Source organism: Rhodococcus sp. MH15 (assembly GCF_019266045.1).
GTDB lineage: Bacteria > Actinomycetota > Actinomycetes > Mycobacteriales > Mycobacteriaceae > Rhodococcus_F > Rhodococcus_F qingshengii.
On sequence record NZ_LPNP01000071.1, the window covers coordinates 115,343 to 346,028 of the forward strand.

A 230,686-nucleotide genomic window follows, 5' to 3' on the forward strand; every position below is an offset into this window, starting at 1 on the left:
AACCTATCGCCCCGGAAACCGGAACCAACAGATGCGCGAGTTCGCCGGCTGTTCCGTGGGCACCGTGGTACAGCTGACCGCCCACGGTCAACGCGCCACCGATTCCGGTACCGATCGAGACGAACAGTGCAGAGGTTCGACCGCGTCCGGCGCCGATCATGTTCTCGCCGTGGGCCATCGCGCGCACGTCGTTGTCCACCGTCACCGGTAGGCCTGAGTGTGCCTCGAGTTCTCCGCGAACCTCGGCGCCACTCCATCCGGACAGAATGTCGGAGGCGAAGACGACGCGGCCACGCACCCGATCGATGATTCCCGGTGCACCGACTCCGATTCCGGCTACCGTGTGATTCGCCCTCAGACGGTCGATCAACGCGGTAGCGGTCCCGAGAACGGCTTCCCTACCCGCCGTCGGTGTTGCCGCACGAACGGTGTCGATCACGTCTCCGTCGGACGTCACCACCGCGGCAGCCACTTTGGTGCCGCCGATGTCGATACCGATCCATCGCTTCTGCCCAGATGTCATGTCAGAGGAGCCCGGCCTGTTCCAGAACGACCTTGATCGTTGCGGTCTCGGACTCGTCGAGCGAGAGCATCGGCGCGCACATCGTGTTGCCGGTGATGACGCCGCGCAGGGCCAGAGCCGTCTTGAACGCGCCCAGACCCGCGGCACCGGCACTGACGCGACCCGGTGTCGGCGCCTCGACGATGGAGAACAGATCGGTGAGTCGATCCTGCTCGGCCTTCGCTGCGGCCCAGTCTCCTGCCTGCGCAGCGCGCCACAGTCGTACGTAGCCGTGCGGGTCCACGTTGGCCAGGCCGGGCACTGCGCCCGAAGCACCCATCAGCAGGCATCCGTCGACGACTACCTCGTGCCCGGTGAAGACGGCGAAGTTTTCGAGCCCGGCCGACTGACGGAGCAACATACGGAAACTGACGTCGTCGCCGCTCGAATCCTTCACACCGGCGAGGACTCCCTCGCGACCGAGCTCGACCAGCATTGCCGGGCTGAGCTTGCTGTGGACACGAACCGGGACGTCGTAGGCGAACAACGGAAGATCCACTGCGGCGTGGATGGAGCGGAAATGCGTTGCCGTCTCGGCTGCATCGGTGATCGCGTAGAACGGCGCCGTCGCGACGATGGCATCCGCACCAGCCTCGCGCGCCTGCTCGGCGACGGCGATGACCCGGTTGGTGGTCATGTCGTTCACTCCGACGAGGACCGGTACCTGGCCGCCGACGTGACCGATGGCCGTCTGCACCACCTGGGCGCGCTGAGCGTCGGTGAGGTAACCGACCTCACCCGAGGAACCGAGGACGAACAAGCCGTCGACTCCGGCTTCGATCTGCAGTGAGAGCAGGCGTTCGAGCGACGTGGTGTCGACCTCGCCCTCGAGCGTCAGTGGTGTGACGATCGGCGGGACGATTCCGCTGAAGGTGGTGGTTTCCGTGCTCATGGGGTCTCCATATGTTGGTTGTCGGATTGAGTTGTGGGTGCGGCTGTCAGGGAGAAACGGAGACCGGCTGACCGCTCGAGGCGGACAGATAGGCAGCATCGATCACGCGCATCGACGCGCGGGCGTCTGCCACGGTGTAGTCGGGTTCGGTCCGTGTGGGAAGTCGATCGAGCACGTGAGAGAGAAAGCTCGACACCGCGTTGTCCGAACCGAAGCCGCCGATGGGTAGTGCGGTCACGTCTCCCGAGGCCGCGAAGTGGGTCACCGCGGGTTTGTCGTCGTCGGAACTCGCGTATCCGTGGGATCCGAGGACGCGAACCGTCGCGGTATTCGCGCCGAAACCCGGTGCTGCGGGGATTCTTCCGACGGTCACCGTCGCGGTGACGCCGTTTTCCAGGGCGAGCGAGATCAACGCCGTGTCTTCGACTCCGAACTGCTGGTGGGCCCCGCCGTAGAGTGTGCTCGTCTCGGCGTACACCTCGGTGACGTCCAGGCCGGTGAGGTATCGGAGGTAGTCGGCGGCGTAACCGGCGAAGTTCACTACTTCTCCCCCGCCGGAAAGCGCGGGATCCACCACCAGTTCGGGACGCTCGACAGACGTCGCGAAATGTGTTCCGCTTGCGAGGAACTCGATGTCGACGTGGCGCGGCAGTCCGAGATTTCCGGCGTCGATCCATCGGCGCAGTCGCCGGAGCGCAGGTGAATGAGTGCGGTTCACCACCGTGCAGATTCGCCCGTTCGACCGTGCGGCTTGCTGAACCGCCGCGGCCTCCGCCTCGTCGACGCCCACCGGCTTGTCCACCAGGACGTCGAGTCCGGCGTTCAATGCGGCAATCGCAAGCCGCGCATGCCTGGTCGGCTCACTGCAGATGATCGCCAGGTCAATCCGTTCGGGGTCGAGCAACTCGCCGAGTTCGTCGATCCACTCGATGTCTGCGGCCTTTGCCATCGCGATCCCGTCCTCACGAATCCAATCGGGGACCGAGGATTCGTCGGAGGCCCCGACCAGGCTCACTCGAGGATCGGATCGCAACAGGTCCGCATAGGAGCCGGCATGCCTGACGCCGCTGACAAATCCGACGCGGATCGAACCGGTGCCGGTCATTGGTTTTCTCCGATCGAGACAGCGCGGCCGGTGTCGAGCGATTGCTGGGCAGCGATGGCAGTCGCGAGAGCTGCACGCACCTGCCAGTTCTCGACTATCGGGCTCGCGGAACCGTCGAGAGTGGCGATCCAGTGACGCATCTGATGCGACATCGCGTCCTCGATCGACGACGGCGGCGCGTTGGTCGTGTCCGTCATCAGTCCCGGGTCGTCGCCGGTGTCGTGCGCGAGCGTGCCGGAAGTCCCCGACACCACGATCCGACGCACCATCTTTCCCGATTGTGTTAGCGCGTAGGCCAATTCGATCAGAGCCAGCGATCCGTCCTCGAAGCGAACGGTCAGATGGAAGCTGTCGTGCACGGGCATCCCCGCCGCGAAGGTGGGGAAACTACGAGCGAACACACGGGTCGGACGACGACCGATCAGCCACGTCACCAGATCGAGTGCGTGGGTTCCGTTGTGAACGGGGTGACCACCCGAACGTTCCTTGTCGTGTTGCCAGCCTCGCCAGCCCCCTGGCCAGACATGGCCGGTGTACCAACTGAGATGGATCAACCGGGGGTCGCCGATGACACCTTGTGCAACCGAGTTTCCGATCGAGGTGATCGACGGCTGGAATCGTACGGTCTGTCCGACCATCAGTGAGGTGCCGCCACCTTCGGTGGCCTCGACCATGGCGTCGAAGTCCGCGACTGTCAGCGCGGCCGGCTTCTCCACGTGCACATGCTTTCCCGCGCGGCCCGCGGCTATCGTCACGGGTGCGTGGTCGGGAGTGGCCCCGACGACGTTGACCGCCTGCACGCTCGGGTCGGCGAGAATCTTCGCCAGATCGGTACTGGCCTTCGCGCCCGGCGCCAACGCCGCAACCGATGCGGCCCGGTCCAAGTCACTGCCGAATACGTAGGCGACTTCGACCGACGGGATGCGCGCCAAGGCGCTGACGTGGTCCCGCGCGATTCCGCCGCTACCGATGACGGCTACACGCACCGTCACTTGGCACTTCCCGAGAGCACTGCCGGTTCGCCGCCACCGAGTCGCACCTGTTCGGCGACGACGAGTGCGCGTTCACGTGCGTACGTCAACGGCGAGTCGGGATCAGCCTTGCCGTCGAGAACTGCTGCCATCTCGTCGATTTCGTGACGAATCGCAGCCTGCATCCACAGCGAGGATCCTCCGTTGCCCGAGTTGTACTTCTGCGTCCTGCTCGCAGCGTCGATCAACGATTGGTTCTCGGCGTCGACGTCGAAGATCGGCCACGACTCTACGACCTGTCCCCCGCGCACTCGGCTGACCCGGCCGGTGTGGAAGTCCGCGTGGACCGAACCTTCGGTGGCATCGACGGTCAGCTGCCACGACGAAGTGTGTGAACGCGTCGAGATGGTGTGTCTGCCGATCGCGCCGCCGGCGAACGACACCACTGTGTTGCGGAAGCCGTCGTCCGCGGTGGCGATGCTCGACACGGCAGTCACCTCGCCGCCGAGCCAGCACATCAGGTCCAGTTCGTGAATCTCGTGAGTCAGTTCTCCACCCGTTCGGCTCTTGTCGAGCTTCCACCACTGTGGATCTGCGCCGTCGGTGTCGATCCAGCGTGAGCGAGACGTTTCGATCGCAGCGACCTCGCCGAGCTCCCCCGACGCCAGCAGGTCCGCCAGACGTCGTACACCCGGCATCATCCGCATGATGTGCCCGACCATCAACGGCGAACCGCTCGCGTCAGCGCTCGCGATCATGTTCTGCGCATCGACCAGTTCGACGGCGAGTGGCTTCTCGACAAAAACTGCCTTGCCGTGTTCGAGCGCCGCGATGGCAGGTTCGGCGTGCGCGTGATTGGGCGTCGCGACGACAACGAGGGCCAACTCCGGGTGAGCGGCCACCGCGTCGTGATCGTCTGTCGGGGTCGCCGAGAACTCTGCGGCGACGTCCTTGGCCCGCTCGAAGTCACGGTCGCACAGCATCGTCAGTTCGAAACGTGGATGGGCAGCCAGCTCGCGAGCGAGGGAACTACCGAAGAATCCGCAACCGACCACACCGACTTTGTATCGGGTCATGAAGTCTCCAAAGATTGGATGAGGGATGTCCTATGTTATACGGCCAGCGTCATCGCTCGTCAATTCGACGCCGGTAACACAGTCTTCATCTATGCAGGTGAGCGCACTATTTTTGGCTCGAAACCGGCGAAACGTCGAAGTTCGGCGCCGCCAGTTCCGAAGATTCTCTAGACGCTTTCTGATCCACAATGTAAGTTACGCAACATCGGACGTCGAACATAGGACATCCCCTATCCACTCCCTTGATGTCCCGCTCCCCGCCTTGGAGGCCGCCTTGAAGAACGAACGACCGCTGAGCTCCGCGTTCACCCGCCGAGACCTGTTCCGGTACACCGGGCTACTGGGAGCTGCAGCAGGTATCACCGCGACTCTCGCGGCCTGTGGCGGCGGGCCGTCGTCGACCTCGGTTGTCGGCGGTTCTGCGAGCACCGGCGATCTGACCACCGCCATCGGATACGGCAACGACCAGAGCTTCGACCCGATGCAGACTGCATCCGGTTTCCTCATGGCAGCGGTCAACCACGTCTACGAGGGACTGCTCGAAAACGATCCAGGCACCGGTGAGACGTATGCGGCGCTCGCACAGGCCGTCCCGACCGACGCCACTGCCTCGAACTGGACCATGAAAATCCGCGAGGGAGCAACCTGGCACGACGGCACTCCGGTCACCTCGGACGACGTCGTCTTCACCTTCGATCGCATCCTCGATCCACAGCAGAACGTACTGATCCGCTCCTTCTTCTCCTCCTGGCTGCAGTCCGTCACCAAGGTCGACGACCAAACGGTGACCCTGAACTTCAACTACCCGTTCAGCGCTGCCGCACAGCGTCTCTCGATCGCCAAGATCATGCCCAAGCACGTCTTCGACGGCCACTGGGACGAGGCCAAGTCCGGAGCGCTGGTCGTCGGTTCCGGTCCGTACAAGCTCAAGAGCCACACCCCCAAGAGCAACACAGCTTTCGAGGCCTTCGAGGCGTACAACGGGCCGCGTCCGGCCAACTTCGCGACCATGAACTGGCTCTCCATCGTCGACACCTCCTCACGCATCGCGCGCGTCTCGGGCAACAATGCCGGTGCACAACTCGCCGACAACATCCCCGTCGCCAACGTCCCCACTCTGACCTCCGGTGGGCGCACCGTCGAGGGCAACCCGGGCATGAACCTCATGTACCTGCTCTTCGACACCACTCAGGCACCGTTCGACGACGTTCGTGTTCGCCAGGCGATGTTCTACGCGATCAACACCCCGAAGATGATCGAGATCGCCCTCGGCGGCAAGGCAGCACCGGCCACGAGCTACCTGTACGAGCGCAACCCCGACTACGCGCGAGCGTCCACCGTCTACTCGTACGATCCGGACAAGGCCCGCTCACTCCTCGCTGCCGCCGGCGTCAGTGGCCTCGACCTGACACTGCTCTCCACCAACGTCAGCTGGCTGGCCGACTGCTTGCCGACCATCAAAGAGTCTTGGGACGCAGTCGGATTCAACACGACGCTCGAACCGCAGGACACCAGCGCCATGGTGAGCAAGCTCAACAGCGGCCAGAAGTTCCAGATCGCCGCCGGTACGTCCAACCCGCAGGCATTCGGCAGCGACGTCGACCTTCTCGTCCGCTACACGTACAGCAAGGGCGGCTTGTGGACGAAGACCTACGCCAAGTGGGACGACACCCCCGAAGCGCAGAAGATCTACGCCACCATGGACGAAGCCACCCGCGAGACCGACCCGGCAAAGCGCAGCACCCTCGTGCAGTCGTACCTGAACCAGATCGCCGAAAATGCTGTCTACTACCCGGTTCTCCATCAGGAACTCCTGACTGCGTGGGATCCGAAGAAGATCGCCGACGTCACTCCGCTGCCGTACCCCGGCGTCAACCTGCTTCAGGCGAAGCCGGCCTGATACCCGCCCGCTCGGCCGTTTCCCACAACTGAGAGATCCCCCGATGGCAAGAGTCCTCCCCATGCTGATCAGGCGATTACTGATACTGATCCCCCTGATCCTCGGCATCATCGCGTTCGTCTTCATCGTGATGCAGTTCGCGCCCACCGATCCCGCAACCGCGGCGTTCAACGGTGGCAACCCGACTGCGGAACAGTTGCAGCAGTTCAAGGAAGAGAACGGACTGCTCGATCCGCTTCCGCTGCAATACGTTCACTTCGTGACCGATCTGGTCAGCGGCAACATGGGTGACAGTCTGATTTCCGGTACCCCGGTGTTGGATTCGATCTCCACCGCTCTGCCACTGACCATTCAGCTCACGGTTCTCGGTCTGGTGATCGCCATCGTGCTCTCGCTGATCTTCGGCGTCACCAGCGCACTGTTCCGCGATCGTTGGCCGGATCAGGTCATCCGAGTGATCTCCCTCGGTGGTGTGGCGGCACCGTCATTCTGGTTGGCACTGCTGATGATTCAGTATCTGGCTGTTCAACTCGGATGGTTCCCCACCGGTGGCTACGTCAATCCGAGCGACTCCGTCAGCGACTGGCTCTGGTACATGGCGCTCCCGGCACTGTCCCTGTCACTGCCCGTCGCAGCACAACTCACGCGCATCATCCGCACGTCGATGGTCGAGGAGTTGGACAAAGACTACGTCCGGACCGCGATCGGCAGCGGCCTGCCCTATCACGTGGTGATCGGACGGAATGTGTTGCGTAACGCACTGATCAACCCGCTCACCGTCCTGGGTCTACGAGTCGGTTATCTCCTCGGTGGCGCTGTGGTCATCGAGCAGATCTTCGGCCTGCCCGGCATGGGTCAGCTCATGATCAACGGCGTCACCAACGGTGACCCCGCAGTCGTTCAGGGTGTTGTCATCGTCATCGCGGTCGGCTTCGTCGTCGTCAACCTCGCCGTCGACATCCTCTACCTGCTCGTCAATCCACGACTTCGGAGCGCAGCATGATGAGAAGAAAACTCACCGAGAAGCTTTCGCGACCCGGCATCACCTTTTCTCGCTTCCCCCTCTCGGCCTGGCTGTCGATGGCGGTTCTCGCGATCATCGTGCTCGCCTGCCTCTTCGCGCCGCTGATCACGCAGTACACCCCGCTCGAACAGGCGGTGGGTACCGCGGGCCCCAGCGCCGAGCACTGGTTCGGTCAGGACAGTCTCGGTCGAGATCTGTTCAGCCGCTTGCTCTACGGCGGACGCTGGTCGCTGACCATCGGTCTCGGTTCCACCTTCCTCGCACTGTGCGCCGGCGCTCTCATCGGATCGGTGGCCGCAACGAGCCGAAAAGGCGTCGACGAGACCATCATGCGTGTGCTCGACGTGGTCATGGCGTTCCCGGGCATTGCGCTCGCTGCCGTACTCGTCGCGGCCTTCGGTGGTTCGATCCCGGTTCTGATCGTCACTATCGCGTTCCTCTACACACCGATGGTGGCTCGCGTCGTTCGCGCAAACGTTCTCGCTCAGTACGGCGAGGACTACGTCGCGGCCGAAAAGGTCATCGGCGCAAGAACTTCACACATCGTCGTCAAGCACGTCGTAGCCAACTGTGCTGCGCCCGTTCTCGTCTTCTGCACTGTCATGGTCGCCGACGCCATCGTGCTGGAAGCCAGCCTGTCGTTCATCGGCGCCGGTGTGCGTCCCCCGGACCCGTCGTGGGGATCGGTGATCGCGGACGGCAAGAACATGGTCCTCCTCGGTGGTTGGTGGGCAACGGTGTTCCCCGGCCTGCTCATTCTGCTGACGGTGCTCTCCCTCAACGTGCTCGCCGAGGGCCTGACGGACGCGATGGCCGATCCGAGTCTGAAGAAGACCAAGAAGACGCCCTCCGCGCTCCAAGCAGCGCAGACCGCTGCAGCGGAGGAGACCTCCAACGAGCTCATTCTGGAGGACGAAGCCGCATCGGTCACCGACACTCCGGAGTTGATAGACGACTTCGCCGATCCGAGCGTCGTGAAAGATGTTCTCGAGCCGGCCGCCGAGCCGACTCCTCTCGAAACGCACCTGAAGATCCTGGCGGAAACCGAGCGGTCCCGCTCCGATCGTCTTGTGTACGAGGGCGATGCCGCGCCACTCCTCGAGGTCCGCAATCTCACGATCCGGTTCCCGGAACGCTACGGAGACACGGCGATTGTCGACAACGTGAGCTTCACCGTCCGCCCGAACGAGACGATGGCACTCGTCGGCGAGTCCGGTTGCGGAAAGTCGCTCACCTCGCTGGCGATCATGGGTCTGCTACCCAAGACGGCAGTGGTGACCGGCGAGATCCTGTTCGACGGAGTCAACGTCCTCGAGCTGAACAACCGGGAGCGAAACAAGCTGCGCGGGCACGACATGGCCATGATCTACCAGGATGCGCTGAGTTCACTGAATCCGGCGATGCTGATCCGCGCGCAGTTCAAGCAGCTAACGAAGCGCGGCGGTACCCGCACAGCCGAGGAACTGCTCGAACTCGTCGGACTCGATCCGGTGCGCACTCTCTCCAGCTACCCACACGAGCTTTCCGGTGGTCAGCGTCAGCGCGTTCTGATCGCCATGTCGCTCACCCGCAGTCCGCGGTTGATCGTCGCGGACGAGCCCACCACCGCTCTCGACGTCACCGTCCAGGCCCAGGTCGTGGACTTGCTCAACGATCTTCGGGAAAAGCTGGGGTTTGCCATGGTTTTCGTGAGCCACGATCTTGCACTCGTTGCTTCACTCGCTCACAAGATCACGGTGATGTACGCCGGTCAGGTCGTCGAGTCGGCGCCCACGAGTGATCTGCTCGTCGATCCCCGCCACGAATACACCCAGGGCCTTCTCGGGGCCGTTCTCTCGATCGAGGACGAAGCGCCGCGGCTGCATCAGATTCAGGGAACTGTTCCCTCGCCCGGAAACTTCGCGCCGGGTGACCGTTTCGCCGAGCGTTCCACTCGCCCGGACTCCGACCCCCTCCGAAAGCCGGAGATGGTCCGGGTCGACGGGACCGAGCATTGGTTCGCCAACCAGTCCGCGACTCCCGTACGTACAGAATCGGAATTGGAGAGCGTGCGATGACTACAGCTGAAGCACCCATCCTGGAACTGAAGAACATTCACGTCGTCCACAAGACCCGTTCGGGATCACTGTTCAAACCGGGCACGGTTCACGCGGTCAACGATGTCAGTATCGACGTACGACGAGGGACGACGATCGGCATCGTGGGCGAGTCGGGTTGTGGCAAGTCCACTCTGGCCAAAGTCATGGTCGGACTGCAGAAGCCGACGTCGGGCGACGTGGTCTTTCGCGGCCGAAGCGCTCTGACCCGGTCGGCCGGCGTGCGCAAGGAGTTCGGCCGAGCGATCTCGATCGTCTTCCAGGATCCGGCTACCGCGCTCAATCCCCGAATGACGGTGGCCGACATCCTCACCGATCCACTCGACGTCCACGGCATCGGCAACCGCGCGAGCCGAACCGCCCGAGTTCGCGAGCTGGTCGGTTTGGTCGGGCTCCCCCAATCTGCACTCGAAGTCATCCCGAGCCAGATCTCCGGCGGTCAGCGGCAACGTGTCGCGATCGCGCGTGCACTCGCGCTCGAACCTGACGTCATCGTGGCCGACGAGCCGACGTCGGCGCTCGACGTCTCGGTGCGAGCGCAGATCCTGAATCTGCTCAGCGACATCAAGGCTCGGTTGGGGCTCGGCATGGTGTTCATCTCGCACGACATACAGACGGTGCGGTACGTCTCCGACACCATCGTCGTCATGAACGCCGGACGGATCGTCGAGCAGGGAACGGCCGAGGAAGTATTCGACAGCCCGTCCGATGCGTACACGGCCAAACTGATGGGTGCGGCGCCCAGCCTCCTGCAACGCACCGTTGACGTGGGTTGACCAATGGAGCGGATGACCGGACATAGGATGAAGGACGTTCGTATCAGAAAAGGGGAATCGATGTCTGTCCGGAGTGGCACACAGGGCGCTCGTTTCAGCGCGCAAAACCGCATGCGCGCACTTCAGACGGACATCATGAACTTGATCCTCGAACGCAGGCTCTCCCCCGGCGACCCGATGCCCACCGAGGCCGAACTGTCCGAGGAATTGGGTATCGGCCGAAACACGCTCCGGGAGGCGCTCAAGGTTCTGCAGGCCTTGGGTGTCGTCGAGATCCGTCACGGCTTCGGAATGTTCGTCGCCCCTAGCAACTTCGACGCTCTCGCCGACGGCCTGACCTTCCGTGGCCGGTTGTCCTTGCAGGGCACCGGGCACGAGGCGATGGAACTGGTCGACATTCGTCAGGCACTCGAGACCGGACTGATCGGTGCGGCGATGGCCGAGATGACGTCGGCCGACCACGCCGACCTCGACGAACTCGTCACCGGCATGGAGGTCCGTGCCGCAGCCGGGAAGAACTTCTCCGACATCGACGCGACCTTCCACTCCCGCCTGTACTCCCCGCTGGACAACCAGGTCCTCGGTCAGTTGATGGACGTCTTCTGGCAGGTGTACAGCGAGATACAGCAGGCCATCGGGCATTCGGATACGCCACTGATCGACATCGCGTCGAAGCACCGTGCGATTCTCGACGCGATCCGTACGGGTGATGCAGTCGAGGCGGCGCACACTCTCGATGTGCACTTCGGTGGCCTGCGCGAGCGGATCGCCAGTCTCCATGCGTCCGAAGCGCAGTAATTTCGAAACACGTGATTTTGCTCCGCTGGCTCACCATCGCGCCCGTTCTTCCGGCAAAATTACAGGTATGAAGAACCCGAACCTGACGCCTTCGCGCGTTCTCGCAGTTGTCCTCGCTGCCGCCCTGGTCATTTTCGTGATCGCACGCCGCCGCGACGACGGCGCCCTCAGCCGCGGAGAATGGTTGTCGGACACCGTCGGACCGGACGACCTCGCCGGCTGAACGACGTGTGCCCTCGGCCGAAACTCGGCCGAGGCCACACGCACGTGTCATCTACTACTTCATCGAATCCAGTCGGGTTCGCGCGTCCTCGAACCCGGACACCAGCTCTGCCATGACCTCGGCGACCGGGCGGATCTCGTTCATCCGTCCCACGATCTGACCGACGGGCATTGCCACAACTTCCGGGTTCTCCGATGCAGCGATTCTCTGATGAGCGTCGCTGACCAGAAGGTTCTGCAGCGGCATCGGCAAGGGCGCCGGTGCTCCCGGGTTCGACCAGGCTTCCGTCCACTTGGTCTTGAGCAACCGAGCGGGCTTACCCGAGTAGATGCGCGAACGAACGGTGTCGGCCGACGTCGCGCCCAACAGTGCACGCTGAATAGCGGACGGGCCCTCGCCCGATGCACTGCCGAGTTTGTATTCGGACGTGGTGAGCCAGTACGAGCCCATCCACACTCCGGACGCACCGAGTGCAAGTGCGGCAGCCACCTGACGGCCGCTGCCGATACCCCCGGCAGCCAGCACAGCAGCTGAATCACCTAGTGCATCAACGATTTCCGGAACGAGAACCATCGACGCAATTTCGCCGGTGTGACCGCCTGCCTCGTAGCCCTGCGCGATCACGATGTCGACACCGTTCTCGACGTGACGACGCGCATGCTCGACGGCGCCGGCCAGCGCTGCTACCGGTACGCCCTTCTCGTGCGCCTGATCGATGACGTCCTTCGGCGGTGATCCCAGCGCATTCGCAATCAACGCAATCCGGTGTCCCAGAGCAACATCGACGTGTGACCGCGCCACCGAGTGAAGCCATCCCAGTACGCCGGTCGCATGCTCGACGTCGTCGGAAAGCGGCGGCACACCGAGCTCGTCGAGCGTGCGGTTGACGAAGGCGCGGTGCTCCTCCGGAATCAGCTTGTCGAGATCGACGGCGCCGCCCTCGGTCGGCACCTTGGCCGGCATGACGATGTCGACGCCGTACGGCTTACCGTCGGTGTTCTCGTCCATCCACGTCAGTGCGGCTTCGAGCTCTTCCGGGTCGTTGAACCGGACGCAACCGAGCACGCCCAGACCTCCCGCGCGGCTGATCGCGGCCGCGACGTGCTCGGAAGGAGTGAATCCGAAAATCGGGTATTCGATGCCGAACTTGTCGGCGAGATCCGAACGCATCAGGCTTCCACGCTTTCGTTTGCGGACGCCACAGGAGCGCCGTTTCCGTTGTGATCATCGGCCTCGCGCGATTCCGTTTCGGCCTTCGCCCAGCGGTAGTCGGGCTTGCCTGCCGGGTTGCGCTTGATCTGGTCCACGAACCACACGCTGCGCGGAACCTTGTATCCGGCAATCTCTTTGCGTGCTGCGGTGGCGATGTCGTGCAGCGTCGGCGACGTGCCTTCGCGTACCTGGACCACTGCGGCAACGCGCTGACCGAAGCGCTCGTCGGGGATACCGACCACCAGGACGTCGAAGATGTCCGGGTGCGCCTTCAAAGCGCCCTCGACCTCTTCCGGGTACACCTTCTCGCCGCCGCTGTTGATCGACACCGAACCGCGGCCGAGCATCGTGACCGTGCCGTCGGCTTCGACCTGCGCATAGTCGCCGGGGATCGAGTAGCGAACGCCGTTGATGGTGCGGAAGGTTTCGGCCGTCTTGACCTCGTCCTTGTAGTAGCCGAGCGGGATGTTGCCCTTGCGAGCGAGCATGCCGCGCTTGCCCGATCCGGGTTCGACCTCGTTGCCGTCGTCGTCGAGAACCGTTGTGGAGGCGTCGATCTTGACCGTCGGACCGCCAGTGTGCTTCTGGCCCTTGCTCAGCACGGCGAGTCCACCGAAGCCGGTCTCGGATGCTCCGATGGAGTCCGTCAGCAGGCGGTTGGGCAACAGTTCGAGGAACTGCTCCTGGATACTCGGCGAGAAGAGTGCAGCACTGCTGGCCATCACGTAGAGCGTCGAAAGATCGTACGGCTCACCGGTCTCCGGGTTTCCGGCGATGAGTGCGTCGAGCATCGGACGGCCCATCGCGTCACCCGTGATGAAGATCAGGTTGACCTTGTGCTTGTCGATGTTCTGCCACACCTCGTGGGCGTCGAATTCCGGGTGCATCAAACAGGTTCCGCCGCCGAAGAGGCTGTGGAATACCGCCGACTGCGAACCGCCGTGAATCATCGGGGGGATCGGGTAGCGGATCATGCTCGGGTTGGCGGCGCCGACCTTCGCCATCTCGTACTCGTCCTCGACCGGAACTCCGGTGACGAAGTTGATGCCTCCGCCGAGAACACGCCACCAGTCCTCGTGACGCCACATGACGCCCTTGGGACTTCCGGTGGTGCCGCCGGTGTAGAGCATGAAGATGTCGTCGTTGCTGCGCTCTTCGAAATCACGCTCACCCGAACTCTGCGCGAGTGCGTCCTCGTAGCCGATGCCGAAAGCACTGAAGTCCAGATCGGTGCCGTCCTCGACCACGATGACGGACTTGACCTTGGGAGTGTTCGGCAGGACGTTCGCGACCTTGTCCGAGTAGCGGCGCTCGTGAATGAGCGCAACCATGTCGGAGTTGTCGAAGATGTACTGCAACTCGTTCTCGACGTACCGGTAGTTGATGTTGACCATCACGGCCCGGATCTTGAAAACCGCGACCATGGCCTCGATCGCCTCGATGACGTTCCGGCAGTAGATGCCGACCTTGTCACCCGGCTGAACGCCATGTTCACGCAGGTAGTGACCGAGGCGGTTTGCTCGGTCCTCCAACTGTGCATAAGTCATCTCGCGGTTGTCCGAGACCAGCGCAACGCGGTCCGGAACGAGGTCGATTGCGTGCTCTACGAAGTCTGCGATGTTAAGGGCCACGAGTTCAAAGTAGAACGTGTTACCGTTTCTGGCAAGACCTAATTTGAGAGCCAGCTCACAGACCCGCCAGGAGCCATCAGTGTCCACTTCGACGACCGAAAAATCAGACATTTCGGAAACCGCGCCGCATTGCCTCGTGGAGAAGCGTGGCCACGTTCTCATCGTGACCATGAATCGCCCCGAGCGTAAGAACGCCATCACCGGCGAGATGATGGCGATCATGGTCGACGCCTGGGATCAGGTCGACAACGACCCCGAAATTCGTGTCGCCATCCTCACCGGTGCGGGCGGCGACTTCTGCGCCGGCGCCGACCTCAAGAACATGTCCGCCAAGCCGCCGGGAGATTCCTTCGCGGGCGGTGGCGTCGACATGTCCAAGATCGAAGGCCTCCTCAAGGGCCGTCGGTTGACCAAGCCACTGATCGCCGCCGTCGAGGGTGCAGCTATCGCCGGCGGAACCGAAATCCTGCAGGGCACCGACATCCGCGTCGCGGGTGAGAGCGCCAAGTTCGGCGTCTCCGAAGCCAAGTGGGGGCTCTTCCCGCTCGGCGGTTCCGCAGTGCGTCTGGTGCGACAGATTCCGTACACGATCGCGGCGGACATCCTGCTCACAGGTCGTCACATCAAGGCTCCCGAGGCCAAGGAGATCGGGCTCATCGGCCACGTGGTCCCGGACGGCCAAGCCCTCGACAAGGCGCTGGAGCTCGCGGACCTGATCAGTGCAAACGGCCCTCTCGCCGTGCAGGCGATTCTCAAGACCATCCGCGACACCGAGGGCATGCATGAGGAAGAGGCCTTCCAGATCGACGCACAGCTGGGTATGAAGGTGTTCATGAGCGCCGACGCCAAGGAGGGCCCGCGGGCTTTCGGTGAGAAGCGGGCGCCCCAGTTCAAGGGTGTCTGACCCACCCCTGTCTGAGCCACCCCCGTCTGACCGACCCCGCCTGAGCCCCCTTTCCCGTCCGCTCTCGGTCCCACCCACCCCCTTTTCGAGCGAACGTACCTTTCGGCGCCTTCAGTGCGCCGAAAGGCACTTTCGCTCAGCCGGTTTCGTCCAATTTCACCCATCTCGACCTCGCGAACACCTGCGGCCGGGGACGTGACTGCGCCAATCTGTAGTGCGCACGCAGGTCCTCGATCACGCGATCAGGGTCCGTTCGCAGTGCACTGGGCACCGTCGGCAACACGATGATTCCCGCATTCTGCATACGCGTCCGACGCTCCACCGTGCGCTTGTAGTCCGTCGGCGCGGCATGCCATTCCAAGGAGTCGATGTCCCACGCGAAGGCAACCGAATCGATCCATCCGTCCGGAACTGCGATGAAGTCCCCGTTGGCATCCCGGATCTCATGGTTGAACAACATTTCCGGCAGCCCGCTCCGCTGCCACAATTTTCGCGCGTGAACCTCCGGAACCGAGTGGACGTTCGCGTTCACTTCGCGCAACACGACCCGAGGTAGCGCGGAACCCCGACTGCTACCCGCTTCGAGTTCCTTCGCAAGTTCGCGCACCGAGACATCGCCGCGCTGAACAGCCTCAGCGATGAGTGCCCGTGTGGGATCGAGCGCCTTGTACCGCCTCGCAGCGTCGAGTAACGCTCGCGGCAGCGGAGCACAGCGCAGACCGTTCCGAATCTCCGGCTCGGGCAGTCGAACAGTGCGCTCCACCGTGACGAACCCAACCGATTGAACTCGACGGTCGATGGGGATGAGCACCTGCACATCCCCCGAGTGCGTTCGATATCCGTACTCCGACATGGCTGATCGCCCGGTCAGCAGGGAATCGTCACCGCTCAACATGAGCGCAGCGATCGAGCGTTGACGTGGCGTCGGTTGACCGTTTCTGAGCAGAACGACCCCCGGCAATATGCGCTGCCACGGTCCACCTACCCGACACCGGGTGTGCACTGCGGAGTTGGACACGCCCAATCGCGCCAACTCCGCCGTTCGGATCACTCCGCTTCGACTGACGCGGTAAATCGCGTCCAGATCATCGCCCCACGTTCCTCGCCGCATGGTTGCAGCATGACTCGAGCATCAGCGCGGGCCCCGGCGGCGAACTGGGGTTTCGGTGCGCCTGTGGATAACTTTGGGCGAGCGAAAGGTACGTTCAGCGCCTCAGATGCGCTGAACGTACCTTTCGCTCGAAAAAGGGGGGGTACCGCTCGAAAATGGGGGGTGCCCCGCTCAACCACTCACCGCGGCCGCGAGCTCTCGCACATGGTCGGCGTCGCGGCAGGTCACCAGCAGCATCGTGACTCCGGCTTCCTCCCAACGCTTCACGTCCGCGCGCACCTCGTCGACGTTGCCGATGATCATGGTCTCGGTGACCATCTCGTCGGGGACGACGGCAGCAGCTTCGTCCTTGCGGCCCGACATGAAGAGGCGACCGATCTCGTCGACCTCCTTCTCGTAGCCCATCCGCTTGTAGACCTGCGCGTGAAAGTTCAACTCCGGGGCGCCCATTCCCCCCACGTAGAGGGCGGTCATCGGCTTGAGAGCAGCGATGGCAGCGGCGCGATCGTCGGTCACGATGACCTGGCACGTGGCGGCCACCTCGAAGTCTTCGCGACTGCGACGGGCCCCGGCGCGCGCGAACCCTTCGTCGAGCCACTTGTTGTACATCGGGGCCAGGCGCGGGGTGTAGTAGATCGCCAGCCAGCCGTCGGCGATTTCACCGGCGAGCGCGACGTTCTTCGGCCCTTCGGCGCCGAGCCAGATCGGGATGTCCGCACGCAGCGGGTGCGTAATGGGCTTGAGCGGCTTGCCAAGTCCCGAACTACCCGGTCCCGCATACGGCAGAGGGTAGTGTGGACCGGGACTGGTGACGGGCGCTTCACGGGCGAGGACCTGGCGCACGATCGAGACGTATTCGCGGGTGCGCGCGAGCGGCTTCTCGAACGGCTGGCCGTACCAACCTTCGACGACCTGCGGTCCGGATACGCCGAGCCCGAGGATCGTTCGCCCACCGTTGAGGTGATCGAGAGTGAGCGCGTGCATGGCACAGCTGGTCGGTGTTCGCGCCGAAATCTGTACGACGGAAGTACCGAGCCGAACCGTCTCGGTGCGCGATCCCCACCAGGCGAGCGGGGTGAAAGCGTCCGAGCCCCACGACTCCGCCGCGAAGACCGCGTCGAATCCCGCGCCTTCCGCGGCCTCGATCAGTTCCGGGGCGTTTGCCGGCGGCTGTGCGCCCCAGTATCCGAGTTGCAACCCAAGCTTCATCGCAGGCCTCCACATTGCCGGTGATCAGAAGTGACTCTTGCCACAATCTCTAGAACCTGTTCTACTCGATCTTGTGACCATCGGAAAGAGCGGGGTGGCCGACAAGCCCCTGAGCGCACCATTGAATCTCCATTTCGACTACACCAGATCGACGGGACCGACCATCGGCGCGTTCGTGACTGCCCTGCGTGATCGCAAGGTGATCGGCGCACGCGGGTCGAACGGTCGTGTCTTCGTGCCGCCACCGGAATTCGATCCGGACACGGCCGAACCACTGACCGACTTCGTCGGAGTCTCCGACGGCGGAACGGTCGTGAGTTGGACGTGGATGCCCGAACCCATCGAGGGTCAACCCCTGACGAAGCCTTTCGCGTGGGCCCTGATCAAGCTCGACGGCGCGGACACGTCCATGCTCCACGCAGTCGACGTCGACTCCCCCGACGACATCAGCACCGGCCTGCGGGTCCGTGCTCGCTGGGCGTCGGAGCGGATCGGGCAGATCAAGGACATCGAGTGCTTCGAACCAGGTGAGAGCGAAAATGGAATCGCGACAGTCGATTCCAGCGCCGATCCTGTCACCATGATCACGACGCCTGTCGACCTGCACTTCATGCATTCCGCTTCGGCCGAGGAGAGTTTCTACCTCCGCGGTCTCGCAGAAGGCAAGCTCATCGGTGGTCGCAGCGGACCCGAAGACAAGATCTACATCCCACCGCGCGGCGCGAATCCCACCAACGGGAAGCCGACGAGCGAGCAGATCGAACTGCCGGACAAGGGAATTGTCACCACCTTCTGCATCGTCAACGTCCCGTTCCTCGGGCAGCGAATCAAACCGCCCTACGTGGCCGCCTACGTGCTTCTCGACGGGGCCGACATTCCGTTCCTGCACTTGATTCTCGAATGTGATGCCGCGGACGTACGCATGGGCATGCGCGTCGAAGCCAAGTGGAAGCCTCGCGAAGAGTGGGGTTACACCCTCGAGAACATCGAATACTTCCGGCCGACAGGTGAACCCGACGCCGAGTACTCCACCTTCCAACACCACCTGTGAGGCTCCTGAAATGACTTCTGCAGACATCGCAGTCGTGGGCTTTGCTCAGGCACCCCACGTCCGCGAAACCAACGGCACCACCAACGGCGTCGAGATGCTCGTCCCGTGCTTCCAGCAGCTCTACAGCGATCTGGGAATCACCAAGTCAGACATCGGCTTCTGGTGCTCCGGATCTTCCGACTACCTGGCCGGACGAGCGTTCTCCTTCATCTCGGCCATCGACTCCATCGGAGCGGTCCCGCCGATCAACGAATCTCACGTCGAGATGGACGCCGCGTGGGCCTTCTACGAAGCGTGGATCAAGATCTTGACCGGTGAGGTCGAGACCGCGCTGGTGTACGGATTCGGCAAGTCCTCCGCCGGGCACCTGCGCAAGATCCTGTCCATGCAGCTCGATCCGTACCTCGTCACTCCGCTGTGGCCGGACTCCGTCTCGATCGCCGGACTTCAAGCCCGACTCGGACTCGACGCGGGTAAGTGGACACAAGAGGACATGGCGGAGGTTGCCGCTCGTAGCCGTCGTCACGCGCTGAGCAATCCGAAGGCTCAGCTCGCAGGTGAGGTCGACATCGAGGCCCTTCTCGCCAGCCCGTTCCTCGCGGATCCGTTGCGCGCACACGATTGTGCGCCCATCACCGACGGCGCGGCAGCAATCGTCCTGGCCTCGGGTAACCGCGCCCGCGATCTCTGCGAGCGGCCGGCGTGGATCACCGGACTCGAGCATCGCATCGACTCCCCCAACCTGGGTGCACGTGACCTGACCACCTCACCGTCTACTACGTCGGCAGCCAAGGCGGCAACGGGCGGCGAGGTCGGCAACATCGACGTCGCCGAACTGCACGCACCGTTCACTCACCAGGAATTGATCTTGAAGGAAGCGATCGGCCTGACCGACGCCACCACGATCAACCCGTCCGGCGGTCCGCTCAGCGGCAACCCACTGTTCGCCGGTGGTCTGGAACGAATCGGCCACGCCGCCAAGGCAATCTTTGACGGCCAGGCGAATCGCGCTCTGGCCCATGCAACAAGCGGCCCTGTGCTGCAGCAGAACCTGGTAGCAGTCTTGGAGGGACGGAACTGATGGCCGGAACGCCTCAACTCGCGGCCGTGCTCGGCACCGGCCAAACTCACTACGTCGCAAAGCGTCACGATGTCTCGATGGCGGGCTTGGTCCGTGAAGCCATCGACGCCGCGATGCTCGACGCCAACGTCGGCTGGGACGACATCGACGCCGTCGTCATCGGAAAGGCCCCCGATTTGTTCGAGGGTTCGATGATGCCCGAACTCGCCATGTCGGATGCTCTGGGCGCAAACGGAAAGCCGTTGCTGCGTGTTCACACTGCCGGATCGGTGGGCGGTTCGACGGCTATCGTCGCCTCCAGCCTGGTCAAATCCGGTGTCCACAAGCGGGTTCTGACGGTTTCCTGGGAGAAGCAGTCCGAGTCGAACGCCATGTGGGCGCTGTCCGTACCGGTTCCGTTCAACATGCCGGTCGGCGCCGGTGCCGGTGGATACTTCGCCCCGCACGTCCGTTCGTACATTCGTCGATCGGGCGCACCGGAGCACATCGGCTACCTCGTCGCGGTGAAGGATCGGCTCAACGGCAGCCTCAATCCGTATGCGCACTTGCGGCAGCCGGACATCACTCTCGAATCGGTACAGGCATCTCAGATGCTCTGGGATCCGATCCGATACGACGAGACCTGCCCGTCCTCGGACGGCGCGTGCGCTCTGGTGATCGGCAACGAGGAAGCGGCCGCACAGGTCGAGGCCGAGGGTCGTTCGGTCGCGTGGATCCACGCGACGGCCATGCGCACCGAGCCGACCTTCTATGCCGGACGCGATCAGGTCAATCCGCAGGCCGGCCGTGACGCTGCAGCAGCACTGTGGAAGTCAGCGGGAATCACCGATCCGCTGAACGAGATCGACTGCGCCGAAATCTATGTCCCGTTCTCGTGGTTCGAGCCGATGTGGCTCGAGAACCTCGGCTTCGCGGAGGAAGGCCAGGGCTGGAAGCTGACCGAGGCAGGTGAAACCGCGATCGGCGGCAAGCTCCCGGTCAATGCCTCGGGCGGTGTTCTCTCCTCCAACCCGATCGGCGCCTCGGGCATGATCCGATTTGCCGAGTCGGCGATGCAGGTCATGCACCGCGCCGGCGATCACCAGGTAGCCGATGCTCGCAAGGCGCTCGGCCATGCCTACGGCGGTGGCTCGCAGTACTTCTCGATGTGGGTCGTCGGCTCCGAACGTCCCACCACGTAAGCAGCAGCACACACGCCGATCAGGAAGAGGCCGAAGATGAAGTACACCGTCGGGGTTGCCATGAACCCCTTGGACCAGTTAGCCGGTATCGCCAAAACTGCCGAGGAATGCGGCTTTTCGTCGATCGCTCTCCCCGATTCACTGTTCTTCATGGAAACACAGGCGGCGGATTACCCGTACACCCCGGACGGGTCTCGGATGTGGAATGCCGAGACCCCTTGGGTCGATCCGCTCATCGCCGCGGCTGCAATGGGCGCGGTGACCGAGAAGATCGAGTTCTACACCCAGGTGCTCAAGCTGGGTAGCCGCAATCCCGTCCTGCTCGCGCGGCAGGTCGGTTCGGTGGCGGCATTGACGAACAACCGTTTCGGCTTCGGCGTCGGAATCGGTTGGGCTCCGGAAGAGTTCGAGTGGTGCGGCGCTCCGTACAAGCGTCGGGGCGCACGTGTGGACGAGATGATCGACGTCCTCAAACTGATCCTCGGCGGCGGCATGGTCGAGTATCACGGTGAGTTCTTCGATTTCGATCGCCTGCAGATGAGCCCGGCCCCCACCAAGCCGGTTCCGTTCTACGTCGGCGGCCACACCGAGGTCGCACTCAAGCGTGCTGCGCGAGTCGGCGACGGTTGGACCTCGGCGATGATCAAGTTCGACGACCTGGTGGGTGTGATCGCACGACTACGCGAACTGCGCGCCGAGTACGGCCGCGAGAACGAGCCGTTCGAAATCCAGACGGTGTGCATCGACCGTTTCGGCAAGGACGGTTACGCAGAGCTCGAAGATGCCGGCGTCACGGACATCATTACCGTGCCTTGGGTTTTCGACGGAATCGGATTCGATGCCCCACTGGAGGCAAAGCAGGATTCGATGCGCAAATTCGCCGAGCAGTACATCAACTGAGGAGCCGCGATGACCGACGAACACCCCGCCCGCGTCGCGGGTAACGCTTCGCGCGCCGCAGCGAGTGGCAAGAACAAGGAAGCCTGGCTGGACCTCTTCGCCGAGGACGGTTGGGTGGAAGATCCGGTCGGGCCTTCGGGCTTCGATCCCGAAGGCAAAGGCCATCACGGGCGCGAAGCGATCTCCAAGTTCTACGACATGACGATCGCGAACGCGGACAAGCTCGAATTTCTGATCGACGATTCCCTGGTGTGCGGCAACGAGAACGTCAACATCGGCAAGATCCGAACCACCATCGGCGGCTCGATCATCGACGCCGAGGGCGTGTTCGTCTACCGGGTGAACGACGACGGCAAGATCGCGTCGCTTCGAGCATTCTGGGAAGTGGACCGTGCAATGAAGACGGCACGCAAAGCCTGAGAACCCACAGTACGAGCGCGGCCCCGGTCATCGACCGGGGCCGCGCTCGTCGTATTCGAATCAGCCTGTCGTACTTGCACCGAGAAGCTCGAAATGGTTTCCTGGTTCCCAACGTCGCGTGTCGATGACGGACTGCGTCAGGCATGGAGGCGTCGTACCGCAAGGGGTCACTCATGACCATTTCGTTCAATCACACCATCATCGCCGCAAAAGACCGACAAGAGTCTGCGTGGTTCTTCACTCACATGTTCGGCCTTCCAGGCCCGGTCGAAGCCGGCTACTTTCTCGGCGTTGAACTCGAGCACGGCGTGACGTTGGACTTCGCACAGGTGGAAGAAGGCGCCGAGGTTGCGTCTCAGCACTATGCTTTCCTCGTCTCCGAGGATGACTTCGACGGCATCTACCAGCGGATACAGGCGCTGAAACTGGATCACTGGGCCGATCCGCGCCAGTCGAGTACCGGCTTCAACACCAACGACGGTGGGCGTGGGGTCTACTTCCTCGACCCGTCGGGACATTTCCTGGAAGCCATCACCAAACCGTACGGCGGCTGAATTGGAGATTGAACTACAAACGGCGGCGCCTACGGGAGATGAGGGATCCCGCAGACGCCGCCGCAGTTCCAGGTTGCCAACAAGTGGCTCCCCGGAACGTCTACTGTAGTTCTGCGTGTTCGAGAGTGCAGAGGCAACTCCCGAAAACTTACACAGAACCTACTCGCCGGTTACCAGGTCAGTATATGTCCGGATCAGTGTTTGACCGGGCAGCCCGATGTCTTGTAATCAACCTGAAACTCTTTGATGCCGTTGAGCCAGCCCGAGCGAAGGCGTCGGGGATCCCCGAGCCTGGTGATGTCGGGTAGGTGATCGGCGATCGCATTGAAGATCAGATCGATTTCCAGACGGGCCAAGTTGGCGCCGATGCAGTAGTGCGCACCGGTGCCGCCGAATCCGAGGTGCGGATTGGGGTCACGCATGATGTCGAACTTCGTCGGGTTCTCGAAGACGTCCTCGTCGAAGTTGGCCGACGCGTACATCATCACGACGCGATCGCCCTTCTTGATCTTCTGTCCGCCGAGTTCGGTGTCTTCGAGCGCGGTGCGCTGGAAGGAAGTCACCGGGGTCGCCCAACGAACGATCTCGTCGGCCGCCGTCTTGGGGCGTTCCTTCTTGTACAGCTCCCACTGGTCGGGATTGTCGAGGAAGGCAACCATGCCGTGTGTGATGGCATTGCGAGTGGTCTCGTTACCCGCGACCGCAAGCAGGATCACGAAGAAGCCGAATTCCTCTGGGGAGAGCTCATTTCCGTCGATGTCAGCTTCGATGAGCTTGGTGACGATGTCATCGGCGGGACACTTCTTGCGCTGATCCGCCATCTGGTACGCGTATCCCAGAATCTCCATCGAGGCTGCCTGCGGGTCGATGTCGAACTCGGGATCGTCGTACGACGTCATCTGGTTGGACCAGTCGAAGAGCTTCATTCGATCTTCCTGCGGCACACCGAGAAGCTCGGCGATTGCCTGCAGCGGAAGTTCGGACGCGACCTGAACCACGAAGTCACCGGCACCGCCGGCAGCCGCGGTCGTGACGATCTTTTCGGCACGCTCGGTCAGTTCCTCGCGCAGGCTGTTGATGGCGCGCGGGGTGAATCCACGAGATACCAGCTTGCGCAGCTTGGTGTGCTCCGGAGCGTCCTTGTTGATGAGAATGAATCGCTGCATCTCGACGTTCTCACGCGGGATGTCGTCGGCGAAGCGAGGAATCGCAGTGTTCTCGTGGGTCGAGAAGATGTCGCTTCGCTGCGAAACTTCCTTGACCTCTTCATGACGGGTGACCACCCAGAAGCCCTCGTCCTGGAATCCACCGATTTCCGGGGGCTGCGGATTCCACCACACGGGGGCCGTCTTCCGGAGTTCGGCGAACTCCTCGAACGGCATGCGTTCCGCGTAGATGTCGGGGTCCGTGAAGTCGATTCCCTCGGGGAATGCGGGCTGTGCCACTGATGTCTCCTGCCCTAAGCCTTTTCATCACAGGGGTGATGGGGATCCGTGATGTGTAACACGTTCTACTCTCATTGAAACACAAGCCTGCTTACTAGGAAAGGAAACGTCGGCAGGTCTTGCTTCCCGCAGAGAACCTGTTCTACTTTTTCATTACAAGGAAAGGAGCCCGCTGTGGGCACACCAGTAATCGTCGAGGCTGTCCGTACACCGATCGGCAAGCGCGGAGGTTGGCTCGCCGGTCTGCACGCCGCCGAGATCCTCGGAGCTGCACAAAAGGGAGTTCTCGACCGGTCGGGAATCGACCCGTTGCTGATCGAGCAGGTGATCGGCGGCTGCGTCACCCAGGCCGGCGCTCAGTCCAACAACATCACGCGCACGGCCTGGCTGCACGCCGGACTTCCGTGGCAGACCGGCGCAACCACCGTGGACTGCCAGTGCGGTTCGGCCCAGCAGGCGAACCATCTGATCGCCGGTCTGATCGCCACCGGCGCCATCGACGCCGGTATCGCCTGCGGCATCGAAGCCATGAGCCAGGTTCCCCTCGGCGCCAACGTCGGCGATCAGGCCGGACCGCGCCGACCCGCGACGTGGGACATCGACATGCCCAACCAATTCGAAGCTGCAGAACGCATCGCGCGTCGACGCGGACTGACCCGCGACGACGTCGAAGCCCTCGGCGTCCGCTCGCAGGCGCTGGCCAAGCAGGCTTGGGAGGAAGGACGTTTCGACCGCGAGGTTCTCGAACTCTCGGCACCCCAGGTCGACAAGGAAGGAAACCTCACGGGCGAGACCAAGGTCGTCAATCGCGATCAGGGCCTGCGCGATACGACGGCGGAGTCCCTTGCCCGACTGAAGCCCGTCCTCGAAGGCGGGATTCACACGGCCGGAACGTCTTCCCAGATCTCCGACGGCGCGGCCGCAGTCCTGCTCATGGACGAGGACAAGGCTCGCGCGCTCGGATTGAAGCCGCGAGCCCGCATCATCGCCCAGGCGCTGGTCGGCTCGGAACCGGAATTCCACCTCGACGGACCGGTGCAGGCAACCAGCCGTGTCCTGGAGAAGAGCGGAATGAAGATCGGCGATCTCGATCTGTTCGAGATCAACGAAGCATTCGCATCCGTCGCACTGTCCTGGGCTCAGGTTCACGAACCTGACTTCGACAACGTCAATGTCAACGGCGGCGCGCTCGCTCTCGGCCATCCGGTCGGCAGCACGGGATCTCGCCTGATCACCACCGCACTGCACGAACTCGAGCGTCGCAACGGCTCGACGGCTCTGATCACGATGTGCGCCGGCGGCGCACTGGCCACCGGAACCATCATCGAGCGTATCTGAGATGACTACTCCCCCAGCCAAACCCAAGGGACTCGACGCTCCGGCGACGGTCAAGATCATCAAGTGGATGTCGAAGGCGAACGTCGCGATGTATCGCGCCACCGACGGGCGGCTGGGTAGCAAGTGGCGGGTCGGCAGCGCGTTCCCTCGCGGGCTGCCGATCTGCCTGCTGACCACCACCGGTCGCAAATCCGGCGAGGAGCGGATCAGCCCGCTGCTGTTCCTCGAGGACGGCGAGAACGTGATTCTGGTGGCGTCGCAAGGCGGTCTTCCGAAGAACCCGATGTGGTACCTCAACATCAAGGCAGACCCGGTGGTGACGGTGCAGATCAAGTCTCGGATCCGCTCGATGAAAGCCCGCGTCGCGGCCGAGGACGAGCGCGCTCGGCTGTAGCCGATGTTGAGGGCGATGTATCCGGATTTCGACAACTATCAGGCCTGGACCGACCGGGTCATTCCCGTCATCGTGTGCGAGCCACTGAAGAGTTAAACGAACTGTTTACAACAAAACGTTTACATTGACCCGGGTTCGTGCCACCCTGGGTTCATGACCGATGACCAGTTCAGACCGATCGATTCCGGCCGCGAACGCGCACATCGCGAGTACGCCGGACTCTTTCGAATCAGCGAGCGCCACGGCGCGACCCCAAGCCAGCGCGCGCGGCAATCTCATCCGGAGATGCTCGAGCCCTACGGCGCGGTGCGCGTCGTGGCTCGTCTTGCGGGTGGCACCGACACACCGCAGCCGAACGAACCCGAGGTCGACGATGCCGACGTCATGGCCGCGTTGACTCTGATCCCCAAGGCCCGAGCCGAAATGGAACAGCTGGAAGCACTGTTCCTCGGGATTGCCCGCGAACGGGGCATGACCTGGCAGGACATCGCTTTCGGACTGGGACTCGGAAGCACTCAAGCCGCCCGCCAGCGCTACGAACGGCTCGTTCGCCGCACCGGAGGCTGAACGCGTGCCATAACCGGCGAGTTGGAGCACTATTGACTCGTACGGTCCGCACGGCGTTTCGACAGAGCCTCGAACACAGCAAGGAGTCGCATATATGACGACGCATATTCAAGATCAAATCCTGGACCGACGCGAGATCACCTCAGCCCTCGTGCGTGCGCTGGAGCGTCGCCACGAGGTGCTGGACGCAGTGGTCGACAGCAAGGACCACCAGGAGGCACTGACCACCGTCGCGGAACTCCTCGGCACGTCGGAAGCAAATGCCGAAGCAGTTCTGAGCCTCAAGTTCAGCGCACTGACCAAGGCAGCGCGCGATCGCATCCAGGGCGAGCTGGAGAATCTCGACGCCACTCTCGAATGGACGACGCTCGATCGTCCCGCGAGCAGCGGGCAGAACTTCACCCTGCGTCCGTTCAGCGACAGCGCAGAAGACAAGGCACTGTTCACGATTCGCTCGGCCGAGCAGCTCGGCGAAGACGGCAAGCCGTGGAGCGAGGATCGGATCGAAGCCGAGCGCGTCGGCGGTCTCGGTCGGATCGACGACGAGAGCGCTGCCTGGTTCGTCGCCGAGGACGTCTCCGGTGACGGCCCGAAGAGCGTCGGCCTGGTATTCGGCGAACTCGACGGCCAAGAGGTGAACGTGGCGATCTGGATCGCGCCGGAATCTCGCAAGAAGGGCTACGGCACCGCCTGCGTGAAGCATTCGCGGCGCGAACTCGCAGCTGAGTTCCCCGGCACCGTGTTGGTGGTTCGGGCGCCCGCGTAGGCGGCACGCCGCCTGTGAGTGGTTGAGGAGTTCCTGCACTCCTTAACCACTCACGGGGCCGGAGGCCCTACGCCCCGTACACCGGCGTCGGAATCTCCGCCTTCTCCAGCAGCGTTGCCACGACGGGCCCGATCTCCTTCGGGTCCCAGCGATCTCCCTTGTCCTCGCTCGGGCCGTGACGCCAGCCCTCCGCGACGGTGATCTTTCCGCCCTCTACCTCGAACACCCGGCCCGTGACGTCCTTGGACTCGGCGCTACCGAGCCAGACGACCAGCGGCGAGATGTTCTCGGGAGCCATGGCGTCGAAGCCCTCTTCCGGAGCTGCCATCGCTTCTGCCATCGCCCCGCCCGCGCCGACAGTCATGCGTGTGCGCGCAGCAGGCGCGATCGCGTTGACACTGACTCCGTAATTCTTGAGCTCGGCGGCGGCCTGGATGGTCATCTCGGCGATGCCGGCCTTGGCCGCGGCGTAGTTGCCCTGGCCGATCGAACCTTGCAGTCCTGCACCCGAACTGGTGTTGATGATGCGTGCGTCGACGGTCTTGCCTGCCTTGGCCTCGGCGCGCCAGTAGGCAGCTGCGTGACGGAGCGGCGCGAAGTGCCCCTTGAGGTGCACGCGAATCACCGCGTCCCACTCGCCTTCGCTCATGCCGACCAGCATGCGGTCCCGCAGGAAGCCTGCGTTGTTCACGAGTACGTCCAGGCCACCGAAGGTGTCGATCGCGGTCTTGATCAGATTCTCGGCGCCCGCCCAGTCGGCGACGTCGTCTCCGTTGACCACTGCTTGGCCACCGGCGGCGATGATCTCCGCGACAACCTGCTCGGCCGGACTCTCACCGGTCGCGGAACCGTCGGCACCCGCACCGATGTCGTTGACGACGACCTTGGCGCCCTCGGCAGCAAATGCCAATGCATGCGCACGTCCGATACCGCGGCCAGCCCCGGTGATGATGACTACGCGTCCGTCGACCAATCCACTCATATTTGTCTCCTAATGCACTCTGCTCGGGCTTGTCGGCTCCGCTTGTGTGCTAACTTACCAAGCAATCGCTTGGTTTGGTACACAGACGTAAGGAATCCCGATATGGGCATCAGCACCTCCTCCGACGGAACCGGCATCACCACGGTCACCATCGACTACGCGCCGGTCAATGCAATCCCGTCCAAGGGATGGTTCGAGCTTGCCGACGCCATCCTCGACGCGGGCAAGGATCTCAACACTCACGTGGTGATCCTGCGAGCCGAGGGACGCGGATTCAACGCCGGCGTCGACATCAAGGAGATGCAGGCCACCGAGGGATTCGACGCGCTGGTCGCCGCCAACCGCGGTTGCGCCGCGGCCTTCGCTGCCGTCTACGACTGTGCTGTACCCGTCGTCGTGGCCGTCAACGGATTCTGTGTCGGCGGCGGCATCGGACTCGTCGGCAACGCGGACGTGATCGTCGCTTCCGACGACGCGATCTTCTCCCTCCCCGAGGTCGACCGCGGCGCACTCGGCGCTGCCACACACCTCTCGAGGCTGGTGCCACAGCACATGATGCGCACGCTCTACTACACCGCACAGAGCGTCGACGCACACACACTCAAGCAGTTCGGCAGCGTCTACGACGTGGTCCCGCGCGAGAAGCTCGACGAGTGCGCTCGCGAGATCGCCGCGAAGATCGCTGCCAAGGACACCCGCATCATCCGGTGCGCCAAGGAAGCCATCAACGGCATCGACCCGGTGGACGTCAAGGGCAGCTACCGCCTCGAGCAGGGCTACACCTTCGAACTCAACCTCCTCGGCGTGTCCGACGAACACCGCGACGAGTTCGTCGCCACCGGCAAGCCGCGCGAGAACGCAACCCAGAAGGAAGGCTGAGACAAACATGGCTAGCAAGCGTGACAAGACGAAGTCGCTCGACGAGGTAGTCGGCGAACTCCGCAGCGGAATGACGATCGGCTTGGGCGGCTGGGGATCTCGCCGCAAGCCGATGGCCTTCGTGCGTGCGATTCTGCGTTCGGACATCAAGGACCTGACCGTGGTCACCTACGGCGGACCGGATCTCGGACTGCTGTGCTCGGCCGGCAAGGTCAAGAAGGCGTACTACGGTTTCGTGTCCCTCGACTCCGCGCCGTTCTACGACCCGTGGTTTGCCAAGGCACGCACCGCCGGTGAGATCGAAGTCCGCGAGATGGACGAGGGCATGGTCAAGTGCGGCCTCGAAGCAGCTGCCGCTCGCCTTCCCTTCCTCCCGATCCGCGCCGGCTTGGGTTCGGACGTCCGCAACTTCTGGGGCGACGAACTCAAGACCGTCACCTCCCCGTACCCCGAGGCCGACGGCCGCTCCGAGACCTTGATCGCGATGCCTGCGCTCAACCTCGATGCGTCGTTCGTTCACCTCAATCTCGGTGACAAGCACGGCAATGCCGCGTACAACGGCGTCGACCCGTACTTCGACGACCTGTACTGCATGGCGGCCGAAAAGCGTTACGCCTCCGTCGAACGCATCGTCGAGACCGAGGAACTGGTCAAATCCGTTCCACTGCAGAACCTTCTGCTCAACCGCATGATGGTCGACGCCGTCGTCGAGGCACCCAATGGTGCGCACTTCACGTTGGCCGGCGAAAGCTACGGCCGCGACGAGAAGTTCCAGCGTCACTACGCCGAGTCCGCCAAGACCCCCGAGTCGTGGCAGGCGTTCGTCGACACCTTCCTCTCCGGCAGCGAAGAGGACTACCAAGCCGCAGTAAAGAAGTTTGCCGATTCATCAAAGGCAGGGGAGCAGGCAAAATGAGCGAATCCACCGTCACCCGCGCAGAGTACGTTGTTCTCGCTTGCGCTGAAATCTTCTCCGGTGCAGGCGAAATCATGGCCAGCCCGATGTCGACGTCGTCCACCATCGGCGCTCGCCTGGCTCGACTCACCACCGAACCCGACCTGCTGATTACCGATGGTGAAGCCCTCATTCTCGAGGACACTCCGGCCGTCGGAACAAAGGGCCCCGTCGAAGGATGGATGCCTTTCCGCAAGGTGTTCGACGTCGTCGCTTCCGGCCGCCGTCACGTAGTCATGGGCGCCAATCAGCTCGATCGCCACGGCAACCAGAACCTCTCCGCCTTCGGCCCGCTTCAGCAGCCGACGCGTCAGATGTTCGGTGTGCGCGGCGCCCCGGGTAACACCATCAACCACGCGACGAGCTACTTCGTCCCCAAGCACTCCAAGCGAGTGTTCGTCGACAAGGTCGACGTGGTGTGCGGTGTCGGCTACGACCAGATCGATCCCGAGAATCCGGCTTACAAGTACCTGAACATCCCCCGCGTCGTCACCAACCTCGGTGTCTTCGACTTCGGCGGACCAGGAAACACCTTCCGCGCGTTGAGCCTTCACCCCGGCGTCACCGCCGAAGAGGTAGCCGAGAACACCTCGTTCGAGGTTGCCGGACTCGCCGAGGCCGGTATCACCCGTGACCCCACCGTCGAAGAACTTCACCTCATCCGCGAAACCCTCGATCCGCGCAAGCTCCGGGACCGTGAGGTCTCGGCATGACCCCCACCCTGAAGACCGCGCTGACCGAACTGGTCGGTGTCGAGTACCCGATCGTGCAGACGGGTATGGGCTGGGTTTCCGGTCCCGCTCTCACGTCGGCAACGGCTAACGCCGGTGGTCTCGGCATCCTGGCTTCGGCCACGATGACGTACGACGAGCTCGAGCACGCGATCAAGAAGACGAAGCAGCTCACGGACAAGCCGTTCGGCGTCAACATGCGTGCCGACGCCACTGACGCCCCGCAACGCGCGGATCTGCTGATCCGTGAAGGCGTCAAGGTCGCGTCGTTTGCGTTGGCTCCCAAGAAGGAACTGATCGCCAAGCTCAAGGACCACGGCATCGTCGTCGTGCCCTCGATCGGTGCCGCGAAGCACGCGGTCAAGGTTGCATCCTGGGGCGCGGACGCCGTCATCGTCCAGGGCGGCGAAGGTGGTGGCCATACCGGCGGTGTGGCCACGACATTGCTTCTCCCCTCGGTTCTCGACGCGGTCGATATTCCGGTCATCGCCGGTGGCGGATTCTTCGACGGCCGCGGGCTGGCTGCCGCACTGGCGTACGGCGCTGCCGGTGTCGCGATGGGAACGCGATTCCTTCTCACCAGCGACTCTTCGGTGCCCGATTCCGTCAAACAGGAGTATCTCAAGCGCGGACTGACGGATACGACTGTCTCCCGCAAGGTCGACGGCATGCCTCATCGTGTGCTCAACACCGACCTGGTCAACAGCCTCGAAGGTTCCAGCTATGCAACCGGTTTGATCGCCGCGGCCAAGAATGCCACGAAGTTCAAGGCCATGACGGGCATGAAGTGGTCGACCCTCGCCAAGGACGGTCTCGCAATGAAGCGGTCGGGTGACCGCACGCTGATGCAGATCATCATGGCAGCCAACACACCGATGTTGCTCAAGGCCGGACTGGTCGAGGGCAACACGGAAGCCGGTGTTCTTGCTTCGGGTCAGGTTGTCGGCATGATCAACGATCTGCCCAGCTGCAAGGAACTGATCGAAAGCATCATGGAAGGTGCCGCGGGGCGTATCGACGCGCTTGCGGCTCTTCGCTGACGCAGATTCATCCGAGTGCGTCTCCCCCACTGCGCTTTACGCGGAGTCGGAGGAGGCGCACTCTGCGCATTGCCGAGCTAACCGGTCTGCTGGTGACGACCACCCGGCACCTCGAAATACTGGGAGATTGCCACCGCGGCCATCTGTACCGGTGCAACGTGTCGATCGTCGATCTTGCCTCGAACGAGTGGGCCGCTGATCGACAGACCGACTTCCGCTTCACCCAGCGCACCCACCCGCACACCGATGCAGCCGAGACCCGAAGTACACGTACCGAATACGACGCCGTACCGATGGTTGGCTATTGCGGAATGTTGCGCGACCGTCGAACGGCGGCCCGCTGCCAAGAGTGCCTTGCCGATTGCCGAGGATCGCGCCGGGATGCGAGAGCCGACGCCTGTCTGGAGGTCAGGTATCGCCTGGCTGCCGATCTTCTGAAGGTATCGCACGTTGCTTCCCTCGAGGACCCCGAGATGTACGGCCTGATTGGTGACGAGGTGCAGGTTGTACAACAACGGCACCACCACCCTCTCGAACTTGTTTCGATACAACGAGATTGCCCCAAGATCGCCGAGTTTGTCGCCGATTTCGTACTCGAGGCCTTCTCTGCGAAGCCAATCCATCCTCACTAGCTTCAGAAGCATCCTGTGCACGGACGATCGCGGAATCCCGGTTCGACGGGCCACCTCGCCCAGCGTCAACCGCGGCGTGTCACGAAAGCAATCCACCACCATCGCCAACCTGTCGAGGGTTGACATAGGGATGGGCTCTTCTGTGATCGGTCCGACCGACATGGCGTCTCCGTTTCGGTGATCCGCCCGTCGAGAGGACAGCGCTGGGCGTGCTCTGCTGACTGCAAATCTGGGCCTTCACCGGACGAACCGCCAGGGTGTTTCCCACCGTGCGGGAGACAAACCTGCCTGGCCACTCCACCTGCAGCTATACCGATCACCGGTTACCCCCGTTGAACCTGGACCAACTCCTCACCACAGTGGCCAACACAGATCACTGAACAAAGGACGACGTTTTGACCACAGACGTGACGACCACAATGGACCTCGGCGAAGTCGACGAGATCCGCATGATCGACGAGGGCGCTGCGCCCGAACGTTTTGCCCGCGGATGGCACTGCCTCGGACTTGCAACGGATTTCCACGACGGGAACCCACATCCGATCGAGGCCTTCGGCACCAAGCTTGTCGTATTTGCCGACAGCCAGGGCGAATTGAAGGTCCTCGATGCCTACTGCCGTCACATGGGCGGCGACCTCAGTCAGGGCACGGTCAAGGGCGATTCAGTCGCCTGCCCCTTCCACGACTGGCGTTGGGGCGGCAACGGCAAATGCACCGCGATCCCCTATGCACGCCGCGTTCCACCGCTTGCCAAAACTCGCGCCTGGACCACCCTCGAACAAGACGGACTGCTCTTCGTCTGGCATGACCCCGAAGGCAATCCGCCTCCGACCGAAGTCGCCATACCGACAATCAAAACTCCGGACCACGAATGGACCGATTGGGTATGGAAGTCAATCGTCATCGACACCAACTGTCGAGAAATCGTCGACAACGTCGTGGACATGGCGCACTTCTTCTACGTGCACTTCTCGTTCCCCACCTATTTCAAGAACGTCTTCGAAGGACACGTCGCCATCCAGGAGCAGAGCGGTATCAACCGCGACGACATCGTGACCTGGACGGATCCCGACGTGCCGAAGCTGGTCTCGAACTTCTCGGTGGCCGCCTATCACGGACCGTCGTTCATGATCGATGATCTGGTGTACCAGTACGAAACATTCAAGGTGGATTCGGTTTTGATCAACTGCCACTATCCGGTCAGCCCGAACAAGTTTGTCCTGATGTACGGCATCACCGTCAAGAAGACCGACGACCTTCCCGCCGGGATCGCGGACCAAACCGTCGACGCGATGATCGGATACATCGGTGTCGGGTTCGAGCAGGACATCGAGATCTGGAAGAACAAGACCCGCATCGACAATCCGCTGCTCTGCACCGAGGACGGTCCGGTATACCAACTGAGGCGGTGGTATGAACAGTTCTACGTGGACGTCGCCGACGTCACGCCCGAGATGGTCGACCGTTTCGAATTCGAGATGGACACAAGCAAACCCATCGAAGTGTGGAAGCAGGAAGTCGCGGACAACCTTGCACGCAAGGCCGCTGCCGGAGCGCCGCAATGACCATGGAACCGCTGGACTGCGAGCGGTGTGGAACGTACGTCCTCGTGGAGAAGAACAGCTGGCATCACACGTCGACCCAGTGGCGATCAGATTCGCGCACCGCATGTTTGGAGTACCGTGACGACGCTGCATCGCCGAGAATTCGATCCGGAAGTTGTTCCGCATTGAGAAATTCCATCAATCAGGCAGCGACCGACGGACGCATAACCGTTCCCGAATGACAATCTCCCTCGCGGCCTTGAAGGCTCACCTCATGGCGGCGGCCAACTGCTGAGACAACGTGCCTTTGTTCTCCACCTCGATGGTGTCGCAGCCCTGCCAATGCGCAGTTCTCCGAAGGAGTTCCGCCAACCGCGGCGCAGTGTCGGCGTCCGCGGTGGGTTCGGCCCACGCCGCGCGGACAAGCAGTCGACGGTTCTGACGGTCGTTCTTCAGATCGACTCGGGCACAGATCTTGTCGTCGATCAAGACCGGAAGCACGTAGTATCCGTGAACTCGCTTGTGCGCCGGAGTGTAGATCTCGATCCGGTAGTGAAAGTCGAAGAGCCGCAACGCTCGATCGCGTGCCCACACTACCGGGTCGAAGGGTGACAACAACGCTTCCGCACGGATGGACCTGGGACGCTTCGCTCGCGGATCGATCCACACCTCCCTTGCCTTGCCTCGACGCTCCCAGCCGTCGACGGACACCCGGCGCACACTGCCGGCATCTTCGAGTTCCTGCAATGCCGTTCGTGCTTCTGCGCTGGGCAGACGAAAGTAGTCGGCGATGTCGTCGAGGGTGCCGAGACCGTGTGCCGTCACACCCCGCAGCACCAGTTCGCGTATCGCCTCCGACCGCTCGACGTGTGCGTCGAGTATCTCGGGTGCAAGCATCTGCTCGGCCAGGCCGTAACGACGCTCGAAACCGGCGCGCCCCGCCGAGACCACCTCGCCCCAACGGAACAGCGTCTCCAGCCCGACCTTCACGTCGGACCACCCCCACCACGGACCGCGCCGTGTGTTCGCCTCGTGTTCGATCTCGCTCGCCGCCATCGGACCGTTGTCGCGCAACTCCTGCCGCAACCAATCGAGGAAGACACTCCGATCGGAAGCCCACCCGTCCTTGTCACTCAACGCTTTGGCGCGAAACTGGTCCATCCGCCAACGGAACAACGGCCACATGTCCACCGGCAAGAACGTTGCTTCGTGGCCCCAGTATTCGAGGTATCCCGAACCGGGGGCGAAGGCAAGCTGATCGAGTCTGGATTTGTCGTATGCGCCCAATCGCGCATAAACGGGTAGGTAGTGACTGCGTTCGAAGACATTGACCGAGTCGATCTGCAGCACCTGCAGCCGGTCCATCACGCCGACCAGATTGCGACGCGTCACCGTCGTGGGATGCGATTTGCCGAATCCCTGAGCGGCAAGCGCTATGCGACGGGCAGCTGCCAGTGACACGACTTCGCTCATAGTGGGCCAGACTACGCACACTCACCGACACGCTTCAGGCGGCCGAAGCCCGACGGCCGAACAGTACTGCCGACATGAACACCTGCAACATGGCCGCGTTCTCTGCGGCAGCGTCGAACTTCATCATGCGGCCGACATCCGGGACCAGGTTGAGCGCAGCGTGAACTACGAACTTCGCCTCTACTGCCGACAGCTCAGGACGAATCTCTCCGAGCACTCGCGCCCATTCGACCACGTAAAGCTTCTGGCGATTCTTCAGATCGCTTCGATGACTCGGCAGAAGGTTGTTCATCTCGGAGAAGTAGACCGACATCAATTCGTGCTGTGCAAACGACAACTCCACGTACATCGCCGACAGTGACCGGAGCACTTGTTCGTGCGAAGTCGCGGAGTCGAAGACCGCTGCCGTCGCCAAGTCCAAGCGATCTGCAGCTCGATAGAACACGGCGCCGAGAAGCTCTGCCTTGCTGGGAAAGTAGCGGTACATACCGGACGCGTTCAAGCCGGCGGCCGCGGCGATCTCTTCGATGCTGACGTCGTGATACCCGCGAGAGTCGAAGAGGCGCACGGCTTCCTGCAAGAGACGTTCACGTTTGTTCGTGGTCACGGTTCGAGGTAACGAGGACTGCTCCAAGCGGCTAGCGGTGATTGCACCCTCACCTTGATCTATCGCCAGACACGCGTCGAGCAGAACCTTCTCCATCGCTCGCTGGGGCAGCAACAGGTTATGGACGGTGATACTGCCGATGACGCTGAACATCGCTGCCACGACAAGGGTCTCGTCCCTCGCCGCCATCGCGGGTTCGGAGCGCGAAAGATACCGGGCTACTCGGCGATTGACCGTACTGGCTTGCGCTCGAACGGATTTCCGATCATCGGTGTCGAGAAACCGGCTCTCCCAACGATAGATTCCGGCCGTACGCCGATTGCGGATCGTCGTTCGTATCACTGCAATCAGATCTTCGCGCAACCGCTGCGCATCGGTTGCCGCAGGCGCAACCGAAACGGCATCGAGGGCACTGGCGAGCGCTCCGGTCAACTCCAGTGCCGCGTGGCGGAACATCGCGTACTTGTTCGGAAAGTGCCGATAGAGCGCCGAACCCGAAATACCGACCGCCGACGCGATGTCGTCGACACTGACAGCAGGATATCCGCGCTCACTGAACGCGATTGCCGCTGCTGCCGCAATCTGCGCCTTGCGGTCCTTCGGTCGCCTCTTGACGGAGTCGGACCTCGGCTGCCGAACAATCCCATTCGACGTCTGCGCGTCGACGAACTGATCGTTCAGGCTCACCGTGTACCCCACTCTCCAGCCCTCACGCACGAAGCACTTCGATCCGCCTGCTCATCAGACGAGAATCAGCATAAGCATGATTCTGAAAACTCGTACACCGATTTCAGCACATCGCGCGTCTAGAGTTTCATACATGCAGGTAACACTGCCTTTGATCAGAACACACCACTCGCCATTCGCCACCTCCCCCGTTGCTTCCACCGAGAATCTTCGTTAACAAAACGTTGCCTGTGGCCACCAGCAGTGGGTAGGGTCACCGCTCGAAGCATCCAGCCCGCATCCACGAAGCAATCCGACTGACAGATTCGGAATATTCGTAAACATACACAGGATGTCGATATGAACAGTTCCGATATCTCCACGTCAATGAAGGAAACTCGGTCAACAGGGCTGACAGTTCGACGAGAATTTCGGTTCACATAATGCTTGCTTGGACACATATATGTGTGAGATGCTTCACAGGCAGTTCGCTCGACCGCCAGCGCTCGAACAGTTCGAACTCCGTGCCGAACACTGTTGATCTGCAAAGGAATTCAATTAGATGACGTACGAGCTGCCAGCCGCGAAGGGCCCGGTGCGAGACGTAGCGTTACAGGGGGGCTATCTGATCGGATTCTCGGTTCAGGCACTCTTCGGCCTGTTCACGGCAATCCTGCGCAGACGACTCTCATTGCACGAGACGGTTACTCAGACCCTGTTCATCGGTCGCGTCAGCACCGGCCCGTCGCTGCTTCTCATGATTCCGATCGGTGTATTCATCGCCGTCTCGGTCGGTGAACTGGCCGGCCGGATCGGAGCCGGTGGATATTCCGGAGCTGTCGTAGCTTTCATCATCGTCGGTCAGGCCGCGGCGCTGGTGTGCGCGTTGATGATGGCCGGTGTCGCAGGATCGGCGATCTGCACGGATTTGGGTTCACGAAAGATCCGGGAAGAGATCGACGCGATGGAAGTGATGGGCATCGACGTGATCGAGCGCCTCGTCGCACCGAGATTGGTTGCGGCAGTGATCGTCTCCCTTGCATTGTGTTCGATGGTCACCTTCGGCGGTGTGATCGCGTGCTACCTGTACCACATCTACGTCCAGCATCTTCCGGCCGGAACATTCATGGCAACGTTCAGTCAGTACGGGCGATCTTCCGACTTCGTCATGGCTTTGGTAAAGGCTGCGGTCTTCGGCATCGCTTCGACTTTGGTCGCCACCTTCAAAGGTCTACATGCAAAAGGTGGCCCACGCGGCGTTGCCGACGCAGTCAACGAAGCCGTGGTCATCGCGTTCGCGCTCGTCTTCATCGTGAACACAGTGTTGTCCGCGCTCTACACCGTAATCGTCCCGGCAGTCGGTGAATTCTGATGTCGCTCGTCGATCTCCGTGTTCGAGCACGTCAAGCGAGCAGACCCCTGCGAACCGCGGGCGACGGCCTCGTCTCCCTCGGTCAGCACGTCACTTTCTACGTCCGCACTATCGCATCGATCCCCTTTGCGCTCACCAAGTACCGCAAGCATGTACTCGGTCAGATCAGCGAGGTCAGCTTCGGCACGAACTCCTTGTTGTCCGGCGGCGGCACCATCGGGATCGTCTTCGCGATGTCGCTGGCCGCGGCGATGATGTTGGGCGTCGAGACCCACCGGGGCCTCGAGCTTGTCGGGATGACCTCGCTCTCCGGCATGCTGTCTGCGGTTGCCAACACCCGTGAACTGGCCCCTGTTGTCGTCGCGATCGCGTTGGCCGCCAAGGTCGGAACGGGTTTCACCGCCCAGATCGGGGCCATGCGTATCTCCGACGAAATCGACGCGCTGGACTCGATGGCGATCCGATCGATCCCCTTCCTCGCGGGTACCCGGGTGATCGCTGCCATGATCTGTGTCATCCCGATCTACATGATCGGACTCCTGGCCAGTTACCTCTCGACCCGACTGGTCGTCGTGTTCTTCAACGGCGCATCGGCAGGTACTTACGACTACTTCTTCCATCTGGCGATCTCTCCGCAGGATCTCCTGTACTCGGGTCTCAAGGCCGTGGTGTTCGCCGCTGTTGTCGCGCTGGTTCACTGCGCGTACGGCTACTACGCATCGGGCGGTCCGGCCGGCGTCGGGCAAGCGGCCGGGCGCGCGCTCCGGACTGCGATCCTCGCGATCGGAATCCTCGACGTACTGATGACTTTCGCGCTGTGGGGCCTCGTGCCCCAGATCCCGGGAATGGGGGTCTGAGCCGTGGACAGACTCACTACACGCACGAAGATCGTGTACGCCCTTCGCGGCGCGATCGCCATAGTCGTAGCCGTCGCCGCCGCCGTGACAATGGTTCTACGCGGTTCGGGAAATCTCGAGCAGAGCACCGACATCTTCGTCGCTGTTCCAGCCACAGCCGGTCTCATCAGCGGTGAAGCTCCGGTTCGGTACCACGGCGTCAACGTCGGCCGAATCGGCGAAATCGAATCAGGAACCGCCGAATCCGTTGTGCAGTTGCAGATTCAGACCGATGACGCGTCGAAGATTCCCGCTGACGTGGTGGCTCGCGTTGTTCCACGCACCTTCTTCGGCGACATCTACATGCAGCTCGTGGACAGTCCGAATGAGCAGGGCCAGACGACTCTGGCGGACGGAGACGAGATCCACATGGACGACGGTCCCGAAGCCGTTGCGCTCTACGACGTGTACACCAAGTTGGTGGGCGTCCTCACTGCGATGCAGCCCGAGAAGTTGCAGACAGCCCTGACTGCGCTGGGCCAGGCGCTCGACGGAAACGGAGCCGAGATCGGTACCACGATAGACAATCTCAGTGCCGCGTCCGGCGTACTGACACCCGCCGCACACCAATTCCTCGAATCGACACCCGAATTCAAGTCGGTCGTCGACGCGTTGGACCGTGCGACCCCCGACATTCTCGATACCTTGGCAGCCGCCACAACCGTCTCGAACGACATGGTCGCCAACAGAGCGAATCTCGAGTCCTCGATCGGCGCGGCCGCAGTCTTCGCCGCTACCGTCGACGATTTTGTCGGGGCGAACAACCGAAACATCATCACTGTGATCGATTCCGCCGGAAAGATACTCGCAACCACCGCGGCCAATCCCGGAGGACTGCGTTCCACCCTCGCCAATGCCAGTACGTTCGGCGCCGCGGGCGCTCGAGTCTTCGCCACCGGAAAGTTCGACATCACAGCAGTTGCCACGTTCGCCGAACCGCTCCCATACACGGGTGATGATTGCCCGCAGTACGGTGACTCGCGCGGAGCACAGTGTTCGGGCTCCAACCTGACGCCTGAACAACCCGTCAGTGCCCCGGTCGTGGGCGGCGTAGCCGAAGCGGCCCCCCTGCGGTACCTCGAAGATCAACTACTGGGCGGATCGCCGGAACCCTCGGATACCCCCAACCCGGCAACAACACTGATGTTGGGGCCGATGGTCAGAGGTAACGAGGTGACCGTCCCGTGAAGGTCCGTCCTGGCCAGGTAATTCGGTTGTCACTCTTCTGTCTCACCGGCGTCGCCTGCGCGTCGTTCGTGGCGAACACGTTGTCGGTCCCGGTTCGCGGAAGCACCGATTCGTACTCGTTCGAGTTCACCGACGTCGAAGGACTCAACCCGGGCAACCCGGTCACCATGTCGGGTGTGCGTATCGGCCGCGTGGACTCGGTTGCGTTCGCCGACAACGGAGGCGGGACGAGCAAGGCGATCGTCGACGTCGAAATCGAGTCGCGATATTCCCTCGAGTCGGATGTCCGTGCCGCCGTGCGCTACGGCGACATGCTCGGTGCTCGATATCTGGCACTGACGCAGGACGACAGCGCAACAACGGTATCCGCACGACAGCTCGAACCAGGTGACACGATACCGCTGGCGCAGACAACACCGCCGATCAACTTGACGGCCCTGATGAACGGGTTCAAACCGTTGTTCGCCGCGCTGCAGCCCGAGCAGGTCAACACGCTCACGCGAAGTTTTGTCGAAACCTTCAACGGCCAGGGCCAGGCAATGACCACCCTGCTCGACCAGATCGCGACCATGAGTTCCGGCCTGGTCGACCGTCAGGACGTCTTCGCGCAACTACTCACGAACATGAACACTCTTCTCACCTCCGTCGACGAGCGTCAACCCGAATTGGTCGGTCTGTTGGACGGTTTGAACGATCTGAGTATTTCCGTCGTCGGGCAGAACGATCAACTGGTCTCGCTCTTGGATCAGGGAAACCGCACTGTCTCGTCCTTGGCTCAGATCATGGCCGGGTCGAACGGTGCATTCGGTCAGACCGTGCAACAACTCGAAAGTGTCACCGGGAGTTGGATTGCGAGCACCGACGAGTTCAACAGACTTCTCGTCAACCTTCCCCAGTTCGCCGACGCCGCCAACCGGATTGGAAGTTACGGAAGTTTCATCAGCCTGTATCTGTGCAATTTCACTCTGAAGGCAGGCGACATGGAAGCCAACATCTTCGGTCCGACACACTCGCCGGTGTGCTCATGATGTTCCTGGTCAAGCTGATCGACGTGTTCGTCGGCATCATGCTCTTCCTGTTCAAAGGGGATCGCCGTCGCAGCGGTAGCGGCACCGCTCTCGCCCTGGGCAGTCTCGGAATCTTCGTTCTGGTGGTGGGACTCGGCGCCGCCTTGGGCATTCCGAAGCTCTGGTACAACGTACGCACGTCGGCATACACAGCCGAGTTAGCCAATGCCAGCGGGCTTTCCGACACCGATCCGGTTTACGTGGCCGGGGTTCCCGCGGGCCGAGTGGATTCGATCGACCTTGCCGGCGACCACGTCGTCGTCAACTTCCGCTTGGACAAGGACCAGCCTTTGGGAAACCAGAGCACGGCGACGGTCAGGCTCAAGACGGTCCTCGGCAAGCGCTACCTGGAGATCGTGCCGGCCGGAGTGGTCGACGACTCCGAGGCGCGGGTCATCCCGCTCTCCCGCACAACCGTGCCGTACAGCCTCGACGACGTCAGCAGTGATGCCACCACTGCGGCAACAGGCGTCGACCTACAGGCGATGGAGTCCATGATGAACACCCTTTCGCAGGTGATTCCCACTGATTCCGATCAGGTGGGCCGGGCTCTGGCCGGAATCAGCGGCGCCTCGGCGGCTTTCGCGCAGAACAGTGAACAGATCGACCAGATTCTCATCATGTCTCGTGAGCTGTCGGACATGGCTGCGGCACAAACCGATTCGATCGTCGGTACTGCGGCCAATGCTCAGACGATCGTTCGAACTCTTGCGATGCGCAAGGACGCACTGACTCAGCTGGTCGACAACCTGACAATCATCATCTCGAAGCTCTCCACCACTTTCGTCGATCGTCAGGACGAGTTCGGAGCCATGACCGACAACCTCGTCGCGGTCACCACCACGCTGAAGAACAACGCAGATCAGATCGACCTGCTGTTGACTCGTCTTCCTTCCGCGCTGCGTTCGGTCACCGATTCAACCGGCACCGGCAATTGGACCGACGTCAACGCGCCGGCGGCCGTGATCCCGGACAATCTGCTCTGCGCGCTCGGCATCATGGAGGGCTGCAAGTGAATACACGAAAAGCCGTCACGGCCATGCTGGTAGTGACCTTGGCGATCGCCCTGCCCGGTTGGTACATATTCGGACGAACAGATCAGTCCAAGACCGTCTACGCCGATTTCAGCTACGTCGGCGGAATCTACGAGGGAAGCAAGGTCACCGTCCTCGGAGTCGGCGTCGGGACGGTCACGTCGGTGGAACCTCGCGGAACTTCTGTTCGAGTAGCGATGTCGATGCCCGACTCCGTGGACCTGCCCGCCGACGCCTCGGCCTATGTCCTCAATCCATCGGTGATCAGCGATCGACACATCGAACTCGGCCCGGCGTACACCGGCGGAGAGACACTGAAAGACGGCGACCAGATTCCGATCGAACGTGCCCACTCCCCCATAGATTTCGACGGCTTGATGGGAAGCGTCAGCACTTTGGCCGACGCATTTGCCGGGGATGGGGGCAATCTCGGCGATCTCGTGAGCCGCGGCGCCGCCGGGTGGCAGGGCCAGGGCGATCAATTCAACACCGCAATTCGCAACCTCAGCACGGCAACCGGAGTTGTCGGCGCTCGGTCGGAAGACATCGGTGCCCTTGTCGACAATCTCAACACTTTGATGAATGCTCTGGACGCACGGCAGGTCAGCCTCGACGAACTTGTCGGCGACCTCGGCGTCCTGGGTGATCAATGGGCGAGCCAGAACATGGACATCTCACAGCCTCTGCAGGATCTGCAGGTGGTCTTCGACCAGTTGAACAGTTTCATGACAACTCACGGCGATGATGTCGGTGCCATAGCCGACAACGTGCGAGTTCTCGGTGACACTCTGGCTGCCAAAGAACCCGGCCTCGCCGAGTTCATGGACCTGGTGCCGTTGATGATGCAGAACCTCTCCCAGACAATCGGTCCTGATCAGCGCGGGCGCATTCGGCTCAACGTCTCGACTGCATTGACTCAGTTCGCGGTGGCGAAACCGCTGTGCGACACCTACAAGTTGCCGATCTGCACCGGAGCCGGGTTCACGAATCCGATTTCCTTCCCCCTCAGCACTTCTGATCCGCTCGGCATCGCCTCCGCGATTTCCGGCGGAGCCGTCCCCGGAGGTGGCAATTGACGCGGCAATCAGTTCGAATAATCGCCGGTATCGCGATCATCGGTGTGGGTTCCGCGGCCGTGTTCGCCTTCGGCGGCTGTAGCGCAGGCATTCAAGACCTACCCCTCGGTCGTTCGGCCGACGGTGACGCGTACAACGTGGCGCTGCAGCTGGCCGGCGCCGACGGCCTGGTGTTGGGAGCAGACGTCCGCAGCGGCCAGAAAGTCATCGGTCGAGTATCCGCGCTGTCAGCCGATGTCGTCGGAGCCGATGTGACTCTGAGTCTGGACGCCGCGACGCCATTGCCCGACAACGTCGAAGCTTCCGTCGAACTCCCGTCCGCACTTGGCAATCCGTTCATCAGACTCTTGGTGCCGGAAGTTCCGTCCGGCTCCACGCTCAGCGACGGAGACACAATTCCGGAGTCTCGCACCGAGATCGGTCCGCAGGTCGAAAGTGCGCTTGCCACCCTCGGCACGGTTCTGACCGGAAGCGGCATCGACCAACTCGATACCGTGGTGCGCGAGCTGAACACCGCGTTTTCCGGGCGCTCCGGTGAAGTTCGTTCTCTGACCGAGACCCTCACCTCGCTCATGGCAGAGGCAAGCAGTCACCGCAGCGAGTTCGACGAGGCCGTCGACCTCGCTGCCCGGGTCTCCTCCCAACTGGCCGGCCAACGCGTAGTTGTCGACAACTACCTCGATTCCGTTCCACAGGTGGTGTCGATTCTCGTGGGACAGAAGGATCAGATTGCGAGCCTGTTGAACTCGACCGTTCAGCTCGCCACCAACGCAAACACCATTCTCGACTCGTCTCCCAACGGCCTCGACGCGATGCTGCACGATGCGTCGACCGTTGTCGGGACTCTGGATTCGTTCAACTCGGAGATCGGCCAGACGCTGACGAACATGAACGGGTTGCTCGAAAACTTCACCGGTGCAGTGCAGGGCGACTACCTCGTTTTCGACGGCGCCCTGGATATTCCGGGAACGATCGACAAGCTCTGGAGCGGCGGTATGGCCGGTCAATCGATCGCACCAGCGGGAACTCTCACCGATCTACTTCAGGGAGGTCTGCGTTGAGTCGCCTTGCGCTTGTTCAACTTGTCCTGTTCGCTCTGATCGCTGCTGTGGTCATCCCTTTCGGGATCGTCTACGTGGTCGGCCCTCAGGGTTTCGGGGGTCAAATCCTGCTGCACGCCAACATGTCCGACGCCTTCGGACTGACCAAGGGCACGGTCGTCACGTATCGCGGCGTACAGGTGGGGAAAGTGAGTGAAGTCGAACTCGACGCAGGCACCCGCACGGCTCGGGTGGAACTCTCACTCAACGACAACACCGAGATACCTACCGACAGCGTCGCCAAGGTGACGATGGGGACCGCAGCCGGAATTCAGAATGTCGACATCTACCCCAACACAGACCACGGCCCGTATCTTAGGGACGGCGACGAGATCGCCATGCCCGCGGATCAGCAACCGGTCCAGATGAGCCAGTTGATGCTTCAGGCGTCCGGTGTCTTGGAAGGGATTGATCCACAAGCGATCAGCGACATCGGGACCGAGCTGGGGAATTCGTTCAACGGGCTCGGCCCGAGCTTGGCGACGATGATCGACAACGGTGGGACCATGTCGGCGCAGTTGAACGACCAGTCGGCCGAACTCGCTGCGCTGCTGTCGCGAACCTCCACGTTGGTGGACTCCATGGCGACACAATCGGATTCGTTCGTCCGGGGAATGGCAGCTGCCAAGAACTTCACCGAACAACTCGAATCCAATGCGCCGGTGCTGATCTACCTCACCGATCATTCGCCCGCCGCCCTGAACAGCGCTCAACAGTTGTTCGACAAGTACCACAACACTTTCGGAGCGGTCCTGGCCAATCTCGTCACTGTCGCACCGATCATCTCCGACCGCACAGAGGCCCTGGAAACCGGACTTGTCACGATTCCTGAAGGTCTCGCCAAACTGGCATCCATCGTCAAAGGCGATCGCGCCGACTTTGCCTTGGTTGCGACCCAGGGGCCGGTCTGCAACTACGACACCCCTCGGCGTGAGGTCGGCGATCTGTCTCCCACCAGTCCGAGTCTGGCGATGTACTGTCCCCCCGCCGACGACCTCGTCCAACGCGGAGCACAGAATGCTCCGCGTCCGAACGACCTCGGTTTGCAGAACTCGACCGTCCCGGGCACTCCGATCGGACCGCCCGTCGTCGCAGATCCGATTCTCGTCCCGACCGGAGTCGACGCCCTGAACTACTGGAGATTGATGTTGGAAGGACTGGGAAATGGCACACGGTGACAACGCACTACTCGACGAGACAGAAGCCGAGGTGGCCGAACATCCGACTTCTCCGTCGCTACTTCACCGCCTGAAGGAGCCACGCAACGCACTGATCTCACTAATGGCGGTAGCGCTGGTCGCAGCATTGGCGGTGCTCGGATTCCAGATGTACTCGGCGAATCAGGAAGACACGCTGCGGCAGGAGGCTTTGGACACCGCACGGGATTACTCAACCATCATGTCCTCCTTCGATTATCAGAACCTCGATGTCAACAAGGACACTATCGCCTCGATGTCGACCGACGAGTTTGCCGGCACCTACCGAACGATGGTGGATTCCCTGAGGGAAGTCGTTGCCGGGGGCCAAGGTCAGGCGAGCGCGACGGCGACAGACGTCGGCATCGGATCACTGGACGATTCGTCGGCCAAGGTGCTCGTGTTCGTCGACCAACAAGCCAAGAATGTCGCAGCGCCAGAGGGAAACACACAGAAGTACCGCATGGTCGTGTCCCTGGTCCGCTCGGGCGACCGGTGGCTCGTGAGCAACGTCGAGACCAAGTAACTCACCACACGCGGAGGAAGATCCATGCCCACTCACTACCTGGATTCGGAAAAGTCCGAGTCGTCGCTTCGCACCGATCAGACACGCATCACCATCACGGCCGAGCGTAGACGGTGGGCACGTAAGCCCGCACACATCACCGACGCACTCGATTTCTGGTCGTTCGCCGGAGCCGCTGCCAACGTCATCCTGCAACTCGGTTGGCCCGAGGTGGCGTACGGCGTCATGGAGAGCAAGGTCGAATCGGGTGCTCTGACAGCGCATCCGTGGAAGCGTGCACGAACCACGACGCAGTACCTGACGGTCGCGATCCTGGGTGACGAGGAAGAGCGAAAGGCTTACCGCGAGGCCGTGAACTCGGTGCACCGACATGTGAAGTCGGATTCAAACAGCCCGGTCAAGTACAACGCCTTCAATCGCGAACTCCAATTATGGGTTGCTGCATGCCTGTTCATCGGTTTCGAAGACAGTCATCAGTTGCTGCACGGCAAGATGTCCGAAGAACAGGCGGAGTCGTTCTACAAGTCCGCGTCAACTTTGGGAACGACGCTGCAGGTCACCGAAGAGATGTGGCCGGCCACACGTGCCGACTTCGAGCGCTACTGGAACCTCGGTTGCGAACGCGTCGTCATCGACGAACGCACCAAGCAGTACCTGATCGACTTGGTCAACCTACAGATGATCGCGTGGCCGATACGCCTGGTGTTCCGAAACTTGTTGCGGTTCCTGACGGTCGGATTCCTTCCACCGATCTACCGCGACCAACTCGATCTCGAGTGGACCGAAGACGACCGCCGCCGGTTCGAACACCTCTTCATTTTCGTGTCGTTCGTCAACAGGTTCATCCCACGCTCCGTTCGTCAGGCCGGCAACACCATTCAGATGCGCGACATTCGCCGCCGGATCAAGGCGAGCAAGAATCTCGTCTGAGCCAGCGGCGCGTTATTCGTTGTCAATTCTGCTGCCCTACAGGTAAATCGGGCCGGTCGGTCGACAACAGATCACGGCTGGACATGGGTTCCAGCACGACTGGAAACCGGGTCGAAAAGCCGACAAACCGGGCTGATTGAGTGTCACATTCGCCGCATATCGACGCCGTCGAGGCACGTTTAAGGTGACTTACATCACATTTTATCTCGTTTATGTAACGCCGGGAGAGGTGGCATATCGCCATGCGACCTGGGAAAACACTCTTTGATGCATTTCTGTTGCACAAACATGTGTCGACACGCCGACCCGTGACCAATCCGTAATCATCTCTTATGGTTGGTGACAGCCCGATCAACCGGGCATTACCGAATCGCCACCGCCCGTCCCACCCCGCGGTTCGGACTCGACAACATTCCTAGTGGTGGGAGCGGAGCTGAGACGGTCACCGTCCTCCGTCGGCGGGACTCGAGAGGATTTACCGAAAATGACCAAGACCACCGTTACCCGTGCACTTGCCTCTGTCGCCGCAGCCGGAGCCCTCGCGGCCGGAGCCCTCGGACTGAGCGCAGGCACCGCATCCGCAGCCACCCACGACTGGTCGGGTGTCGCAGAATGCGAATCTTCGGGCAACTGGGCCGCGAACACCGGAAACGGCTACTACGGCGGACTCCAGTTCAGCCAGAGCACGTGGGAGGCCTACGGCGGAGCGGGCAGCGCCGCCAACGCCAGCCAGGCAGAACAGGTCCGCGTTGCTGAAAACGTCCTTGCCGGTCAGGGCGCCGGCGCGTGGCCGGTGTGCGGACAGTACCTCCGCTGACCCCAGTTCGAGTAGTGCGTCACTGCCCGGTGTTCGTCGAGAATTCGACGGGCCCCGGGCAGCGTCGCACTAGCGACCTTCATGCCCCGCCTGATCCGGCCCCTCCGCCGCTGCTGTTGAAAGACATTACGGCGGTACGTGATCCGTCGGGATGACGCGGAGCGAGCGAGGTGTACCGACTCGCCTTCCGATCACGCATCAGCCCTCGGAGAGCCATCCACAATTTTTGGGCCGCCCTCGCCAACCGGTTGTGAGAACTGACCAGCGCAGCCGTAGAAGCGTACGGGATGGGGTCCTTACGCACGTAGTGCTCCATAACCCCAGCGTAGCCGTGTTTCGATGCCGAAATGTTCGTTTTCAATCGCTACCTCGCATCCCTCACGGCGACCGAACAAATCGATCCGGCGCACTCGATGGCCCATCCTTGACCAGGCGTGCAAACCGGTCGGGTAAATCGCGTGGCCCGAACACTTCTCGACCACTGTGTGACAAGAGACGGTCAACGCTCCACCACTCGAAGTGCTCGACCAGCTCGGCGGCCAGCGCTTCGCGCCCCAACGACCCACAGGGCTCGAATGCGGTCGCCACCGGCACGAGGAAGTAGTCGTTGATCGCACCACCCCAACCCGGCAATATCGCCGGGTCACGGATCTCCTCATGCCACACATGGGTGGCTGCGCCGTAGTCGCGCAAGCCGATCTCCTCGTCCAATTCGCGCGCGAGCGCCTCGGACGGGGTTTCGTCTCCTTCCAAGCCTCCGCCCGGAGGACACCAGACCGTCAGCCCTCCCCCGGGCGCGATGAATCGGTAAAGCAGAAGACGGGACTGGTCGTCAACGACCAACCCCCTGGCCGAATGCCTCAGACGCATGAGTGCCACTGTAAGCCAGCAGGTCAGGCCATAACGGCCAACTCCGGCAGTCCGGCAACCACAACCGCGAGGTTGTATCCCGACATCCGCAGTTCTCCGTTGTCTCCGGTCCTCGCGTACTCCGCATGCCCGAACGCCCGCTCGTGTTTCACTCCATCCGGGGTGATCCCCTCGGCCGTGGACAACCGATGGAACTCGGTGCGCGTCGGATCGCCACCGAAACGGCCGAACCCCGCGATACTGTCGCCTTCCGCTTTCATGACGTAGACGTGCCGGTCGGCGATACCGAGGTCCGACTCCACCTTGGCTCGCACCCCGGGTGAACCGTAGAACACCACGTCGTCGACCGCTGCGCTTGCCCCGCGTTGCAGCGCAAGAGAAGTCGCGAGGGATCCGTAGGAGTGGCCCAACGCGGTGATATGGACTCCGTCGTTGACCGACGCGGCACGAAGACCGTGAAAGAAGCTACCCAATGCGTCGGCGGCTATGCCTGCTTTGGACGATCGACTGACGTCGAAGCTGGCCCGACCGATGTCGAACTTTCCCGGCCCGATCACCTGTGGCGCGTCATATCCGATCCAGGCGATGGTGGCCACGCTTTCCTTTCGGCCGGCCAGTTCGAGCTGCTGCATCGCCTCGGCTCGTAATCGCGTTGCCTCTCCGACCATTCCGCGCATCGAGTCCTTGACGTTGGTGTTCAGTCCGGGAATCGTCACGGAGATGTGATCCGCTGTGTCCGGATCACCGATCGCAATTGCAGCGAAGCCGCGTTCGCCCGAGCGCATGTCCATGAGCAGTAACCGTCGATCAGGTTCGGCGCGAAACAACTCGTCGAGCGCGTCCAGATCCTCGAGTTTGCGTTCGGCGTACCACTGGCCCGCCCCGGTGTTACTCAGTCTGCCGCCGAAGAACTCGCGGTGAAGTTCTTGCGAGATTCGGACTGAATCATCTTGCAGCCGTGCTCGTTCCGATTGAATTCGATCGAGATTGGCCGGGCTGCGAATCACAGCAGGAATGCCGTCGAGGTTGGCGATCAGGCCTGGTGCATGACGCAACATCTGACGCTGCCGATCAGGGCTGAACGCTCGCCACTCCTCCCCCACACGCACAGCTTTGTCACGGAGGTCGGTGCCGACCTGAGACCGCAGAGACAACGCATGATGAAGATCCGCGCTGACCAGCAGTGCCTCACCGATCAGTTCTCGAACTGCGACCTCGAGCAACTGGGCGTGCACGTGGAGCGGGTGACCGTCGGCGATGGGCGCAATGGCAAAGACGGTTCCATCCTGACGAATATGCAAGTCGTCGGCGACGGCCTCTTTGCGCAGCGTATCCAGCCGTCGACGGATGTCGCGAACGCGGTGAGCGACCAGAACGCCTTCCAACCCAGCAGACAGTTGATCCAAGGCTTCGACGTCCCATACGTCGATATCTGTGAGATCCACTCGGGTCAGGACGAACGAGCAGCGATCCGAGCCTGTACTTCCGGGCGACGCAACGGAGGGACGGTCTGAGGTGGCTGTCTGCGAGGCGGCAACGCACTGAGCAGGCGCGTCGTCGTTTCGGTCACCTCACGCACCGCCTGTTCGAAGGCGTCTCGGTTCGCGTCGGACACCTTGGCTATTCCGCTCACCTTACGTACGTATTGGCGAGAGGCCGCTTCGATCTCCTCCGGCGTAGCAGCGGGCTCGAGTCCACGAAGTTCAGTGATGTTTCGGCACATAATTCGACGATAACCCTGCTCACCGACGCCGTCACGGTTCGATACATCAATGTATCCAAACTGCCACGCAGATCCGGGCATCACGGTAGTTTCAGTGAAATTCCCCCAGTGACTGGAAGTAGCCACTAACTCATGGACTCTGCACTCACCTCCGTCGGCCTACCCGCCGCACTCGCCATCATCATGTTCGGCCTCGGGCTTTCCTTGACGGTCGGAGATTTTGCCCGCGTGGCAAAAGCGCCGAAAGCCGTCTCGATTGCCCTGATCTGTCAGTTGTTGTTGCTCCCGGCCGCGGCCTTCGGTCTGGTCACGTTGTTCGACCTCGACCCACTGCTCGCTGTCGGCATGATGCTCCTCGCCGCATCACCGGGCGGCACCACGGCAAACCTGTTCAGCCATCTGTTCCGCGGCGATGTCGCTCTCAATGTGACACTCACTGCGGTCAATTCGGTGATAGCGGTGGTCACCCTTCCGCTCATCACCAACTTCGCGTTGGGCTACTTCGAACCCGAGGACGCGGACGGCACCCTCGGACTGCAGTTCACGAAGGTACTTCAGGTCTTTGCCGTCGTACTGATTCCTGTCGCCCTCGGAATGTGGGTTCGATTGCGCTCGAGCGCCTTTGCCGAGCGCATGGACAAGCCCGTCCGCATCGGATCCGCGGTGGTTCTGGCACTGGTGATCGTCGGAACGGTTGTTTCCGAGCGCGAGAACATCGCGGACTATCTCGTCGACATCGGCGTCGTCGCTGCCTTGTTCTGCCTACTGAGCCTCTCGATCGGTTACGTCGTTCCCCGGATATTCGGCATCGAGGATCGTCAGGCCATCGCCAGTTCCATGGAAATCGGCATCCACAACAGCACGTTGGCGATCACCATCGCCGTCAGTCTCCTCGACAACGTGCAATTGGCAGTGCCGGCCGCGGTGTACGGCGTTCTGATGTTCCCGCTCGCTGCAGCCTTCGGCGCCGCCATCACCCGAAAGTCACGGACCATGGCCGAAATCGACTAATATCAGGCGGTTTTCGATATAGGTGATCTGGTATCGCCAACCCTACGATCGATACGGACTCAGACCGAAGGGTATCGAAAAAATGCTGACCAACACACCTACCGTGCCGGACGAACGCGTCTGGCAAGAGCTAGTCGACGCACTTACCCGTCGCCAATTCGGCATCGGAGCCGGGATGGCAGCAGTCGCAACTATTCTGTCGTCCTGCAGTTCCAGCGACGGTTCAGGGGCCGATGATGACGCTCAAATGCGCACCGTCACCACGCCGTTGGGGACCTACGACATACCTACCAACCCCAAGCGGGTCTTGGCCGTCGACGCCCGAACCGACCTCGAGCTCGCCATTGCCCTGGAACTACCGGTGTTCGGATACAACATCTCGCCCGTCACCAAGTGGGTTCCCGCCGACGGCTCGGCCGAATACCTCAGCGACAAGCCCAATCTGGAGCAGATCCTCGGACTCGCACCCGATCTCATCATCTGCGTCAACGCCGACAACGAGTACTGGCCCGCTGCAAAGCTCCAAGCCATCGCTCCTGTCCTGACGACCGAATCGAAGCAGACGTGGCGGGAGAACCTGACCCAGCTCTCCGATTGGCTGGGCCGAACACCCACCATGGATCGCCTGATCACCGACTATGACGCTCTGATCACCGACATTCGCACTCGACACGCTTCCGCGATCGCGGGCAAAACCGTCGCAAGCTTGTCCTACAGTCCGGACAAGGCCACGATCTACATCGACAGCCTGCCCGTGTCGGAGGAAACGGGAAAGAAGAATCGTCAACCCACCGACATGACGCTCGCCGATATCGGCGGAAGAACATTGAACACAACCGGTTTCGACAATCAGGGACGACTGAGCATCGAAGAGATGGATCGTCTGCAAGGCTGCGACGCGTTCATGGTTTCTGTCACAGACAGCAATGACACCACCTTCGAACAACTCTCGGACACCAAGTTGTGGCAAAGACTTCCGGCTGTGCAGGCCGGGAACGTCACCGTTCTGCAAGGAAGTACGTACTACGGGTCCATCTACACCAACATGTACGTCGCCAAGGGCTGGGACGATCTCTATTCGACGCTCGACTGATCAGACTTGTCCGTGGAAATGCCGGCCGCTCCCGCGCGGTCGGCATTTCACGTTTCGAGGTCGATGCCCAACGCTCCGGAGAGGGTCCGCAGACAGATCACTCTCAACTCTTCCTGCGGTATGGAAGGTTGATCGAGCCAGTCGAGGCAGACAGCTCGGACGAACGCGATCCATCCCCGAACTGCAACGGCAGCGAGCTGTCTTCTTTCGCCCTCGAATCCCAGTGCATCGAGGATTCGAATCTGCTGCTGTTCGAGTTCGCGCTCGACAATCGCCCGGATACCGGCCTCGGCCGAGAGCGTCCCGACGTTGATGGCGCGCACTCCCCTGCTGTGCGACTTCACGTACGCGAAGTAGGCGTCCAACCCGGCTGCCACCTGTTCGCGCACCGGTAGCGTCGCATCGGGTGCGGTCACCTCGAGCAGGTGCTGCGATTCGCGCTCGACGATTGCGGCGAAGAAGTCTCGCTTGGTCGGAAAATAGTGGTACATCAACCCGCGCGAGACGCCCGCAATCTCGGCGACCTCTTCGATCCACACATCCTCGTACGAGCGATCGGCAAAAAGTTGCGCGCCGATGTCGAGCAACTGCGTGCGCCGCTGCTCTCGGTCCAGGCGTTTTCGTGGTGCGACCATAGGCAAGTCAGATTACTACTTGACACCGATTCAGTAAGGCGTACTTTGCGTACTAGACATCAATTCAGTAAGCGATCTCACCCCGGGGGACACACAATGAGCGTCGACACCACTCCAGAGGCGACGACCGATGCTCGGATCCCGCATCCGGCGTGGCGCCTGCCGGTCCTCGGGGACGTTCTCGGGATCAATATCCGGACACCGCTGCAGAACTCCGTGAGCATCGGCCGCGAACTCGGCCCGATCTTCGAGAGAAATGTCCTGGGAAATCGCTTCGTCTTCGCCTCGGGCGCGGACATGGTGGCAGAACTGTCCGACGAGTCCCGGTTCGCGAAGCACCTTGCACCTGGAGTCAAAGCACTCCGCGGAATCGGCGGCGACGGCCTGTTCACGGCGTACAACCACGAACCCAACTGGGGCAAGGCGCACAATCTCCTGGCACCGGCGTTCAGCCAGACTGCGATGCGCTCGTACCACCGCACCATGCTCGACGTGGCCGGCGAGTTGGTCGACCATTGGGACAGTCGTGAAAGTGACTCCCCCATCGACGTCTCCGCAGACATGACCAAGCTGACGCTGGAGACCATCGGACGCACTGGATTCAGCTACTCGTTCGACTCCTTCGAACGTGAAGAACAGCATCCGTTCGTCAAGGCAATGGTCGGCGCACTCTCCCATTCGCAGCGCACGACGTTCCTGAAGTCGACCGCCCTCGGGCGAGTGCTCGCACGTCGCGCCGATCAACGTGACGAGGTCCGCAAGGCGTACATGGCCGAGGTTGTGGACGAAGTGATCCGTGCCCGGCGGACAAGTACCGAACCGGGGCCCGAAGATCTTCTCGAACTGATGCTGCGGGCGGCACGCGAGAACGATCCCAACCGTATCGACGAACTGAACATCCGCCATCAGGTCGTGACCTTCCTCGTCGCCGGACACGAAACGACCTCCGGCGCATTGTCGTTCGCGCTGTACTACCTGTCACGAAACCCTGACGTGCTGGCCAAGGCGCAAGCCGAGGTCGACAAGGTATGGGAGGGCGAGGAGCCCGCCTTCGAGAAGATCGCGAAACTTCGATACGTACGACGCGTCCTCGACGAATCATTGCGTCTGTGGCCGACCGCTCCCGCCTACGGGCGCGCGGCGCTCGAAGACACGACGCTCGTCGGCAAGTATCCGATGAAGAAGGGCGATTGGATGCTCGTGCTCATCCCCTCACTTCATCGTGATCCGGTGTGGGGCAACGATCCCGAGGCGTTCGATCCGGATCGCTTCCTGCCCGCCAACATCAAAGCCAGGCCGGCGCACGTGTACAAGCCGTTCGGAACAGGTGAACGCGCCTGCATCGGAAGACAATTCGCTATTCACGAAGCGGTCCTCGTGTTGGGCACCATCTTGCAGAAATACACGATCGAGGCCGATCCGGACTACGAGTTGAAGGTAGCCGAACGGCTCACCCTGATGCCCGAAGGCTTCAACTTGACGGTCCGCCGACGCTGACCTCGCAAAACTGCGTCGCGCAACTCGGTTGAACAGTCCCGAATGCGGTAATCCCTGAGGTGGCAGCAGCGAGCACCGGCGCACCCTGGGAGTTCACATGACAAAGAGGCCTGCAGTGGGAATCGTCTTACTCTCGGCGGCATTGGCCACGGGAGCTTGCTCGGCAAGCGTCGGGACGCCGCAAGTGGACAAGTCCGAAGTCGCAAGTCAGATCTCCACTCAACTCGCCGAGAAGATCGGCGAGCCACCCGACGACGTGACGTGTCCGGAGAACCTCGACGCCGAAGTCGGCGCATCGATCACGTGCGTCCTGACCGAGCAGGGCACCGAATACGACGTCACAGCTACCGTGACCAGCGTTGACGGTGAAAGTGCGAACTTCGACATCAAGGTCGCGGATGCGCCGAACAACTAACTGCTGTGCGCCTTTATTAACCGCCGGCGGTTAATAAAGGCGCACAGCAAGGCGTCAGAGACGCTCGATAATCGTCGCGTTCGCGGTGCCGCCACCTTCACAGATGGTCAGCAGGCCGTAACGACCGCCGGTGCGCTCGAGTTCGTTGAGCAGGGTTGCCATCAGCTTGGTGCCGGTCGCGCCGAGCGGGTGACCGAGTGCGATCGCGCCGCCGTTGACGTTGACCTTGGCCGGATCTGCGCCGATTTCCTTGATCCAGGCCAGGACGACCGGGGCAAAAGCTTCGTTGATCTCGACGATGTCGATGTCGTCGATGCTCAGGCCGGCCTTCGCGAGAGCATGCTTCGTGGCCGGGATCGGCGCACTGAGCATGAAGATCGGGTCGTCGCCGCGTGCGCTGAGGTGATGAATCCGGGCGCGGGGCTTGAGGTTGTACTTCTCCACCGCTTCCGCCGACGCCAGCAGCAGCGCACTCGCACCGTCGGAGATCTGGCTGGCCACTGCTGCGGTCATGCGTCCGTCTTCGACGAGAACCTTGAGCGTCGCCATCTTCTCGAGGCTGGTCTCGCGGGGTCCTTCGTCGACGGTCGCGTCGCCCATGGCGACGATCTCGTTGTCGAAACGACCCGCGGCGATTGCAGCCTTGGCGCGCTCATGGCTCTGCAGGGCCCACTTCTCGAGCTCTTCGCGGCTGATGTCCCACTTCTCGGCGATCATTTCGGCGCCCTTGAACTGCGAGACCTCTTGGTCACCGTAGCGCTCGGTCCAACCGACCGAACCCGAAGTCGGCGTGTCGAATCCGTACTGCTGACCGACGATCATCGCTGCCGAGATCGGAATCTGGCTCATGTTCTGAACGCCGCCGGCAACGATCAGATCCGCGGTGCCCGACAGGATGGCCTGAGCGCCGAAGTGCACTGCCTGCTGGCTCGAACCACACTGACGGTCGACGGTCACCCCGGGAACGTGCTCCGGGAATCCCGCTGCGAGCCAGGACATACGGGCGATGTTGCCGGCCTGGCCGCCGATGGCGTCGACGCAACCGAAGATCACGTCGTCGACGTCACTGGGGTCGATACCGGTGCGCTCGACCAGTGCCTTGACGACGTGCGCACCGAGATCGATGGGGTGCACGCCGGACAGCGCGCCGCCCCTCTTGCCGATCGGTGTGCGAATGGCGTCGACGATGTAAACCTCGGACATAGCGTTAGCTCCTAGTTTCGTTGTGCAGCAATAGTTCTTGAAGTTGATTCAGCAATAGCGTCTGAAGTTGTGGCCGGATCGGAGAGCCCGTCGAGCACGATCGCGAGATATTGAGCCGCGACGGCGTGCGCCGAGAGGGATCCACCCGGGCGGTACCAGCGAACCGCGACCCACACGGTGTCGCGCATGAAGCGGAAGACCAATTCGACGTCGATGTCGGAGCGGAAGGTCCCGTCCGCGACGCCGGCTTCGAGGACGCCGACCCACAGGTCCCGGAATTCGGTGTTGCGCTCGGCCAGGTAAGCGAAGCGCTCGTTCCCGACGAGGTGCTTGACCTCGTCCTGGTAGATCGCCACAGCCGAATGTGAGGCGTCGATGGCCTCGTACGACGTCACGACCAGTGCTTCGAGCGTCGCGCGACTGTCCAACCCCGCCGCGACGATCTCGCGGTATTTTCCGAAGAGTTCGTCGAGGAATTGGTGCAGGATCTCGTCGACCATCGACTCCTTGGAATCGAAATGGTGATACAGGCTGCCGGACAGGATCCCGGCGGCGTCGGCGATGTCGCGGACGGTCGTCGCGCGCACTCCGCGATCGGCGAAGAGCCCCGCCGCGATCTCGAGCAGCTCGTCGCGGCGCCCGGACTTGCCGTTTGATTCGTCGGAATTTCGAGGTGGCGTCATGTATTCAATCCTATCCAGGGCCTTCCCCTGTGCGCGGTCAGCGAGTCCAGGGGCTCCTTAACCGCGCACGGGGACGCTAGGCCCTCTGCGAAGAAACGGAGACGATCTCGCCGGTCATGTAAGTGGAGTAATCGCTGGCGAGCATCGCGATGACCGTTGCGATCTCCCAGACCTCCGCGGCGCGGCCGTAGGCCTCACCGGAAGCCAACTGGTCGAGCAGTTCCTCACTGGTGACCTTCGCCAGGAACGCGTGACGCGCAATGGAAGGCGAGACCGCGTTGATACGGACTCCGTACTCCGCTGCTTCGATGGCGCTGCACCGAGTCAGCGCCATGACGCCGGCCTTGGCTGCGGCGTAGTGCGCCTGGGAATGCTGCGCGCGCCAACCGAGAACGGACGCGTTGTTCACCAGAACACCGCCGTGGGGAACGCTCTTGAAGTACCGCAGGGCGGCGCGCGTCGAACGGAAGGTGCTGTTGAGTGTGATGTCGAGAACGCGATCCCACTGATCGTCCGTCATGTCGACGACGGGAGTTTCGCCGCCAAGGCCCGCGTTGTTGACGACGATGTCGATACGTCCCAACTTCTCGGCGGCGCCGACGAACAACGCGTCGACCTGCTCGGTGCTCGATACATCGCAGATGATCGATTCGACCTGCTGACCGGGGAATTCGGCCTTCAGCTTCTCCACCGTCTCGCCGAGTCGACGCTCGTGGAAGTCGGAGACGAGAACGTCGCCGCCCTCGAGAAGCACCCTGCGCGCAGTGGAGAAACCGATGCCGGTTCCGGCTGCGGCGGTGATGATCGCCTTCTTGCCCGCGAGCAGTCCGTGGCCCGGGGTTTCCTCCGGCGCAACGGAAAGCGGGGACGCGGCTTTGGTGTCAGACATTAACGGGCCTCTCGGGGAAGACCGAGCACGCGCTCGGAAATGATGTTGCGCTGAATTTCGTTGGAGCCGCCGTAAATCGTGTCGGCGCGGGTGAAGAGGAAGAGTCGTTGCCATTCGTCGAGCTCGAGGTGCTCGGGATCGGTGATGTCCGAGGCATTGCCTTCGGAATCCGCCCACGGTGCAACCAACGACGACGCACCCTGCACGTCCATCGCCAGCTGTCCCAGATCACGATGCCAGTTGGCCCACAACAGTTTTGCGACGGACGCTTCTCCGCCACCGGTTCCGGCGTCGACCGCGTCGAGAGTACGCATCGCGTGGGCGCGCATCACGCGCAGTCCGACCCACGCGCGGGCGATCTTTTCACGAATGTGCGGATCCTGGTCACTGCCATTGGCTTTCGCCAGGTCGACGACGTCTTGGAGCTCGCGGGCAAATCCGATCTGCTGTCCGAGCGTGGATACACCGCGCTCGAAGGTGAGCAGCCCCATCGCGATCTTCCAGCCCTCGCCGGGTTCCCCGACCACCAGATCGGCATCGGTAACGGCGTCGTCGAAGAAGACCTCGTTGAACTCCGATGTGCCGGTGAGCTGCTGAATGGGCCGAACTGTCACACCGGGCTGATCCAACGGGACAAGCAGGAAGCTCAACCCCTGGTGACGCTTGGAGCCCACCTCGGTGCGGCAGACCACGAAGCACCACTGCGCGACGTGAGCCAGTGAGGTCCACACCTTCTGGCCGTTGATGATCCACTTGCCGTCTTCGAGGCGTGCGGTCGTGGAGACGTTCGCGAGGTCGGAACCGGCGCCGGGCTCGGAGTAGCCCTGCGACCACAGTTCACTGACCGTGTTGATGCCAGGAAGGAATCGGCGCTTCTGCTCGTCGGTGCCGTACGCGATCAGCGTCGGGCCGAGCAGCTCTTCACCGATGTGGCTGACGCGAGCGGGCGCACCGGCCTTCGCGTACTCCTGATGGAAGATGACCTGCTGGGAGATGCTTGCTCCCCGCCCGCCGAACTCCTTCGGCCACCCGAGGCACGTCCACCCCGACGCTGCGAGGTGCTTGTCCCACTCGAGTCGTTGCTCGAAGAACTCGTGCTCACTGCCGGGGCCGCCCTTACCCTTGAGCTGGGCGAATTTGCCCGTCAAGTTCTCGGCCAACCACTGCGCGACCGTGGCCGCAAACTCGTCGTCCGTCATCTGCCCGTCCGGGCTCTCGCTCTGGTCCACATATGTAAGATAACCTACCAAGCACTTGCTAGGTAGCGTGTCAGGTAGGAGTCCAGTGACCGAACAACCGAGAACCATCCCATCAGCCCTCATCCGGGCCGCCGAGGAGTTCGGTGAGCGCGCGGCTATCGCCGATGGCGACACCCGACTGACCTTCGCACAGCTACATCAGCGCGTCCGCGATTTCGCCGGCGCACTGATCAACCGTGGGGTGAAGGCAGGCGACCGCGTCGTCATCTGGGCGCCCAACACGTACCACTGGGTGATCGCCCTGCTCGGCGCTCAGTACGCCGGCGCAGCCATCATCCCGATCAACACGCGCTACACCGGCACCGAAGCACTCGACATCATCGAGCGCGTCGACGCAGCTGCCCTGGTGGTCGTCGGCACGTTCCTCAAGGCCGACCGGTACCAGCAGTTGCTCGACGCCAATCCGGACCTGAGGATCCCCACCGTCATCCAGGTACCGATCGACGGGGACGACGACCGTGACGGCGTCATCGAGTTCGAGGACTTCCTCGCGCTCGCCACCGACGCCGCCCGCACCGAAGCCGACGCGCGTGCTGCGAAGGTGCAGCCAGACGACGTCAGCGACATCCTCTTCACCTCCGGCACCACGGGGCGCAGCAAGGGTGCGATCACCGCGCATCGTCAGTCCATCGCTGTCGCCAAGTCGTGGGGTGAATGCGCCGAGGTCACCGCCGACGACAACTTCCTCATCATCAGCCCGTTCTTCCACACCTTCGGGTACAAGGCCGGAATCCTGGTCTGCCTGTTGAACGGTGCGACGATCGTGCCGGTGTCCGTCTTCAACATCGACGACACCCTCGCATTGGTCAGCAGCGAGAAGATCAGCATCCTGCCTGGCGCCCCGACGATCTACCAGACCATCCTCGATCATCCCCGCCGCAGCGAATACGACCTGTCCTCGCTCCGCATCGCGATCACGGGCGCAGCACCCGTGCCGGTTGCTCTCGTCGAGCGCATGCAAGCAGAGCTTTTCGACGCCGTCCTCACGGCATACGGTTTGACCGAGGCAGTGGTTGCGACCATGTGCCGCACCGACGACGACCCGGTCACCGTCTCCACCAGTTCCGGCCGCGCGACAGCCGATTTCGAGGTCAAGATCGGCGACCAAGGCGAGATCCTGCTTCGCGGACCGAACGTCATGCTCGGGTACCTCGACGACCCGGAATCCACCGCCAAGGCAATCGACGTCGACGGCTGGCTGCACACCGGAGACGTCGGAACCCTCGACGAGCGCGGATATCTCGACATCACCGACCGTCTGAAAGACATGTACGTCAGCGGCGGATTCAACGTCTACCCCGCCGAGATCGAGGGCATGTTGGCTCGCCTGCCCGGCGTCCACGAGTCTGCTGCCATCGGCATCCCCGATCACCGGATGGGAGAGGTGGGCCGCGTCTACATCGCCCAACTCGACGGTGCCGGCCTCACCGAAGAGTCGGTAATCGCCTTCCTCAAGGAGAAGATCGCAGGCTTCAAGGTGCCCCGCGAGGTGCGCTTCGTAGATCACCTGCCCCGTAACCCTTCGGGCAAGGTCCTCAAAACGGTTCTGCGCGAGGAACAATCATGACCGTTCCCTTCGAAGCCGACGTCGTGACCTACGAGGTTCGTGACTCGGTCGCCGTCGTGACCTTGAATCGACCCGACTACCGCAACGCCCAGAACTCGGTGGTCACGTACGCCCTCGACGCGGCATTCCAGCGCGCCGTCGAAGACGACGAGGTGAAGGTGATCGTCCTGGCAGGCAACGGACCTCACTTCAGTGCCGGTCACGACCTGGGAACTCCGGGACGCGACCATCACGTCGAGTACGAGAACAAGGCCACCATGTGGTGGGATCACGTCGACAAGCCAGGCGGTGACCAGCGTTTCGCCCGCGAGATGGAGGTCTACCTGGGCATGTGCCGCCGTTGGCGGGAGATCCCCAAGCCCACCATCGCGATGGTGCAAGGCGCCTGCATTGCCGGCGGGCTCATGCTCGCCTGGGTCTGCGACATGATCGTCGCGGCCGACGACGCCTTCTTCTCCGATCCCGTTGTCCGCATGGGCATCCCCGGCGTCGAATACTTCGCGCACCCGTGGATGGTCGGTTCACGATTCGCCAAGGAAATGCTCTTCACCGGCGATCGGTTCACCGCGCAACGTGCATACGAAATCGGCATGGTGAACCGCGTCGTCGCCCGCAAGCATCTCGAGAAGGAGACGTTCGAGCTCGCCGGACGTATCGCCGAGATGCCGCGCTTCGGACTGGCTTTGACCAAGAAGGCCGTCAATCAGTGCGAGGATCAGATGGGGATGCGCAACGGCATCGACTCCGTCTTCGGTCTGCATCACTTCGCTCACGCTCACAACGCCGAAGTCGGCAAAGACTCGCTTGGTGGTCTCGACGCCAAAGCTATGGCTGCCAGTGCTCGCGCACCGCAGGAAGGAACAAACTAGTGGATCTCGTATTCGACGACGCCACAACCGCATTCCGTGACGAGGTTCGCTCGTTCCTGGAAGCGAATGTGCCCGCGACTCCCCTGAAGTCGATGGATACCGCCGAAGGCTTCGAAGAGCACCGTCAGTGGGAGCACACACTCGCCGATGCCGGCTACGCCGTCGTCTCCTGGCCCAAGGAACTCGGCGGACGCGATGCGTCCCTGCTCGAATGGGTCATCTTCGAGGAGGAGTACTACCGCTCGGGCGCGCCCGGCCGCGTAAGCCAGAACGGCATCTTCTTGTTGGCTCCCACACTGTTCGAGCATGCAAATGCCGAGCAGTTGGCTCGCATCATGCCGCGCATGGCTCGTGCCGACGACATCTGGGCCCAGGCCTGGTCCGAGCCCGAGTCCGGTTCCGACCTCGCAAGCCTGCGTTCGAGCGCCAAGAAGGTCGACGGCGGCTGGCTGCTCAACGGTCAGAAGACGTGGAGCTCACGCGCGAGCTACGCCGACTGGGGCTTCGGCTTGTTCCGCTCCGATCCGGATGCGCAGCGCCACAAGGGCATCACGTATTTCATGTTCGACCTCCGGTCGAAGGGTGTCACCGTTCGCCCGATCGATCAGCTCGACGGTGAGCCCGGCTTCGCCGAGATCTTCCTCGAAGACGTCTTCGTTCCGGACGACCCGGCCAACCCAGGTGAGTCGGGTGTGATCGGAAACGTCAACGAAGGTTGGCGGGTCGCGATGAGCACCGCGAGCAACGAGCGTGGTCTCTCGCTGCGCAGCCCCGGCCGCTTTCTCGCCACCGTCGACCGCCTGCTCGAGCTGTACAAGTCCAGCGGACGCACCGACGACAGCGCTCTGCGCAACCAGGTCGCCGACGCCTGGATCGGCGCTCGCGCTTACCAACTCAACACATTCGGCACCGTCACCCGTCTGGCCGACGGTGGACAGCTCGGCGCCGAGTCCTCGATCAACAAGGTCTTCTGGTCCGAGTGGGATATCGCCACCCACGAGACTGCTCTCGAACTTCAGGGCCCTGAAGCCGAGTTGGCCGACAACTGGATGGACGGATACCTGTTCTCCCTGTCCGGCCCGATCTACGCAGGCACCAACGAGATTCAGAAAAACGTCATCGCTGAGCGTCTGCTCGGCCTACCGAAGGCGGACCGATGAGATTCGCGCTCGACTCCTCCCACCAGGACTTCGCTGCAAGCATCGATGCACTGCTGACCAAGTCCGACATGCCCGCCGTCATCCGTTCGTGGAACGACGGTGACACCGAGCCGGGCAAGAAGCTCTGGCAGCGCCTCGCCGAGACCGGCGTCAACGGTCTCGTCATCTCCGAAGAGCACGACGGACTCGGCGCCGACGCCGTCGACCTGGTCGTTGCGCTCGAACAGCTCGGTCGGCACGCAGTACCCGGACCGGTCGTCGAGACCATCGCCGTGGCGCCGACGCTCCTGGCCTCCGTTGCACCGGAACGTCTCTCTGCTCTCGCCGAGGGTTCGCTGGCAACCGTCGCAGCTCCCCCGCGCACACCGTTCGCGCTCGACGCCGATGCTGTGGATCTGGTTCTGCTCGCGCAGGACGGTGCCGTATCACTCGGCGTCCCTGGCGAAGCCAAGGCATCGGTGGATCTCTCCCGCAAGCTCTACGAGGTTTCCGCCGGCGAATCACTGGGCTCCGCCGACTTCTCGGCCGCCTTCGACATGGGCGCTCTTGCCACTGCCGCGCAGTTGCAGGGCCTGGGACAGACACTGCTCGAGGTCACCACCGAATACGCGAAGCAGCGCAAGCAGTTCGGCAAGGTCATCGGACAGTTCCAGGCCATGAAGCACCACCTGGCCGAGGTTGCCGTCTCCCTCGAGATGGCTAGCCCCCTGCTGCACGGCGCCGCCCTGTCGGTTCGCGATCAGTCGGCCGACGCCTCGCGTGACATCTCTGCGGCCAAGGTCGCGTGCGGGGATGCTGCGTACAAGGCCGCTCGCGTCGGACTCCAGGTTCACGGCGCCATCGGCTACACGATGGAACACGATCTCTCCTTGTGGCTCACCAAGGTACGGGCGCTGCTCACCGCGTGGGGCACACCGTCCGAGCATCGCGCACGCGTCGTCGAAGCGCTGGTTGCATCATGAGCATCGACACCGAAGACCAGGCAGCATTGCGCGCATCGGTACGCGATCTCCTGAGCAAGCATTCCGACTCCGCTGCCGTCCGCGCCGCCATCACCACAGAGATCGGCTACGACGCCGCTTTGTGGAGCAAGCTGTGCGAGCAGATCGGCGTCGCCGCGCTGGCGATTCCGGAGGAGTTCGACGGCGTCGGAGCAGGTTTGGGCGAAGTACACGTGGTCCAGGAGGAATTGGGCCGCACGCTGACCCCGTCACCGATGCTGGGTTCGGCGATTCTTGCCGCACAGGCACTGCTGCTTTCCGGTGACAACGACGCATGCTCGCGACTGCTGCCCGGTGTCGCGTCCGGCGAGAGCACGCTCGCTCTGTGCTGGGCAGGTGCCGCGGGTTGGAGCACCTTCGGCGTCGAGGCAACCGAAGACGCGTTGACCGGCACGGCGTCGTACGTCCTCGACGGACACGTCGCAGACACCCTGCTCGTTCTGACGGCTGACGGGTTCTACGAAGTGGATCCAGCGGCCGAAGGCGTCTCCCGCCGACGCGTCCCCACCATGGATCCGACGCGAACGCTGGCGGAGGTCACGTTCTCCGGTGTTCGTGGTCGGCCACTGGAGTGGTCCGAAGATCTGGTCGATCGGATCCGAACCGTCGTTCTGATCGCGTTGTCTGCTGAACAGGTGGGAGCGGCCACAGCGATCGTCGAACAGACCGTGGAATACACCAAGTCGCGCAAGCAGTTCGGTCGCGCGATCGGTTCTTTCCAGGCCCTCAAGCATCGGATGGCCGACATGTACACGTTGGTCGAGACGGCGCGGTCGATGACGTACGCCGCCGTGGCGACGCAGTCGGCGGACGACGCGGCAGTGGCGAAGGTCTACTGCTCGGAAGCCTTGCAGCAGATCACCTCCGAAGCGGTTCAGTTGCACGGCGGAATCGCGATCACCTGGGAGCACGACGCTCAGCTGTACTTCAAGCGTGCACACGGCAGCGCTCAGCTCTTCGGTCAGCCGAGCACCTACCTGCCGAGCCTCGCGCAGGCAGCGGGCCTCTAGGAGACGTCGGTGCTTGTTCGCTCGGGATTGCGAGCGAACAAGCACCACTGGTGCCCAGTCAGTGGAATGCCCAGCAGATTAATAGCTCTGGATCGCGCAGAATCGGTCACCAGACAGCTGTCCATCCCACAGACCGGAGTTTTCTCGTGAATCGATTCGACGACAAGCGCGTCCTCATCAGCGGCGCAGGATCCGGAATCGGCCAGGCCACCGTTGCCCGCATCCTGGCAGAAGGTGGCACCGTCGTCGCCGCCGACATTTCCGAGACCGGCCTCGAACAGACGCTGAACGCAGCGAAGGACGCAGGCCATTCCGATCGCCTGACCACGGTGAAGGTCGACATCTCCAGCGAAGAGTCTGTTCGCGAACAGGTCGGCGCTGCGATCAAGGCTCTGGGCGGGCTCGACGTGCTGGTCAATGCGGCGGGCATTCTGCGCTCCGCGCACACCCACGAGATGACACTCGATTTCTGGAACACCGTCATCGGGGTCAACCTCACCGGAACTTTCCTCATGACGAGGGAGTCCCTGCCGGCACTGCTCGAAAGCGGAGCAGGCGTCGTGGTCAACTTCAGTTCCACATCGGCGACCTTCGCCCACCCGTACATGACGGCATATGCGGCGTCGAAGGGTGGAATCCAATCCTTCACGCACGCACTTGCACTCGAGTACAGCAAGCAGGGCCTTCGCGCCGTGGCCGTCGCACCCGGCAGCATCGCTTCGGGCATGACCTCCGATCCCGGCTTCCCGGCCGACATCGACTTCACGCTGCTCGGCAAGCTGGCCCCGGCAATCGGTGAGGGTTTCGCTCCCCCGTCCGCGGTCGCCGGCGTGATCGCGATGCTCGCTTCCGAGGACGGCTCGTTTGTCACCGGAACGGAAATCCGCATCGACGGCGGCACGCATATGTGACCACTTGCTGTGCGCCTTTATTAACCCCCGGCGGTTAATAAAGGCGCACAGCAGCGAGGCGGCATACTTATCTCGTCGCCCGGAACCGGTCCGGCGGTACGACGTGCGGTGGGGAGCCAGCGGTGAGCGAGTCAACAGGCACTACGAACCTCGAGCCCGTGCTGATCAGTCCCGTCGTCGGCGGAAAGATCCGCACCTGGTCCGAGGACGAGACCCGCTTGTGGAGCGTCGACGATCCCGCGGCGCTCGGCGCACTGTTGGGACGCGGTCTCGTAGCCCGTACGACCCTGCCGGACAACAAGTTCCGAGAGGTTGCGTTTCTGGATACCCAGACCCAGGCCCTCACTGTGCAGCCGCGCTTCGCTTCCCCTGACAGCACTGCACTTGCCGCACCGTTCAAGCTCACCGAGGCGTCGGCCCCGACGTCCGACGCTTGGGAAGATCTCGAATCGGTACTCGCGTCGGTCGCGATCTCCGCTGCTGGACGTGGCGAATTCTGGCTCGCGGAACTCGGCGGGTGGGATGCTCCGCACGAGCCGAACTGCCTCTTCACGACCGTCGACGAATCGGGACTGGCCAACGCGGTCATGGAGGCCACCCCCGCGCCCGCCGGAACCGGCGTCTGGCCGGAGGTTCCGAGCGGACAAACCGGCGTTTCCGTTTCGGCACCAGCCTCACAGGACACCATCGAGGCTGCCGGAATCTTCGCGGTATCAGCGATCGAGACGTGGGGCGTCACACCGTGGGACATCAACCTCACTTTCGGCAAACTGGTCGATTTCGCCTGATCAGCGGCGCCGACACGCGGCGGTGAGTTGTACGTCTCCCCTCAGCCGACGGCTCACGGTTCGTCACAACACGCCCGATGGCGACGACATCGGGCCCCTCGGTGGGCATACTGAGGGAACTGGGGTTACTCCCGGTCACAAATACCCGTGGATCCGCGTCGGGGCGGGTGCGGTCCGACAACACGCGAGCAGCCACAGACACTGGCGGCTCCGAAAGGTTCAATCATGGCAACCGACCAACTACAGACGGTTGTATTGCACGGCGACCAGCTCAAGTACGTCGACCAAGGCAGTGGCCCCGTTGTGGTGCTCATTCACGGCCTACTGGGCGCGCACTCCAATTGGGAGCCGCAGATCGAGACGCTCTCGCGTCATTACCGCGTGATCGCCCCTGATCTCTTCGGACATGGTGCGTCGGACAAGCCTGCCGGCGACTATTCACTCAGTGCTCACGCCGCCACCGTTCGCGACCTCCTCGAAGCCCTCGATATTCCGTCGGCCACCCTCGTCGGTCACTCCCTCGGTGGTGGGATCGCGATGCAGACGCTGTACCTGTTCCCCGACCGGGTGGAGCGGCTGTGCCTGGTGGCCAGCGGCGGACTCGGCCCCGAGGTGAGCCCACTCCTGCGCGCGGCGACTCTGCCCGGCAGCGAACTGGTACTTCCCGTCCTCGCGTCGAGGACGCTGACCGACGTGACCGACAAAGCGCTCGGACTTTTCAACAAGATCGGCCTGTTCAAGCTCGGTGCCAGCGCGAGCGAGGCCCGTAAGAGCTTTGCTTCGGTGTCGGACGCGTCGACGCGTCAGGCATTTCTGGCGACCGCGCGATCGGTCATCAACTACAACGGCCAAACCGTCAATGCCACTCCGCATTTCGCCAACTTCAAGAATCTGCAGGCACTACTGGTGTGGGGTGAGGAAGACACCATCATCCCCAACGCCCACACCGAGAACGCTCGCGCCGAACTACCGCTGGGGCGGGTGGAGATCTTCAAGCGCGCCGGACATTTCCCGCACCTTGACTACCCGGATCGCTTCGACCGCGTCTTCTCCGAATTCATGACGGACTGCGGAGTCGGTATCGGCACCGGACCCAAGGCCGTCAGCAGCTGAACTAGCTCCCCGCAACCAGCTCTTCGAGGTAGCTCGCCACCCCGTCCTCGTCGTTCGTGGGCAAAATTCGGTCGGCGAGCTCGATGACCTCGGCTCTGGCGTTGGCGGGCGCCAGAGCCGTTCCGGCCCAGGTCAGCATGGCAACGTCGTTGAAGGCGTCACCGGCTGCGGCCACTTCCGACGCGTCGATGCCGTCGATCGCGCACAACTGCGCGAGAGCGCTGGCCTTCGAGACGCCCGCTGCAGCCATTTCCATGTACGGAGCCCCGGAGTGGGTCAACTCCACACCCTCGATGCCCGCAGCGACCGCAGTTCGGTACAGGTCGGCGCTGGGAACCTCGGCATGCCGGGCCACGATCTTGACCATCGGCTCCACGTCCAGCGGCAGCGTATCGGCGAGCACCATCTCGTGCAGGTGCCGGTGATGGTCCGCGAACTCGCACAGAGCGGCATACTCCGGCTCGGCAAAGAACTGCGTGGGTCCGACGTTCGCGAACACGACGCCAGGAATCAGAGCACGAACCTGCTCCATAGCTGTTGCAGCCAAAGATGTTTCGATCGAAACGGTGTCGACGATCTCCGGAGTCCCGTCCGCCAGGTCGAGAATGACAGCTCCGTTGGCACACACAGCTTTACCGCGAAATCCGCACGAGCTCGCCAACGTGTGTACCGAATGCCTGGCCCGGGCCGTCGCCCACACAACTTCGATCCCCGCGAGCCGCGCGTTCTCCATGGCCTGCGCGGTGCGCGCCGAAATCGTTCGGTCGGAGCGCAGCAGGGTGCCGTCGAGGTCGGTTGCGAACATACGAATACGGGTCACCAGACCATGATGGCAGTCCGTTCTCAGCCCTCACCAACTACGTGACATGGGCCGTTGCTCTGTCAATTACTTGCTTGGGCCTCGAGAAGGTGCCGACGCATCTCACCGAAGACCACACCCAGCCGCTCGACATCTCGCGGGCTCAGCAGGTCGAACATGCTCTCCCGTACAGCGGCCACGTGCGCCGGGCTTGCCGACGCCAATTTCTCGGCACCCTGGTCGGTCAGCTCCGCATTAGCGCCCCTCTTGTCGTCGACACACTCGACCCGGCGCACCCAACCGCCACCGACCAGCCGATTGACGGCCCTGGTCACACCACTTCGGGTCGCCATCACAGCATCGGCGAGCTCACTCATGCGCAGTTGCCGGCCGGGCGCTTCGGATAGAGCAACCAACAGTTCGAAGTCCGTGAACGAAATGTCGGAGTCTCGCATCAATTGTTGGTCGAGCACACGCTGCAGCAGTCGCGTCGAGTCCAGATACGCCCGCCAGGCCGATTGCTCCGAGTCGGTCAACCACCGCACTGATTCCATAACGCCAGCATATCCGAAGTAGTTGACAACGAAATCAAATGAGCTATTCTCAATGTAGTTGATTAGTCAACTACTTGTTCGAAGTGAAGATTCAACCGGGAGGCGGGCGCCATGAGCGACGACAACGCAGTGCAGGTCGACAACGCAGTGCGGTTCGAGGAACGCCGCGCCGAGATCAGGGATCGACATCTGATCCCCGCCGACAAACGACCCACATCGACCGCACGGGGCTTGCACCATACGGCCCTGATCAGCAGTGACGTCGAACGAACCGTCAAGTTCTATCAATATCTCCTCGGCTTCCCTCTCACCGAGCTGATCGAGAACCGTGACTATCCCGGGTCTTCGCACTTCTTCTTCGACATCGGCAACGGGAACCTCCTGGCCTTCTTCGATTTCCCGGGACTCGACGTGGGCCCGTACCAAGAAGTACTCGGCGGCCTCCACCACATCGCGATCAGCGTCGAACCTGCCAAGTGGGCGAAGCTACGTACCAGACTGACCGAGGCCGGCGTCGAACTGATCGAGCACAGTGAGGTTTCGCTGTACTTCCGCGATCCCGACGGCGCTCGACTCGAACTGATCGCAGACCCACTCGGTGAGATGTACGGCAATCACGTCCTCTGAAAACTTGCTCTCCCCCATACCATTCGGAAGGCACACCATGACCTCCACTCTGTCTCAGCCGAACCTCGATATCCGTCGATCCGGGGATCGTTTCAAGTCCAATGCCGGCTGGCTGGACTCGAAGCACTCGTTCTCGTTCAGCAATCACTACGACCCGAAGAACACTCACCACGGCCTTCTTCTGGTGAACAACGACGACATCGTCACGCCGGGAATGGGATTCGACACCCATCCCCACCAGGACATGGAGATCGTCACCTGGGTACTGAGAGGTTCTCTCGTACATCAGGATTCGATGGGGCATTCGGGCGTCATCTACCCCGGTCTTGCCCAGCGGATGAGCGCTGGAACGGGAATCCTGCATTCGGAGAAGAACGATTCGTGGCGACTCGGTGACGTGGCCGGCAGCCATTCCGACAAGCACAGCGACCCGGTTCACTTCATCCAGATGTGGGTCGTCCCCGACGAAGCCGGAATCACTCCCGGCTACGAGCAGTTGGAGATCGACGCCGAATTGCTTGCCGGTGGTCTGGTTCCCGTCGCCTCCGGCATGGACGCGTACGCCGATCACTCGGCAATCCGGATCAAGAACAAGTACGCCGCGATGCACGTCGCGCGTCTGCAACCCGGACAGCCCGTGACCCTGCCCGACGCACCGTTCCTGCACGTTTTTGTCGCCGACGGTCAGGCGGCCATGGAAGGCGTCGGCGTGCTCGAACAAGGTGACGCGGTACGCGTGTCCGGCGGCGGAGGTCAGCAGCTCAGCTCCGATACCGGGGCAGAGGTCATCGTCTGGGAAATGCACGCCACCGTTTCGCAGGGATGACATGAAGCCCTTCTCGTACGACGCTTCACCGGCTCGAATTGTCTTCGGCCAAGGGATGATCGATACGATCGCCGAAGAAGTGCGGCGGCTCGGCCGTAGCCGAGTGATGGTGCTGGCAAGTCGTCGACTGGACGCGCTTGCCGCCGACGTCACCGAATCTCTCGGCGACATGGCCGTCGTCCGCTTCGACGGCGCTGTGATGCATACTCCGACCGAAGTCACGACAGCCGCGCTGAAGCTTGCCGAGACCCATCACGTGGACATCGTCGTCGCGATCGGCGGCGGTTCGGCAACCGGGTTGTCCAAGGCATTGGCACTACGAGCGGGGTTCGATCAGATCGTCGTTCCGACAACGTACGCGGGATCAGAAGTCACTCCGGTGTTGGGTGAAACAGAGGACGGACGCAAGACAACTCGCTCCTCTCCCCACATCAGACCGGAAACCGTCATCTACGACGTCGACCTCACTCTCAATCTGCCGCTGGATACCACCGTCACCAGCGCCGTCAACGCGATGGCGCATGCGATTGAAGCGTTGTACTCCACCGAGTCCAACCCGATCACGGACTTGATGGCGATCGAGGCGATCTCCGGGATCGCCCGTGCGCTGCCGAGCATTGTCGATGATACGAAAAATCTGGAAGGTAGGGCCGAACTACTGCAAGCAGCCTGGTTGGCCGGAACCTGCTTGGGCACGGTCGGTATGGGGCTTCATCACAAGTTGTGCCACACCCTCGGTGGCAGCTTCGGTTTGCCGCACGCTCCCACCCACGCCGTTGTCCTTCCCCAGGCAATGGCGTTCAACGCGCCTGGCGTCCCGGAAGTCATGTCTCGAATAGCGACTGCCTTGGGTGTATCCGACGCCGCCACCGGCGTTTTCGACCTCGTCACCTCGTGCGGCGGACCGACCTCTCTGCGAGAGGTGGGAATGAGTCACGATCAGATCAGCCGTGCAGTGGAACTCGCGACCTCCGCCGCTTATCCGAACCCGCGTGAGATCACCGCGCCGGGCTTGAGCGAACTCCTCGAGAACGCCTGGTCCGGGCGTCGCCCCGCCATCTTGTGAGAACGAATCAGGCCGTACCGCCTCTAGGCCTGACATGTTCGAAGATCAGAATCGTCTCGGTCGCAGCAACCGCCGGATGTGCCGAGAGATTGTTGACGACGAAGTCGCGCAACTGCGCCGAATCCGTCGTTGCGACGTGCAGCATGTAGTCGTCGACACCGGCCACGAAATACACGTTGAGCACGGAGTCCAGCTTGGCGAAGTCGTCACCGAGCCGGTTGAGATGCGACCGCGCGTTGGCCTGCAGTCGAACTGCGATCATCGCCTGCAGATCCATTCCGAGAGCGGCGGGGTCGATGTCCGCATGGAATCCCCTGATCACGCCGTTGTCCACCAATGCGCGCACACGTCCGAGGCATGTCGACGGCGCAATTCCCGCGATCGCAGCCAGCGCATTGTTCGGAATCCTCGCGTCCTTCGCCAGCTCTTCGAGCAGAACCCGGTCGATCTCGTCCAACTTCATTGCTGCCCGAACATGCTTCGGCGAGGCAGCCGTCTGAATACCGATTTTTGAACTTTCACGCACCATGCATACAGCGTAGAGAATTATCTTCACTTCTCTTCACTATCTGGCGACGAAACTTCATGCTTGGCACCTGCCATTCGAAGAAACAACAGACTCAGTTCGGAGCCGTGTCATGAAGGTCGGAATCCCCCGCGAGATCAAAAACCACGAGTACCGCGTGGCCATCAGCCCAGCAGGCGTCCACGAACTGGTCGGCCGAGGGCACGAGGTCGTCATCGAAACGGGTGCAGGCGTCGGCTCCTCGTTCAGTGACGAGGATTTCAAGGCCGCGGGCGCGCAGATCCTCGGATCTGCCGATCAGGTCTGGACGGACGCAGATCTACTCCTGAAGGTCAAAGAACCTATTGCAGAAGAGTATTCGCGACTCCGTAAGGATCAGGTGCTCTTCACCTACCTGCACCTGGCGGCGTCGAAGGAATGCACCGACGCGCTCCTGACGTCGAAGACCACCTCCATCGCCTACGAAACAGTTGTCGGTTCCGACGGTTCACTGCCCCTCCTCGCCCCGATGAGTGAAGTAGCCGGACGCCTGGCACCGCAGGCGGGCGCCTATCACTTGATGCGTCACGGCGGCGGACGCGGAGTTCTGATGGGCGGCGTCCCCGGAGTGCGCCCCGCCAAGGTCGTGGTGATCGGTGCGGGAGTCTCCGGCAAGAACGCCATCGCCGTGGCCTACGGCATGCAGGCTGACGTCACCGTTCTCGATCTGTCGATCGCGCGCCTGCGGGAAATCGACGAGCTGTACCACGGCCAGGTCAAGACCATCACGTCCAACAGCTTCGAACTCGAACAGGCAGTACTCGACGCCGACCTGGTCATCGGCGCAGTGCTGGTCCCCGGGGCGAAGGCGCCGACTCTCGTCTCCAACAGCCTGGTGGCGCGTATGAAGCCGGGTTCTGTCCTGGTCGACATCGCCATCGACCAGGGCGGCTGCTTCGAGGATTCACACGCGACCACGCACGCTGATCCGACGTACCAGGTTCACGGTTCGGTCTTCTACTGCGTTGCGAACATGCCCGGAGCCGTCCCCCGTACGTCCACCTACGCACTCACCAACGCGACGCTTCCGTACGTCGTCGCATTGGCAAACAAGGGGTGGAAGGACGCGGTCGCGACAGTTCCCGGCCTGGGGTCAGGTCTGAGCACACACGACGGCCTGCTCCTGTCCGACAGTGTTGCAGCGGCGCATGGGTACTCGGCTACCACTCTCTGACCCAGGCAGCTCTGACCCAGGCAGTTCTGACCCAGGCAAGGACAGCTCGAGATCGCTAGCCTTGATCCATGAGCATTCCTGACATCACGCTGAATTCCGGAACCGCGATCCCGCAACTCGGCCTCGGAGTCTGGCAGGCCACCAACGACGAAACCGAGCATGCAGTACGGTTCGCACTCGACGAGGCCGGCTACCGGCACATCGACACCGCTGCCGCCTACGGAAACGAAGAGGGCGTCGGACGAGGTATCGCCAACTCGTCCGTCGCGCGAGAGGACATCTTCCTCACCACGAAGCTCTGGAATGCAGATCAGGGCTACGAGCCGGCGTTGAAGGCTTTCGACACCGGCATCGACAAGCTCGGCGTCGACTACGTCGATCTCTACCTCATCCACTGGCCTCTGCAGGACAACGACCGACTCCTCCGCACGTGGGACGCACTCGAAAAGATCGCGGAATTGGGCCGCGCCAAGGCAATCGGGGTGTGCAACTTCGAGCCGCATCATCTGCAGCTTCTCGTCGAACGCGGTGGATTGTTGCCCGCAGTCGATCAGGTGGAACTGCACCCGCACCTCACGCAGCACGCCATTCGCGACAAGGCCGCCGAGCACGGGATCAAGGTCGAATCGTGGAGCCCACTCGGCGGTACCAGTAACGCAGGTTGGGGTAAGGCGTCCAAGCCCAACACCCTGCTCACCGACCCGATCATCACTCGAATCGGTGACCGCCACAGCAAGACTGCCGCGCAGGTCCTGATCCGTTGGCACCTTCAGAACGGCCTGATCGTCATCCCGAAATCCGTACACGATGCTCGAATCGCTCAGAACATCGACGTATTCGACTTCGAACTCACCGATCTCGACCTGAGCGAAATCGATACGCTCGACGACGGTACCCGCGTCGGCGCGCATCCCGATGAACTCAACATCGGTGCACCGAACTGATCAAGCCGCTCGTTTGGTGGGGCGAAGCGCATCGAATCCGTTTCGCCTCACCATCGTTCCGAGGGTCTTCCACCACGGCCGAGCCGGATCCGGCTCGCTTCCGTCGCCCATCCGGTGCAGCTGATCGGTATGCCACTGCAGGTCGAGTGCACCGTCGAGCATCGAGATGTCGGCAACCTTCCCCAACAACTTCCGCGCTCCGAACTCAACAGTCGGCACGGTCAATCGTTCCCGATCCGATTCCAGGAGAACGGTTGCCGCGTCGGGGATCGTGATCGTCGGCCGGCCGAGGCCGATCACGTCGCACGCGCCGGAAGCCAGTGCCTCGACCATCGCCGATCGCGAGCGGAAGCCGCCGGTGACCGCCAAGGGAATGTCGCCGGCAATCGCTCGGACTGTCTCGGCGTACTCGAGGAAATATGCCTCTCGATCGCGAGTGCTCTGCTTCTGCGCTTTACCCATCATGGCCGGCGATTCATAACTGCCACCGCTGATCTCGATGAGATCCACCGACTCTTCGGTCAACGCGCGCACTACTTCTCGCGACTCGTCTTCCGAGAATCCACCTCGTTGGAAATCAGCCGAGTTGAGCTTGACCGAGACCGCGAATCCCGGAGCAACGGCAGAGCGTATGCGCCGAACGATCTCGATCAGAAAGCGTCGTCGACGCTCAGGATCTCCACCCCACTCGTCCGTCCGCTGATTGGACAAGGGCGAAAGGAACTGCGCAACAAGATAACCGTGCGCTGCGTGTATCTGCACGCCCCCGAAGCCGGAGGACTCGGCGACGCGAGCGGTTTCCGCGAACTTGTCGATGATCTCGTCGATCTCAGCGGTCGAGAGTTCTCGCGGCGTCGCCATTCCCGGAATCTTCAGCGCGATCGCGCTCGGGGCGACCGGTCTACCTCTGCTGGCAATCGGGTTGGATTGCCGCCCTGGGTGGTTCAGCTGCATCCAGATCTCGGCGCCGCCGTTCTTGGCGGTCTTGGCCCAGGCAGTCAGTGCTTCGGCATCACGATCGTCGTCGACGACGACATTGCCCGGTTCGGCGATCTGCGATCGATCGACCATGACATTGCCGGTGATCAGCAAACCGAACCCGCCACTGCCCCAACGACCGTACAGCGTTTCCAAGCGAGTGGACGGTCCATGAGTGCGGTCACCCAGAGCCTCGCTGAGCGCAGCTTTCATCGTGCGATTCCGCAGGATCTGCCCGCAGGGCAAAGTCAACGATTCTCCGAGCGTGGTCATGGATGCCTCTCGTATGAAGGGAAGAAAGTCAATGGCGTGGCGCAGAACCGAAGTGCCGCTTGGTATCGCGCACGAAGCTCGAGAAGATCAGCGAGTTGACCGGTAGCCCGCCGCGCACCGCGAGCGACAGCTTCGGACGCGGCGAGAATGCAAAATTCCACTGCAGTCTCGAACCCACTGCGAGCTCGTCGACGCGGTAGTCCTCCGCGAAGGATTGGAACAGCGGAACATTGGACTGTTCGACGTAAAACGAGTGCCGACGCGTTTCGTCGTCCCAGGTGATGAACTTTTCGCGCATCTGCATCGCACCGCCGCCCACCTCCGCGATTCGGCGCGTGCCGACGCCGTAGGGGCGCGGCGAGGTGTAGTGCACTTTTGTGAGCAGTCGGCACCACGACAAAGGCTCGTCGGCGGTCAGACCGGCCCAGACGGCGTCAGGTTCGGCGGCGAGATCGATCGAGTACGTGAAGATATGCGGTGCCGTGTCGAAGAAATCGACACCGACCGGTTCGAGGTCGAACCAATGTGTCATCGCCTACTCCTGCCCAATTAGCCGTTACATGAAGTTACGGATACTTGACGACCGAAGTCAACCCCCGAAGGCTCAGCGGGACCAAGCCTCAGAACGAGAGAGCCCCTGCAGTGAAGCGATGACCTGTTCGAGCGGCTCGATACTTCGAGTCGTCTGGCACACCGCCACTGCACCTTCGACCGACGTGATCGTCAGGTTTGCCATCGATTTTGCCTGCACTGCAGGATAACCCGCAGTTTCGAGTTGCGATTCGATCAACTTCTGCCATCCCAGCATGACCTCAGCCGACACTTCCGCGACTTCTGGCTCACTGGCACGCGCCAACCCGCCGGCAATCACCGGGCAGCCGATCGCGAAGTCCGAGCGTGTGAGATTGAGTCGCCAGATGTCTCCGACCGCTTCGATCACGTCGGCCGTGGAACCGGTAGCCGCAGCCGAGCTGATTCGTCTGGTGATGATCGCACCGGCCGCGCGCACAGCTTCGACCATCAACTCGGTCTTGCCGCCTGGAAAGTGATGGTAGATCGACCCACGGGGCGCGCCGCTGTGCTTGATGACGTCGCTGAAGGATGTCGCATCGACGCCGTTGCGGCTGATCAGTTCGACCGCACTACGAATCATGCGATCACGTGAGCTCAGCTCTGCCATGTCACAGATCCTTCGGCCGTCGGTACACCTGTCGACTCATACGCTACGTTATGTATGACGACCTACATAGTGATGGGATGAAACAATGAGTGACGAGACAACCGCGACCGTCGATCCGGCGCAGATGACAGGCCTCGAACTTCTCCGCTGGATGGGAACGCAGGTCAACGACCGGCCCAGCATCGGACGCCTCCTCGGCATGGAGATGCGCGAGGTCAACGAAGGATCCGTGAGCTTCGCCCTGACCCCGCGCGCCGATTTCAGCAACCCGCTCGGCACTGTGCACGGCGGCATCTGCGCAACGCTGCTCGACTCGGTCATGGGCTGCGCGGTACACACGATGCTTCCGGCCGGCGTCGGCTACACGACCCTCGAACTCAAGCTCAACTACATCCGCACTGTGCCTCTCGACGGTGACGAGCTGACAGCCCACGGCAGTGTCATTCACGTGGGTGGGCGCACCGCGACCGCAGAGGGCAAGGTCCTCGACAAGAACGGCAAGTTGGTGGCGCATGGAACCACGACGTGCATGATTTTTCGCTGAGCCGACGAAGGATGGCGGGAATGTAGCCGCGCCGACGAAGGATGGCGAGAATGTAGCCGCGCCCGACGTGAGCAGGGTGCGAGTGCCGATGTACGATCGGCTCGTGACCCTGCTCACTGCGCACCTCTGGTGGCCCGACCGCTGACGGTCAGCCGCAACTGCGTGCTGCCCGGACCGATATCGGGTGGTCCAGCAGGCTCCTCTCAGGATCCCCGATCCGGCAAATGCCGTACGCGTCGTCGCTACGACCGCCAAGATCAGGTACCGAATCCACGAAGGAGAGTTAGTTGACCACCACCCCACTCAACCGTTCGCTCGAGCCTTTGGGCGTCTCCATCCCGTCGAAAGTGCCGACGCACTGGTACAACCTGGCGGCTGACCTCCCCGAGCCTGTTCCCCCGCACCTGCATCCGGGCACTCGTGAGCCGCTCGGCCCCGAGGACTTGGCGCCGCTGTTCCCGATGAACCTCATCGCGCAGGAAGTCGCAACCGAGCGCTACATCGAGATCCCGGAGACGGTTCGCGAGATCTACGGCATGTGGAGGCCCTCTCCCCTGTTCCGCGCGCATCGACTCGAGCGCGCTCTCGGCACACCTGCCCGCATCTACTACAAGTACGAAGGCGTGAGCCCGGTCGGTTCACACAAGCCGAATACTGCTGTCGCGCAGGCTTACTACAACGCAATCGAGGGAACCACCAAGCTCACCACCGAAACCGGTGCGGGACAGTGGGGTGCGTCGCTGTCGTTCGCGGGCGCGCTGCTCGGACTCGACGTCGAGGTATGGCAGGTTCGCTCGTCCTTCGATTCGAAGCCGTACCGACGCATCCAGATGGAGGCGTACGGCGGAATCTGTCACCCGTCGCCTTCGGACCTGACGGAAGCCGGACGCGCACTGTTGAAGTCGCATCCCGACACCACCGGCTCGCTCGGTATGGCCATCAGTGAGGCCGTCGAGGTCGCTGCGCAGGATCCGAACACGCACTACTCACTCGGTAGCGTGCTGAACCACGTCATGCTGCACCAGACCGTGATCGGTCAGGAAGCAATGGTCCAGCTCGAAGAAGCCGGCGACGCCGTCCCCGACACCGTGTTCGGTTGCGCCGGTGGCGGTTCCAACCTCGCCGGACTCACCTTCCCGTTCCTGGGACGAAACCTTCGCGAAGGCACCAAGACTCGTCTGGTCGCCTGCGAGCCGTCGGCATGCCCGTCCCTCACCCAGGGCGAGTACCGCTACGACTTCGGTGATGTCGCCGGCCTGACGCCGCTGCTCAAGATGCACACTCTGGGTAAGGATTTCGTACCGCCGGCCATCCATGCCGGTGGCCTCCGCTACCACGGCATGTCGCCGATGGTCTCGCACGCGGTCAACCTCGGACTCATGGATGCAATTGCCGTCGATCAGGACGACGCACTCCAGGCAGGTCTGATTTTCGCCCGCGCCGAAGGAATCATCCCGGCTCCGGAATCCACCCACGCGGTTGCCGGCGCTATCGCTCACGCCCGTGCCGTCACCGAACCCGAGGTGATCGTGATCGGGCTGTCCGGCAACGGTCAGTTGGATCTTCCGGCGTACTCGCCTTACGTCTGACGCCGTCGGTGTGGTGGTCTCGTGCGTACGAGGCCACCACACTTCGTCACACCGAGCACGTGGGCTCGATCTCGCGATCGACATCGTGCCGGCCGTCCGCGAAACGAACCGATCAGTTTGATCGATCGGTTACGGTCTTTCGATGCAGCTTCGGTTGAAGGAACATTGGAAACTGGTCGCACTCGGACTGGCATTGCTCGTGGCGATCGCGTTCATCGTCGTATCGGTAATCTCCGACTCCAGTGATGCGGCATGGCCGAAGCAGAAGACAGGCGGTCCGATCGTCGAGCAAGGCGTTGTCGACGTAGACCTCTCCGATCCTCCGCAACAAGCCTGGGAACTCGATGTCCGAGCGCTCACGGACAACCCCGGGGACGTGCTGCTGTCGATGCCTTCCACGCTCGATAGCTACTACGGCTACGGCAACACGTACCAAGTCGGTGACGTGCTGGTGGCCGCGACTGCTTATCCGCTTCCCAAGACCGACGAGTCTTCGTCGAGTCAGGGAGTCGGTGCCGTCACACTCGTCGGGGTGAATCCCGACGACGGAAGTCCGCTGTGGAAAACGCGAATCGGCGGAGTCATCGGCCAGTGCAGTCAGCAGAACGAATCCACGATCATCGCGTGCTGGGGCGATCGACGGATGATCTTTGTCGATACCGCGACCGGAACTCTGATGTCCGACCTCGGAACCGACTTCGATCTCAATGGCGCCACCATCGCCGGAGACACCGTGTACACGTCCGGCGAAAGGATGGACGGAACGGTTCGAACACGAATTCTTGCCAGCGGCACCACAACCAATTTGACTGCCAACTTCGTGCGTACCTTCGAACCAAGTGAGAAGTTCGGGGCCGTCTACACGGTCCCTCACACCGACACTGTCATTGCGATGGAACAGGGCGACGGCGGGGACCCGCAGTACCGCTATCGAATCTACGATCTGCAGTCCGGCGCCGAACGATTCCGATTCGAGGGCGATTCGCTTGTCCCTACCGGGAACGGATTGTTCCTCACCAGTGTCGGCGGCCGGTCGGGATATGCCGGAACCCAAAACCTCTTGGCTTCCGACGGATCCACGATTCGTGCGATACCGATTCCCTCGTACTCATCGTCGTCCTACCCGAGTAAGCCCTCGACGGCGGTGCCGATGTTTCTCGGCGACGGCGCCTACGATCCGGAGTCGGGTGACGAACTCTGGCGCAGTTCACAAATCGTCAACACCGCGACGGCCGGGACAGGAAGCGCCATCGCCGCAGTGGTAGGAAAAACAATCCTCGTCACGTCGCCGGAGACCCGCACAATCTCGGGTCTCGACGTCGAGAGTGGCCGACAACTGTGGCAAACACCCTGGCAAGACGCGTACTGGGTTCGAAGCGGTGCGACTGATGGCGATCACTTCGTCTTCAGCGACTACACCGGCATGCATTCGATCAGGGCTCGCGACGGAAAGATGATGTGGTCGGTCCCCCTTCCGCCAGAGGTCGATCCGCGCGGAGTCGTCGTCTCGAATGCCGGCAAAAACGTGTCGTTCTCCTGGCAAAACCACTTCACCGTTTGGCGATAGGCCGGCAACATCACCGGTTCAATGTCGTACTGACCAGCCGGCTCAGCAACCAGCAAATGGATAGACGTACAGCCTCGATGGCCACAATCCAGTCTGGCGCGTTTGTTCAATTTCGGGGGAACGATCTCGAACAACTGCATGTATCTCCGCGACTCCGACTTCGGAAAGATCAGACCAGACCTGCGGTGAAGGGGTGCATACGAATCGCACCGACTCAGGTATCTGATCCAATCCAACGATAAAGGGAGCCAACGGGAATGGATGCGAAATCCCCAATTTGCAGTCGGCAACAAATAGTCCAGTTCGCGCGCGAACATCTGCGTACCGGGGGACCGAACTCAGACCAAATTCGTCGTCATTTCGGTTTGCAAAAACGCGCGTTCTTCACGCAGCTCGACACCCATCTGGACGATTCTGCACTTTCAATGCCCGAAAAAGTTGCACTCCGCCGCATCTGCCGACAGGAGGATAGAAGGTGCCCGATCAAACGTATGAACGTCTCAGCAGGTCAAGCCAACCCACCCCGGCCGATGTACGACGCGCTTCCTTTCCCACCCCAGAACCATCATGCTTGACGATCGAAAGCCGCCAACTACGTTGAGCCGCTGGATTCTTCCGCAGTCCCCTCTTCTCGGATCGGGATCATCGGAGATCCAACAGCCGCGCGACTTTCAGGCTCAAATGCAAGGCCAACCGGTCGTCGCCGTTTGCCAAGTCTGCTCGTGTTATCTCCTGAATTCGCCGCAAGCGATAGTACAAGCTCCCTCGATGCACACAGAGCGCCTCTGACGTTCGCTTTACGTCACCGGCATTGTCCAAAAAGCTCTCCAGCGTCGCGAGAAGAGCCTCACTTTTCGAGTCCTCATGGCTGAGCAAGGACTGCAAACCTGAGTGAATACTGTTCTCGAGTCGATCCTCCGACAGTTCGGCCAGAAGTCCGTAGACGCCGAGATCCCGATAACGCACAACATTTCCGAGCACCTTGACGACCTGGGCCACATCTGCGGAACGTCTGGACTCTTCGTAGGATTCGCGCACATCCGCAACCGAGGTTCGCGGTTCACCGATACCGACCCAACATTCGATGTTCTGGCGCCCACTTTCAGACAAGACTCGCTCCCGGGCTGCCACGATCAGCGAGTCCAGATGGGTTTGAGTCGAGCGTTCGGCCACCGATACGATCAACAGACTGTGGTCGGGGCGGTCGAGTTGGATTGCACTGTTCCGCGGGAGCCTCCGACGAAGCTGATCGACGCCGACGGCAACACTCAGACGATCTCTTTCGGTCAATGTCGACTGGTCGCCAGGACGGAGCAACACAGTGACCACGACTGCTGGACCCGCAGCCAACAAGCCCTCCTCGGCCAACCTGTTTGCCGCGTCCTCGCGCAGCGACCGCTCGCCCGACAGGACGTCTCGAGTAAGTTCCCGCTCCCGACTTCGGGACAACTCGTCCAGCAACTGTTCGCGGTGGAGGATCATCGCTGCCGCATCAGCCGTGCGCCTCAAGACCTCGGCTTGATCCTCGTCAACTTCGCCCTCCGAAGTCAACAGCCAGACGAAGCCCAGCAGCGCATTGCGGTACCGGATCGGCATCCCGACCCGGCCAAGGGTCAGCCCTAGTTCTTCGTTGACGGGAACAGTGAAGAGATCGAGGGCTTCACGGCCTCCACTCGCGTAGATGAAGTCTACGATCTCGCGTGAAACATTCCGCTGTAGAACGGAATTCATTCTGACTGAATCGACGGCACTGTCATGCGAGTTGTACGCGAGCAGACGAATCTGTACATCATCGATCGCAACGGAACGGTCCAGTCGGCGCCCGGTAGTGTCCACCAAATGCTGCAGTTCTCCGACCATGGTCGAACTGTACGAGCCCCCTCTCCGGTTTGCAACATATGCCCAAATTTCTACGTAGAAAATTGAACGCATGACAGTGATGCAACTAACTTTTGCACCATAGGCTCGCTTCATGCCAAGCACTCGAGACCCGTGACGTCTTCACTCGGTTCGCAACCCGTCAGACGTGGCAGCGACGAGATCTGTTGCAGCCGTGGGATTTGCATAGTGGGGCGCGAGGCCGGCCGGCACGATCTCCCTCAGACGAAGTCGCCTCCGACCCGAAATCGACAACGACCTTCGTTCGCCAGTTCAACATCGAATCCCACCGACCTCTTTCAATGTCGAATACCTCGAATGACATCGGTGACCGTGATGTCGCAAAGCCGTTGCCATTCAGCATATCCCGAGAGGAATCATCATGACCGGCACAGCAAATGCTCCTGCAGGGCATCAAACCGAGACTCCACCTGGACGTCGATCGGCGCGCCGTAGGGCCCTGATCGCCGGGGCGACAGGCAACATCGTCGAATGGTTCGATTTCACGATCTACGGTTTCACTGCCGCAGTTCTCGCGACAGTGTTCTTCCCTCCGGAGTTCGGCAGTGGCGCACTGCTTGCCACCTTCGCTCTTTACGGAGTCGCCTTCTTGGCCAGACCTGCCGGCGGCATATTCTTCGGACGGCTTGGTGACCGCCTCGGCCGACGGAGGTCACTGTCCCTGGCAATTACGCTCATGGGCTGCTCGACGGCGGCAATCGGTCTCCTACCGACGTACGCTTCGATCGGTGTTGCCGCACCGCTGTTGCTGCTGCTGTGCCGATTGGTTCAAGGATTCTCGGCCGGGGGCGAATACACCGGAGCTGCCACCTTCGTCGTCGAGCATGCGCCGTCCCACCGCCGAGGCTTGTACGCAGGGATAATCAGCTCTTCGTCATTTGTCGGCAGCATCTTGGCCACGGTCACAGTCTTGTCATTCAGCTCGGTCGGCGCTGAGCACTTCGCCGACGGAGGATGGCGTTGGCCGTTCATCATCGGAGGCGTTGTCGCCATGGTGGGCCTGTTCATGAGGCTTGCCGTCGAGGAGACTCCGGCGTTCAAGGAAATGCAAGAAAACGATTCCCTTCCAAACCGCCCACTCGCAGATCTGTTCCGCAATCACTGGCGGACTCTGCTCACGTCCTTCGTGTACTTCGCCTCGCTCGGTGTCGTTACTCATATGCTGCTCGGCTACATGCCGACATTTCTGGTTCTCTCAGCCGATGTTCCGAGCACGGTTGCACTGCTGATGACAACCGGCGCTTTGGTTCTCGCAGTACCGCTGTTCATCTTCTTCGGCGCCACAGTCGACCGAATCGGCCGGAGGCCACTCGTCAGAATCGGCATGGTGATGTCAGTTTTCGTCTCGGTGCCCAGCTACATGCTCATCGGTACCGGAAACATTTTCGCGATTGCCGTTGCACTGGCTTCTCTGGTCCTCGCGCTTTCCTTACTCGCGTCCGCTTTGCTCGTAATTCTCGAAATGATGCCGACGCATGCGCGATTCACCGGCACGGCAATCCCCTACAACATCGCATATGCACTTTTTGCAGGGACCGCTCCTCTGGTGTGCGCAGCACTGGTCAACGCCACTGGAAGCGATCTGTCGCCTGCCTTCTATGCGACCGCCATCGCTTTGATCGCGCTTCCCATTCTGTGGCGAGGGATTCCGGAAACGAAAAACTGGTCTGCCACGCAGGGCAGCCCGACGAAACATTTCTGACAACGGACGCGCCACGGCTGTGATTTTTTGCGCAGCTGTCGATAGCGTTCCGATGGCCGCCACGAGAGAGTTGAGGACGACGAACACCTCTGGACTTTCAGGTGCCAAATTCATTAAGGCAGAGCCGAATCCGAGAAGTCGGGATGAAGCTCTCCAGAGGAAGTCGACGGCGTCGGAATTACCAGAACCCAAGCTTGCCGGATCGAACAGCTGTGCTTTCGATCCGGCGAAGCCATCAGTAGAAAGAGAGGCCGAAAGTGCCTACCGACAAGACCGATGCAGTTGTGGTCGGAGCTGGAGTGATCGGCAGCTCCATCGCCTACGAACTGGCCGCTCGAGGCTACGAAGTCCTGGTCATCGACAAGTCTGGTGGTCCGGGCTACGGCTCGACCAGTGCATCCAGTGCGGTTATCCGGTTCAACTACTCCACATTCGACGGTATGGCTGCGGCTTGGGAGTCGCTGCATTGCTGGCAAAACTGGAGCGAGCATCTCAACGCGACAGTCGACGGCGCGCTTGCGAAGTTTCGGCAATGCGGGATGGCACTGCTCGATGTCGACGTCGCGCCCCACGCGCGCACGATCGGATTATTCGAGAAGATAGGAATCGATTACCAGCTTTGGGACGCAACGACACTCGTCGAGAAGATTCCCGGTATCGACGCCGGCAAATACTATCCTCCGAAGCCAGTCGACTCGGAGTCCTTCTTCGCAGATGCCGAAACCACGCTCGGCGCGCTGTACACACCTCAGGCGGGGTTCGTCGACGACCCGCAACTGGCTGCCGCGAATCTTGCTGCGGCAGCACGTTCGCACGGTGCGGTTTTCGCATACAACACGCGTGTAGTGGCAGTCGAGCAGTTGCCTGACGGCATCTGGCAGCTAGGGCTCGACGACGGGGAAAGTGTGAAATCCAAGATTGTCGTCAATGCCGCCGGCCCCTGGTCAGGAGCGTTCAACAAGCTGTCGAACGTCGGGGCCGACTTCAAGGTTTCGGTTCGGCCCTTGCGCCAGGAAGTTCATCACGTCACCGCACCCACTGGCTACAACGACGACGAGATCCTCGGCCCGATGATCGCCGATTTGGATCTCGGAACCTACATGCGAGCCGAACCTGGAAACGGTTTCCTTGTCGGCGGAACCGAACCGGATTGCGATCCGCTCGAGTGGATCGACGACCCTGATACCGCCAACCCGAATCGCACTGTTGCCCGGTTCGAAGCGCAGGTTTTCCGCGCCGCCAGGCGTTTCCCCACCCTGGAGGTCCCGTCACAACCGAAAGGTATTGCCGGCGTGTACGACGCAGCATCCGACTGGACCCCGATCTATGACAAGACAGACAGGCAAGGTTTCTACGTCGCCATGGGCACCAGCGGGAACCAATTCAAAAATGCGCCCATCGCTGGGCGCCTCATGTCCAGGATCATCGACCAGGTGGAAGCTGGACACGATCACGACGCTGATCCCCTGACCTATGTCGGGATGCACACCGGGCTCGAAATCGACCTCGGCGCATTCTCCCGCCTTCGGGCACCCAATGTCGAGTCGACCGGGACCGTCATGGGTTAGAAGTGTTGTCCGGCTTGGAGAATCGATAGCCGCGACAACTGAATAGACACGGCTGTGGGTGTCCACCACGTGGTGGACACCCACAGCCGACTTCTCCTTCAACGGCGTCTACGGAAAATCGCCCGTCGAACGTGTCAGCGTGCACATCGTCGCCGGGACAAACAGCTACCGTGCATGGCATTTTTTCAAGTAGCTCAGGAACGATGCCTGCAGCCCGGTGACGTGCGTCTCGTGCAACAACGCGGTCGAAACATCCTGCGACCACCCATTGCCGTGCAACTGCTCCACGACAGCAAGAACGTTACGTGCCAGTCCGCGATAGATCGGAATGGGCCCTGTCAGTTCGGCTTCGTTCAGCGTGACGTGCAATTGCGGTACGACTGAGCCCACGCCACGCTCGGGCAGTGCCTCGACCAGTGTGTGGATCTGGCTGTCGGCGTTCACAACTCCGGGACTACCCGCACCGAAGGTCGCGAATGGGGGCGCGTCGCGCAGCCATGCGTAGAGGGCGAAAAGGCCTCCGTACGAGTACCCGAAGAGTCCGTGCCCGGACTCGCTGACACGTAGCTCCGACGAGTACAGGCGAGGGTGGAGTTCGTTGGTCAGGAAGTCGAGGAAGACGTCCCCGTGGGTGTCTGCCAGCTCCTCGAGGTAGGCGTCCACGTACTCCTGGGTCATTGCACCCGAGTCGCGAGCAGCGGCAAGAGTAGCCATCATTTCTTCGCCTACCGGTTCCCCAGGCGGCACGAGATCGCGGTTGCGGAGCCGTGCCCAGTTGGCGGCTTCCTCACCGGCATATCCGACGCTGACCTGGATGTACGGGGCGACCGTCAGGTACGGGTCTGCCTGCGTGACGATGAGCGGGGCGGTAAGACCTACAGCCCAGTTGCCGTCCATCACGTAGATCAGCGGTAAGGGATCCATGGAGTCCGCGTAGCCGGGGGGTGTGGTCACCCAGACGCCGTAGCTGTGTCCCGACTTCGCCTTGATTTCGAAGTACTCCGTGTCTGCAAAGCATCCGTGCAGCATTGCGCTCATCGAACGTCTCCCTTGACGATATTTCCGGACTTCACGACGAGAACAGCCATGTCCGGATCGGCGAACACCTTTGCGTCTCGGAGTGGGTCTTGCTGCCAGGCAACCATGTCCGCCTGCATACCGACGCGGATCGTCCCGACGCTTTCCCCGATACCGAGAATGTCGGCATTGACGCTGGTGGCCGAAACGAGTGCATGCATCGGCGACTCCAACTCCGCGCGCAAGTGCAACTCCTCACCTCGGCGCTTTTGGTGCGGCCCGATGAGGTCCGAGCCCAGGCCGATCCTCAGGCCTGCTGCGCGAGAGGCCTCGAGCGCTCTGGCCATGCGTTGACGCACTCCGGCTGCACGCTCTCGTATTGCCGGGTCCAGGTCCATGCTTTCGGTGTCCGCCAACTGCTCGACCACGGCGAAGGTGGGGACAAGTGCCACGTCATGTTCCCGCATCAGCTGGGCCGTCTCCGCATCGATGTCGGTCCCGTGTTCCACGCACCGGACGCCGGCCCGCACCGCGTTGCGAATGCCCGCATTGTTGTGCGCGTGGACCGTGACGTAGGTGCCGCGCGACGCTGCTTCTTCCACTGCCACGGAGATTTCCTCGACGGTGAACTGTGTGTCGGTGAGGCTGTCATGGCCTCCGACGACACCGCCGGTGACGCACAGTTTCAGAAATGTTGCGCCTCGGCGGAACGACTCGCGCACGTTGCGTCGTAGCTCGTCGGCATTACCCGACATCAAGGACAAGGCGCAGAGCCCTGGAATGTGGTGCATGTTCCACAGCTCGGTCGGCTCCCATGCGGCCCCGTAGTAGCCGTGTCCACCGGTCTGGCACTGCACAGGACCGCACGAGAGGACACGCGGACCACGCACCTTGCCGCTCGCAATAACGTCGACGACTCCGCCGTCGATGCCACCGACGTCTCGCACCGTGGTGAAGCCCGCGTCGAGGGCATCGCCCGCGGTGGCGAAGATGCCCGCAGCCAGTTCGGCTGCCGAGAGCTCAAACCCGAATTGCCTTCGGATCGGACTCGAAATACCCAGGTGGACATGAGCATCGATCAGCCCCGGAGTCAGAAGCATGCCGTCCAAGTCAACTGTCGTCGAACCCGACGGCGCCTGTCCGATCGCGGTGACAATGCCGCCACTCACGCACACGTCGACTTCGACCGGGTCGGTGCCCGATCCATCCGCGACCATGCCGCCGGCAAACCATACGTCAGTCAAAGGGACCTCCCGAGCATTGGAAACCACTCTCCTAAACACTGGTGAATTCGATATGCGGTACCGTACTCAACAGTGGTGAACCCGTCAATGGAGGTAGCGTGAGATCGCCGGTTGGGGAGGGTCGAGAGCGACTGTTACAGGCGCTGTTCGACGAGTTCGGTGAAACCGGCCCGAGTCCGAAGCTGTCGATGCGCCAAGTAGCGGAGCGACTCGGCGTGCACCACACGCTTCTGACCTATCACTTCGGATCACGACCAGGTCTCCTCAGCGCCGTACTGTCGGAAGCGCGCCGCCGTGACAACCTCGTCATCGCCGCGATGGGCAAAGATCTCGGGTTCGCGGCCCTGTGCAGGGCGATCTGGAGTTTCTACTCGAACGCCGAGCATGAAGATCGAAGCCGCACCTTTTTTCACCTGGCCGGACTTGCGGTGTACGAGCACAAAGCATTTCAAGATTTCGCCGCCGACCTCGACGACTTGGCTCATCTCCTTGAAGCGGCAGCCCTTCGCGAAGGATTCACAGTGGTGGATGCAAAGCAGCAGAGCATCATCGCAACCGCATGTCTGCGAGGACTGTTGTTGCAGAGGTTGCTCACCCCCGACGCCGAGGTCGACGCGGCAGCCGAGCGCTTCATCACTTCGTTGACAGCGTCCACCACGTAAGGCCTCACAACCGATCACCCTCGTTCGAAATCACCGACGCGGGGCCGTTTGCCATTGGCTCGGTCACGTTTCGGCGTGAGACGGGTCTCTGAACCCCGGTTGAATGGTGGCCGATCGCACTTTCGACATCTGTACGAGCGAAACGCCGAAAGATGCGACAAGTGAATGTATCCCGGCTCAGCAGACACACGACATCATCGACAAGTCCGATGATTCACATGAGTTTCGAAAGTCAGGATTGAATTGTGACCATTACCTTCCGTGCCGCAGAGTTGAACAGCGCAAGTGGGATCTTCCAGCAAGCACTGCTCGGCCAACCCAGTGCAGAGCCACTCGGCGGAGACATCATCACTCGTGCAGATGTCGAGTTCACCAGTGACGACGGCCGCATTCAATCCGGAGTCTGGGAGAGCGAACCGGGAAAGTCGCGGTGGGAGTTCCTCACCCGCGGCGAGATCATCACCATCGTCTCCGGCGCCATGACCGTGGAGGAGGACGACGGCGATCCCGTACATCTCGTTGCCGGTACGAGTGCAATCTTCCCAATCGGATGGAAGGGTACGTGGACGGTCACCGAGACCGTACGCAAGGTGTTCGTCGTATACAACGTATGACCGAGAGAATCCGCAACATCCGACTTTCACGGCCCGTCGTACGGACGGATCTCACGACGCAGCCCACTTGCCCTGAGTACCTGTCGCTGCACTCCCGCCCTCACGGAATCCTCGGTGCCGATTACTCTCACATGGTTTCTGGCGCGAGTGATCGCCGTGTACAACAACTCCCGAGTCAGCAGTGACGACGCCTCGGCCGGCAACATCACCGATACGGTGTCGTACTGGCTGCCCTGGCTCCGGTGAATCGTCATCGCGTAAACCGTCTGCACCGACGAGAGTTGGCTCGGGTGAATCAGAAACGCATCACTGCCCCGCTGGAATGCGGCAATAGGCACGCCATCCTCACGCTGCACGATCACCCCGGCGTCCCCGTTGTAGATCTTCGCCTCGTAGTCGTTGGCCGTCACGAGCAGCGGTTGGCCCGGATACCACCGCGTCGGGTCAAGAAACTGCCCTGATGCCGTGCCGACCCACTCCATCGCCTGCTGCGCCCACCTCCCGACACCGTACGGTCCGTCACGGTGGGCGCACAGAAGGCGGTGCGATTCCAAGCCTTTCAGCGCGCCGATCGCATCACCCACCTCGGCCGACGCAGTCACCACCTCTGAACTCGCAACGATGTCGGCGCGCAATGCGTCAACATCCTCGGGCGAATGGAAGGAGACGGCGGGATCACCGCTGCGCAGGATACGCAGAACCTCAGCGGAATCTCCCGCTCGAACTGCCCTGGCCAACGACGCGATGGTTCCGTCGAAGCGGCGCCCGCGTGAGAGTTGAATGATCCCGCCCCGCAGACGATCCTGCTCATCCGCACTCAATGCCTCTTCGGAACCAGTGGCCGTGAGATCGTCACCCACCAACTGTGTCAGCGTCGGATTTCCACTGACGTTTACCGGGCGGGCGACAAGATCAGCAAGAACAGCGCCCGCGTCGACTGAGGTCAACTGATCGGGATCGCCGACGAGCAGTAGCCGGGCATCGGGGCGAACGGCTTCGAGCAGGCGCGCCATCAACGTGAGGGAGACCATCGACGTCTCGTCGACGACGACCACATCGTAGGGAAGTCTGTTGGTCGCATTGTATTTGAAACGACTCGAACTCCCCCGCTGCCAACCGAGTAGGCGGTGCAGGGTCATGGCCGCGAGTTCTTCGGGAAGGCCAAGGCTCGCGGTCTGCTCACGTACGGACTCCTGCAGCCGTGCTGCGGCTTTACCCGTCGGTGCGGCCAGACCGATGCGAGCATTCGAACCCAGTTCCTCCGACAGGAGAGCGAGAATACGTGCGACCGTATGGGTTTTGCCGGTTCCGGGCCCACCGGCGATGACGGTGGTCCACTGTGTCGCGGCGAGAGCAGCTGCTATCCGTTGACGATCCGGCGCGATGGTCGGCCCGTTCTCGTCGACGAACAGCGAATCCAGCCGCGTTCGGACCGCTTTCAGGTCGGCGGGCGGCCACGTGGACGCCCGCTCGTCGAGCACTCGCCGAATCGTCTGCTCCTGCAGAAAATATCGATCGAGGTAGAGGAGTTCACCGTCGTCCGTGTCGACCAACCGGAGCGGTCTGAGAGGTCCGGCGTTTCCGCCGATCACCAGAGGGCTCAGCCGAAGGGCGGCAACGATCTCCGACGGTTCGGGCCACGGCAACGACGTGAGTTCCTCCTCCGTCGCATTGTCGACGCTCACATCACGCATCCGTCGTAGATCGAGGCACACCGAACCTGATCGCACGGCCCGAACTGCCAACGCCGCGGCCAGCATCACTTCTTCGGAAGTTTCACCGCCCAGGCTGCACACTCTCGTCGCGACATGAACATCGGCGGCAACCAGAACCCCGGCTTCGTTGAAGATTCGCACGATCCCTTTGGCGCGCTGAGCCAATTGCGCCTCGGTCATCGAATCTTCTCCCCTACTGTGTGGGACGCATCAAGACCGGCCAGCAGATCCGATAGTTCAACCGTCAGCTGAGCAGGCGGTTTCCATTCGAAGACACCGCATTCCGGCGGGCTGTCCGGGCCGAGCATCCCACGCACGAATTGATACTGCGCGCCCCCGAGATGACGGTGCGGATCGTAGTCGGGCAGGCGCCACCGCAGATACCGATGCAGTGCAACCGAATACAGCAGTGCCTGCAGCGGATAGTGCGAGCGCATCATCTCCGTCGCCATGAGTTCACGCGTGTAGTTGGCAGCCGTCAGATCGCCGCGACCGATCCGGTTGGTCTTGTAATCGACGATCACGAACGACGGGCCCGGGATCCGCAAGACTGCGTCGATACTGCCCGTCAGGAATCCGCGCATCGGTGACGTCTCGACACGGTCCAGATAGTCGGCGTACGACGCCAGAATGTCGTCGGAGGAAAGGTGGCGCCTCAACAGTTCCGACACTCCGCGGAGTGTGACACTCATCGACACCGGATCGTCGCCACCGGCCAGTGGGAGTTCGAAATCGAGTTCGGGAAGACGATCTTTCGGCGCGATCGTGGCCAAGGTTCCGAATCCCAAGGGAGTCTGCATCACCAGATACAGCGCATCCGCGAGTGCTTCGGAGTCGACCTCGGCCGCCCGTACCGAGACCGCCTCGGCGCAACGCATCCCGAGTTCCTCTCTCAGATCTGCCACAGCCGTGTCCACCACCTCGAGCACCTCATGCACCAGCGTGCCGAATGCGGCGCCCGCGGGAAGTCCGTTCATGGGTGAAGGGAACGCCTCCAGGGGCGAGGGGGTAATGCTCTCGAGGTCTACGGAATCCTCTGGCTCGTCGTCTTTTTCGGGATCCTCGACCTCACTGCCCGTGGTCGTGACCGCGTGGTGCGCTCCGGCGGTGAGTGCCGAGTACGACGTACGACGCCACAGAGTGTCCAGGTCTCGATCGAAACGCGCCGCGGCCAGTTCGGTCACGTCCGCAGCCGCTCTGGACCAGTGGACGGGCGAGGGCGGATGGGGACCAACAGGTTCCACCGAGATCACGTCGGACGCTGCTGCCGGCCAGGTTGCGAGCCGTGCTGCGGTTGTACCGTCGTCGAGCACCTTCACTACCCGAGCAGGTTCGGCGATGCCGGGTGTACGTCCGAGCATCAACCGGTGCAGCGGTGAGCGGGAGGTCCCGTAGCTGGGTGCCCACCAGAGCACGAGTTGGCACTGCGCCCGGGTCAGCGCCACGTACAGCAGCCGCAGTTCTTCGCCCGCTTCTTCGACCTCCGCAACAGTCTTTCTGGCGTTGTACCCCGGGCCTTCCTGGCCGCCGACGTCGAGGATGCGGCGTCCCTCCGGGTCGTGCAACAGCTGCGTCGGCGAGTTGAAGCCGCCAACGCTCTCCCAACTGAACGGGACGTAGACGATCGGGAACTCGAGCCCTTTGGTGGCATGCACCGTAGCGATTTGCACTGCGGCAGCGTCACTGTCGAGGCGGCGGCTTCGATCGGTGGCGCTCCCGGACGTCGGGTCCTTGATCCGATCGGAAAGCCAGCGAACCAGTGCGCTCAACCCGAACGCTTCCTCGGTCGCGACGCGACCGAGGAGTTGTGCGACGTGCCGCAGATCGGTGAAATCTCGTTCGCCGGACGGGGCCGCGAGTACACGCTTCTCCAGATTTGTTTCGGCAGAGATTCTTTCGAACACAGCCGCAAACCCGACGCGTGCGAACAGCCCGGAATAGGAGCGCAGTTGACCTGCAAGTTCTGCAACAACGTTGTCGCCGTCCTTGTCCAGTTCTTCGGAGGTGCGCCCGAAAATCGGCGAGAGGGCCGTCAACCGGACACGATCGGAGCGATGGGGCTGCTCGATCGCCTGCAACAGCCACAGCCACTGGGTCGCACTGGGTGTCGCGAAAACACTGGACCCTCCGGTCAATACGGAAGGTACACCGACGGCATCGAGAGCATCGCGGATCATCGCCACGTGCTTGTGGGTGCGCACCAACACCGCGACGTCTCCTGGTTCGACCGGGCGTGGATCACCGTCGACTGCCAAGCGGGCATCGCCGCCCAGGAGCGCGACCACGTCTGCTGCGACGTCGTCCGCGACGCGACTGCGAAGTCTGCCTACGGCCGGAAATCCCGAACGATTGAGCGGTCCGGCTCCGGTACGGGGCAGATGGCGTACACGCATCGGCACCGGGCCGAACAACCGAGACTTCTTGTGCGAAGCCTCCACTGGATGCGCGACGATGCCTTCGTTGCCGAGTGCGGCACCACCGTAGAGGTGTTCGAGTGCCGCCAACAACCCTGGGTCGCTACGCCAATTGGTGGTCAACTCCTGGTGCGCATCCGCCTGATCGACCGCATCGAGATAACTCAGGACTTCTGCCCCGCGGAACGCATAGATGGCTTGTTTGGGATCACCGACCAGGACCAGGGTGGTGTGTCCGTGGAAGGCCAACCGCAGAATGTCCCACTGCAACGGATCGGTGTCCTGGAACTCGTCGATCAACACAACCTTGAACTTTTCGCGCACCCGACGACACGCGACGGGACCGTATTCCGGATCCGTCAATACACCGTGCAACAGCGTCAGCAGATCGTTGAAGTCGCGAATTCCTTTGGTCCGCTTACGTCGTTCGACCTCGACGCGAGCAGCGGCCGCGAAGAGGACGCGCTGACCGGGTGCGGTCTCCTCCTCGCCGTCGGGTTCGAGAATTGCCTGACCATCGCCGACTGCGCTTCGGGCGATGGCCAGCGCGTCCTTCGTGGAGAACGGTGGAGACGAGTCCGTCCGGCTGTAGCGGCTGAGGTACAAATCCGAGACGACCTCACTGATCAGGTCGTCGACCGACTCCACAAAAGTTGTGTCCGGTTCACGTTCCCCGGCGATGCCCAGCCCGTCGAGCATCCTCTGACAGAAACTGTGGGTGGTCGTGATGGTGCCGGCGTCGAACTCCGCGAGAGCGCGCAGGAGTCGACGACGCCGCACGCCGATCTCCTCGTCGTCAGCTGTGGCGAGGTACGCCACCAGATCATCATCCGACCGCCTCGCCGCCTCCTGGTCGACCAGAGCGGCGGACACTCCCGCGAACCTCTCCCTGGCACGCTCACGAAGTTCCTGAGTGGCGGCCCGGCTGAATGTCACCAGCAGAACTTGCGAAATGTCGGCGAGACCTTCGGCAACACAACGGGTCGCGAGTCCGACGATCGCGTAGGTCTTGCCAGTTCCGGCGCTCGCTTCCAACACCGTAGTGCCGGTAGGCAGTGGCCCCAATAGATCGAAGTCCACGGGTTACTCCGCTCTTTCGTTGGTCAGCAACGGATCCCACAGTCGTCGGGCGAGAACTCCGAATCGAGTCGGTTCCTCGGCCCAGACGAATTCGTCGTCCGACGGCGGATCCGCAGCCAACTCCGCCAGTGTTCGAGCTTCTCCGAAAACGTAAGCGTTGCTTGGATCGATCATCTCGCCGTACTGCCCGGTCCACTGGGTGTCCGCACCGTTTGTCGCATCGTCGACCGACTCGCCACCAAAGCGTCGGCGCGCATATTCGGCTGAAGTAGCGGCCCACATCGGCAACGGACGCTGCAGCCCCCGCTCGCGTAGGTCCACCAGTTGCTGCAGGATCTCGACCGCATTGCCTGGCGCATCGAGCACCGACCGTGCCGCTGCGATCTTTCCCCGACCCCGTCCGATCGAGACTGCATCGAGCGCACCGGGTCGTCCGTGCGCTTTCAAGGCGAGCAGGTTTATCCAGGCCGTCATCCGATGTTTAGGCGCCAGTGAGGAATACGACGCTCCCACCACTGAATTGCCGTGCACACCGGTTACCGTTCCGGTGAGACGACGCCCGTCACCGAGGTCGATGTCGACGTCGACGGCCTCGGAGTCGCCCTCGAGGTGTGGCAAGGCAAGACCGGCAAGTTGGTCTACCACCCACTCGACGTTGCCCAGAACCGTGGCGCCCAGGTTGTAGGGCGGCAAAGTACCGCGGCGCCACTCGGCTGCACGGAAATCCGCCGAGCTGCGTCCAGCCAAGCGCGAGAGAAGCATTCGGTCACCCAGAGCCCAGGTGGACAGTGGATCGAGCTCGGTTGCCAGCGAATCCGCGATGTCGTCGTCGAGTTCCGGTACCCGGACGCCGAGGCGTTGGCGCAGAAAACCACGCGCGGGATGTACCAGGAAGTTCACCAAGTCGGCGAGGTTCACTTCCTTCGGATGCACCTCGGGTAGCTCGGCCGACAAGACTGTCGGCAATTCGACCGGTGTTCCGGAGGCAGCCCTCGCACCGGCCAGCGCTGCCGTGTCGAAGCTGAACGGCTTGTTCGGCGCGAAGTTTCGATTGTCGAACGATTGCAACGGATGCCGTGTCAGCACTCCGTTGATCGCTTCCGGACCCACCGTCGCACTGAGTACGTCGAGAAGGCCACTGAGGGGGATCGCCGGTGGTCTGACGACACCGGTGACCGGATCGGCACCGGTATACAACAGAATCAGATGTTCGCCCGCAGACATCACGGCATCGAGAAGCAGTTGCCGGTCTTCACTGCGCAGATCACGCTCCCCCACAACGGGATCACGGGACAAGATGTCGTCGCCGTCGACTCCACCGGTTCGAGGGAACACCTCGTCGTCGAGTCCGATCAGCACGACCACGCGATGCGGTACCGAACGCATCGGAACCATCGTGCACACCGTCAGTTCGCCGGTTCGGAAGTTGGCACGCGTCGGTCTGCCCGCGAGGCTGCGCGAGAGCATCGCGCGAACATCGGCCAGACGTAACACCGTCTCTCCGCCGAATTCCACAGCAGCTACCAGTTCGCGGTGGGCCCCCGCGCTCTGCCAGGAATCTGCGGGCGCTGTGTCGGTCAGCAGATCCAGGGCCCGCATCAGCACACGAAGCCATTCGGCCGGTGAATGTGGGCCGGCAAGATCGCGAAGCGAGACGGCCAGGCGATCGACGAACTCTGCCAAACGTCCAGTCAGGTCGATGTCTGTGCCGTCCACGTCATCGAGTGGTAGCGCGAGATCCAACCAGGCATTTTCCGATTCGTCCGCGCTGACCCCCAACAAGATTCGGTCCATGGCGGTGTTGAAGGTGTTCTGCGGAAATGCGTCGAGGCCGAACGTGGCACGCTGCCGACTACCGATTCCCCAGCGAGCACCCGCTTCCGTCGTCCATTCCCGCAGTCTTTCCAACTCGTCGTCGCCCCACGAAAAACGTGTGCGGACAGGCTCGGTCGCGGCCAGGTCGAGAACCTCACTGGCTGTGGCCCGGCCGTCGGCCAATTCGAGGAGAGAGCCGAGAACGGCCAGGACAGGATTGGTCTGACGTAATCCGCGGTCTGCCAGCCTTACTCGAAGGCGATGCCCCGGGTGGCCATGGACGCCTTGCCCGAATGCAGCACGAACCAAAGGTGCGTACGTTTCGACGTCCGGGCACATCACGAGTACGTCGCGCGGCTGCAATGTCGGGTCGTCCTCGAACAATCGGAGCAGACATTCGCGGAGCACCTCGACCTGCCGTGCCGGCCCGTGGCAAGCGTGGACCTGAACTGTCCCATCCGGTTCCGCTGCAACGCTGGGAGCACGATCTGCGATGACATCGGCCTTGACCGTCGCCAGGAGGGATTTCGGGCCGGCTGGTTCGGGAAGATGCACCGACTCGAACTCGGCGGCACCGAGGCTGATCTGAAGTTCACGAACGTCGCGAGCAAGACTCGACAGCAACGGATTGGCGGATATCAGCGCTGACCCGTCTTCCGAACGTCGGATCGTGCTCTCACTTCGAGGCGGTATGCGCGAGCTCATCTTGGTCCACAGCGCGGGGCTGGGATGCGGGAGCCAGATGTGCACGTCCCGATTCGCACTGAGTGCGCTCAAGATCATTCGCTGATCGACCGGCAGCCGGGTCGGCCCGAAGACCGACAGACGTTCCGGTAGGTCGACCAAGGCCGGGTCCTCGACCAGTGCGCGGCTCACTTGCCCCAGTCGCTCTGCGGGCCCCGGAACGTCGATCTTGTCCGCGACGATGCACCACAGACGTGCCTGCCATTCGAAATCCTCCGACAGCGCCAATCCGTGTCCGTCGGTCAACCGCCCGGCGGCCCAGTCGATCAGCATCTGCGGGCGTTGCGCGGCATAACTGCGGAAGAGTTCGGTGACATGTGTGGCGGAGGCAAACCGTCGACCTTCACGATGGCCTTCGAGATGTTTCGCCAGGACTCCGCACCAGGGCTCGCCGAGGGACTCGTCGATCACATCGAGAACCGTCCACACCAATCGCGTCGGCGACCATGGGTCGTCGTCAGCCGTGATTCCACTGACCGCGGCCACGGACTCCGCGACCAGGCGCGCGGGTGAAGGAAACGCGATGTTCGCAGAAATTCCGTCCACTGCTGACGGTCCGGACGTGCCTAGCTGGGAGGACAGCCGCTGATTGAGCCAACGCTCGACGCCCTTGGCCGGCACCGCAACAGTTTCCCGGGCGAATGGATCCGACAGCGGGGTACGGAGGAGCGTGGCCAACGCCGAGACCAAGGTGTCCGAACGCTCGGCCCGGTACAACTTCAGCAATCTTCGCTCCCCTCACTCCGTCCAGACGTCCATCTCACCACGGCGCTGTGACAGGAGACGCCGAACCAGCCTCACGCAGCGGTGACGCGCAGGCAACATGACCGCAACCGGACGTTCGTACTGTGCGGGAATGACCAGTCCCGTCACCACACCTCGCCCCGCTGGAACCGGTCTCGACATCTCCGGCCTCGGCAAGACCTTCGAGATGGGTCGTCGGTCGGTGACCGCGCTGACCGACGTGTCCCTTCAAACCAGCGAAGGCTCTTTCCTGTCTCTGCTCGGGCCGTCCGGATGCGGGAAGTCCACCGTTCTTCGCATCCTTGCGGGCCTCGATAATCCGACGTCGGGAACGGCCCTTGTCAACGGGCAGTCGCCCGCCGAGTTACGCAAGCGCCGCGAACTCGGAATCGCCTTCCAGGATTCGGCTTTGCTGCCGTGGCGAACAGTGGCCTCCAACATCAAACTGCCCCTTCAGGTTGCCGGCATCGATCCCGACCCCGGACTGATAGCCGACCTGATCGCTCTCGTCGGCCTCGAAGGATTCGAGAAGGCCAAGCCCGCCCAATTGTCCGGCGGTATGCGTCAGCGTGTGTCGATCGCACGATCGCTCGTGGTCAAGCCGAGTGTCCTCCTACTCGACGAACCCTTCGGCGCGCTGGACGACATGACCCGTCAACGGCTCAACATCGAATTGCTCAGGATCTGGACCGAGAAACCGGCGACCACGTTGATGGTGACTCACGGAATCGCCGAAGCCGTGTTCCTCTCCGACGTCGTTGCCGTCATGACGCCGCGGCCCGGACGCGTCCTCGAAGTCGTGCCGATCGACCTGCCGCGCCCGCGTACACCCGAGATGATGCGTACACCCGAGTTCCACGAGATCCACGACTACCTCTCCGGACTGCTCTTCGGAAAAGCAGGCGTCGCATGACAATTACCGATATCGAGAACGTCGCGACCGCGGCGGCGCAGCCATCTGTGCCGCGCCGGATCCGATTGAAGCGTCCGACGTGGTTCGGTGGTGCAGTCGGCATCTGCGGACTGATCACTCTCTGGTGGATTCTGGCGGCGGCCGGTGTTGCGGGAGGCACGATTCCGACGCCGTGGGTGGTTGTCTCGACGATGTTCGACGACGGTTGGTCGCTGTACGGACCCAATTTCACCGTCACGGCTTCCGGTGCGCTGCAGGGCTTCCTCTGGGGAAACCTGCTGGCGATCACGCTTGCCGTGCTTGTCGTTCTCATTCCGCCCATCGAGGGATTGGCCACACAACTGGCGATCCTGAGCTACTGCACACCGCTGTTGGCGCTTGGCCCAATCATCCTGGTCGTCTTCGGCGGCCGGACCCCCACAATCTTTCTCGCCGCAATGTACTGCTTCTTCACCACGATGGTCGGCACACTCGCCGGCCTGAGATCGGCCGACAAGACGAGCCTCGATCTCGTCGCCGCCTACGGCGGTGGGCGTTGGCAGAAGTTCACCAAAGTTCAACTTGTGAGCGCACTTCCGAGCACCTTTGCTGCCCTCAAGATTGCTGCACCTTCGGCCGTACTGGGTGCAATTCTCGGTGAGTATCTCGGCGGGGTGGACAGCGGGATCGGCGTCGCACTAACGGCCGCTCAGACGTCGTACAACGTCCCGCGAACGTGGGGAATGGCTATCGCCGCCGCCTTGCTCGCCGGTCTGGGGTACGCCGTAGTCGCAGCGATCGCCCGGCTCGTCACGCCGTGGACCAGCGCTCCGGGAGCACAGAAATGACCGCGGTACGAGGAACATTGAGATTCCTCGCCCCGATTGCCATCGCCTCGGCGCTGTTGCTTGTCATCTGGGTGGTCTTCCTCAACGCCTTCCCCCAGGTCGGCCCGCGTGTGGGAAAGACGCCGGCCGACGTCTGGGAGTACCTGTTCTCCGGCCCAAAATCCGCCGACGCTCGTTCGGGCATCATCGACAACCTGTTCATCACTCTGCGCGACGCCGGTGTCGGCTTTGCCGTCGGAATGACTGCCGCGCTCGTGGTGGCATCGATCTTCGTCGTTTCCCGCACTGTCGAACAGACTTTCATGCCCGTTGCAATGCTTCTACGATCTGTTCCTCTCGTTGCGATGACCCCGATCATCGTCCTGATATTCGGCCGCGGAATCGTGGGTGTGACGGTCATGGTTGCGATAGTGGTGTTCTTTCCGGCCCTGGTCATGATCATGGTCGGTCTGCGCGCCGCTCCAGCTCAGGCACAAGACCTCATCGCTGCGTACGGCGGGAGTCGTTGGACCGCATTGCGAATGGTGTCCGTACCGTCCGCACTTCCGGCGGTGTTCGCCGCCGCTAGGGTGTCAGTGCCCGGCGCTTTGATCGGAGCACTGATCGGCGAATGGCTCGGTAGCGGTCAAGGCTTGGGTTCGAGCATGATCAAAGCCATTCCGCGCTACCAGTACAACGAATTGTGGGCATCTATCGTGGTGATCACCGTGGTGTCGATCGTCCTCTACGCCGTGGTCGGGATCTTCGAAAGCATCGCTCTGTCTCGTTTCGGTCCTTCGGCGGGCAAGTCGTGACATCTGTTAACACGACCTCAACAAACTCTCTCTCCCAAGCAAACTGAACGAAACCGACTGGCCCTAGTGTTCCGATTCATGACGCCATTCAAGCCCGTCCGCCAGCTGGACCGCAGGGCCTTCTTCCGCTACTCCGCGCTGACCGGCATCGCAGTCGCCGGTAGTGCGTCATTGCTCGCGTGTAGCAGTGACTCCAGCAGTTCGAGTGGCGGAACCACGGACGACGGTTCCGAATTCGGAACAGTTGCAGTGCAGTTGTCCTGGATCAAGAACATCGAGTTCGCCGGCGAGTACTTCGCTCTCGACAAGGGGTACTACAAGGATGCCGGGTTCGGGAATGTCGACCTGGTGGCAGGTGGCGCAGCCGGTACCGGCGTCGAAGCCGGCTTGGACACCGGCAAGGTGTGGATCGGAATGTCCGCACCGCAGCTCACAGCCCCCGCCGTACTCGACGGACTGGAGGCGAAGATCGTCGGGGCCACGTTCCAGAAGAATCCGTTTGCGATTGTCAGTTCCGCTGCGGCACCGATCAACTCACCGCAGGACATGATCGGCAAGAAGATCGGCGTCCAGGATTCCAATCAGCTCGTCTTCGGAGCTCTCCTGGCAGCAAACGGCCTGACCGAAAGCCAGATGACGATCGTGCCCGCGCAGTTCGATCCGAGCCCCTTGGCGAACGGCGAGGTGGACGGCTGGGTCTCCTACGTGACCAACGAGCCGATCACACTGGCCGCCAAAGGTTTCCCCAACGCCCACTTCCTCTTCGCGGACTACAACCTGCCGTTGGTCGCCGAATCGTTCACGGTTCTCCAGTCCACCATCGACAACGAGAGGGACAAACTCAAGGCATTCCTGAAGGCCGAGATCCAGGGTTGGAAGGATGCGGTCGCCGATCCGGCAGAGTCGGCACGGCTTGCCGTCGAGGTCTACGGCAAGGACCAGAACCTCGAACTCGAAGAGCAGATCAAGGAAGCCACCGCACAGAATGATCTGGTGGTGTCGGCAGATACCAAAGCCAACGGGTTGTTCACGATGACACCCCAACTGATCGAACAGAACATCGCGGCACTGTCGAAAGCGGGGCTGGAGATTACGGCGGAGCAACTGTTCGACATGTCGATCCTCGAGGAGGTGTACGCCGAGAATCCGGAGTTGATCTGACACTACGGCCGAATTTGAATCGGCCAATTGTGAACTATCCGACCCATTGTTGGAAGTGACGTCCGAACATATCTGGCTGTTGAAAATGAGAAGATCAAACGAGACCGGAGCCACACTGATACCGCAACATTGACGAACAAGCATCCTTCAACCCAAAAGGTTAATCAGATGGAAGTTCGTTCAGTGCCCACCATCATTCTGGTCACGCTCGGCCTGCTCTCACTTGCCTCATGCGGGAACACATTACCCAACGGCATATCCTCCACCGACTACGCCAAGGACGGCAGTTTCACAACGGTCGTGAGCACCGATCCCGGCAATCTTCACCCCCTGCTCACCAATTCGATCTCTGGTCAGGCGATCAACTCCTATACAAACGATTCATTACTGGCTACTGATGCGAAGACAGGTGCGACTGGCCCCTACCTCGCGGAAACGTGGTCAGACGCAGGAACGTCTCTGACTTTCACGCTCGAGAAGTCCATCACCTGTCAGGACGGGACGCCGTTCACTGCGCAGACCGCAGCCGACAACATCAATTGGATCGCAGATCCCAAGAATGGTTCCCCGTGGCTGGGCGTATCCGTGCCTGAATCGACTGCGGCCACGGCCGACGGTGACGTCCTAACAGTCACGACCGCAGAGCCCGCTCCATTTCTTCTCGAGCGGATCGGCGGACTCAAACTCGTGTGCAAGGCAGCGCTGGACGATCCGTCGAGCATCCGGAACGGCAGCAATGGAACCGGCCTGTTCCAAGTGACCGAAGTGGTGGCCAATGATCACGTGATGCTCGAACGGCGTGAGGGATACGAATGGGGACCTAACGGGGAAACCACCTCCGATACCCTAGGAGTGCCCAAGTCAGTCACAATCAAGGTTGTCTCTGATCCCGCAACCACCGCCAATCTCGTCCTCACTGGATCCGTGAACGCAGCAGCAATAGGTGGGCCCGATCGCGACCGAGTCGAATCAGTCGGCCTCGACTCGATGGACTATACGAGTTTGTCGGGTCAGTTCATTTTCAACAACAATGCAGCGTTGCCGACTTCAGACAAAGAAGTCCGAGCTGCACTTCTTCAAGCGATTGACCTCGAGGACTACACGGCGATCAATACTGGAGGCAAAGGCTCGCGTGCAACAGCATTGGCTGTAAGCGAGCCGCGGTCGTGTGACTACGACAGTGTGACCGGCGTCCTGCCGAACTTTGACGTAGAGGCAGCGAAAAAGAGACTGAACGACGCTGGTTGGCGGTCTGGCGGCGGCGGAATCCTGGCGAAGGACGGCAACCCGCTGGTACTCGATGTGGTGTTCAACAACTCTCGAGACACGTCTTCGGCAGCCGCTGAATACGTGTTGAATCGGTGGGAGGCACTAGGTGCACACGTCGAGCTACGCGGTGGTGACAACAACTTCGTCATTTCGGAAACCTACGGCGCCAAGGACCCCACATCATGGGACATCTCGATTGGACTTGCCGTTCAAAGTAGTGCGCCTAGTACATTCCTTCCATATTTTTCCGGCCCTACGCCCCCGGCCGGGGCCAACTTTGCAGGCATCGACAACCCCAAGTACGCCGAACTCGCCGCCGCCGCCTCGGTACTGCCGGGGCAGCAATCCTGTCCTGTCTGGAAGGACGCCGAGCAAGCGCTCTTTGCGGACTTCGACGTAGTGCCGATATCGGTCTCACCGAACTACATGTACTTCAACGGCGCAACATCCCTGTACGCACCGGCTGGCGGCATCCTCGTCGGCGCCGGTGTACGAGTACTGAGATAGCTGCGCTGCATGAGATTACGAAAAGACCGTGCGTAAATTGCTGCAATAGCAGACAGACGGGCCAATAGCCGTCGCTGGTGCCCGTCAAACGTGCGTTCCCGACATTCCAGTCCGAATCTCATCCGATTACCGGGCGACATTCACGTCGTCACGCTTTCAGGAAACGCGAGGATAAAAATCGATGACAAATGAACTTCAAAAGCTCGTCGATCAGTGGAGGGTCGAGGCGAACATCCCCGGCGTCTCGGTCGGCATCGTTCACGGCGACAAGGACATCGTCGTCACCAGTGGCATCGAGAGCGTCGAAACCCAACTCCCGGTCACCGACAAGACGATGTTCATGATCGGCTCCACCACAAAGGTGTTCGCCGCAACAGCCGCGATGGCACTCGTCGAGGACGGCCTACTCGATCTCGACACCCCGTTGGTCGAGTACGTCCCCGACCTGACCTTCGCCGACGAAACAGCCACGCGCACAGTCACGATGCGTCATCTCCTCACCCACACCGGCGGATTCACCGGCGACGCCGGCTTCTCGGCAGGCTGGGGCGAAGACGCCCTGGGACGCTCGGTTTCACGGCTGAACGAACTGCGACAAGAATTCCCCGTCGGAGAAGTCTTCTCCTACAGCAACTCCGGATTCGTTCTCGCCGGACATGTCGTGGCCAAGATCAGCGGACTGACCTTCGAAGAGCTGGTCAAGCAGCGCGTGCTCGACCCCCTCGACATGAAGAACTCGGCCTTCCTGCCCTGGGACGTGATGACCCACCGGTTCGCACTCGGTCACTACATCCGCGACGGTGTGCCGTTCGTGTCCAACGAAACCGGACTGGACCGCGGCATGATCCCTTGCGGCGGAATGTGGTCCTCGGTGCGAGACCAACTCGTCTGGGCACGTTACGCACTGTCTGGCGAACACCCCGGCGAAGGACAGCCGCTCGACGAGTCCACCCGGTTGTTGATGCAGAAGCCGCAGCGTCCCGCCGCGATGATGTTCGAGGAAGTCGGCCTGGGATGGCTGTTGACTCGGTACGGAACCACGCAGGTAGTACGGCATGGCGGAAACGTGAGCAACCTCCAGGTCTCCGAGTTCATGACAGTGCCCGAGAAGAACTTCGCCGTCACCGTGCTGACCAACGCCCTCGGTGGCGGTATCGGTGAGAAGATCGTCGACTGGTGCATGGACAATCTCGCTGAGTTGGCCGCGCCGGCATCCCTCGACGTGGTCGAGCCCGAACCGGCTGCCGTCGACGCGGTCTTGGGTAAGTACCGGGCCGGAGACCTGATGATGACCGTTGCCCCCGGTGACGAGGGAATCGGCGTCCGGATGGGTAGCGCGCAGGATCTCGGTGAATACGAGGACATCGTCTGGCCGCCGGCGATCCCGATCGTCTTCCTCAACGACCGTGACTTCGCTGCTCGCGCCGACACCACTCGGACGTTGGGCCGCTTCGTCACCGACGACACCGGTCGCGCAGTGATGCTCGAATTCCGCGGCCGCACCGCCAAGCGAGTGGCTTGACATGAAAACGGGCAGGGCGGTCTCGATCAAATGCGATTGAACTGAGCGTGGCCGCCTCGTCCACCTTCGCCGGTCTCCACATAGCCTGGAATGCCTCGGAGTTTCACCTGGCGAAGCATGATCGAGGTATACCCATCTACACCAAAGAACGGTGGGTCCAGCTGTATCCCATTCCACGGCTGTGGTTTTCATAATTGAGTTCACAACAACGTAAGGCATTCCCAAGGAGAGAACTCATGCTGAGATCGGCCAGAATACTCGTACTGAGCACCGTAATTGTTTCTTCTGCAATAGGTCTGACCTCTGGATGCCATTCCACTCAGACAACAAGCTCGCCAGCAACGGCTGCCTCGGCCACCCGGTCAGACCGCGAAGAATTCGATGTGGAAGACGCCGCAATCGTCGATCTGCAAAACGCAATCGACGAAGGCCGCCTGACGTCCGAAGATCTCACCGCGACGTACCTGGAACGAATCGAGACTCTCGATCCACAACTTGGTGCGGTTGTCACGGTGAATCCGGATGCAATCGATATCGCGCGATCCCGCGATCAGTCGCGCCGAGACCACGGTCCTCTCAGCCCTTTGGACGGAATTCCAGTTCTGCTCAAAGACAATATGGACACTGCCGACAACCAACCGACCACAGCAGGTTCGACTGCGCTACTCAACTCACGTCCATCCGACGACGCATTTCTCGTCGATCAACTGCGTAAAGCAGGCGCTGTAATCCTGGGAAAAACGAACATGTCTGAATGGGCGAACTTCCGATCGCCGATGGCGATCGCCGGTTGGAGTGCGACTGGCGGCCAAACACACAATCCTTACGTTCTCGACCGCAGCCCCTGTGGATCCTCGAGCGGGTCGGCCGTCGCTGCTGCGGCCAGTTTGGCCGCCGTCACTATCGGGACCGACACCGACGGTTCGATAGCGTGCCCCGCAAGTGTCACCTCAACGGTCGGCATCAAACCTTCCCTCGGATTGGTGAGCCGTTCCGGAGTTGTGCCGATCACCTCACGACATGACAGTCCCGGCCCGATGGGGCGCTCCGTGGAAGATGCAGCACTCGCATTGTCGGTGATATATGGGTCCGATCCGTCCGATCCGGACAGTGCTGACGTCGCCGGTTCCCTACCCGCAGATTTTCAGAACATGCTCGACCCAAACTCGCTCAGCGGCAAACGTATCGGAATATGGCGCGAGGGCCGGGCCGGGATCGATCCTGACGTCGACAGAACCTTCGATGCCGCCGTCGAACAACTACAAGATCTCGGCGCCACCGCTGTCGAGGTCAACATCACCACCGACGCCGACGTCGTCTCACAACATTTGCTCCCCGCAGTACTCACCGAGTTCAAACATGACATCAACCAATATCTCGCCAATACTCCCGGCGAACACCCCGGAGACCTGACCGGCCTGATCGAATACAACCGCCAAAATGCCCAGGAAGAGTTGACGGGTTTCGGGCAAGAGCTATTTGAAATGGCCGATCAGACAGATGGCAACCTCTCCGATCCCACGTACCGCGCCCACCGTGAAGCCGCGACCGGACGCGCACAAACGGCAATCGACGACGCTCTTGTCGACAACAACCTGGATGCGATTGTCACGCCTACCGAACTGCCGGCCCCAGGTATCGACTACCGAGGAGGGGGCGAAGGCCCACAATTTGCCAGTTCAACCCGCACTTCAGCGCTCGCCGGCTACCCGATGGTGACCGTCCCCTCCGGATACGCGCGCGAAGAGTTACCTCTCGGTCTTTCATTCCTCGGTACACGCCTCGACGACGCAAAACTGATCAGTTTCGCCTACGCGTACGAGCACGCTGCCCAGATCCGGAAATCGCCGAGCTATCTTCCGACCCTCCCGTAGCCGACTCTGGAACGTACGCCTCCAACACAGCACCGGGCAGCCGTGCCCGGTGCTGTGTTCTGCCAAGGAACAAGAATTGTTCGTCATCGGCCCCGTGTGCAGTGGAGTTCGTTTCGAGGGATGCTGACGGTGGCAGGGCCCTGAGCTGAAGAACAAGGACCAGAACATGGAACTCGAAGAACAGATCAAGGAAGCCACCGCACAGAATGATCTGGTGGTGTCGGCAGATACCAAAGCCAACGGGTTGTTCACGATGACACCCCAACTGATCGAACAGAACATCGCGGCACTGTCGAAAGCGGGGCTGGAGATTACGGCGGAGCAACTGTTCGACATGTCGATCCTCGAGGAGGTGTACGCCGAGAATCCGGAGTTGATCTGACTGCCGAGCGTCAGCGAACCTCCCGCGCGAGTACGCCCGAGATGAATAGCTGTACAAGGACCTCGGCCTTGTACCGGTCATCGGACCCAGCACCGATACAAAGGTTCCCGATGCCTTTGAGCACGTTGTACGCATCGACCCGCGAAGCAGTGCCAACGGACTCGAGCGCTGCCGCGAGGAGGGAGTCACATACCGGGACGAGGCGGTCGACGAAGTAGGTATGCAGAGCGTCGGACCCGGCGCTGTCTCCTTGCAGTGCACCGGCGAGCCCATGCTTGGTTACCAGGAACTCCACGAACAAAGCCACCCATGCCCGCAAAGCCGCCTCGGGCGTTGCACTCTCCGCGAGCATCTGTGGGCCCGCGTCCGCACACGCCTCGACTTGGTGTCGGTATACGGCGACCACCAACTCGGGACGCGTCGGGAAGTGGCGGTAGATCGTCCCCATGCCGACGCCGGCCTTCGCCGCAATCTCCCGCACCGGAGCGTCGACCCCGGACTCTACGAACACTGCTGCCGCCGCGTCGAGCAGCGCCTGCTCGCTCCGACGTGGGCGACCGACTTGCTTGGGAGACGCGACGCGCGACTGCTCGTCCTGCGCATCAGCCATGTGCACTCCTCGCTGACTCACGACATATGTTTGCATTACGGAACAACGCTCCGTAATGTTGCGGAGCGACGCTCCGATAAACAGTATCGCAGGGTGCAGCCTCAGCAAGGAACTTGCCATGACCTCATCAATGATCAACACTCTGAACGGCATCATCGGCGCCGGCACCCCGGTCGTCTCCGTTGCCCCCGTCGAGTTGTTCGCCCCCGATCGACCTGTCCCGCTGGAAGTACGTGTGTCTGCTCCGGCAGCAGGCACGAACCTCCCCGTTGTGGTGTTCTCCCACGGCAACGGCTGGAACCTCGATGGATACTCGCCACTCACGGCATTCTGGGCATCCCACGGATTCGTGGTGATCCAGCCGACACATCTGGACTCGCGCCGGAACGGTTTCGGGTTCGACCACCCGGTTTTCCCGACGATCTGGACCGAGAGGATCGCGGATCTCACACGCATCCTTGATCAGCTCGACACCATCGAATTTGCCGTGCCCGGGCTTGCCGGCCGCATCGACCGCAGTCGAGTTGCCGCCACTGGTCACTCCTGGGGCGGGCAAACCGCTCAGTCACTCCTCGGAGCAAGGATCTTCGACGAGGCCGGCCAGGTCGGCCAGGACATGTCCGACAGTCGCGTCACCGCGGGAATCCTGTTCGCGGCAACCGGTCTCGGCGGCGAGAACCTGCATCCGTTCGCGCAGGCGAACTTCCCGTTCATGCGCCCCTCGTTCCAGGAACTGACGACGCCGACACTCGTCGTCGCGGGCGACCACGACCAGTCCAAGATGTCCAGCCGCGGACCTGACTGGTTCACCGACGCCTACACGCACAGCCCCGGAGCCACCGACCTCCTTTCCTTCTACGGTGCCGAGCACGCACTCGGTGGAATCGTCGGATACGAAGTCGCCGAGACCACTGACGAGAACCCAGAGCGGGTCGCCGCCATCCAACGGATGAGTACTGCCTACCTTCGGACCGCGTTGCGCATCGATGAGACCAGCTGGCCAGCGGCCCGGGCCGCATTCAGCGACAACGCCGACCCGATCGGCCGAGTCGACACCAAGTAATGCGGCAGTGATCCGACTTATTGGCCGAAGTTGAACCTGAGATTCGCATTGATCAAGGTGTTGAGCCGCTTTCGCATTCTGACAACCTCTGCCTCGGGCGGTATCGGATCGTCCAAGAAAAGCGTCCAACGCAGCATCGTACTGTTTCCGACCGCCTCGATGTCGAATCGGATGACGGCGTCGGGTCGGTCCGGCCAGATCGACGACCAGATCACCAGCTCCGGTTCTTCAGCCCTGACGATCTCCGGTGCGATCTCGCTCTCGAGAAGTTCCAGCCAGTGCCGGGCGGGCTGGCGGTACGGATCGATCAATGCCTCGAACATGAAGCGCGCAGGCGGCGGCTGGCTCCGGCGCCTCGTCGCGACTTGCTGCATGACACGAGCGTAACCGCCTCTCAAGGGCATACCTCTGCCTTCACCCTGCAAGATCCACGAAAACCGGGATAAATCGGACACTGTCGGAGGACACTCAGGAGCACATCCGTCTGGGAGGGCCGCTCATGCGTAAACGCCATCAGGTTCTGCTTGCAGTGTCCGCAGCGATCGGACTGTCGCTGACGCCGATCAATGCGTCGGCAACACCGAGCACGGGGGTACACGGAGAAATCCTCGGGCAGGTGACTTTCGACGGCAAGGACTACATCCTGCGCCAGATCACCATCGACCCCGGCGGTTCCACCGGTTGGCACTTCCACGACGGGACGCTCTACGCGCTGATCGCGCAGGGCACGTTGAGCCACTACCGATCCGATTGCTCCGTCGACGGGATCTACAGCGCCGGAAATACTTTGATCGAACCGAGCGGTTCAGATCATGTGCACATCGGAAACAACTCGCAGACAACACCATTGGTGCTCGAGGTCGTCTACGTCAATCCGGCGGGCAGCCCCCTCTCCGAAGATGCTGCGCCTCCTAACTGCCAACTACCCGGCTGACGGGGCAGAAGAGTTAAACCGCACCGGCATCGATTCGAGCCCGGACACGAAGTTGGCCGCACGCCGCTGCAACGGCGCGTCGGTGGCAAGTTCCATGTCCGGCAGCCTGGCGAAGAGTTGCTCGAACATGATCCGTCCCTCCAACCTGGCCAGCTGATTGCCCAGACAGAAATGAGTTCCGAAGCCGAAGGCCACGTGCGGATTCGGTGTGCGGCCGACATCGAACCGTTCGGCGTTCAGGAACACGGACTCGTCGAAATTTGCCGATTCGAAGAGCAGCAGCATCTTCTCGCCTGCCTTCAGCTGCGCGCCGAAGAAATCGGTGTCACGGGTCAGGGTTCGAGCCATGTTCTTGATCGGCGAGGACCACCGCAGCATCTCCTCCATTGCCAAGGGAATGGCATCGGGATCGTCGACTAGCTCCCGGCGCTGGTCCGGATGGCGCAGTAGCTGTTCCATGCCGCCGCTGAGCACGTGCCGTGTGGTCTCGTCACCGCCGATCAGGATCAGCAGGGATTCGTTGACGATTTCCTGATCGGAGAGGGCTTCGCCGTCGACCGCACTGTGAATCAACGTGCTCACCAAATCGTCGGCCGGGTCGCTCCTCCGCTCGGCGATGGTTCGCATCATGTACGCGGTGAAATCGACGTACGCAACCATCATGGCCCGCAGTTGATCCTGGGAAGCGTTGCTTCCCAATGCCTTCACCAGATCGTCCGACCACCGCAGAAACAACGCGCGTTCCTCCGGACGGACACCCAACATGTCGCCGATGACGGCCATCGGCAGCGGTGCCGCCAGGTCTGCGACGAAGTCGGCTTCTCCTTTCTCTCAGACGGCGTCGATCAGTTGATCGCAGATCTCCCGGATACGGCCGGCCTTGGCTTCGACCTTCTTACGTGTGAAACCCGCATTGACCAAGCGTCGACGTGTGAGGTGCTGCGGGTCGTCCATGTCGATCATCTGCGGCAATGGACCGGTTTCGGGGCGGATGCCACCGGCGTTGGAGAACAGTTCGGGATCCCGCTCGGCTGCGACGACGGCGTCGTAGCTCGCGGCCGCGGTGATTCCGTTGGCGTCGTCTCGGTACACGGGCTCGTGATCACGCATCCAGGCGTATGCGTCGCGCACATTCCCGAGGTCTCCGCTGTAGAAGCGTCCGTCGATCAAATCGAAGGTCGGTCTGGTAGCCATCACTCCACCTCTCGCACAACCCTTGCCTCAATAAGTAGAACCTGTTCCTATATAGCGTGGGGCGTTTTCACCGAAGCCGGACCGGAAAACCTCCAGAAGCAGCACGCGAGCCCGCCGGAGCAACGACCAGGAGACACGCATGGACGACGACACCGCCTCAGCGGGCATACCCACTTTCACCGGCACATCGATACTGGTGACCGGCGGCGGTAGTGGCATCGGCCTGGGCATCGCTCGTTCGCTGGTTGCGTCTGGCGCTCACGTCACGATCTGCGGACGCAACAAGGCGAAACTCGATGCTGCCGCCGAATCGATCCGGCAGGCGACTGCCGCAGGATCGGTCAGCGTCTCCCCCGCCGACGTCACGATCGAGACAGACGTCGTCGCCGCTGTCGCCGCGGCGGTGTCCGTCACCGGAAAGCTCGACGGAGTCGTGGCCTGCGCCGGCGGGAACGAAACCATCGCACCGGTCACGCAACTCGACGTCGACGCCTGGCGCCGCACCGTCGACCTCAACGTCACGGGGACCATGCTGACGATCAAGCACGGCGCGCGGGCACTGGTGGCAGGAGGCGGTGGATCCATCGTCGCGATCTCGTCGATCGCCAGCAGCAACACACATCGCTGGTTCGGCGCGTACGGAGTCTCGAAATCCGGCGTCGACCACCTGGTGCAGTTGGCAGCAGACGAACTGGGCGCCAGCAACATTCGTGTCAACGCGATCCGCCCGGGGCTGACCCGAACGGATCTGGTCGCGCTCATCACCGACGGTGGCCCCATCCTGGACGACTACCTGGCCAACACGCCGCTCGAACGCGTCGGCGAGGTCGAGGACGTCGCCGGACTCGCTTCTTTCCTCCTCGGACCGCACTCCACCTGGATCACCGGGCAGATCATCAACGTCGACGGAGGCCAAATGCTGCGCCGCGGACCGGATTTCCGCTCGATGCTCGAACCCGTCTACGGCTCCGACGGACTCCGCGGGGTGGTGGCGCCATGAGCTATACGATTCTGGGCAAGAAGGTCGAGATGCCCGTCGAAGTTCGCACCGCGTCTGCCTTCATGGCGTTGTACTCGGTACCCAGCACAACCGCGCAGTCGATCATCGATTACACCGGCTTGACCGTGCTCCAGTACCGTCCCGGCCGGGCGCTGTGCGGCCTGGTTTTTGTCGACTACATCGACGGGGATCTGGGGCCGTACAACGAATTCGGAGTGACGTACATGGTGCGCAGCCACACTGCGCCTCCCGAAACCTCGGTGCTGGGAGATCTACGTTCGCTCGCTGCCGGAACTGCAGGGGCACTCATTCACGAGTTGCCGGTGGACGGCGAGTTCACCAAGGCCGCCGGCCGGGAAATCTGGGGATTCCCGAAGGTGCTCGCCGAGTTCGACACCGAGCACGTCGGCTCGGTCAAGCGCGGATCGGTCTCTCGCGACGGCAAACTCATCACACAGTTGAGTGTGAAATCCGGCGTCAGCGTGCCGGGCGGCGGAGCCAACATGTCGTTGGCCGCGTACTCACATCTCGACGGCGCCACCAGGTGCACGTCGTGGGACATGGCACCGACCGGCGTCAAATCGCGCCCTGGTGGAGCCGAGGTTCAACTGGGCAGTCACCCGATGGCGGCGGAGCTTCGGAAACTGGGACTCCCCCGCCGGGCCCTGATGACCACGACCATCAAGAACCTGGCGATGACGTTCGGGGAGGCCACAACAATCTGAGTGTCGGCCGACGGCACCCCTTTCGGTCACGTGTGACTCGGGCTACACTCCTGGACGGTTGACCAACTCGCGTCAGACCGCCCGAAAGGACACTCGTGCAGATCACCCGACGCACCGTACTGGCAGGCGCTGCCGCCGCACCTGCGCTCGCCGCTCTGTCGACGAACCAGGCCGTCGCAGCTTCGCCGGCACGCACCGTTTCACCCGCACGCACCGACAAGTCGTCGGCGTCACTGCAGGTGGGCGTCGGAATTTCCGACGTGACCGGACCGGTCGCCGAAGTCGGCATGATGGGCTACTCGAGCTTCGACCAACGCGCCGAAGGACTGCACCAGCGAATGCGCGCACGCGCCTTCATCTTCGAGTCCGGCGGGTCGCGGGTCGCCTACGTGTGCGTCGACAACTGCATGATCTTCCAGTCCGTTCACGACGAGGTCCTGCGCCGACTGGCCGGGAGGTTCGGTGACATCTACACCGAACGCAACGTCATGTTGACGGCCATCCATTCACACGCGGCATGTGGCGGGGCCTCGCACAACTACGCGTACAACCTCGCAGTTCTCGGCTTCGAACTGCAGGTGTTCGAAGCCGAGGTCAACGGCATGGTCGAGGCGATCAGCGCTGCGCACGAGAACCTGGCGCCAGGCACGGTCCGTTTCGGGCGGTCCGATCTCACCGACGCCAGCGTCAACCGATCGCGAGTGGCGTTCGACCTCAACCCCGAAGAGGACAAGGCCTACTACCCCGGTGGCAACGACCACCACATGCGTGTCATGCGTATCAGTCGGGGCAGCAAGGACATCGGAGCGATCAACTGGTTCGCCACCCACTGCGCCTCGCTTACGAACGAGAACCATCTCATCTCCGGGGACAACAAGGGCGCCGCGGCGTACTTCTGGGAGCACGACGACCAGGGCGTGCGCTACCTCGACGGCGACACCAGCTTCATTGCTGCGTTTCCGCAGACCAACAGCGGCGACATGTCACCCAACCTCTTCCTCGAGCCCGGACGCGGACCGACCGAAGACGAATTCGAGAACGCACGCATCATCGGGCTGCGCCAGGTAGCGGCAGCTCGAACTGCCTTCGACGCGGCGTCCGACACCGTCACCGGTGGCGTCGACAGTCGGATCATGTACCTGGACATGGCAAATCAGGTGGTGAGCGGAAGATTCACCCCCGACGGACGCGAGCACCGCACCGCTCCGGCCGCGATCGGCGCGGCAATGAGCGCCGGAAGCGTCGAGGACGGACCGGCAATCCCGATCTTCCCCGAGGGCACCCGAAACCCCATGATCGACGCCCTGGGCGGTATGGATGCTCCTGTGCCTCAATGGCTTCAGGATGCACAGGCGCCCAAACTCGTAGTCGTTCCGGTCGGCCTGCTGCCACCGGGAGGATGGGTGCCGAACGTACTCAAGATCCAGATCCTGCGGATCGGTCAGTTCTACATCGTCGGTGGCCCTGCGGAATTCACCATCGTCTCCGGATTACGAGTGCGTCGAACCGTCGCCGAGGAGCTTGGGGTTCCCCTCGAGAACGTCATCTTCCAGGGATACGCGAACTCGTACTCGAGCTACTGCACCACACCACAGGAATACGATTCGCAGCAGTACGAGGGCGGTTCGACGATGTTCGGCCGTTACACACTGCCGGCCTATCAGCAGGGGTATGCCGCCCTTGCAGCCGCGATGCGCGACGGCACCGAACCTCCTCGCGGCCCCGCTCCGGCAGACCTGTCCGGGTTCCAACCCAGCTTCGGACCTGGCGTCGACTTCGACGAGCCCTTGCCGGGAACACAATTCGGCGATGCGACCGTCCAGCCCGGCGACAGCTCACCAGGCGGACAGGTTGCCGTCGAGTTCGTCACCGGCCACCCCAAGAACGACACTCACCGAAACGGGACCTTCTACGAGATCCAACGCAATACCGGCGGATCCTGGACACGGGTCGCCGACGACAACGACTGGTCCACCAAACTGCACTGGCGCCGGGTCGGGAGCAACGGTTCCGTCGTTCGCATCACGTGGGATGTTCCGGCCGATACTCCGGCGGGTACGTATCGAGTCCAACACTTCGGTGCGTCGAAGGCTCGGGGTAGCGGCGCGATCACGCCTTTCTCCGGGGTGACCGCCGAATTCCGTCTCACCTGACCCGCGTGAACGTATCGCTCCCCTTGTTGGACAAGGGGAGCGATACGTTCACGCGATGGGGTCAGAGCGCAATGGACAGGTTCAGGCGGCGGTCGGGTGCAGCGAGGTGGTCGGCGTCGACGGCTCTGACGCTGCCGGGCGGTCGATCTTCGCCGCGACGAGCAAGACCAGCAGACCGGCGACGGTGACTGCCGCTCCCATCCAGATCGGGGAGGTGAAGCCGAGTCCCGCGGCGATGGTGATTCCGCCCAGCCATGCCCCGAGTGCGTTGCCGACGTTGAAGGCGGCGATGTTGGCACCCGATGCCATGGTCGGTGCTGCCGACGCGTAGTTCATGATCCGCATCTGCAGACCGGGAACCGTCGCAAAACCGAAGGCGCCCATGAAGAACAGCGAGATCACAGTCACGACCTTGCTCTCCGCGGTGGCGGCGAACACGATCAGAACGACGGTCAGGATCGCGAGAATCCAGACCAGCGCCTTCGTGAGCGAACGGTCGGCCGCCTTGGCGCCGAGGAAGTTGCCGACGAACAGGCCCGAGCCGAAGAGGATGAGCAGCCACGGAACGCTGGACGTCGCGAAGCCGGTGACCTCGGTGAGGGTGAAGGCGATGTAGGTGAAGGCTCCGAACATTCCGCCGTAGCCGAGGATGGTGATGATGATCGAGAGCCATACCTGCTTGTTGCGGAATGCCCCCAACTCTCCGCGCAATCCGCCACCGGTCGTGCTGGCGGGCGTCGTCGGGACGAGTGCTGCAATTCCGATCAGTGCGATGACGCCGATGACGGTGATGGCCCAGAACGTCGAGCGCCATCCGAGTTGCTGGCCCAGCAGCGTGCCGAACGGAACGCCCAGAACGTTGGCGATGGTCAGGCCCGCGAACATCATCGCGATGGCGCCGGCGCGCTTGTTGGGCGCGACCATGTCGGCGGCAACCACCGAGCCGATTCCGAAGAACGCACCGTGGCACAGCGCCGCGACGATGCGTCCGCCCATCATGACCTCATAGGAGGGAGCGAGCGCGGACATCAGGTTGCCGATGATGAACAGCACCATGAGCGAGAGAAGGACCTTCTTGCGCTCGAAGCGGGTGACGGCAGCGGTCAGGAGGATCGCGCCGATCGCCACCGACAGTGCGTAGCCCGAGATCAGGTAGCCCGCGACGGACTCGGTGACCTCGAAATCAGCCGAGACCTCGGGCAGGAGGCCCATGATGACAAATTCGGTGAGGCCGATCCCGAACCCGCCCATAGCGAGGGCAATGAGACCCAATGGCATCTCGATGTTCCTTTCACAGATTTACGCGTAAGCCGTTAGCGGGCGTGTGCATTAGTTGCAGGCGCGCTATAAATAGTTGCACGCGCGCGCTACATGCGCAAGCTGGTAACCTGGAGTCGCAGGAAACGGACAAGGAGAATCACATGGGGATCGCCGACGACGCCGTCGAAATCCGTTCGCAAGGGTGGCGCACGCTCGCAGCACTGCACGGCGCTCTCGACACCGAACTGGAACGCGCGCTCCAGCGTGAGCACAAACTGTCCGTCGTCGAATACACCGTCCTCGACGCGTTGGGCCGCCAGGACGGCTGGCACATGCGGATGGCTCAGTTGGCTCGCGCTGCCGCACTGAGCAGCAGCGCCACGACGCGCTTGGTCAATCGACTCGAAGATCGAGGACTATTGACGCGCATCCTGTGCGCCGACGACCGTCGAGGCATCTACACCGAGCTGACGCCGGCCGGCCGCGAGCTTCTCGAAAGCGCACGGCCGACGCACGACGCCACCCTCGAGGCGGCGCTCGACGAGGCATGCAAGACACCCGAACTCGCGCCACTGGTGCGCGCCCTCCACGAGCTTCCCGTCGGCTAGAAGTCTGCCGGAAGCAGGGCACGCTCTTTGATGCCCGAGACCACCTGAGCGACAAACACACTCGCATCGACGACCACCCGCCCACCACGCGCGGGGACCAGAACGTCGACGGTGCCGCCGTGCACCTCGTTGTCCCCGATCACCGCGATGTACGGGTCACGGTGAGTGCGTGCCTCGCGGATGCGACGTCCCAACGATCCGTCAGGCGCGATCGCCACTCGAACATCGCGAGCCTCGAGATCGGCCCGCAAACGCTCGGCCTCAACCTGGTGCCGGTCGCCGACGGGCAGAATCGAGACTTGGTTGGGTGCCAGCCACGGCGGCATCCGCCCTTCGAACCTTTCGATCAAAAGCGCAGTCATGCGTTCCATCGACCCGAGCAAGCCCCGATGGATCATGACGGGGCGAGCCTTGGATCCGTCCTCAGCGGTGTACTCGAGGTCGAACCGCTCCGGTTGATTGAAGTCGAGTTGCACGGTCGAGAGTGTTTCCTCGCGGCCGTGCGCGTCTCGCACCTGGACGTCGATCTTGGGACCGTAGAACGCTGCCTCCCCCTTCGCTTCCACGTACTCGATCGAGCGTGCATTCAGTGCTCCGCGAAGGTGATCCTCGGCGTCCGCCCACTGCTCGTCGGTGCCGAGGTACTGCCCCTCTCCCCCTCTGATCGAGAGGCGGTACTTCCGTTCGGCAATCCCCAGAGTCGAGTAGCAGCGCTCGATCGCGTCGAGCGCGACGATCACTTCCGCTTGCACTTGTTCACGACTACAGAAGACATGTGCGTCGTCGAGATTGATCTGCCGGACTCGACTCAATCCGCTGAGAACACCGGAGAGTTCGCTACGGAACATCGAGCCGAGTTCACGAACGCGGAAAGGTAGCTCGCGATAACTACGACCGCGAGCGGCGAATACCTGAGCGTGATGAGGACAGTTAGCCGGACGAAGGAGAAATGACTCTCCGCCTATCTTCATTTCGGGAAACATGTCGTCCGAGAACTTGGACCAATGCCCAGATCTCTCGTACAACTCTTTCTTCGCCATAACGGGGGTATAGACACCCCGGCATCCGGATCGCGCTGCTTGTTCGGCGGCGAGCTTTTCGAGTTCGTTCCTGATGCTCGCGCCGTCCGGTAACCAGAGTGGGAGGCCGGCCCCGACGGTGGGGGTGGTGGCGAAAAACTCCAGGTCGCGCCCGAGTTCGCAGTGGTCAACGCTCATGAGAGCTCTCCAAATCGTTCAAGGGGAGACGCACACGGAGCGACGAAACAGGAAAGCCCCGGGGCGATAACTCCCGGGGCTGAAAGGGTTCGGTCAGCAGTTGCTAAACGATGCGCCGGAAGAGAACCGGCGTCGTCGTGTTGTGCGCAATACTGACCATGTACGTGAGGTTACATCAACTTCCGACCCACCTACAGCCCGAATTGTCGGGCCTCTATGCTGACGCAACTGGGAAGGCGCAGCAGTAGCCAACGAAACACCCACGAAGAGCGAAGTTTCGGCAATCATGTCCGAACGTGAGGTTCTCGGATATGAGGAGGATGTGCGACGGTGCCGGACCACTTGCTCGAACAGTTGATCACCATTCCTTTGTTCACGGGAATCATCGGGTACATCACCAATTGGTCGGGCGTCCTGATGCTTTTTGCGCCGATCAACTTCCACGGGATCAAAGTGCCCGGACTCAAACTGCTCTTCCCGTTCCTCCCCCGGCGCGTTCAGGTGATCCCCGCGATCACCAGCGACGGCAGATTCGGTTGGCAAGGCATCGTCCCCTCGCGGGCGGAGAAGATGGCGTCGATCGCCGTCGACAAATCCCTCGCGAAAGTCGGCAGCATCGCCGATTTCTATCGCGTCCTGGACCCGGACAGCATCGCCGAGCACTTGGTGAACATTTCTCGCAGTGAAGTGCGCGGCGTGGTCACCAGAATCATGACGGCCGAGAATCCTCAGCTCTGGCACAACCTTCCGACGTCGGTGAAGGAAGCCGTCTTCCGCAAAGTGGAGGACGATCTGCCGGCCAGCGTGCGCATGATCACCGACCGCATCGAAGAGGACATCGACGAGTTCATCGACGCGAAGCTGATGGTGATCCGCTACCTCTCTTCGCACCCCAAACTGCTCAACGACATCTTCCGCACGATGGGCAACAAAGAGCTCAGGTTCATGCAGAACTTCGGCTTCTACTTCGGATTCCCGATGGGCTTCGTGCTCGTCGGAATCCTCCATCTGGTTCCGCAGTGGTGGGTGCTTCCCATCGGCGGTGTGATCATCGGATACATCGTGAACTACCTCGGCATCACGATGATCTTCGAGCCGATCACCCCCAATCGTTGGGTGCCGTGGAGGCAGGGGCTCTTCCTGAAACGCCGCACCGAGATCATCGCCGGGTACGCAAAAACCCTCGCCGATCACGTCGTGACGCTCGAGAACATCGGCACCGAACTCCTCGAAGGTCCCCGCTCGGACCGAACGCGGCGGATGCTCGATCAGGTACTGCGCGAATCCGTCGACGACGCAGCCGGCTGGGCAAAGTCGGTGGTCAAGATGACCGTTGGTTCGCAGAGCTACAAGCGTCTGCCCGGCCTGGCCACCACCGAAGTGCTCGACCTGTACCCAAGGGTCTTCGAGGACGCGGAGTTCGCCGAGAACCAGTCGGAGAAGATTCGTGTCTTCGTCACCGAACGCATGAGCATCCTTTCACCGGAAGATTTCAGCGAACTACTACGCTCAGCCGTCAAGCAGGACGAGTGGCTGTTGTTCGTACACGGGGCCGTGCTGGGCTCGTTTGCCGGTTTCCTACACCTCGCAATATTCGGAGTATGAGCATGAGTGAGCACGACCATCGCATGATCGTCGAAGCGGAATCGTACGACTGGGCTACGGACATCGCGCCGGTCGAATCCGTCGAAAAGCGTCTGATCCGTAGCCTTGTCGGGCTTACCGCCACGACGACGCTCACGTCGATCAAGCTGACGGGTTGGGCTTTCGGAACGGCGAAGGAGGCGACGCGGCAGATCGTTCAGGCCGCCGCCGAAGCCGCGGCAGAGGCTGCAGAATCCGCCAACGTGCAATCCGAACGTCGGGCCGAGAACACCACCAGAGACGGCTCGCGGACGGAGAACCTGCGGGCGGCAATGGCTACTCGTACCAATCGCAAACAGAGCGTCGAGGCCACTCTCGCGGCGCTGCGGGCACGTGGTGACAGGTTGCTGGATCGTTCCGCGGACGTGACCGATCGCGACGATCTGCACCCGGCTTACGACCGGATCCTCGACGAGATCGCACCAGACGAAGCTCGAATTCTTCGGTTGCTGGCCACCTCCGGCGCACAACCGAGCGTCGACGTGCGCACGGCGCGGCCGTTCGGAGTCGGCTCGGAGATGATCGACGAGGGTCTGTCGATGATCGGAGAACTGGCAGGCTGTCGACATCTGGACCGCATCAGCGCGTACCTGAACAACCTGCATCGGCTCGGTTTGGTGGCATTCTCACGCGAGCCCGTCGAGGCCGACCGGTACCAGGTGGTCGAGGTGCAGCCATCGGTGATCGAGGCGGTCAAGCGCGCCGGCCGATCGAACAAGATAGTGCGTCGTAGCATCCTGTTGACGCCGTTCGGTGACGACTTCTGTCATACCTGTTTTTCTCTGTAGGGCCTCCGGCCCTGTGCGCCTTTTTGGTAGTTACCACTACCAAAAAGGCGCACAGGGGGCTTGCCCCCTACAGCCAGGTATCTTCTGTCGTGGTCGTCAGGAACGCTTCCAGATCGTCACGCCAGGTAGCCGGAACAGTCTTGTCCGGCTCGATGCCCGTGTACTGCCCGCGATAGAAGAGCAGCGGGCGTTCGGTCTTGATCTCACTCATCGACGACACCCGACCGAAGACGACGTAGTGATCGCCGCCGTCGTGCACTGTTTCCACCGTGCAGTCGATGTGTGCAAGGGACTTGTCGATGATCGGCGAGCCCAGAGGCGATGGCGTCCAATCGATGCCCGCGAACTTGTCCGGCTCACGTGACCCGAAACGAGCACACACCGCCTGCTGTTCCTCCGCCAACACGTTGACGGCGAACTTACCGGTCCGCTCGATTGCCGCCCACGACCGAGAACCCTTGGTGGGGCAGAACAACACCAAAGGCGGGTCGAGTGACAGGGCCGCGAAAGACTGACATGCGAACCCGACAGGCTCACCGTCGTCGACTGTCGTGATGATGGTGATACCCGTGCAGAATTGCCCGAGAACCGTGCGGAACTGGCGTGGATCGATCGCCTGCTCCGCACTCACCGACGCGTCGGGCGAACTCACGGCTTCATTCCCACCGTGAAGTCGTGACCCCACAGGCTCACGGCCGTGCTTTCCCTCGCGATCCAGTTTTCGTCCTCGACCTCTAGCCCCTCACAACCGAATTCGATGTCGAACCCGCCTGGAGTCTTCATGTAGAACGAGAGCATCTCGTCGTTGACGTGGCGACCGAGAGTCGCCGACATCTTGACCTTCTTGCGCAGTGCCCGGTCGAGGCACAGTCCGACGTCGTCGGAGTTCTCCACTTCGAGCATCAGGTGCACGATGCCCGTCGGGTTGGGCAACGGCAGGAACGCCAAGCTGTGGTGACGCGGGTTGCAGCCGAGGAACCTCAGCCACGCCGGGTCGCCGTCCGCGGGCCGGCCGACCATCTGCGGAGGCAGACGCATCGAGTCGCGAAGCTTGAATCCGAGTACGTCGCGGTAGAACCGCAGCGAAGCATCGTCGTCATCGGTGGTGAGCACGACGTGGCCGAGGCCCTGCTCACCCGTCACGAACCTGTGCCCGTACGGGCTCACGATCCGGCGGTGTTCGAGAGCAGCTCCGTGGAACACCTCGAGGGAGTTGCCCGAGGTGTCCTCGAACGCGATCATCTCGACGACGCGACGGTCCTTGAGCTGCTCCGCCGTGCCTTCCTTGAACGGAACACCGGCTGCCGACAACCTGTCACGGATATCCTGCAGCTCAGCGGCATTCGCGGTTTCCCAACCCGAGACGAGCAGACGGTCCGTGTCGTTCGGAACGATGACAAGGCGCGCCGGGAAGTCGTCCATACGCAGATACAGCGATTCCGCGTCGACGCCCTTGCCCTCGATCATTCCGAGGATCTTGAGTCCGTATTCGCGCCACGCAGCCATGTCGGTGGCCCCGATGCGCATGTACGCCAGAGATCGAATACCCATCATTTACCTCCGTCGAGCAGGAAGTCGGTTGCGAGCCGGTTGAATTCGTCGAACTTCTCGAGCTGCGCCCAGTGACCGCAACCGCCGAAGACGTGGAGCTGCGCGCGCGGGATCATCTTGAGCGCGACCAGTGCGCCGTCGAGAGGGTTGACCCGATCCTCACGGCCCCAGATCAGCAACACACGCTGACGAAGCTTGTACGCCTCGCGCCAGAGCATGCCGAGCTCGAAGTCACCGCTGGAGAAGGACTTACCCATCGCCTTGGCCGCAGCCAGCGACTCGGGAGTGCTGGCGGCAGCAAAACGTTCGTCGACGAGTTCCGGCGTGATCAGCTTCTGATCGAAGACCATGATCCGCAGGAATGCTTCGAGGTTTTCTCGGGTGGGCTGGTAGCTGAACTTTCCGAGGTTCTTGACGCCCTCGGTGGGGTCCGGCGCAAACAGGTTGACACTCAGACCGCCGGGGCCCATCAGAACGAGGCGACCCGCACGGTCCGGGTAGTCGAGCGCAAAGCGAACAGCAGCGCCACCACCGAGCGAATTGCCCAGCAGATCAACGCGACCGGTGATCTCGAGCGTGTCCAGGAGATCGTTGAGCGCCGACGCACTGTGCACGAAGTACTGCGGATGCTCCGTCGGCTTGTCGGACTGCCCGTAACCGGGCTGATCGACCGCGATGACGTGAAAGCTCTTCGCCAGCACCGGAATGTTGCGGGCGAAGTTAGACCACGACGACGCGCCTGGGCCACCGCCGTGCAGCAGCACGATGGTCTTGTCGTTTCCGACGCCCGCCTCGTGGAAGTGCAGTTTCAGATCGGGGCGCACTTGCGCGAACCGTGAAGTGGACTCGTAGGTGAGGGCTTCTTCGGTGGTTGTCACTGAGCCTCCTCTAGACCATCGTGTCGGTGATCGGCAGACCGAATTCGCCGGTTCCGAACATGACGTAGGCGCGTTCGGGATCGTTGGCGGCGTGGACGCGACCAGCGTGAGCATCGCGCCAGAAACGCTGGATAGGAGTGCCGTTCTGCAGCGCCGTGGCGCCGGAGTTCTCGAAGAGCTTGTCGATCGAGGCGATCGCGCGGCCCGTGGCGCGCACCTGGTCACGTCGAGCGCGCAGCCGCAGTTCCATCGGAACCTCTTCGCCCGCAAGGATCAACGCGTACTCGTCGGCGACGTTGCCGGAGAGCTGACGCCACGCGGCGTCGATGTCGCTGGACGCTTCGGCGATGCGCACCTTGGCAAACGGATCGTCCTTCGACTTCTCGCCGGCGAACGCAGCGCGCACACGCTTGCCCTGGTGCTCGACGTGCGCTTCGTAGGCGCCGTAAGCCATTCCGACGATCGGTGCCGAGATCGTGGTGGGGTGAATGGTTCCCCACGGCATCTTGTAGACCGGCGCGGTGTTCTTCTCGAGGCCCGGGGCGGTCAATTCGCTCATCGCCCGGAAGCTCAGAACGCGATGCTTGGGAACAAAAACATCCTTGACCACAACGGTATTGGAGCCGGTTCCACGCAGACCGACCACATTCCACACGTCGTCGATCTGGTAGTCCTCGCGAGGAATCAGGTAGCTCACGAAATCGACTGCGCGGCCGTCCTTGAACACCGGACCACCGAGAACGGCCCAGCTGGCATGGTCGCAACCCGAGGACCACGCCCACGCACCGTTGACCTTGTATCCGCCCTCGACTACTTCACCCATACCCATCGGGGCGTAAGAGGACGAGATGCGAACGTCAGTGTCGTTGCCCCACACGTCTTCCTGCGCCTGCTGAGAGAAGAGGGCGAGGTGCCAGTTGTGTACCCCGATGATCGAGGAGACCCACCCTGTGGAACCGCACGCGCTGGCGATCTTCTTGACCGCGGAGTAGAACAGCACCGGATCGGCTTCGTATCCGCCCCACTGCTTCGGCTGCAGCAAGCGGAAGAAGCCTGTTTCCTGAAGAGCCTTGATGGACTCGTCGGGGATACGACGCAGATCCTCGGTCTCCTGTGCGCGCTCGCGCAGTGCCGGCAGTAGTGCGTCGAGCCTCTGCATCACCTCGTGGCTGTCATGGTTACCCACTTCGACGCTCCCGTCTTCCTCGATCGGTTGGTTCACTTACACTTGAGACTAGAACACGTTCTCTTTTCTGTCGAGACGCTGACAAAGGTCCCGTTTGTGGCCGCAATGCTGTAACAAGTGCCCCCAAAATCTGGCGGAACCGGATCGAGTTCTATAACGTGTTCTACTAACAGCTAGAAGGGATGTGAGGTCACAATGGCGCAGATTCGCGAGATCGACGTCGGAACGGTGCAAACTCGTTTCGCCCGCGGTTGGCACTGCCTGGGTCTACTGAAGACCTTCAAGGACGGCAAACCGCACGCGATCGAGGCTTTCGGTACGAAGCTCGTGGTGTTCGCCGACAGCAAGGGCGACATCAAAGTTCTCGACGGATACTGCCGTCACATGGGTGGTGACCTCACACAAGGCGAGGTCAAGGGCGATTCCATCGCCTGCCCCTTCCACGACTGGCGCTGGGGCGGCAACGGCAAGTGCACCGGCATTCCTTATGCCCGCCGCGTGCCTCCGCTCGCACGCACCCGCGCGTGGACGACCCTCGAGCAGAACGGTCAGCTCTTCGTCTGGAACGACCCCGAGGGCAATCCGCCGCCCGAAGAGATCGTGATTCCTCGTATCGAGGGTGCGTACAGCGACGAATGGACCGACTGGACCTGGAACTCCATGGTCATCGAGGGGTCCAACTGCCGCGAGATCATCGACAACGTGGTCGACATGGCGCACTTCTACTACATCCACTACGCCTTCCCGACGTACTTCAAGAACGTCTTCGAAGGTGAGATCGCCACTCAGTACCTCAACACCACGGGCCGTCCCGACATCGGAATGGCCTCCCAGTACGGCGGCGACACGCTTCTTCGCTCCGAAGCTGCGTATTACGGACCGTCGTACATGGTCAATCCCCTGTGGAACAGCTACAGCGGATACGAGGTCGAGAGTGTTCTGATCAACTGCCACTACCCGATCAGCCCGGACTCGTTCGTGCTGCAGTGGGGCGTGACGGTGAAGAAGCCGACGGGTGTCTCCGACGAGATGGCCGACAAGTTGGCCGGCAAGTTCACCGAGGGCATCAGCGAGGGATTCCTGCAAGACGTCGCGATCTGGAAGAACAAGACCAAGATCGAGAATCCCCTTCTCTGCGAAGAAGACGGCCCCGTCTACCAGCTACGACGCTGGTACGAGCAGTTCTACGTGGACAAGGCCGACGTCACCGAGAAGATGACGCAGCGCTTCGAGTTCGAGGTGGACACCACCAAGGCAAACGAAGCCTGGCACGCCGAGGTCGAGGAAAACCTCGCACGCCAGAAGGCCGAGAAGGAAGCTGCAGCAGAAGCGGCAAAGAAGGAAGCAGAGGTCTAGTCGTGAGCGCCTCGATCGGAACCGACGCACGGTGGGCTCGTTGGGCCAAGGCACCGGACTTTGCCGGGCAAACGGAACGGCTCGAGGCGATCGCGGCCCAGACGATCGAGGACAAGCACGAATACCTCGACTCGGGTCTGCAGGAAGTCGACTGCAAGGCATGCGGCGCGTGTGTACTGGTTCGCAAGAACACGTACAAACACACCAGCGTGCAGTGGACTTCCGACCCGGCGCTGCGTTGCCACACCTTCAAAGAGGCAATTGCTTCCGGGCAGTCGACGGCATTGAAAGACGGATGCCCGAAACTGCACGACAGCATCGCCGACGCGGTTAGGGACGGCACCATCACGGTGCGTGATCCCGAGGTCAGCTGACCTGATTGTGCAGAACGAGGGCCGACCCACCACGGGTCGGCCCTCGTTTTACGTTCCAGCGCCTGCGCGTCCGTCAGGCAGGCGGTCGCACCTTTCGTGCAGCCACCGCGTAGACGTCGCTCGACGTGGTGAGAGAGTTCTTTCCGCTGGCCGCCGGCACTCCCCCGCGTAGATTCACGGCCCAGTTGAGCGCACCCAGCGGTCCACACCCGCTGGCTCCGGGCGCCGCAAACACCGCATCCGAATGTGGGACTGCCGGGAACACTGCACCGGGGAACTCACCGATAGGTTCCGACGGAGGGTTTCCGGTTGTGGTCAGGTGAAGGTTGATCGGATTCGAAACCGAACCGATGTAGCAATCGTCACCGAGCAAGGGATTAGACAGTTTCAATCGAACAGGCATGGTGAGTTCCTGCTCGAGAACCTTCAGATCCGGGACTCCCACCGATTCCACCGTCGCGCTGATCTGAGTCAGTCCCAGCGGAGTATCGATCCCGAGAGCACCTCCGGGTACCGAAATCGGATTGGAATAGACCCCGTTGGACCCGTCCTGCTTGGCGACGAACGTCTCGATGAAACTGTTGTCCGGCTGGGTCGCGTATTTCACTCCGCCCGCAACCTTGAGGCTTCCGTCCGGGATCGGCACCGAAAGTGCGCCCAATTTCATGGTCCCTCCGCGAACTACGACGCTGGCGCACGTCGTCACCTCGAGATCCTCGATCGGGCACGTGCCCCAACCGTCGAAGGTCAACGGATCAACCGCTGCCGCACCGGAGGAACCGAGCGATCCGCTGCCGGAAGACCCTGACGATGATTCGTCGGCAATTGCCACACCTGCACCGGCCATGACAAATGTTGCAACTAGCGCGACTGTCGACATCACTCGAGATTTGTTGCGGCTCTTCATCTTCGAATTCCTCCACCGTTGACGGAAATTCACGAGAGCCACCCCCTGCGGATCGCACCTCGATCTACGCCCGGCACGCTACCGAGAAGTGAGACGCGGATTCACACATAACGACGATATTTCCCACCAAAGAACTACGGCGATCACGCTCGATCGAACTTCCGTCCTAGCCCGGAAACCGTATCGATCCTGTCGGCTCAGTTCGGTTCGACTGTTCCCGAACCGATGACCTGATCGAGGAACGGCCCGAACATCTCCCCCAGGTTCTCGGCGATCTGATCGGGGGTACCGAAAGACAACGTCACGTGACTGATCGCCAGACGCACTATCGTGCTGCCGAACATCTCGGCATGGATGCGGTCGACGTTCGCCCAACTTGTCATGAAGATCTCGGCCAACCTCGCGCTCGCATGTTCGAGCAGCGGAGTCCCGTCGGTGGTGACCAAACTCAGCAGGTCGTGCTGCGGCCGGGGACCGACAATGCTGACCACCATCGGATCCCGGGCACCGGCGTCGAAGAAGGCACGAAATGCAGCCGAGACCGCGCCACGCGGATCCGAATGATGCAGCGTTACTTCGCGTTCCACTTCTTCGAGAAACTCGTCGACAAACCGGATGAGGTATCCGGACGCCAATCCCTGGCGAGACGTGAACTCCTTGTACAACGTCTGCCGGCTCATACCCGCAGCTTCCGCGATATGCGCCATCGTGATGTCGTTCCACGATTTCTCGGTCAAGAGTTCGCGTGTGGCGTCGAGCGCTGACGCACGGAGGAGTTGACGAGCTGCCTCGTGGTACGGGACACGGGCACGAGCGGTGGACATATCGGGAAGATTTCCATCGCCCGTGCTCGGTGTCAAAACGGTGGACACGCAAGCCACAGAAGTCACGAGTGCACTCAGAGCACCGGTGAGGCGACAAGACCCGCCGCAAGTTCGGTCAGATCCCTGTTTGTATCGGCAAGTACGTCGGCGCTGATGTCCGGCGAGCGTTCGATAAGGGTTCGGACGGCACGAATGTCCTTCGGCCGGCCCACGCTCACAGCACCGACGATATTTCCGTCGCGCATGCAGATCGCAGTGAAGTCATAGGAGTCCAAGTCTCCTCGAACAATCACGGTGTCGTCCGCGCCTGGCCAACCCGCTACTTGAATGTTGCGGCCGAATTGGTTCGACCAACTCCAAGGGACGGATTCGAAGGGTTCTTCCTTCCCGACGATGGTCTTGGCAACTGCAACTGCGTGGTCCTGCGCAGTGTTCCAGTGCTCACCACGGTGCATGCCGCCGAGAAAACCGTTGGGCACGTTGGCCACATCGCCGATCGCGTACACATTATCGACAGACGTCCTGAGGTATCCGTCTACCGAAATCCCGTTGTCCACCGCAATACCCGCAGCAGCAGCCACATCGGTATCGGGCAAGGATCCGATTGCGACGACGGCCAACTCCGCTGTCCACTCGCGTCCGTCACGCGCACGTGCGGTGACGCCGTCGGCACCCGTCGTGAGCGTCTCGAGGTCGACTCCCGTCTGCAAGGCGACGCCCGCCGAGGCGTGCAGCGCGGCGATCTTCTCCGCTATCGACGGTGGAAGCAGCCTGGACAGGGGCACCGGTTGCGCTTCGAGAACCTGCACACTGCAACCCAAGTCGCGTGCCGTTGACGCCACCTCCGATCCGATCAAGCCACCGCCGACCACCAGTAGCGAGGATCCTTCGATCAGCTGGGATTGCAAGCGTCGCATGTCTGCGATATCCCGAAGATAGTGAACGCGCTCGGAATCTTCGTTCTCCAACCGTCGGGACCGTCCACCCGTGGCAAGAATCAGAACGTCGTAGTCGATGCTGTCACCGTCGGCTAAAAGTACTGTGCGGGAATCTGTGTCGATACTCGTGACAGTTGCGCCGATCCGAAGATCGATACCCTGCTCGGTCCAGAAAGTCGACGGCCGCAACCGAACCCGATCGAACGACGCTTTCCCGGACAGTAGCTCCTTCGACAGCGCCGGGCGGCGGTACGGCTCCTCAGGTTCGCTGCCGATCAGGATGATGCTGCCGCCGAACCCTTCCTTGCGCAGGGCCTGCGCGGCAACGGAACCGGCGATGCCCGTGCCCACGATCACGACGGTGCGTGTGTCGGGCTCGCTGACCGCTGTCATCAGCGGTCCACCTCCACCATTTCGAAATCGACTTTGGCAGCACCACAATCAGGGCAAGACCAGTCTTCGGGAATCTCGTCCCAGCGAGTACCCGGCTCGATACCGTCGTCGGGCCAGCCGATCGCTTCGTCGTACTCGAACCCGCACTGGAGGCAGCGGAACAATTTGTAAGCAGTGGCAGTCTCGGACATCGGTTTTCCTTTCACCGGTGGGTATTTCGATCAGGATTGCGTGACGAGGGTGAAGTCGACCTTCTCGCGGACGCCGCAGTCGGGGCAGCACCAGTCGTCCGGGATACTCGACCACGGCGTGCCGGGCGGAAAGCCTTCTCGCGCAGCACCTGTCGATTCGGTGTACGTGTAGTCGCAGATCGGGCAGATGTAGGCGTTCATGCGTTCACCCCGTAGGCTGCGAGGATCTTGGCCCGCTTCTTCGGCGCGATGTTGACCTGGGTGATGTCACCTCGGTAGTGCTCGAGAACGCGGTGGTCCATCACCTTGCGCCACAGGGGCGGGACTGTGGCGAGCATGATCATGCTGGCGTAGCCGCTCGGGAGCTGAGGGGCCTCTTCCATACTGCGAAGCGCTTGGTAGCGCCGTGTCGGATTCGCATGATGATCGCTGTGCCGCTGCAAGTGATAAAGGAAGACGTTGGTGCAGATGCGATCACTGTTCCAGCTGTGCGCCGGCGTGCATCGCTCGTACCGTCCGCTTGCGGTTTTCTGACGTAGGAGTCCGTAGTGCTCGAGGTAGTTGATCGCTTCGAGCAGCGAAAACCCGATGAACGCCTGGATCACGAGGTACGGCGCGATGCCGATCCCGAACACTGCAAGCGCGACACCGAACAGAACAACCGACATGAGCCAGGCGTTGAGCACGTCGTTCTTGATGCTCCAGTGCGTGGTGCCCAAACGCTCGAAGCGGGTCTTCTCGAGATGCCACGCCGACTTCAATCCTCCGCCGACGCTGCGCGGCCAGAAACCGTAGAGGGTCTCACCGAAGCGCGAGGTCGCCGGATCTTCCGGAGTCGACACTCGCACATGGTGGCCACGGTTGTGCTCGAGGTAGAAGTGACCGTAAGCACTTTGTGCGAGAACGATTTTGGACAACCAGCGCTCGACGCTCTCCTTCTTGTGCCCGAGTTCATGGGCTGTGTTGATGCCGATTCCGGCCGTCACACCGATCGTCACTGCGAGTCCGATATTGGAGAGAACGCTCAAATCCCAACGCGCCCAGATGTAGCAGGACAGGAAGAAGGCCGTGTACTGCAGCGGCAGATAGGCGTAGGTGCACCACCGGTAGAAGCGGTCGTTCTCGAGTTCGTCGATCACCTCGTCGGGCGGATTCTTCCCGTCCTCACCCGCCAGGATGTCGATGACGGGAATGAGAGCAAACGCGATCAGTGGGCCGGTCCACCAGAAGACATTCCATCCGGTGGCGGTAACAAGCCCCACGGCGATGAAAGTTGCCGATGACGGAATCAGCGCCAACAGCCACAAGTAGCGTTTCCGGTCTCTCCAAGTTGCGAGCCGACCATCTGGCTCGGTGTACACCAACGCCGCCATCGAATTCTCCAGTTCTCGTTCGGATCAGTGAGTGCGTCCTGCGCGGTAATCCGCGACACGAACAACATCTATGTATAGAGAGTGGACAAATAATGGCGTTTTGTCAACGATTTTTGAGGTAAAAGTTTTACAAACACGCAGATTTGTACATCACTAGGATGTGGCGGCAGATCAGCGTTCAAGGAATCGAGGGCGCAAAAGTGCGCCGAAAGGCGCTCGCGCCTCAGGCGGAACGTAGGCCGCCTCGCCATGCCGGGAATACAGGTGGTCGTCCTCGTATCGCGGAAATACGTGGACGTGGTGGTGCCAGACGTCCTGGTTGCCCGCCGGTTCGTTGTGCTGCCGGGTCGAGACGCCGTCGCAGCCGTAGGCTTCACGAATTGCAACAGCCACGGCCTGAACCAGGTCGAAAACCGAGTGCCCGACGCTCGTGGGCAAAGTGTAGAGATTCTCGAAGTGCTCGATCGGCGACACAAGTACGTGGCCGGGGTTGCCCGGCCACCACTTCGGGGAAATCCGAGCGATTGCGTGGTCGGTTCGAGCAACCAGGTCGGTCGACGCGTTGTGCTCGTCGAACTCGCCCAGCGCGAAGCGACAGAACGGGCACCGGTACCCCGGCGGCTCATGATGCAACTCGCCTGCCTTCACGTCGCGATCTTCCCACGACCTCAACGTCTGCGACCCGTGTGGAAAGCCCCAAAATGCCCGATCTGCGCGAATTTCCCCAAAACAAAAGTTCGCGTACCCATACTTAAATGACCGACTGTCCCCGACGTGAGTGGGTCCTCATGGATACCGACGTATTGGTAGCGGGCGCCGGCCCGATCGGATTGACCACCGCGATCGAGCTGCGCAGACGCGGTATCTCCTGTCGAATAGTCGACCCCCTCGACGAACCGCGGCAATACGCGAAAGCAGTCGGGATTCAGCCACGCACTCTCGAACTCTTCGAGAACATGGGGGTGCTCCGCCAGGCACTCGACGCCTCGACATTGATGCGCGGTCAGATCATGTACACGAACGGCGTCGAGGTCGGCCGCGTCGACCTCACCCTCCCCGACGACGTTCCTTACTGGTTTCTCTGCCTGCCTCAGTACTCGACGGAGCGCATCCTCACCGAGCGCCTCACCGAGTTGGGAACAACCGTCGAACGCGGAGTCGGCCTCACTGCATTCGAACAGTCCGACGACGCCGTCACCTGCACCCTCAGCGACGGCAGCACTGTGACAGCCCGGTACCTGGTGGGTTCCGACGGCGCGCACAGCGTGGTCCGCAAAGGGCTGGGCCTGAGCTTCGAGGGCGGCGCGTTTGCCGAGAGCTACATGCTCGGCGACGTCGAAGTCGACTGGTCGATACCCAGCGGCTACTCCGTCCGCGCCAACCACACCGCCGACGACGGAACCACCGACGACCTACTCGTCTGCATCCCACTTCCCGGACACAAGCGGTACCGCATGTCGATGCTCGTTCCGGACGAGTTGATGCCGGACGAATCGTCGAACAAAGCCGCTGTACAACACGGTTTTTCAACCGGAAAGACACCTGAACTCCATCACATCCAGGCTGTGCTCGACAGACTGTCCCCAGAACCGACAACCGCCTCGATGCTGCGATGGTCCTCGGTCTTCCGCATCAGCCACCGCATCGTCGACGCTTACAGCCGCGGACGGGTTTTTGTCGCCGGCGACGCCGCGCACATCCATCCCCCGACTGGCGCGCAGGGCATGAACACCGGGATCCAGGACGCCCACAATCTTGCGTGGAAGATAGCGCTCGCCGTCAAAGGTGTTGCGAAAGCGGATCTTCTCGAGACCTACGACGCCGAAAGGCGGCCGGTCGGTGAAGAAGTCGTCGGGATGACGGTCCGAAATGCTCGAGAAGGAATCGGTTCGGGAGAGTCCTCCATCGACACGGCAATGCGGCGCCAGGCTCAATTGTTGATCGACTACTCGGAGAGTCCGCTGAACACCGGGCGTAATTCTTCGAGTCCACACGTTCAACCGGGCGAGCGTGCACCCGATGCACGCGGAATGCGCCGAGACGGTGTGCAGTATCCAATTCGGTTGTTCGACTTGCTGTCCGGAGTCGACCACACGTTACTGCTGACTTCGGACGGATCCGCGGAGAGCATCAACAGCTTGGAGAAGGTCGCCGACGCCGCAATTCGATCAGCGCACGGCTTGCTGGACGTCTACGCGATAGTGCCACCGGGAACCGTGACCGTCGACTCGCTGGTGCCGATCATCGAGGACAACGCCTCGCAACTGTGCGCCGCGTATGGGGTCGAAGGTACGGCGGCGCTGGTCATTCGCCCCGACGGCTACCTCGGATTCCGTGGTCACCCGGAGAACGTTTCCGACTACTTCACGAAAGTATTTGCCGTCAATCAGGAATGAGCGAAGCGAACATCAACCGAATCTCGGGCGAGAGCTTCATCAACTCGACGTATCCACCCAACGGCCCGGCATCGAGGTAGGAGAACTCCATGCCGACGCCCTCTACCCGACCTTGTTGCACCACCGACATTCCGCGACGCTCGGCCTCGAGCAACGTCGCCTCGTAATCGTCGGGAACCCAAGCCAGGTGATGAACTCCGACGCCGTGAGTCTCCAGGAATTCCGTGTACAGGTTGCGTCCAGACACTGGTTGGATCAGCTCGAGCTGTTGGCTGCCCGCATATCCGATCGACACGTGCACGACATAGTCTGCGGGCTCCCCGCGAAAGGTTGTGGTCTCGGGACCAAAGGCGATGTCTGGCATACGTAGCCATCGCTCCACTCCCCACTGCCGAGTGAACTCCTGTTCGGCGGCCTCGATGTCCTCGACCACCCAGCAGATCTGGAAGATCGGTCCCGAGACCAACGGGGTCATGCCATTTTTCCGTTGTCCACCGAGTAGACGGCCCCGTGTATCGCCGAGGCGTCGTCGGAGGCAACGAAAGCCACCATCTTCGCAACGTCCTCGGCTTCCATCAAGCCACGCGGCGAGGCAACCTTCATGACGAGGTCGAAGTCGACTCCGTCGGGGAAGGTGAATCCGGTGACTTGAGGAGTCATCATGCCGCCGGGGCAGATTGCGTTGACACGCAGAGACTTTCCGGTGTACTCCATCGCCATCGCTCGGGTCAGTCCGATGAGTCCGTGCTTGGCAGCGCAGTATCCAGCCGAGTACGCCTGCCCTTCCAGCCCCGCGATCGAGGAGACGTTGACTATGTTGCCGCCCCGCTCCAGCAAGTGCGGCAGTGCTGCTCGGGAAAGGAAGAACGGTCCGTTCAGATTGACCGCAAGGTCATGTGCCCATTCGGAATCCGCAATATCCGCCGTGTGACGAAGCGAGTGCGATCCCGCCACGTTGACGAGGATGTCGATACCACCGAGCGCGTCGACACACGCTTGCACCGCCGCATCACACTGAGCAGAATCCGAGACGTCCGTCGCTGCGTAACGACGCTCACCGTCCGTGCCGACCACCTCGACCATCGACTGCCGCAGCTTTTCCTTGTCACGGGCGATACCGAAAACCTGTGCGCCCCTGCGGTGGAGGAGCTCGGTGACGGCGCGCCCCAACCCTGAGGACGCGCCGGTCACCAAGGCCACTTTTCCGGCCAGTACGTCTGCCATGGCCTAGGAAGCCGCTGCTTCGCGCTGGAGTTCCAGCGCGATGTCGATCAACTGATCTTCCTGGCCGCCGACCAACTTGCGCTTGCCTGCGCGCACCAACAGTTCCGCGGACGACACTCCGTACCGCTCGGCCTGACGCTCGGCATGCTTGAGGAAGCTCGAGTACACGCCGGCGTAGCCCATCATCAGCGCTTGACGATCGAGCAGGCATTCCTGCGGCATTGCCGGGCGCACAACATCTTCGGCTGCATCGGCGATGGCGAAGAAGTCGATACCGGTCTTGACGCCGATCTTGTCGCAGACACCGACAAACGCCTCGACCGGGGCGTTGCCGGCGCCGGCACCGAACCGACGGGTACTACCGTCGATCTGCTTGGCTCCCGCACGAACTGCCGCAATGGAATTGGCGACGCCCAGGCCCAGGTTCTCGTGGCCGTGGAAGCCGACCTGAGCGTCGTTGCCGAGTTCCTGAACCAGCGCCTCGACGCGATCGGATACCTGCTCGAGTACCAGCGCGCCGGCCGAGTCGACCACGTACACACACTGGCAACCCGCGTCGGCCATGATGCGAGCCTGCTTGGCCAGCTTCTCCGGCGGAATCGAGTGAGCCATCATGAGGAATCCGACTGTTTCGAGTCCACGCTCACGCGCGAGACCGAAGTGCTGGATGGATACGTCTGCCTCGGTGCAGTGAGTTGCGATGCGGCAGATGGACGCACCGTTGTCCTGCGCGATGACGATGTCGTCCTTGATGCCCAACCCGGGCAGCATCAGGAAGGCGATCTTCGCGTTGGTCGCCGTCTCGACTGCAGCTTTGATCAGTTCCTGCTCGGGAGTCTTCGAAAAGCCATAGTTGAAGGAGGACCCGCCGAGGCCGTCGCCGTGAGTGACCTCGATGACCGGCACTCCGGCTCCGTCGAGCGCACCGACGATGGCCCGTACTTCTTCGACGGTGAACTGATGACGCTTGTGGTGGGAGCCGTCGCGCAGCGATGTGTCGGTGACGCGGATGTCCCAGCTCGAATCGAAATGAATCATGTCGCTCATGCCTTCACACTCAGAAGCTTCTGGGCGATTTCCTCGCCCACCTTGGTGGCTGCTGCCGTCATGATGTCGAGGTTGCCCGCGTACGGCGGCAGGAAATCGCCTGCGCCTTCGACCTCGACGAACGTGGTGACCGTTGCATAGCCACCGGAAACGACGCTCGGTTTGTCGAACTGCGGTTCGTTGAGCAACCGGTAGCCGGGCACGTACTGCTGGATGTCCTTGACGACGCGGTGAATGGAGTCGGTGATCGCGGCCTGATCGGCGTCTTCGGGGATAGCGCAAAAGATGGTGTCGCGCATGATCATCGGCGGGTCTGCGGGGTTGAGGATGATGATCGCCTTGCCGCGCTGTGCGCCACCGATGGTCTCGATACCGCGGCTGGTGGTCTTGGTGAACTCGTCGATGTTCGCGCGAGTTCCCGGGCCGGCGGACAACGATGCAACGGAGGCGACGATCTCGGCGTACGCCACGTCGACGACACGCGATACCGCGTAGACGATCGGAATGGTTGCCTGCCCACCGCAGGTGATCATGTTGACGTTGGGTGCGTCCAGGTGCTCACGCAGGTTCGCGGGCGGAACCACAGCCGGGCCGACCGCGGCCGGAGTCAGGTCGACGGCACGGATACCGGCGGCCTCGTAGCGTGGTGCTGCCTCGCGGTGCACGTATGCCGACGTCGCCTCGAAGACCAGGTCCGGTTTCTCCGCCTGGTTCAGCAACCAGTCGACGCCCTCGGTGGAGGTCTCGAGTCCCATCTTGCGGGCGCGCGCCAATCCTTCACTCTCGGGATCGATTCCGATCATCCATCGCGGTTCGAGCCACTCGGAACGCTGCAGTTTGTACAACAGATCGGTACTGATGTTTCCCGATCCGACGATCGCCACACTTGCCTTGGTCATGACTACTCCTACGTGAACTGAAGAGAGACGGAACCGAGGCCGCTGAACTCGGCTCGGAAGTTGTCGCCTGGATGAGCGTCGATCGCTCGCGTGCACGAACCCGGCAGAACGATGTCGCCGGCCTTGAGCCGAACTCCGAACGTGTCGACCTTCTGCGCCAACCACGCGACGGCGGTGACCGGGTTACCGAGAACCGCATCGCTGCGCCCCTCCGCAATCCGCTCGCCGTTGCAGGTCAGCACCGCGTCGATCGCCTTGATGTCGATGTCCGACGGGCGAACTCGTTCCTTGCCGAGAATGAACCCGGCGGAGGACGCGTTGTCCGCGATGGTGTCCGAGAGGCCGATCTTCCAGTCCTTGATCCGGCTGTCGATCAACTCGATGGACGGCGCATAGGCGACAGTGGCGTCGATGACGTCTTGTTCGGTGCACCCGGCGCCCGGCAGATCTGCTCCCAGAATGAAGGCGACCTCCACCTCGACGCGCGGGAAGCAGAAGCGCGACGTGTCGACCGGACGGTTCTCGAACTCTTCCATCTCGGCGAGCAGGTGACCGTAATCTGGCTCGTCGACGCCCATCATCTGCTGCATCGCCAGTGACGAGAGTCCGACCTTGTGTCCGACCACCTTTGCGCCACCGGCAACACGACGCCTGATGTTGATGAGCTGGATCTCGTAGGCGTCGACGACGTCGATGTCCGGATACGTGGCGATCAGCGGGCTGATCGGAGCGCGATCCCGTTCCGCCGAATCAAGATGGTCGGCAAGTTCGCCGCGGATCTGCGTCGAGAGCATCGTTCAGGCCTTTCCGACTGTGGAGAATGCGGCTGCGTGCTGACCGGCTCGTCGTCCGGAGAACACGCAGTCGGCGAGCGACAAGCCGCTCACATACGAGTTGGAACAGATACCGACCGCGGTACGGCCGGCGGCATACAGACCAGGGATACCCTCCCCGGCCTCGTTTTTCACCATGCCGGACGATTCGTCGACCACCAATCCACCGAGCGTGAGCATCGGGCACGGATTCATCATGTTGGGCTTGATCGAGACGTCGTACATCGTGAACGGCGCAGACAGTATCGGCCTGACGAAGTCCGACGGTTTACCCATCGGATCAGGTTGTCCGGCAGCGGCAGCGGAGTTGTGCGCGTCGACGGTGACTTGAAGGCCGGCGACGTCTATCCCCGCTTTGCGGGCGACCTCGGCAATGGTGTTGCCACGCACTGCAGTACGCATCATTCCGGTGGTCTGTACCCGCTGGAACCACATCGACTGGTCACTTATCTGCGATTTCGCTTCGCGAACGAGTTCGGAATCTGCCAGCAGCCAACCGATTCCGCTGCTCTTCTCCGCCATCGCCTGACCGAGAGCGGCACCGTAACGGGACTCGTCGACGATTCGCGCACCGGATTCACCCACCAAAATGGAACCGAGAAAAGCACTCGGCGGGACGATGAATCGCCAGGCGGACACATTGCCGAGCTTGTCGGTGGCTCCCCCGGCTTCGACACCGAGGTTGATGCCTTTGCCGTCGTCCCCGGACGTGCCGAGCGGGATACCGCCCTTGTAGGCGGGGGCATGGGTGCGCATCATCTCGCGATTGGACACGAAGCCGCCGGCGCTCAGGATCACGCCGCCGCGCGCCTGGATGCGAATCCGCTTGGCGTGCTTCTTCTCGATCTTCGCGATGAGTGCGTCGAGAATCGTGCGCAACTGCGGTGCGTAGACGCCGGGCTTGGAGGACAGGGACCCGAGCGTCGCGTGACGGCGACGAACTCCGGCAGGTGCGTCACGCAGCGTCAGTGCTTCGACGCCGAGCACCCGGCCGTCCTCGATGATCAGCCGGTCCGCTCGCGTCTGGCCGAGCAACTGGACGCCCTTCGCCTCCGCGGACTTCGCGAGCGGGCCGTACAGCATCTTTCCCGACGTGCCACGCCCCTTGGCGCGATGACCACGCGGAGCAGGTTTTGCGATGTCACGGAACCCGCCGGCCGATTCGCTACCCGAGAAGTAGAGGTAGTGCTTGTTGCTCGGGTACGACGTCTTGTACGGACAGAGTGAGGCTTCGAACGGCACGCCGTGACTGCGCAGCCAGTCGATCGACGCCGGGCTCTCGTCGACGAACCGGCGCAGAGTCTGCGGCGTCACCGCGTCACCGACCTCGCGGTTCAGGTAGGCGAGCATGGCTTCGGGACTGTCCTCGACACCGGCTTCCTTTTGAATCACGGTGCCGCCGCCGGCGTAGTAGATTCCTCCGGAAATCGTGCTGGCACCACCACCGAGTGCTCGGTCGATTGCCAAAACCGACGAACCGGCCGCTACAGCTTCGAGCGCCGCACTGGCGCCCGCCACACCGAACCCGACCACAAGGACGTCAACCGAAGTATCCCAGGTCACACCGCACCATCCTCAATCTCACTGCAACGTGTTTCGTTATCAATGACAACGTCCGGAAATACTTCCTGGCAGAAAGCATGGACTGACACCCCCATCATTCTATAACGTGTTCTACATGAGCAAGCAGGAATACGACATCGTCGTCGTCGGCAGTGGTGCCGCAGGTATGACAGCGGCCTTGACCGCAGCCCACCAGGGCTTGAGTGTGGTCATCGTGGAGAAAGCCGCCCACTACGGCGGATCGACCGCCCGTTCCGGTGGTGGGGTCTGGATCCCCAACAACGAGGCACTTCAAGCGGACGGTGTCACCGATACACCGGAGGCCGCACGTTCCTACCTGCACAGCATCATCGGCGACGTTGTCGCTCCCGAACGCATCGACACCTATCTCGAGCGCGGTCCCGAGATGCTCTCGTTCGTGTTGAAGAACAGCCCGCTCGAGCTGCAGTGGGTTCCCGGCTACTCCGACTACTACCCGGAAGCACCCGGCGGACGCCTCGGTGGCCGCAGTGTCGAGCCCACCCCGTTCGACGGCAACAAGTTGGGCGCCGACCGCAAGAACCTCGAGCCCGACTACGTCAAGGCCCCCAAGAACTTCGTCATCACCCAGGCCGACTACAAGTGGCTCAACCTGCTGATGCGCAATCCTCGCGGACCCCTGCGCGCCATGAAGGTCGGCATGCGATTCCTCGCAGCGAAGGCCACCAAGAAGGATCTGCTGGTTCGCGGCCAGGCACTGGTCGCCGGTATTCGACTCGGACTTCAGTCCGCCGGAGTACCCATCCTGCTGAACACCCCGCTGACCTCCCTGTACACCGAAGACGGCGCAGTTCGCGGCGTCAACGTCATCGTCGACGGCGAGGAGCAGGTCATCCGCGCTCGCCACGGAGTCGTGTTGGGATCCGGCGGATTCGAGCACAACAAGGAAATGCGTGAGAAGTACCAGCGCGCACCTATCGGCACCGAATGGACCGTCGGCGCGAAGGCAAACACCGGCGACGGTATCCGCGCAGGCCAAGAAGTGGGCGCTGCAGTCGATTTCATGGACGACGCCTGGTGGGGCCCGTCCATTCCGCTGACCGGCGGACCGTGGTTCGCTCTCTCCGAGCGCACCCTCCCGGGCTGCATGATGGTCAACATGTCGGGCAAGCGCTTCGGCAACGAGGCGGCTCCGTACGTCGAGGCGACCCATGCGATGTACGGCGGTGAGTACGGTCAGGGCGAGGGCCCCGGCGAGAACATCCCGACGTGGATGATTCTCGATCAGCGCTACCGCAACCGCTACACGTTTGCCGGTATCACTCCCCGCTCCCCCTTCCCCGGCCGCTGGCTCAAGGCCGGCATCGTGGTCAAGGCGGGAACCATCGCCGAATTGGCAGAGAAGACAGGGCTTCCCGTCGCATCGCTGACCGAAACCGTCGATCGGTTCAACGGCTTCGCGCGCAACGGCAAGGACGAGGACTTCGGACGCGGTGACAGTGGTTACGACGCGTACTACGGCGATCCCCGACTGAAGAACCCCAGCCTCGCCGAAATCAGCAAGGCTCCGTTCTACGCCATCAAGATGGTTCCGGGTGACCTCGGCACCAAGGGCGGAATCTGCACCGACGTCAACGGCCGAGCATTACGCGAAGACGGAAGCGTCATCGACGGCCTCTACGCGGCTGGCAACGCGAGCGCTCCGGTCATGGGCCACACCTACGCCGGACCAGGCGCGACCATCGGTCCCGCAATGACTTTCGGTTACTTGGCCGTACTCGACATCGTCGAGCGTGCGAAGAAGGCCGAGACAACCGAAGCACCTGCAGCTGAAAAGACGGCGGTCGACCATGCCAATTGATCCGAAGATCGCACTCGGCGCCGAGCTTGCGCCACAAGAGTTCTCGTGGACCCCGTCGGACGTGCAGCACTACCACTTGGCATTGGGGGCAGGTGCTCGTCCGCTTCATCCGAACGAGCTTCGATACCTCGACGACGAAAAGCCTCAGGTACTACCCACCTTTGCCACCGTCGCCGCCAACTTCCACGCCACCGAAGCACCGAAGGTGTCGTTCCCCGGCGTCGAAATCGATCTGGCGAAGGTAGTCCACGGGAGCCAGGAAGTCACTGTCCATCAGCCGATCCCGGCAAGTGGAAGTGGCCGCACTACAACTCGAATCGCCGAGGTCTGGGACAAGGGCAAGGCCGCGGTGATCGTGCAGGAATCCGTCACGGTTGACGCCGAGGGCAACCCGCTGTGGACAGCTCGCTCGTCCATTTTCGCCCGCGGCGAGGGTGGTTTCGGGGGTGAACGTGGTCCGTCGGAGTCGATTACGCTTCCGGATCGCGAAGCAGATGAGACAGTGGTGACGCCTGTGCTTCCACAGCAGGCTTTGCTGTACCGGATGTGTGGTGATCGGAATCCGTTGCACTCGGATCCGCAATTCGCCTCCGCGGCAGGCTTTCCAGCGCCTATCCTGCATGGACTGTGTACTTACGGAATGGTCTGCAAGACCGCAGTGGATACCATGCTCGACGGCGACAGCAGTCGGGTAGCCGGATTTCGGGCCCGCTTTGCCGGGGTCGTATTTCCCGGCGAGAACTTGAGTATCCAGATCTGGAAAGACAATGGGCGACTCCTGATCTCAGCTTCTGTACTGGAGCGCGAAGCTCCTGCCCTGGCTGACGTAGTTCTCACTCTTGTCTGATACCAACCTGTCTGATACCCACCTGTTAGAACTCACCGTAGTTCTCGAACCCGATGGAGTAGCCCGAAGATGACGGCACAAGACGAAAAGTTCCGACTGTCCCGACGAGGTTTCATGGCCGCTGGAGCCGGCGCCGTGGCAGCGACCGCATTCGCCGGCTGGACGCCGGCCTACGCCGTCCCCGCCGGCTCTTCCGGCTCCGCGGGTGGTCCTGTCTCCACCCTCACGCCGCCGCCTGCCTTCCCCGAAGGCATCGCGCTGTACCAGCAGGCATATCAGAACTGGTCCAAGGAGATCATGCTCGACGCGATCTGGACCTGTTCGCCCAAGACGCCCGAAGACGTAGTCCGCCTCGCGAACTGGGGCCATGCCAACGGCTACACCATTCGTCCCCGCGGTGCCATGCACGGCTGGACGCCGCTGACCATCGTCAACGGTGCGCCGGTCGACAAGGTCATCCTCGCCGACACCACGGTCCACCTCACCGGAGTCTCCGTCAACGCCGGTGGCAGCCCAGCCACCGTCACCGCAGGACCCGGCGCGACCCTCGACGCCATCACGACCGCACTGCAGGCACAGGGCCTCGGGTTCGCGAACCTGCCGGCGCCGGGTGTGTTGACCATTGCCGGCTGCCTCGCCGTCGACGCTCACGGCGCAGCGCTCCCCGCCGAAGGCGAAGCACACGTTCCCGGACAGACTTTCGGCTCACTCTCCAACCTCGTCACGTCCCTGACCGCAGTGGTCTGGAACGGCAGCGAGTACGCGCTGAAGACGTATGCACGTAGCGACGCGGCGATCAAGCCGCTGCTGACTCACCTCGGACGCACCTTCCTCACCTCCGTCACCTTGCAGGCCGCCCCCAATTACCGCATGCGCTGCGTCAGCCACACCGACATCGGTTGGCAGGAACTCTTCGGCGCCCGCGGAGCGTCCGGACGCACCTTCGAGAAGTTCGTCCGCGAAAACGGTCGCGCAGAAGCAATCTGGTACCCCTTCACCGAACGCCCGTGGATGAAGGTGTGGTCACTTGCCCCCACCAAGCCGCCGTTCTCGCGTGAGGTGACCGGACCGTACAACTACATCTTCTCCGACAACCTCCCGGAGCCGGTCACCGACATGATCGGCCAGATCAACTCCGGAAACCCGGGCATCGCACCGGCATTCGGGCAGATCATGTACGCCACCACCGTTGCCGGACTCGCCGCGACGTTCTCCAACGACCTGTGGGGATGGTCCAAGGACGTCCAGTTCTACATCCGGGCCACCACCCTTCGTCTGACCGAGGGCGGCGGAGCCGTCATCACCTCGCGCGCCAACATCGGCCAGGTCATCCACGACTTCACCCAGTGGTTCAACGGTCGCATGGAGTACTACCGCTCCATCGGACAGTTCCCCCTCAACGGCCCCGTCGAAATCCGTTGCTGCGGCCTCGATCAACCGTCGGATGTCGAGGTCGACTCGGCAGGCGCCCCCACCATCTCGGCCATGCGCCCGCGCCCCGACCATCCGGAATGGGACACCGCCATCTGGCTCAACGTCCTCGGCGTCCCCGGAACCCCCGGCATGTTCGCGTTCTACCGCGAAATGGAACAGTGGATGCGTAATCACTACAACAACAACGACGCCACCTTCCGCCCCGAGTGGTCCAAGGGCTGGGCGTTCGGCCCCGACAAGCCGTACACCGACACCCCGATCATCACCCAGGGCCTCCCCCAAACCTACCGCGACGGCGTCCCATCGAGCGACAACTGGGACACCGCCAACGCCGCATTCAACGCGTTGGATCCGCACAAGGTCTTCAGCAACACCTTCCTGGACCAGTTGCTGCCTTGAGGTTCAAGTACTGAGCGCACACTCTGACAACTCGACGGTCGTCGCCACTCCCCTTACTTTCGGGAGTGCGGCGGCCGTCGTGCGTTGCAGTGAGCGGGATGAAGGAGTCCCCCCGCATCCCGACGAGGCAGCTGCCTCAATCGCGATCAGGATGGATCGCCTCGTGCATACTTTCCACTGCCCTGGCGTGAGTTGAGAGCTCGGACCGAGCCGACCGAATCGTGGCGCTGTCGCTGCGTGCCCCCGGCTCGGACGACGACGAGTCCTCTCCGGGGTTCGGCGCGCCACCAGCTGGATGCTCGGAGGAGCCGGTGCGCTCTTCCCTCTCCACGCGGGCGCGCAACAACGACTCGGACTTCGGGGTATTTCGCATCGGAGCATTGTCCCAGATCCATCTCCTATGACTCACATTGAGCGCTCTCACCCCCGGCGACCAGGCCGTTCCTGAATATCAACACCTAGAATGTTCGCAACAAAATATCTACAGCGGTCAGGGTAGACATTCTCGCGAGGCTGTTGTATCTTTTTTCTCGTAGCAAGGAACGAGTCAAGAGATGCGGGAGAGATGAACTACCCGCAAGCAGTACCGCAGGGCAGGGACGTGCCGGGGCCGAATTCGTGTGTGAGTGTGTAGTCGGACCCGGCACCCCCCTTCAAAGCGGCTACCGGATGTCTTGTGCGAGTCCGGAAGTTCGAAAGAATGCAGTTATGTAAGTAAGTTCAACCCCATCCGGCCCCCGGCGCTCCTCGCGCCGGGGGCCCCGTCCGTTCAGCGAAAGAAGCGAGCCATTCCGGCAGATACACCACCGGGGGACCCCTCCGGCAGATTCGACGACGAGAACTATCCTGCGTACAGCATGGGACATGCGGCCGAGATCCTCGGTGTCAGGCAAGCTTTCCTTCGTAGCCTCGATGCCGCGAAACTGCTTACCCCACAACGCTCTGAGGGCGGACATCGCCGCTACTCCCGCTACCAGCTGCGCATCGCAGCCCGCGCGCACGAACTCGTAGCCAACGGCACGGCGCTCGACGCTGCTTGCCGCATCATCATCCTCGAAGACCAACTCACCGAAGCCCGTCGCATCAACGCCGAGCTTCAGCAAGCGCAGGACCTGCGAGAGGAACCGGACGCGGCACCCGAATGAGGACTGCACTGGAACAGCAGTTGCGCCTATACGGTCGATCTGACCCCTCCTCCTTCCAACTGCGGTAAATTCGGCCAATTGGGACATTGCTCGGCGTCGGTTGCTCGATTTCCACATCGAAGGGATCGCAGGCATGACTTCCTCCCACCACCGCGCTCGGGTGCGGCTGTCTGCTCTGTCGATCGCCTTGACCGTTGCCATTGCAACCGCTGCGTGCAGTTCCGACGATGACTCCGCAACAAACACGGGCAGCGCCTCTCCCAGCACCTCGAGCAGTCGGGAATCCACCGAGATCACGGACATCGTCCGCCGCCAAGTGGCCGACTTGGGCCTCAGTGCCGCTGTGTTCGGGGTGTGGCGAGGCGACGACGAAGTTGCTCTCGGCGCCGTCGGAGAGTCCCCTGTCGGAGTTCCGGCGACAACCGACATGCAGTTGCGCGTCGGCCAACCGATGGAACCGATGCTCTCGACAGTCCTGCTGCAACTCGACGAAGAGGGAACGCTTCCCCTCGATCAACCGATCGCGAAGTGGGAACCGAACTTTCCACGCGCAGACACCATCACTCCGCGAATGCTGGCCAACAGCACGTCGGGCATCTCCGACTACGTGACCGATCCACAGTTCCTCAAACTCTTCACGGACAACCCGATGAAGGGCTGGACTTCTCGAGAGATCCTGGATCTTGCCAACTCCCGCCCGCCGTTGTTCGAACCCGGCACCAGTTGGGCGTACGCGCACAGCGACCTGACGCTGCTCGGCGACGTCATGGAGAAAGCGACTGGAAAACCGCTGGGCGAACTACTTCAGCAGCGCGTCTTCGATCCACTCGGGATGGATCACAGCAGCGTTGTACTCACGTCGCAGATGGACGAACCGATCCTGCACGGTTACACCAATGAACGTGGAGTATTCGAAGACTCCACTTTCTGGAATCCGACGGCGTTCCTGCACAGCGGAAACATGAACGCGCCTGTCGCCGACGTCGGAAAGTGGGTGCGCGCGCTGGGAACGGGAGAGTTACTCTCCGACAAGGCTTTCGAGCAGCAGATGGCGCCGACGACTGCGGGCTTGGGAAGTATGACGGCGGACAAGTTCTTTTCCTTCGGGACCGGGCACCTCGACGGCTGGCTGGTGATGAACCCGTCGTACGGCGGTTACAACGGTCTCGCGCTCTACTACCCCGATTCGAAGACGACGATCGTCGTCTACGCCACACTCGGGCCGACAACCAACGCGGACCTCAACAACGCCGTGTCGATGGGGAAGGAGATCGGAACCCTCCTCGAGCCGGATCACCCGCCGCAGGTACCGACGCCGTGACGCCCCACACACGCTGGTAGTAAACAGCGCCGGTCGGCAACTTCCTGTTTACGCACGGATTACCTCCAGGACTTATCGCCCCATCACCATTCTCTTCAGTACCGAACGAAACGCGTCGGACCGCGGGTTGTCTCGCCAGTGAACGAGAACGTAGATAGATGGGGACAGGCCCGATGAGGAAATACGCGATGTCAGTGGCATGCACGGTTGCAGTCACAGCGGGGGTGACTCTTGTGATGTCGGTACCTGCCGGAGCGGACCCGAATGACGGTGGGTCGTGCCCGGCCGGTGCGGTATTCGCGGTCGGCGGAACGTGGGATCCGACGGGACAAACGACGCAACCCGTCACCGACCGCTACGTCGCCCAGGGTTACGCCTCCAAGCCGGTGACCTACCCCGCCAGCTTCTGGCCGCTCGGCGAACAGACGTACGACCAGAGCGTTGCCGCCGGCGCCCAGACGCTTCGCACCGAAGTCAACGCTTTCCACGCTCAGTGCCCGGGCAGCGAGATCGTCGTCACCGGATACTCACAGGGAGCACGGATTGCCGGCGACGTTCTCGGTGACATCGCACGTGACGGATCCATTCCCCAATCGCAAGTCGAAGGCGTCCTCTACGCCGACCCTCGCAACTCGGCCGGGGGCATCGAAACCGTAGTGCCCAATGTCGTTCCGGGAGCGACGATGTCCGGAGCACGCGGCGGATTCGGAGACATCGCAGTGCAGGAAGTCTGCATCGAGGGTGACGGCATCTGCAACATGCCCAAGCCGCGTGATGCGCCCGAGGTGTTCGTGGATTCGGTCTTCGGCTACTTCACGAAGCACAACACCTACACGCCGATGATGTCCGAGCCCGCTCCGCCTGCTCCCCCGGCGCTGCCGCAGACACCGTCGGTGCCACTGCAACCGGCTGACGTCGCCACTGCGATCGTGACACGGGTCGTCGAGAACATCACTCCGTATCTGAGCGCTGCACTCGCCACCGTGCTGACGAAGTAACGCGACACCGCTTGTTCGGCTGACTGAAAGTCGACCGATTCGTACAAGTCGAGGACCACCCGCGCCGTGCACCATCGAATACATGCTCACCCTCATCGTCAGATACGGGTACGTCCCGTTCATGCTCTTGGGAATCAACGGAGCCGCAATCGCGCTGGCGGCATCCGGTGCGCCGAAATGGTCACTGGTGGCATTGATTCTCTTCGCAGTGGTCTGCTCTTTCGCGGCCGAACGGGCGCTTCCCTACGAATCTTCGTGGAATGCCCCGGGACCGGACAGGTTTCGCGACGCTGTCCATGCGTTTGTCAACGAATCCCTCATCTTGGTCAGCGTCGCGGTAATCCCGTTGATGGCCGCGGTGATTCCGTTCGACGGGCTGTGGCCGAGCGGTCTTCCGTTTGTCCTTCAGGTCGTCTTCGCAGTGTTGGTTGCCGATTTCGGCATCACCGTGGTGCATTTGATCAGCCACAAGGTTGGATGGTTGTGGCGTTTCCACGCGGTTCATCACAGCCTCGAACGGTTCTACGGTATGAACGGACTGATGAAGCACCCCGTGCATCAGACTTTCGAAACCGCCGGTGGCGTCCTGCCACTGATCCTCCTCGGGATGCCCGTTCCAGTTGCCTCGGCGCTCGCGGTTTGTGTCGCTGTCCAACTCCTGCTTCAGCATTCGAATGCCGACTACCGCATCGGCCCCCTGCGTCCGATACTCGCCCTCAACGCCGGCCACCGATTCCATCACCTGAAGTGGGCGGGAATCGGTGACGTCAATTTCGGTTTGTTCACTCTGATCTGGGATCACCTGTTCCGCACTTATTCTTTCGATCCGGAAAAGCGCTTCAGCAGTGACGATCTCGGAATGGCGGCCAAGCCCGACTACCCGGACGACTACCTCGGCCAGTTGGCCGAACCGTTCCGGAGACAGAACTGACGGACGAGGGGCGGAGATTCAGCCCGCGAGTACCCGTCGCATGACGGGCTTGGCTGCAAACGCACTGGCCAACACCAACGCGATCCCCACAGCCAGGGTGACGCCCAACTGAACCAGCGCCATCGGAGTGGTCAATACGGCTGCCCCTGCCAGTGGGAAGAGGAACAGCAGTGCAGCGCCGGCACCGGCCAGTGCCATCACCACCACGGGAGTGCGAACGTGCCGCATGCGAGCGCTGTCCATCACCTCGACAGGTGTACCGGCCAGAGTCAGACTCCGATACAGCTCACGGTTGTCGAGGATCCCGGATACCTGGGTGAGCGCAGACGAGATTGCCGCCAACGTGAATGTTGCTCCGAGAGTGAACAACACCCCGGTTCTCATGTCCGCGAACAGGAACTCCTGCCCTGGCTGCAAATCCTGCCCTTCCCCGTTGCCTATCGCGGCGAGGAGAGATGTGCCTGCGGCAACAAAGCTGGCCATCGTCACACCGCTGACCGTGCGCCACACAGCCTTCGGATTATCCAAGACCCGACGCGCCGCAATCAGCGAAGCACCGTCTTTGGCGCATTTGAGCATGATCCGTCCAAGCAGCGAAATGACGAACGGACCGACCAAAGCAACAACGCCGAAGCAGAGACCAAGGCCCACCAGGATTGCCGCGATGCTTGCCGCGGAGCCCCCGAATGCACTCCACCCCACAAGAACCCCCACCCCAGCCACCGCGAAGATCATCTTCGGTGCGGCGCTGGGATTGCCCGCCGTGACGCCCAACGGGCTCACGAACACCTGGCGCATCCCGAGCATCGACGTCAAAGCAGCCAGGATGGTCATTCCGAATACGATGCCCACCAGCGGAAGTGCGCCTACCCAAAGCTCACTCCACTCGAATGTCCGACCTTGAAATCTCAAGAGAGCTACGAGCGGCAACGCGAGGAGGTATCCCACCACACCGATCAACGCACCGGCCAAGCCCTGGATACCCGATTCCGCAGCGCACAGCGCAACGATCTGGCGAGGGGTGGATCCGATGAGTCGCAGCGAGGCAAGTCGTTCGTCGCGACGGCGCGCGCCCAAGCGGGCCGCCGCCAGGCCGAGAGTGACGGCTGGAACGATCATCAACACCGAAGCAACCCCTGCGAGTGCTAGGTACGCCTCGGCTTCGGGTTCGCTCGATCTGCCCGCGAATGCACCGTAGCCGCCGAGAACGGTGAGTAGCAAGGTCGTTGACGCGGCGAAGGCCGTTACGGGAAGCGCAAAGGTACTCAACGCCTTTCGGCCTTCACCTCGCACCGTCATCAATGCAACGCGCGCTGTGGCCTTCATGCCGCCACCTGTGTCCCGACGAGCGAACCGGCCTGCATCATCATCGTGCGATCACACCACCGAGCGACTTCGGCATCGTGAGTGACGACGACCAACGCAGAACCGATCTGTTGAGCCGAATCACGCAACACCCTCATCACTTCCCAACTCGTCTGCGCGTCGAGGGCACCGGTCGGCTCGTCCGCGAAGAGAACGGCGGGTTTGGTCACCAACGCTCGCGCAATCGCCACACGTTGCGACTGCCCACCCGACATCTGACCCGGGCGACGGTCCTGCAGCCCGTCCAGTCCCAATGGCGCGAAGAAGCCGTGCGCCGTCCGCTTGGCTTCGGCGATGGACAACCCGTTGAGCACCAAGGGCAAAGCGACGTTCTCGATCGCCGGAAGCTCCGGCAACAGTTGGCCCGATTGAAAAACGAATCCGTACGACTCGCGTCGGAGGCGGCTGCGGTCGTTCTCACCGAGGTTCTCGATATGCCTGCCGCTCAGCAGGATTGCTCCCGAGTCGGGCTTGACGATTCCTGACATGCAATGCAGCAGAGTCGACTTGCCCGACCCTGAAGGACCCATGATGGCCGTAGCAGTACCGGCGCGCACTTCCAGCGATACACCTCGGAGCACTGGAACGTCGCCGTACGACTTGCCCAGCGCGTGGACCGACAGGACTGCGGGTGCTTGTGCGTTGTTCATGATTCCACCTTCTCGTGAACCCCTCGCCAGCACATCGGCCCAGCGCACGATCTTCGAACCGAGTGCGGTCCTACCGGAGGATGACCGGACCCCGAGCTCTGTCAGGGTCGTCACTATGATTTCCGACATGACCTGGTCCGGCGCCGTCCACATGGAGCCCGGAATTCTCATGTTCACCGGCGCAGTGGGATCCGCGCACATGCATTCGCATGCCGCCGTTCAGATCATGATCGTCGACGACGGGGACGTCACGGTCACGGACGGGGACGGCCACAGTGAAGTCGTGCGGTCCGTGGTCATTCCATCCGGGGCGGTCCACGCGTTGTCCGCCTCCGAGGGTGCGCGGGGACGAGCGATCTACGTGGACTCCACCACGGGGATGGGCCGGCGCATCAGGCCGCCTGTATCCGAGCACGGTGGTGTGGCCGACTGGTCGGACCGTGGGCGGACCGCAGTAGCGATGACGGACCGCGGCGCTGATTCGGATCTGGAATACGCAGCGAGGCTGATCGATTCACTGTCCGAAAGTAGACAGCCGTCGAGCGTACGCGCTCTTCACCCGGCGCTCGAGCATGCCCTGACGCTACTTCACGAGCGACTTTCAGGGCCGATAACGCTGACGGACACCGCCGCGCTGGTCTCCATCTCACCTGGCCGATTGGGAAGAATCTTCAACGATCAACTGCAGATGAGCTTTTCGACCTACATTCGTTGGTTGCGGCTACGACGTGCCATGGAAGTGATGAGCAGTGGCGCAACCCTGACAACCAGTGCACACGAGGCCGGTTTCACCGACAGCGCCCATCTCAACCGGATCTGCCACAGTATGTTCGGGCTCACGCCCAGCGCCGCGACCGGCGGCCTCACCTGGAATTGACGCTACTCCTCAACTGATGCTGCCCGCCGCCGACCTCGCCAGTAGCGACAGACGACTGTAGAGGCGCGCCAACCCCGGCACGTCCCGGAGGCTGCCTGCCACTTCTTCGACGTAGGCGTCGGCGTAGATCGTCAGCCGCGCATCGACGTCATAGAGAACATCGACGACATTCGCGAAACGGCGAAGGGCAAATTCCGACGCCTGGGCGAGCACCGGCACTCCGAAGATCACCCAGTCGTCGAAGCGTGCGGCGAGCGCGAGATAATCGGCAGCCGCGGTCGAACCAGTGCACAGCACCTCGAAGTCGAACCAGACGACACCGTCTCGAATCGCCGAGCACTCCAAGGTGCGTGTGCCTATCGTCAATTCGACACTTTCGCCCGAAGGCCGCGTAATTCCCGAGCCGAGGAGGAATTCCCCTGTCGCAAATCGGTAGTCCCCGGCACCTGGCTGTCCTGCCGTCCGATAGTCGACGGAGCCACCCAACTCGATCACCTCGAGAGTCCGCTCCATCAACTCGATCGACGGAACGAACTGCTCGTGAAAAAGCGGATTGGGAAGAAGATCGGTCGGCGGAACATTGGACGTGACGACAACAGTCACGCCTTTCGCGACGATTGTGTCGAGAACCCTTGCCATGAACATGGCGTCGGCGACGTCGTCGAGGTGGAACTCGTCGAAACAGAGCACACGGATTCCATCGACGACGTGATCCAGTGCCACGCCCATCGAGCCGAGTTCATGCGCCCGAGAGTGCAGATCTGCAAAGAACCGATGAAAGTGAATGCGCCGCTTGCCGACCGGGAGCCCGTCGTAGAACTCGTCCATGAGCATCGTCTTCCCGCGGCCGACGCTACCCCAGAGATAGATCCCACCCCCGACCTCACCGCCCGAGATCCGGGCCTGCAGTGCGTCGAGGGCTTCGCGTGCCGCCAACTGCTCTTCGTCCAGTAGCATAAGACTCCTCTACGTCTGTAGAGTCGAGGCTAGTGATCGAAGGCAAATCGAGTCAATGTGACCCTCACGACGCACCATCTGCAGCATGCAGCTCCGGCAGCATGCAACATCGACAACAAGGAACGACATGAAGCCTGATCGCAGAGCCCTCATCGCGGCATCCGCCGTCACGATCATCGCCGAGCAGGGCCCGCGTGCACTCACCCATCGGGCGGTTGATCAGTCCCTGGAACTTCCTGCCGGTTCGACGTCGTACTATTTCCGCACTCGCGAGGCACTACTCGAAGCAACCGCATTGCACATCGTGCACCGGTCACGTTCGATATTCGACGAACTCCGCGAGAGGCCCAGCGATCCTGCTGCCCTGACGGCCGAGTATCTCGATGATCTTCTTTCGCACCGCAGACACGAATTGATCGCGAGATATGCACTGCTCTTGGAAACTCCCCGAGATTCGGCATTGCACCAACTCCTCGAAGACAGCCTGTTTTCACGGGAGAAGGCAAGGCCTGTCTTCGACATCATTGGCGTTGACGATCCTGACGTCGCCGCCGAAAATTTTCTGAGCCTTCTGGAGGGCTTGATCTTCGACTACTGCCTCGGAGCGCGTAGCCGAGATCCCCGCTCCTCCGAAACCGTTCGGCAACTTCGGATCCCGATCGACATCTATCTGCGCGGAGTTGGTGCCGCCTGAAAGATGTTGGTCAGCAGAGGCTTCCGGTGCAGGGCCGTTGACCAGAGAACAGTGCCGCGACAAACGGGGTGCTGTCTGGAACCGAAGCCGGAACGGTTCCCAGATGATCAGTGGGATAGGTATGGAATGCAAAGTCGACACCGTTGGCAGTAAGGTCGGCCGCGAACTTCAGTGTCAGCGGTGCCGGAACATCGATGTCCGACAACCCCTGACCGATGAAGAACGGGCGGTCGTATCCTGCGGTCGGCACAGTGAGCAGGTCACGCGCAGCCTCCATGAATACTGGATTGTCCAGCGACTTCGTCAGCACCTGCCCGAGCGTGACGGTGCCGTACTTCGTGCGCGCCTCGGTGTAGCACATGTTGTTCTCGACGTCGTCGAGGATGGTCTTGCCGAGCGGGGTCAGATACGAGTCGATGTCGATATCCGGCCGCGAAGCACGCAGTCCGTCAAGAACGTTCGCGATGTAGACCGTCGTACCCTTGAGCGGAAGCGCCGGAAAAGCCGGACCACCGAGCGGTAGAAGATTCTCGATGTTCGAGGGGACGCCAGTGGCGACAGCGCCGCGGTAGTCCAACTCCGGCGCGTAAGCAGTGGCAAGCGAAGCGGTGAACATAGTCGCCTGCCCGCCCTGCGACTGCCCCATCGCAACCCATGCGCTCGACAGGTCGTCGTCGACCGCACGAGCGGCACGCACCATGTCCACAACGCTGTGTGCAGCGGAACGACCGTCGAGATACGGGTGAACACCGGGTGTTCCGAGCCCCACGTAGTCGGTGGTCACGACCGCGTATCCCTGCTCCAGCCAGTGACCCAGATGCGTCGCGGTCCGTTCGAGTGGAACACTGCTGCTCGGCGCACACTGATCCGCGACACCCACCGTCCCGTGCGCGTAGGAGATGACCGGCCAACCACCCTCGGGCGGAGCTCCCTCTGGGCGATACACCACACCGGTACTCGACATCGGCGCATCCTTCGGGCCCGTCGACCAGTACGTCACCTTCGTTGCGCTCACGGCACCCGGGATCACCCGGTCGGGACCGAGCAACTCCTGACTCACGACAGCACCCGGAGCATCGTTCGGTTCCGCTCCGGCCGGCGCCGCAACTGTCAACGCCACCAACGCACTCGCACTCAGTCCGACGAGCGTCCTACACAGTCGCCTACTCACGTACTTCTCCTACCGATTGCGGTGACGGTGCATATGTGGTGATCGGCCCCACATCAGCTGATCGAGTTCAGACCATAGAACAGCCTTACCATTTGGTCAACCTAAATTTCCGCTCCGCATCGACCGTCGTGACACGCCTGCTCGGGTAGGGTGGCGGTGTTCGATACGTGCAGGTCCCCCGCGAGATCAGGAGGCCGAAAGGCTCTCTCATGTCAGCACCTGATCTCCCGACCTTCCCTGCTTCGCAGCAGAAGTCGGTGGCCGCGATCCTCCGAGCAGCAGGTTGCGTCTTCGCCGAAGACGAGGCTCGCCTACTTCTTCACACCGCACGCTCTCGCGATGAACTCGACGCGATGGTCGACCGACGAGTTGCCGGCGAACCACTCGAGCCCGTCCTCGGATGGGCCGAGTTCTGCGGCTTGCGCATTCACATCGACTCCGGAGTCTTCGTCCCACGCCGGCGCACCGAGTTTCTCGCCTGGCAGGCCTGCTCACTTGTCACCCCAGGAAGCGTCGTCGTCGACATGTGTTGCGGCTCAGGAGCTGTCGGTGCTGTCCTGCAGTCGACGCTCGACGCCGTCGATTTGTACGCGGTAGACGTGGAACCGGCCGCAGTGCGGTGCGCTCGCCGAAACATCACACCGCCCGAGCGTGTACTCGAAGGCGATTTATTCGAACCACTGCCGACGAAATTACTCGGTCGCGTGGATGTCGTCGTCGCCAATGCACCTTACGTCCCCACCGAATCGATCAGGCTGATGCCGCCCGAAGCCCGTCTTCACGAACCGCTGGTCTCGTTGGACGGCGGTACCGACGGACTGGATCTGCAGCGTCGCATCATCGCGGACGCCGCGCCGTGGCTACGACCGGGTGGCTGTCTTCTCGTCGAGACGAGTACGGAGCAGGTCGAAATGACTGTTGAAACATTCACTCGAGGAGGGTTTCTCACTCGGGTGGCAACCTACAGCGAGACCGCGTCGACCGTGGTGATCGGTCAGCGTTGAAGGCGATCGGATCTTGGCGTGGACCACTCCCGAGCGCGGGCGGCAAAGCCGTCGACAAAAAGCCCGAACGCACGATCGACGCGGGCCCGGTCCCCGGTGGCCAGAAGATCCATCGACAGACCCCGCATTTGCGAGAGCAACAGAGTAGCGACAGAGGCAACATCGTCCTCGGGGCAACCCGCTTGTCGTAGACCGGCTTCCAGTGCCTCGATCCAATCGCCCACAAAACGGTCCAGGAACCGTCCGTAGCGGTCGCGGTCGCCGAGCGCGAGGGCGTAGATCTCGACCATCACCCGGAACCGCGGCAGGACCTCCGGCGTCGTACGTTCGGTCCACCACGCAGTCAGCACTGTCGCCGGATCGACCCCCGGTTTCATCGGCACCGCAATCGGAATGGACTCACCACGCATGTTCTCGATGACCTCGGAGAGCAGATTCTCCTTGCTATCGAAATGGTTGAGCAACGACGCATGCGACACACCAACGGCCTTGGCGAGCTGCCTCACCGTCAACTCCCCGACACCGTTGTCGATGACGTAGCGGGTCAGCGCGTCGAGCAACTCCTCACGTCGCCCGGCGTATCTCAGGCTGCGTTTGTCGATGCGTTCGGGCTCCGGCACATATCCACCCTACCGGCCGGAATCACCAGGTCAGCGGCTGACTGCCTTCTGATACCGACGAATAGCGAACGGCACGAAGACGATCAGCAAACCGAAAGTCCACAACAACGACGCGATGACCGGATTCTGCAGTGGCCACGCATCCGGAACCGTCATCGCAGGATTGGTATTGCCGAACAATTCACGCACCGCCTGAGTAACAGCCGACACCGGATTCCATTCGGCGATCACTTTGAGCGGGCCGGGAAGATTGGTGGTCTCGACAAAAGTGTTCGCGATGAACGACAGCGGAAAGATGACGATGAAGCTCGCGTTGTTGAATACCTCCGGTGTCCGGATCCAAAGCCCGACAACAGCCATGACCCACGACAACGCGTACGCGAAGAACAGAAGCAGCGCATAACCCGCCACCGCTTCGAGGAAACTGGAGTGAATCCGCCACCCGACCAGAAGACCGGTCAACGACATGACCACCAAACTGATGACGTTGATCAACACGTCACTCGACGTTCTGCCGGTCAGCACGGCAGACGGAGCCATGGGCAGCGATCGAAATCTGTCGATGATTCCTTTCTGAATGTCTTCGACCATCCCCAAACCAGTCCAGGTCGCACCGAATATGACCGTCTGCGTGAAGATTCCGGCGATCAGGAATTCTCGATACGACGTGCCCGGGACCGAGATCGCACTGCCGAACACATACGCGAACAAGAGCACGAACATGATCGGCGACAAAGTGGTAAACACCAGCAGATCCGGAACGCGCTTGATCTTGATCAAGTTTCGCCTGGCGATGGTCAAACCGTCTTCGAGCGCCATCTGCACGGTCATTTCTGATCCTCCAGTTCAGCCTGGTGCCCGGTCAGTGTGAGGAAGACATCGTCGAGAGTGGGTCTGCGCAGGCCGACGTCGAATACGCGGATGCCTCGTGCCGACAGAAGATTCAGCGCCGCGACCAACGCGTCGGTGCCGTCGTCGACAGGAACGGTGACGCGACGGACATTCTCTTGAACCTGAATGTCCCCCACGGCAAGCGAGCGCAATTCCTCGCGGACGATGTCGAGATGTTCGACCTCGTGCACGCTCAATTCGATGCGCTCACCCCCGACCCGCGCCTTCAACTGGTCTGCAGTACCGCGCGCGATGACCGAGCCGCGGTCGATGACGGCGATCTGGTCGGCCAACCTCTCCGCTTCCTCCATGTATTGCGTCGTGAGCAACAGCGTGGTCCCCTGAGCCACCAACCCTTCGATGACGTCCCAGAGACCGAGTCGCGCCCGAGGATCGAGGCCGGTGGTCGGCTCGTCGAGAAACAACACCTGTGGCCGAGCAACCAATGCGCCGGCGAGATCGAGACGTCGCCGCATTCCACCGGAATAGCCCTTGACCGGCCGATCTCCAGCCTCGACGAGATCGAACTGCTCGAGCAATTCACGCGCTCGGGCCTTACTGCTTCGGGCGCCGAGGTGATACAGCCTCCCGACCATGTCCAGATTCTCGTAGCCCGTCAGGTACTCGTCGACCGCGGCGTACTGACCCGAAGCACCGATCTTGGATCGCAACGCCCGCGCATCCTCGACCACGTCCAGCCCGGCAACCTTGGCGCGTCCACCGTCCGGAATGAGCAGCGTCGTGAATATCCTTACCGCAGTGGTTTTTCCGGCGCCGTTGGGGCCCAACAGAGCCATCACCGAACCCTCGCGCACTTCCAGGTCGATGCCGTCCAATGCCGTGACGTCGCCGTACTTCTTGACCAGCCCCTCGGCCACAATCGCTTCGGTCATGAGCCCTCCCGCATCGGTAATCCGTCGGTAGTCCGTTCCCCAGTGTGACCCAGGAGGCCGACACATTCCAGGAAATTTCGTCAGTTGCCCGGCTGCAATCACCTCCCTGGTTTCGCCGGTGCCTTTCGGCCACGAGGTACGGAACAGACCACACGTCCCAGTCCTGTCCAATACAGCCGATAAATTTCACCGACCTTTCGACGGATATATACCGGAAAGAAAAACCCGAAATTCTTGAACAAAGACCGCTTTCAGGTATTCATGATGAACGCGGCAGCGTTACACTCGTACAGCAAGTGACACTCGGGCCGGTGACGGTTGACTTATGGTGTCGAATCTCGAATTACAAATCAGACAGAGGCCGAAAAGAATTGAATCACCGATTCAGTGCACGCGGGGAAGACTCACACTTCGGGGGATCGAGAAAGGCTGACTGTGCCATGAGTATCAGAACTCGATACATCCGAACTCCGTGGATCCGAAAAACGGCGAAATATTCCTTCGAGACCATCTGCTTCACCCTGGCCGTGATTGTCGCGGCCGCACTGATCGCCGCGTACAACACACAACCACGCTCCGCGTCGACGTACACGCCGGCCTCGTTCTCGGCGAATCCTGAATCTGCAGCGCTGCCCTTCGACATTCCACCCAAGTCAGCACTGAACGGAAAGTTGGTTTTCGCTCACTACTTCCCGCCCTATCCGGTTTCGATCGACAATGCGAATCCGTCTGGCGATTACTATGCGACACAATATCTTACGGTCAACGGCGAGAACAACAAACACGTTCGCTACGGAGGATTCCTCCGCGATCGGCCGACACCGCGGCAACCCATCGCCGATACGCAGTGGCGCCAACGCGACCTCGAAAACGAAGTTCGTTCGGCAATCGCCACGGGCATCGACGGATTCTCCGTCGACATCATCGCCAAGGCAACCGACACCAGTTGGTGGGGTTCCACCGTGCCCACCGCCCTGATCAAAGCGGCCGCAGCAGTCGATCCGAATTTCAAGATCATGCTCATGCCTGATATGAACGGCGCGTTCAAAAACATGACCGCAGCTCAAATGGCAGCAGAGATGAAACCGTATTCGACCATGGCATCATCGTTCAAATTGAACGACGGACGGCTCGTGATATCTCCATTCCTTGCCGAAAACAAGACTGCGGGCTGGTGGTCGGAGTTCATCACTCTGATGAAGAATTCTTACGGCATAAATGTGGCATTTGTTCCGGTTTTCCTCGACGCTGCAGCCAACCGGAATTCTTTTGCATCGATCAGCTACGGGATGTCGAATTGGGGTAATCGAAATCCGGCAGGAAATCCGCTCTCGGGATCGAACCCGAACTCTCCGATGGGACTTGCCGCTGCCGCTCACTCCTTGGGAAAGATATGGATGCAACCAGTCGCCTTCCAAGATGTTCGTCCAAGTCAGTCGATCTACGACGAGGCACAGAATTCACAGAATCTGCAGAACATGTGGCAGATTGCGATTGCGTCCAACAGTGAATGGGTACAGCTCGTCACCTGGAACGACTACAGCGAGGGAACGTCGTTCGCACCCAGCGCCGGTCATGGGCGCGCGTTACTCGACATGAGTTCCTACGGGCTGTACAGCTTCCGCTCCGGCGCCTCACCCGCGATTGTTCGCGACACCGCGTATCTCGTCTATCGCAATCAGTCGGTCTCCGCGGTCCCCGTCAATCGCTCTGCTGCCCCTATGACACTGCGCCAATGGTCATCCCCCGCTCGCGATACCGTCGAGGTTCTCACCTTCTTGACCGCTCCCGCAGTCGTCAAAGTGACGGTGGGAACCACGATTACCACCTGCAATGCCCCGGCCGGGATGAGCAGCTGCATCGCCCCGTTGAAAGTAGGTTCCATCAAGGCCTCTGTCGTTCGCGGCACTACCGAGGTGTCTCGGGTGAGTTCGCACGCGGCGGTGACGGCCACACCGTACAACCAGAATCTCGAGTACCTGGTCGATTCCAGTCGGAGATAACGGTGACGAAGATCGGGTGAGTCCATCGACTCACCCGATCTTCGTTGCGCCATCGGTTTCGGCTGCAATTGGTAACTCGGGCCGCGATACCGCCCCCGTCCGCTCCACCCTCACTGCCAAGGTCACCGCGGCCGCCAGTGCCGATACGCCCGCTCCGATCCAGTACAAAACCGCGAACGAATGCAGGGTCGGCACAGTGCTCGCACCGATCACCACCGTCGAACCGGCCAATACCGCTGCCGCAACGGCGCTTCCGGTGGAGGTACCGACCGAACGGAGCAGGCTGTTGAATCCGTTGGCCGAGGCAGTCTGATGGATCGGCGCAGATTCGGTGATCAGAGTCGGCATGGCTGCCAGGGAAAATGCCACACCGGCCGATACCACGGCAGCGCCGATCACGATATTGACCAGCGTCGGCGTCAACAGCACACGCAAGACGTATCCGATTGCGATGACGATCGCTCCTGAGGCCAACGTGGCCTTCGCTCCCCATCGCCTCGTCACCTTCGACGACACCGGCGCCAATCCGATCATCAGGACTCCGCCCGGCATCATCGCCAGTCCGGCTTCGGCAGCCGAGAGTCCGAGACCGTCCGCCGACGCCAGGGGCAACTGAAGTTCCTGCGTTGCCGCCAACGCGCTGATGAACATGGCAAAACCGAGTAATACTGCGCAGACGTTCGAAACCAGAATCGGAGCGCGAAGGGAAGTCCGCAGATCGACCAGCGGTGCCGGCGTGTGCAGTTCCCACGGAATCCATCCACAGAGCAAGACCACGCCGGACGCGATCAGAACCAGAACCTCGGGGCTTGCCCAGCCCCATTCGGTTCCTTTCGAAACGGCCAGCAGCAGTGCAGTCATAGCGAGCGTGAGGACTGTGGCTCCCAGAAAGTCGAAGCGTCCGCGACTCTTCACAGCCGATTCCGGCACCACCAGCGGCAAGACGACTATCAGTACGACCCCGAATCCACCGGTGACCCAGAAAAGCGCGGGTAGTCCCCAGTGCGCCGAGATCACCCCAGCCATCGGCATACCGAACATGCCACCGATCCCCAACGTCGCACTCATGAGAGCTACTGCACCACTGAGCTTTTCCGGAGGAAGGACATCGCGCATGATGCTGATTCCGACGGGCAGAAGTGCCGTCGCGAACCCCTGCAACGAGCGCCCGAGGATCAGTAACCAGAAACTCTGGCTGAGCGCCGCAACCATGCAGCCGACGATCATCACGGCAAGACAGACGAGCATCATCGCGCGCTTACCGAACATGTCGGCGAGTCTGCCGATGAGAGGGGTTGCGACGGCACCGGTCAGCAACGTCGAGGTCACCAGCCAGGAAGCGGTGGAGGACGATACTCCCGATGCCGTCGCGAACGCAGGCAGGACCGGCACCACCAAGGTCTGTTGCAGCGCGACCACCACACCGCTCAGACTCAGGACGCCGACGACCCACCCGGTCCGCGCTTTCGCGCGAACAGTCTTGTCCGTCAAGCGTTCGAGCGAGCGGCTACTCCGGCGTCGACAGGAACCACGATGCCACTCATGTGGGCACTCGCGTCGGCGGCGAGGAACAGGACTACTCGCGTGATCTCGAAGGGATCCAGCCAACCGACCGGCTGCGCATGCAGAGTCGCGTACACGGGTTCGACGTCGTCTGCCGTCGGCGATTCGAGGTCAGGCCGCATCATTGCGTACATCATGTCGTTGTGAATCATCGGCGTCGAGATATTCCCCGGCGCAATAGCATTCACGGTCACACCCGAGTTGGCCAGTTCGAGCGACACACTCTTCGTCAAACCGATGACGCCCCATTTGGAGGCGCCGTACGCCGCCATCTGGGTGCCACCGGATCGACCCATCATCGAGGAAATCGTGATGATGCGACCGTAACCACGTTCCGCCATTCCACCTGACACGGCCGCAACGGTGTTGAACACACCGGTCAGGTTCGACGAGATGACTTCGTTCCACTGCGCCGACGTCATCGACGTGATCGGAGCGGGCACGGACACACCGGCATTCGCGACGGCGATGTCGACACGGCCGAACTCGGCTTCAGCGCGGGCAACGAGCGCGTCCATTGCGTCGCGATCAGCAGTGTCTGCCTTGACGGCAATGCACCGACGACCGGTGGCTTCCACCAAACGAACGGTTTCCTTCAGATCCTCCTCGTTTGCGAGGGGGTAGGCGACGACATCACTGTTCTCGCACCGGTCGCAGATCACGATGTCCGCGCCACGCTCCGCGAATGCGACAGCGTGGGCGCGCCCCTGACCGCGTGCGGCGCCGGTGATCAGTGCAACTTTTCCTTCGAAGCTGCCTTCGAGGCTGTTCATGCCGTCTCCTAGTTCGTCGTATGCAAGCGTGCGCTGTACTGCATGCGTACTCCGAACCCGCCCGAAAGAAACAGTCGATCCCGGACAGCGGGAATCCAGCCGGTTACTGGTAAACGGCGGTCTCGAATTCCAGGTATCCGTTGATGGATCCAGGGTCCGCGAACGGCAGAATCTGCGTTGCCCAGAACCCGCCGACGCCGGTCTGCCGGTCGATCCAGTAATAGAGGTTGGCAAGACCCGCCCAAGCCAGCGATCCGGCCGGCCTACCGGTGGGTGCCACCTCTTCATTTGTCATGAAGGAGTATGCCCATCCCTTGGCGACGCCGGGGAAGAACTCCGCATCGTTGGACAGTGTCGGGAGAACTCCGGGCAACAACCCCACGTGCTGGCCTTCGAGCCCGTTCTGAACGGCTGCAGCTACCGTCTCCGGCGACAACACGCGACCGGATGTGCCCGCGCCGTCGTTGAGCCACATACGAATGAACTTCATGTAGTCGCCGACAGTGCCGTGCAAACCGTGACCACCCATGTGCACCTCGGGTTCGGCCGGAAGCTCGAATCCGATGAGCGGAGTGAGGCTTCCGTCGCTCTCACGCTGATGGATCGGCGCAAGTCGATCCTTCATCGACGGGCTCATCGTGAATGCCGTATCGGCCATCTCGAGAGGTTCGAAGATGCGCTCGCGCATGACATCGCCGAGTCGCTGACCTCGAATCGACTCGACGACCTGTCCGGCCCAGTCGATGTTGGTGCCGTACTCCCACTTCTCACCCGGGTCGAAGAGCAGCGGTGTCGTGAGCGCCGCTTTGCTACACGTGATCACGCTGGGCTGCCCATGTTCCTGTGAGAGCCGGTTGTACGACTCGTTGAAGAAGTCGTAGCCGAACCCTGCAGTGTGAAGGAGCAGCATGCGAGTGGTGATGTCACGCTTGGGTTCCCGAAGAACGGGGTTTCCGCCGGCGTCGAAACCGTCCAGGACCTTCAGCTCACCGATGTCGGGAACATAGGTCGCTGCAGGTGCATCGAGATCGAGCAATCCCTCCTCCACACATTGCAGGACAGCGGTACCGGTGATCGCCTTGGTGGTGGAGAAGAGCGCAAAGGTTGTATCGAGGGTCATCGGAACGCCGGAACCGAGAGTCCGCTCGCCCGCAGCACCCTCGTAGATGTTGCCTTCTCGATCCGTAATCATCGCGACCACACCCGGGACGCGATCAGCCCCCTGAGTTGCTCGCGCCAGCACGTCGTCGAGGCGCTGCTTCGAAAGGGGCTTCCGCGCAATATCTTCGATCGTCACTGCATTTCTCCATCCGACTTGCAACTTGTCTTGTCGAACAGAATGTAACGGCGATCACACACCCGGCTCTGCCTCGAAACGGCAGGAAAACTGTCTCGTTTCGGCAGAACCGGGCAGAGTCTGGAGTCAGCTCTGGGGCGCTCCGATATTCACCAGCCAGGAAATACCGAATTTGTCTGTACAGGCGCCGAATTCGTCGCCCCACATCTGCTTCTCGAGCGGAACGCTCACCGTACCTGTTCCCGACAGTTGCTCCCAGTACCCGCGCAGCACATCGCCGTCGTCGCCGCTGAGGCTGACCGTGATGTTGTCGCCGGGGTTGTACGGCATGCCGGGCGGAGTGTCAGCACCCATCAGGGTGTATCCCTGATCGGTCTCGAGCATTCCGTGCATGATCTTGTCCCCGCCTTCGCCGGGATTGCCGAATTCACCGAACGTGCTCAGCGCCAGCGTGCCACCGAAAATGCCCTTGTAGAACTCCAATGCTTCACGCGCGTTACCGTTGAAACTGATGTACGGATTGAGTCGAGTTGCCATGACGTACTCCTAGCTCGTGGGATTGCTGTCACGTTCGATTTCAATCCTTGCAGAACGCTCCGACACGAAACAACGGATCATCGCAGTTCATCGAGTGCGTAAACCGATCGTCATGACCGTTCAAACAACTGTCCTCAGAGTGGGTTCCGAGTCTCGGAAGGCAACTCTCCGAACCGTTTCCGGTATGTGGCCGCAAACATGCCCAGATTAACGTAGCCCCAGGCGTTGGCGATTTCGGAGACGGTTCTCCCGTCGGAACGCAACAGTTCGCCGCGTACTCCCTCCAACCGACGCGCGCGCAATCGTTGCCCCGGCGTGGTGTCTCGGTACCGTCGAAATCCCGCAGTGAGCGCCCGAACACTGACACCCACCGCAGCCGCGATCTCCGATGCCGTCGGCACCGAGCGAGCAAACGTATCGATGTACTCCTCTGCCGATCGCACGTAGGCAGGTTCGGCGGAGGCGACGTCGACGCCGAGTTGCAGCCCGGCCTGCGTCGCCCACTCGTCGAGAAGCTGAGCCGCGATGAGTTCTTGAACCCTGGCACCCAGCCTTTCGCTCGACATCGCCTCAGGCGACTCTGCAATTGCGCGAACGACGTAGTCCATCAATGCCAGCCAACTCGAGCCCCGCCCGCCGATGGTGCACTTGTGCCGCCACAGACGGTCGTCGGGAACCGACCCGAACCATTGCATGGCGTGATCGGCGACAAGCTGATGCGGCACAGTGAGATTCAGCTGCAGATGATCTTCGTCGAATTCGACGAAGTAGTCGGTCCGGCTACAGTCGGCGACAAAGGTCTCCCCCACGGCAGTATTCACCGCAGTTCCTCCGCCGAGGGCATGTCGACCGTTGCCTCTGATAGTCGTCAGAACCAGAATGTTTCCGGCCTCAGGCGAACATTCACCGACGGAGACCGGAATCCCGTAACAGAATCTGGTGACGTCGATCTTGCCGACTGCCGCGGAGTACATGTCCGAAGCCGGCTTCAACCGACTTCCGATCGGCGTGACCGTATACGGCATGTAGATGTTGTCGGACCACTCCTTGATGCGGTCCCAGTCCCGAGAAAAGGCCTGGTGATGCTGCATAGTGGGCCGGCCGGCCGCGTCGATGAGCAAGGCATCCTCGAACATGGTTCGAGTATCGCACCAGGGCCCGGGAAGGTCACGCGAAGTGAGATGACGTGATCTCTGGCTGTACGGCGGCGGGTCGTGTTGCAGCAAAAAGCAGCGAATCCACCGCGGTCCCCCGGATCACCATGTGTGCCCTCATTCGCCCCTCCTCCTCCATTCCGATTTTGGTGAGCACCGACGCCGACGCCGAGTTCTCGGGACGACACGTTGCTTGCACTCGCTGCGCTCCGAAGCGAGCAAAGGCGAATTCCAGAACCGCGCGCCCCGCCTCCGACGCATAGCCTCGCCCTTGGAACTTCGGGTTCACGACAAAACCGAGTTCCGCCCGCCGGTGCGCGGCGGATACTTCCCACACAGCTACCGAACCGATGACCGCTCCATCGGCCTTCGACGTGATGGCCAGGGTGAACGTGCGACGTTCGACGAGCGCAGCTTCGAGTGCCGCGTCCGCCAGGAATGCCCTGGTCACCGCGGGGGTGTTCGGCCCCCAATCAACATATCTACAGACGGCAGGGTCGGACGCGTACTGATGGACGGCACCTTCATCCGCGGCAGTGAAATCTCGAAGAACAAGGCGTTCCGTAGTCAACGTGAACATCCAGCGATCCTAGAGCGAGCCCAAAAGCACCTCTTGACTCGAACGCATGTTCGAGTATGATTTGGGGAGGGGATCGGGGGATTCAATGAGTGTCTTGTTGTCGGACGTGGTTTCGGGTTCTGCGGTGGGGTTACGTGGACGTCTGTGGCAGTTGACTGCTGCCGAGTTGCGCGCTGCTGCTGTCGAAGCGAGTGCGGAGATTCTTCGTCTCGAAGCCGTTCGAGTGGCTGTGGTCGACGAGTTGTCGTTGCGCCCGGATGATCAGGTGATTGCCAGTCGCGGGGTGGGTGCGTGGTTGGCGGCTAACACGATGCTGCAGGTTCGGGACGGGAAGAAGATCGCCGCGTTGGGTGCAGCTTTGCGGCCGTTTCCGGCGGTGGCGGCTCGGTTCGATGGCGGGGATTGTTCGTTCGATCATGCTGTGTTGATCGTGGCGTTCTGTGAGTCACCGCCGAAGGGGATGCCGGAGGAGGCGCTCCCTCGTTGTATCGATTTGTTGCTCGCTGCTGCGTCGGGTGTGGAGGCGACGACGACGAAGGTGCGGAACGTGATCGCGACGTTGGAGAGGTTGTTCGAATCGGATGAGATTCCGCCCGCCGAGGATGTCGATCTCAATGAGTTGCGGATTGCTTCGACGCTCAACGGTCGGGTGGTGGTGCGTGGGGATTTAGATGCCCTGACCGGTGAAATGCTGCTCTCGGCCCTGTCGAAGCTGACGATGCCGACCCCGGCACCGGACGGGACTCCCGATGCCCGGTCGGCGGCGAAACGCACGGCGGACGGGTTCACCGAACTGATCCGGCGTTATCTCGATTGCGCCAAGACTGGTACCGATGGTGGTCAGCGTCCGCATGTGAACGTGCACATCAATGCTCGGGATCTGGCGGAGCACCGGGACTGCGCCGCAACACCCTCCATGGCTGATGGTGAAGAGTCTCTGTCGGATCTTGATGTCGGGCACATGCCCTGGCTCGGACCGCTGTCGGTGTCGCAGACCAGGCTTCTCGGGTGTGATTGTTTCCTCTCCACCGTCCTGCTCGACGATCACGGCGCGCCCTTGGATGCGCAACCAGGAAAGAGGTTGGTCACCGCCGAACAACGCGTCGCCCTCATCGCCCGAGACAAAGGCTGCGCCTTCCCGGGCTGCACATGCGTGCCCGCCTGGACCGATGCGCACCACATTAAGCACTGGGCGAACGGTGGCCCGACGGTGATGAACAACCTGGTCCTGCTGTGCCGTTCACATCACCGGCTGATGCACCGAAAAGCCGGGTTCGTCGGGAAATGGAAAATCCGCATCGGCGCCGACAACAAACCCTGGTTCATCCCACCACCCTCGATCGACCCGCAGCAGCACCCGCGGCCGGCGAACACCACCTTCAAAACCTGAGAGGTCAAACCTCCTCGGCGACAACAGAACACGGACCGAGCACCGCATCGAAGGAGACCTCGATGCGGTGCCAACCGGCCGTGACGCTTGATGAAGCTGTGCCCACGATAATCAGCGAGTCAGCACAAGCCCCGATGTCGGAACACCCGTTCCCGCAGTCACCAGTACATTCTCGACGGAGTCGACCTGGTTGACCGAAGTACCGCGGATCTGCCGAACACCCTCGGCGATACCGTTCATCCCGTGAATGTATGCCTCGCCGAGCTGTCCACCATGGGTGTTGATCGGAAGCTTGCCGCCGAGTTCGATTGCGCCACCGGCGATGAAGTCCTTTGCCTCTCCCCTGCCACAGAAACCGAGTTCCTCGAGCTGCATCAGAACATAGGGCGTGAAGTGGTCGTAGAAGATCGCCGTCTGCATGTCCGACGGGCGCAGCCCACTTTGTGACCAGAGCTGATCGCCGACAAGGCCCATCTCCGGTAAGCCGGTCAAACCGTCGCGGTAATAGCTGGTCATGATGTATTGATCTGCCCCGCTGCCCTGTGCGGCGGCAGCGATAACGGCGGGGGTGTTCTTCAGATCTTTGGCTCGTTCTGGCGAGGTGACGACGATCGCGATGCCGCCGTCGGATTCCTGGCAGCAATCGAGGAGATGCAAAGGTTCAGCGATGAATCGCGAGTTCTGATGGTCCTCGAGGGTAATCGGTTTTCCGTAGAAGAACGCCTTCGGATTGGTGGCTGCATGCTTACGGTCGGCGACGGCGATTCGACCGAAGTCCTCGCTGGACGCTCCGTATACGTGCATGTATCGCTGCGCGACCATCGCGACAAAGGATGCGGGAGTACCCAATCCGTGAGGATAGGAAAAGGCGTTGTCCGTTCCCGACGAATTGACCTGCGCCACAAGGCCGGAGTTCACCTGCCCGAAACGCGCACCCGATCGCTCGTTGAACGCGCGGTAAGCGACGACGACGTCTGCGACGCCGGTGGCAACAGCCATGGCGGCCTGCTGAATCGTCGCCGCAGCGGCACCACCACCGTAGTGAATACGACTGAAGAACTTGAGGTTCGGGATACCCACCGAACGAGCCACTGCCACTTCGGTGTTGGTGTCCATGGTGAACGAGGTAAGACCGTCGACGTCGGCGGGTGTCAGACCTGCGTCGTCCAACGCGGCTTGAACAGCCTCGGCGGCAAGTCGCAGTTCACTGCGACCGGAGTCCTTCGAGAAATCCGTGGCTCCGATTCCGACGATCGCTGCCTTGCCGGACAATGCGCTCATTCAATGTCTCCGTTTTCAATGTCTCCATTCGAGCCCGACGCCGGAAATGCCAGTGTGACCTGTGCGGTGATGTGATCTCCCAGGCTGTTTTTGCCGACCACCGCGAGCGACACGAGATCCTCGTCGTAGGAGGTCACCGTTCCGGAGAGCGTCAAGGTGTCGTAGGCGTACCAGGGGACTCCGAGGCGGAGTTTGATCGACGTGAGTACAGCCCGCGGTCCGGCCCAATCGGTCACGAATCGCTGCACCAAGCCGGTGTCGGTGAGGATGTTGACGAAGATGTCCTTCGAGCCGCGTTTCTGTGCGAGATCGCGGTCGTGGTGAACATCTTGAAAATCGCGGGTAGCGAGCGCTGCCGAGACCACAAACGTCGGATCGCCGTAAATCGAGAGCTGCGGAAGAACTTCTCCCACAGTGATATCCGTCGTCAAAGTCATCGTCACTCCTTTCCAGCAGAAACCGCAGACACCGCAGACACAGAAACCGGCTGCCAGGCGTACAGAGTCCAGGGAGTTCCCCCGGTCTCGTCGTCTCCGGGGAAGTCGAGGTAGATCGCCTCCACCTCCATTCCGATCGACACACTCGACGGATCGACGCCGCGCAATTCGCCGAGCATCCGCACACCCTCAGGCAGTTCGACCAGGGCAACGACGAACGGCAACGACCGACCAGGAACCTTGGGGGCGTGGTGAACGACAAAGCTGAAGACCGTTCCCCGACCTGACGCCACCACGTAGTCGGTCTGCTCCGACTTGTCTTTCCAGATCGCGGGCACCGGCGGGTGCTGTACCGAACCGTCCGCACGCAGTTGAATACGCAACTCGTGTGCGGCGACACCGTCCCAGAAGAACTGCGTGTCGAGGGATGCTGTCGGACGCAGCATTCGAGATGCGTCCAGGTCCGCAGGCACGTCAGTGGAGGAACTCTCGCTGACTGGCGGCGCGAACTTCAAGATCCGGAACATCATCTCCGAGACCAGTTCTTCGCCGACCCGCCAGAAGCTGCGAGTAGTGAAGAACCATCCTTCACCAAGACCTGTCTTCTTGGGTCCCACTACGTCTTCCAACACCGAGGAGATGGTGACTTCTTCACCCGGCTTCAAGTAGCGGTGGTAGATCTGATCGCAGTTGGTCGCGACGACGGAGGTGAATCCGGCCTCGTCGAGGATGTCCGTCATCCGGCCCAACGGGTCGTCGGCTTCTCGAATTGCCCCCAGACCGCGCATCGTCCATACCTGCGCCATCGCCGGCGGTGCGACTATTCCGTCGTGTCCGGCGGCGCGGGCGGCCGATTCGTCGACATAGATCGGGTTCTCGTCACCGATCGCCTCGACCCAGTTGCGGATCATCGGCACGTTCACGGGGTCCCGGCCGGCGCGAGGAGCGCTTGGCCCGTCCTCTCGAACCCGCTCGGCAGCAGTGAGAATGGGATCTGACACGATTTGTTTCCTATCTCGGAACGCGGGGAAGCTTCAGGCCGGCGGTAGCGATCAATTCGCGCATCACCTCGTTGACTCCACCGCCGAAGGTGATCACCAGGTTGCGCTTGATCTGCATGTCCAGCCACTCCATGAGATCAGCTGTTTCGGGATCGATCGGATTTCCGTACCGTCCGACGATCTCTTCCGCGAGTCGACCGACTCGCTGGATGCGTTCGGTCGCAAATACTTTGGTTGCCGAAGCGTCGGCAATGTCCACCGACTCCGAATCACTCGACGCCACTTGCCAGTTGAGCAGCTCATTGAGGCGGTACGTCGCATGAATTTCGCCGAGCGCGCGCCGTACGTCAACGTGATCAAGCAGGTTTTCACGCTTGGCCCAATCGAAGACGTGGTCGTAAATCCCTGCGACACGACCTGCCGGACCGAGCATGACGCGTTCGTGGTTGAGCTGCGTCGTGATCAAGCGCCAGCCCTGATTCTCCTCACCCACAAGCATGTTCGCCGGAACGCGAACGTCCTCGTAGTAGGTGGCGTTGACATGATGCGCACCGTCGCAGGTGATGATCGGGGTCCAGGTGTAGCCGGGATCTTTGGTGTCCATGATCAGGATGGAGATGCCGCGGTGCCTTGAATCGGCAGACCCTGTCCGCACGGCGAGCCACACGTAATCGGCGTCATGCCCGCCGGTGGTGAAAATCTTCTGGCCGTTGACGACGTACTCGTCACCATTTCGTGCCGCCGAAGTGCGCAGTGCTGCAAGGTCGGTGCCGGCTTCCGGTTCGGTGTAGCCGATCGCGAAGTGCACTTCACCGGCGAGGATCGCGGGCAGGAATTTCTGCTTCTGCTCCTCGCTGCCGTACTTCTGCAGGGTCGGACCGACGGTCTGCAAAGTCACCGAAGGCAGTGGGACATCCGCCCGCACAGCCTCGTTGACAAAAATCTGCTGCTCGACTTCACCGAACCCACGTCCGCCGAACTCCACCGGCCAGCCGACGCCGAGCCAGCCGTCCTTGCCCATACGACGGATGACCTCGCGATAGGTAGGGCCATGCCGCTCCACGCGCATGATCTTGGCCTCTTCGGGCGAGATCAGCGTCGAGAAGTAGCGTCGAAGTTCAGCTTGCAATGCGCGCTGACTGTCGGTCAGATCGATGAACACCGGGCCCCCACGAGGTCGAGTCGCTGCGAAGCACCGCCGAGCAGGCGTGCCAAGTCTTTTGCAGTCGAGTAGTAACGATGAAGTGGATACGTGACGTCGACGCCCAGACCGCCGTGCAGGTGGTGAAGCACCTGCATCGTGGCAGGCACTTCTTGGGCGATCCAGTACGCCATGACGTCGAGGTCCGACTGGGCGTCCAGGCCCTCCGACACGCGCCAGGACGCCGACAACGCCGCGACGTGAAGGGTCCGAGAGGTGACGTACGCGTCGGCTATCTGTTGTGAGACTGCCTGGAACGTGGCGAGCGGCTTACCGAATTGCTCACGCGAGCCGACATGCGCCGCAGTGAGATCGACGGCACCGGACACCAAACCGTCTGCAACGGCTCCGATGCTTGCCGTGGCGATCCGGTACAGCGTCTGGACGGCTTCCTCGCCGGCACCGAGAAGTTCACCGACTGCCTCGTCCATGGTGACTGCGAACTCCGGACTGCCGGACGCACTGGGAGTCGGCGTCAATGCGACGCCGGCGGCGGTCGGATCGACGAGAACGACTCCGGCGTCGGTGGGCACAAGAATTCTGTGTGCGCTCGCCGCGAAAGGCACGGCAAGCACCGTCCCGCTGACGCGATACCAGTCGCCCGACTGCTGCGCGGTGGTCGACGGCTGTGCCGGGAACTGCTGACCCGGCTCACCGAGCGCCGCGGTGAACACCCGTCCGGCGCCGACTCCGGTGAGCAATTCTTCCTGTTGAGCGTCGGTCCCCAGAGCGACTATGGGGAGTACACCGAAGCCGAGGGTTGCGAGAGCCGGAATTGGAGCAGCGGCCCGGCCGACCTCGACGAGGAGGGAACCGACGTCGGCGACGGAGAGTCCCTCGCCGCCCAGACGCTCGGGCAGGGCCAACGTGAGCAGGTCGGCATCGGCGAATGCCGCCCAGAGCGCGTCCGGCTCCAGTTCGCGGGCAAGGAGCGCGGTAGCCACCTCGGCTACCGCTTCCTGGGTTTCATCGGGAGTGAAGTCCACGCTGGCAATCCTGTCTCTGATGTAGAACGTGTTCTAGTTGTATCACCAACGTGGACATTTCTAAAGGCCTCTACTCACGCCGTCTAATCACGGGGCAGGCCCAGAATTCTCTCCGCGGCGACGGTCAACAGAATCTGCGTGGTTCCGCCGGCAATCGACAGGCATCGCGTGTTGAGGAACTCACGCGAAAGCGGGCCCTCCACCCACCCGGCAGTACCACCCAATTCCATGGCGAACTCTGCGACATTCTGACGCTGGCGCACGCCCACCAGCTTGCGGACGCTCGACGCCGGACCCGGATCCTGACCGTCCAATTGCCGCAGTGTCGTGCGCAATTCCAGCAGTGAGCCCACCATGGCGGTTCCGATCAGCCCACCGAGCTTGTCTGCCACCACAGGATCGGGGTCGCCGGCCAGCTCGAGCAATTCCTCCATCGCACCGCCGAGCGAAGAGCCACCGCTCATTGCGACCCGCTCGTTGGCGAGGGTCGTTCGGGCCAGTTTCCAGCCTCCACCGAGCTGACCGACGACGCACTCGTCCGGGACGAAGACGTCGTCGAGGAAGACTTCGTTGAACAGGGCATCTCCGGTGATCTCGCGCAGCGGCGAGATTCGAATCCCCGCCGTCTTCATGTCGAGAAGGAAGTACGTGATGCCCTTGTGTTTGGGAACCTCGCGATCGGTCCTGGCGAGGCAGATGGCCCAGTCAGCTTCACGCGCAAGCGAAGTCCAGACTTTCTGGCCGTTCAGCTTCCAACCGCCGTCGACCTTTTCCGCGGTCGTGCGCAGTGCCGCAAGATCCGAACCTGCGCCGGGTTCGCTGAAGAGCTGGCACCAGGTGATCTCGCCCTTGAGCGTCGGAGTCGCAAATCTTTCGATCTGCTCCGCACTGCCGTGCTCGAGGATGGTCGGCACTGCCCACCAGCCGATCACCAGATCGGGTCGGCCGATACCGACGGCCGCCAACTCTTCTTCGATCAAAATCTGTTGCGCAGCCTTGGCGCCCCGGCCGTACGGCTTGGGCCAGTGCGGCGCAAGGTAGCCCGATTCGGCCAATGCGTTGCGCTGCTCGGATTCGGGCAGCGCCACCAATTGCGCTACCTCTTCGCGAATTTCGGACCGGTCGGATTCGAGCTCACTCAAGTCGATCTGAAGGTGACGCCGTGCGCCGCCGATCGTCAATTCCGCGACGCGTGCGCGCCAATGAGACGATCCGCCCAGAATCTGCCGGAGCGACAGTGCTCGACGAAGGTAGAAGTGCGCCTCGTGCTCCCAGGTGAATCCGATGCCGCCGAGCACTTGAATGCAGTCTTTTGCCGTGTCGACAGCGGCATCCAGAGACACCGCGGCCGCCACTGCTGCGGCGATCGGAAGTTCGTCGCCCGACTCGGCAGCGACTGCACCATCCCAGGCGACGGCTCCGGCATTCTCTACGCGACAGAGCATTTCGGCGCAGATGTGTTTGATCGCCTGGAACGAGCCGATGGGCTTTCCGAATTGTTCGCGAATCTTCGCGTACTCCACCGCAGTACGCAGGCTCCACGCCGCGATTCCGGCAGCTTCGGCTGCCCCCAGTACCGCCGCGAGATCGGAAACCGATCCTGGCGCAATGTCATCGAGGATTCGGTCGGCGTCGACCGTCACTCGATCGAAGGAGACTCGCGCCAGTGGTCGCGACTTGTCGATCGTGTCGACCGCTTCGTAGGTCACGCCTTCGCCGTCTCCGTCGACGAGAGCCCAGACGACACGCGAGCCTTCGTCTTCGGACACCACGCCCGCCGACACGAGTACCGATACGCCCGAATCGCCGCCCCAGGCGTAACCTCCTTCGCCATGAAGCTCGATGCCGCCGGACGCATTCGCCGTTGCCGCAACTGGACTTTCGTCCAATACGACGGCACACGGCAGCGCACCGTCGGCGAGCGTTTCGGACCATCGCTTGGCAGCGGGCGACGAACTACGCCCCACCACCAGAGCTGCGAGTGCAGTCGTGAGAACAGGACCCGGCACGAGCTCGATTGCCGCCTGCTCGAGCATTGCTGCGAGATCGACGATTTCGGCCCCGGCTCCGCCTACCGCTTCGGGAACGGCGACCGAAAATATCCCGAGAGACGCGAACTCGGACCATTTCTCCCGCCACGAAACTGCTGGTCCACGGCGTACCATGTCCATCGGCGTGGCCGAGCGAGCCCAGGCCTCTATCGATTCCTGGACCGCCCGCTGTTCATCGGTCGTGGCGATTGTCACAACTGGTTCCCGCCTCTCGATAAGTGACACAATTGTTTAGAACGTGTTCTAATATGACACCTGGCCAAGAGTCAAGGCGCGAAGGAATTTGTCGATGACCACAACATCCCGATCCCGCTCCAACGCGGTTGCTTCTGCAACGCTCGGGGACGACGATCTCAGCTCCAACGCGCAACGCGAACGCCGCAAGCGGATTCTCGACGCAACACTCGCCTTGGCGTCCAAGGGGGGCTACGAGGCTGTTCAGATGCGCGCCGTGGCCGAGCGTGCCGACGTCGCAGTCGGAACGCTCTATCGCTACTTCCCGTCCAAGGTTCACCTACTGGTGTCCGCCCTGGCACGCGAATTCGAGAAGATCGATTCCAAGGGCAAGATCCCGCCTGGAACCAGTCCGCTCGAGCGGATGCAGCTGATCCTCAGCCTCATCACCCGCGCGATGCAGCGCGATCCGCTCCTCACCGAAGCGATGACTCGCGCGTTCATGTTCGCCGACGCCTCCGCAGCGGCCGAGGTCGATCAGGTGGGCCAGTTGATGGACCGCCTCTTCGCACGAGCGATGACCGAAGAGGAGCCAACCGAAGAGCAGTTGGCGATCGCGCGCGTGATCTCCGATGTGTGGCTGTCCAATTTGGTGGCATGGCTCACGCGACGCTCTTCGGCTACCGATGTCGCCAATCGACTGGAATTGACGGTTGAACTGCTGCTCGGTGACGGAACTCGGAAACCCGAATAGACATCCTTTGTCGCATCTGTCATTTTTGCACTGATCGGCCGGAAACGTATCGAGCCAGGAGTCGCTGCATCACCTAGATTTGAAGAGGTGAGCGCACAAGATCTGTCCATCGAACTCCGCCGAGCGCTGTCAGGCGTGGCACGCACGCCGCGTCTGCTCGTGGCCTCCGACTACGACGGGACGATGGCACCCATCGTCGCCAACCCGGACAAGGCGTATCCCCGGGCGGAAACGGTGCGTGCGCTTCGCTCTCTCGCCAGCCTCGCGTCGACGACGGCTGCCGTGATCTCGGGCCGCGCCCTCAAGGATCTGGCTGCGCTGTCCCGACTTCCCGCCGAAGTGCAATTGGTCGGCAGCCACGGCTCCGAGTTCGACATCGGATTCGTTCACGCGATCGACGCCGACGCCAGGAAACTGCTCGACGAGATCGTCACCGAGTTGGGCCGAATCGCCGCCGACACCCCTGGGGCAACGGTGGAGAAGAAGCCCGCCAGCGTTGCACTGCACGTACGCAACACCAGTGCCGACGACGCCGAGAAGGCGCTCATCGCCGTCCGCACCGAATCGGCACTCTGGCCAGGCGTTCAGGTCACCGAGGGCAAATCGGTGGTCGAGTTGGCTGTCATCGCCACCGACAAGGGGCACGCACTCGACTTGATTCGCCATCAGGACGGCGCAACCGCTGCCGTCTTCATCGGCGACGACGTGACCGACGAAAAGGCGTTCAGCAGGCTTCAGGGGCCGGACATCGGAATCAAGGTCGGCAGCGGGGACACCGTCGCCGACTATCGCGTCGACAGCACCGAGGACGTCGCTGCTGCTCTGGCGTTCCTGCTCGACGAGCGTCGTACGTGGCTTTCCGGCGCCGACGCTCCGCCCATCGAGCGACTCTCGATGCTCGCCAGTCCGCGCACCGTCGCTTTGGTGACCCCGGATGCGACGCTGACCTGGTTGTGTCACCCGGAACCGGATTCAGCGGCCGTCTTCGCACACCTTCTCGGCGGAACCGGGGCCGGCCACTTCTCGGTCGGGCCTCGACGCACAGCCTTACCACTGAGCCAGAAGTACATCGACAGCACGATGACAGTTCAGACCCGCTGGGCGAGCCTGTCCGTCACCGACTACCTCCCCCACGACGTCCCACAGGGACGAACCGACCTGACCCGCATCATTTCCGGTCAGGCCGACGCGATCGTCTCGTTTGCACCCCGTCCCGAGTTCGGCCAGGGTCAGGTCACGCTCGAGGTCGTCGACGAGGGCATTCGGGTCCTCGGCACCAACGAGCCGTACGTGCTCCGCTCCCCCGGTGTGCTGTGGAACATCGCCACCGACGGAAACCAGCAGACCGCCCACGCCATCGTCGAGCCGTCCAAGGGTGACGTCGTCCTCGAATTGCGCTGCGGAACAGAAGAAATCGGCCCTTCCGACGTTCCGGAGCCCGAGCGTCGAGCGACCTCGGAGGCCTACTGGTCCGATTGGGCCAAGACGCTCGAACTCCCGAAGCTGAAGCCGGACTTGATGAAACGCTCTGCACTGACCTTGCGCGGGCTGGTCCACGCCGATTCCGGTTCCATCATGGCTGCCGCGACGACGTCCCTGCCGGAGGAGATCGGCGGAGTCCGCAACTGGGACTACCGCTATTGCTGGTTGCGCGACGCCGCCCTCACCGCAACAGCTCTCGTGAGCGTCGGATCCACCGACGAGGCCGAGAACTACCTGGACTGGGTCCACCGCGTGCTCGAAACACTGCCGGGACCCGAGCGCCTGCACCCCCTCTACACGCTCTACGGGACTTCGCTACCGCCAGAGGCCGTCATCGATTCACTTCCCGGATACGCCGGCTCCCGGCCGGTCCGCGTCGGAAACGCCGCGAATCAGCAGGTTCAACTGGACGTGTTCGGCCCGATCGTCGAGCTCATCGTCGAACTGGCGAATGCACGCGAAAAGGCCGGTGATCCCGATCCTTTGAGCGACCGCGACTGGGAACTGGTGTGCGCCATGGTCGAAGCAGTGCAGCGGCGCTGGTTCGAACCCGATCACGGCATCTGGGAAATTCGCGACAACCCGCGCCACCACGTCTATTCCAAGGTTATGGGCTGGGTCACCGTCGACCGCGCCGTCGATCTTGCGACCCGCTTTTCTCGCGAGGCCCTGCCCGAGTGGGCGGAACTGCGTGACCAGATCGCCGACGAAGTACGACACAAAGGCTGGAAGGACGACGTCCAGTCGTACACCGCGGCCTACGACGGTACCGATCTCGACGCGGCGACTCTGCACATCGGGCTGTCGGGGCTGATCGATCCGACGGATCCGCGCTTTGCAGCGACCGTCGTAGCCACCGAGGCCGAACTACGCAGCGGCTCAACGGTATACCGCTACCATCACGACGACGGCCTGCCCGGCATCGAAGGTGGATTTCATCTCTGTGCCGCCTGGCTCGTCGAGGCATACCTACTGATCGGGCAACGCCTGCAAGCAGAGGCACTGTTCGACCAGTTGGTCGCGGCAGCGGGTCCCACCGGACTGCTCGCGGAGGAGTACGACCCCATCGCGGAACGCTCACTGGGCAACCACCCCCAGGCGTACAGCCATCTGGGATTGTTGCGCTGCGCCCAACTCCTGGCGTGAGCGCTACCCCTTGATCCGACCTGATGTTCGCCCGGCCAGTAGTTCGGTGTCGAGCATCTCGACTATCGGAACGCCGGATCCGGACGGCGACATCAGGAGCGCACCGGCGCGCCGGCCCTTCTCTTCCTGGGGCTGGCGCACCGTTGTCAGTGATTCGCGCAGCGCCTCGTCGACGCCGTCGAATCCGGTGATCGACAGTTGGCCAGGTACATCGATGCCCTGCCAGCGCGCCCAGTCCAAGGCGCCGAGAGCCAGCACGTCGGTGGTGCAGACCAGTGCGGTGATCTCGGGGTTGGTCGCGAGAGCTTCCGCCGCCGCCGAGTGCCCGGACTGCGATGTGTGGACGTACCGCTCGATCACCGTGAGTGAGAGTGGGTCCATGTCGGACGCCACCATCGCGTCGCGCACTCCTTCGATCCGCTCACGCTGGACGTGGAAGTGTGGGGACTTGAGTCGTTCCTGGCTGACGACGCCGTCCATCCGGTCGCGCCCCAGCCTCATGCAGAGCACGCCGATGTCACGGTGTCCGAGACCGATGAGGTAATCGGCGACCTTGCGCATGGCAGCGCGGTCGTCGATGCCCACGAGGGATGCACCGGGAATCTCGCGCGGCTGGTCGCAGACGACGATCGGAATGTGACGCTCGAGCACGGCAGCAAGATACGGATCGTCGTCGGCCACGGAGTAGACGACAAAGCCGTCGACGCCCGCCTGCTGGACCACGGCTGCAGCATCCACCTCGTCGCGGCCGGGCCCGGCCGGGATGAGCAGCAAGCCCTGGCCGGCGTCCTCACACGATTCCGAGAGACCGGCAAGGAAGCTCATGGCGGCCGGGTCACGGAACGAATAACTGAGTGCTTCGGTGAGCAGAAGACCGACGGCACCGGCTTTGCGAGTTCGCAAGGAGCGGGCGACCGGATCAGGTCCGGGGTATCCGCGTCGCTTGGCCGCTTGGAGCACTCGATCCCGCAGCTCGACGGAGAGCTGATCGGGTCGGTTGTACGCGTTCGAGACTGTAGTTCTCGACACATTGAGCTCGGCGGCAAGCGACGCCAAAGTGGCTTGACGGCGTGGCTGACGGGACCGGGGCATAAACGGACGTTAGCCGTAGTGCCCGCAGACGGCGCGTTGGGGCTGAACCGAAGGTGAACTACCAGCGACTATGCGCTAATGTGTAACGGTAACGGTTTCCAATAGCATTTAGCCCAGCCTTTGTTCAGGAGAAAAGCACGTGCGTTCGTCGTCGAAATTCCGCACCGCCACCGCCCTCGCGGCCGTCTCGGTCGCCGCAGCATTCGCGCTCACCGCGTGCAGCTCAACCTCCTCGAAGGACGACGGCATCACCGTCGTCGCATCGACGAACGTGTGGGGCGACGTCGCGCAGGCCGTCGCCGGCGACAAGCTGACCGTGACGTCGATCATCAACGAGCCGTCCGCGGACCCGCACTCGTTCGAGGCGACTCCCGCCGATGCCGCCAAGATCACCGACGCATCGCTTGTCGTCTACAACGGTGGCGGCTACGACCAGTTCATCACCGACGTCCTCGACGCAGGCAAGGGCGAGCAGAAGACGGTCAACGCCTACAACCTGCTCGACGGCGGCATCCACGCCGGCGAAGCCGCGGGCGAATCGCATGACGGTCACACCCACGGCGCAGTCAACGAACACGTCTGGTTCGACATCCCGACCGTCGACGCCGTCGCACATTCGGTGGCCGATCAGCTGAGCGCTCTCGATCCGGACAACGCGGCGACCTACGAGGACAACGCGAAGGCATACAGCCAGAAGCTCGCCGGCGTCACAGCGATCACCGATTCCATCGCCGCTGCCCATGCGGGCGCACCGGTGGCTCAGACCGAGCCGATCGCGCACTACCTCCTGGTCGCAGCTGAACTGAAGGACGCAACTCCCGAGGAGTTCACCAGCGCCATCGAAGACGGCAACGATCCGTCACCGGCCGCAATCGCCGCAACCCGCCAACTCCTCTCGGAGAAGCAGGCCCGCGCATTGGTCTACAACATCCAGACACAGGACAAAGTGACCCAGGATATGCGCACCACCGCCGAAACCGCCGGAGTGCCCGTCGTCGAGGTTACGGAGACTCTCCCCGAGGGCCTGGACTACATTCAGTGGCAGACGCAGACCGCGGAGTCGCTCGCAAACGCCCTCTCTGCCCAGTAATTATTTGCCCCACCATTTCCGAGAAGAACCGATCGGCTTGTGACAGAAACTTCCGCGAATACTCCTGTGCCCCCTGGTAACACCGTGCCTTCTGGAAACACCGCGCCTTCAGCGGCCTCCGTGCCCGCTGTGACGCTGAAGGACGCTCGATTGTCCTTCGGCGCCCGCACATTGTGGGACGGGCTCGATCTCGAGGTACAGCCAGGTGAGTTCATCGCCGTACTCGGGCCGAACGGGTCGGGCAAGACCTCGCTCCTGAAGATTCTGCTGGGCCAACTACAACTCAGCGGCGGCAGTGCACAGATCGTCGGCACGCCGGCACGGGCCGGGAACTCACACGTCGGGTACATCCCGCAGCAGAAATCCATCGACGACGGCCTCCCGCTCCGCGGCCGCGACCTGGTCGGCCTCGGCGTCGACGGTCACCAGTGGGGTACGGGGTTACTGCGTCGGGGTCGTCGCCGCAAGATCGTCGACGACGCCATCGCACAGGTCAGCGCCCAGTCGTTCGCCGACGCTCCCATCGGTTCCATGTCCGGCGGTGAGCAGCAGCGACTGCGGATCGCACAGGCTTTGGTCGGCGACCCGCGGATCCTGCTGTGCGATGAGCCGCTGCTCAGCCTCGACCTCGCCAACCAGCACCTGGTCTCGACGCTGATCGACAAGCGTCGGCGCAGCCATGACACCGCGGTGCTGTTCGTGACGCACGAGATCAATCCGATCCTGCCGTTGGTGGATCGAGTGCTCTATCTGGTGGACGGCAAATTCCGGATCGGGACGCCGGCCGAAGTGATGACGTCCGAAGTTCTCTCGGATCTGTACAACACCGACGTCGAAGTGTTGCAGGTTCGTGGCCGCCTCGTCGTGATCGGCACCGGCGACGCCATCGACGCGCTCGGCAGCGCAGGCGGACTACGCCCGGGAGAAGGCGTTCACCATTCTGATGAGGATCACCACCAGTGAGTAACAAGTTCACCGACGCGATGTCGCGGATGTTCGACGTGTCCGCCACCGTCGACCTACTGCAGTACGACTTCGTCCAACAGGCGTTGATTGCCGGTGCCATCCTCGGATTGTTGGCGGGCATCATCGGGCCGCTGATCGTGAGCCGTCAGATGTCGTTCTCGGTGCACGGAACGAGTGAGCTGTCACTGACGGGCGCATCCGCCGCACTTCTCGTCGGTGTGGGCGTCGGCTTCGGTGCCATCGTCGGATCCGTGGTCGCGGCAGTGCTGTTCGGACTGCTCGGAGCCAAAGCGCGCGACCGAGATTCGGTGATCGGCGTGATCATGGCTTTCGGCCTCGGCCTGTCGGTGTTGTTCCTCTGGGCGTACGACGGTCGCACGGGAACCAGCTTCTCGTTGTTGGTCGGACAGATCGTGGCGCCGGGAAACAGCGGTCTCGAACTTCTGCTGCTGTGCGCGGTCATCGTGATCGGCACACTCGGATTCATCTACCGCCCTTTGCTGTTCGCAAGCACCGACCCCGAAGTTGCTGCAGCTCGCGGTGTTCCGGTTCGGGCACTGTCGATCGTGTTCGCAGTGTTGGTCGGCATCACCGCAGCACTCGGCGTACAGATCGTCGGTGCTCTGCTGGTGATGTCGCTGCTGATCACCCCCGCAGCGGCCGCCGCGTACGTCACGGCAAGCCCACTCAAGGCCACGATCCTCTCCGTCGTGTTCGCCGAACTGGCAGCCGTCGGCGGCATCCTTCTCTCGCTGGCCCCCGGCGTTCCCGTCTCGAGTTTCGTCACCTCGGTCTCGTTCGTGATCTACCTGATATGCCGACTCTTCGGATCCGCACGTCGCAAGAATGCCGGACGGATTCCGGCGCACGCCTGAACACCGAGAGCCCATACCTACCTAGAATCGAGGTATGGGTTACAGCGTTGATCTGAACAGCGACCTCGGCGAGGGCTTCGGAGCCTGGACCCTGGGCGACGACGACGCCATGCTCGAACTTGTCACCAGCGCGAACATCGCCTGCGGATTCCATGCCGGCGACCCGACGACGCTGTTGGCGACTTGCGAATCCGCCGCCACCCGCGGCGTCCGGATCGGCGCGCAGGTGGGGTACCGAGACCTCGCCGGTTTCGGCAGACGCTTCATCGACGTCTCCCCGAAGGACCTCACCGCCGACGTCATTTATCAAATAGGGGCACTCGACGGTTTGGCTCGTGTCGCCGGATCGCGGGTCACGTACGTCAAACCCCACGGCGCGCTCTACAACGCAATAGTCCATCACCGACGGCAGGCGCGGGCCGTGGTCGCCGCCGTCGTTGCCTACGACAGTTCGCTACCTGTTCTCGGACTACCGGGTTCGGTGTTTCTGGAAGAGGCGCGCGAGGCCGGCCTCGAGATCGTCGCCGAGGCTTTTGCCGATCGTGCGTACACGGCGGAAGGCACCCTGGTCCCCCGCACCGAGTCGGGCGCCGTTCTGCACGACCCGACGCTTGTTGCAGAACGGGTTCGGCGAATGGTCGTCGACGGCGAGTTGGACGCCGTCGACGGGAGCACGTTGAAAGTCGCTGCCGCATCGGTGTGCGTGCACGGTGACAGTCCGGCAGCCGTCGACATGGCCGTGGCAATCCGTGCTCTCCTCGAATCTTCCGACGTCGAGATCACGCCGTTCACATGATCACGAGCCTGCCCGCCGGTGAATCCGCAGTCCTCGTCGAGTACGACGAACTGCCGAGCGTGCTGGGCAACTTCAGGGCTCTCGACGCCAGTCGGATCCCCGGCGTGATCGACCTGATTCCCGCGGCGCGAACCATCTTGATCGAGTACGACAACACGATCACCGCGCACCAACTGGTGGAGAAATGGGTACGTGGGGCCGTACCGATCGAACTCACAGCAGACGAGAGCGGGTCTGCTGTCGAGATTCCGGTCCGCTACGACGGCCCCGATCTCGTAGAGGTGGGCAAGCTGACCGGACTCGGGGTCGACGGTGTGATCGATGCTCACACGTCTGCGTCGTGGACCGTCGCGTTCATCGGTTTCGCCCCCGGCTTCGCGTATCTGACCAGCAACGAGAGAAAGCTCGAAGTTCCACGTCGATCGGACCCGCGCAGGCAGGTCCCCGCCGGTGCAGTCGGGTTGGCCGGACCGTTCTCGGGCGTCTACCCGCGTAGTTCCCCAGGCGGGTGGCAGTTGATCGGAACGACTGAACTGTCGGTGTGGGATGCCGAGCGCCGCCCGCCGGCGCTGCTTCTACCCGGCACCACAGTCACCTTTGTCCGTGCATGATTTTGGTGCAAGCATGATTTTGGTGTCTTCACCGCGCTGTTGCGGGACAATGGATTCATGGCCTGGCTCGAGGTTGCGCGTACCGGCCCGCTCGCCACAGTTCAGGACCGCGGGCGGAGAGGCTACGGCGCCCTCGGGGTCGGAAGATCCGGCGCCGTCGACATGATCTCGCATGACAGCGCCAACAGACTCGTAGGCAACACTTTTCGAGCAGCAACCATCGAAGTCACCGCTGGGGGTTTCGCTATGCGGGCCGTCGGTTCGATGACGGTGGCAGCGACAGGCGCGCGGGTGCCGCTGGCCGTCGACGGACGGCCGGCACCTGACTACGCGAGCATCCATCTGGGTAGTGGCAGCATTCTCGAATTGGGTTACAGCACAACCGGGTTGAGAACGTATATCTCTGCACGCGGTGGCGTCGACGTCCCGCAGGTACTCGGAAGCAGATCCACCGACACGCTCTCCGGACTCGGGCCGCCGCCGCTCGCCGCCGGCGATCTAGTCCTCCTCGGGGCCGAGGAAGGGACGTGGCCCACCGAAGAGTTGATTCCACCGCCGGCACCTGCACTCGGCGCGGTTCCGATCGAGATCACGCTCGGCCCCCGAAATTCCTGGTTCACCGCCGCATCCGTTCACGCGCTCCTTCACACCACGTGGAAAGTCACCGAACACACCAACCGAGTCGGGGTCCGGCTACAGGGCCAAGGGCCTTTGCATCGCTCACGCACCGGGGAATTGCCGAGCGAAGGCGTCGTGACGGGATCCATCCAGGTGCCACCAGGCGGCCAGCCCGTCGTGTTCCTCGCCGACCATCCCGTGACCGGCGGATACCCGGTCATCGCCGTCGTTTCCGACGCCGGGATTGCGTCGCTGGCACAGCTGCGGCCCGGCAGCACCATTACCTTCAAGGCCACTACTCGGCCGTCGTAGCGCTGATAGTCTCAGCCGCGCCAGCAATGCTGCCGGCGGCGCTCGGCCGTCGCCAGAACCTGAAGGACTGTCACACTATGAGCCCTAAGAGCAGCACACTTGCTCTCGGAATAGCGTCACTGATCACTGCTGCACTCGTCTTGTCCGGATGCAGCAGTTCGGAAAGCGGCGACGCCGTCTCCAGTGATACCAACACCAGTGAGACCACCGCTTCCGAAAGCTCTGCATCCTCACCGTCTGCCGCTGCCGCGAAGCCGACTTTACGGGACGGAACACCGTTCATCGGTGAGCGGACGACGATCGAAACCGGCGACGACCCCGAAGCGCCGAGCATCAGCGTCAGCCTCCCGCCGAGCTGGACTCACGGCGAGAACATCCCTGCCGGCGTTACGGACGCGTTGTCCAGCAACAGCCAGGAACCCAGCGGTTTCATGCCGAACACCACGGTGACGGTCGAAAACCAGGGCACCGCAACAAAAGACGAGGTTCTTGCCGCTGCGCGTGAAACGATCGCCACTCTCGACGGGTGGACCGAGGTGAAGTACACCGAGATCGACGTCGACGGACAGCAGGGTTTCCGCCTCTCCGGAACCTGGACCGCCCCAAACCTGGACGTTCCGCTCTACGCCGTCATGACGGTCGTCGCTTACCAAGCCGACGACAACTCGCCGGTCTACCTGGTCAGCTTTGCAAACCAGTTCACCGACACGACGAACATGCAGACCTCCAACCAGGTGGAAGAAATCAACACCTCGATCGAATTCGGCTGAGCACCTGATGGTTTGAATACCCGATCACCGAACAACCGCGGCGGGCCGAGACCACGACAGTCTCGGCCCGCCGTTTCACAACTCTCGCCTAGCTCGAACCGAACAGGCCGCTGAGGGAACCGAGGCCACCACTCAACGAGCCGAGCGATCCGATTCCGCCACCGGTTCCGGGGCCAGTGGGATCAACCGGATCAACGGGATCAACCGGGTCAACCGGATCGACCACATCCGCGGCGCGGACAGTGATGGACGGGCCCAAGTTGGCGAAATTCGCACTCGACTGGAATCCGTTGCCCATCACCGTGGCACCTACCGCCAATCCACTTCCGTACACGGTTCCCGGCGCACACGAAGCAGTAACCGTGTAGCTGGTCTTCATGGTCACCGGTTTGCTGCCGTTGTTGATCCAGCCGGCACTGGTCACCTCGAGCGTCGTGGCTGTCAGTTCCGGCGTTTCAGTGGTTTCGGTCATCGTCCCGCCAACGTGAAACTTCGTGACCTTCGCCGAGCCCGGGACAAAGGTCAAGCATGCGGCATGCGTCTCGGTGAACCTGCTGATATACCCGTCGATTCCGCTCTTCTTCGACACTGTCGTGTAGGTGATCGTGTCACCGATCTTCGGCGACGCATTGTCCACGGTGCGAGTAAATGTGTAGGCACCGGAAGTTGCTGTCTCGGCAGTCGCGACTCCCGCACCCAGCGCGCTTGCGCCCACAGCAAGAGCAATCACCCCCAAACCAGCTCCAACGGTGGACAGACTACGATTCCTGGATCCAAACTTTGCCACGAACAATCTCCACTCTGTGTGGTTCCAGGACAACCGAATTCATTGATTACTGGAACTTGTTGCAACCCGACTCTCGAAGTACGATACAGTCGACCTGGACATTCGCCCAGCTTTTCGTCGAAATAGTCGACAATCAGTTAACGGCAGGCAATCGACACCGAAAAAGTCCTCTCAATTCGGACTTTTCCGTAAATTCTGCCGAACTGATACATAGGCAAGCGTCCGATAGGTTTCAATGGTTACCGCGGCGCAACCTTTGAAGAGTCATCCCATCGCCGTCAGCGTGAACCCCTCGAACGGAGAATTTCATGTCACGTTTTTCAATGCGCAAAACACTCACCGGAATCGCAATCGCTGCACTTGCCACCAGCGGACTCGTGATGACCGCAGGCACCGCGAGCGCCGATGCCACCCACCCGTCCGCGGCAACGGTCAACTCCTCCAACGTCCGAATCACCAAGAGCATCGTGGGCGACGGCGAAGTTGCACCCGGCGGCAAAGTCACCGTGCGCACGGTCATCTCCACAACAGGCCACCCCGAGCGTTACGTCGACCAGTTCGTCGACCGCTACCCCGCCACGTTCAAGTACATCCAGGGCACGGCAACGGTCAACGCGTGGCACTTGATCGGCGGTCAGAAGACCGAATCCGTCACGCCTTCGGTTGACACTGCCGCCCGAACCGTGAATGTGCCCAGCACCGGCTGGCTGATCTCACCCACCGGAAGCAAGACCGTGACGATCGAGGCGCAGTACCTCGTCGCCGACGATGCACCGATCGGCTCGTACCAGGAAATGTCGAGCTCGATCGGTATCTCGACGTTCAATACCGAACAGAACATCAGCGGCGTCTACGCCAAGATCCGCGCCAAGAACCCCGGCGAGGCGGCCGCATCGGGCTCGGCAGATCTGGGCTTCGGCTCTTCTGACGGCGAGGGCGGAACCGGTTCGGCCGGATCCTCCATCCTCGACAACCCGGCCGGCTTCATCTCCGACATCATCAGCGGTGTCCTGGCCAACGGCAGCTGATTCACTCGCTCCGCCTGCTCCACCTGTAAACACTCCGTCGGGGAATGTGTTCGAGGGTGGCATCGAGTCTTCGGACTCGGTGCCACCCTCGATCTTTTGTGGCGATCACACTCCGTCGCGCCTGCATCAAAGAACCAAATAGGAAAGCATTACCTAAGTCATTCGCGGTATGATCCATCGATGAGTTCCACAGGATTTCCGTACTGGGCTGTGCCGGCAGGCCGGTACGTTCCGCTCCCCTTCTCGATGACGACGTCCACCATCGGGCGTGATCAGAAGCGCGCGTGGCGTGAGATCCGCCATCCCGAACACGAACTCCTCTGGGGCGCTTCCGGCGAGATGAGCGCGTACATCGACGACGTTCGTTGGCAGATACCACCGACGGTCGGCATGTGGATTCCGGCTGGAACTCCACGGCGCATCACGCTCGGCGCATCCACCGAGGCTCGTTTCACCTATTTCCGGCCCGAGTCGTTCCCCCACCCGTGGACAAAACCCGCGATCATCGGCATCGACGACGTCGTCAAGACGATGCTCATCCATCTGCACCAGCGAAATATGCCTACCGAGGCTCGCTTGCGCGCCGAATCCGTAGTCTTCGACACGCTCGCGCCCATCGAGGCGGCTGATGTCGCAGTACCGATGCCCGCCGATCCCCGGGCCCTCGCCGTCGCACGCCGCCTGATCGCCGACCCCGCCGATCAACGCGGGCTTGCCGATTGGGCCTACGTGGTCGGCGGAAGCCCCCGCACCCTGAGCCGCGTGTTCTCTCAAGGCACGGGGATGTCCTTCACCGAGTGGCGAATTCAAGTTCGCGTCCGCGCTGCGATGTCCTATCTCGCTGCGGGCGTTCCTGTTTCGACGGTAAGCCGTCGCGTCGGATACGAAACCCCCAGCGCCTTCACCAGCGTGTTCCGCAAGGTCACCGGACGCACACCGAAGAACTACTACTCGGACGCGTGCGAGTTGTCAGCCTAACTGGTCAGAACCCGTTCATCTTCGAGACCAGTTCCGCGAAAGCATATTTGACGCTCAGCGACGTGGGTGACGCCAAGGCCATGACTCGCGCCAGACCGAGCTGCTGAATCAGCCTGCCGTCCTTGACTGCCGGCAGGTCGGCAAACAACTTGTCCCCCATCAATCCGGGTAGCCCCTGACCACTCGCGTCGTTGAGCACGATCACGTCCGCGTCCAGTTCGTTGTACTGTTCGCGCGATGCAGTCACCGACCCCTGGGTGTCGCCGCACAGCTCTGCGCTTCCGGCCGACTGCTTCAGTCCGAGCTGGGACATCAGGATGACTCGGCCGTCGTCAGCGCAGTAATTGGTGAGGCCGTCGATGTTTCCCGAGAGGAAGGTCAAGGTTTTCCCGTTCAGATTGGGGGATCCGGCAGCCAGGTCGGCTATGGAATCGTCAGTTTCCTCGATCAGCTCGGCAGCCCGCTTCGGTTGGCCGAGTACTGATCCGATGGTCGACAACTGTTCCTGCCACGTGGTCGCCCATGCGGTCTCCTTGAACGGAATGGTGGGTGCGATCTGGGAAAGACGTGCATAGTCGTCTTCGGTGATTCCCGAGACCACTGCGATGATCACGTCCGGCTCCAACGCCAGGATCTGCTCGAACGGCACACCGGACGTGCTGTCGAGCAACGTGGGTTCGACATCGCCCAACAATTCTTCGTCCCACGGCAGGATGCCGTTCTCCAAGCCTGCCCCACTGAACGACTCCATGGCGACGGGTGTCTTGCCCAGTGCGAGGACCGAATCCTGGCTGTTCCAGCCGATCGTCACGATCCGCTGAGGTTCGGTCTCGATGGTGGTCGACCCGTACGCGTGATCAACGGTGACCGGCAGCGCGCCGGCCTCGGCCAACTGCGTCGTGCCCTCCGACGCTGTTGACTCGGTGCTGCTCTGGCAGCCTGCGAGCAGGGCAATCGCGGCCAACGCAGCCACTATTCGGGTAGTGCTCTTCATCTTCTGTCAGCTCTCTTCGCAAACGTACTTTGTTTCGACCAGCCAGGTATATCGAGACCCGATCCCGGTAATGGGGTGTCGATACTCCATCTGTCCGCTGCCGCGTAGCCCTTGGCATCTGCGAGCACTTTCCGCACTCGCACCGGCTCTACCGTAGAACTGCACAACGAGTGTTCAGATCTGGGCGAGGAGTTTCACGAGTGTCAGCGCTGCCCGAAACTCGTTCCGGTCCGATGGAGATGATCCGAGTCGGATCATTCTCCTCCGGACGCGGCCCGCGACTGGTTGCAGCCGTCACCGGGCAGGCGTCGTATCAGGTAGCTCAAGCCCTCATCCCGGTGCTGATCGGCACCGTCGTCGACCGGGCAATCGGAAAGTCCGACAGCACAGCACTTCTCGTGTGGCTTGCGGTGCTGTGTGCTCTGTTCGTGGGACTCGCTCTGTCGTGGCGCATCGCAGTTCGCCTGAACACGCAGGTCTTCGTCTACGGCGAACACGACCTACGACTGAATGCTGCCAGACGAGTACTCGATGCCAGGGGGATGAAAGCTCAGCGTTCGACCGGTGAAGTTCTCACCATCTCTACCTCGGATGCCTCACACGTCTCGGGCTTCTCCTGGGTTGTCGCCGAACAGGGCTCGGCATTTGCGGGGCTCGCCGCGGCAGTGATTTCGCTTGCCTTCGTCTCGTGGCCGCTCGCACTGATCGTCGTACTCATCACCGCTGCGCAGCTCATATTCATCCACAAGATCAGCGGTCCGTTGGACGAGCGCGTGTATGCAGAGCAGAAGAAGGCAGCCGAGGCAGGCATGCTTGCAACGGATTTCACGCTGGGACTGCGGGTGCTGAAGGGTTTCGGGGCTGAACCCACCGCCCTGTCGCGATACGTCAACGCGAGCCGGGAGTCGATGAAGGCAGCGATCCGGACGGTCAGAGCAATGTCCAGCCTGACCGCGCTCAATTCCGGGGTCTCCGCGTTGGTGCTGGCTTCGGTTGCGCTTGGAGCCGCGTGGATGGCGCATCAAGGCACGATCACCGTGGGCAACTTCGTCACCGTTGTCGGCTTGAGCAGAGTGATTGCCGGTCCGATGGAAACGCTGGGGTTCTTCGGTGCCGAACTCGCTGCCAAGCGAGGTTCCGCGCGCAGACTGTCCGAACTGTTGGCCGAGCCACACCTGATCGAATCGCTGGCCCCCACGGCCGCGACCGAACCTGCCAGAACTGAAGACGCCCTATTGATTTCGGCGGACAACGGAACCGTCGTCTCAGCTCGCCGCGGAGAAGTGGTGGGTGTGCGCGCTGACGATTCCGCCGACCGACTGGCACGACAACTCGCCTATCAGACCCCGCTCGCCCCCGACTCTTACTTCGTATTCGGCACCGATGCAACCGACCTCGGCCCGGACGGAGTTCGTGATCAGGTGTTCGTCTCCGCCCATGAAGGAACCGTGTTCACCGGCACCGTCTTCGACAATCTGGCTGCACCGAACGTCGACTCGTCGGCAATGACGTCATCTGCGCTCGACGACGTGTTGACGCATCTGCCCGACGGCCACCTCTCCGAGGTAGGCGAGCAAGGAAAAAAACTCTCCGGAGGTCAACGCCAACGCCTTCTCCTCGCCCGCGCTCTCCATCAACCCCAGCCGATCCTGGTCCTCCACGAACCCACCACTTCCGTGGACTCTGTCACCGAGCATCGAATTGCACACTCGCTGAGAAACTTCCCCGACAAGGCCATTCTGGTGATCACCTCGAGCCCGACCCTGCTCCATTCGTGTGACCGTGTCGTCACGATCGACCACGGCGTTCGGGAGGGAGAGTCGCTGTGACCGATACCCTTCCGGATGCATCTGCTGTTCCGGTTGTATCTGCCCTGCCGATCGCGTCGACCAAGCAGACCGTCCGCGCATTGATCGCACTGCTTCGGCCACGCAAGCGAGCGCTCGCACTCACGACCGTCGTGCTTCTCTCTGCTACGGCCTGCGGCCTGTCCACCCCGGCACTGCTCGGACTCATGGTCGATGCGGTCACGGAGGGCAAACCGTTTGCCTCACTCCTGCGTATCACCGCGTTCATGCTCGGCGCAGCGGCAGCAGGGGTTGCGCTGACCTGGTGGAGCACACAGCTTCTGGCGAACGTCGCGCAGAACGTGCTGGCCGATCTTCGCGAGGACGTGTTCGCCGCCACCCTCGCGCAGCCGTCGTCACTGGTCGAGGATGCCGGAACCGGTGATCTGATTTCCCGGGTCTCGGGCGACGTCGAAGCGGTAAACACCGTCATCGCGCGAGTACTACCCGCCACCGTGTCTGCCCTGTTCATGATTTCACTGACGCTTGTCGGTGTGGGAGTGATCGATTGGCGCTTCACCGTGGCAATCGTTGCCGTTGCGCCGATTCACTATTTCGCTCTTCGTCATTTCCTCCGACGCTCCGGACCCGTCTACCGACGCTCTCGCGCTGCGCAGGCCAGGCGGGGACAACAGCTCATCGAAACTCTCGGAGGCGCAGGAACTGTCACTGCCCTGCGGCGAACAGACGAGCACATCGACCGAATCGCCGAGACCTCCGAGCATGCCATCAGCTTCGACATGCAGGCAGTTCGCCTGCGCACCAACTTCTTCGCCCAACTCAACGGCGCCGAACTGCTCGGACTGGCCGCCGTCCTGAGCGTCGGCTACTGGCTCGTGACCACAGGCTCGGTGTCCATCGGGGCCGCTACCGCCGCCGCCCTCTACTTCCACAGTCTGTTCAGCCCCATCGCGGTATTTCTCTCGAACATCGACGAATTGCAGGATGCGGGTGCCAGCCTGGCTCGCCTGATCGGAGTCACCGCGATGCCCGGGCGGCCCACGAGCATTCCTGCCTCGGCTCGGTCCGAACCCATCGGCGTCGAGGTGGACCGGGTTTCCTACTCGTACGACAACTCCACCCCGGTGATCGATTCGATCTCGATCTCGATCGCACCGGGGGAACGAATCGCCGTCGTCGGAAGCAGCGGCGCCGGAAAGACCACGCTCGCCAAACTGATTGCCGGCATCATTCCCGTCGGGGACGGGCGAATCACCGTCGACGGCACACTGATTGACGACCTGAGTGATGCCGAACTTCGGCACGAAGTCGTCCTCGTCAGCCAGGAAGTTCACGTGTTCGTCGGGACGATCGCCGACGATCTCCGGTTGTGTGCACCAGATTCGGACGATGCGAAGATCGCCGAAGCCGTCGACACGATGAAAGCTCAATGGATTCATGAACTTCCGGACGGACTCGAGACCAGGGTCGGGGCCGGTGGGTACCAGTTGACGGCGGCGCAGGCACAGCACATAGCCCTCGTCCGACTGGCTCTGCTCGATCCTCCCGTCGTCATCCTCGACGAGGCGACTGCCGAAGCCGGAACCACCGCAGCCGGTCTACTCGATCAGGCAGCCGAGCTCGCAGTCACCGGCCGGACCGCCGTGGTGATCGCACACCGGCTGAGCCAAGCAGTCCGCGCCGATCGCATACTCGTCATGAGCGGTGGCCGCGTAGTCGAGAGCGGGACACATGACGAACTGATCGGCGCGGACGGTTCCTACGCTGCACTGTGGGAAGCCTGGTCGGTACGGAGCTAGAACCCCGCCAGACTCACCCGAAAGCCGTTACAACTCAGCTGCTACGACGCCTGCGGGCGATGTCCGCCAGGACGACTCCGGCGGCAACCGAGGCGTTGAGCGACTCGACCGGACCGGCCATCGGAATCGACAGGATCGCGTCGCAGTTCTCGCGGACGAGGCGCGAAAGGCCCTTGCCCTCGGAACCGACCACGATCACAACGGGACCGCTGCCGTCGAAATCGTCGAGAGTGGTGTCGCCCTCGGCGTCGAGACCGACGACCTGAACACCCTTCGATGCCCAGTCCTTGAGCGTGCGGGTGAGGTTGGTTGCCCGAGCAATCGGCAAACGAGCGGCAGCGCCGGCGCTGGTGCGCCAAGCGACAGCACTCACGCTCGCGCTACGACGCTCCGGAATCACGACGCCGTGTCCACCGAAAGCTGCGACCGAGCGCACGACGGCACCCAGGTTGCGGGGATCGGTGATGTTGTCCAGCGCGACGAGCAGCGGCGGCTCGGCATGCTTGCGTGCCTCCGAGAGAAGATCGTCCGGGTGCGCGTAGCGGTACGGCGGAACCTGCAGGGCGATGCCTTGGTGAAGACCGTTGGCGCTGAGGCGATCCAGATCGGTGCGGGGGACCTCGAGGATCGAGATGCCGGCATCCGCAGCGAGCTGAACGGATTCCTTCAGTCGATCGTCGCTCTCGGTGCCGACGGCGACCCACAGTGCAGTCGCCGGAACGCCGGCGCGTAGGCACTCGACCACCGGGTTGCGTCCGAGCACTGTCTCGGGACCGTCGAGAACCTTGCGGCCCGGACCCGGACGGCCACCGCGGCCCTGCTTCTCGTCGGCACGTGCGGCGCGCGCTGCACGCTTTGCCGCGGGATGCTTGGTGCGTGCCTCGGCGGGCGGCGTAGCGCCACGCCCTTCGAGACCGCGACGGTGCTTACCGCCGGAACCGGCAACCTGGCCCTTCTTGGTGCCGCCCTTACGGACTGCGCCGCGCCTGCTCGAGTTTCCAGCCATTGTTACTGCCCTGCCTTAAGGGACCATTCGGGTCCGTCGGGAGTATCGGTTACTTCGATACCCGCCTTGATGAGGCGATCGCGAACCTCGTCCGCCACCGCCCAGTTCTTTTCCGTACGTGCCTGCTGCCGACGATCGAGATCGGCCCGCACCAACACGTCCAAAGCTTCCATTGCCGTCTCGGTGTCGCCACCGGACTGCGTCCAATGCTCGTCGAGTGGGTCGACGCCCAGGATCGCGAGCATGGCCCGCACCTGGCCGGCAGCCACCCGAGCCGCGTCGAGATCACCGGCAGCGAGCGCGGAATTACCCTCGCTCGCCTTGCCGTGAATCTCGGCCAACGCGATCGGCACCGACAAGTCGTTGTCGAGAGCCGCCGCGAAACCTTCGGTCCACGTACCGAGTTCGACGCCGCCCGCACGCTTGTGTGTGCGCAGGACGAACGACTCGAGCCCCTGGTAGGACTTCGCACTTTCGTCCAACGCCTCGTCCGAGTACTCGAGATTGGAACGGTAGTGCGCACTACCGAGGTAGTACCGAAGTTCTTGCGGACGAACCTTCTTGAGCACGTTCGGCACCGAGAGAACGTTGCCCAACGACTTGGACATCTTCTCGCCACTCATCGTGACCCAGCCGTTGTGCAACCAGTACTGAGCGAAATCGTCGCCGGCGCACTTGGCCTGCGCAATTTCGTTCTCGTGGTGCGGAAAGACGAGATCGCGTCCACCACAATGGATGTCGAATGCCGCCCCGAGATAGAACTCCGCCATGGCCGAGCACTCGAGGTGCCAGCCCGGACGGCCGGGTCCCCACGGTGTCGGCCATGAGGGCTCACCGGGCTTGACGGCCTTCCAGAGGGTGAAGTCGCGAGGATCACGCTTTCCCTCGGCAGCGCTCTCGCCCTGATGAACGTCGTCGAGTTTGTGGCCGGACAGTGCGCCGTACTCGGGGTAGCTCTGCACGTCGAAGTAGACGTCACCGCCCGCCGCGTACGCGTGGCCGTTCTCGATCAGACGTTCCATCATCTCGACCATCTGCGTCACGTGGCCGGTGGCCCGTGGCTCGATGGACGGTGGCAGCACACCCAGTTGGTCGTAGGCCCACGTGAACGACCGCTCGAACGTCGCCGCCCACTCCCACCAAGGTCGACCGGCGCCGGCGGCCTTGTTGAGAATCTTGTCGTCGATGTCCGTCACGTTGCGCACGAAGGCAACGTCGTTGCCGTGCGCCAACAGCCAGCGACGCAGCACGTCGAAAGCGACGCCGCTGCGTACGTGTCCGATGTGAGGATCACCCTGAACTGTCGCCCCACACAGGTACACCGATGCATGTCCGGGGGCCAACGGAACAAAATCCCGAAGGGCCCGCGTACCGGTGTCGTATAGGCGCAGGGTCACGACCAGCGATCTTACCTGTCGTGTTCGGTTGTCATGACCAACGCGGTGGCCATGGCGGCGATCCCCTCGCCTCGACCGGTCAAGCCGAGGCCGTCCGTGGTGGTCGCGGACACCGAAACAGGCGCGCCCAGTATCTCGGAAAGCACCTTCTGCGCCTCGTCGCGACGCGGCCCGATCTTCGGACGGTTGCCGATGACCTGCACCGCGGCGTTGCCGACGGCGAACTGGTTCTCTTCGAGCAGTCGGCGAACCTCGGCAAGCATTCGAGCGCCGCTCACGCCGTCCCATTCGGGCCTGCCGGTGCCGAAAACCGAACCGAGGTCACCGAGGCCCGCCGCAGAGAGCAACGCGTCACACAGCGCGTGGACGGCGACATCGCCGTCCGAATGGCCCGAGCACCCGTCTGCTTCCTCGAACAGCAACCCGGCCATCCAGCAAGGACGACCGACCTCGATGGGATGAACATCCGTGCCGAGACCGACGCGCATCTAATTTCCGTCCTGTGAATCCGCACTCAACGCTGTCTCCGAACTCAGGAGCGCCCGTGCAAGGACCAGGTCGAGCGGAGTGGTGATCTTGAAGGCGAGAGCGTCGCCGGGAATCGTCTGCACCGAAACACCGAGACGCTCGACCAGAGCGGCGTCGTCGGTCGCGGCGACGTCACCGGCGTCGTACGCACTGCGCAGGACGTCGGTGGAGAATCCTTGGGGAGTTTGAACCGCACGCAACTCCGAACGCAGAGGCGTACCGGTGACTGCGCCGAGTACGTCGACCGACTTGATCGTGTCGGTAACCGGAAGTACCGGGATGACAGCGGAGCTGCCGGCTCGGAGAGTTCCGACGACGCGCGCGATCAACGCCGGCGGTGTCAATGCCCGTGCGGCATCGTGCACGAGTACAAAATCTGCGTCGCCGGCAGCGCTGAGGCCGGCTCGAACCGAATCGGTTCTTTCGGCACCACCGCCGACGACGTCGACGTCCGCTGCACGACCGAGGTCGGCTACGACGGATTCGACCAGTTCAGGCGGCACAATGACAACAACGCGGTCGATCGCTCCGGATTTCCGGAGTCCATCGACCGCGCGTGCAAGCATGGTGCACCCACCGAGTTCGACAAATGCCTTGGGCAATTTCTCGCCCAATCGCACTCCCCGACCTGCGGCAGGTACCAGGGCTACTACTGCCACTGTCAGCTTTGTTGTGTTGCAGTCAGGACGCGGCCGCGAGGACCTCGTCGAGAATGGTCTCTGCCTTCTCGGTGTCAGTGCCCTCGGCGAGCGCGAGCTCTCCGACGAGAATCTGACGAGCCTTGGCGAGCATGCGCTTCTCACCAGCGGAAAGTCCGCGGTCCTGCTCACGACGCCACAGGTCACGAACAACTTCTGCAACCTTGTTCACGTCACCTGAGGCAAGCTTCTCGAGATTTGCCTTGTATCGACGAGACCAGTTGGTGGGCTCTTCGGTGTGCGGTGCTCGCAGAACCTGGAAAACCTTGTCGAGGCCTTCTTGGCCGACCACGTCACGAACTCCGACGTACTCTGCGTTGTCTGCAGGAACCCGTACTGTGAGATCGCCTTGAGCGACCTTCAGAACCAGGTACTCCTTCTGCTCACCCTTGATGGTGCGGGTTTCGATAGCTTCGATCAGCGCCGCACCGTGATGGGGGTATACGACGGTGTCTCCGACCTTGAAAATCATGTGTCCCGTGCCCCTTTCGATTCCACTAGTTTAACACGTGAAAGAACCGACCACTCATCAACTGTGCAGGTCAGGGGCATCCTTGCTCGAGCGTAGGGGTTGACAGGGCTTGTTGTACGTGCATTCAACTGGTCTGGAGCACCCCTGCGTAACGGACTGAAAGCCCACGCAGACAACCGTTGTGGCGACCCGACGGCCAGCCCGCGGGACCTTATCTACTACTCTGCCTAGTGGAGTGCGAACCTGACGCCGTGGAGGACAAATCGTGACTGCTATCCGTAAGCCGACTCGTCGAGTCGCTACCGCCATTGCACTGGCTGCAGGCGCAGCCATCGCGCTGTCCGCTTGCGGTTCCGGACAGGTGAGCCAGACCGCCGTCCAGCAGGCCGCCGTGAACGGCAACAGCGCCGACCTCGGTGAGATCGCACTGCGCAACGTGCACATCGCTTACCCCTCGTCCGAGGAGTACAGCATCGAGCCGGGCGGCAATGCCGTGCTCGCGTTCACCGTCGTGAACGACAGCGCCGAGACCACGGACAAGCTCGTCAGCATCACCACCGATTACGCAGCACGCGTCATCGCAGGTGAAGAGGTAGGTGGCTTGACGATCAAGCCGCAGACGTCGCTGCAGGCCGGTCAGTTGCCCGCAGGCGAAGGCGCCGCGACCGAGGCCGAGACCCAGATCAAGAACAACGAAGAGAACGACGACGCACCCGCTGCGCTCTCTCTCGTCGTTCTGCAGGACATCAAGGCAGGCGTTCGCCCCGGCTTGACCGTCCCGATCACCTTCAAGTTCGAGAAGGCCGGATCGGTCACCGTCGACGTACCTGTCGACGCAGGCCCGCAGCTCGAGCGCAACGAGTCGGACAAGTCGCCCGACGTTGCAGAAGCTGGGCACTGAGCCTCGAATTATCAAGGCGCACAATGCGCCTCGCAGAACAACTTCAAAATCACACTAGAGGCGGGGTCCATGTCGGACCCCGCCTCTAGTCTGTCCCGGTGGCCAAAGTGAAATCGAACTACCGCTGCTCCGAATGCCAGTCGGTAGTGCCCAAGTGGGTCGGTAGATGTCCGGACTGCGATTCGTGGGGCTCGATGACCGAGGTCGCCGTAGTGGCACCCGTCGCCAGTCGCGCCGGCGCCTCACTCGCCAAAGCAGGATCAAGCGCCGTGCTGCCTACGACGCCGGCCACGCCGCTGACACAGATCGACAGCACCTCGACGCAGGCCAAACCCACGGGGATCGGTGAGTTGGACCGCGTCCTCGGCGGTGGCGTCGTACCGGGTTCGGTGGTGCTGCTCGCGGGCGAGCCCGGCGTCGGAAAATCGACGCTACTTCTCGAGGTCGTCTACCGCTGGGCGATGCGCAGCGCGGATGATCGAGCGTTGTACGTCACGGGCGAGGAGTCCGCCGGTCAGGTTCGACTTCGGGCAGATCGCACCAACTCTGTCCACGAACGGATGTATCTGGCGGCCGAATCCGATCTCGCGACCATCCTCGGCCACATCGAGCAGGTCAAACCGACACTGGTCATCGTCGACTCGGTGCAGACCATGCTTGCTGCCGACGTCGACGGGGTCGTTGGCGGCGTGACTCAGGTCAAGGCCGTCACCAGCGCCCTGACCTCCCTGGCCAAGGCCAGTGGAATTCCGGTGCTTCTGATCGGCCACGTCACCAAGGACGGCGCCGTCGCCGGTCCGCGCTCGCTCGAGCATCTCGTGGACGTGGTTCTGCACTTCGAAGGTGACAAGCACTCCACCCTGCGCATGGTCCGCGGCGTGAAGAACAGATTCGGTGCGGCCGACGAGGTCGGATGCTTCGAGCTGAGCGAGCAGGGCATCAACGAGATCAGCGATCCGTCCGGCCTGTTCTTGCATCACCGTGAAGAAGCTGTGGAAGGCACTGCCGTCACCGTGATGATGGACGGTAAGCGACCTCTACTCGGTGAAGTTCAGGCGCTCGTCGCCGCCACGCCGCTACCGACACCCCGCCGAGCCGTCAGCGGGCTCGACACCGCCCGTGTGGCCATGGTTCTCGCCGTGTTGGAACGCCGCGTCGGAGTGTCGATCTCGAAGGCCGACGTCTACGCCGCGACCGTCGGCGGTATGCGGATGACCGAGCCGGGTGCCGATCTGGCTCTCGCCATTGCGGTCGCTTCCGCCGTGAAAGCCAAACCCGTCCCCAAGGGGCTCGTCATCCTCGGCGAGGTCGGACTCGCCGGGGAGGTTCGACGGGTTGCCGGGGTGAACCGACGGCTGATCGAAGCTGCCCGACTGGGATTCACCAGCGCCATCGTGCCGGTCGATTCCGGCCCGAACATTCCCGGCATGCGCGTCAACGAAGTGGCGAATCTGGCCGAGGCACTGGCCTACGCCGGATTGATGGGCGGCAAACAAGCCCCGTCTCGCCCCAAGCTCACGCCGGTGAAGTGATCGTCGTTCGGCCGACTACCTCGTCAGACCGACGAGGTGCCGAACGGGGACGTCGGTTCGCCGTCCACGAACTCCTTGGTCTTGGCGAAGTGTTCCGAGGTGATGGTCAGAAACAGTCCGCGGGAGGTTCCCACCACCGTGTCCGGATCCGCTGTCGGACCTTCGACGATCACCGCTTCTGCACTGGTGTAGACCTTGCGGCGTACAACACCGTCGATGCGAGCCCGGAATTCGAGCACCGATCCCAACGGGATCGGCCGGGCGAAGTCGATCTCGAGGTGCCCGGTCACCACCGGCGAGCCGAGAGCCATACATGCCATACCTTGAGCCTCGTCGAATGCCGTCGACAGAATGCCGCCGTGAATGACACCTGGACCGCCCTGATACTTCTTGGCGACCTCCAGACGACCGGTCACTTCCAGTCCGTTACCAGCCCTGAAACTCATCGCCATTCCCGCAGGCTGGTCGTCGCCGCAGCCGAAGCATTTCGACCAGTGCTGAGGCAGCTTCTCGCCGGCGGCCGGAAAGAATTCGACCGGCTCCGGGACAGTCAGGTCATCAGGCAGGGTCCAGGTACTACTCATGGATAGGTAATCTAAACGGGGATCCGTCCGGCGCAGGCATCGGACCCGACCGAAGTGACATCGACCTCAGCAGGGAGTTTCTCAATGATCAGTGCGATGGCGGACACACAGTCGTCGTCGGCATTGCGAGAGACCATCGCCAGGTTGGCGCCGGGTACCGCTTTGCGAGACGGGCTCGAACGAATTCTGCGCGGCCGTACCGGCGCGCTGATCGTCCTCGGATACGACGAGGAAATGGAAGCGCTGTGTGACGGCGGATTCAACCTCGACGTGGAGTTCGCACCGACCCGATTGCGTGAGCTGTCGAAGATGGACGGCGCGGTTGTCCTCTCGACGGACGGCACACGCATCGTGCGTGCCAACGTCCAGCTGGTTCCCGATCACAAGATTCCCACCGTCGAATCCGGCACGAGGCACCGTGCCGCCGAGCGCACGGCAATTCAAACCGGCTATCCCGTGGTCTCGGTCAGTCAGTCGATGTCGATCGTCAGTGTGTACGTCGGTGGTATCCGGCACGTCATCGACGGCTCGGCCACCATACTTTCGCGCGCCAACCAGGCCGTCGCGACGCTCGAACGATACAAAGCGCGACTCGACGAAGTGACACGGCAACTGTCGGTGGTCGAGATCGAGGATTTCGTGACTCTGCGCGACGCGTTGACCGTCGTGCAGCGACTCGAAATGGTTCGCCGCGTGTCGATCGAAATCGAACAGGATGTCCTCGAGCTCGGCACCGACGGTCGCCAGTTGGCACTGCAGCTCGAAGAACTGGTCGGCGACAACGACATTGCACGTCAACTCATCGTTCGGGACTATCTTGCCGGTCCCGAACCCATCGGCACCGCGGCGATGGACAACGTCCTCGTCGCACTCGATCGGGTCACCGACGCCGATCTACTCGATCTCACGACTCTTGCGCGTGTTCTCGGTTATCCGGGCACGATCGAAGCCCTCGACACTCCGATGACTCCTCGCGGATATCGCGTGCTGATGCGTGTACCTCGATTGCAGTTCCATCAAATCCACCGGTTGGTCGGATCCTTCGGCACTCTCCAGTCGCTGCTGGCCGCTACGGCTGCCGATCTGCAGTCGGTCGAGGGCATCGGCGGGCTGTGGGCTCGTCACATCCGTGAGGGACTTTCCCGGCTCGCGGAAACGTCGATCACCGGATCCTTCAACTAGCGGGCCTGTTCAGGCTTGCCCGCGCTCATGCGATGTTGAACGGCTCCGGGGAGCTTCGCAGTGCACCGAGCTGCCCGACAACCGTGTAAGCGCCTGCGCCCACCGGATTGCGCTCGGGGTTCTGCGCGGTCGCGCACTCGGGGGTCGACGTCGTGGCCGACCAGGCGACCTTGAACGCAGCTTGCTCGCCGGGCGCGAGATTGCGTACGTCGGCTGCGGGCTGTGGGTAGCAGTCGACGTTGGACCACAACCGGGTCTTGCCGTCGATGCTGTAGACGAGCACCTGCTGAAGGCCGCCCGCCAGATCTCGATCACAGGGTGCCGAACCGATGTTGGTGATGACGATCGTGAACGACGGCTCTTCGCCGGGAGCGAAGGTCGCCTTGTCTGCGGTGGCCTTGACTGCCAGCGACGAGTCGGCGCACTGACCGGCCGGGACCGGAGCCCCGGTGGTCGACGAAGAGGAAGAAGACGAAGACGAAGACGATCCCGAAGCCTGCGTGCCCGAGCCACCTGATCCACCGGCAGCGCCGCCACCCGAGCCACCGCCACCGTCCGGCGCGTTGGAGCCGGAAGGGTTGGGGGTGAAGGAGACGTCCGTCGTCAGCGAGGAACTCGCAGCGGCCGAATCGGCCTCCGGGGTATCACTTCCACCGCCGAAGAGGGCGGACGCCGCCCAGATGATCAACGCCAGTGCAATGACGGCGGCACCAATGGCCAGCGCCCGGCGACGCCAGTAGATCTCGGGGGGCAGTGGTCCATTAGGTTCCAACACGGACTCAACGGTAGTTGGCGCAGGGTCCACTAACCGTCAGCTGAGGCGGCGTGTCGGTACCCATTGTCTGCTGCCAGGTACCACTGCCCCGGAAGATCTAACCCTCGACGGTCTCGACGCTCTCGCCGATGTCGCCGACCGCGCCCTGAACTCGCATGTGACCGTCGGACAACGTGTACGTGACGCCGACGATCGCGCACGCACCCTTGTCCACCTTGTCGGCGATGATCCGCGACCTCTGCATGATCAGCGAGCCGGTCTCCACGACGTGACGGCCTTCGAGTTCGTCCACGGTGGACAAGCCCTCGTTGCGGCCCATCAGGATGGACGGAGCAACACGCTCGACCACACTGCGGATGAATCCGTCGGGAACTGCGCCCTCGTCCAGGGCGTCGAGCGTTGCCTTCACGGCACCGCAACCGTCGTGCCCGAGGACGACGATGAGCGGCACGTTGAGCACGTGAACCGCGTACTCGATGGAACCGAGCACCGAATCGTCGAGCACGTGACCTGCAGTGCGCACGACGAACATGTCGCCGAGACCCTGGTCGAAGATGATCTCGGCGGCTACGCGCGAATCACCGCAACCGAACAGCACCGCTGTGGGGTGCTGCCCATCGACGAGTTTCGCGCGGTCCGCGATTCCCTGGCTGGGGTGAATGGACGCGTCGTTGACAAATCGTTCGTTGCCTTCGCGAAGGGACTTCCAAGCGGAAATGGGGCTTGATCGTGGCATTCACTCATTGTGCACCCGCCGCATTTCGGGCTCTCGCCGGGAAGGTTGCGTGGACGCAAACGAAAGTTCCGCGTCGACATTCGCGCCCGGTGATGAAGTGGCCGAAATGGAACTTACTTCAGAGTCAGTTTCCTGATACCGTCTCCGAACGTGACCTGGAGCACTTCGAGCTCCCGAGTGTGATCGAAGAAACCCGACCAGAACGATTCGGCCGGAGAGGGGGATGGCGTGAGCACCGAAGCTACGACGACCGGGAATGGAACAACCGGGGAAACAACTGCTGTCTCCCCCGCCAAGACGAACATGTTCTCGAACCTGCTCTCCGAGATCGGACTGCTCTTCACCTTCACCGTTCGCGTGTGCGTTGCGGCGTTCACATCTCTTCGACACAAGCGCCTCGCCTGGCGTGAGGCGCTCGACCAGATGTGGTTTCTCGCCCACGTCACCTCGGTCGCGTCCGCTCTGGTGATGATTCCCCTCGGTGTCGGGGTAGCACTGCAGATCGGTGCGCTCGCAGATCAAATCGGCGCGGGTGCGTACAGCGGTGCCGTCGTCGCGTTCCTCATCATCGGACAGGCCGGCCCCCTGGTGTGCGCCCTGATCATCGCCGGTGTCGGCGGTTCCGCAATCTGCGCAGATTTGGGAGCGCGAACGATACGCGAGGAAATCGATGCACTCGAAGTGCTCGGTCTACCCGTGCTCGAACGCCTGGTCGTACCCCGGATGATCGCCATTGCCGTCGTCTGCCTCCTACTGAACTCGATAGTTCTCGTAATCGGTTTGGGCGCAAGCCTCTTCGTTCACGTCCTGATACTCGACGGCAACGCACAGAGTTTCCTGCGCAATCTCGTTCAATTCAGTCAACCCAGCGACTTCGTCGTCTCCGGCATCAAAGCCGTTGCCTTTGCTCTCATCTCGGGAATCGTGGCCTGCTACAAGGGCCTGACCGTCAAGCGCGGAGCTCAAGGCGTCGGCGACGCAGTCAACGAGACCGTCGTGCTCTCGTTTGTCCTCGTGTTTGTCGCCAACCTCGCAATTACTCAGTTCTACCCACTGTTCGTCTCGGTGAAAGGTGCCTATTGATGCACCTGCCCATCGCAATTCGTGCCAAGCGGGTCAGTTCGCGGACCGTCGACGGCCTGAGTCGACTCGGCGATCAGTTCACGTTCCACGCGCGTGTCATCACCTCGATTCCCGCAACCCTCAAGCGCTATTGGCGTGAAGTCGCCCGTCTCGTCGCCCAGGTGGCATTCGGTTCGGGCACCCTGCTCGCCGGAGGCGGCAGCGTCGTCGTGATCTTCGCGATCTCGTTCTTCGCCGGTTCCCAGATCGGACTCGAGGGCTACCGCGGACTCAACCTCGTCGGCCTCGCACCGCTGTCCGGCGTGATGTCCGCCATCGCGAATACTCGCGAGGTGGCACCACTCGTTGCCGCAATCACCCTGGCAGCCAAGGTCGGAACCGGATTCACCGCGCAGCTCGGAGCGATGCGGATCTCCGAGGAAATCGACGCGCTCGAAGTCATGGCGATTCCCTCGCTGCGGTACCTGGTCACCACCCGAATGATCGCGGCGCTCATCGCGGTGGTCCCGCTGTACCTGGTCGGCCTGTTTGCTTCGTACATGGCAACGGCGCTTGCGGTGATCCGGGTCAAAGGCCAGTCGGAGGGAACGTACGGCTACTACTTCAGTCTTTTCCTCTCTCCCAACGACATCTGGTTGTCCTTGATAAAAGTCATGGTGTTCGCGGTCGTCGTGACCCTCGTGCACTGCTACTACGGTTACACCGCGACGGGTGGACCCGAAGGCGTCGGACGAGCCGCCGGACGAGCGTTGCGCACCAGCATCGTCTTCCTTGCATTCACCGACGTCGCGATGACCATTGCGCTGTGGGGACTCAAACCTCACGTACCCGGGCTGACCGGATGATCGTCACGAATTCCAGCCGAATCACCCTGGCACTGCGGGGTTTACTCGCCGTGGTCATCCTGATCCTCGCCTACGTCTTCTTGTTCAGCAGAGGTACGGACTCCACCGGTTCCACACCGCAGGTCAGTGCTGTCGTCCCCGCCAGTGCCGGTGCGCTGCGAGTCGGATCCTCGGTACAGTACCGCGGCGTCGTCGTCGGCGCTGTGGCCGAGATCGAGCCGGGCACCACCGCTTCGACTGTCTCACTCGCGATCGACGAGGGAGCGTTCGAGGACATACCGTCGACAAGTCAGGTGCGACTGATGCCCCGCAACATCTTCGGTGACTTCTTCGTAGACTTGATTCAACCTGACGGACTCTCGCGTGGTCCTGCTCTCGTGCCGGGTACCGAATTGGTATCCGATCAGTCCGAAGTCGCGGTCCAGCTCTACCAATCGATCTCACGGATCTACTCGCTCGTTTCTTCCCTCGACCCCGCCGACATCAACGTCGCACTCACGGCAGTCTCGGACGCGTTGAGCGGCAAGGGAAACCAGATCGGCGAATCGCTCGATTCAGTCCACCAAGCGTTGGTCGGTGCGCAGCCCGTCATCGACGGACTCGGTGACGACCTCGACGACATAGCCACCCTCGCCGACAGTCTCTCGACGAGTGCGCCGGACATGCTCGCCGCATTCGAGAACTCCATCACCACATCCAAGACCGTCGTCGAGAAATCCGACGGGTTGGCGGGGCTTCTGCGTGCCGGCACCAGCACGGGAGCTGCTGCCACGAGTCTGATCGGTGACAATCGCGACCGCATGATCACCTTGGTCGACGACGCCGATTCCCTGACCGGCGCAATCACTTCGCGGCCGGACCACATCACCACCTTCTACAACGGCCTGCGCAATCTCACGATCAAGCTCCCGCCCGCGTTGGCGCATGGTCCGTGGCTCAGCACCGATCTACGGCTGTCCGTCACAGATCTGTATCCGTACGGAAAGACCGACTGCCCACAGTACGACGGAACACGCGGACCCAACTGTCCTGCCGCCGCGACCGCGTTCGGCGGAACCGTCGGCCCGGTCGGCAGCCCTGCCGAACAGTCCCTGATCTCGGCTCTCACCCAGGGCGGTACAGCTTTGGACACTCTCGTGGCGGGGCCGGTATTTCGCGGCACGACGGTGGTGGGCGGATGAGCGTGAAGAAATCTCTGATCAGGTTCGGACTGTTTGCTGCACTGTCGATTCTCGCCACCGTGGTTGTGGTGAGCACCCTGATCAACCCAGTCTCCGGGTCGAGTTCGCAGTACCGGGCCGTCTTCGTCAATGCCTCCGGCCTGGTCACCGGCAGCGATGTTCAGATCGCCGGGGTGCGAGTAGGGCGCGTCGACAGCGTCGAGCTGGTGAACAACCAAGCCGTCGTCGGCTTCGAACTCGAATCTGCACAACGTATTCCGTCCGACGGTCGCGCTGTGGTGAGGTACGCAGACCTGTTGGGAGCGCGAACAATTTCGATCGAACCCGGACAGGCCGAACGCGCAACAGGCAACTACCTCTCCCCCGGGGCCACAATTCCCGTGGAACAGACTCAGCCGGCGATCGACCTCACCGACATCCTCGGCGGATTCCGTCCCCTGTTCGACGCACTTGACCCCGCAGAAGTCAACGAGCTTGCCGCACAGGTCGTCCAGGTATTCCAAGGACAAGGTTCCACCATCGAAAGCCTGCTGGAGCGCACTGTTGCCGTCACCGAGAACTTGACGTCCCGGGACGCGATCTTGGACCAACTACTGAACAACCTCGACCGGGTCCTTACCGTGACCACGACGAATCGACCCAACTTCGTCGAGATGATCAACACGCTCGACACACTGGTCGGCGGTTTGGCACAGGACCGCCAACAGATCTCGGCCGCAGTGGATTCCGCAGGCGCACTGACTTCTTCACTTCAGGACTTGGTGACGGGCGTGGAACCGGACTTGGCTGGCGCGCTGACTTCGATCGATCAGTCGGCTCGCGTCGTCGTCGACAATCGTGAGTCGCTGGCGACCGGTATCACCGCTTTCGATCAACTGTTCACCCAGTTGGGGATCGCGATGAGCTACGGAAGCTGGGCGAACATCTACATCTGCAACTTCCGGCTCAGCGCGCTGGACCAATCGGTGACCCTCGGCGGCCCCGAGCGTTCGGCGGTGTGCCGATGAACTGGCTCACCGTCAAGAACCCGGTCCGCAACGGAATCATCTGCATCCTCGTCGGAGTCGGTGTGGTTCTGGCCGCACTCGTTGTCCCTCAACTGATCTTGAAGGTCAAGACCAACGAGTACCACGCCGTCTTTGCCAACGCCACCGGGTTGACGCAGGACGATCCGGTCAACGTCGCGGGAGTCCCGAGCGGGGTGGTCACCTCGTTGGCGGTCAGCGGCAACTCGGTTGAAGTCACCTTCCGACTCGACGACGGCGTCACTCTCGGCGAAGACTCCCGTGCGGACATCAAGATCTCGACTCTGCTCGGCCGACGCTCGCTCGACGTCACTCCGAACGGATCGCGCTCGTTACCCGCAGGTTCGACCATCCCCATCGAGAACACGAGCGTTCCCTTCACTCTCGACGATCTCGGTCGAGGAGCACAATCCACGTCGGAAAACCTTGATCTGCAACAACTGCGAAACATGCTGACCGTGGTGTCCGACAACTCACCGGACGATCCCGAACTCATTCGCCGCTCACTCGAGGGAATCGACGCACTCTCCGGAGTAGTCAACGACAACGACGTTGCGCTCCGTTCCCTTCTCACCGGAGCGCAGCAGACGACCGCAACACTGATCGAGCAGAAGGACACTCTGGAAACCCTTCTGGGGAATGCGGATCTGGTGATGTCCACGATCGCCGACCGGCGAGATGTGCTGAATGCGCTTGTACAAGACCTCAATCAGTTGAGCACCACACTTGCCCGGTTCCTGGGCGACAACCAGGCTTTGATCGACTCGGTCATGGGAGACATCCACGTGGTGACGGGAGTTCTGTCCGAGAACGAACAATCACTGACCACACTGCTCGACAACTTCGCCCCCAGCGTCCGCTACGTCACCAACGCAACCGGTAACGGCAACTGGCTCGACCTCAACTCACCCTCCACCCTCATCCCGGACAACTGGTTGTGCGTCGTCGGGCTCGTTCAGGGGTGTCGATGACCACGACCGTCAAGAAACTCGCCGTGCTGGCAGCGATAGTGATCTGCGCGATCGGTGCCGTCCTGGTCGTCACGCGTGACGAACACAGACTCACTCTCACCGCCGAATTCACCTCGACCGACGCTATCTTCACCGGGAACACGGTGACGATTCTGGGAGTTCCCAGCGGGAGGGTCGAGAGCGTCACGCCGGAAGGGTCCCGGGTACGAGTGGCGCTGAGCCTGCCATCCGGAACACGTATACCCGCCGACGCGCAGGCCTGGGTCCTGTCCCCCTCGGTCATCAGTGACCGCACGATCGAACTCGGCCCCGGCTACGAGGACGGTGAGTTCCTCACCGACGGCGCGGTGATCCCTCTCGAACGCACTCACTCCCCGCTGACGTGGGACCAACTCACCGCATCGGTGAACGAATTGACGGTGGCGCTCGGCCCTGGCGCCGACGGCGGCGGGATCGGTGACCTCATCGGAGAAGGCGCCCACGCGTTGGACGGCAACGGGCAAGCATTCAACGATGCCGTTCGGTCCATCTCACAGGCCAGTTCGGTACTGGCGGGTGCAAGTCCCGACATCTCCGAACTGGTGAAGAACCTGAACACCCTCGTGCAGTTGATCGCGGACAACCAGACCAAGGTCGACTCCCTGTCGAACTCGGTGACAGTCACCGCCCGCACGTTCAGCGCCCAGCGAGAAGACATCAGCGGGGCGCTCGATTCCCTGACCACGTTGCTCGGACAGGTCTCAGCGCTACTCGCCGAACACGGCGAGGCGGTCACCGCCGATCTGGGTACGCTCGCACAGTTGGCCGGTGCAGTCGCGACCAAACAGGATCAACTGCGCGAGATCATCGAAACGGCACCAACGGGATTCGAGAACGTCGCCAACCTCGTCACCGAAGAAGGCCGAGCCAGAGCACGATTGAACGTCGCCACCGATCTCTCACAGTTCGACACGACGCGAGAACTGTGCGAGAAGATGCCGATACCGCTGTGCACAGGGCCGGGAATCGTCAATCCCATCGAATTTCCTTCGGCAGGCAGCTCCGACCTGGCACGCATCCTCGGTGGGGGCAACTGATGGCGTCGAACAAGTCCGTGGTGAGCGTTGTCGTGGCACTTGTCATCGCGGCGCCATTGACCGGCTGCAGTCTCAACTTCCAGCACCTCCCCCTCGGACGCGGTCTGCCAGGAGAGTCGTACCCGCTGAACATGGAATTCGTCGACGCGTCGTTACTTCCCGTCGGCGGCGAGGTGCGGATCGGGCAGGCTGTCGTCGGCAGAGTCACGTCGATGAGCGCGCAAACCTTTGCAGCCGTGGTACATACCGAAATCGCGTCGGACATCGAACTACCTGTCGGCACCCGCGCTCGGATCGAACTGTCGACCCCGATCGGCGATGCGTTCGTCAACCTCGAAGTTCCGGTCGATCCAGCGGGCCCCATTCTCGAACCAGGTTCCACCATCGAGCGATCGGAGACCGTGCGCGGACCCGATGTCGCACAACTGCTCGGCGCCGTCGGAACTCTGTTGAACGGCAGTGGGTTGGCGCAGGTCAAGAACATCGTCAGTGAGGCTGATCAGATTCTCGACGGCAGGGAGGAGACGATCCGCGATCTGCTTGCACGCCTTGACACTTTTCTCGGAACACTTGACGACCGAAAGGAATCGATCAATTCGGCACTGGATTCACTGAACCGGCTCAGCGCTCTGATCGGAGACGAGAGCGCCACCATCGACGAAGGCTTGCGCACACTCACACCCGCATTGGGCGTGATCGCCGACCAACGACAACCGCTCCTCGATCTACTCGACGAAACCGATCGGCTCAGTACCGCAACCAATTCCGTACTCGACCAGTCGGCCGACCAGATTTCCGAGATCACCGGACGACTGTCACCCATCCTCGACCAGTTCTCGGCAATGGGGCCGACACTGGGTGAGACGATGGCCAACCTGGACAACGCAAGAGTGCTCCTCGAGCGTGCCAGCCCAGGCGATTACGTGAACATCGACCTCGACGTCGATGTCGAGGGCACCGTGACCGGAGTGCTCAACGAGATAATCCCGGGCGCCGCACCGCCACTGCCACCTCTGCCCGCCTCCGATCGGGAACTGCCGATCACGACACCCCTGCAAGGAGGAACGCGATGAAGAACCGAACCGTCTATTTCGAGATCGCCGCCTTTCTCCTCATCGCGGTGGTCAGCACGACGTACGTACTCCGGCAAGTCGGTGCCGGAGATCCGTTCACCGGAACCTTCTCGGTCATCGTCGAATTGGAGAACGCGGCCGGAATCGCTCCCGGTTCGGAAGTGGCCTATCGCGGAGTCACCGTCGGCGACGTCGAGTCGGTGGAGGTGGACTCTGCCCAGGACCTCGTCGTGATGACGTTGAGCATCGCCGCCGACGAACAGATCCCCAACGATTCGCATGTGGCCATCAGCCAGGACACCGCCGTTCCGGTATTGAAAGTTCAGTTGTCCTCGCAGACCGACGGCGGCCCGTATCTGGTTGAAGGTTCCGTTGTTCCGACTGAGCGCACTTCGATCCCGGTCGCGTTGGGAACCGTGATTGCGAATTTCAACGCTGCTGCCGACACCGTCGATCCGGCAGACCTGCGAACCCTCTCGCACGAACTCGGCGAGGGATTGAACGGATTGGGTCCGGATCTGCAGGCGCTCGTCGACAACTTCGACGTGCTCGCGCGCACTGTCCAATCCGATCAACCGCGTGTCAACACACTCGTCGAGAACTCGCGCTCACTGTTCACTGCGAACGAGGAAAATGTTGACGCTCTTCCCGAAGTTGCACTCACACTTCGCCAATTGACAGATCAGGTACGAAACTCCGATCCGCAACTGCGCACACTCCTCGATCGAAGCCCGAGTGTTCTCGACAATCAGATACTGCCTCTCATCGAACAGAGTCGTGAGCCGTTCAGTCTGCTGTTGGCCAATTCTCTCGTCTCCACTCAGATCGTCACTGCACGGATGCCCGCCGTCGATGCCTTGTTGGTGGTAGTGCCCAAAGGATTCGAGAAGTTCGGAAGTATCGTCAAAGACGGACGGGCACAGCTTGATCTGATCACAGCACTCGGACCGGTCTGTATCTACGACACGCCCCGGCGATCGGTACAGGACACCTCACCGACCACGCTCGACAAGAACCAACACTGCGCGGACCAGTCGGGCCGGATCCAGAATCGCGGTTCGCAGAACGTCCCCACCGGAGCTGGAACGATCGACGGGGTTGCTGAATACGATCCTGCCCTCGGAACGGTCGCAGCCGGTGACGGAACGCCGATTCGTCTGGGCCTCAACGGTGGTCAGAACACCGTTCTCGGTGACAACTCGTTTGCCGCACTACTAGTACAAGGAACGCAATGACCGAGACAACCGAACCCCAGACGCCCACAATCGTCGACAAGCCCAAGCGGCTTCGCAAGCAGACCGTAGCGATCGTTGCCGGCGCCCTGGTCGTGGTCGCGGCGCTCGGATGGGGCGCATTCGCGACCTGGCAGAAATCGGTCGACGAAAACGCGCGTACCAGCGCCCTGGACAGCGGACGGCAATTCGCCACTGATCTTGCGACGTACAACTTCCAGAACCTCGATCAGAATCTTTCCGTGGTCCGTGACAATTCTGTCGGCGAATTCGCCGGTCAGTACGCCCAGGTGGCAGCCAACCTGCAGAACATGATCGTGCAGTATCAGGCGACCTCGTCCGCTCAGATCATTTCAGCCGGGCTGGCGAGCAGTGATCGCGACAACGCCGAGGTGCTCGTGTTCCTCGATCAGACGATCACGAACACCAACTCCCCCGATCCGAGAATCGACCGCAACCGGATGCAACTTTCGCTGGTCCGCGAGGACGGCGAGTGGAAACTGAGCAACGTGCAGTTGTTGTGACCCGGCGGTCGGGCGTCAAAGACAGCCGTGTCGGCGACTGCCGATAAAGTGGCCCCCACAAGTCGACGTCTCCTTCGTCGACCGGGAGCGCAGGTTCGAGGAGTGTGTCGGTAGCAGTGGCAGTGGAATCTTCGGTGCTGCTGAAGTGGTACTCCGAGACGGCTCGCGACCTGCCGTGGCGACGCGAGGGCGTCAGTGCCTGGCAGATCCTGATGAGCGAGATCATGCTCCAGCAGACGCCGGTGGTGCGCGTTGCGCCAATCTGGGAAGAGTGGGTCGAGCGCTGGCCGGTACCGTCGGCGATGGCAGCGTCGAGCCAGGCAGAGGTGCTTCGCGCGTGGGGCAAACTCGGTTATCCACGACGCGCGCTGCGCTTACACGAATGCGCGGGCGTCCTGGCTGCCGAGCACGGTGACGTGGTCCCGGAAGACGTCGATACTTTGCTCTCGCTACCGGGAATCGGTTCGTACACCGCCCGCGCCGTCGCGTGTTTCGCCTACGGACAGCGAGTGCCTGTGGTGGACACCAACGTACGACGCGTGGTTGCGCGAGCCGTCCACGGCAATGCGGAACCCGGGAACCCGTCCAACACGCGAGACCTCGCCGACGTCGCGGCGCTGCTGCCGAGGACGCGTGCGCGCGCCGCCACCTACAGCGCAGCTCTCATGGAACTCGGTGCACTGATCTGCACGGCGCGGAACCCGAACTGCGAGAACTGCCCTTTGCCGAACTGCGCGTGGGTCGCTTCGGGCAAACCGGCACACACCGGACCACCCAAGAAGGTGCAGAAGTTCGCGGGCACAGATCGCCAGGTTCGTGGAAAATTGATGGCCGTTCTTCGCGAGAGTCACCGTCCGGTCGAGCGCGCGCAACTCGACATCGTCTGGCCGGCCGATCCGGGTCAGCGTGACCGTGCGTTGCATTCACTGCTGGTCGACGGACTGGTCGAGCAGACCGACGACGGCCTGTTTGCGCTGGCCGGAGAGGGTACGGCTTAGCCGACTCGCAGCGGGGTGAATTCTTCGGCTGTGGGTTCGTCGGTCTGGAGCGGTGCGACTTCCGGATCAGAATGCCGAAGTACAGCAGGAACGGCAGGCACCACTGGATCGCAAGGCGCAAGTGTCGGAATCTGTAGGGCAGCGCCGGGCGGGGGCCCGCTGGTGGAGGTCGCCGACTCGGCGCCGATGTTCGGGCTATCCGTGGACACCGCGCGCGACCCGTCTGGGGACAGCGCGATCAGCAACCCCGTCAACATGAGTAGAAGCGGCAGTACTATTGCCGCCGCCCACCGGACCCTGTTGACGGGCCGGACAGCCATGCCGTCACCGGACCGAACTTCGCTTCCGCGATCGGCCGCTACCAGCGCAGCCCCTATCGCCAGTTGGGTCCGCTCGCCGAGAAACAGGAAGCCGAGACCTGCCAGTTCAGCGGCTTCCGCGGACGGCTGCCGAGAGTCTTCCTTCACGAGCATCGCGACGAGCATCTTGGGCACAGGGTCTCGTTCGGCGACGAGGAGGTCCAATGTCGCAGCAAATGTCGAGCTGTCCGCAAGCAACTCGGCCGTGTCGTAACGATGCGCCGAGTCCACGACGCCTGCTCTCGGGTCGACGGCCGCGATCACGGTCTCACTGCCGTCCGGCCAGAACGCGAGAATCGGCGAAACACCAATGAGAGCGTCGACCGTCCGCAGGTAGGCAAGCCGTGCGTCGAGACCGTTGACCAACTCGATGTTCTCGAAAGGACTGGAGGACAACGAATCCGAGACAAGTTCGCGCACGTCCGCACGCTCGCACATCACTCCGACGACGGTGGGGCACAGATTCGAGCGCAGGGCTCGACCGGTGGCGACTTCGGCCGCGGAGGCGAGTGCGCGCGCCGACGCTTGCGGAGAGGGAACAGTCCCGTCTGCACCCCAGGGGTGACGGAACTCGTCGATCGAGCCAAGAAGGGGTGTGTCCGCATCTACGAGAGCTGTTGAAATTGACTGATTTTCGAATACAACGCCCAGGCTTTCACGCACTGGATCCTCCATTGACTGCTACTGACTGTTACGAGTGTTGCCATTCCTGCGAAGCTGTATCAGAACGTCAGGCCACCGACCGCCATCGCACCTGGTTCCAGCACCACATCCACCGGCGCTCGGCCGTCGACCGTGACGCGATACGTCCCCGGTAACAGTCCGACAAACGAGAAGTGACCCTCGAACGGTTTCACCGTCCGCGCTGTCGCGTGCCCGCATTGATCGACGCCGTCGATCACCACCGCCTCCGAGATGCCCGATGTCACCAGACCTGAGATTCGTCCATCTGCCGAGACAGCAGCCCACTGGCTTCTCTGACCACCAACAGAAATCCCGTACGGATCACACACTCCCGGGGTGGTCGCCACCCGCACCGTGACATCGCCCGACCGCACGCGAACCGCCCCCCGATCTGCGGTGACCAGTGCAGCGATCGGTAGACCGTCGGCGTCTTCCCGCTTTCCCGCAGTCATCGTCGCCGTTCGGGTGAAGTACCGGTCCGCTTCCAGATTGCCTATCAGGCAATGTAATCCGACCTCGTCGACACCCGAGCCGTCTCCGCAGTAATCAGGCACGGACGGCAGAACGAAACCTCGAGGCACCGGAAGTTGCACGACCACGTCGGAGAGCGGGTTGCCCCGGACACCGATGTCGATGACATACGTCACCGGATCACCCTCTCGGACAATGCCGTTGGACGGTCCCGAATCGAGCCCTGGACCGTCAGCGGGATCGAAGGGCGGTGCACCGTCAATCGCCGTCAGCTCGACGGTGAAGGGAGGCACGAACTCTCCCTCGGCCGCCAATCGAACATCCGACTGCATCGGCAGCAAGCCGAGCGCAGCAGCGCCGACCACCAGAGCTCCGGTCACGACAACTATGCCGATACCTCGCACTCCTCGGCGCCACGCTCTCGGCCGGAGTCCGACGACAACGGCCTTCGACCGCACCTCTGACAGACGAGTTCTCACGACGCTCCTTCGATGTCTGACTCTCGGGCCTCCGACAGGCGCTCGCGGCCACATTTGGCGAATCCCGAGCTACGTTCAATAGAAGTCGCTCGAGGGACTCGAAAGCCAATGGTGACGGCGTGATTGTGTGGGTGAACTTCTCTCAGCCGGGGTGAATTCCCGGGTGAATTGCCCGGGATGGCACGCTCTGGATTCGCACCAGCTACGCTCCTCCCTGTAGATAGATGGATCGAGACAATCCGCCCAAACTCTTCAATCATTGCGGGGCGCGAAAGCAGAAAGGGTCCGCGTTGATGTTCGGGATGGACGGCCACGACTGGGCAGCTATTCCCGAAAGGCGCACCCTCGCGACGTCGATTCCCCGGCAAGCGCTCTTCGACAAACTTGACCGACGTGCCGCGCTGACCATCGTCCGTGCACCGAACGGCCACGGGAAATCGTCGTTGATCGCATCGTGGCTGCGCGCCCATTTGGCATCCGAACGAATACTCGTCTGGGTCTCGGCCCCACGGCCCTCGTCGACACTCGAAGATTTCTGGGCCGTTGTCCTCGATCGAATCCACGCTGCCGGAATCGCACTGCCCGACGTCGACGATCTCGCCGATCCTTTCACCGCTGTCGCCAAATCCCTGAACGCCCTCAGCCGCCCCGTGCTGCTCGTGCTGATCAGGCCGGATCTGATATCGGAACCAGAGTTGGACGATCAGTTGATCGAACTCCTCGCCCTCTGTCACAACCTGGACCTCGTGGTCACGCTCTCGGGCTTCGGCATGTTCTCCGAGCCGTACCTGCTCGACACCGACCACGAGGTGATAAGCGCGAGTGAGCTGTTGTTCACGAGAGCCGATACCGCCCATTTGCTCGCACAAGCTGACGTACACACGACTGACGGTGATGCCGAACAAATCACATCCCTGACAGGTGGGCTGCCAGCGCTGGTTCGTGTCGCCGTTCCCGCCATCCAGACATCGGGTAGCCGCAACCGCGAGCAGATGATCAGGAAGAACATCGCGCAGGCGATCGACGACTACGTGAACAAATCCGTTCTCATGACCGCTGATCATGTGGAACAACTCGAGTTCCTGCTCGCGACGGCCTTTGCGCGATCGATCACCGTCGACATCGCCGCCATGCTGTTCGAGTCCCAACACCCTGAGGATGGCGAGACCGTTCATCAGATTCGCGTGCGCCTGGCGATACTGGAGACAGCCGGGTTGTTGTCACGGGTCGAGACCGAAGCCGAAGAAACCTGGGAGCTGCCTCCCGCCATTCGTCGATCGATACTCGCGCACCAAAAGCGCGCTGGAGTCGATCCGGCGCAACGTCTTTCGTTCCTCGCACACAACCGACTCGACCACGGTCATCACGCGTCGGCGCTGGACTACGCGGTCGAGGCACAGAACTGGACCCTGGCAGTAGACATCGTCGAGCAACACTGGGTGACGATGATCGTCCACAATCTGGACTCGGTTCGCTCTGCTCTCCAACGGATTCCGGCGGAAGCAGCGGACAAACACTCTGCCGTGGAGGCAGGGCGCGCACTGTTCACGATGCATCCGAGCGAGCGCTCGACGGTAGTCGACTTGCTACCCGAATCGCCGGCAGAACTGTGGGCTCTCGGCGCTGAAGCCGGCGCGAAGGACGCCTTGAGCATTGCCTGCGTTCAATCGATCATGCTCAGGATGGCAGGCGAGTACGGGCTCGCAGCAGAAACCACCAGGCGCCTGTCTCATCTCAGTCGCAGTGCGCTGGAGAACAACCCGGAAGCGGTCAGCGCACAGCTCCCTCTCATGCGACTTCAATGGGCGATCAATTTTCAATTGAGCGGCAGGTTCACAGAATCCACGATCAAGGCTCGAATGGCGTACCACGGCGCCCTGTCTCATGGAGTCGACTTCATCGCTCGTAACTCTGCGGGAAGTGCCGCCCTGAATTGGGCGCTGGCTGGTGAGCCGCGGCAGGCCACACACTGGTCCGAACTCGAACAGAAGCATCCGGACCCCGGCGGTTGGCTCGAACCTGTGGTCAAGATCGCCGGCCTGACAGCACGGGCGCTCACTGCTCTCGACACACTCGACTTCGACGACGCACGTCTCGCATTGACCGAACTCGGTCTTCCGTCCGACACCGAGGAACTGTGGGCATTCGTCGTCTATGCGCATTGCCAATTCGCCTTGACCTCCGGCGACCACACTGCGGCACTACTGTTGCTCCACAATGCGATCGAAGCACATTCCAAGCAGTACACGGCTACATCTTTCGCGCTTCCTCTGTTGCAATCCGCAGAGATCGATCTCTTGCTCGCTCTCGGACAGGGGAACAATGCCGTAGCACTGGCCAAGGAGATCATCGATCCTGCAGCCAACCCGTGGACGCTCACGTCGGTGGCGCGTTTACGTCAGCGGATCGGCCAGAACGAGGCCGCGGTGGCGCTGTGTCACCAGTTCGACTGGTCTGGCGTATCTTATCCGCGGGCACAGATGGAATCGCTTCTGGTGCAAGCGGTTGCCCACTCCGAGCTTAGTGAGCCACGCCTCGCCTCTCAGGAGTGGTCCAGAGCGTGCAGCATCGCGGATCAGACCGGACTTCTACGTTCGTTCGCGACCATCGCATCGTCGGACGTCGAGAAACTCGAATCGATGGCCGAAACGAAATCGCGTGCACTCGCCGAATTCTCGAAAAGGGCTCCTGCGGAATCTTTTCCGGAATTCGTACATATCGTGGAGCTGACCGAACGCGAACAGAAAGTCCTCTCACTCCTGGCGCTCGGCATGGGGTCGGCTGCGATGGCCGACAAACTGTACGTGTCCGTCAACACCGTCAAGACTCAACTGCGCACTCTCTACAAGAAGCTCGACGTACACAATCGAAACGAAGCGATCACGAGGGCACGCCAACTGCGCTTGCTGTAGTCGGGGTCGGATCTGATTTCGGACTACATTCTGTAGGCATGAGCACCGATTCCTGCGTCTTCTGCAAGATCGTCGCGCTGACCGAGCCGGCGATTCTCGTTCACGAGAGCGAGACAACTCTCGCATTCCTCGATGCACGGCCGGTGAGTCGCGGACACACCCTGGTGGTCCCCAAGCGTCATGCAGAGAACCTCGATGCTCTCGAAAGTCACGAAGGCGCAGAGATGTTCCGCGTCGGCACGCTCATCGCCGGAGCTCTACGCCGCTGCGACATCGCCGCTGACGGAGTCAACTTTCTCGTCAACGACGGGCGTGCCGCGGGCCAAACCGTGTTCCACTCGCACCTGCACGTCGTCCCCCGCCATCGCGGCGACAAGGCGAAGTTCGCTGCTGGACTCCTCGCCAGGCGAGCCGTCGAGCTGGAGCAGGTGGGCGCGTCGATCCGAAGTCAGCTCACGGTCTGAAGGAATTCCGTCACCACTTCGCGATAGCGCTGCGGTTGATCGTCGTGGACCAGGTGGCCTGCATCGGCAATACGTACGTACCGAGTTCCCGGCCTCTCGGCCATCTCTCGCATCTGTCCCTCGGGGGTGATGGTGAACTCTCCCTCGATCAGCAAGGTCGGCACCTCGATCGCCTTCCACTGATCCCAGAAATGCCTCGTGCCCCACTCCTCCGAGATGTCGCGGAAGGTCGACACGTCGCCGTGCAGGTACCACCCGTCGTCGCGGCGGTCGAAAGAGTCGAGAAAGTACTGGCCGGCGACGGGGCCGAAGAATTCCTTCATCGCCTCCTCGGAAGCAAACGGCTGCGGCCACGCCGAGATCATCTGCGCCCAGTCCGCAGCGGTGCGTCCACGAAAGTCCGGGGCCATGTCTTCGAGGACCAGCGCACAAACCTTTTCGGGATGCGCGGCGGCGAAGCACCACGCATGCAGAGCCCCCATCGAATGACCGATCACGATCATCGGCTCCTCGATGGACGCAACCGCCGATGTCAGGTCCTCGACGAATGCCTCGGTAGTCAGTGCCGCTGGCGCCGGCCTGCCGTGACCGGCAGCGTCGAAGGTGTAGACGTGGCCGAACTCGCGGATCCACGGCACATGGCGACGCCACGTTCGGGAGCTGCCCATGAGGCCGTGCAACAACAGAATCGGTTGTCCCGTTCCACCTTCGTCATGCAACACGAGTGTCACGGTACGCGGTGAAGGTGCGCGGGTAATGTCGCTTGCATGGCAGTCGTGAAGATCAATGCAATCGAGGTCCCCGAGGGCGCCGGCCCCGAACTGGAGAAGCGCTTCGCAGCACGCGCTCACGCAGTCGAGAACTCCCCGGGCTTTCTCGGATTCCAACTCCTCCGCCCCACCGCCGGTGAGAGCCGCTACTTCGTGGTGACTCAGTGGGAGTCCGAGCAGGCGTTCGCCGATTGGCGTGACGGCCCCGCCCGTGAAGCCCATTCCGGCGAGCGCGCGAAGCCCGTCGCTTCGGGTGCGTCGTTGCTCGAATTCGAAGTTGTCCTGGACGTCGCCGCAAAGAGCTGATCTCGAGCGATTGTGCCTGCCTTGGCGGGCACAATCGACGGTCATCTCGGCTTCACGCGTTGACACGGTGCGGGCTGTAGTGCAAAAGTTCGCATGTAAACGCGATGGTCCGACAGGAATCCGGTGAAAGCCCGGAGCGGTCGCGCCACTGTAATTCGAGGTGAAGTGCCTTTTTCGGCACGACTATTTCGACAGCCAGACACTTCGGCCATCGCATGGACCTAGGGGACGCGAAAATCCCAGGAGGCTTCGATGGCTCTCGCCTATTCTCCCGATACGTCGATCGATTCGACTCGTCTTGCTTTCCTCGCCGCTGCAGTAGTTCTGTTCGCGATGCTGGCTCTCTACCTGGTCGGGTTCGACCAGGGCGCTATCTCTCGCACCGGCATGTACATGCATGAATTGATGCACGACGGTCGACACTTGATGGGCCTGCCGTGCCACTAGTCGACAATTTCACGAAGCTTCTCATTCGTGGTTTGTTGGCTGGTCTGATCGCAGGCATCCTTGCCGGCGGAGTTGCATTCGTGCTGGGTGAACCGCACGTCAACGCTGCCATTGCGATCGAAGAAGCCAACAGCGCCACCGGTGAGGTTTCCGGCGAAGCCGCTGGGCATTCGCACGGTGACGAAGAAGAACCACTGGTGAGCCGCGACGGGCAGCGCGCCGGGCTGTTCCTGGCCACGGCGCTTGCCGGACTGGCGCTCGGGGCGATCTTCTCGGTCGTTGCCAATTACGCTCGACGACTCACCGGAATGTCCGGGCCGTTGTTGGCGATCACCATCGCCGTCGGTGGTTGGCTGGCTATCGAGGCTGTCCCCTTTTTCAAGTACCCGGCCAATCCGCCGGCCGTCGGAGATCCCGACACCATCAACCAGCGCACACTGCTGTGGCTGGCCGCCGTGATTCTCGGGCTGCTGTCCGTCACCGCGGCAGCAGCGGCTGCAAAGGCAGTTTCCGGGCACGAGTTCCTCAGTGTGCGCATCGCTGCTCCGGTGGCTGCGTTCCTGGTGATCGTCGCGATCGGTTACGTCTCGCTTCCCGGCATCAACGAGGTGGGCGAGGACTTCCCGGCAACTCTGCTGTGGGAGTTCCGACTTTCCTCGCTCGCTACGCAGGCGACGCTCTGGCTCGTACTCGGGTTGGCATTCGCCTTCGTTACCGAGCGCGCGACCAAGAACACCGAAGTAGCAAAGAAGTACGCCCTTCGCTGAACCTGCTGTGCGCCTTTATTAACCTCCCGCGGTTAATAAAGGCGCACAGCAGTTCTTTTTCAGCTCAGATGATGCACTTCTTGCAGTCCGTACACCGGCGTCGGGATGCCCTCGTAACGCGCCTTCAATTGCAACGCCAAGTACAGCGAGTAGTGGCGCGACTGGTGCAGATTGCCTCCGTGGAACCACAGCGCTTCCTGCTGCGTCGGCTTCCACATGTTGCGCTGCTCGCCTTCCCACGGTCCCGGATCCTTGGTGGTGTTCGACCCCAGGCCCCACACCTTGCCGACCTTGTCGGCGGTGTCCTGACCGATCAGATCCGCCACCCAGCCATTCATCGAGCCGTAGCCGGTCGCGTAGACCACCACGTCGGCAGGCAATTCCGTACCGTCTTCGAGGATCACGCTGTTCTCGGTCAGCTCACGAATGTTGCCGTGCGCGAGCTTGATGTCTCCATTGGCAACCAGTTCGGCAGCGCCGACATCGATGTAGTAGCCCGAGCCACGGCGTAGGTACTTCATGAACAGGCCCGAACCGTCGTCGCCCCAGTCGTGCTCGAAGCCCGCCTTCTCGAGGCGATCGTAGAAATCCTTGTCGCGCTCACGTATTGCGTCGTACACCGGGATCTGGAACTCGTGCATGATCCGGTACGGCAGCGAACCGAACGTGAGGTCCGCCTTGTGTGTCGTCATGCCGGCGGCCAGTGCTCGCTCCGAGTACAGATCGCCCAAGCCCAAATCCATCAGCGAATCCGACTTCACGATGTGCGTCGAGCTGCGCTGCACCATCGTGACGTCGATACCGTTCTCCCACAGTGCGCCGCAGATGTCGTGCGAGGAGTTGTTGGCCCCGATCACGACGACCTTCTTGCCCACGTACTGATCCGGGCCGGGGTGCTTGCTCGAGTGGTGCTGATCGCCGAGGAACTTGTCCTGCCCGGGGAACGTCGGAACGTTGGCCTTGCCGGACATACCCGTCGCCATCACCAACTGCTTGGGACGCAACGTCAACTTCTCGCCGTTGCGGTTGACCTCGACGGTCCATTCCTGGGTCTTCTCGTCGAACGACGCCGAGGTGCAGGTCGTGGAACTCCAGTACGGAACCTCCATGACCTTGGTGTACATCTCGAGCCAGTCGCCGATCTTGTCCTTGGGCGCGAACACCGGCCAGTTGTCGGGGAACGGCATGTAGGGCAGGTGGTCGTACCAAACCGGATCGTGCAGGCACAGGGACTTGTAGCGTCCGCGCCACTGATCGCCGGGTCGCTCGTGGCTGTCGATCACGATGGCCGGTACTCCGAGCTGACGCATCCGGGCGCCGAGCGCGATGCCGCCCTGGCCGCCGCCGACGATCACGACGTAAGGCTGTGTGGTGTAACCGAGTTCGCGGTCTTCGATCTCCTTCTGCTCGGCCCACGTGATGCGGTTCGGGTCTGCCCCATGCTTGGCGCCACGAGGCCGGCGAGTGCCCTTACCTTCTTCGTGTCCCTTCAATTCCTGCAGCGACGTCAGCAGGGTCCAACCTTCATCTCCCTTCAAACGAAGGTGCCCGTGCGCGCGACCGGTTGCAGTCTCGAACTCGATCCAGGCTGACGTGACGCCGTCGGCTTCGTCGGGTGTCTCGGTGGTCCGGAATCCCGAAGGATCGGTGTCGTCGAGTCGCGCGGAGAGCATGTCGGCGATCTGCTCGCGACCTTCGACGGTCTTGATGTTCCAGGTGAACGACACCAGGTCTCGCCAGAAGCTGTCGAGTGCAAATTTGCCTGCCACACGGTCGATGTCACGAGCCGCGAGGGCCGACTCGAAATCCGCCAGCCAGGCGTCGACGCGCTCCTGAGGTGTCACCGCCGTCAACTTCACCTCGGGGGTGACTGCGGAATCGATGGTTTGCGTCATCACTTCTCCTTGTTTGTGAATGTGACACACAGCACATCCCATAAGTGGCCCCGGTCACAAGCGTTGCAGTCTGTTGCAATCAGTGGACGCGGTGCCGGCGTCCGATACCGGTTACCCGCACCGATGTGCGGGCAACCGACTCACCCCTCAGCAGGCTTGAATCTACCGAGTCCCAGCGACTGAAATCCCACAACGTAGAACAACGTCCACAACACGGCCCAATCCACGAAACCCAGTGCATTGCCGTGTAATCCGTCGACAACTGCCGGCTCGTGAAGAATGTGCTCTGCTGCAAAGCGGTAATAGAACAAGAATGTGACCACCGCGAGCACAAACGTGAGCAGCGCGCGGATCGCCAGGTTGACCCCGTCCGCAAAGCCCGTGGGTTTGTTACCGAAGGCGTTGGCCCAGAAGATCATCCAGAATGCCCAGCACACACCGAGCTGCGCCGGGAACTGATGGACCACACCACCCAACTCGGCAACGGCATCGCTTCCCAAAAGTGCCTTCACCACTGGAAGCGCCACGAAGTACAAGCTGGTTCCCACGGCGAAGTTACCGATCGTGGCTGCGAGCGCCGTCTTTCCCCCACCGCCGAACAGTCGCCACGGCCAGTTGTCGAGCGTCTGGCCAGTCAGGATCACGACCACCACGACGCAGTAGAACCACCCGAGCACGGTGTCGACGGTCATCAACGGATCCGTGGCGGACAGCGACACGGACGGCAGACCGAACACGAAGTACAGCGCCAGCGTCGGGACGGCGACAAACGCGATCTCACACAAACCCACCAACGGCTGCTTCATCCCCAGGGAAGTCCACGGCCAATGCTGCCAGTTCAGGACCACCATCACCCAGGTCCCGAAGCCGAAGAGTACGAACAGCGCACCCGCGAAATATCCGAGGCCGCCCTCACGATCGGCCGCGAAATCCGGGTACAAACTCCCCAAGCCGTTTGCCAGGAGCCACGTCACCACGACGGCGAAGACCGCGGTCGCGACCATGATCGCCAGGCCTTTCGCCGGCTGCGGGAGTCGGTCGAAGCCGGCGAACTCGCAATTGAAGCCGATGAACACCACAAAAAGGATTGCCCAGAAAAGCGCCGCGTTGAACGGCAGAGGATAGAAACTCCAGGGACTGGTGGTCGGATCGGCCAGAAGGTACCAACTCGCCACGGCCAGCACGAGAACGATCACGAGGTTCGCGATCCCGAACCCGATCCAGCGGCGTGACGGTTGTCGGCTCGGCGTGGCCGGTTCCGTGGGTGTGTCGACTGTAGCGGTCATGTGCCCTCTCCCAGATTGTCTCGCAAGATGATTCGCGAAGTGGTGGCGCAACTATGGAGCCGTCGCGCGGGGTACCGGGAGGGTTGCCGAGGGTTGCAACCGCTGCCCCATTCTGCGGAATTGCAACACGGTGCAACCCTTCCGCATTGTGGTCGCCGTCACATACAAATCACTCACCGGTTCACAACCGACTGGTTCACTGCTTACGAGGAGAAACTGCATGAGCATCACGGGCAAGGTAGTACTGGTCACCGGCGCCGGCCAAGGCATCGGACGCGGAATCGCTCTCCGCCTCGCCCACGACGGCGCCGACATCGCGTTGGTCGACCTCGACCAGACCAAGCTGGATGCGGTTGCCGACGAGATCAGACAGATCGGTCGTCGTGCGACGACGTTTATCGCCGATGTCAGCGATCGCGCGCAGGTTCACGCCGCAGTCGAACACGCGCACAGTGAGTTGAGCGGATTCGACGTCATCGTCAACAACGCGGGAATCGCTCTCGTCGGCCCGATCTCCGATGCGACGCCGGAAGAGGTCTCCAAGATCTGGAGCGTCAACGTCGACGGTGTCCTGTGGGGAATTCAAGCTGCAGCGGCAAAGTTCCAGGCGCTCGGTCAGCGCGGAAAGATCATCAACGCGTCGTCCATTGCCGGTCACGACGGGTTCGCCATGTTAGGTGTTTACAGCGCAACAAAATTCGCGGTCAGGGCCCTCACTCAGGCTGCGGCCAAGGAATACGCGTCCGACGGAATCACCGTCAACGCGTACTGCCCCGGCGTCGTGGGCACCGACATGTGGGTGACGATCGACAAGAGGTTCGCCGAGTTGACCGGTGCGCCAGAGGGCGCCACCTACGAGAAGTTCGTCGGCGGAATTGCGCTGGGTCGAGCTGAAACCCCCGACGATGTCGCCGGTTTCGTCTCGTACCTTGCCGGGCCCGATTCCGACTACATGACCGGTCAGGCCGGTCTCATCGACGGCGGCCTCGTCTACCGCTGACCGCGGTGTCTTCACTGAAAGCGGTGTCTTCGCTGAAAACGGTATCTTCGCTGAAAAAGCGGTTGCCCGAGCCCGCGATGCCGCCCGGCGAGGATCCTCGCGACTACGCGAGGACCCTCGCCGCGGTGTACGACGCGACGATGGCCGGAGACCGCGCACCGGCCCGCCCCAGGGACGTGGTCCGCCAATCGTGGCAACGCCTGCGCGAGTTAGGTATCGACCCCGAACACAACCGGGTCGAACCGTCCATGGACGTCGCCGAACTCGATCTCCGTCGTCGTGAGTCCGGACTGTACGACGTGCTCGACGACGTGACGCGTGGACTCGAATCGGTTACCGCGAGCGGTGAGAACATCATGGTCGTCGCAGATCTTCGCGGAACTGTTCTGTGGCGCAGCGGGTCCCATCGAGTACTGGACCAAGCTGCGCGTCTGGGATTTGTCGAGGGTGCGAACTGGGCCGAGGACAGCGTCGGCACCAACGCCATCGGAACGGCATTGGTGTCACGACAGGCGGTTCAGATCTTCTCGGCGGAACACTATGCGCGCAGCCATCATCCGTGGACCTGCGCGGGGGCACCCATCCGCGATCCGCGGGACGACCGTGTCATCGGCGTCGTCGACATCAGTGGTCCCGCCAAGACCGTCCACCCCACCACACTCGCTCTGGTCGACGCCGTCGCACGCCTCGCGCAATCACACCTGCGCGACAAGCATCGGGACAATCTCGATCAATTGCGTTCTGTTGCAGGGCCGATGCTTGCTCGTAGCGGATCACCGGCATTGGTGATCGATACTCATGGCTGGGTAGCGGCGGTCGATGCGCTACCTCATCGCTCGCGCGTGCTGCTCCCCGCGGCTTTGGCTCCCGGCAGGACGTGGTTCCCCGCTTTGGGTCTGTGCGAACTGGATCCACTTCCCGGCGGGTGGGTGGTCCGGCCGATCGCCACCGGCGAGAAAATCAGTGCGCCCACGGTGCATATCGATCTGCGCGATTCCGAGAACATGTCGGTGACCGTCACGTCGGGGTTGGGCGAATGGGCCTACTCCCCGACCCAGCGGCATGCGGAGATTCTGTTTCTCCTCGGATCCGAGAGGCGTGGACTGACCGCATCGCGGTTGGCGCAGGATCTTTTCGGTGACCCGGCCCGCACGGTGACCGCGCGGGCCGAGATGTCGCGTCTGCGCAAGAACCTTGCCGGAGTTGTTGCAGCGCAGCCGTACCGGTTCGTCGATGCAGCGCACGTCACGCTTTCCTGCCCCGACGACGGTGCACATCTGTTGCCGTTCTCGAACGCCCCGGCAGTTCGTGCCGCTCGCCTTACTCAGGCCGGTTCGGAGGCCTGAGTAAGCAACTGCAGAAACACCTCTTCGGGTTGAGCGCCGGATACTGCGACCGCACGGTTGGCGACGAAGAACGGAACGCCGCTGACCTGCAGTTGGCGGGCCATGGACAGATCTTCGCGAACAGCCTCGGCTGCGGCATCGGAGCCCAGTTGCTCGCGCACGACGTCGGCGTCGAGGCCGACGCTCACGGCCAGCTCGACCAGCACCTCACGGTCGTCGATCACCTTGCCGTCGCTGAAGTGCGCTTTGAACAGCGCTTCGAGGAGTTCGTTCTGCCGCTCACCCGCGAGATGCAGCAACCTGTGCGCATCAAAGGTGTTGGCGGCGATCACGGTGTCGAAGTCCAAGGTCAAGCCGACCTCGGCTGCCGTCGCGCTGACGTGGGCGAACATCTGACGTACCTGTTCAGGCGCCATCCCCTTCATCTCGACCAAGGCGTCGAGTTCGGTTCGTCCCTCTCCCACCGGGGTCTCCGGAGCGAGCTGGTACGAGCGCCAGATGACGTTGACGCGGTCCTTGTTCTCGAAACGATCCAGAGCCGAAAGGAACCTGGTCTTTCCGATGTAGCACCACGGACAAGCGACGTCAGACCACACTTCGATGGTCACGTCTTGGTCAATCACGATTTGATCAGTCACCGAGGGTGCAACAACGAACAGGGCCGGGATTAGTCCCGGCTCGCGTCACGAGGTCACAGAATCACGTGACCAGACCACACCGGAACGCGATCAACGACGCACTCACCCGGTTGGGCACACCGAGCTTGGCGAACAACGAGGAGATATGCGTCTTGACGGTGGTCTCACCGAGGTACAGTCGCTCCGCGATGACGCTGTTGGCCGCGCCTGTCGCGAGGATTGTCAGCACTTCGCGCTCACGCTCGGTGAGCGAAGCGAGGGGAGTCAGGTCGGGTGCTTGCCGACGCGGCGCCGAGGCCACGATGGCACGTAGAGAATCGGAGCTGAACAACGAGTGGTCCGACGCCACCACCCGTACTGCCTGCTGGAACGCCTGTGGGGCCGCGTCCTTGCTCAGAAAACTGTGCGCGCCCGCCTCGACCGCCTGCACGACCATGTCGTCGACGTCGAAGGCGGTCATCGCAATGACCTTCGGCGGATTGCTCATGGTCATCAACTCTCGGGTGGCCTCCAAGCCACCGACCCGTGCCATCTTCAGATCCATCAGCACCACGTGCGGACGAAACCGAGTGACTTTGGCTGCGACCTGATCGCCGTCCTCGGCCTCGGCAACCACCACGATGTCCGGCGCTGCTTCCAGGATGTCCTTCATTCCGCGCCGAACCCAGGCGTCGTTGTCGACGATCAAAACTGTGATGCGCGAGTCAGCGTCCATAGTGCGCTCAGATTACCCAGAGCCCCCGACAGTCGGAGGGTGGGAGGGTTACGACGACCAGGGCACCCAGCAACTGACGAGGAAATCGTCCCCCAGCGCGCCTGCCTCCACCTTGCCGCCGATTTCTCTTGCCTGTTCGGCCAACCCGCGTAAGCCGGACCGCGAACCGATCGACGTCATGGGTGCAAGCTCGCTCAGCTTGTTGCGTGCGAGGATACGAATTCCGTCGTGCGGCGACCCGGTCACCGAAATGACGAGCATCTGGTCGCTCGCGTACTTCTGGACGTTGGTCAACGATTCCTGAACGACGCGATAACAGACGTGCCCCGCCAACATTCCGACATCACCCGGGAGCAACTCCGATTCGAGACGGCAGTGAATGCCCGCGGCGCGTGCACCGTTGACCAGATCGCCGATCGCGTCGATCCCCTGGTGCCCGCCGTGTTCGCGGCGATCACCGCTTCCCCTGAGCACTCCGACGATTCCCTTCAATTCGTCCAAAGCCTCGTGCGCGGTGGTTCTGATCATCGCAGCGGTGTTGACGACCTTCTCGGGATTGTCTGCCGCGCTGACCTGTAACCCACCGGCGAACAACGAAATCCGGCTCAGACTGGCCGCGATCGTGTCGTGCATGTCGCGCGCGATCCGCGTTCGTTCCTCGGTGCGAATCATCTCGTCGCGCATCACGTCTGTTTTCTCGGTGGCAAGATCCCGTACGTGCTCTGCCTCGACGAGTTCGGTTCTGGTCCGAATCAGGAGCGAGAGCGCCACGACGATGCCGACCATGACGGCTGCGACGAGCCACGGGATCCAGATGGCGACGTCGTATTGAACAACCGCCGAACCGTCCTTGGGTTTCATCGTTCCCATCGTGAGAACGGAGTACTCACGATTGCGAAAAGCGTCGTAGGTCAACGAAATTCCGCACGCGACGAAGACAGCTGCCGCAGCGGCAGCAAGCCGAGGCCCACGCGCGATCCGAGCAACGGCGAACAATGCGATGAGCGCCGCCGTCGCATCGGTGGGGAAGAACAACGGGCCGACCAGCGTGATCGCCAGAACCACCCAGGGATACTGATGGCGCCACACAAGCGATATCCCACCGGCCACGCCCAGGACGAACCCGATACCGACCAATACCGGTGGCATATTTCCCGACGCGCCTGCGATGCCCACCGTCATGAAGGAACAGAAAAGGCTGAACGCGACAGCGGCGGTAGTCCATACGCGTCGTCGCACAACGGTTCCTTTGGTGGTGATCACCGAGCAAGCGTATCCACCGCCACCGACGCCTCGAATCAGCCGAACGGGTGGACGAACCGCCAGGCTCCGACCGAAAGGATGAGGCGGACCGATCTTTCGACCGAAGCGGTGAGCAGTCCTCACATCGTTGACTTGTGCCATACCAACTCTCGAAAGGCGCACATCATGCGATCACTCCGCACTCCCCTCGCCCTCCTCGCCGTCGGCGCAGCCCTGTTCGCAACCATCGCCTCGGGCGAGACCGACGAAGCGAAGAAGGTCGACGACAACGGTTCTTCCGCCGCACCTGCGGCCGCCTTCGGAATCGGTGACGTCGTCGAACTGGGCGACTGGCGCGTCCAGGTACACGGCGTCGTCGATCCCTACGTCTCGACCAATCAGTTCATCACCGCTGATCCCGGAAACCGCTACGTCGTGGTCGACACCGAGGTCACCAACAACAGTGACAAGCCGTCGACGGTCTCGTCGATGATGTGCTTCGAACTGCAGGACTCGGCAAACAAGTCGTACAACATCACGTTCACCGACAGCAGCACGTCGAGTGTCGACGGAGAGCTTGCGCCGGGCGCTGCCAAGCGAGGCGAATTGGCGTACGAGGTCCCCGAAGCCGCCACCGGTCTGCGCCTTCAGTTCAAGTGCGATCTGTTCTCGTCCGGCTCGGCAACCATCAACCTGTCGTGAATCGTCCGGGCGATCTGCTGCTGAATCCGTGGGCACTGGTCTCGGTGGCCGTCATCTTGATCAACGACCACGTACTCAAAGGGGCATTCGGGAACACGATGACGGGCAAGCTGTCCGACGTCGCCGGTGTGTTCCTGCTTCCCCTGCTTCTGCTCTCGGTTCTCGAGGTGCTCAGGCGAAGTCTGGTGGGGCGAGCAGCGATCGCCTGGTCCATCGCGGTCACGGGGATCGGCTTCGCCGCCGTGAAGGTGATACCGCCGATCGGCGACGCATACGAGTGGGTGATCGGGTTTCTCCGCCTGACCGCAGGAGGATTCCGCGGAGATCTCTTGCCGATCCTGGTCTATCGCGATCCCTCGGACCTGTGGGTGCTCCCGATCCTGTTCGCGAGCTATCTGGTCGTCACACACCACCGCACTCGGGCGCCGGAGGGGGCGCCCGAGCGCGAGATGATCAGTCCAGGGCCGCATCCAACGTGATGTCGACGCCGGTCAGTGCCTTGCTGACCGGGCAGGTTTCCTTGGCCGCCTGGGCAACCTTGGCAAAACCGTCGGCGTCGAGGCCGTCGACCTCGGCGCGAACGGTGAGCTTGATTCCGGTGAGCTTGAATCCGACCGCGTCGGGGCCGAGTGACACGTCCGCGGTGATGTCGAGGCTCTGCGGGGTCCCGCCGGCCTCGGCGATCAGGGCCGACAACTGCATCGCGTAGCAGGACGAATGCGCCGCGGCGATGAGTTCCTCGGGGCTGGTGGTTCCGCCGGCCTCCTCAGCTGCGCGCTTGGGGAACGACACGTCGAAGGTGGCGACGCCCGAGCTGGTGAGTTCCACCTGCCCCGATCCGGCCTCGAGGGTGCCGTTCCAGGCGGTGCGTGCGGTACGAGTTGGCATTGCTGTCCCTACTTCCGTCTTCACATGATTCGGTGAACGCCTTGCGATCACGAACCTACCCGCGATACGTGAAGTCACACCTACTGTTTCGGACGGGACTACCCGAGGAGCGTCGCGGACAGCAGTTTCTCGACGCGGGCCTGCGCGGAGTTCTCCGAGGAAAAGTGCACGATTCGGCCGATGTCGAAGACCAGTCCGAGCGCCGCGTGGACGAGAAACCGCGCTTGGACGATCGACAACTCCGGACGCGCCTCGACACACAAGTGCGCCCACTCCTCGACGTTCAAACGCTGAATGTTGCGCAACTCGGTCCGTGATCGATCCGGCAAACTGCCGATCTCGGCAAAGTACACGGCCAACAGTTCGCTGGTTCCGAACGAAACCTCGACGTACATCTTCGCCAACGTCTCGACGGCCGCGAGAGGAGTCTCCGACTCAGCCAACGCCGAGCCCAACGTCATAGTCAGACGATCGGACGCACGGTGGAAGGCCGCAGCAAGAAGGTCGGCCTTGCTCGCGAAGTGCCGATACACACTCGACGCGTTGATACCCGCCGCGGCACCGATCTCCTCGATGCTCACGTCGTGGTAGCCGCGCTGATAGAACAGCAACACTGCTTCCTGAAGCAGCACTTCGCGTTTCGACGTCCGTACGAGGCCTGTTTTGCGTTCGGACGCCCCTGCCCTCGCGCCGTCCTCCTCGGCAGCGGGCAATTCGACGCCGATGACGGACCAGCATGCCGCAAGAATCAGCGCTTCGATCTGCTTGGCGGACAACGCGGATCGATGACCGGTGATACTGGCGATCACACTGAGCACGGCGGGCGCGATGAGTTCTACATCCGCCGGGTCGAGTTCCGGACGAACCGCTGCCAGCGGCTCGGCGATCCGAAGATTGAGCGTGCGCATTCCCACCCGCAATTGCTCACGATCCTCGTCGACCAGATACCTGCCCTCCCATCGGTAGAGCCCTCCCCGGCGCCGATTCTCGATCGTCGCGCGGATGACACCCACCATAGTGGAGTTCAACTGCTCGCGTGGATTTTCGTTTCCGTGCACAGCTGGATCGCTGGCATCCAACAACGCCTGCGTCAGGTTGTTCACGGTGTAGACGAACAGGGCGTATTTCGTGGGGAAATGACGATAGAGGGCCGGACCGGAAATTCCGACCTTCGCTGCGATCTCGTCGATGCCCACCGCGTGGTAGCCACGTTCGCTGAATGCTTCCGCAGCAGCGGCCGCGATTTGCGCCTTCCGATTCTTCGGACGCGTCCGTGGTGCAGGGTCGCCGCCACGCACGGAGACGCGTGTCTGTCCGGGCACCTGACCCTCCACTTCCGTTGCTTTCTCTTGCACTGCCTTCGTCCGCTGCACCGCACTTCCACGGGCGCGAGTCCGAACGGATCATGTTAACCGTCGCGAAGGTCGCAATTCGCGCCCGGTACTGCTTCACCCGAAACCCTACAACGCAGTTGTAGCGGCGGACGGATTCCGGAAAAAGAGTCTTGACACCCACTCTCTCAGCGGTGTTATGTTAGTGACGATTCGCACAACCTCGCACGTAGTCCGCTGGCGGGCTCGTTCCCTGCGGCGTGAAGTTTTCTTCGCCCGCAAGAGGGTTCGATGCCGAATGACCGACCGTAAGAAAGTAGTTGTGAGCAGATGATTCGCACTCGCTTCACCGAAATGTTCGGCGTTGACCATCCCATCGTGCAAGGGGGCATGATGTGGGTGGGACGGGCAGAACTTGTTGCGGCCACGGCAAATTCCGGCGCCCTCGGGTTCTTGACGGGCCTCACTCAACCCACACCGGAAGACCTCGTCAAGGAAATTGCTCGAACCCGCGATCTCACCGACAAGCCTTTCGGCGTAAATCTCACTATTCTGCCGTCGATCACGCCGCCGCCGTACGCCGAATACCGCCAGGCGATCATCGAATCCGGGATCAAGATCGTCGAAACCGCCGGTTCCAATCCGATCGATCATCTTCCGCATTTCAAGGACGCGGGCGTGAAGGTTATCCACAAGTGCACTGCAGTTCGACATGCGGTCAAAGCCGAGAGACTGGGCGTCGACGCCGTCAGCATCGACGGCTTCGAATGCGCCGGGCACCCAGGCGAGGACGACATACCAGGGCTCATTCTGATTCCGGCGGCCACGCAGCAACTCACGATTCCGGTGATCGCTTCAGGCGGAATCGCAGATTCACGTGGACTCGTCGCGGCGCTTGCGCTCGGAGCAGACGGCGTCAACATGGGAACTCGCTTCATGTGTACCGCGGAATCCCCTGTCGCACAATCGGTTAAAGAGCAGATTGTCGCAAACACCGAACGCGACACCAAGCTGATCTTCCGGACGCTTCACAACACCGCGCGCGTAGCCGCGAATGCGATCAGTGCCGAGGTCGTCGACATCGAAGCACGTGGCGACGCGCAGTTCAGCGACATTCAGCATCTGGTAGCCGGAGCCCGCGGACGCAAGGTCTTCGAGGACGGCGACCTCGATGCAGGCATCTGGTCCGCCGGACAGAGCCAAGGATTGATCAACGACATCCCGACCGTGGCCGACATGATCGACCGCATGGTCTCGGAGGCCGAACACCTCATCACCTCACGGCTTTCCGGATTCGTCACGGCTGTGAGCGCGGCATGACCGCCACCGCCGAGACGGGCTTTCGCTCCGAAATCACCGACGGTGTACTGCGATTGACCTTCGACCGCCCGAAGCGGATGAACGCGATCGATCTGCCCACGATGACTGCTTTCACAGCTGCCGTCCACGACGGCGGCGCAGACCCGGCCGTTCGCACCATCGTCATCACCGGATCCGGTCGAGCGTTCTGCACCGGAGCCGACCTCGCCGCAGCGGCCGTCAACCCCGCAGACCCGAAAGTCGTCATGGATGCGGCGACGTCGCTGATTCGCGCCATCACCAGCGCCCCGGTCCCGGTGATCGCCGCGGTCAACGGCCCGGCCGCCGGCGTCGGCGTGTCCATCGCTCTAGCCGCGGACCTGACGTACGCCGCATCGAGCGCCTATTTCCTCCTCTCCTTCGTCAACATCGGCTTGATGCCCGACGGCGGCGCCAGTGCGTTGGTACCGGCAGCGATCGGACGCGCCCGAGCGGCCGAGATGGCATTGCTGGGCGAGCGAGTTTCCGCCGAGGACGCAGAGCGGTTCGGGCTCGTGTCCCGCACCGTCGCCGACGACGCGTTCGACGCACTCGTCGACTCCGTCGTCGATCGCACGT

The 230,686-nt window shown here is 62.1% G+C and carries 218 protein-coding genes, 4 pseudogenes and 1 riboswitch (2 of these 223 cut by a window edge); of the genes and pseudogenes, 125 read left to right on the top strand and 97 right to left on the bottom strand.

Translation table 11 applies throughout. From position 1 onward, the window contains the following. The 5 genes in view from ATN37_RS19560 to ATN37_RS19580 are tightly spaced (at most 46 nt apart) and all read right to left on the bottom strand, a layout consistent with a single transcriptional unit that may run on beyond the window. Positions 1 to 523, bottom strand: partial view of an ROK family protein gene (locus ATN37_RS19560; protein ID WP_058039191.1) — the 5' portion only. It extends 407 nt beyond the left edge of the window; only the first 523 of its 930 coding nucleotides appear in the window; it begins with the start codon at positions 521 to 523; its stop codon lies beyond the left edge, outside the window. A gap of 1 nt (position 524) precedes the next feature. After that, a complete protein-coding gene (locus ATN37_RS19565) occupies positions 525 to 1,454 on the bottom strand; it encodes a dihydrodipicolinate synthase family protein (protein ID WP_218695524.1) in 930 nt (309 codons plus the stop codon). A gap of 46 nt (positions 1,455 to 1,500) precedes the next feature. Further along, complete coding sequence (locus ATN37_RS19570; RefSeq protein ID WP_007734307.1) at positions 1,501 to 2,559, bottom strand: Gfo/Idh/MocA family protein; 1,059 nt, start codon at positions 2,557 to 2,559, stop codon at positions 1,501 to 1,503. After that, the gene (locus ATN37_RS33020; RefSeq protein WP_217018385.1) at positions 2,556 to 3,551 is read right to left on the bottom strand and encodes a Gfo/Idh/MocA family protein; all 996 of its coding nucleotides are present in this window, start codon (positions 3,549 to 3,551) and stop codon (positions 2,556 to 2,558) included. Before ATN37_RS33020 ends, ATN37_RS19570 begins: the two co-directional genes overlap by 4 nt. Then, the gene (locus ATN37_RS19580) at positions 3,548 to 4,606 is read right to left on the bottom strand and encodes a Gfo/Idh/MocA family protein (RefSeq protein ID WP_217018384.1); all 1,059 of its coding nucleotides are present in this window, start codon (positions 4,604 to 4,606) and stop codon (positions 3,548 to 3,550) included. The genes ATN37_RS33020 and ATN37_RS19580 overlap by 4 nt, the downstream gene beginning before the upstream one ends. 274 nt (positions 4,607 to 4,880) lie before the next feature. Here ATN37_RS19580 and ATN37_RS19585 point away from each other — a divergent pair, with 274 nt between their 5' ends. The 6 genes from ATN37_RS19585 (at position 4,881) to ATN37_RS19610 (ending at position 11,423) form a co-directional block, all read left to right on the top strand. Continuing rightward, a complete protein-coding gene (locus ATN37_RS19585; protein WP_217018383.1) occupies positions 4,881 to 6,506 on the top strand; it encodes an ABC transporter substrate-binding protein in 1,626 nt (541 codons plus the stop codon). Positions 6,507 to 6,549: 43 nt separating this feature from the next. Further along, positions 6,550 to 7,509, top strand: coding sequence for an ABC transporter permease (locus ATN37_RS19590; protein ID WP_003945671.1), 960 nt, complete (start codon positions 6,550 to 6,552; stop codon positions 7,507 to 7,509). After that, on the top strand, positions 7,509 to 9,587 hold the full coding sequence (locus ATN37_RS19595; RefSeq protein ID WP_256933420.1) for a dipeptide/oligopeptide/nickel ABC transporter permease/ATP-binding protein: 2,079 nt from the start codon (positions 7,509 to 7,511) through the stop codon (positions 9,585 to 9,587). Before ATN37_RS19590 ends, ATN37_RS19595 begins: the two co-directional genes overlap by 1 nt. Beyond that, complete coding sequence (locus tag ATN37_RS19600; protein WP_217018381.1) at positions 9,584 to 10,402, top strand: ABC transporter ATP-binding protein; 819 nt, start codon at positions 9,584 to 9,586, stop codon at positions 10,400 to 10,402. Before ATN37_RS19595 ends, ATN37_RS19600 begins: the two co-directional genes overlap by 4 nt. Before the next feature lie 60 nt (positions 10,403 to 10,462). Next, positions 10,463 to 11,200, top strand: a complete 738-nt coding sequence (locus tag ATN37_RS19605; protein ID WP_050655749.1) for a FadR/GntR family transcriptional regulator — start codon at positions 10,463 to 10,465, stop codon at positions 11,198 to 11,200. A 67-nt stretch (positions 11,201 to 11,267) separates the two neighbouring features. Further along, entirely contained in the window at positions 11,268 to 11,423 is a 156-nt protein-coding gene (locus ATN37_RS19610) for a hypothetical protein (protein WP_003945810.1), read from the top strand. Between the two features lie 54 nt (positions 11,424 to 11,477). Here the strand turns inward: ATN37_RS19610 and ATN37_RS19615 are convergent, their stop codons facing one another. Further along, positions 11,478 to 12,593, bottom strand: a complete 1,116-nt coding sequence (locus ATN37_RS19615) for a nitronate monooxygenase family protein (protein ID WP_003945863.1) — start codon at positions 12,591 to 12,593, stop codon at positions 11,478 to 11,480. After that, complete coding sequence (locus tag ATN37_RS19620) at positions 12,593 to 14,266, bottom strand: acyl-CoA synthetase (RefSeq protein ID WP_039973409.1); 1,674 nt, start codon at positions 14,264 to 14,266, stop codon at positions 12,593 to 12,595. The genes ATN37_RS19615 and ATN37_RS19620 overlap by 1 nt, the downstream gene beginning before the upstream one ends. A 79-nt stretch (positions 14,267 to 14,345) precedes the next feature. Here ATN37_RS19620 and ATN37_RS19625 point away from each other — a divergent pair, with 79 nt between their 5' ends. Then, entirely contained in the window at positions 14,346 to 15,170 is an 825-nt protein-coding gene (locus ATN37_RS19625; RefSeq protein ID WP_007734275.1) for a crotonase/enoyl-CoA hydratase family protein, read from the top strand. Between the two features lie 136 nt (positions 15,171 to 15,306). Here the strand turns inward: ATN37_RS19625 and ATN37_RS19630 are convergent, their stop codons facing one another. Together ATN37_RS19630 and ATN37_RS19635 are read right to left on the bottom strand one after the other, a co-directional pair. Beyond that, positions 15,307 to 16,281, bottom strand: a complete 975-nt coding sequence (locus tag ATN37_RS19630) for a hypothetical protein (protein ID WP_218695525.1) — start codon at positions 16,279 to 16,281, stop codon at positions 15,307 to 15,309. A 171-nt stretch (positions 16,282 to 16,452) separates the two neighbouring features. Further along, positions 16,453 to 17,490, bottom strand: coding sequence for an LLM class F420-dependent oxidoreductase (locus tag ATN37_RS19635; RefSeq protein WP_042920441.1), 1,038 nt, complete (start codon positions 17,488 to 17,490; stop codon positions 16,453 to 16,455). A gap of 73 nt (positions 17,491 to 17,563) precedes the next feature. On the opposite strand from ATN37_RS19635, the gene ATN37_RS19640 reads away from it, so the two are divergent. From ATN37_RS19640 to ATN37_RS19665, 6 genes are all read left to right on the top strand, one after another. Beyond that, a complete protein-coding gene (locus ATN37_RS19640; RefSeq protein ID WP_019746979.1) occupies positions 17,564 to 18,541 on the top strand; it encodes a Zn-ribbon domain-containing OB-fold protein in 978 nt (325 codons plus the stop codon). A 10-nt stretch (positions 18,542 to 18,551) separates the two neighbouring features. Next, positions 18,552 to 19,622 (top strand): thiolase domain-containing protein, encoded by a 1,071-nt coding sequence (locus ATN37_RS19645; RefSeq protein ID WP_003945801.1) that lies wholly within the window; start codon positions 18,552 to 18,554, stop codon positions 19,620 to 19,622. Then, a complete protein-coding gene (locus ATN37_RS19650; RefSeq protein ID WP_007734272.1) occupies positions 19,622 to 20,803 on the top strand; it encodes a thiolase domain-containing protein in 1,182 nt (393 codons plus the stop codon). Before ATN37_RS19645 ends, ATN37_RS19650 begins: the two co-directional genes overlap by 1 nt. A gap of 36 nt (positions 20,804 to 20,839) precedes the next feature. Continuing rightward, the gene (locus ATN37_RS19655) at positions 20,840 to 21,703 is read left to right on the top strand and encodes a TIGR03619 family F420-dependent LLM class oxidoreductase (RefSeq protein WP_019746978.1); all 864 of its coding nucleotides are present in this window, start codon (positions 20,840 to 20,842) and stop codon (positions 21,701 to 21,703) included. Between the two features lie 9 nt (positions 21,704 to 21,712). Continuing rightward, complete coding sequence (locus tag ATN37_RS19660; RefSeq protein WP_007734269.1) at positions 21,713 to 22,123, top strand: nuclear transport factor 2 family protein; 411 nt, start codon at positions 21,713 to 21,715, stop codon at positions 22,121 to 22,123. A 173-nt stretch (positions 22,124 to 22,296) separates the two neighbouring features. Next, positions 22,297 to 22,677, top strand: coding sequence for a VOC family protein (locus ATN37_RS19665; protein ID WP_020906296.1), 381 nt, complete (start codon positions 22,297 to 22,299; stop codon positions 22,675 to 22,677). A 194-nt stretch (positions 22,678 to 22,871) separates the two neighbouring features. Here the strand turns inward: ATN37_RS19665 and ATN37_RS19670 are convergent, their stop codons facing one another. Further along, on the bottom strand, positions 22,872 to 24,122 hold the full coding sequence (locus ATN37_RS19670; RefSeq protein WP_007734267.1) for a cytochrome P450: 1,251 nt from the start codon (positions 24,120 to 24,122) through the stop codon (positions 22,872 to 22,874). A 174-nt stretch (positions 24,123 to 24,296) separates the two neighbouring features. Between ATN37_RS19670 and ATN37_RS19675 the strand changes: the two genes are divergently transcribed. The 4 genes and pseudogenes from ATN37_RS19675 (at position 24,297) to ATN37_RS19690 (ending at position 27,187) form a co-directional block, all read left to right on the top strand. Then, positions 24,297 to 25,460, top strand: a complete 1,164-nt coding sequence (locus ATN37_RS19675) for a steroid 3-ketoacyl-CoA thiolase (RefSeq protein ID WP_003945509.1) — start codon at positions 24,297 to 24,299, stop codon at positions 25,458 to 25,460. Between the two features lies 1 nt (position 25,461). After that, positions 25,462 to 25,950: pseudogene (locus ATN37_RS19680) on the top strand (nitroreductase family deazaflavin-dependent oxidoreductase). Positions 25,951 to 26,007: 57 nt separating this feature from the next. Next, entirely contained in the window at positions 26,008 to 26,421 is a 414-nt protein-coding gene (locus ATN37_RS19685; protein WP_007734258.1) for a hypothetical protein, read from the top strand. Positions 26,422 to 26,515: 94 nt separating this feature from the next. Then, the gene (locus ATN37_RS19690; RefSeq protein WP_003945460.1) at positions 26,516 to 27,187 is read left to right on the top strand and encodes a GNAT family N-acetyltransferase; all 672 of its coding nucleotides are present in this window, start codon (positions 26,516 to 26,518) and stop codon (positions 27,185 to 27,187) included. Between the two features lie 67 nt (positions 27,188 to 27,254). On the opposite strand, the gene ATN37_RS19695 is transcribed toward ATN37_RS19690, so the two are convergent. Beyond that, complete coding sequence (locus tag ATN37_RS19695) at positions 27,255 to 28,169, bottom strand: SDR family oxidoreductase (protein WP_003945561.1); 915 nt, start codon at positions 28,167 to 28,169, stop codon at positions 27,255 to 27,257. A gap of 102 nt (positions 28,170 to 28,271) precedes the next feature. On the opposite strand from ATN37_RS19695, the gene echA20 reads away from it, so the two are divergent. From echA20 to ATN37_RS19715, 4 genes are read left to right on the top strand one after another with little or no spacing between them, the layout of a single operon-like run. Beyond that, positions 28,272 to 29,048: a (7aS)-7a-methyl-1,5-dioxo-2,3,5,6,7,7a-hexahydro-1H-indene-carboxyl-CoA hydrolase gene (echA20, locus tag ATN37_RS19700; protein ID WP_003945611.1), complete on the top strand. Its 777-nt coding sequence runs from the start codon at positions 28,272 to 28,274 to the stop codon at positions 29,046 to 29,048. A 7-nt stretch (positions 29,049 to 29,055) separates the two neighbouring features. Next, entirely contained in the window at positions 29,056 to 29,964 is a 909-nt protein-coding gene (gene ipdA, locus ATN37_RS19705; RefSeq protein ID WP_218695526.1) for a cholesterol ring-cleaving hydrolase subunit IpdA, read from the top strand. Then, the gene (locus tag ATN37_RS19710) at positions 29,961 to 30,716 is read left to right on the top strand and encodes a CoA-transferase subunit beta (RefSeq protein WP_218695527.1); all 756 of its coding nucleotides are present in this window, start codon (positions 29,961 to 29,963) and stop codon (positions 30,714 to 30,716) included. Before ipdA ends, ATN37_RS19710 begins: the two co-directional genes overlap by 4 nt. Then, positions 30,713 to 31,774, top strand: coding sequence for a nitronate monooxygenase family protein (locus tag ATN37_RS19715; protein WP_007734249.1), 1,062 nt, complete (start codon positions 30,713 to 30,715; stop codon positions 31,772 to 31,774). Before ATN37_RS19710 ends, ATN37_RS19715 begins: the two co-directional genes overlap by 4 nt. A 77-nt stretch (positions 31,775 to 31,851) precedes the next feature. Here ATN37_RS19715 and ATN37_RS19720 read toward each other — a convergent pair whose 3' ends face one another. Beyond that, complete coding sequence (locus tag ATN37_RS19720; protein WP_003945819.1) at positions 31,852 to 32,568, bottom strand: IclR family transcriptional regulator; 717 nt, start codon at positions 32,566 to 32,568, stop codon at positions 31,852 to 31,854. A 257-nt stretch (positions 32,569 to 32,825) separates the two neighbouring features. On the opposite strand from ATN37_RS19720, the gene ATN37_RS19725 reads away from it, so the two are divergent. Further along, a complete protein-coding gene (locus tag ATN37_RS19725) occupies positions 32,826 to 33,971 on the top strand; it encodes a Rieske 2Fe-2S domain-containing protein (RefSeq protein WP_218695586.1) in 1,146 nt (381 codons plus the stop codon). Between the two features lie 246 nt (positions 33,972 to 34,217). On the opposite strand, the gene ATN37_RS19730 is transcribed toward ATN37_RS19725, so the two are convergent. Beyond that, positions 34,218 to 35,423, bottom strand: coding sequence for a winged helix-turn-helix domain-containing protein (locus tag ATN37_RS19730; protein ID WP_081557378.1), 1,206 nt, complete (start codon positions 35,421 to 35,423; stop codon positions 34,218 to 34,220). A 34-nt stretch (positions 35,424 to 35,457) separates the two neighbouring features. Continuing rightward, on the bottom strand, positions 35,458 to 36,717 hold the full coding sequence (locus ATN37_RS19735) for a TetR/AcrR family transcriptional regulator (protein ID WP_232329981.1): 1,260 nt from the start codon (positions 36,715 to 36,717) through the stop codon (positions 35,458 to 35,460). Between the two features lie 541 nt (positions 36,718 to 37,258). Here ATN37_RS19735 and ATN37_RS19740 point away from each other — a divergent pair. From ATN37_RS19740 to ATN37_RS19790, 11 genes and pseudogenes are all read left to right on the top strand, one after another. After that, entirely contained in the window at positions 37,259 to 38,068 is an 810-nt protein-coding gene (locus ATN37_RS19740; RefSeq protein ID WP_003945485.1) for an ABC transporter permease, read from the top strand. Further along, a complete protein-coding gene (locus ATN37_RS19745) occupies positions 38,068 to 38,925 on the top strand; it encodes an ABC transporter permease (RefSeq protein ID WP_003945491.1) in 858 nt (285 codons plus the stop codon). Before ATN37_RS19740 ends, ATN37_RS19745 begins: the two co-directional genes overlap by 1 nt. Before the next feature lie 3 nt (positions 38,926 to 38,928). Beyond that, complete coding sequence (locus ATN37_RS19750) at positions 38,929 to 40,152, top strand: MCE family protein (RefSeq protein WP_007734237.1); 1,224 nt, start codon at positions 38,929 to 38,931, stop codon at positions 40,150 to 40,152. Continuing rightward, complete coding sequence (locus tag ATN37_RS19755; RefSeq protein ID WP_058039203.1) at positions 40,149 to 41,180, top strand: MCE family protein; 1,032 nt, start codon at positions 40,149 to 40,151, stop codon at positions 41,178 to 41,180. The genes ATN37_RS19750 and ATN37_RS19755 overlap by 4 nt, the downstream gene beginning before the upstream one ends. Further along, a complete protein-coding gene (locus ATN37_RS19760) occupies positions 41,180 to 42,235 on the top strand; it encodes an MCE family protein (RefSeq protein WP_007734231.1) in 1,056 nt (351 codons plus the stop codon). Before ATN37_RS19755 ends, ATN37_RS19760 begins: the two co-directional genes overlap by 1 nt. Beyond that, positions 42,232 to 43,329, top strand: a complete 1,098-nt coding sequence (locus ATN37_RS19765; protein ID WP_003945762.1) for an MCE family protein — start codon at positions 42,232 to 42,234, stop codon at positions 43,327 to 43,329. Before ATN37_RS19760 ends, ATN37_RS19765 begins: the two co-directional genes overlap by 4 nt. Then, positions 43,326 to 44,390 carry an MCE family protein gene (locus ATN37_RS19770; protein ID WP_081557375.1) on the top strand — a complete coding sequence of 355 codons (1,065 nt, stop codon included), beginning with the start codon at positions 43,326 to 43,328 and terminating at the stop codon, positions 44,388 to 44,390. The genes ATN37_RS19765 and ATN37_RS19770 overlap by 4 nt, the downstream gene beginning before the upstream one ends. After that, the gene (locus ATN37_RS19775; protein WP_058227636.1) at positions 44,387 to 45,607 is read left to right on the top strand and encodes an MlaD family protein; all 1,221 of its coding nucleotides are present in this window, start codon (positions 44,387 to 44,389) and stop codon (positions 45,605 to 45,607) included. The genes ATN37_RS19770 and ATN37_RS19775 overlap by 4 nt, the downstream gene beginning before the upstream one ends. Next, entirely contained in the window at positions 45,594 to 46,151 is a 558-nt protein-coding gene (locus tag ATN37_RS19780; RefSeq protein ID WP_047269603.1) for a hypothetical protein, read from the top strand. The genes ATN37_RS19775 and ATN37_RS19780 overlap by 14 nt, the downstream gene beginning before the upstream one ends. A 24-nt stretch (positions 46,152 to 46,175) precedes the next feature. Continuing rightward, positions 46,176 to 47,081: an oxygenase MpaB family protein gene (locus ATN37_RS19785; RefSeq protein WP_003945519.1), complete on the top strand. Its 906-nt coding sequence runs from the start codon at positions 46,176 to 46,178 to the stop codon at positions 47,079 to 47,081. A 484-nt stretch (positions 47,082 to 47,565) separates the two neighbouring features. Then, a pseudogene (locus ATN37_RS19790) lies at positions 47,566 to 47,892 on the top strand (transglycosylase family protein); the annotation flags it as partial. Between the two features lie 384 nt (positions 47,893 to 48,276). Here ATN37_RS19790 and ATN37_RS19795 read toward each other — a convergent pair. Genes ATN37_RS19795 through ATN37_RS19805 form a run of 3 tightly spaced genes read right to left on the bottom strand, consistent with a single transcriptional unit; the run spans position 48,277 to position 50,491 of the window. Beyond that, the gene (locus tag ATN37_RS19795; RefSeq protein WP_080961083.1) at positions 48,277 to 48,768 is read right to left on the bottom strand and encodes an NUDIX domain-containing protein; all 492 of its coding nucleotides are present in this window, start codon (positions 48,766 to 48,768) and stop codon (positions 48,277 to 48,279) included. 23 nt (positions 48,769 to 48,791) lie between these two features. Then, the gene (locus tag ATN37_RS19800; protein ID WP_081557374.1) at positions 48,792 to 50,213 is read right to left on the bottom strand and encodes an alpha/beta hydrolase; all 1,422 of its coding nucleotides are present in this window, start codon (positions 50,211 to 50,213) and stop codon (positions 48,792 to 48,794) included. Between the two features lie 5 nt (positions 50,214 to 50,218). Further along, complete coding sequence (locus ATN37_RS19805) at positions 50,219 to 50,491, bottom strand: DUF2277 domain-containing protein (protein ID WP_003945457.1); 273 nt, start codon at positions 50,489 to 50,491, stop codon at positions 50,219 to 50,221. Positions 50,492 to 50,623: 132 nt separating this feature from the next. Between ATN37_RS19805 and ATN37_RS19810 the strand changes: the two genes are divergently transcribed. Both ATN37_RS19810 and ATN37_RS19815 read left to right on the top strand, forming a co-directional pair. After that, positions 50,624 to 51,502 (top strand): bile acid:sodium symporter family protein, encoded by an 879-nt coding sequence (locus ATN37_RS19810; RefSeq protein WP_003945620.1) that lies wholly within the window; start codon positions 50,624 to 50,626, stop codon positions 51,500 to 51,502. 82 nt (positions 51,503 to 51,584) lie between these two features. Beyond that, a complete protein-coding gene (locus ATN37_RS19815) occupies positions 51,585 to 52,595 on the top strand; it encodes an ABC transporter substrate-binding protein (protein WP_064688698.1) in 1,011 nt (336 codons plus the stop codon). Positions 52,596 to 52,642: 47 nt separating this feature from the next. Here ATN37_RS19815 and ATN37_RS19820 read toward each other — a convergent pair whose 3' ends face one another. After that, positions 52,643 to 53,230 (bottom strand): TetR/AcrR family transcriptional regulator, encoded by a 588-nt coding sequence (locus ATN37_RS19820; RefSeq protein ID WP_003945528.1) that lies wholly within the window; start codon positions 53,228 to 53,230, stop codon positions 52,643 to 52,645. Between the two features lie 96 nt (positions 53,231 to 53,326). On the opposite strand from ATN37_RS19820, the gene ATN37_RS19825 reads away from it, so the two are divergent. Then, complete coding sequence (locus ATN37_RS19825) at positions 53,327 to 54,727, top strand: cytochrome P450 (RefSeq protein ID WP_007734205.1); 1,401 nt, start codon at positions 53,327 to 53,329, stop codon at positions 54,725 to 54,727. A gap of 97 nt (positions 54,728 to 54,824) precedes the next feature. Continuing rightward, positions 54,825 to 55,142 (top strand): DUF4333 domain-containing protein, encoded by a 318-nt coding sequence (locus tag ATN37_RS19830; RefSeq protein WP_232329980.1) that lies wholly within the window; start codon positions 54,825 to 54,827, stop codon positions 55,140 to 55,142. Between the two features lie 54 nt (positions 55,143 to 55,196). Here the strand turns inward: ATN37_RS19830 and ATN37_RS19835 are convergent, their stop codons facing one another. The 4 genes from ATN37_RS19835 to ATN37_RS19850 form a co-directional block, all read right to left on the bottom strand. Next, on the bottom strand, positions 55,197 to 56,345 hold the full coding sequence (locus ATN37_RS19835) for an acetyl-CoA C-acetyltransferase (protein WP_007734192.1): 1,149 nt from the start codon (positions 56,343 to 56,345) through the stop codon (positions 55,197 to 55,199). A gap of 11 nt (positions 56,346 to 56,356) precedes the next feature. Continuing rightward, positions 56,357 to 57,028, bottom strand: coding sequence for a TetR/AcrR family transcriptional regulator (locus ATN37_RS19840; RefSeq protein WP_003945807.1), 672 nt, complete (start codon positions 57,026 to 57,028; stop codon positions 56,357 to 56,359). Positions 57,029 to 57,104: 76 nt separating this feature from the next. Then, positions 57,105 to 57,917 (bottom strand): SDR family oxidoreductase, encoded by an 813-nt coding sequence (locus ATN37_RS19845; protein WP_003945582.1) that lies wholly within the window; start codon positions 57,915 to 57,917, stop codon positions 57,105 to 57,107. Further along, entirely contained in the window at positions 57,917 to 59,146 is a 1,230-nt protein-coding gene (locus ATN37_RS19850) for an acyl-CoA dehydrogenase family protein (protein ID WP_050655738.1), read from the bottom strand. Before ATN37_RS19850 ends, ATN37_RS19845 begins: the two co-directional genes overlap by 1 nt. A gap of 55 nt (positions 59,147 to 59,201) precedes the next feature. On the opposite strand from ATN37_RS19850, the gene ATN37_RS19855 reads away from it, so the two are divergent. The 8 genes from ATN37_RS19855 to ATN37_RS19890 all read left to right on the top strand — a co-directional run bounded on the left by ATN37_RS19855 (position 59,202) and on the right by ATN37_RS19890 (position 67,595). Next, entirely contained in the window at positions 59,202 to 60,743 is a 1,542-nt protein-coding gene (locus ATN37_RS19855; RefSeq protein ID WP_021332413.1) for a FadD3 family acyl-CoA ligase, read from the top strand. Continuing rightward, the gene (locus tag ATN37_RS19860) at positions 60,740 to 61,612 is read left to right on the top strand and encodes an enoyl-CoA hydratase (RefSeq protein WP_007734183.1); all 873 of its coding nucleotides are present in this window, start codon (positions 60,740 to 60,742) and stop codon (positions 61,610 to 61,612) included. Before ATN37_RS19855 ends, ATN37_RS19860 begins: the two co-directional genes overlap by 4 nt. Beyond that, positions 61,612 to 62,772, top strand: coding sequence for an acyl-CoA dehydrogenase family protein (locus tag ATN37_RS19865; RefSeq protein WP_007734181.1), 1,161 nt, complete (start codon positions 61,612 to 61,614; stop codon positions 62,770 to 62,772). Before ATN37_RS19860 ends, ATN37_RS19865 begins: the two co-directional genes overlap by 1 nt. Beyond that, entirely contained in the window at positions 62,769 to 63,734 is a 966-nt protein-coding gene (locus ATN37_RS19870) for an acyl-CoA dehydrogenase family protein (RefSeq protein ID WP_218695528.1), read from the top strand. The genes ATN37_RS19865 and ATN37_RS19870 overlap by 4 nt, the downstream gene beginning before the upstream one ends. Next, a complete protein-coding gene (locus tag ATN37_RS19875) occupies positions 63,731 to 64,783 on the top strand; it encodes an acyl-CoA dehydrogenase family protein (RefSeq protein WP_050655737.1) in 1,053 nt (350 codons plus the stop codon). The genes ATN37_RS19870 and ATN37_RS19875 overlap by 4 nt, the downstream gene beginning before the upstream one ends. 146 nt (positions 64,784 to 64,929) lie before the next feature. Next, a complete protein-coding gene (locus tag ATN37_RS19880) occupies positions 64,930 to 65,694 on the top strand; it encodes an SDR family NAD(P)-dependent oxidoreductase (protein ID WP_003945543.1) in 765 nt (254 codons plus the stop codon). 122 nt (positions 65,695 to 65,816) lie between these two features. Next, positions 65,817 to 66,482 carry a hypothetical protein gene (locus ATN37_RS19885; RefSeq protein WP_073512013.1) on the top strand — a complete coding sequence of 222 codons (666 nt, stop codon included), beginning with the start codon at positions 65,817 to 65,819 and terminating at the stop codon, positions 66,480 to 66,482. Positions 66,483 to 66,707: 225 nt separating this feature from the next. Beyond that, positions 66,708 to 67,595, top strand: coding sequence for an alpha/beta fold hydrolase (locus tag ATN37_RS19890; protein ID WP_003945464.1), 888 nt, complete (start codon positions 66,708 to 66,710; stop codon positions 67,593 to 67,595). 1 nt (position 67,596) lies between these two features. On the opposite strand, the gene ATN37_RS19895 is transcribed toward ATN37_RS19890, so the two are convergent. Further along, positions 67,597 to 68,415 (bottom strand): HAD family hydrolase, encoded by an 819-nt coding sequence (locus ATN37_RS19895; protein ID WP_003945542.1) that lies wholly within the window; start codon positions 68,413 to 68,415, stop codon positions 67,597 to 67,599. A gap of 62 nt (positions 68,416 to 68,477) precedes the next feature. Next, positions 68,478 to 68,948 (bottom strand): MarR family winged helix-turn-helix transcriptional regulator, encoded by a 471-nt coding sequence (locus ATN37_RS19900; RefSeq protein WP_064688596.1) that lies wholly within the window; start codon positions 68,946 to 68,948, stop codon positions 68,478 to 68,480. 111 nt (positions 68,949 to 69,059) lie between these two features. Between ATN37_RS19900 and ATN37_RS19905 the strand changes: the two genes are divergently transcribed. From ATN37_RS19905 to ATN37_RS19915, 3 genes are read left to right on the top strand one after another with little or no spacing between them, the layout of a single operon-like run. Then, positions 69,060 to 69,575 carry a VOC family protein gene (locus tag ATN37_RS19905; RefSeq protein WP_118606778.1) on the top strand — a complete coding sequence of 172 codons (516 nt, stop codon included), beginning with the start codon at positions 69,060 to 69,062 and terminating at the stop codon, positions 69,573 to 69,575. Positions 69,576 to 69,612: 37 nt separating this feature from the next. Continuing rightward, positions 69,613 to 70,401, top strand: coding sequence for a pirin-like bicupin family protein (locus ATN37_RS19910; protein ID WP_218695529.1), 789 nt, complete (start codon positions 69,613 to 69,615; stop codon positions 70,399 to 70,401). A gap of 1 nt (position 70,402) precedes the next feature. Continuing rightward, the gene (locus ATN37_RS19915; protein WP_218695530.1) at positions 70,403 to 71,467 is read left to right on the top strand and encodes a maleylacetate reductase; all 1,065 of its coding nucleotides are present in this window, start codon (positions 70,403 to 70,405) and stop codon (positions 71,465 to 71,467) included. A gap of 7 nt (positions 71,468 to 71,474) precedes the next feature. On the opposite strand, the gene ATN37_RS19920 is transcribed toward ATN37_RS19915, so the two are convergent. After that, positions 71,475 to 71,996, bottom strand: a complete 522-nt coding sequence (locus ATN37_RS19920) for an Lrp/AsnC family transcriptional regulator (RefSeq protein WP_003945867.1) — start codon at positions 71,994 to 71,996, stop codon at positions 71,475 to 71,477. Positions 71,997 to 72,105: 109 nt separating this feature from the next. Here ATN37_RS19920 and ald point away from each other — a divergent pair, with 109 nt between their 5' ends. Both ald and ATN37_RS19930 read left to right on the top strand, forming a co-directional pair. Then, entirely contained in the window at positions 72,106 to 73,206 is a 1,101-nt protein-coding gene (gene ald, locus ATN37_RS19925; protein WP_218695531.1) for an alanine dehydrogenase, read from the top strand. Positions 73,207 to 73,274: 68 nt separating this feature from the next. Then, a complete protein-coding gene (locus tag ATN37_RS19930; protein ID WP_218695532.1) occupies positions 73,275 to 74,150 on the top strand; it encodes an aldo/keto reductase in 876 nt (291 codons plus the stop codon). Here the strand turns inward: ATN37_RS19930 and ATN37_RS19935 are convergent, their stop codons facing one another. The 3 genes from ATN37_RS19935 to ATN37_RS19945 all read right to left on the bottom strand — a co-directional run bounded on the left by ATN37_RS19935 (position 74,151) and on the right by ATN37_RS19945 (position 76,581). Continuing rightward, positions 74,151 to 75,401, bottom strand: coding sequence for an NADH:flavin oxidoreductase/NADH oxidase family protein (locus tag ATN37_RS19935; RefSeq protein WP_007734160.1), 1,251 nt, complete (start codon positions 75,399 to 75,401; stop codon positions 74,151 to 74,153). It lies immediately after the preceding gene. 28 nt (positions 75,402 to 75,429) lie between these two features. Then, positions 75,430 to 75,933, bottom strand: a complete 504-nt coding sequence (locus ATN37_RS19940) for an SRPBCC family protein (protein WP_019746932.1) — start codon at positions 75,931 to 75,933, stop codon at positions 75,430 to 75,432. A 72-nt stretch (positions 75,934 to 76,005) separates the two neighbouring features. Beyond that, the gene (locus ATN37_RS19945; RefSeq protein WP_007734151.1) at positions 76,006 to 76,581 is read right to left on the bottom strand and encodes a TetR/AcrR family transcriptional regulator; all 576 of its coding nucleotides are present in this window, start codon (positions 76,579 to 76,581) and stop codon (positions 76,006 to 76,008) included. 85 nt (positions 76,582 to 76,666) lie between these two features. Between ATN37_RS19945 and ATN37_RS19950 the strand changes: the two genes are divergently transcribed. From ATN37_RS19950 to ATN37_RS19960, 3 genes are all read left to right on the top strand, one after another. Continuing rightward, on the top strand, positions 76,667 to 77,125 hold the full coding sequence (locus tag ATN37_RS19950) for a PaaI family thioesterase (RefSeq protein ID WP_003945940.1): 459 nt from the start codon (positions 76,667 to 76,669) through the stop codon (positions 77,123 to 77,125). 287 nt (positions 77,126 to 77,412) lie between these two features. Then, positions 77,413 to 78,714, top strand: a complete 1,302-nt coding sequence (locus ATN37_RS19955) for a TrpB-like pyridoxal phosphate-dependent enzyme (protein WP_003945451.1) — start codon at positions 77,413 to 77,415, stop codon at positions 78,712 to 78,714. Between the two features lie 142 nt (positions 78,715 to 78,856). Beyond that, positions 78,857 to 80,281 carry a PQQ-binding-like beta-propeller repeat protein gene (locus ATN37_RS19960; protein ID WP_158170148.1) on the top strand — a complete coding sequence of 475 codons (1,425 nt, stop codon included), beginning with the start codon at positions 78,857 to 78,859 and terminating at the stop codon, positions 80,279 to 80,281. 642 nt (positions 80,282 to 80,923) lie between these two features. Here the strand turns inward: ATN37_RS19960 and ATN37_RS19965 are convergent. Beyond that, positions 80,924 to 82,141, bottom strand: coding sequence for a CdaR family transcriptional regulator (locus ATN37_RS19965; RefSeq protein ID WP_041814672.1), 1,218 nt, complete (start codon positions 82,139 to 82,141; stop codon positions 80,924 to 80,926). 400 nt (positions 82,142 to 82,541) lie between these two features. On the opposite strand from ATN37_RS19965, the gene ATN37_RS19970 reads away from it, so the two are divergent. Next, a complete protein-coding gene (locus ATN37_RS19970; protein WP_081557363.1) occupies positions 82,542 to 83,882 on the top strand; it encodes an MFS transporter in 1,341 nt (446 codons plus the stop codon). A gap of 257 nt (positions 83,883 to 84,139) precedes the next feature. Continuing rightward, positions 84,140 to 85,450, top strand: coding sequence for an FAD-binding oxidoreductase (locus ATN37_RS19975; RefSeq protein ID WP_218695533.1), 1,311 nt, complete (start codon positions 84,140 to 84,142; stop codon positions 85,448 to 85,450). A gap of 165 nt (positions 85,451 to 85,615) precedes the next feature. On the opposite strand, the gene ATN37_RS19980 is transcribed toward ATN37_RS19975, so the two are convergent. Both ATN37_RS19980 and ATN37_RS19985 read right to left on the bottom strand, forming a co-directional pair. Continuing rightward, positions 85,616 to 86,488, bottom strand: a complete 873-nt coding sequence (locus ATN37_RS19980; RefSeq protein ID WP_218695534.1) for an alpha/beta hydrolase — start codon at positions 86,486 to 86,488, stop codon at positions 85,616 to 85,618. Further along, a complete protein-coding gene (locus tag ATN37_RS19985) occupies positions 86,485 to 87,711 on the bottom strand; it encodes an amidohydrolase family protein (RefSeq protein WP_225989611.1) in 1,227 nt (408 codons plus the stop codon). Before ATN37_RS19985 ends, ATN37_RS19980 begins: the two co-directional genes overlap by 4 nt. A 98-nt stretch (positions 87,712 to 87,809) precedes the next feature. Here ATN37_RS19985 and ATN37_RS19990 point away from each other — a divergent pair, with 98 nt between their 5' ends. After that, the gene (locus tag ATN37_RS19990; protein ID WP_029254476.1) at positions 87,810 to 88,373 is read left to right on the top strand and encodes a TetR/AcrR family transcriptional regulator; all 564 of its coding nucleotides are present in this window, start codon (positions 87,810 to 87,812) and stop codon (positions 88,371 to 88,373) included. A gap of 245 nt (positions 88,374 to 88,618) precedes the next feature. Continuing rightward, entirely contained in the window at positions 88,619 to 88,987 is a 369-nt protein-coding gene (locus tag ATN37_RS19995) for a cupin domain-containing protein (RefSeq protein WP_020906254.1), read from the top strand. Positions 88,988 to 89,013: 26 nt separating this feature from the next. Here ATN37_RS19995 and recD read toward each other — a convergent pair whose 3' ends face one another. Genes recD through recC form a run of 3 tightly spaced genes read right to left on the bottom strand, consistent with a single transcriptional unit; the run spans position 89,014 to position 97,481 of the window. Continuing rightward, positions 89,014 to 90,882 carry an exodeoxyribonuclease V subunit alpha gene (gene recD, locus ATN37_RS20000; RefSeq protein ID WP_218695535.1) on the bottom strand — a complete coding sequence of 623 codons (1,869 nt, stop codon included), beginning with the start codon at positions 90,880 to 90,882 and terminating at the stop codon, positions 89,014 to 89,016. Then, on the bottom strand, positions 90,879 to 94,196 hold the full coding sequence (locus tag ATN37_RS20005) for a UvrD-helicase domain-containing protein (RefSeq protein WP_218695536.1): 3,318 nt from the start codon (positions 94,194 to 94,196) through the stop codon (positions 90,879 to 90,881). Before ATN37_RS20005 ends, recD begins: the two co-directional genes overlap by 4 nt. Positions 94,197 to 94,199: 3 nt before the next feature. Further along, positions 94,200 to 97,481: an exodeoxyribonuclease V subunit gamma gene (gene recC / locus ATN37_RS20010; protein ID WP_218695537.1), complete on the bottom strand. Its 3,282-nt coding sequence runs from the start codon at positions 97,479 to 97,481 to the stop codon at positions 94,200 to 94,202. A 97-nt stretch (positions 97,482 to 97,578) separates the two neighbouring features. Between recC and ATN37_RS20015 the strand changes: the two genes are divergently transcribed. The 8 genes and pseudogenes from ATN37_RS20015 to ATN37_RS20050 all read left to right on the top strand — a co-directional run. Continuing rightward, on the top strand, positions 97,579 to 98,412 hold the full coding sequence (locus tag ATN37_RS20015) for an ABC transporter ATP-binding protein (protein ID WP_063315026.1): 834 nt from the start codon (positions 97,579 to 97,581) through the stop codon (positions 98,410 to 98,412). Continuing rightward, positions 98,409 to 99,239: an ABC transporter permease gene (locus ATN37_RS20020; RefSeq protein WP_042449422.1), complete on the top strand. Its 831-nt coding sequence runs from the start codon at positions 98,409 to 98,411 to the stop codon at positions 99,237 to 99,239. The genes ATN37_RS20015 and ATN37_RS20020 overlap by 4 nt, the downstream gene beginning before the upstream one ends. Next, positions 99,236 to 100,033 (top strand): ABC transporter permease, encoded by a 798-nt coding sequence (locus ATN37_RS20025; RefSeq protein ID WP_003945590.1) that lies wholly within the window; start codon positions 99,236 to 99,238, stop codon positions 100,031 to 100,033. Before ATN37_RS20020 ends, ATN37_RS20025 begins: the two co-directional genes overlap by 4 nt. 78 nt (positions 100,034 to 100,111) lie before the next feature. Then, positions 100,112 to 101,194 carry an ABC transporter substrate-binding protein gene (locus ATN37_RS20030; protein WP_031332841.1) on the top strand — a complete coding sequence of 361 codons (1,083 nt, stop codon included), beginning with the start codon at positions 100,112 to 100,114 and terminating at the stop codon, positions 101,192 to 101,194. Positions 101,195 to 101,362: 168 nt separating this feature from the next. Further along, positions 101,363 to 102,970: an ABC transporter substrate-binding protein gene (locus ATN37_RS20035; RefSeq protein ID WP_218695538.1), complete on the top strand. Its 1,608-nt coding sequence runs from the start codon at positions 101,363 to 101,365 to the stop codon at positions 102,968 to 102,970. Positions 102,971 to 103,151: 181 nt separating this feature from the next. After that, positions 103,152 to 104,492, top strand: coding sequence for a serine hydrolase (locus ATN37_RS20040; protein WP_256933402.1), 1,341 nt, complete (start codon positions 103,152 to 103,154; stop codon positions 104,490 to 104,492). A gap of 236 nt (positions 104,493 to 104,728) precedes the next feature. Next, on the top strand, positions 104,729 to 106,366 hold the full coding sequence (locus ATN37_RS20045) for an amidase (protein WP_218695539.1): 1,638 nt from the start codon (positions 104,729 to 104,731) through the stop codon (positions 106,364 to 106,366). A 142-nt stretch (positions 106,367 to 106,508) separates the two neighbouring features. Continuing rightward, a pseudogene (locus tag ATN37_RS20050) lies at positions 106,509 to 106,748 on the top strand (ABC transporter substrate-binding protein); the annotation flags it as partial. 10 nt (positions 106,749 to 106,758) lie between these two features. On the opposite strand, the gene ATN37_RS20055 reads toward ATN37_RS20050, so the two are convergent. Then, positions 106,759 to 107,358, bottom strand: coding sequence for a TetR/AcrR family transcriptional regulator (locus ATN37_RS20055; protein WP_031332839.1), 600 nt, complete (start codon positions 107,356 to 107,358; stop codon positions 106,759 to 106,761). 118 nt (positions 107,359 to 107,476) lie between these two features. On the opposite strand from ATN37_RS20055, the gene ATN37_RS20060 reads away from it, so the two are divergent. Beyond that, a complete protein-coding gene (locus tag ATN37_RS20060; protein ID WP_218695540.1) occupies positions 107,477 to 108,421 on the top strand; it encodes an alpha/beta fold hydrolase in 945 nt (314 codons plus the stop codon). A 17-nt stretch (positions 108,422 to 108,438) separates the two neighbouring features. Here ATN37_RS20060 and ATN37_RS20065 read toward each other — a convergent pair whose 3' ends face one another. Continuing rightward, positions 108,439 to 108,795, bottom strand: coding sequence for a hypothetical protein (locus tag ATN37_RS20065; protein ID WP_054188055.1), 357 nt, complete (start codon positions 108,793 to 108,795; stop codon positions 108,439 to 108,441). 125 nt (positions 108,796 to 108,920) lie between these two features. On the opposite strand from ATN37_RS20065, the gene ATN37_RS20070 reads away from it, so the two are divergent. Continuing rightward, on the top strand, positions 108,921 to 109,355 hold the full coding sequence (locus ATN37_RS20070) for a cupin (RefSeq protein WP_003945598.1): 435 nt from the start codon (positions 108,921 to 108,923) through the stop codon (positions 109,353 to 109,355). Here the strand turns inward: ATN37_RS20070 and ATN37_RS20075 are convergent. Beyond that, positions 109,344 to 110,549, bottom strand: a pseudogene (locus tag ATN37_RS20075) (cytochrome P450). The gene ATN37_RS20070 and the pseudogene ATN37_RS20075 overlap by 12 nt on opposite strands. Before the next feature lie 139 nt (positions 110,550 to 110,688). Between ATN37_RS20075 and ATN37_RS20080 the strand changes: the two are divergent. The 3 genes from ATN37_RS20080 (at position 110,689) to ATN37_RS20090 (ending at position 114,427) form a co-directional block, all read left to right on the top strand. After that, positions 110,689 to 111,549: an SDR family oxidoreductase gene (locus ATN37_RS20080; RefSeq protein WP_063315032.1), complete on the top strand. Its 861-nt coding sequence runs from the start codon at positions 110,689 to 110,691 to the stop codon at positions 111,547 to 111,549. Beyond that, a complete protein-coding gene (locus tag ATN37_RS20085) occupies positions 111,546 to 112,274 on the top strand; it encodes an acetoacetate decarboxylase family protein (protein ID WP_003945787.1) in 729 nt (242 codons plus the stop codon). The genes ATN37_RS20080 and ATN37_RS20085 overlap by 4 nt, the downstream gene beginning before the upstream one ends. 95 nt (positions 112,275 to 112,369) lie before the next feature. Then, on the top strand, positions 112,370 to 114,427 hold the full coding sequence (locus ATN37_RS20090; protein ID WP_065456146.1) for a neutral/alkaline ceramidase: 2,058 nt from the start codon (positions 112,370 to 112,372) through the stop codon (positions 114,425 to 114,427). Between the two features lie 81 nt (positions 114,428 to 114,508). Here ATN37_RS20090 and ATN37_RS20095 read toward each other — a convergent pair whose 3' ends face one another. Beyond that, positions 114,509 to 115,705 (bottom strand): MFS transporter, encoded by a 1,197-nt coding sequence (locus tag ATN37_RS20095; protein WP_218695541.1) that lies wholly within the window; start codon positions 115,703 to 115,705, stop codon positions 114,509 to 114,511. A gap of 143 nt (positions 115,706 to 115,848) precedes the next feature. Between ATN37_RS20095 and ATN37_RS20100 the strand changes: the two genes are divergently transcribed. Further along, positions 115,849 to 116,295, top strand: coding sequence for a MarR family winged helix-turn-helix transcriptional regulator (locus ATN37_RS20100; protein ID WP_218695542.1), 447 nt, complete (start codon positions 115,849 to 115,851; stop codon positions 116,293 to 116,295). On the opposite strand, the gene thrS is transcribed toward ATN37_RS20100, so the two are convergent. Further along, on the bottom strand, positions 116,292 to 117,512 hold the full coding sequence (gene thrS, locus ATN37_RS20105) for a threonine--tRNA ligase (protein ID WP_218695543.1): 1,221 nt from the start codon (positions 117,510 to 117,512) through the stop codon (positions 116,292 to 116,294). The genes ATN37_RS20100 and thrS overlap by 4 nt on opposite strands. Before the next feature lie 330 nt (positions 117,513 to 117,842). Between thrS and ATN37_RS20110 the strand changes: the two genes are divergently transcribed. Further along, positions 117,843 to 119,117 (top strand): DUF445 domain-containing protein, encoded by a 1,275-nt coding sequence (locus ATN37_RS20110; RefSeq protein ID WP_003945674.1) that lies wholly within the window; start codon positions 117,843 to 117,845, stop codon positions 119,115 to 119,117. Between the two features lie 2 nt (positions 119,118 to 119,119). Further along, positions 119,120 to 119,944, top strand: a complete 825-nt coding sequence (locus ATN37_RS32630; protein ID WP_256933403.1) for an Abi-alpha family protein — start codon at positions 119,120 to 119,122, stop codon at positions 119,942 to 119,944. Positions 119,945 to 120,011: 67 nt separating this feature from the next. Here ATN37_RS32630 and hsaB read toward each other — a convergent pair whose 3' ends face one another. From hsaB to hsaA, 4 genes are read right to left on the bottom strand one after another with little or no spacing between them, the layout of a single operon-like run. Then, positions 120,012 to 120,596, bottom strand: a complete 585-nt coding sequence (hsaB, locus tag ATN37_RS20120; protein WP_003945677.1) for a 3-hydroxy-9,10-secoandrosta-1,3,5(10)-triene-9,17-dione monooxygenase reductase subunit — start codon at positions 120,594 to 120,596, stop codon at positions 120,012 to 120,014. Further along, positions 120,593 to 121,495 (bottom strand): iron-dependent extradiol dioxygenase HsaC, encoded by a 903-nt coding sequence (hsaC, locus tag ATN37_RS20125; RefSeq protein WP_003945585.1) that lies wholly within the window; start codon positions 121,493 to 121,495, stop codon positions 120,593 to 120,595. The genes hsaB and hsaC overlap by 4 nt, the downstream gene beginning before the upstream one ends. Beyond that, on the bottom strand, positions 121,495 to 122,373 hold the full coding sequence (gene hsaD / locus ATN37_RS20130) for a 4,5:9,10-diseco-3-hydroxy-5,9,17-trioxoandrosta-1(10),2-diene-4-oate hydrolase (protein WP_003945808.1): 879 nt from the start codon (positions 122,371 to 122,373) through the stop codon (positions 121,495 to 121,497). The genes hsaC and hsaD overlap by 1 nt, the downstream gene beginning before the upstream one ends. A gap of 10 nt (positions 122,374 to 122,383) precedes the next feature. Then, a complete protein-coding gene (hsaA, locus tag ATN37_RS20135; protein WP_029254465.1) occupies positions 122,384 to 123,559 on the bottom strand; it encodes a 3-hydroxy-9,10-secoandrosta-1,3,5(10)-triene-9,17-dione monooxygenase oxygenase subunit in 1,176 nt (391 codons plus the stop codon). A gap of 195 nt (positions 123,560 to 123,754) precedes the next feature. Between hsaA and ATN37_RS20140 the strand changes: the two genes are divergently transcribed. Both ATN37_RS20140 and ATN37_RS20145 read left to right on the top strand, forming a co-directional pair. Next, on the top strand, positions 123,755 to 124,915 hold the full coding sequence (locus ATN37_RS20140; protein ID WP_003945847.1) for a Rieske 2Fe-2S domain-containing protein: 1,161 nt from the start codon (positions 123,755 to 123,757) through the stop codon (positions 124,913 to 124,915). Positions 124,916 to 124,917: 2 nt separating this feature from the next. Then, entirely contained in the window at positions 124,918 to 125,289 is a 372-nt protein-coding gene (locus ATN37_RS20145; protein WP_007734099.1) for a hypothetical protein, read from the top strand. Positions 125,290 to 125,362: 73 nt separating this feature from the next. On the opposite strand, the gene ATN37_RS20150 is transcribed toward ATN37_RS20145, so the two are convergent. From ATN37_RS20150 to ATN37_RS20180, 7 genes are all read right to left on the bottom strand, one after another. Next, a complete protein-coding gene (locus ATN37_RS20150; protein ID WP_003945441.1) occupies positions 125,363 to 126,196 on the bottom strand; it encodes a hypothetical protein in 834 nt (277 codons plus the stop codon). A gap of 197 nt (positions 126,197 to 126,393) precedes the next feature. After that, positions 126,394 to 127,020 carry a TetR/AcrR family transcriptional regulator gene (locus ATN37_RS20155; protein WP_007734097.1) on the bottom strand — a complete coding sequence of 209 codons (627 nt, stop codon included), beginning with the start codon at positions 127,018 to 127,020 and terminating at the stop codon, positions 126,394 to 126,396. A gap of 74 nt (positions 127,021 to 127,094) precedes the next feature. Beyond that, positions 127,095 to 128,351 (bottom strand): NAD(P)/FAD-dependent oxidoreductase, encoded by a 1,257-nt coding sequence (locus tag ATN37_RS20160; protein ID WP_218695544.1) that lies wholly within the window; start codon positions 128,349 to 128,351, stop codon positions 127,095 to 127,097. After that, positions 128,351 to 128,542: a rubredoxin gene (locus ATN37_RS20165; RefSeq protein WP_007734094.1), complete on the bottom strand. Its 192-nt coding sequence runs from the start codon at positions 128,540 to 128,542 to the stop codon at positions 128,351 to 128,353. Before ATN37_RS20165 ends, ATN37_RS20160 begins: the two co-directional genes overlap by 1 nt. Before the next feature lie 30 nt (positions 128,543 to 128,572). Next, complete coding sequence (locus tag ATN37_RS20170; protein WP_007734092.1) at positions 128,573 to 128,743, bottom strand: rubredoxin; 171 nt, start codon at positions 128,741 to 128,743, stop codon at positions 128,573 to 128,575. Further along, a complete protein-coding gene (locus ATN37_RS20175) occupies positions 128,740 to 129,915 on the bottom strand; it encodes an alkane 1-monooxygenase (protein ID WP_003945652.1) in 1,176 nt (391 codons plus the stop codon). Before ATN37_RS20175 ends, ATN37_RS20170 begins: the two co-directional genes overlap by 4 nt. A 171-nt stretch (positions 129,916 to 130,086) precedes the next feature. Beyond that, positions 130,087 to 130,563 (bottom strand): HIT family protein, encoded by a 477-nt coding sequence (locus ATN37_RS20180; protein WP_054826824.1) that lies wholly within the window; start codon positions 130,561 to 130,563, stop codon positions 130,087 to 130,089. A gap of 140 nt (positions 130,564 to 130,703) precedes the next feature. Here ATN37_RS20180 and ATN37_RS20185 point away from each other — a divergent pair, with 140 nt between their 5' ends. Next, positions 130,704 to 132,311, top strand: a complete 1,608-nt coding sequence (locus tag ATN37_RS20185; protein WP_136471578.1) for an FAD-dependent monooxygenase — start codon at positions 130,704 to 130,706, stop codon at positions 132,309 to 132,311. Here the strand turns inward: ATN37_RS20185 and ATN37_RS20190 are convergent. From ATN37_RS20190 to ATN37_RS20215, 6 genes are read right to left on the bottom strand one after another with little or no spacing between them, the layout of a single operon-like run. Then, complete coding sequence (locus tag ATN37_RS20190; protein ID WP_058039232.1) at positions 132,298 to 132,786, bottom strand: VOC family protein; 489 nt, start codon at positions 132,784 to 132,786, stop codon at positions 132,298 to 132,300. The genes ATN37_RS20185 and ATN37_RS20190 overlap by 14 nt on opposite strands. Beyond that, positions 132,783 to 133,535 carry an SDR family NAD(P)-dependent oxidoreductase gene (locus tag ATN37_RS20195; RefSeq protein WP_218695545.1) on the bottom strand — a complete coding sequence of 251 codons (753 nt, stop codon included), beginning with the start codon at positions 133,533 to 133,535 and terminating at the stop codon, positions 132,783 to 132,785. Before ATN37_RS20195 ends, ATN37_RS20190 begins: the two co-directional genes overlap by 4 nt. 3 nt (positions 133,536 to 133,538) lie before the next feature. Further along, positions 133,539 to 134,582, bottom strand: coding sequence for a 4-hydroxy-2-oxovalerate aldolase (gene dmpG, locus ATN37_RS20200; RefSeq protein WP_020906144.1), 1,044 nt, complete (start codon positions 134,580 to 134,582; stop codon positions 133,539 to 133,541). Next, positions 134,579 to 135,481, bottom strand: a complete 903-nt coding sequence (locus ATN37_RS20205) for an acetaldehyde dehydrogenase (acetylating) (protein ID WP_218695546.1) — start codon at positions 135,479 to 135,481, stop codon at positions 134,579 to 134,581. The genes dmpG and ATN37_RS20205 overlap by 4 nt, the downstream gene beginning before the upstream one ends. An 8-nt stretch (positions 135,482 to 135,489) precedes the next feature. Continuing rightward, positions 135,490 to 136,275 (bottom strand): 2-keto-4-pentenoate hydratase, encoded by a 786-nt coding sequence (locus ATN37_RS20210; protein WP_042449395.1) that lies wholly within the window; start codon positions 136,273 to 136,275, stop codon positions 135,490 to 135,492. A 3-nt stretch (positions 136,276 to 136,278) separates the two neighbouring features. After that, the gene (locus tag ATN37_RS20215) at positions 136,279 to 137,877 is read right to left on the bottom strand and encodes an FAD-binding protein (RefSeq protein ID WP_218695547.1); all 1,599 of its coding nucleotides are present in this window, start codon (positions 137,875 to 137,877) and stop codon (positions 136,279 to 136,281) included. Between the two features lie 115 nt (positions 137,878 to 137,992). On the opposite strand from ATN37_RS20215, the gene kstD reads away from it, so the two are divergent. The 3 genes from kstD to ATN37_RS20230 all read left to right on the top strand — a co-directional run bounded on the left by kstD (position 137,993) and on the right by ATN37_RS20230 (position 142,397). Beyond that, the gene (gene kstD, locus ATN37_RS20220) at positions 137,993 to 139,717 is read left to right on the top strand and encodes a 3-oxosteroid 1-dehydrogenase (RefSeq protein ID WP_007734077.1); all 1,725 of its coding nucleotides are present in this window, start codon (positions 137,993 to 137,995) and stop codon (positions 139,715 to 139,717) included. Continuing rightward, on the top strand, positions 139,707 to 140,564 hold the full coding sequence (locus tag ATN37_RS20225; protein WP_218695548.1) for a MaoC/PaaZ C-terminal domain-containing protein: 858 nt from the start codon (positions 139,707 to 139,709) through the stop codon (positions 140,562 to 140,564). The genes kstD and ATN37_RS20225 overlap by 11 nt, the downstream gene beginning before the upstream one ends. A gap of 69 nt (positions 140,565 to 140,633) precedes the next feature. Beyond that, entirely contained in the window at positions 140,634 to 142,397 is a 1,764-nt protein-coding gene (locus ATN37_RS20230; protein WP_007734073.1) for a cholesterol oxidase substrate-binding domain-containing protein, read from the top strand. A 136-nt stretch (positions 142,398 to 142,533) separates the two neighbouring features. Here ATN37_RS20230 and ATN37_RS20235 read toward each other — a convergent pair whose 3' ends face one another. After that, positions 142,534 to 142,770: a hypothetical protein gene (locus tag ATN37_RS20235; protein ID WP_218695549.1), complete on the bottom strand. Its 237-nt coding sequence runs from the start codon at positions 142,768 to 142,770 to the stop codon at positions 142,534 to 142,536. A gap of 484 nt (positions 142,771 to 143,254) precedes the next feature. On the opposite strand from ATN37_RS20235, the gene ATN37_RS20240 reads away from it, so the two are divergent. The 4 genes from ATN37_RS20240 to ATN37_RS20255 all read left to right on the top strand — a co-directional run bounded on the left by ATN37_RS20240 (position 143,255) and on the right by ATN37_RS20255 (position 146,792). Beyond that, on the top strand, positions 143,255 to 143,542 hold the full coding sequence (locus ATN37_RS20240; RefSeq protein WP_003945791.1) for a MerR family transcriptional regulator: 288 nt from the start codon (positions 143,255 to 143,257) through the stop codon (positions 143,540 to 143,542). A gap of 133 nt (positions 143,543 to 143,675) precedes the next feature. Beyond that, entirely contained in the window at positions 143,676 to 144,863 is a 1,188-nt protein-coding gene (locus ATN37_RS20245; protein ID WP_050794088.1) for a serine hydrolase, read from the top strand. A gap of 188 nt (positions 144,864 to 145,051) precedes the next feature. After that, the gene (locus ATN37_RS20250; protein WP_003945630.1) at positions 145,052 to 145,861 is read left to right on the top strand and encodes a PE-PPE domain-containing protein; all 810 of its coding nucleotides are present in this window, start codon (positions 145,052 to 145,054) and stop codon (positions 145,859 to 145,861) included. An 82-nt stretch (positions 145,862 to 145,943) separates the two neighbouring features. After that, positions 145,944 to 146,792, top strand: a complete 849-nt coding sequence (locus ATN37_RS20255) for a sterol desaturase family protein (RefSeq protein ID WP_054826812.1) — start codon at positions 145,944 to 145,946, stop codon at positions 146,790 to 146,792. Positions 146,793 to 146,810: 18 nt separating this feature from the next. Here the strand turns inward: ATN37_RS20255 and ATN37_RS20260 are convergent, their stop codons facing one another. Both ATN37_RS20260 and ATN37_RS20265 read right to left on the bottom strand, forming a co-directional pair. After that, positions 146,811 to 148,118: an FtsX-like permease family protein gene (locus ATN37_RS20260; RefSeq protein WP_054188044.1), complete on the bottom strand. Its 1,308-nt coding sequence runs from the start codon at positions 148,116 to 148,118 to the stop codon at positions 146,811 to 146,813. Then, positions 148,115 to 148,960, bottom strand: coding sequence for an ABC transporter ATP-binding protein (locus ATN37_RS20265; protein WP_007734065.1), 846 nt, complete (start codon positions 148,958 to 148,960; stop codon positions 148,115 to 148,117). The genes ATN37_RS20260 and ATN37_RS20265 overlap by 4 nt, the downstream gene beginning before the upstream one ends. Here ATN37_RS20265 and ATN37_RS20270 point away from each other — a divergent pair. Continuing rightward, on the top strand, positions 148,935 to 149,684 hold the full coding sequence (locus ATN37_RS20270) for an AraC family transcriptional regulator (protein ID WP_193595647.1): 750 nt from the start codon (positions 148,935 to 148,937) through the stop codon (positions 149,682 to 149,684). The two genes, ATN37_RS20265 and ATN37_RS20270, sit on opposite strands and share 26 nt — an antisense overlap. A 9-nt stretch (positions 149,685 to 149,693) precedes the next feature. Here ATN37_RS20270 and zapE read toward each other — a convergent pair whose 3' ends face one another. Then, the gene (gene zapE / locus ATN37_RS20275) at positions 149,694 to 150,641 is read right to left on the bottom strand and encodes a cell division protein ZapE (RefSeq protein ID WP_193595648.1); all 948 of its coding nucleotides are present in this window, start codon (positions 150,639 to 150,641) and stop codon (positions 149,694 to 149,696) included. 127 nt (positions 150,642 to 150,768) lie between these two features. Here zapE and ATN37_RS20280 point away from each other — a divergent pair, with 127 nt between their 5' ends. Next, the gene (locus ATN37_RS20280) at positions 150,769 to 151,335 is read left to right on the top strand and encodes a TetR/AcrR family transcriptional regulator (RefSeq protein ID WP_007734055.1); all 567 of its coding nucleotides are present in this window, start codon (positions 150,769 to 150,771) and stop codon (positions 151,333 to 151,335) included. Between the two features lie 10 nt (positions 151,336 to 151,345). On the opposite strand, the gene ATN37_RS20285 is transcribed toward ATN37_RS20280, so the two are convergent. Next, positions 151,346 to 152,506 carry a lipase family protein gene (locus tag ATN37_RS20285; RefSeq protein WP_218695550.1) on the bottom strand — a complete coding sequence of 387 codons (1,161 nt, stop codon included), beginning with the start codon at positions 152,504 to 152,506 and terminating at the stop codon, positions 151,346 to 151,348. A 209-nt stretch (positions 152,507 to 152,715) separates the two neighbouring features. On the opposite strand from ATN37_RS20285, the gene ATN37_RS20290 reads away from it, so the two are divergent. After that, positions 152,716 to 153,510, top strand: a complete 795-nt coding sequence (locus tag ATN37_RS20290; protein WP_042920512.1) for a putative protein N(5)-glutamine methyltransferase — start codon at positions 152,716 to 152,718, stop codon at positions 153,508 to 153,510. On the opposite strand, the gene ATN37_RS20295 is transcribed toward ATN37_RS20290, so the two are convergent. Genes ATN37_RS20295 through ATN37_RS20305 form a run of 3 tightly spaced genes read right to left on the bottom strand, consistent with a single transcriptional unit; the run spans position 153,501 to position 155,914 of the window. After that, positions 153,501 to 154,130 carry a TetR/AcrR family transcriptional regulator gene (locus tag ATN37_RS20295; protein WP_042449375.1) on the bottom strand — a complete coding sequence of 210 codons (630 nt, stop codon included), beginning with the start codon at positions 154,128 to 154,130 and terminating at the stop codon, positions 153,501 to 153,503. The two genes, ATN37_RS20290 and ATN37_RS20295, sit on opposite strands and share 10 nt — an antisense overlap. A 30-nt stretch (positions 154,131 to 154,160) precedes the next feature. After that, positions 154,161 to 154,961: an ABC transporter permease gene (locus ATN37_RS20300; RefSeq protein WP_003945537.1), complete on the bottom strand. Its 801-nt coding sequence runs from the start codon at positions 154,959 to 154,961 to the stop codon at positions 154,161 to 154,163. Then, on the bottom strand, positions 154,958 to 155,914 hold the full coding sequence (locus ATN37_RS20305; RefSeq protein WP_003945489.1) for a daunorubicin resistance protein DrrA family ABC transporter ATP-binding protein: 957 nt from the start codon (positions 155,912 to 155,914) through the stop codon (positions 154,958 to 154,960). Before ATN37_RS20305 ends, ATN37_RS20300 begins: the two co-directional genes overlap by 4 nt. A 440-nt stretch (positions 155,915 to 156,354) precedes the next feature. On the opposite strand from ATN37_RS20305, the gene ATN37_RS20310 reads away from it, so the two are divergent. Further along, positions 156,355 to 157,917, top strand: a complete 1,563-nt coding sequence (locus tag ATN37_RS20310; RefSeq protein WP_218695551.1) for a glycoside hydrolase family 71 protein — start codon at positions 156,355 to 156,357, stop codon at positions 157,915 to 157,917. Positions 157,918 to 157,947: 30 nt separating this feature from the next. On the opposite strand, the gene ATN37_RS20315 is transcribed toward ATN37_RS20310, so the two are convergent. The 6 genes from ATN37_RS20315 to ATN37_RS20340 form a co-directional block, all read right to left on the bottom strand. Then, on the bottom strand, positions 157,948 to 159,408 hold the full coding sequence (locus ATN37_RS20315) for an MFS transporter (RefSeq protein ID WP_047269629.1): 1,461 nt from the start codon (positions 159,406 to 159,408) through the stop codon (positions 157,948 to 157,950). Next, positions 159,405 to 160,253, bottom strand: a complete 849-nt coding sequence (locus tag ATN37_RS20320) for a mycofactocin-coupled SDR family oxidoreductase (RefSeq protein ID WP_003945658.1) — start codon at positions 160,251 to 160,253, stop codon at positions 159,405 to 159,407. Before ATN37_RS20320 ends, ATN37_RS20315 begins: the two co-directional genes overlap by 4 nt. Before the next feature lie 103 nt (positions 160,254 to 160,356). Beyond that, positions 160,357 to 161,496: a serine hydrolase domain-containing protein gene (locus ATN37_RS20325; RefSeq protein WP_308125225.1), complete on the bottom strand. Its 1,140-nt coding sequence runs from the start codon at positions 161,494 to 161,496 to the stop codon at positions 160,357 to 160,359. Positions 161,497 to 161,676: 180 nt separating this feature from the next. Next, positions 161,677 to 162,087, bottom strand: a complete 411-nt coding sequence (locus tag ATN37_RS20330; RefSeq protein ID WP_003945857.1) for a VOC family protein — start codon at positions 162,085 to 162,087, stop codon at positions 161,677 to 161,679. 134 nt (positions 162,088 to 162,221) lie between these two features. Beyond that, complete coding sequence (locus ATN37_RS20335; RefSeq protein ID WP_218695552.1) at positions 162,222 to 163,223, bottom strand: AraC family transcriptional regulator; 1,002 nt, start codon at positions 163,221 to 163,223, stop codon at positions 162,222 to 162,224. Between the two features lie 31 nt (positions 163,224 to 163,254). After that, a complete protein-coding gene (locus ATN37_RS20340; RefSeq protein ID WP_058227269.1) occupies positions 163,255 to 163,821 on the bottom strand; it encodes a GNAT family N-acetyltransferase in 567 nt (188 codons plus the stop codon). An 85-nt stretch (positions 163,822 to 163,906) separates the two neighbouring features. Between ATN37_RS20340 and ATN37_RS20345 the strand changes: the two genes are divergently transcribed. Further along, positions 163,907 to 165,211: an HNH endonuclease signature motif containing protein gene (locus tag ATN37_RS20345; protein WP_218695553.1), complete on the top strand. Its 1,305-nt coding sequence runs from the start codon at positions 163,907 to 163,909 to the stop codon at positions 165,209 to 165,211. 111 nt (positions 165,212 to 165,322) lie between these two features. On the opposite strand, the gene ATN37_RS20350 is transcribed toward ATN37_RS20345, so the two are convergent. The 6 genes from ATN37_RS20350 to ATN37_RS20375 form a co-directional block, all read right to left on the bottom strand. Then, entirely contained in the window at positions 165,323 to 166,492 is a 1,170-nt protein-coding gene (locus tag ATN37_RS20350) for a lipid-transfer protein (RefSeq protein ID WP_019746856.1), read from the bottom strand. Then, positions 166,489 to 166,929, bottom strand: a complete 441-nt coding sequence (locus tag ATN37_RS20355) for a MaoC family dehydratase (RefSeq protein ID WP_020968404.1) — start codon at positions 166,927 to 166,929, stop codon at positions 166,489 to 166,491. The genes ATN37_RS20350 and ATN37_RS20355 overlap by 4 nt, the downstream gene beginning before the upstream one ends. Before the next feature lie 2 nt (positions 166,930 to 166,931). Then, positions 166,932 to 167,933, bottom strand: coding sequence for a bifunctional MaoC family dehydratase N-terminal/OB-fold nucleic acid binding domain-containing protein (locus ATN37_RS20360; RefSeq protein ID WP_218695588.1), 1,002 nt, complete (start codon positions 167,931 to 167,933; stop codon positions 166,932 to 166,934). 7 nt (positions 167,934 to 167,940) lie between these two features. Further along, a complete protein-coding gene (locus ATN37_RS20365) occupies positions 167,941 to 169,092 on the bottom strand; it encodes an acyl-CoA dehydrogenase family protein (protein ID WP_058227266.1) in 1,152 nt (383 codons plus the stop codon). Next, positions 169,077 to 170,117: an acyl-CoA dehydrogenase family protein gene (locus tag ATN37_RS20370; RefSeq protein WP_042920532.1), complete on the bottom strand. Its 1,041-nt coding sequence runs from the start codon at positions 170,115 to 170,117 to the stop codon at positions 169,077 to 169,079. The genes ATN37_RS20365 and ATN37_RS20370 overlap by 16 nt, the downstream gene beginning before the upstream one ends. Positions 170,118 to 170,200: 83 nt before the next feature. Then, entirely contained in the window at positions 170,201 to 172,363 is a 2,163-nt protein-coding gene (locus tag ATN37_RS20375; RefSeq protein ID WP_099697070.1) for an acyl-CoA dehydrogenase, read from the bottom strand. A gap of 94 nt (positions 172,364 to 172,457) precedes the next feature. Here ATN37_RS20375 and kstR point away from each other — a divergent pair, with 94 nt between their 5' ends. Continuing rightward, positions 172,458 to 173,096, top strand: a complete 639-nt coding sequence (gene kstR / locus ATN37_RS20380; protein ID WP_003945752.1) for a cholesterol catabolism transcriptional regulator KstR — start codon at positions 172,458 to 172,460, stop codon at positions 173,094 to 173,096. Between the two features lie 87 nt (positions 173,097 to 173,183). After that, entirely contained in the window at positions 173,184 to 175,724 is a 2,541-nt protein-coding gene (gene otsB, locus ATN37_RS20385) for a trehalose-phosphatase (protein ID WP_218695554.1), read from the top strand. 3 nt (positions 175,725 to 175,727) lie between these two features. On the opposite strand, the gene ATN37_RS20390 is transcribed toward otsB, so the two are convergent. Next, on the bottom strand, positions 175,728 to 176,816 hold the full coding sequence (locus tag ATN37_RS20390; protein ID WP_007733995.1) for a LacI family DNA-binding transcriptional regulator: 1,089 nt from the start codon (positions 176,814 to 176,816) through the stop codon (positions 175,728 to 175,730). A gap of 139 nt (positions 176,817 to 176,955) precedes the next feature. On the opposite strand from ATN37_RS20390, the gene ATN37_RS20395 reads away from it, so the two are divergent. From ATN37_RS20395 to ATN37_RS20425, 7 genes are all read left to right on the top strand, one after another. Then, positions 176,956 to 177,906, top strand: coding sequence for a metal ABC transporter solute-binding protein, Zn/Mn family (locus ATN37_RS20395; protein WP_003945647.1), 951 nt, complete (start codon positions 176,956 to 176,958; stop codon positions 177,904 to 177,906). Positions 177,907 to 177,990: 84 nt separating this feature from the next. Beyond that, the gene (locus tag ATN37_RS20400) at positions 177,991 to 178,869 is read left to right on the top strand and encodes a metal ABC transporter ATP-binding protein (protein ID WP_047269722.1); all 879 of its coding nucleotides are present in this window, start codon (positions 177,991 to 177,993) and stop codon (positions 178,867 to 178,869) included. Further along, entirely contained in the window at positions 178,866 to 179,747 is an 882-nt protein-coding gene (locus ATN37_RS20405; protein ID WP_003945811.1) for a metal ABC transporter permease, read from the top strand. The genes ATN37_RS20400 and ATN37_RS20405 overlap by 4 nt, the downstream gene beginning before the upstream one ends. 34 nt (positions 179,748 to 179,781) lie before the next feature. Next, complete coding sequence (locus ATN37_RS20410) at positions 179,782 to 180,543, top strand: LamB/YcsF family protein (RefSeq protein ID WP_054781063.1); 762 nt, start codon at positions 179,782 to 179,784, stop codon at positions 180,541 to 180,543. Beyond that, a complete protein-coding gene (gene pxpB, locus ATN37_RS20415; RefSeq protein ID WP_218695555.1) occupies positions 180,540 to 181,154 on the top strand; it encodes a 5-oxoprolinase subunit PxpB in 615 nt (204 codons plus the stop codon). The genes ATN37_RS20410 and pxpB overlap by 4 nt, the downstream gene beginning before the upstream one ends. A gap of 57 nt (positions 181,155 to 181,211) precedes the next feature. Next, the gene (locus ATN37_RS20420; protein ID WP_050657005.1) at positions 181,212 to 182,084 is read left to right on the top strand and encodes a biotin-dependent carboxyltransferase family protein; all 873 of its coding nucleotides are present in this window, start codon (positions 181,212 to 181,214) and stop codon (positions 182,082 to 182,084) included. A gap of 77 nt (positions 182,085 to 182,161) precedes the next feature. Beyond that, positions 182,162 to 182,854: an LpqN/LpqT family lipoprotein gene (locus ATN37_RS20425; protein WP_065352850.1), complete on the top strand. Its 693-nt coding sequence runs from the start codon at positions 182,162 to 182,164 to the stop codon at positions 182,852 to 182,854. 88 nt (positions 182,855 to 182,942) lie between these two features. Here the strand turns inward: ATN37_RS20425 and ATN37_RS20430 are convergent, their stop codons facing one another. Further along, positions 182,943 to 183,584 carry a hypothetical protein gene (locus ATN37_RS20430; RefSeq protein WP_047269642.1) on the bottom strand — a complete coding sequence of 214 codons (642 nt, stop codon included), beginning with the start codon at positions 183,582 to 183,584 and terminating at the stop codon, positions 182,943 to 182,945. A gap of 365 nt (positions 183,585 to 183,949) precedes the next feature. Here ATN37_RS20430 and ATN37_RS20435 point away from each other — a divergent pair, with 365 nt between their 5' ends. Both ATN37_RS20435 and ATN37_RS20440 read left to right on the top strand, forming a co-directional pair. Then, positions 183,950 to 184,669 carry a hypothetical protein gene (locus ATN37_RS20435; RefSeq protein ID WP_003945935.1) on the top strand — a complete coding sequence of 240 codons (720 nt, stop codon included), beginning with the start codon at positions 183,950 to 183,952 and terminating at the stop codon, positions 184,667 to 184,669. A gap of 180 nt (positions 184,670 to 184,849) precedes the next feature. Further along, the gene (locus tag ATN37_RS20440; RefSeq protein WP_031332820.1) at positions 184,850 to 185,647 is read left to right on the top strand and encodes an AraC family transcriptional regulator; all 798 of its coding nucleotides are present in this window, start codon (positions 184,850 to 184,852) and stop codon (positions 185,645 to 185,647) included. Positions 185,648 to 185,651: 4 nt separating this feature from the next. On the opposite strand, the gene ATN37_RS20445 is transcribed toward ATN37_RS20440, so the two are convergent. Beyond that, positions 185,652 to 186,641, bottom strand: coding sequence for an iron-siderophore ABC transporter substrate-binding protein (locus tag ATN37_RS20445; RefSeq protein ID WP_003945426.1), 990 nt, complete (start codon positions 186,639 to 186,641; stop codon positions 185,652 to 185,654). A gap of 200 nt (positions 186,642 to 186,841) precedes the next feature. Here ATN37_RS20445 and ATN37_RS20450 point away from each other — a divergent pair, with 200 nt between their 5' ends. Together ATN37_RS20450 and ATN37_RS20455 are read left to right on the top strand one after the other, a co-directional pair. Then, a complete protein-coding gene (locus ATN37_RS20450; RefSeq protein WP_007726874.1) occupies positions 186,842 to 188,470 on the top strand; it encodes an ABC transporter ATP-binding protein in 1,629 nt (542 codons plus the stop codon). Further along, positions 188,467 to 190,248, top strand: coding sequence for an ABC transporter ATP-binding protein (locus ATN37_RS20455; protein WP_047269645.1), 1,782 nt, complete (start codon positions 188,467 to 188,469; stop codon positions 190,246 to 190,248). The genes ATN37_RS20450 and ATN37_RS20455 overlap by 4 nt, the downstream gene beginning before the upstream one ends. Before the next feature lie 34 nt (positions 190,249 to 190,282). Here the strand turns inward: ATN37_RS20455 and rlmB are convergent, their stop codons facing one another. Genes rlmB through carD form a run of 5 tightly spaced genes read right to left on the bottom strand, consistent with a single transcriptional unit; the run spans position 190,283 to position 194,349 of the window. Then, entirely contained in the window at positions 190,283 to 191,254 is a 972-nt protein-coding gene (gene rlmB / locus ATN37_RS20460; protein ID WP_003945749.1) for a 23S rRNA (guanosine(2251)-2'-O)-methyltransferase RlmB, read from the bottom strand. A gap of 2 nt (positions 191,255 to 191,256) precedes the next feature. After that, a complete protein-coding gene (gene cysS, locus ATN37_RS20465) occupies positions 191,257 to 192,651 on the bottom strand; it encodes a cysteine--tRNA ligase (protein WP_003945830.1) in 1,395 nt (464 codons plus the stop codon). An 11-nt stretch (positions 192,652 to 192,662) separates the two neighbouring features. Continuing rightward, positions 192,663 to 193,139: a 2-C-methyl-D-erythritol 2,4-cyclodiphosphate synthase gene (ispF, locus tag ATN37_RS20470; protein ID WP_003945901.1), complete on the bottom strand. Its 477-nt coding sequence runs from the start codon at positions 193,137 to 193,139 to the stop codon at positions 192,663 to 192,665. Continuing rightward, on the bottom strand, positions 193,140 to 193,838 hold the full coding sequence (gene ispD / locus ATN37_RS20475; RefSeq protein ID WP_039972758.1) for a 2-C-methyl-D-erythritol 4-phosphate cytidylyltransferase: 699 nt from the start codon (positions 193,836 to 193,838) through the stop codon (positions 193,140 to 193,142). A gap of 22 nt (positions 193,839 to 193,860) precedes the next feature. Then, positions 193,861 to 194,349 (bottom strand): RNA polymerase-binding transcription factor CarD, encoded by a 489-nt coding sequence (carD, locus tag ATN37_RS20480; RefSeq protein WP_003945666.1) that lies wholly within the window; start codon positions 194,347 to 194,349, stop codon positions 193,861 to 193,863. Between the two features lie 265 nt (positions 194,350 to 194,614). Between carD and ATN37_RS20485 the strand changes: the two genes are divergently transcribed. Together ATN37_RS20485 and radA are read left to right on the top strand one after the other, a co-directional pair. Beyond that, entirely contained in the window at positions 194,615 to 195,250 is a 636-nt protein-coding gene (locus ATN37_RS20485) for a lipoprotein (RefSeq protein ID WP_007726888.1), read from the top strand. A gap of 98 nt (positions 195,251 to 195,348) precedes the next feature. Next, positions 195,349 to 196,782 (top strand): DNA repair protein RadA, encoded by a 1,434-nt coding sequence (gene radA, locus ATN37_RS20490; RefSeq protein WP_003945739.1) that lies wholly within the window; start codon positions 195,349 to 195,351, stop codon positions 196,780 to 196,782. A gap of 23 nt (positions 196,783 to 196,805) precedes the next feature. Here the strand turns inward: radA and ATN37_RS20495 are convergent, their stop codons facing one another. Then, the gene (locus tag ATN37_RS20495) at positions 196,806 to 197,366 is read right to left on the bottom strand and encodes a PaaI family thioesterase (RefSeq protein ID WP_003945494.1); all 561 of its coding nucleotides are present in this window, start codon (positions 197,364 to 197,366) and stop codon (positions 196,806 to 196,808) included. A 96-nt stretch (positions 197,367 to 197,462) separates the two neighbouring features. On the opposite strand from ATN37_RS20495, the gene disA reads away from it, so the two are divergent. Further along, a complete protein-coding gene (disA, locus tag ATN37_RS20500; protein ID WP_024487741.1) occupies positions 197,463 to 198,548 on the top strand; it encodes a DNA integrity scanning diadenylate cyclase DisA in 1,086 nt (361 codons plus the stop codon). A gap of 25 nt (positions 198,549 to 198,573) precedes the next feature. Here the strand turns inward: disA and ATN37_RS20505 are convergent, their stop codons facing one another. Together ATN37_RS20505 and ATN37_RS20510 are read right to left on the bottom strand one after the other, a co-directional pair. Beyond that, positions 198,574 to 199,323, bottom strand: a complete 750-nt coding sequence (locus tag ATN37_RS20505; RefSeq protein WP_064443473.1) for a DUF4232 domain-containing protein — start codon at positions 199,321 to 199,323, stop codon at positions 198,574 to 198,576. 97 nt (positions 199,324 to 199,420) lie between these two features. Next, a complete protein-coding gene (locus ATN37_RS20510; RefSeq protein WP_003945421.1) occupies positions 199,421 to 200,059 on the bottom strand; it encodes a carbonic anhydrase in 639 nt (212 codons plus the stop codon). Positions 200,060 to 200,287: 228 nt separating this feature from the next. Here ATN37_RS20510 and ATN37_RS20515 point away from each other — a divergent pair, with 228 nt between their 5' ends. The 10 genes from ATN37_RS20515 (at position 200,288) to ATN37_RS20560 (ending at position 210,067) form a co-directional block, all read left to right on the top strand. Then, positions 200,288 to 201,142 (top strand): ABC transporter permease, encoded by an 855-nt coding sequence (locus tag ATN37_RS20515; protein WP_003945667.1) that lies wholly within the window; start codon positions 200,288 to 200,290, stop codon positions 201,140 to 201,142. Beyond that, the gene (locus ATN37_RS20520; protein ID WP_003945610.1) at positions 201,142 to 201,987 is read left to right on the top strand and encodes an ABC transporter permease; all 846 of its coding nucleotides are present in this window, start codon (positions 201,142 to 201,144) and stop codon (positions 201,985 to 201,987) included. Before ATN37_RS20515 ends, ATN37_RS20520 begins: the two co-directional genes overlap by 1 nt. Next, positions 201,984 to 203,168 carry an MCE family protein gene (locus ATN37_RS20525; RefSeq protein ID WP_003945917.1) on the top strand — a complete coding sequence of 395 codons (1,185 nt, stop codon included), beginning with the start codon at positions 201,984 to 201,986 and terminating at the stop codon, positions 203,166 to 203,168. Before ATN37_RS20520 ends, ATN37_RS20525 begins: the two co-directional genes overlap by 4 nt. Next, positions 203,165 to 204,175 carry an MCE family protein gene (locus ATN37_RS20530; RefSeq protein WP_050656749.1) on the top strand — a complete coding sequence of 337 codons (1,011 nt, stop codon included), beginning with the start codon at positions 203,165 to 203,167 and terminating at the stop codon, positions 204,173 to 204,175. The genes ATN37_RS20525 and ATN37_RS20530 overlap by 4 nt, the downstream gene beginning before the upstream one ends. After that, entirely contained in the window at positions 204,172 to 205,164 is a 993-nt protein-coding gene (locus ATN37_RS20535; protein ID WP_065456245.1) for an MCE family protein, read from the top strand. The genes ATN37_RS20530 and ATN37_RS20535 overlap by 4 nt, the downstream gene beginning before the upstream one ends. Further along, positions 205,161 to 206,240, top strand: coding sequence for an MCE family protein (locus ATN37_RS20540; protein WP_050656747.1), 1,080 nt, complete (start codon positions 205,161 to 205,163; stop codon positions 206,238 to 206,240). The genes ATN37_RS20535 and ATN37_RS20540 overlap by 4 nt, the downstream gene beginning before the upstream one ends. Further along, positions 206,240 to 207,313 carry an MCE family protein gene (locus tag ATN37_RS20545; RefSeq protein WP_042451872.1) on the top strand — a complete coding sequence of 358 codons (1,074 nt, stop codon included), beginning with the start codon at positions 206,240 to 206,242 and terminating at the stop codon, positions 207,311 to 207,313. Before ATN37_RS20540 ends, ATN37_RS20545 begins: the two co-directional genes overlap by 1 nt. Continuing rightward, entirely contained in the window at positions 207,310 to 208,548 is a 1,239-nt protein-coding gene (locus tag ATN37_RS20550) for an MlaD family protein (RefSeq protein WP_218695556.1), read from the top strand. Before ATN37_RS20545 ends, ATN37_RS20550 begins: the two co-directional genes overlap by 4 nt. Then, complete coding sequence (locus ATN37_RS20555) at positions 208,545 to 209,069, top strand: hypothetical protein (protein WP_003945512.1); 525 nt, start codon at positions 208,545 to 208,547, stop codon at positions 209,067 to 209,069. The genes ATN37_RS20550 and ATN37_RS20555 overlap by 4 nt, the downstream gene beginning before the upstream one ends. 116 nt (positions 209,070 to 209,185) lie before the next feature. Beyond that, positions 209,186 to 210,067 (top strand): A/G-specific adenine glycosylase, encoded by an 882-nt coding sequence (locus ATN37_RS20560; RefSeq protein WP_007726916.1) that lies wholly within the window; start codon positions 209,186 to 209,188, stop codon positions 210,065 to 210,067. On the opposite strand, the gene ATN37_RS20565 is transcribed toward ATN37_RS20560, so the two are convergent. Both ATN37_RS20565 and ATN37_RS20570 read right to left on the bottom strand, forming a co-directional pair. Further along, complete coding sequence (locus tag ATN37_RS20565) at positions 210,064 to 211,089, bottom strand: hypothetical protein (protein WP_308125224.1); 1,026 nt, start codon at positions 211,087 to 211,089, stop codon at positions 210,064 to 210,066. The genes ATN37_RS20560 and ATN37_RS20565 overlap by 4 nt on opposite strands. A gap of 59 nt (positions 211,090 to 211,148) precedes the next feature. Further along, positions 211,149 to 212,060, bottom strand: coding sequence for a hypothetical protein (locus ATN37_RS20570; RefSeq protein WP_054781752.1), 912 nt, complete (start codon positions 212,058 to 212,060; stop codon positions 211,149 to 211,151). 224 nt (positions 212,061 to 212,284) lie between these two features. On the opposite strand from ATN37_RS20570, the gene ATN37_RS20575 reads away from it, so the two are divergent. Further along, positions 212,285 to 214,972 (top strand): LuxR C-terminal-related transcriptional regulator, encoded by a 2,688-nt coding sequence (locus ATN37_RS20575; protein WP_218695558.1) that lies wholly within the window; start codon positions 212,285 to 212,287, stop codon positions 214,970 to 214,972. 38 nt (positions 214,973 to 215,010) lie between these two features. Beyond that, a complete protein-coding gene (locus tag ATN37_RS20580) occupies positions 215,011 to 215,436 on the top strand; it encodes an HIT family protein (RefSeq protein WP_003945905.1) in 426 nt (141 codons plus the stop codon). On the opposite strand, the gene ATN37_RS20585 is transcribed toward ATN37_RS20580, so the two are convergent. Then, positions 215,421 to 216,158: an alpha/beta fold hydrolase gene (locus ATN37_RS20585; RefSeq protein ID WP_065352849.1), complete on the bottom strand. Its 738-nt coding sequence runs from the start codon at positions 216,156 to 216,158 to the stop codon at positions 215,421 to 215,423. The two genes, ATN37_RS20580 and ATN37_RS20585, sit on opposite strands and share 16 nt — an antisense overlap. Before the next feature lie 45 nt (positions 216,159 to 216,203). On the opposite strand from ATN37_RS20585, the gene mhuD reads away from it, so the two are divergent. From mhuD to ATN37_RS20600, 3 genes are all read left to right on the top strand, one after another. Next, complete coding sequence (gene mhuD / locus ATN37_RS20590; protein WP_007726927.1) at positions 216,204 to 216,512, top strand: mycobilin-forming heme oxygenase MhuD; 309 nt, start codon at positions 216,204 to 216,206, stop codon at positions 216,510 to 216,512. 88 nt (positions 216,513 to 216,600) lie between these two features. After that, positions 216,601 to 216,740: riboswitch (cobalamin riboswitch) on the top strand. 24 nt (positions 216,741 to 216,764) lie between these two features. Beyond that, the gene (locus ATN37_RS20595; RefSeq protein WP_003945915.1) at positions 216,765 to 216,959 is read left to right on the top strand and encodes a CbtB domain-containing protein; all 195 of its coding nucleotides are present in this window, start codon (positions 216,765 to 216,767) and stop codon (positions 216,957 to 216,959) included. Beyond that, positions 216,950 to 217,726: a CbtA family protein gene (locus tag ATN37_RS20600; RefSeq protein ID WP_218695559.1), complete on the top strand. Its 777-nt coding sequence runs from the start codon at positions 216,950 to 216,952 to the stop codon at positions 217,724 to 217,726. Before ATN37_RS20595 ends, ATN37_RS20600 begins: the two co-directional genes overlap by 10 nt. Before the next feature lie 59 nt (positions 217,727 to 217,785). Here ATN37_RS20600 and ATN37_RS20605 read toward each other — a convergent pair whose 3' ends face one another. Together ATN37_RS20605 and ATN37_RS20610 are read right to left on the bottom strand one after the other, a co-directional pair. Next, positions 217,786 to 219,621, bottom strand: coding sequence for an NAD(P)/FAD-dependent oxidoreductase (locus ATN37_RS20605; protein WP_218695560.1), 1,836 nt, complete (start codon positions 219,619 to 219,621; stop codon positions 217,786 to 217,788). Positions 219,622 to 219,761: 140 nt separating this feature from the next. Continuing rightward, positions 219,762 to 220,907 (bottom strand): hypothetical protein, encoded by a 1,146-nt coding sequence (locus ATN37_RS20610; protein ID WP_218695561.1) that lies wholly within the window; start codon positions 220,905 to 220,907, stop codon positions 219,762 to 219,764. 220 nt (positions 220,908 to 221,127) lie between these two features. On the opposite strand from ATN37_RS20610, the gene ATN37_RS20615 reads away from it, so the two are divergent. Together ATN37_RS20615 and ATN37_RS20620 are read left to right on the top strand one after the other, a co-directional pair. Continuing rightward, positions 221,128 to 221,907: an acetoin reductase gene (locus ATN37_RS20615; RefSeq protein ID WP_020906092.1), complete on the top strand. Its 780-nt coding sequence runs from the start codon at positions 221,128 to 221,130 to the stop codon at positions 221,905 to 221,907. A gap of 77 nt (positions 221,908 to 221,984) precedes the next feature. Beyond that, a complete protein-coding gene (locus ATN37_RS20620; protein WP_020968367.1) occupies positions 221,985 to 223,253 on the top strand; it encodes a GAF domain-containing protein in 1,269 nt (422 codons plus the stop codon). On the opposite strand, the gene ATN37_RS20625 is transcribed toward ATN37_RS20620, so the two are convergent. From ATN37_RS20625 to ATN37_RS20635, 3 genes are all read right to left on the bottom strand, one after another. Beyond that, complete coding sequence (locus tag ATN37_RS20625) at positions 223,232 to 223,861, bottom strand: DsbA family protein (RefSeq protein ID WP_228232432.1); 630 nt, start codon at positions 223,859 to 223,861, stop codon at positions 223,232 to 223,234. The two genes, ATN37_RS20620 and ATN37_RS20625, sit on opposite strands and share 22 nt — an antisense overlap. Positions 223,862 to 223,952: 91 nt before the next feature. After that, positions 223,953 to 224,606, bottom strand: a complete 654-nt coding sequence (locus ATN37_RS20630; RefSeq protein ID WP_042451934.1) for a response regulator transcription factor — start codon at positions 224,604 to 224,606, stop codon at positions 223,953 to 223,955. 48 nt (positions 224,607 to 224,654) lie between these two features. Then, positions 224,655 to 226,010 (bottom strand): sensor histidine kinase, encoded by a 1,356-nt coding sequence (locus ATN37_RS20635; RefSeq protein ID WP_054781748.1) that lies wholly within the window; start codon positions 226,008 to 226,010, stop codon positions 224,655 to 224,657. Between the two features lie 24 nt (positions 226,011 to 226,034). On the opposite strand from ATN37_RS20635, the gene ATN37_RS20640 reads away from it, so the two are divergent. Both ATN37_RS20640 and ATN37_RS20645 read left to right on the top strand, forming a co-directional pair. Further along, the gene (locus ATN37_RS20640) at positions 226,035 to 226,550 is read left to right on the top strand and encodes a DUF4352 domain-containing protein (protein ID WP_003945701.1); all 516 of its coding nucleotides are present in this window, start codon (positions 226,035 to 226,037) and stop codon (positions 226,548 to 226,550) included. After that, on the top strand, positions 226,547 to 227,029 hold the full coding sequence (locus tag ATN37_RS20645; RefSeq protein WP_064688642.1) for a hypothetical protein: 483 nt from the start codon (positions 226,547 to 226,549) through the stop codon (positions 227,027 to 227,029). Before ATN37_RS20640 ends, ATN37_RS20645 begins: the two co-directional genes overlap by 4 nt. Here the strand turns inward: ATN37_RS20645 and ATN37_RS20650 are convergent. Then, positions 227,004 to 227,438: an OsmC family protein gene (locus ATN37_RS20650; RefSeq protein WP_042923588.1), complete on the bottom strand. Its 435-nt coding sequence runs from the start codon at positions 227,436 to 227,438 to the stop codon at positions 227,004 to 227,006. The two genes, ATN37_RS20645 and ATN37_RS20650, sit on opposite strands and share 26 nt — an antisense overlap. 98 nt (positions 227,439 to 227,536) lie before the next feature. Next, positions 227,537 to 228,760, bottom strand: a complete 1,224-nt coding sequence (locus ATN37_RS20655) for a TetR/AcrR family transcriptional regulator (RefSeq protein ID WP_042923747.1) — start codon at positions 228,758 to 228,760, stop codon at positions 227,537 to 227,539. A 339-nt stretch (positions 228,761 to 229,099) separates the two neighbouring features. Here ATN37_RS20655 and ATN37_RS20660 point away from each other — a divergent pair, with 339 nt between their 5' ends. Continuing rightward, on the top strand, positions 229,100 to 230,089 hold the full coding sequence (locus tag ATN37_RS20660) for a nitronate monooxygenase family protein (RefSeq protein ID WP_064075123.1): 990 nt from the start codon (positions 229,100 to 229,102) through the stop codon (positions 230,087 to 230,089). Then, a protein-coding gene (locus ATN37_RS20665; protein ID WP_218695562.1) for an enoyl-CoA hydratase crosses the window boundary here: on the top strand, positions 230,086 to 230,686 show its 5' portion. The gene runs 179 nt beyond the window's last position; 601 of the gene's 780 nt are visible here — the first part of the coding sequence; it begins with the start codon at positions 230,086 to 230,088; the stop codon falls past the right edge of the window. Before ATN37_RS20660 ends, ATN37_RS20665 begins: the two co-directional genes overlap by 4 nt.

Bases quoted from the DNA above. Each gene is read 5' to 3' on its own strand.
- ATN37_RS19860 (WP_007734183.1), top strand. From the start codon at position 60,740: ATGACCGTTCCCTTCGAAGCCGACGTCGTGACCTACGAGGTTCGTGAC.
- ATN37_RS19580 (WP_217018384.1), bottom strand. From the start codon at position 4,606: ATGACCCGATACAAAGTCGGTGTGGTCGGTTGCGGATTCTTCGGTAGT.
- ATN37_RS20160 (WP_218695544.1), bottom strand. From the start codon at position 128,351: ATGACAGCGGTCAGCGAGCCCGACACACGCACCGTCGTGATCGTGGGC.
- ATN37_RS20340 (WP_058227269.1), bottom strand. From the start codon at position 163,821: ATGTTCACGTTGACTACGGAACGCCTTGTTCTTCGAGATTTCACTGCC.
- ATN37_RS19740 (WP_003945485.1), top strand. From the start codon at position 37,259: ATGACGTACGAGCTGCCAGCCGCGAAGGGCCCGGTGCGAGACGTAGCG.
- ATN37_RS20320 (WP_003945658.1), bottom strand. From the start codon at position 160,253: ATGAACAGCCTCGAAGGCAGCTTCGAAGGAAAAGTTGCACTGATCACC.
- ATN37_RS19635 (WP_042920441.1), bottom strand. From the start codon at position 17,490: ATGAAGCTTGGGTTGCAACTCGGATACTGGGGCGCACAGCCGCCGGCA.
- ATN37_RS20545 (WP_042451872.1), top strand. From the start codon at position 206,240: ATGGCGTCGAACAAGTCCGTGGTGAGCGTTGTCGTGGCACTTGTCATC.
- echA20 (WP_003945611.1), top strand. From the start codon at position 28,272: ATGGGCATCAGCACCTCCTCCGACGGAACCGGCATCACCACGGTCACC.
- ATN37_RS19935 (WP_007734160.1), bottom strand. From the start codon at position 75,401: ATGACCACGCTCGGAGAATCGTTGACTTTGCCCTGCGGGCAGATCCTG.
- ATN37_RS20255 (WP_054826812.1), top strand. From the start codon at position 145,944: ATGCTCACCCTCATCGTCAGATACGGGTACGTCCCGTTCATGCTCTTG.
- ATN37_RS19890 (WP_003945464.1), top strand. From the start codon at position 66,708: ATGGCAACCGACCAACTACAGACGGTTGTATTGCACGGCGACCAGCTC.
- carD (WP_003945666.1), bottom strand. From the start codon at position 194,349: ATGATTTTCAAGGTCGGAGACACCGTCGTATACCCCCATCACGGTGCG.
- ATN37_RS20095 (WP_218695541.1), bottom strand. From the start codon at position 115,705: ATGCCATTGGGTCTCATTGCCCTCGCTATGGGCGGGTTCGGGATCGGC.
- ATN37_RS20660 (WP_064075123.1), top strand. From the start codon at position 229,100: ATGATTCGCACTCGCTTCACCGAAATGTTCGGCGTTGACCATCCCATC.
- ATN37_RS19660 (WP_007734269.1), top strand. From the start codon at position 21,713: ATGACCGACGAACACCCCGCCCGCGTCGCGGGTAACGCTTCGCGCGCC.
- ATN37_RS19980 (WP_218695534.1), bottom strand. From the start codon at position 86,488: ATGAGCGCAATGCTGCACGGATGCTTTGCAGACACGGAGTACTTCGAA.
- ATN37_RS20240 (WP_003945791.1), top strand. From the start codon at position 143,255: ATGGGACATGCGGCCGAGATCCTCGGTGTCAGGCAAGCTTTCCTTCGT.
- ATN37_RS19940 (WP_019746932.1), bottom strand. From the start codon at position 75,933: ATGACACATTGGTTCGACCTCGAACCGGTCGGTGTCGATTTCTTCGAC.
- ATN37_RS20640 (WP_003945701.1), top strand. From the start codon at position 226,035: ATGCGATCACTCCGCACTCCCCTCGCCCTCCTCGCCGTCGGCGCAGCC.
- ATN37_RS20350 (WP_019746856.1), bottom strand. From the start codon at position 166,492: ATGAGCGCATTGTCCGGCAAGGCAGCGATCGTCGGAATCGGAGCCACG.
- ATN37_RS20140 (WP_003945847.1), top strand. From the start codon at position 123,755: ATGGCGCAGATTCGCGAGATCGACGTCGGAACGGTGCAAACTCGTTTC.
- ATN37_RS19725 (WP_218695586.1), top strand. From the start codon at position 32,826: ATGGACCTCGGCGAAGTCGACGAGATCCGCATGATCGACGAGGGCGCT.
- ATN37_RS19835 (WP_007734192.1), bottom strand. From the start codon at position 56,345: ATGTCCGAGGTTTACATCGTCGACGCCATTCGCACACCGATCGGCAAG.
- ATN37_RS20040 (WP_256933402.1), top strand. From the start codon at position 103,152: ATGACAAATGAACTTCAAAAGCTCGTCGATCAGTGGAGGGTCGAGGCG.
- zapE (WP_193595648.1), bottom strand. From the start codon at position 150,641: ATGCTACTGGACGAAGAGCAGTTGGCGGCACGCGAAGCCCTCGACGCA.
- ATN37_RS20280 (WP_007734055.1), top strand. From the start codon at position 150,769: ATGAAGCCTGATCGCAGAGCCCTCATCGCGGCATCCGCCGTCACGATC.
- ATN37_RS19780 (WP_047269603.1), top strand. From the start codon at position 45,594: ATGGCACACGGTGACAACGCACTACTCGACGAGACAGAAGCCGAGGTG.
- ATN37_RS20070 (WP_003945598.1), top strand. From the start codon at position 108,921: ATGCGTAAACGCCATCAGGTTCTGCTTGCAGTGTCCGCAGCGATCGGA.
- ATN37_RS20260 (WP_054188044.1), bottom strand. From the start codon at position 148,118: ATGAAGGCCACAGCGCGCGTTGCATTGATGACGGTGCGAGGTGAAGGC.
- recD (WP_218695535.1), bottom strand. From the start codon at position 90,882: ATGACCGAGGCGCAATTGGCTCAGCGCGCCAAAGGGATCGTGCGAATC.
- ATN37_RS20390 (WP_007733995.1), bottom strand. From the start codon at position 176,816: ATGCCCCGGTCCCGTCAGCCACGCCGTCAAGCCACTTTGGCGTCGCTT.
- ATN37_RS19610 (WP_003945810.1), top strand. From the start codon at position 11,268: ATGAAGAACCCGAACCTGACGCCTTCGCGCGTTCTCGCAGTTGTCCTC.
- ATN37_RS20055 (WP_031332839.1), bottom strand. From the start codon at position 107,358: ATGGCTGATGCGCAGGACGAGCAGTCGCGCGTCGCGTCTCCCAAGCAA.
- ATN37_RS20045 (WP_218695539.1), top strand. From the start codon at position 104,729: ATGCTGAGATCGGCCAGAATACTCGTACTGAGCACCGTAATTGTTTCT.
- ATN37_RS19830 (WP_232329980.1), top strand. From the start codon at position 54,825: ATGACAAAGAGGCCTGCAGTGGGAATCGTCTTACTCTCGGCGGCATTG.
- ATN37_RS19590 (WP_003945671.1), top strand. From the start codon at position 6,550: ATGGCAAGAGTCCTCCCCATGCTGATCAGGCGATTACTGATACTGATC.
- ATN37_RS19915 (WP_218695530.1), top strand. From the start codon at position 70,403: ATGAAGCCCTTCTCGTACGACGCTTCACCGGCTCGAATTGTCTTCGGC.
- ATN37_RS20310 (WP_218695551.1), top strand. From the start codon at position 156,355: ATGAGTATCAGAACTCGATACATCCGAACTCCGTGGATCCGAAAAACG.
- ATN37_RS20335 (WP_218695552.1), bottom strand. From the start codon at position 163,223: ATGTTCGAGGATGCCTTGCTCATCGACGCGGCCGGCCGGCCCACTATG.
- ATN37_RS20210 (WP_042449395.1), bottom strand. From the start codon at position 136,275: ATGCTCTCGACGCAGATCCGCGGCGAACTTGCCGACCATCTTGATTCG.
- ATN37_RS20195 (WP_218695545.1), bottom strand. From the start codon at position 133,535: ATGGCAGACGTACTGGCCGGAAAAGTGGCCTTGGTGACCGGCGCGTCC.
- ATN37_RS20420 (WP_050657005.1), top strand. From the start codon at position 181,212: ATGGCCTGGCTCGAGGTTGCGCGTACCGGCCCGCTCGCCACAGTTCAG.
- ATN37_RS20185 (WP_136471578.1), top strand. From the start codon at position 130,704: ATGGATACCGACGTATTGGTAGCGGGCGCCGGCCCGATCGGATTGACC.
- ATN37_RS19845 (WP_003945582.1), bottom strand. From the start codon at position 57,917: ATGTCTGACACCAAAGCCGCGTCCCCGCTTTCCGTTGCGCCGGAGGAA.
- ATN37_RS20170 (WP_007734092.1), bottom strand. From the start codon at position 128,743: ATGAACGCCTACATCTGCCCGATCTGCGACTACACGTACACCGAATCG.
- ATN37_RS19810 (WP_003945620.1), top strand. From the start codon at position 50,624: ATGGACTCTGCACTCACCTCCGTCGGCCTACCCGCCGCACTCGCCATC.
- ATN37_RS19565 (WP_218695524.1), bottom strand. From the start codon at position 1,454: ATGAGCACGGAAACCACCACCTTCAGCGGAATCGTCCCGCCGATCGTC.
- ATN37_RS19910 (WP_218695529.1), top strand. From the start codon at position 69,613: ATGACCTCCACTCTGTCTCAGCCGAACCTCGATATCCGTCGATCCGGG.
- ATN37_RS20150 (WP_003945441.1), bottom strand. From the start codon at position 126,196: ATGAAGAGCCGCAACAAATCTCGAGTGATGTCGACAGTCGCGCTAGTT.
- ATN37_RS20290 (WP_042920512.1), top strand. From the start codon at position 152,716: ATGTCAGCACCTGATCTCCCGACCTTCCCTGCTTCGCAGCAGAAGTCG.
- ATN37_RS20575 (WP_218695558.1), top strand. From the start codon at position 212,285: ATGGATCGAGACAATCCGCCCAAACTCTTCAATCATTGCGGGGCGCGA.
- ATN37_RS19825 (WP_007734205.1), top strand. From the start codon at position 53,327: ATGAGCGTCGACACCACTCCAGAGGCGACGACCGATGCTCGGATCCCG.
- ATN37_RS20610 (WP_218695561.1), bottom strand. From the start codon at position 220,907: ATGACCGCTACAGTCGACACACCCACGGAACCGGCCACGCCGAGCCGA.
- ATN37_RS20175 (WP_003945652.1), bottom strand. From the start codon at position 129,915: ATGGCGGCGTTGGTGTACACCGAGCCAGATGGTCGGCTCGCAACTTGG.
- ATN37_RS20270 (WP_193595647.1), top strand. From the start codon at position 148,935: ATGACCTGGTCCGGCGCCGTCCACATGGAGCCCGGAATTCTCATGTTC.
- ATN37_RS20435 (WP_003945935.1), top strand. From the start codon at position 183,950: ATGTCACGTTTTTCAATGCGCAAAACACTCACCGGAATCGCAATCGCT.
- ATN37_RS20100 (WP_218695542.1), top strand. From the start codon at position 115,849: ATGGGGATCGCCGACGACGCCGTCGAAATCCGTTCGCAAGGGTGGCGC.
- ATN37_RS20265 (WP_007734065.1), bottom strand. From the start codon at position 148,960: ATGTGGACGGCGCCGGACCAGGTCATGTCGGAAATCATAGTGACGACC.
- mhuD (WP_007726927.1), top strand. From the start codon at position 216,204: ATGGCAGTCGTGAAGATCAATGCAATCGAGGTCCCCGAGGGCGCCGGC.
- ald (WP_218695531.1), top strand. From the start codon at position 72,106: ATGAAGGTCGGAATCCCCCGCGAGATCAAAAACCACGAGTACCGCGTG.
- kstD (WP_007734077.1), top strand. From the start codon at position 137,993: ATGAGCAAGCAGGAATACGACATCGTCGTCGTCGGCAGTGGTGCCGCA.
- ATN37_RS19805 (WP_003945457.1), bottom strand. From the start codon at position 50,491: ATGTGCCGAAACATCACTGAACTTCGTGGACTCGAGCCCGCTGCTACG.
- ATN37_RS19950 (WP_003945940.1), top strand. From the start codon at position 76,667: ATGAGTGACGAGACAACCGCGACCGTCGATCCGGCGCAGATGACAGGC.
- hsaC (WP_003945585.1), bottom strand. From the start codon at position 121,495: ATGGGTATTCGATCTCTGGCGTACATGCGCATCGGGGCCACCGACATG.
- ATN37_RS19690 (WP_003945460.1), top strand. From the start codon at position 26,516: ATGACGACGCATATTCAAGATCAAATCCTGGACCGACGCGAGATCACC.
- ATN37_RS19965 (WP_041814672.1), bottom strand. From the start codon at position 82,141: ATGGTCGGAGAACTGCAGCATTTGGTGGACACTACCGGGCGCCGACTG.
- ATN37_RS20300 (WP_003945537.1), bottom strand. From the start codon at position 154,961: ATGACCGTGCAGATGGCGCTCGAAGACGGTTTGACCATCGCCAGGCGA.
- ATN37_RS20085 (WP_003945787.1), top strand. From the start codon at position 111,546: ATGAGCTATACGATTCTGGGCAAGAAGGTCGAGATGCCCGTCGAAGTT.
- ATN37_RS20205 (WP_218695546.1), bottom strand. From the start codon at position 135,481: ATGACCAAGGCAAGTGTGGCGATCGTCGGATCGGGAAACATCAGTACC.
- ATN37_RS19930 (WP_218695532.1), top strand. From the start codon at position 73,275: ATGAGCATTCCTGACATCACGCTGAATTCCGGAACCGCGATCCCGCAA.
- ATN37_RS20080 (WP_063315032.1), top strand. From the start codon at position 110,689: ATGGACGACGACACCGCCTCAGCGGGCATACCCACTTTCACCGGCACA.
- ATN37_RS20530 (WP_050656749.1), top strand. From the start codon at position 203,165: ATGAGCGTGAAGAAATCTCTGATCAGGTTCGGACTGTTTGCTGCACTG.
- ATN37_RS20620 (WP_020968367.1), top strand. From the start codon at position 221,985: ATGCCGCCCGGCGAGGATCCTCGCGACTACGCGAGGACCCTCGCCGCG.
- ATN37_RS20525 (WP_003945917.1), top strand. From the start codon at position 201,984: ATGATCGTCACGAATTCCAGCCGAATCACCCTGGCACTGCGGGGTTTA.
- ATN37_RS19630 (WP_218695525.1), bottom strand. From the start codon at position 16,281: ATGCGGCGAGGAACGTGGGGCGATGATCTGGACGCGATTTACCGCGTC.
- ATN37_RS20225 (WP_218695548.1), top strand. From the start codon at position 139,707: ATGCCAATTGATCCGAAGATCGCACTCGGCGCCGAGCTTGCGCCACAA.
- disA (WP_024487741.1), top strand. From the start codon at position 197,463: ATGGCGGACACACAGTCGTCGTCGGCATTGCGAGAGACCATCGCCAGG.
- ATN37_RS20550 (WP_218695556.1), top strand. From the start codon at position 207,310: ATGAAGAACCGAACCGTCTATTTCGAGATCGCCGCCTTTCTCCTCATC.
- ATN37_RS20605 (WP_218695560.1), bottom strand. From the start codon at position 219,621: ATGACGCAAACCATCGATTCCGCAGTCACCCCCGAGGTGAAGTTGACG.
- ATN37_RS20650 (WP_042923588.1), bottom strand. From the start codon at position 227,438: ATGCCAACTCGTACCGCACGCACCGCCTGGAACGGCACCCTCGAGGCC.
- ATN37_RS20060 (WP_218695540.1), top strand. From the start codon at position 107,477: ATGACCTCATCAATGATCAACACTCTGAACGGCATCATCGGCGCCGGC.
- ATN37_RS20440 (WP_031332820.1), top strand. From the start codon at position 184,850: ATGAGTTCCACAGGATTTCCGTACTGGGCTGTGCCGGCAGGCCGGTAC.
- ATN37_RS20510 (WP_003945421.1), bottom strand. From the start codon at position 200,059: ATGCCACGATCAAGCCCCATTTCCGCTTGGAAGTCCCTTCGCGAAGGC.
- ipdA (WP_218695526.1), top strand. From the start codon at position 29,056: ATGGCTAGCAAGCGTGACAAGACGAAGTCGCTCGACGAGGTAGTCGGC.
- ATN37_RS20305 (WP_003945489.1), bottom strand. From the start codon at position 155,914: ATGACCGAAGCGATTGTGGCCGAGGGGCTGGTCAAGAAGTACGGCGAC.
- ATN37_RS19905 (WP_118606778.1), top strand. From the start codon at position 69,060: ATGAGCGACGACAACGCAGTGCAGGTCGACAACGCAGTGCGGTTCGAG.
- ATN37_RS20630 (WP_042451934.1), bottom strand. From the start codon at position 224,606: ATGGACGCTGACTCGCGCATCACAGTTTTGATCGTCGACAACGACGCC.
- ATN37_RS20035 (WP_218695538.1), top strand. From the start codon at position 101,363: ATGGAAGTTCGTTCAGTGCCCACCATCATTCTGGTCACGCTCGGCCTG.
- kstR (WP_003945752.1), top strand. From the start codon at position 172,458: ATGACCACAACATCCCGATCCCGCTCCAACGCGGTTGCTTCTGCAACG.
- ATN37_RS19945 (WP_007734151.1), bottom strand. From the start codon at position 76,581: ATGGCAGAGCTGAGCTCACGTGATCGCATGATTCGTAGTGCGGTCGAA.
- ATN37_RS19695 (WP_003945561.1), bottom strand. From the start codon at position 28,169: ATGAGTGGATTGGTCGACGGACGCGTAGTCATCATCACCGGGGCTGGC.
- ATN37_RS20495 (WP_003945494.1), bottom strand. From the start codon at position 197,366: ATGAGTAGTACCTGGACCCTGCCTGATGACCTGACTGTCCCGGAGCCG.
- ATN37_RS19655 (WP_019746978.1), top strand. From the start codon at position 20,840: ATGAAGTACACCGTCGGGGTTGCCATGAACCCCTTGGACCAGTTAGCC.
- ATN37_RS19720 (WP_003945819.1), bottom strand. From the start codon at position 32,568: ATGTCGGTCGGACCGATCACAGAAGAGCCCATCCCTATGTCAACCCTC.
- ATN37_RS20345 (WP_218695553.1), top strand. From the start codon at position 163,907: ATGAGTGTCTTGTTGTCGGACGTGGTTTCGGGTTCTGCGGTGGGGTTA.
- ATN37_RS20230 (WP_007734073.1), top strand. From the start codon at position 140,634: ATGACGGCACAAGACGAAAAGTTCCGACTGTCCCGACGAGGTTTCATG.
- thrS (WP_218695543.1), bottom strand. From the start codon at position 117,512: ATGAGCGTTGACCACTGCGAACTCGGGCGCGACCTGGAGTTTTTCGCC.
- ispF (WP_003945901.1), bottom strand. From the start codon at position 193,139: ATGCGCGTCGGTCTCGGCACGGATGTTCATCCCATCGAGGTCGGTCGT.
- ATN37_RS20030 (WP_031332841.1), top strand. From the start codon at position 100,112: ATGACGCCATTCAAGCCCGTCCGCCAGCTGGACCGCAGGGCCTTCTTC.
- ATN37_RS20635 (WP_054781748.1), bottom strand. From the start codon at position 226,010: ATGGCACAAGTCAACGATGTGAGGACTGCTCACCGCTTCGGTCGAAAG.
- ATN37_RS20155 (WP_007734097.1), bottom strand. From the start codon at position 127,020: ATGTCCACCGCTCGTGCCCGTGTCCCGTACCACGAGGCAGCTCGTCAA.
- ATN37_RS19730 (WP_081557378.1), bottom strand. From the start codon at position 35,423: ATGAGCGAAGTCGTGTCACTGGCAGCTGCCCGTCGCATAGCGCTTGCC.
- ATN37_RS20020 (WP_042449422.1), top strand. From the start codon at position 98,409: ATGACAATTACCGATATCGAGAACGTCGCGACCGCGGCGGCGCAGCCA.
- ATN37_RS20015 (WP_063315026.1), top strand. From the start codon at position 97,579: ATGACCGCAACCGGACGTTCGTACTGTGCGGGAATGACCAGTCCCGTC.
- ATN37_RS19715 (WP_007734249.1), top strand. From the start codon at position 30,713: ATGACCCCCACCCTGAAGACCGCGCTGACCGAACTGGTCGGTGTCGAG.
- ATN37_RS20410 (WP_054781063.1), top strand. From the start codon at position 179,782: ATGGGTTACAGCGTTGATCTGAACAGCGACCTCGGCGAGGGCTTCGGA.
- ATN37_RS20535 (WP_065456245.1), top strand. From the start codon at position 204,172: ATGAACTGGCTCACCGTCAAGAACCCGGTCCGCAACGGAATCATCTGC.
- ATN37_RS19710 (WP_218695527.1), top strand. From the start codon at position 29,961: ATGAGCGAATCCACCGTCACCCGCGCAGAGTACGTTGTTCTCGCTTGC.
- ATN37_RS19970 (WP_081557363.1), top strand. From the start codon at position 82,542: ATGACCGGCACAGCAAATGCTCCTGCAGGGCATCAAACCGAGACTCCA.
- ATN37_RS20190 (WP_058039232.1), bottom strand. From the start codon at position 132,786: ATGACCCCGTTGGTCTCGGGACCGATCTTCCAGATCTGCTGGGTGGTC.
- ATN37_RS20425 (WP_065352850.1), top strand. From the start codon at position 182,162: ATGAGCCCTAAGAGCAGCACACTTGCTCTCGGAATAGCGTCACTGATC.
- ATN37_RS19650 (WP_007734272.1), top strand. From the start codon at position 19,622: ATGGCCGGAACGCCTCAACTCGCGGCCGTGCTCGGCACCGGCCAAACT.
- ATN37_RS19615 (WP_003945863.1), bottom strand. From the start codon at position 12,593: ATGCGTTCGGATCTCGCCGACAAGTTCGGCATCGAATACCCGATTTTC.
- ATN37_RS20250 (WP_003945630.1), top strand. From the start codon at position 145,052: ATGTCAGTGGCATGCACGGTTGCAGTCACAGCGGGGGTGACTCTTGTG.
- ATN37_RS19820 (WP_003945528.1), bottom strand. From the start codon at position 53,230: ATGGTCGCACCACGAAAACGCCTGGACCGAGAGCAGCGGCGCACGCAG.
- ATN37_RS19605 (WP_050655749.1), top strand. From the start codon at position 10,463: ATGTCTGTCCGGAGTGGCACACAGGGCGCTCGTTTCAGCGCGCAAAAC.
- ATN37_RS19920 (WP_003945867.1), bottom strand. From the start codon at position 71,996: ATGGTGCGTGAAAGTTCAAAAATCGGTATTCAGACGGCTGCCTCGCCG.
- ATN37_RS19665 (WP_020906296.1), top strand. From the start codon at position 22,297: ATGACCATTTCGTTCAATCACACCATCATCGCCGCAAAAGACCGACAA.
- ATN37_RS20165 (WP_007734094.1), bottom strand. From the start codon at position 128,542: ATGTCCGAGACTGCCACTGCTTACAAATTGTTCCGCTGCCTCCAGTGC.
- rlmB (WP_003945749.1), bottom strand. From the start codon at position 191,254: ATGGCTGGAAACTCGAGCAGGCGCGGCGCAGTCCGTAAGGGCGGCACC.
- ATN37_RS19600 (WP_217018381.1), top strand. From the start codon at position 9,584: ATGACTACAGCTGAAGCACCCATCCTGGAACTGAAGAACATTCACGTC.
- ATN37_RS20330 (WP_003945857.1), bottom strand. From the start codon at position 162,087: ATGGCAACTCGACTCAATCCGTACATCAGTTTCAACGGTAACGCGCGT.
- ATN37_RS19785 (WP_003945519.1), top strand. From the start codon at position 46,176: ATGCCCACTCACTACCTGGATTCGGAAAAGTCCGAGTCGTCGCTTCGC.
- ATN37_RS19570 (WP_007734307.1), bottom strand. From the start codon at position 2,559: ATGACCGGCACCGGTTCGATCCGCGTCGGATTTGTCAGCGGCGTCAGG.
- ATN37_RS19900 (WP_064688596.1), bottom strand. From the start codon at position 68,948: ATGGAATCAGTGCGGTGGTTGACCGACTCGGAGCAATCGGCCTGGCGG.
- ATN37_RS20245 (WP_050794088.1), top strand. From the start codon at position 143,676: ATGACTTCCTCCCACCACCGCGCTCGGGTGCGGCTGTCTGCTCTGTCG.
- ATN37_RS19840 (WP_003945807.1), bottom strand. From the start codon at position 57,028: ATGACGCCACCTCGAAATTCCGACGAATCAAACGGCAAGTCCGGGCGC.
- ATN37_RS20065 (WP_054188055.1), bottom strand. From the start codon at position 108,795: ATGCAGCAAGTCGCGACGAGGCGCCGGAGCCAGCCGCCGCCTGCGCGC.
- ATN37_RS19795 (WP_080961083.1), bottom strand. From the start codon at position 48,768: ATGCGTCTGAGGCATTCGGCCAGGGGGTTGGTCGTTGACGACCAGTCC.
- ATN37_RS20355 (WP_020968404.1), bottom strand. From the start codon at position 166,929: ATGACTTTGACGACGGATATCACTGTGGGAGAAGTTCTTCCGCAGCTC.
- pxpB (WP_218695555.1), top strand. From the start codon at position 180,540: ATGATCACGAGCCTGCCCGCCGGTGAATCCGCAGTCCTCGTCGAGTAC.
- ATN37_RS19815 (WP_064688698.1), top strand. From the start codon at position 51,585: ATGCTGACCAACACACCTACCGTGCCGGACGAACGCGTCTGGCAAGAG.
- ATN37_RS20540 (WP_050656747.1), top strand. From the start codon at position 205,161: ATGACCACGACCGTCAAGAAACTCGCCGTGCTGGCAGCGATAGTGATC.
- ATN37_RS19645 (WP_003945801.1), top strand. From the start codon at position 18,552: ATGACTTCTGCAGACATCGCAGTCGTGGGCTTTGCTCAGGCACCCCAC.
- ATN37_RS19760 (WP_007734231.1), top strand. From the start codon at position 41,180: ATGTTCCTGGTCAAGCTGATCGACGTGTTCGTCGGCATCATGCTCTTC.
- ATN37_RS32630 (WP_256933403.1), top strand. From the start codon at position 119,120: ATGAGTGAGCACGACCATCGCATGATCGTCGAAGCGGAATCGTACGAC.
- ATN37_RS19960 (WP_158170148.1), top strand. From the start codon at position 78,857: ATGCAGCTTCGGTTGAAGGAACATTGGAAACTGGTCGCACTCGGACTG.
- ATN37_RS20235 (WP_218695549.1), bottom strand. From the start codon at position 142,770: ATGCGAAATACCCCGAAGTCCGAGTCGTTGTTGCGCGCCCGCGTGGAG.
- ATN37_RS19870 (WP_218695528.1), top strand. From the start codon at position 62,769: ATGAGATTCGCGCTCGACTCCTCCCACCAGGACTTCGCTGCAAGCATC.
- ATN37_RS20615 (WP_020906092.1), top strand. From the start codon at position 221,128: ATGAGCATCACGGGCAAGGTAGTACTGGTCACCGGCGCCGGCCAAGGC.
- dmpG (WP_020906144.1), bottom strand. From the start codon at position 134,582: ATGAGCGACATGATTCATTTCGATTCGAGCTGGGACATCCGCGTCACC.
- ATN37_RS20580 (WP_003945905.1), top strand. From the start codon at position 215,011: ATGAGCACCGATTCCTGCGTCTTCTGCAAGATCGTCGCGCTGACCGAG.
- ATN37_RS19745 (WP_003945491.1), top strand. From the start codon at position 38,068: ATGTCGCTCGTCGATCTCCGTGTTCGAGCACGTCAAGCGAGCAGACCC.
- ATN37_RS19595 (WP_256933420.1), top strand. From the start codon at position 7,509: ATGAGAAGAAAACTCACCGAGAAGCTTTCGCGACCCGGCATCACCTTT.
- ATN37_RS20445 (WP_003945426.1), bottom strand. From the start codon at position 186,641: ATGAAGAGCACTACCCGAATAGTGGCTGCGTTGGCCGCGATTGCCCTG.
- ATN37_RS20520 (WP_003945610.1), top strand. From the start codon at position 201,142: ATGCACCTGCCCATCGCAATTCGTGCCAAGCGGGTCAGTTCGCGGACC.
- ATN37_RS20595 (WP_003945915.1), top strand. From the start codon at position 216,765: ATGGCTCTCGCCTATTCTCCCGATACGTCGATCGATTCGACTCGTCTT.
- ATN37_RS19875 (WP_050655737.1), top strand. From the start codon at position 63,731: ATGAGCATCGACACCGAAGACCAGGCAGCATTGCGCGCATCGGTACGC.
- ATN37_RS20555 (WP_003945512.1), top strand. From the start codon at position 208,545: ATGACCGAGACAACCGAACCCCAGACGCCCACAATCGTCGACAAGCCC.
- ATN37_RS20025 (WP_003945590.1), top strand. From the start codon at position 99,236: ATGACCGCGGTACGAGGAACATTGAGATTCCTCGCCCCGATTGCCATC.
- ATN37_RS19685 (WP_007734258.1), top strand. From the start codon at position 26,008: ATGACCGATGACCAGTTCAGACCGATCGATTCCGGCCGCGAACGCGCA.